This is a genomic window from Arthrobacter sp. CP30 (assembly GCF_053470025.1).
Window position 1 is genome coordinate 224,445 of sequence record NZ_JBQEMM010000002.1, and the last position, 182,729, is coordinate 407,173.

Annotated in this window: 170 protein-coding genes, 4 tRNA genes, 1 other RNA gene and 2 riboswitches (1 of these 177 only partly in view); of the genes, 89 read left to right on the forward strand and 86 right to left on the reverse strand. The window is 70.2% G+C overall.

The window, feature by feature from the left end:
- The 4 genes from ACTIMO_RS04395 to ACTIMO_RS04410 all read right to left on the reverse strand — a co-directional run.
- Positions 1-198 carry the 5' portion of a ketose-bisphosphate aldolase gene (locus ACTIMO_RS04395; RefSeq protein WP_448181595.1) on the reverse strand. The gene continues 666 nt to the left of window position 1, outside the view, so 198 of the gene's 864 nt are visible here — the first part of the coding sequence; its start codon is at positions 196-198; the stop codon falls past the left edge of the window.
- Positions 199-242: 44 nt separating this feature from the next.
- Complete coding sequence (locus tag ACTIMO_RS04400; protein WP_055765693.1) at positions 243-1,088, reverse strand: carbohydrate ABC transporter permease; 846 nt, start codon at positions 1,086-1,088, stop codon at positions 243-245.
- A 1-nt stretch (position 1,089) separates the two neighbouring features.
- Entirely contained in the window at positions 1,090-2,016 is a 927-nt protein-coding gene (locus tag ACTIMO_RS04405) for a carbohydrate ABC transporter permease (RefSeq protein WP_152816012.1), read from the reverse strand.
- A 70-nt stretch (positions 2,017-2,086) separates the two neighbouring features.
- On the reverse strand, positions 2,087-3,382 hold the full coding sequence (locus ACTIMO_RS04410; RefSeq protein WP_422391056.1) for an ABC transporter substrate-binding protein: 1,296 nt from the start codon (positions 3,380-3,382) through the stop codon (positions 2,087-2,089).
- Between the two features lie 215 nt (positions 3,383-3,597).
- Here ACTIMO_RS04410 and ACTIMO_RS04415 point away from each other — a divergent pair, with 215 nt between their 5' ends.
- Positions 3,598-4,413 (forward strand): DeoR/GlpR family DNA-binding transcription regulator, encoded by an 816-nt coding sequence (locus ACTIMO_RS04415; RefSeq protein ID WP_055765682.1) that lies wholly within the window; start codon positions 3,598-3,600, stop codon positions 4,411-4,413.
- Between the two features lie 13 nt (positions 4,414-4,426).
- Here ACTIMO_RS04415 and ACTIMO_RS04420 read toward each other — a convergent pair whose 3' ends face one another.
- From ACTIMO_RS04420 to ACTIMO_RS04460, 9 genes are all read right to left on the reverse strand, one after another.
- On the reverse strand, positions 4,427-5,350 hold the full coding sequence (locus ACTIMO_RS04420; RefSeq protein ID WP_448181596.1) for an alpha/beta hydrolase: 924 nt from the start codon (positions 5,348-5,350) through the stop codon (positions 4,427-4,429).
- A 170-nt stretch (positions 5,351-5,520) separates the two neighbouring features.
- Positions 5,521-6,921: an MFS transporter gene (locus ACTIMO_RS04425; protein ID WP_448181597.1), complete on the reverse strand. Its 1,401-nt coding sequence runs from the start codon at positions 6,919-6,921 to the stop codon at positions 5,521-5,523.
- Between the two features lie 59 nt (positions 6,922-6,980).
- Positions 6,981-8,138, reverse strand: coding sequence for an ABC transporter ATP-binding protein (locus ACTIMO_RS04430; protein ID WP_448181598.1), 1,158 nt, complete (start codon positions 8,136-8,138; stop codon positions 6,981-6,983).
- Between the two features lie 35 nt (positions 8,139-8,173).
- On the reverse strand, positions 8,174-9,913 hold the full coding sequence (locus ACTIMO_RS04435) for an ABC transporter permease (protein WP_422391060.1): 1,740 nt from the start codon (positions 9,911-9,913) through the stop codon (positions 8,174-8,176).
- Positions 9,914-9,963: 50 nt separating this feature from the next.
- Positions 9,964-11,022 carry an ABC transporter substrate-binding protein gene (locus tag ACTIMO_RS04440; protein ID WP_422391061.1) on the reverse strand — a complete coding sequence of 353 codons (1,059 nt, stop codon included), beginning with the start codon at positions 11,020-11,022 and terminating at the stop codon, positions 9,964-9,966.
- 160 nt (positions 11,023-11,182) lie between these two features.
- Positions 11,183-11,872, reverse strand: a complete 690-nt coding sequence (locus ACTIMO_RS04445; RefSeq protein WP_448181599.1) for a response regulator transcription factor — start codon at positions 11,870-11,872, stop codon at positions 11,183-11,185.
- Positions 11,872-12,852 (reverse strand): sensor histidine kinase, encoded by a 981-nt coding sequence (locus ACTIMO_RS04450; protein ID WP_448181600.1) that lies wholly within the window; start codon positions 12,850-12,852, stop codon positions 11,872-11,874. Before ACTIMO_RS04450 ends, ACTIMO_RS04445 begins: the two co-directional genes overlap by 1 nt.
- 42 nt (positions 12,853-12,894) lie before the next feature.
- A complete protein-coding gene (locus tag ACTIMO_RS04455; protein ID WP_448181601.1) occupies positions 12,895-14,358 on the reverse strand; it encodes a protein adenylyltransferase SelO in 1,464 nt (487 codons plus the stop codon).
- Positions 14,359-14,435: 77 nt separating this feature from the next.
- Positions 14,436-15,350 carry a LysR family transcriptional regulator gene (locus ACTIMO_RS04460; protein WP_448181602.1) on the reverse strand — a complete coding sequence of 305 codons (915 nt, stop codon included), beginning with the start codon at positions 15,348-15,350 and terminating at the stop codon, positions 14,436-14,438.
- 72 nt (positions 15,351-15,422) lie between these two features.
- Here ACTIMO_RS04460 and hisD point away from each other — a divergent pair, with 72 nt between their 5' ends.
- The 10 genes from hisD to ACTIMO_RS04510 all read left to right on the forward strand — a co-directional run bounded on the left by hisD (position 15,423) and on the right by ACTIMO_RS04510 (position 25,455).
- Positions 15,423-16,742, forward strand: a complete 1,320-nt coding sequence (hisD, locus tag ACTIMO_RS04465) for a histidinol dehydrogenase (RefSeq protein ID WP_448181603.1) — start codon at positions 15,423-15,425, stop codon at positions 16,740-16,742.
- A 20-nt stretch (positions 16,743-16,762) separates the two neighbouring features.
- A complete protein-coding gene (locus ACTIMO_RS04470; protein WP_448181604.1) occupies positions 16,763-17,572 on the forward strand; it encodes an ABC transporter substrate-binding protein in 810 nt (269 codons plus the stop codon).
- Positions 17,573-17,624: 52 nt separating this feature from the next.
- The gene (locus ACTIMO_RS04475) at positions 17,625-18,269 is read left to right on the forward strand and encodes an amino acid ABC transporter permease (RefSeq protein WP_448181701.1); all 645 of its coding nucleotides are present in this window, start codon (positions 17,625-17,627) and stop codon (positions 18,267-18,269) included.
- Positions 18,262-19,110 (forward strand): amino acid ABC transporter ATP-binding protein, encoded by an 849-nt coding sequence (locus tag ACTIMO_RS04480; RefSeq protein WP_448181605.1) that lies wholly within the window; start codon positions 18,262-18,264, stop codon positions 19,108-19,110. The genes ACTIMO_RS04475 and ACTIMO_RS04480 overlap by 8 nt, the downstream gene beginning before the upstream one ends.
- 86 nt (positions 19,111-19,196) lie before the next feature.
- Entirely contained in the window at positions 19,197-20,840 is a 1,644-nt protein-coding gene (locus ACTIMO_RS04485; RefSeq protein ID WP_448181606.1) for an alpha-amylase family glycosyl hydrolase, read from the forward strand.
- A 373-nt stretch (positions 20,841-21,213) separates the two neighbouring features.
- Positions 21,214-22,530, forward strand: a complete 1,317-nt coding sequence (locus ACTIMO_RS04490) for an ABC transporter substrate-binding protein (RefSeq protein WP_055765632.1) — start codon at positions 21,214-21,216, stop codon at positions 22,528-22,530.
- A gap of 73 nt (positions 22,531-22,603) precedes the next feature.
- Complete coding sequence (locus tag ACTIMO_RS04495; protein ID WP_055765629.1) at positions 22,604-23,476, forward strand: carbohydrate ABC transporter permease; 873 nt, start codon at positions 22,604-22,606, stop codon at positions 23,474-23,476.
- Positions 23,473-24,354: a carbohydrate ABC transporter permease gene (locus ACTIMO_RS04500; RefSeq protein WP_448181607.1), complete on the forward strand. Its 882-nt coding sequence runs from the start codon at positions 23,473-23,475 to the stop codon at positions 24,352-24,354. Before ACTIMO_RS04495 ends, ACTIMO_RS04500 begins: the two co-directional genes overlap by 4 nt.
- Positions 24,355-24,525: 171 nt before the next feature.
- A complete protein-coding gene (locus ACTIMO_RS04505) occupies positions 24,526-24,696 on the forward strand; it encodes a hypothetical protein (protein ID WP_157365693.1) in 171 nt (56 codons plus the stop codon).
- 63 nt (positions 24,697-24,759) lie between these two features.
- Complete coding sequence (locus tag ACTIMO_RS04510; protein WP_448181608.1) at positions 24,760-25,455, forward strand: DsbA family oxidoreductase; 696 nt, start codon at positions 24,760-24,762, stop codon at positions 25,453-25,455.
- Between the two features lie 22 nt (positions 25,456-25,477).
- On the opposite strand, the gene ACTIMO_RS04515 is transcribed toward ACTIMO_RS04510, so the two are convergent.
- Positions 25,478-25,762: a hypothetical protein gene (locus ACTIMO_RS04515; protein WP_055765622.1), complete on the reverse strand. Its 285-nt coding sequence runs from the start codon at positions 25,760-25,762 to the stop codon at positions 25,478-25,480.
- Positions 25,763-25,840: 78 nt separating this feature from the next.
- Positions 25,841-26,683, reverse strand: a complete 843-nt coding sequence (locus tag ACTIMO_RS04520) for a metal-dependent hydrolase (RefSeq protein WP_055765619.1) — start codon at positions 26,681-26,683, stop codon at positions 25,841-25,843.
- 218 nt (positions 26,684-26,901) lie between these two features.
- On the opposite strand from ACTIMO_RS04520, the gene ACTIMO_RS04525 reads away from it, so the two are divergent.
- Positions 26,902-27,855: an MsnO8 family LLM class oxidoreductase gene (locus ACTIMO_RS04525; RefSeq protein ID WP_448181609.1), complete on the forward strand. Its 954-nt coding sequence runs from the start codon at positions 26,902-26,904 to the stop codon at positions 27,853-27,855.
- A gap of 14 nt (positions 27,856-27,869) precedes the next feature.
- Here ACTIMO_RS04525 and ACTIMO_RS04530 read toward each other — a convergent pair whose 3' ends face one another.
- Positions 27,870-28,121: a hypothetical protein gene (locus ACTIMO_RS04530; protein ID WP_055765613.1), complete on the reverse strand. Its 252-nt coding sequence runs from the start codon at positions 28,119-28,121 to the stop codon at positions 27,870-27,872.
- 325 nt (positions 28,122-28,446) lie between these two features.
- Here ACTIMO_RS04530 and ACTIMO_RS04535 point away from each other — a divergent pair, with 325 nt between their 5' ends.
- From ACTIMO_RS04535 to ACTIMO_RS04545, 3 genes are all read left to right on the forward strand, one after another.
- A complete protein-coding gene (locus tag ACTIMO_RS04535) occupies positions 28,447-29,739 on the forward strand; it encodes a PRC and DUF2382 domain-containing protein (RefSeq protein WP_448181610.1) in 1,293 nt (430 codons plus the stop codon).
- Between the two features lie 39 nt (positions 29,740-29,778).
- Positions 29,779-30,912 (forward strand): aminotransferase class V-fold PLP-dependent enzyme, encoded by a 1,134-nt coding sequence (locus tag ACTIMO_RS04540; protein ID WP_448181611.1) that lies wholly within the window; start codon positions 29,779-29,781, stop codon positions 30,910-30,912.
- Positions 30,913-31,141: 229 nt separating this feature from the next.
- Positions 31,142-32,974, forward strand: a complete 1,833-nt coding sequence (locus ACTIMO_RS04545; protein ID WP_448181612.1) for an immune inhibitor A domain-containing protein — start codon at positions 31,142-31,144, stop codon at positions 32,972-32,974.
- A gap of 86 nt (positions 32,975-33,060) precedes the next feature.
- Here ACTIMO_RS04545 and ACTIMO_RS04550 read toward each other — a convergent pair whose 3' ends face one another.
- The 8 genes from ACTIMO_RS04550 to ACTIMO_RS04585 form a co-directional block, all read right to left on the reverse strand.
- A complete protein-coding gene (locus tag ACTIMO_RS04550) occupies positions 33,061-35,859 on the reverse strand; it encodes a glycoside hydrolase family 3 protein (RefSeq protein WP_055765601.1) in 2,799 nt (932 codons plus the stop codon).
- 364 nt (positions 35,860-36,223) lie between these two features.
- A complete protein-coding gene (locus ACTIMO_RS04555; RefSeq protein ID WP_448181613.1) occupies positions 36,224-37,018 on the reverse strand; it encodes a hypothetical protein in 795 nt (264 codons plus the stop codon).
- 136 nt (positions 37,019-37,154) lie between these two features.
- On the reverse strand, positions 37,155-37,598 hold the full coding sequence (locus ACTIMO_RS04560; RefSeq protein ID WP_448181614.1) for a GtrA family protein: 444 nt from the start codon (positions 37,596-37,598) through the stop codon (positions 37,155-37,157).
- Positions 37,599-37,740: 142 nt separating this feature from the next.
- The gene (locus ACTIMO_RS04565; protein WP_422391814.1) at positions 37,741-38,370 is read right to left on the reverse strand and encodes a superoxide dismutase; all 630 of its coding nucleotides are present in this window, start codon (positions 38,368-38,370) and stop codon (positions 37,741-37,743) included.
- Positions 38,371-38,410: 40 nt separating this feature from the next.
- Positions 38,411-38,935 (reverse strand): flavin reductase family protein, encoded by a 525-nt coding sequence (locus tag ACTIMO_RS04570; RefSeq protein ID WP_448181615.1) that lies wholly within the window; start codon positions 38,933-38,935, stop codon positions 38,411-38,413.
- Between the two features lie 47 nt (positions 38,936-38,982).
- Positions 38,983-39,423, reverse strand: a complete 441-nt coding sequence (gene soxR / locus ACTIMO_RS04575; protein ID WP_448181616.1) for a redox-sensitive transcriptional activator SoxR — start codon at positions 39,421-39,423, stop codon at positions 38,983-38,985.
- Positions 39,424-39,502: 79 nt separating this feature from the next.
- Positions 39,503-40,357 (reverse strand): SDR family oxidoreductase, encoded by an 855-nt coding sequence (locus ACTIMO_RS04580; RefSeq protein ID WP_448181617.1) that lies wholly within the window; start codon positions 40,355-40,357, stop codon positions 39,503-39,505.
- Positions 40,358-40,624: 267 nt separating this feature from the next.
- The gene (locus tag ACTIMO_RS04585) at positions 40,625-41,461 is read right to left on the reverse strand and encodes a helix-turn-helix transcriptional regulator (protein ID WP_055765582.1); all 837 of its coding nucleotides are present in this window, start codon (positions 41,459-41,461) and stop codon (positions 40,625-40,627) included.
- A gap of 131 nt (positions 41,462-41,592) precedes the next feature.
- Between ACTIMO_RS04585 and ACTIMO_RS04590 the strand changes: the two genes are divergently transcribed.
- The 3 genes from ACTIMO_RS04590 to ACTIMO_RS04600 are packed head-to-tail and all read left to right on the forward strand — an operon-like array spanning position 41,593 to position 43,985.
- Positions 41,593-42,342 (forward strand): SDR family oxidoreductase, encoded by a 750-nt coding sequence (locus tag ACTIMO_RS04590; protein WP_448181618.1) that lies wholly within the window; start codon positions 41,593-41,595, stop codon positions 42,340-42,342.
- 33 nt (positions 42,343-42,375) lie between these two features.
- On the forward strand, positions 42,376-43,629 hold the full coding sequence (locus ACTIMO_RS04595; protein WP_448181619.1) for an amidohydrolase: 1,254 nt from the start codon (positions 42,376-42,378) through the stop codon (positions 43,627-43,629).
- Positions 43,630-43,676: 47 nt separating this feature from the next.
- Positions 43,677-43,985, forward strand: a complete 309-nt coding sequence (locus ACTIMO_RS04600; protein ID WP_422391091.1) for an MmcQ/YjbR family DNA-binding protein — start codon at positions 43,677-43,679, stop codon at positions 43,983-43,985.
- Between the two features lie 13 nt (positions 43,986-43,998).
- Here ACTIMO_RS04600 and ACTIMO_RS04605 read toward each other — a convergent pair whose 3' ends face one another.
- The 7 genes from ACTIMO_RS04605 to ACTIMO_RS04635 all read right to left on the reverse strand — a co-directional run bounded on the left by ACTIMO_RS04605 (position 43,999) and on the right by ACTIMO_RS04635 (position 51,500).
- Positions 43,999-45,027 (reverse strand): acyl-CoA thioesterase, encoded by a 1,029-nt coding sequence (locus ACTIMO_RS04605; RefSeq protein WP_235498593.1) that lies wholly within the window; start codon positions 45,025-45,027, stop codon positions 43,999-44,001.
- Between the two features lie 10 nt (positions 45,028-45,037).
- Positions 45,038-45,421 carry a DUF1801 domain-containing protein gene (locus ACTIMO_RS04610; RefSeq protein WP_055765571.1) on the reverse strand — a complete coding sequence of 128 codons (384 nt, stop codon included), beginning with the start codon at positions 45,419-45,421 and terminating at the stop codon, positions 45,038-45,040.
- Between the two features lie 46 nt (positions 45,422-45,467).
- The gene (locus ACTIMO_RS04615; protein WP_055765569.1) at positions 45,468-46,511 is read right to left on the reverse strand and encodes an alcohol dehydrogenase catalytic domain-containing protein; all 1,044 of its coding nucleotides are present in this window, start codon (positions 46,509-46,511) and stop codon (positions 45,468-45,470) included.
- Between the two features lie 70 nt (positions 46,512-46,581).
- Positions 46,582-48,207, reverse strand: a complete 1,626-nt coding sequence (locus ACTIMO_RS04620) for a BCCT family transporter (RefSeq protein WP_055765566.1) — start codon at positions 48,205-48,207, stop codon at positions 46,582-46,584.
- A 329-nt stretch (positions 48,208-48,536) separates the two neighbouring features.
- The gene (locus ACTIMO_RS04625; protein WP_162237499.1) at positions 48,537-49,739 is read right to left on the reverse strand and encodes an MFS transporter; all 1,203 of its coding nucleotides are present in this window, start codon (positions 49,737-49,739) and stop codon (positions 48,537-48,539) included.
- A gap of 321 nt (positions 49,740-50,060) precedes the next feature.
- Positions 50,061-50,417: a hypothetical protein gene (locus tag ACTIMO_RS04630; RefSeq protein WP_448181620.1), complete on the reverse strand. Its 357-nt coding sequence runs from the start codon at positions 50,415-50,417 to the stop codon at positions 50,061-50,063.
- 162 nt (positions 50,418-50,579) lie between these two features.
- Positions 50,580-51,500 (reverse strand): AEC family transporter, encoded by a 921-nt coding sequence (locus tag ACTIMO_RS04635; protein ID WP_448181621.1) that lies wholly within the window; start codon positions 51,498-51,500, stop codon positions 50,580-50,582.
- A 183-nt stretch (positions 51,501-51,683) separates the two neighbouring features.
- On the opposite strand from ACTIMO_RS04635, the gene ACTIMO_RS04640 reads away from it, so the two are divergent.
- The 5 genes from ACTIMO_RS04640 (at position 51,684) to ACTIMO_RS04660 (ending at position 56,675) form a co-directional block, all read left to right on the forward strand.
- A complete protein-coding gene (locus ACTIMO_RS04640; RefSeq protein ID WP_448181622.1) occupies positions 51,684-52,958 on the forward strand; it encodes an Nramp family divalent metal transporter in 1,275 nt (424 codons plus the stop codon).
- A gap of 33 nt (positions 52,959-52,991) precedes the next feature.
- A complete protein-coding gene (locus ACTIMO_RS04645; RefSeq protein WP_055765553.1) occupies positions 52,992-53,333 on the forward strand; it encodes a thiamine-binding protein in 342 nt (113 codons plus the stop codon).
- 52 nt (positions 53,334-53,385) lie between these two features.
- Positions 53,386-53,946, forward strand: coding sequence for an N-acetyltransferase family protein (locus ACTIMO_RS04650; protein ID WP_448181623.1), 561 nt, complete (start codon positions 53,386-53,388; stop codon positions 53,944-53,946).
- An 84-nt stretch (positions 53,947-54,030) separates the two neighbouring features.
- A complete protein-coding gene (locus tag ACTIMO_RS04655; RefSeq protein WP_448181624.1) occupies positions 54,031-54,843 on the forward strand; it encodes a spermidine synthase in 813 nt (270 codons plus the stop codon).
- A 98-nt stretch (positions 54,844-54,941) separates the two neighbouring features.
- Positions 54,942-56,675 carry a cation:proton antiporter gene (locus ACTIMO_RS04660; protein ID WP_055765548.1) on the forward strand — a complete coding sequence of 578 codons (1,734 nt, stop codon included), beginning with the start codon at positions 54,942-54,944 and terminating at the stop codon, positions 56,673-56,675.
- A 17-nt stretch (positions 56,676-56,692) separates the two neighbouring features.
- On the opposite strand, the gene ACTIMO_RS04665 is transcribed toward ACTIMO_RS04660, so the two are convergent.
- A complete protein-coding gene (locus ACTIMO_RS04665) occupies positions 56,693-57,607 on the reverse strand; it encodes a LysR family transcriptional regulator (RefSeq protein WP_157365692.1) in 915 nt (304 codons plus the stop codon).
- A 111-nt stretch (positions 57,608-57,718) separates the two neighbouring features.
- On the opposite strand from ACTIMO_RS04665, the gene ACTIMO_RS04670 reads away from it, so the two are divergent.
- On the forward strand, positions 57,719-58,510 hold the full coding sequence (locus tag ACTIMO_RS04670; protein ID WP_448181625.1) for a 3-hydroxybutyrate dehydrogenase: 792 nt from the start codon (positions 57,719-57,721) through the stop codon (positions 58,508-58,510).
- Positions 58,511-58,582: 72 nt separating this feature from the next.
- On the opposite strand, the gene ACTIMO_RS04675 is transcribed toward ACTIMO_RS04670, so the two are convergent.
- Positions 58,583-60,034, reverse strand: coding sequence for an NCS2 family permease (locus ACTIMO_RS04675; protein WP_055765540.1), 1,452 nt, complete (start codon positions 60,032-60,034; stop codon positions 58,583-58,585).
- 141 nt (positions 60,035-60,175) lie between these two features.
- Between ACTIMO_RS04675 and ACTIMO_RS04680 the strand changes: the two genes are divergently transcribed.
- A complete protein-coding gene (locus ACTIMO_RS04680; RefSeq protein WP_448181626.1) occupies positions 60,176-60,802 on the forward strand; it encodes a copper resistance CopC family protein in 627 nt (208 codons plus the stop codon).
- Positions 60,803-60,818: 16 nt separating this feature from the next.
- Here ACTIMO_RS04680 and ACTIMO_RS04685 read toward each other — a convergent pair whose 3' ends face one another.
- Complete coding sequence (locus ACTIMO_RS04685) at positions 60,819-61,472, reverse strand: FAD-dependent monooxygenase (protein ID WP_422391101.1); 654 nt, start codon at positions 61,470-61,472, stop codon at positions 60,819-60,821.
- Between the two features lie 255 nt (positions 61,473-61,727).
- On the opposite strand from ACTIMO_RS04685, the gene ACTIMO_RS04690 reads away from it, so the two are divergent.
- On the forward strand, positions 61,728-62,747 hold the full coding sequence (locus ACTIMO_RS04690) for a universal stress protein (RefSeq protein WP_448181627.1): 1,020 nt from the start codon (positions 61,728-61,730) through the stop codon (positions 62,745-62,747).
- Positions 62,748-62,940: 193 nt separating this feature from the next.
- Here ACTIMO_RS04690 and ACTIMO_RS04695 read toward each other — a convergent pair whose 3' ends face one another.
- Positions 62,941-64,566: a C40 family peptidase gene (locus ACTIMO_RS04695; RefSeq protein ID WP_448181628.1), complete on the reverse strand. Its 1,626-nt coding sequence runs from the start codon at positions 64,564-64,566 to the stop codon at positions 62,941-62,943.
- 128 nt (positions 64,567-64,694) lie between these two features.
- Positions 64,695-65,066, reverse strand: coding sequence for a metallopeptidase family protein (locus ACTIMO_RS04700; protein WP_422391104.1), 372 nt, complete (start codon positions 65,064-65,066; stop codon positions 64,695-64,697).
- A 177-nt stretch (positions 65,067-65,243) separates the two neighbouring features.
- Between ACTIMO_RS04700 and ACTIMO_RS04705 the strand changes: the two genes are divergently transcribed.
- The 14 genes from ACTIMO_RS04705 (at position 65,244) to ACTIMO_RS04770 (ending at position 75,811) form a co-directional block, all read left to right on the forward strand.
- Positions 65,244-65,316: transfer RNA gene (locus tag ACTIMO_RS04705), tRNA-Glu, on the forward strand.
- An 87-nt stretch (positions 65,317-65,403) separates the two neighbouring features.
- Positions 65,404-65,477 (forward strand) — tRNA-Asp (locus ACTIMO_RS04710).
- Positions 65,478-65,548: 71 nt separating this feature from the next.
- Positions 65,549-65,621, forward strand: a tRNA-Phe gene (locus tag ACTIMO_RS04715).
- Positions 65,622-65,844: 223 nt separating this feature from the next.
- Positions 65,845-67,854, forward strand: coding sequence for an alpha/beta hydrolase-fold protein (locus ACTIMO_RS04720; RefSeq protein WP_448181629.1), 2,010 nt, complete (start codon positions 65,845-65,847; stop codon positions 67,852-67,854).
- Between the two features lie 249 nt (positions 67,855-68,103).
- Positions 68,104-68,586, forward strand: a complete 483-nt coding sequence (locus ACTIMO_RS04725) for a hypothetical protein (protein ID WP_055765526.1) — start codon at positions 68,104-68,106, stop codon at positions 68,584-68,586.
- 127 nt (positions 68,587-68,713) lie between these two features.
- Positions 68,714-69,253 carry an Asp23/Gls24 family envelope stress response protein gene (locus ACTIMO_RS04730; protein ID WP_448181630.1) on the forward strand — a complete coding sequence of 180 codons (540 nt, stop codon included), beginning with the start codon at positions 68,714-68,716 and terminating at the stop codon, positions 69,251-69,253.
- A 7-nt stretch (positions 69,254-69,260) separates the two neighbouring features.
- A complete protein-coding gene (locus ACTIMO_RS04735; RefSeq protein ID WP_055768871.1) occupies positions 69,261-69,452 on the forward strand; it encodes a DUF2273 domain-containing protein in 192 nt (63 codons plus the stop codon).
- A gap of 59 nt (positions 69,453-69,511) precedes the next feature.
- Positions 69,512-69,904 (forward strand): hypothetical protein, encoded by a 393-nt coding sequence (locus ACTIMO_RS04740; protein ID WP_055768868.1) that lies wholly within the window; start codon positions 69,512-69,514, stop codon positions 69,902-69,904.
- A complete protein-coding gene (locus ACTIMO_RS04745) occupies positions 69,901-70,503 on the forward strand; it encodes a DUF6286 domain-containing protein (RefSeq protein ID WP_422391107.1) in 603 nt (200 codons plus the stop codon). The genes ACTIMO_RS04740 and ACTIMO_RS04745 overlap by 4 nt, the downstream gene beginning before the upstream one ends.
- Positions 70,500-71,150: a hypothetical protein gene (locus tag ACTIMO_RS04750; RefSeq protein WP_422391108.1), complete on the forward strand. Its 651-nt coding sequence runs from the start codon at positions 70,500-70,502 to the stop codon at positions 71,148-71,150. The genes ACTIMO_RS04745 and ACTIMO_RS04750 overlap by 4 nt, the downstream gene beginning before the upstream one ends.
- A 235-nt stretch (positions 71,151-71,385) precedes the next feature.
- On the forward strand, positions 71,386-72,732 hold the full coding sequence (locus ACTIMO_RS04755) for an ABC transporter substrate-binding protein (protein ID WP_055765520.1): 1,347 nt from the start codon (positions 71,386-71,388) through the stop codon (positions 72,730-72,732).
- Between the two features lie 138 nt (positions 72,733-72,870).
- Positions 72,871-73,836, forward strand: coding sequence for a carbohydrate ABC transporter permease (locus tag ACTIMO_RS04760; RefSeq protein WP_055765516.1), 966 nt, complete (start codon positions 72,871-72,873; stop codon positions 73,834-73,836).
- 74 nt (positions 73,837-73,910) lie between these two features.
- Positions 73,911-74,798, forward strand: a complete 888-nt coding sequence (locus tag ACTIMO_RS04765; protein WP_422392075.1) for a carbohydrate ABC transporter permease — start codon at positions 73,911-73,913, stop codon at positions 74,796-74,798.
- Between the two features lie 2 nt (positions 74,799-74,800).
- Complete coding sequence (locus ACTIMO_RS04770) at positions 74,801-75,811, forward strand: LacI family DNA-binding transcriptional regulator (protein ID WP_055765513.1); 1,011 nt, start codon at positions 74,801-74,803, stop codon at positions 75,809-75,811.
- A gap of 111 nt (positions 75,812-75,922) precedes the next feature.
- On the opposite strand, the gene ACTIMO_RS04775 is transcribed toward ACTIMO_RS04770, so the two are convergent.
- From ACTIMO_RS04775 to ACTIMO_RS04800, 6 genes are all read right to left on the reverse strand, one after another.
- Positions 75,923-76,771: a hypothetical protein gene (locus ACTIMO_RS04775; protein WP_448181631.1), complete on the reverse strand. Its 849-nt coding sequence runs from the start codon at positions 76,769-76,771 to the stop codon at positions 75,923-75,925.
- Positions 76,768-77,577 carry an exodeoxyribonuclease III gene (locus tag ACTIMO_RS04780; RefSeq protein ID WP_055765507.1) on the reverse strand — a complete coding sequence of 270 codons (810 nt, stop codon included), beginning with the start codon at positions 77,575-77,577 and terminating at the stop codon, positions 76,768-76,770. Before ACTIMO_RS04780 ends, ACTIMO_RS04775 begins: the two co-directional genes overlap by 4 nt.
- A 26-nt stretch (positions 77,578-77,603) precedes the next feature.
- Positions 77,604-78,428: an ammonia-dependent NAD(+) synthetase gene (gene nadE / locus ACTIMO_RS04785; protein WP_448181632.1), complete on the reverse strand. Its 825-nt coding sequence runs from the start codon at positions 78,426-78,428 to the stop codon at positions 77,604-77,606.
- A gap of 155 nt (positions 78,429-78,583) precedes the next feature.
- Positions 78,584-79,582: a sugar phosphate isomerase/epimerase family protein gene (locus ACTIMO_RS04790; protein WP_448181633.1), complete on the reverse strand. Its 999-nt coding sequence runs from the start codon at positions 79,580-79,582 to the stop codon at positions 78,584-78,586.
- Between the two features lie 38 nt (positions 79,583-79,620).
- Positions 79,621-80,793 carry a Gfo/Idh/MocA family protein gene (locus ACTIMO_RS04795; protein ID WP_422391112.1) on the reverse strand — a complete coding sequence of 391 codons (1,173 nt, stop codon included), beginning with the start codon at positions 80,791-80,793 and terminating at the stop codon, positions 79,621-79,623.
- A 93-nt stretch (positions 80,794-80,886) separates the two neighbouring features.
- Entirely contained in the window at positions 80,887-81,930 is a 1,044-nt protein-coding gene (locus ACTIMO_RS04800; protein WP_422391113.1) for a substrate-binding domain-containing protein, read from the reverse strand.
- A 149-nt stretch (positions 81,931-82,079) separates the two neighbouring features.
- Here ACTIMO_RS04800 and ACTIMO_RS04805 point away from each other — a divergent pair, with 149 nt between their 5' ends.
- The 5 genes from ACTIMO_RS04805 (at position 82,080) to ACTIMO_RS04825 (ending at position 87,652) form a co-directional block, all read left to right on the forward strand.
- Positions 82,080-83,600, forward strand: coding sequence for a sugar ABC transporter ATP-binding protein (locus tag ACTIMO_RS04805; RefSeq protein WP_157365691.1), 1,521 nt, complete (start codon positions 82,080-82,082; stop codon positions 83,598-83,600).
- Positions 83,597-84,682, forward strand: coding sequence for an ABC transporter permease (locus ACTIMO_RS04810; RefSeq protein ID WP_448181634.1), 1,086 nt, complete (start codon positions 83,597-83,599; stop codon positions 84,680-84,682). The genes ACTIMO_RS04805 and ACTIMO_RS04810 overlap by 4 nt, the downstream gene beginning before the upstream one ends.
- Before the next feature lie 85 nt (positions 84,683-84,767).
- Positions 84,768-85,982: an ROK family protein gene (locus ACTIMO_RS04815; RefSeq protein ID WP_448181635.1), complete on the forward strand. Its 1,215-nt coding sequence runs from the start codon at positions 84,768-84,770 to the stop codon at positions 85,980-85,982.
- A 60-nt stretch (positions 85,983-86,042) separates the two neighbouring features.
- Positions 86,043-86,618: an orotate phosphoribosyltransferase gene (gene pyrE / locus ACTIMO_RS04820; protein ID WP_448181636.1), complete on the forward strand. Its 576-nt coding sequence runs from the start codon at positions 86,043-86,045 to the stop codon at positions 86,616-86,618.
- 38 nt (positions 86,619-86,656) lie between these two features.
- Positions 86,657-87,652 (forward strand): alpha/beta fold hydrolase, encoded by a 996-nt coding sequence (locus tag ACTIMO_RS04825; RefSeq protein WP_448181637.1) that lies wholly within the window; start codon positions 86,657-86,659, stop codon positions 87,650-87,652.
- A 26-nt stretch (positions 87,653-87,678) separates the two neighbouring features.
- On the opposite strand, the gene ACTIMO_RS04830 is transcribed toward ACTIMO_RS04825, so the two are convergent.
- Positions 87,679-88,458 (reverse strand): HAD-IIA family hydrolase, encoded by a 780-nt coding sequence (locus ACTIMO_RS04830; protein ID WP_055765482.1) that lies wholly within the window; start codon positions 88,456-88,458, stop codon positions 87,679-87,681.
- A 79-nt stretch (positions 88,459-88,537) separates the two neighbouring features.
- Between ACTIMO_RS04830 and ACTIMO_RS04835 the strand changes: the two genes are divergently transcribed.
- The 7 genes from ACTIMO_RS04835 (at position 88,538) to ACTIMO_RS04865 (ending at position 92,918) form a co-directional block, all read left to right on the forward strand.
- Positions 88,538-89,209: a TrmH family RNA methyltransferase gene (locus ACTIMO_RS04835; RefSeq protein ID WP_448181702.1), complete on the forward strand. Its 672-nt coding sequence runs from the start codon at positions 88,538-88,540 to the stop codon at positions 89,207-89,209.
- A gap of 89 nt (positions 89,210-89,298) precedes the next feature.
- Positions 89,299-90,318, forward strand: a complete 1,020-nt coding sequence (gene fbaA / locus ACTIMO_RS04840) for a class II fructose-bisphosphate aldolase (RefSeq protein ID WP_055765477.1) — start codon at positions 89,299-89,301, stop codon at positions 90,316-90,318.
- Positions 90,319-90,321: 3 nt separating this feature from the next.
- On the forward strand, positions 90,322-90,741 hold the full coding sequence (locus ACTIMO_RS04845; RefSeq protein WP_448181638.1) for a DUF3151 domain-containing protein: 420 nt from the start codon (positions 90,322-90,324) through the stop codon (positions 90,739-90,741).
- Between the two features lie 214 nt (positions 90,742-90,955).
- Positions 90,956-91,159 (forward strand): helix-turn-helix domain-containing protein, encoded by a 204-nt coding sequence (locus tag ACTIMO_RS04850; RefSeq protein ID WP_055768847.1) that lies wholly within the window; start codon positions 90,956-90,958, stop codon positions 91,157-91,159.
- Positions 91,160-91,309: 150 nt separating this feature from the next.
- The gene (locus ACTIMO_RS04855; RefSeq protein WP_448181639.1) at positions 91,310-91,807 is read left to right on the forward strand and encodes a DUF2975 domain-containing protein; all 498 of its coding nucleotides are present in this window, start codon (positions 91,310-91,312) and stop codon (positions 91,805-91,807) included.
- Positions 91,807-92,058 (forward strand): helix-turn-helix domain-containing protein, encoded by a 252-nt coding sequence (locus ACTIMO_RS04860; protein ID WP_422391118.1) that lies wholly within the window; start codon positions 91,807-91,809, stop codon positions 92,056-92,058. Before ACTIMO_RS04855 ends, ACTIMO_RS04860 begins: the two co-directional genes overlap by 1 nt.
- On the forward strand, positions 92,055-92,918 hold the full coding sequence (locus ACTIMO_RS04865) for an oxygenase MpaB family protein (protein WP_448181640.1): 864 nt from the start codon (positions 92,055-92,057) through the stop codon (positions 92,916-92,918). Before ACTIMO_RS04860 ends, ACTIMO_RS04865 begins: the two co-directional genes overlap by 4 nt.
- Before the next feature lie 62 nt (positions 92,919-92,980).
- Here ACTIMO_RS04865 and ACTIMO_RS04870 read toward each other — a convergent pair whose 3' ends face one another.
- Positions 92,981-93,583 (reverse strand): hypothetical protein, encoded by a 603-nt coding sequence (locus ACTIMO_RS04870; protein WP_422391120.1) that lies wholly within the window; start codon positions 93,581-93,583, stop codon positions 92,981-92,983.
- Between the two features lie 226 nt (positions 93,584-93,809).
- Here ACTIMO_RS04870 and ACTIMO_RS04875 point away from each other — a divergent pair, with 226 nt between their 5' ends.
- A complete protein-coding gene (locus ACTIMO_RS04875; protein ID WP_448181641.1) occupies positions 93,810-95,099 on the forward strand; it encodes an adenylosuccinate synthase in 1,290 nt (429 codons plus the stop codon).
- 82 nt (positions 95,100-95,181) lie between these two features.
- Here ACTIMO_RS04875 and ACTIMO_RS04880 read toward each other — a convergent pair whose 3' ends face one another.
- The gene (locus ACTIMO_RS04880; protein ID WP_448181642.1) at positions 95,182-95,967 is read right to left on the reverse strand and encodes a SurA N-terminal domain-containing protein; all 786 of its coding nucleotides are present in this window, start codon (positions 95,965-95,967) and stop codon (positions 95,182-95,184) included.
- A gap of 139 nt (positions 95,968-96,106) precedes the next feature.
- A complete protein-coding gene (locus ACTIMO_RS04885) occupies positions 96,107-96,613 on the reverse strand; it encodes a DUF427 domain-containing protein (RefSeq protein WP_448181643.1) in 507 nt (168 codons plus the stop codon).
- Between the two features lie 77 nt (positions 96,614-96,690).
- On the opposite strand from ACTIMO_RS04885, the gene ACTIMO_RS04890 reads away from it, so the two are divergent.
- From ACTIMO_RS04890 to ACTIMO_RS04935, 10 genes are all read left to right on the forward strand, one after another.
- A complete protein-coding gene (locus ACTIMO_RS04890) occupies positions 96,691-97,497 on the forward strand; it encodes a carbon-nitrogen hydrolase family protein (protein ID WP_055765455.1) in 807 nt (268 codons plus the stop codon).
- 4 nt (positions 97,498-97,501) lie between these two features.
- Positions 97,502-98,548, forward strand: coding sequence for a LacI family DNA-binding transcriptional regulator (locus tag ACTIMO_RS04895; RefSeq protein WP_448181644.1), 1,047 nt, complete (start codon positions 97,502-97,504; stop codon positions 98,546-98,548).
- A gap of 280 nt (positions 98,549-98,828) precedes the next feature.
- The gene (gene araB, locus ACTIMO_RS04900; RefSeq protein WP_448181645.1) at positions 98,829-100,556 is read left to right on the forward strand and encodes a ribulokinase; all 1,728 of its coding nucleotides are present in this window, start codon (positions 98,829-98,831) and stop codon (positions 100,554-100,556) included.
- Positions 100,553-101,281, forward strand: coding sequence for an L-ribulose-5-phosphate 4-epimerase (locus ACTIMO_RS04905; RefSeq protein WP_055765445.1), 729 nt, complete (start codon positions 100,553-100,555; stop codon positions 101,279-101,281). The genes araB and ACTIMO_RS04905 overlap by 4 nt, the downstream gene beginning before the upstream one ends.
- A complete protein-coding gene (gene araA / locus ACTIMO_RS04910) occupies positions 101,278-102,792 on the forward strand; it encodes an L-arabinose isomerase (RefSeq protein ID WP_055765442.1) in 1,515 nt (504 codons plus the stop codon). The genes ACTIMO_RS04905 and araA overlap by 4 nt, the downstream gene beginning before the upstream one ends.
- A gap of 58 nt (positions 102,793-102,850) precedes the next feature.
- Positions 102,851-103,969, forward strand: coding sequence for a multiple monosaccharide ABC transporter substrate-binding protein (chvE, locus tag ACTIMO_RS04915; protein WP_448181646.1), 1,119 nt, complete (start codon positions 102,851-102,853; stop codon positions 103,967-103,969).
- 117 nt (positions 103,970-104,086) lie between these two features.
- Entirely contained in the window at positions 104,087-105,616 is a 1,530-nt protein-coding gene (gene mmsA, locus ACTIMO_RS04920; RefSeq protein WP_448181647.1) for a multiple monosaccharide ABC transporter ATP-binding protein, read from the forward strand.
- Positions 105,617-105,620: 4 nt separating this feature from the next.
- Positions 105,621-106,856 carry a multiple monosaccharide ABC transporter permease gene (mmsB, locus tag ACTIMO_RS04925; protein WP_082471137.1) on the forward strand — a complete coding sequence of 412 codons (1,236 nt, stop codon included), beginning with the start codon at positions 105,621-105,623 and terminating at the stop codon, positions 106,854-106,856.
- A 200-nt stretch (positions 106,857-107,056) separates the two neighbouring features.
- Positions 107,057-107,611 (forward strand): RNA polymerase sigma factor, encoded by a 555-nt coding sequence (locus ACTIMO_RS04930; RefSeq protein WP_448181648.1) that lies wholly within the window; start codon positions 107,057-107,059, stop codon positions 107,609-107,611.
- Entirely contained in the window at positions 107,608-109,311 is a 1,704-nt protein-coding gene (locus tag ACTIMO_RS04935) for a hypothetical protein (protein WP_448181649.1), read from the forward strand. The genes ACTIMO_RS04930 and ACTIMO_RS04935 overlap by 4 nt, the downstream gene beginning before the upstream one ends.
- Here the strand turns inward: ACTIMO_RS04935 and ACTIMO_RS04940 are convergent.
- From ACTIMO_RS04940 to sfnG, 3 genes are all read right to left on the reverse strand, one after another.
- Positions 109,308-109,811: a CoA-binding protein gene (locus ACTIMO_RS04940; protein ID WP_448181650.1), complete on the reverse strand. Its 504-nt coding sequence runs from the start codon at positions 109,809-109,811 to the stop codon at positions 109,308-109,310. The two genes, ACTIMO_RS04935 and ACTIMO_RS04940, sit on opposite strands and share 4 nt — an antisense overlap.
- A complete protein-coding gene (locus tag ACTIMO_RS04945; RefSeq protein ID WP_422391127.1) occupies positions 109,808-111,187 on the reverse strand; it encodes an O-acetylhomoserine aminocarboxypropyltransferase/cysteine synthase family protein in 1,380 nt (459 codons plus the stop codon). Before ACTIMO_RS04945 ends, ACTIMO_RS04940 begins: the two co-directional genes overlap by 4 nt.
- Positions 111,187-112,365: a dimethylsulfone monooxygenase SfnG gene (gene sfnG / locus ACTIMO_RS04950; RefSeq protein ID WP_448181651.1), complete on the reverse strand. Its 1,179-nt coding sequence runs from the start codon at positions 112,363-112,365 to the stop codon at positions 111,187-111,189. The genes ACTIMO_RS04945 and sfnG overlap by 1 nt, the downstream gene beginning before the upstream one ends.
- A riboswitch (SAM riboswitch) is annotated at positions 112,359-112,462 on the reverse strand. It overlaps the preceding gene by 7 nt.
- Before the next feature lie 104 nt (positions 112,463-112,566).
- On the opposite strand from sfnG, the gene ACTIMO_RS04955 reads away from it, so the two are divergent.
- Both ACTIMO_RS04955 and ACTIMO_RS04960 read left to right on the forward strand, forming a co-directional pair.
- Positions 112,567-112,842: a hypothetical protein gene (locus ACTIMO_RS04955; protein WP_448181652.1), complete on the forward strand. Its 276-nt coding sequence runs from the start codon at positions 112,567-112,569 to the stop codon at positions 112,840-112,842.
- A 135-nt stretch (positions 112,843-112,977) separates the two neighbouring features.
- Positions 112,978-113,153: riboswitch (cyclic di-AMP (ydaO/yuaA leader) on the forward strand.
- Positions 113,154-113,156: 3 nt separating this feature from the next.
- Complete coding sequence (locus tag ACTIMO_RS04960) at positions 113,157-114,047, forward strand: C40 family peptidase (protein ID WP_055765421.1); 891 nt, start codon at positions 113,157-113,159, stop codon at positions 114,045-114,047.
- 64 nt (positions 114,048-114,111) lie between these two features.
- On the opposite strand, the gene acs is transcribed toward ACTIMO_RS04960, so the two are convergent.
- From acs to ACTIMO_RS04980, 4 genes are all read right to left on the reverse strand, one after another.
- Entirely contained in the window at positions 114,112-116,079 is a 1,968-nt protein-coding gene (gene acs / locus ACTIMO_RS04965) for an acetate--CoA ligase (protein WP_448181653.1), read from the reverse strand.
- Positions 116,070-116,963, reverse strand: coding sequence for an ABC transporter permease (locus ACTIMO_RS04970; protein ID WP_082471135.1), 894 nt, complete (start codon positions 116,961-116,963; stop codon positions 116,070-116,072). The genes acs and ACTIMO_RS04970 overlap by 10 nt, the downstream gene beginning before the upstream one ends.
- Positions 116,960-118,000 (reverse strand): aliphatic sulfonate ABC transporter substrate-binding protein, encoded by a 1,041-nt coding sequence (locus tag ACTIMO_RS04975; RefSeq protein WP_448181654.1) that lies wholly within the window; start codon positions 117,998-118,000, stop codon positions 116,960-116,962. Before ACTIMO_RS04975 ends, ACTIMO_RS04970 begins: the two co-directional genes overlap by 4 nt.
- 94 nt (positions 118,001-118,094) lie before the next feature.
- The gene (locus ACTIMO_RS04980; RefSeq protein WP_422391133.1) at positions 118,095-118,919 is read right to left on the reverse strand and encodes an ABC transporter ATP-binding protein; all 825 of its coding nucleotides are present in this window, start codon (positions 118,917-118,919) and stop codon (positions 118,095-118,097) included.
- Positions 118,920-119,188: 269 nt separating this feature from the next.
- On the opposite strand from ACTIMO_RS04980, the gene ACTIMO_RS04985 reads away from it, so the two are divergent.
- Positions 119,189-119,605: a CoA-binding protein gene (locus tag ACTIMO_RS04985; protein ID WP_422391134.1), complete on the forward strand. Its 417-nt coding sequence runs from the start codon at positions 119,189-119,191 to the stop codon at positions 119,603-119,605.
- A 10-nt stretch (positions 119,606-119,615) separates the two neighbouring features.
- On the opposite strand, the gene ACTIMO_RS04990 is transcribed toward ACTIMO_RS04985, so the two are convergent.
- Positions 119,616-120,476, reverse strand: coding sequence for a DUF1206 domain-containing protein (locus ACTIMO_RS04990; protein WP_082471134.1), 861 nt, complete (start codon positions 120,474-120,476; stop codon positions 119,616-119,618).
- A 211-nt stretch (positions 120,477-120,687) separates the two neighbouring features.
- Here ACTIMO_RS04990 and ACTIMO_RS04995 point away from each other — a divergent pair, with 211 nt between their 5' ends.
- Entirely contained in the window at positions 120,688-121,254 is a 567-nt protein-coding gene (locus tag ACTIMO_RS04995; protein ID WP_055765402.1) for a DUF1990 family protein, read from the forward strand.
- A 52-nt stretch (positions 121,255-121,306) separates the two neighbouring features.
- On the opposite strand, the gene ACTIMO_RS05000 is transcribed toward ACTIMO_RS04995, so the two are convergent.
- Complete coding sequence (locus ACTIMO_RS05000; RefSeq protein ID WP_422391136.1) at positions 121,307-121,714, reverse strand: DUF1304 domain-containing protein; 408 nt, start codon at positions 121,712-121,714, stop codon at positions 121,307-121,309.
- A gap of 135 nt (positions 121,715-121,849) precedes the next feature.
- Here ACTIMO_RS05000 and ACTIMO_RS05005 point away from each other — a divergent pair, with 135 nt between their 5' ends.
- From ACTIMO_RS05005 to ACTIMO_RS05015, 3 genes are all read left to right on the forward strand, one after another.
- Complete coding sequence (locus ACTIMO_RS05005; RefSeq protein WP_448181655.1) at positions 121,850-123,250, forward strand: acetamidase/formamidase family protein; 1,401 nt, start codon at positions 121,850-121,852, stop codon at positions 123,248-123,250.
- Between the two features lie 342 nt (positions 123,251-123,592).
- Positions 123,593-124,513: a hypothetical protein gene (locus ACTIMO_RS05010; RefSeq protein ID WP_448181656.1), complete on the forward strand. Its 921-nt coding sequence runs from the start codon at positions 123,593-123,595 to the stop codon at positions 124,511-124,513.
- 420 nt (positions 124,514-124,933) lie between these two features.
- Positions 124,934-125,329, forward strand: coding sequence for a class F sortase (locus tag ACTIMO_RS05015; RefSeq protein WP_448181657.1), 396 nt, complete (start codon positions 124,934-124,936; stop codon positions 125,327-125,329).
- Positions 125,330-125,403: 74 nt separating this feature from the next.
- Here the strand turns inward: ACTIMO_RS05015 and ACTIMO_RS05020 are convergent, their stop codons facing one another.
- The 6 genes from ACTIMO_RS05020 to ACTIMO_RS05045 all read right to left on the reverse strand — a co-directional run bounded on the left by ACTIMO_RS05020 (position 125,404) and on the right by ACTIMO_RS05045 (position 132,421).
- On the reverse strand, positions 125,404-127,029 hold the full coding sequence (locus tag ACTIMO_RS05020) for an amidase family protein (protein WP_448181658.1): 1,626 nt from the start codon (positions 127,027-127,029) through the stop codon (positions 125,404-125,406).
- Between the two features lie 239 nt (positions 127,030-127,268).
- The gene (gene purL, locus ACTIMO_RS05025; protein ID WP_448181659.1) at positions 127,269-129,554 is read right to left on the reverse strand and encodes a phosphoribosylformylglycinamidine synthase subunit PurL; all 2,286 of its coding nucleotides are present in this window, start codon (positions 129,552-129,554) and stop codon (positions 127,269-127,271) included.
- Entirely contained in the window at positions 129,555-130,352 is a 798-nt protein-coding gene (gene purQ, locus ACTIMO_RS05030) for a phosphoribosylformylglycinamidine synthase subunit PurQ (protein ID WP_448181660.1), read from the reverse strand. It lies immediately after the preceding gene.
- Positions 130,349-130,609, reverse strand: a complete 261-nt coding sequence (purS, locus tag ACTIMO_RS05035; protein WP_422391142.1) for a phosphoribosylformylglycinamidine synthase subunit PurS — start codon at positions 130,607-130,609, stop codon at positions 130,349-130,351. Before purS ends, purQ begins: the two co-directional genes overlap by 4 nt.
- A 214-nt stretch (positions 130,610-130,823) precedes the next feature.
- The gene (locus ACTIMO_RS05040; protein WP_448181661.1) at positions 130,824-131,444 is read right to left on the reverse strand and encodes an SSI family serine proteinase inhibitor; all 621 of its coding nucleotides are present in this window, start codon (positions 131,442-131,444) and stop codon (positions 130,824-130,826) included.
- A gap of 92 nt (positions 131,445-131,536) precedes the next feature.
- Positions 131,537-132,421 carry a 3-methyladenine DNA glycosylase gene (locus ACTIMO_RS05045; RefSeq protein WP_448181662.1) on the reverse strand — a complete coding sequence of 295 codons (885 nt, stop codon included), beginning with the start codon at positions 132,419-132,421 and terminating at the stop codon, positions 131,537-131,539.
- Positions 132,422-132,640: 219 nt separating this feature from the next.
- On the opposite strand from ACTIMO_RS05045, the gene ACTIMO_RS05050 reads away from it, so the two are divergent.
- Positions 132,641-135,814, forward strand: a complete 3,174-nt coding sequence (locus ACTIMO_RS05050) for a S8 family serine peptidase (RefSeq protein ID WP_448181663.1) — start codon at positions 132,641-132,643, stop codon at positions 135,812-135,814.
- Between the two features lie 249 nt (positions 135,815-136,063).
- On the opposite strand, the gene ACTIMO_RS05055 is transcribed toward ACTIMO_RS05050, so the two are convergent.
- A complete protein-coding gene (locus ACTIMO_RS05055; RefSeq protein WP_082471132.1) occupies positions 136,064-137,353 on the reverse strand; it encodes an aspartate kinase in 1,290 nt (429 codons plus the stop codon).
- Between the two features lie 217 nt (positions 137,354-137,570).
- Between ACTIMO_RS05055 and ACTIMO_RS05060 the strand changes: the two genes are divergently transcribed.
- Together ACTIMO_RS05060 and ACTIMO_RS05065 are read left to right on the forward strand one after the other, a co-directional pair.
- Positions 137,571-138,503, forward strand: a complete 933-nt coding sequence (locus tag ACTIMO_RS05060) for an ABC transporter ATP-binding protein (protein ID WP_422391146.1) — start codon at positions 137,571-137,573, stop codon at positions 138,501-138,503.
- Positions 138,500-139,633, forward strand: coding sequence for an ABC transporter permease (locus ACTIMO_RS05065; RefSeq protein WP_448181664.1), 1,134 nt, complete (start codon positions 138,500-138,502; stop codon positions 139,631-139,633). Before ACTIMO_RS05060 ends, ACTIMO_RS05065 begins: the two co-directional genes overlap by 4 nt.
- 16 nt (positions 139,634-139,649) lie before the next feature.
- Here ACTIMO_RS05065 and recR read toward each other — a convergent pair whose 3' ends face one another.
- The 4 genes from recR to ffs all read right to left on the reverse strand — a co-directional run bounded on the left by recR (position 139,650) and on the right by ffs (position 145,708).
- Positions 139,650-140,246 (reverse strand): recombination mediator RecR, encoded by a 597-nt coding sequence (gene recR / locus ACTIMO_RS05070; RefSeq protein WP_448181665.1) that lies wholly within the window; start codon positions 140,244-140,246, stop codon positions 139,650-139,652.
- Positions 140,247-140,494: 248 nt separating this feature from the next.
- On the reverse strand, positions 140,495-144,631 hold the full coding sequence (locus tag ACTIMO_RS05075; protein ID WP_448181666.1) for a DNA polymerase III subunit gamma and tau: 4,137 nt from the start codon (positions 144,629-144,631) through the stop codon (positions 140,495-140,497).
- Positions 144,628-145,581 (reverse strand): tRNA glutamyl-Q(34) synthetase GluQRS, encoded by a 954-nt coding sequence (gluQRS, locus tag ACTIMO_RS05080; RefSeq protein WP_448181667.1) that lies wholly within the window; start codon positions 145,579-145,581, stop codon positions 144,628-144,630. The genes ACTIMO_RS05075 and gluQRS overlap by 4 nt, the downstream gene beginning before the upstream one ends.
- Positions 145,582-145,612: 31 nt before the next feature.
- Positions 145,613-145,708: signal recognition particle sRNA small type (gene ffs / locus ACTIMO_RS05085), an RNA gene on the reverse strand.
- Between the two features lie 112 nt (positions 145,709-145,820).
- On the opposite strand from ffs, the gene ACTIMO_RS05090 reads away from it, so the two are divergent.
- Positions 145,821-145,905 (forward strand) — tRNA-Ser (locus ACTIMO_RS05090).
- Between the two features lie 48 nt (positions 145,906-145,953).
- On the opposite strand, the gene ACTIMO_RS05095 is transcribed toward ACTIMO_RS05090, so the two are convergent.
- Positions 145,954-146,862, reverse strand: a complete 909-nt coding sequence (locus tag ACTIMO_RS05095; protein ID WP_448181668.1) for an oxygenase MpaB family protein — start codon at positions 146,860-146,862, stop codon at positions 145,954-145,956.
- A 153-nt stretch (positions 146,863-147,015) separates the two neighbouring features.
- Between ACTIMO_RS05095 and ACTIMO_RS05100 the strand changes: the two genes are divergently transcribed.
- Positions 147,016-147,519, forward strand: a complete 504-nt coding sequence (locus ACTIMO_RS05100; RefSeq protein ID WP_448181669.1) for a glutathione peroxidase — start codon at positions 147,016-147,018, stop codon at positions 147,517-147,519.
- 60 nt (positions 147,520-147,579) lie between these two features.
- On the opposite strand, the gene ACTIMO_RS05105 is transcribed toward ACTIMO_RS05100, so the two are convergent.
- Positions 147,580-148,500, reverse strand: a complete 921-nt coding sequence (locus ACTIMO_RS05105) for a hypothetical protein (protein WP_448181670.1) — start codon at positions 148,498-148,500, stop codon at positions 147,580-147,582.
- A gap of 133 nt (positions 148,501-148,633) precedes the next feature.
- Between ACTIMO_RS05105 and ACTIMO_RS05110 the strand changes: the two genes are divergently transcribed.
- The 8 genes from ACTIMO_RS05110 to ACTIMO_RS05145 all read left to right on the forward strand — a co-directional run bounded on the left by ACTIMO_RS05110 (position 148,634) and on the right by ACTIMO_RS05145 (position 155,545).
- Positions 148,634-149,638: a LacI family DNA-binding transcriptional regulator gene (locus ACTIMO_RS05110; protein WP_448181671.1), complete on the forward strand. Its 1,005-nt coding sequence runs from the start codon at positions 148,634-148,636 to the stop codon at positions 149,636-149,638.
- On the forward strand, positions 149,635-151,164 hold the full coding sequence (locus tag ACTIMO_RS05115; protein WP_448181672.1) for a sugar ABC transporter ATP-binding protein: 1,530 nt from the start codon (positions 149,635-149,637) through the stop codon (positions 151,162-151,164). Before ACTIMO_RS05110 ends, ACTIMO_RS05115 begins: the two co-directional genes overlap by 4 nt.
- Positions 151,161-152,141 carry an ABC transporter permease gene (locus ACTIMO_RS05120; protein ID WP_448181673.1) on the forward strand — a complete coding sequence of 327 codons (981 nt, stop codon included), beginning with the start codon at positions 151,161-151,163 and terminating at the stop codon, positions 152,139-152,141. Before ACTIMO_RS05115 ends, ACTIMO_RS05120 begins: the two co-directional genes overlap by 4 nt.
- A 59-nt stretch (positions 152,142-152,200) precedes the next feature.
- Positions 152,201-153,142 carry a substrate-binding domain-containing protein gene (locus ACTIMO_RS05125; protein WP_448181674.1) on the forward strand — a complete coding sequence of 314 codons (942 nt, stop codon included), beginning with the start codon at positions 152,201-152,203 and terminating at the stop codon, positions 153,140-153,142.
- Entirely contained in the window at positions 153,143-154,096 is a 954-nt protein-coding gene (locus ACTIMO_RS05130; protein WP_448181675.1) for a ribokinase, read from the forward strand. It begins immediately after the preceding gene.
- Positions 154,093-154,476: a D-ribose pyranase gene (gene rbsD / locus ACTIMO_RS05135; RefSeq protein WP_055765333.1), complete on the forward strand. Its 384-nt coding sequence runs from the start codon at positions 154,093-154,095 to the stop codon at positions 154,474-154,476. The genes ACTIMO_RS05130 and rbsD overlap by 4 nt, the downstream gene beginning before the upstream one ends.
- A 99-nt stretch (positions 154,477-154,575) precedes the next feature.
- Positions 154,576-154,875, forward strand: a complete 300-nt coding sequence (locus ACTIMO_RS05140; protein WP_055765330.1) for a type II toxin-antitoxin system VapB family antitoxin — start codon at positions 154,576-154,578, stop codon at positions 154,873-154,875.
- Entirely contained in the window at positions 154,868-155,545 is a 678-nt protein-coding gene (locus ACTIMO_RS05145) for a LytR C-terminal domain-containing protein (RefSeq protein ID WP_448181676.1), read from the forward strand. Before ACTIMO_RS05140 ends, ACTIMO_RS05145 begins: the two co-directional genes overlap by 8 nt.
- A 12-nt stretch (positions 155,546-155,557) precedes the next feature.
- Here the strand turns inward: ACTIMO_RS05145 and ACTIMO_RS05150 are convergent, their stop codons facing one another.
- The 10 genes from ACTIMO_RS05150 to ACTIMO_RS05195 form a co-directional block, all read right to left on the reverse strand.
- Positions 155,558-156,049, reverse strand: a complete 492-nt coding sequence (locus tag ACTIMO_RS05150; protein ID WP_422391158.1) for a DUF6328 family protein — start codon at positions 156,047-156,049, stop codon at positions 155,558-155,560.
- Between the two features lie 30 nt (positions 156,050-156,079).
- The gene (locus ACTIMO_RS05155; protein ID WP_448181677.1) at positions 156,080-156,901 is read right to left on the reverse strand and encodes a hydroxymethylpyrimidine/phosphomethylpyrimidine kinase; all 822 of its coding nucleotides are present in this window, start codon (positions 156,899-156,901) and stop codon (positions 156,080-156,082) included.
- A gap of 4 nt (positions 156,902-156,905) precedes the next feature.
- On the reverse strand, positions 156,906-157,856 hold the full coding sequence (locus ACTIMO_RS05160; RefSeq protein WP_448181678.1) for a TIGR01777 family oxidoreductase: 951 nt from the start codon (positions 157,854-157,856) through the stop codon (positions 156,906-156,908).
- Positions 157,853-158,356: a hypothetical protein gene (locus tag ACTIMO_RS05165; protein WP_448181679.1), complete on the reverse strand. Its 504-nt coding sequence runs from the start codon at positions 158,354-158,356 to the stop codon at positions 157,853-157,855. Before ACTIMO_RS05165 ends, ACTIMO_RS05160 begins: the two co-directional genes overlap by 4 nt.
- Positions 158,353-159,018: a TetR family transcriptional regulator gene (locus tag ACTIMO_RS05170; protein ID WP_448181680.1), complete on the reverse strand. Its 666-nt coding sequence runs from the start codon at positions 159,016-159,018 to the stop codon at positions 158,353-158,355. The genes ACTIMO_RS05165 and ACTIMO_RS05170 overlap by 4 nt, the downstream gene beginning before the upstream one ends.
- Positions 159,019-159,130: 112 nt before the next feature.
- Positions 159,131-160,396, reverse strand: a complete 1,266-nt coding sequence (tgt, locus tag ACTIMO_RS05175) for a tRNA guanosine(34) transglycosylase Tgt (RefSeq protein ID WP_448181681.1) — start codon at positions 160,394-160,396, stop codon at positions 159,131-159,133.
- Between the two features lie 49 nt (positions 160,397-160,445).
- The gene (locus ACTIMO_RS05180) at positions 160,446-161,315 is read right to left on the reverse strand and encodes a DUF6707 family protein (RefSeq protein ID WP_448181682.1); all 870 of its coding nucleotides are present in this window, start codon (positions 161,313-161,315) and stop codon (positions 160,446-160,448) included.
- Between the two features lie 105 nt (positions 161,316-161,420).
- Positions 161,421-161,960, reverse strand: a complete 540-nt coding sequence (locus tag ACTIMO_RS05185; protein WP_055765306.1) for an NUDIX hydrolase family protein — start codon at positions 161,958-161,960, stop codon at positions 161,421-161,423.
- 106 nt (positions 161,961-162,066) lie between these two features.
- Positions 162,067-162,780, reverse strand: coding sequence for a VOC family protein (locus ACTIMO_RS05190; protein ID WP_448181683.1), 714 nt, complete (start codon positions 162,778-162,780; stop codon positions 162,067-162,069).
- Positions 162,780-162,923: a ribbon-helix-helix domain-containing protein gene (locus ACTIMO_RS05195; protein WP_448181684.1), complete on the reverse strand. Its 144-nt coding sequence runs from the start codon at positions 162,921-162,923 to the stop codon at positions 162,780-162,782. The genes ACTIMO_RS05190 and ACTIMO_RS05195 overlap by 1 nt, the downstream gene beginning before the upstream one ends.
- A 56-nt stretch (positions 162,924-162,979) precedes the next feature.
- Here ACTIMO_RS05195 and ACTIMO_RS05200 point away from each other — a divergent pair, with 56 nt between their 5' ends.
- Entirely contained in the window at positions 162,980-163,582 is a 603-nt protein-coding gene (locus ACTIMO_RS05200; RefSeq protein ID WP_422391164.1) for a YdeI/OmpD-associated family protein, read from the forward strand.
- A gap of 174 nt (positions 163,583-163,756) precedes the next feature.
- On the opposite strand, the gene ACTIMO_RS05205 is transcribed toward ACTIMO_RS05200, so the two are convergent.
- Together ACTIMO_RS05205 and ACTIMO_RS05210 are read right to left on the reverse strand one after the other, a co-directional pair.
- Entirely contained in the window at positions 163,757-164,989 is a 1,233-nt protein-coding gene (locus ACTIMO_RS05205) for a saccharopine dehydrogenase family protein (RefSeq protein ID WP_448181685.1), read from the reverse strand.
- Between the two features lie 39 nt (positions 164,990-165,028).
- Positions 165,029-166,072 carry a glycoside hydrolase family 76 protein gene (locus ACTIMO_RS05210; protein ID WP_448181686.1) on the reverse strand — a complete coding sequence of 348 codons (1,044 nt, stop codon included), beginning with the start codon at positions 166,070-166,072 and terminating at the stop codon, positions 165,029-165,031.
- 143 nt (positions 166,073-166,215) lie between these two features.
- On the opposite strand from ACTIMO_RS05210, the gene ACTIMO_RS05215 reads away from it, so the two are divergent.
- The 4 genes from ACTIMO_RS05215 to ACTIMO_RS05230 all read left to right on the forward strand — a co-directional run bounded on the left by ACTIMO_RS05215 (position 166,216) and on the right by ACTIMO_RS05230 (position 172,403).
- Positions 166,216-167,001, forward strand: a complete 786-nt coding sequence (locus ACTIMO_RS05215; protein ID WP_422391167.1) for an SDR family NAD(P)-dependent oxidoreductase — start codon at positions 166,216-166,218, stop codon at positions 166,999-167,001.
- Positions 167,002-167,047: 46 nt separating this feature from the next.
- Positions 167,048-168,211, forward strand: coding sequence for an acyl-CoA dehydrogenase family protein (locus tag ACTIMO_RS05220; RefSeq protein WP_448181687.1), 1,164 nt, complete (start codon positions 167,048-167,050; stop codon positions 168,209-168,211).
- A 200-nt stretch (positions 168,212-168,411) separates the two neighbouring features.
- Positions 168,412-171,228 carry a phosphoenolpyruvate carboxylase gene (gene ppc, locus ACTIMO_RS05225; protein ID WP_448181703.1) on the forward strand — a complete coding sequence of 939 codons (2,817 nt, stop codon included), beginning with the start codon at positions 168,412-168,414 and terminating at the stop codon, positions 171,226-171,228.
- 236 nt (positions 171,229-171,464) lie between these two features.
- On the forward strand, positions 171,465-172,403 hold the full coding sequence (locus ACTIMO_RS05230; protein WP_448181688.1) for an NADP-dependent oxidoreductase: 939 nt from the start codon (positions 171,465-171,467) through the stop codon (positions 172,401-172,403).
- Between the two features lie 172 nt (positions 172,404-172,575).
- Here ACTIMO_RS05230 and ACTIMO_RS05235 read toward each other — a convergent pair whose 3' ends face one another.
- Genes ACTIMO_RS05235 through ACTIMO_RS05255 form a run of 5 tightly spaced genes read right to left on the reverse strand, consistent with a single transcriptional unit; the run spans position 172,576 to position 181,615 of the window.
- A complete protein-coding gene (locus ACTIMO_RS05235; RefSeq protein ID WP_448181689.1) occupies positions 172,576-174,048 on the reverse strand; it encodes a hypothetical protein in 1,473 nt (490 codons plus the stop codon).
- Positions 174,011-174,646, reverse strand: coding sequence for a DedA family protein (locus tag ACTIMO_RS05240; protein WP_448181690.1), 636 nt, complete (start codon positions 174,644-174,646; stop codon positions 174,011-174,013). The genes ACTIMO_RS05235 and ACTIMO_RS05240 overlap by 38 nt, the downstream gene beginning before the upstream one ends.
- A gap of 59 nt (positions 174,647-174,705) precedes the next feature.
- Complete coding sequence (locus ACTIMO_RS05245) at positions 174,706-175,617, reverse strand: pseudouridine synthase (protein ID WP_422391986.1); 912 nt, start codon at positions 175,615-175,617, stop codon at positions 174,706-174,708.
- 54 nt (positions 175,618-175,671) lie between these two features.
- On the reverse strand, positions 175,672-176,490 hold the full coding sequence (locus tag ACTIMO_RS05250) for an Fpg/Nei family DNA glycosylase (RefSeq protein WP_448181691.1): 819 nt from the start codon (positions 176,488-176,490) through the stop codon (positions 175,672-175,674).
- Complete coding sequence (locus tag ACTIMO_RS05255; protein WP_448181692.1) at positions 176,483-181,615, reverse strand: Lhr family ATP-dependent helicase; 5,133 nt, start codon at positions 181,613-181,615, stop codon at positions 176,483-176,485. The genes ACTIMO_RS05250 and ACTIMO_RS05255 overlap by 8 nt, the downstream gene beginning before the upstream one ends.
- Between ACTIMO_RS05255 and ACTIMO_RS05260 the strand changes: the two genes are divergently transcribed.
- The gene (locus tag ACTIMO_RS05260; protein ID WP_448181693.1) at positions 181,614-182,207 is read left to right on the forward strand and encodes a hypothetical protein; all 594 of its coding nucleotides are present in this window, start codon (positions 181,614-181,616) and stop codon (positions 182,205-182,207) included. The genes ACTIMO_RS05255 and ACTIMO_RS05260 overlap by 2 nt on opposite strands.
- Here ACTIMO_RS05260 and ACTIMO_RS05265 read toward each other — a convergent pair.
- On the reverse strand, positions 182,173-182,729 hold a 557-nt coding region (locus ACTIMO_RS05265), incomplete at its 5' end, for a DUF4232 domain-containing protein (protein ID WP_448181694.1). The genes ACTIMO_RS05260 and ACTIMO_RS05265 overlap by 35 nt on opposite strands.

Genomic DNA, 182,729 nt, shown 5'->3' on the forward strand with positions numbered 1-182,729 from the left:
GCTGCGCATGGCTGCCACGAGGTCGGTGCGGATGTGGGAGACCTCGTCCGGGTGGATGGCGATGATGACCGGCGCCTCCTTCTCCTCGCTGATGTCCATGACGCCGTTGAACATGGCCCAGTCGCTGATGTTGAACGCGGGGATGGCGAAGGTGTGTTCGTTGGCGATGTCGAGGATGGACCTACCGGTGTACAGCACTGTGATTCTCCTTGTTTAGATGACGTGCGAGGGGTGGTGTGGGGTCAGCTCTTGACGGAGCCGGCGGTCAGGCCGCTGATGAAGAAGCGCTGCAGGACCAGGAAGAGGATCAGCACCGGGATGGACCCGAGGATGCTCATCGCCATGATCTGGTTCCACTCGTACGAGTGCTGGCCCATGAGCAGCTGGATGCCGATCGGGACGGTGCGCATCTCCGTGGTGCGTGTGAGCGTGAGGGCAAAGAGGTACTCGTTCCAGGCGATCATGAACGTGTAGATGCCGACCGAGACGATCCCGGGGATCGAGATGGGGACCAGCACGCGCCACAGGGCGGTGAGCGACCCGGCGCCGTCCACCCGGACGGCCTCGTCCAGCTCACGGGGCAGCGTGTTCATGTAGCCGGTCATCATGATGATCGCGTAGGGCAGCGTGAACACCATGTAGGTGAAGATCAGCCCCGGGTAGGTGTTGTAGAGGCCGAGGGCCACCACCAGGCCGAAGTACGGGATGAGCAGGGTGATGGGCGGGACGGCCTGCACGCTGATGATCACCACGTTCAGCACGCGCTTGCCGCGGAACTCGAAGCGGCTGAACGCGTAGGCGGCGTGGATGGCCACCAGCAGCGTCAGGATGGTGACGGCGCCGGCCACGAGGTAGCTGTTGAAGAAGAACCGCAGCGTCTCCGAGTTGGTGAGGATGGCGGCGTAGGCGTCGAACGAGAACGTGTCCGTGATGAGCCGGGGTGGCAGCTCGAAGATCTCGGTGTTGGACTTGAACGAGCTGGACAGCATCCAGAGCACGGGACCCGCGGCGAAGACGGCTCCGAGGACGAGTCCCGCCAGGACCCCGGATTTCGCCAGGAGGGTGCGGCGTTGCGTGGTGATCGCCATGTCAATCCCTTGCTTTCTGGTGGCGGACGTAGAGGACGGCCAGGACCAGCGACATCAGCAGGATCAGCACCGCGGCGGTCGCGGCGAGGGAGAAGTCGTAGTTGGCGAAGGCGAGCTTGTAGGTGTAGGTGCTGAGCATCTCGGTGACGTCGATGGGACCGCCGCCGGTGGTCAGCCAGATCAGCGCGAACTGCTGGGAGGTCCAGATCAGGTCCAGGAGCAGGAGGCTGATGATGATGGGGCGGAGCTGCGGGATGGTCACGTTCCAGAAGCGCTGCACCTGGCTGGCGCCGTCGATGCTCGCCGCCTCGTGGAGGTCTTGGGGGATGCCCTGCAGGCCCGCCAGGAGGCTGACCATGAAGAACGGATAGCCGGCCCAGATGTTGATGAAGGTCACCGTGCCGAGGGCGAGCTGCGGATCGGCGAGCCACTCCACGTCCGTGTTCAGCAGGAAGTTCACGATCCCGTTCGGGGACAGGAGCATGCGCCACAGGACGGCGATGACGGCCGCGGTGAACAGCCAGGGCAGCACGTACAGGGCCCGGAAGATGGCGCGGGAGGTGACGCTGATCAGCGGGCTGTTCAGCAGCATCGCGAAGGTGAGGCCGAGCACCAGGTGCACGGCGACGCTGACGGTGGAGAAGAAGACGGTGTTCCCGGTGGCCTTCCAGAAGGCCGGATCCGTCAGCACCGTGACGTAGTTGTCCGCGCCGGCGAACTCGGAGGACGACTTCAGGATCACGTTGTCCTGGAAGGAGTAGCCGATCACCATCACGATCGGGACGATCATGAGGACGAACAGCAGGATCAGGGTGGGGGCGAGGAAACCGTAGGACTCGCCGGCGCGGCGCAGCTGGCGGCGCTTGCGGGGAGGAGCTCCCTGGAGGAGCGTCTGGGGATCGGGTGGGGTGACGGTGCGGAGGCTCATGGGAGTGACCTTTGTGGGGGATCGGGCACCGCGCGGGGGCAGCGGTGCCCGATCCGGTTCGGGGGAGGACCTAGAACTCGCCTTCCCATTCCGTCTGCGCCTTCTCGAGCGCTTCGGAGAGGGACTGCTGGCCGTCGAAGGCGGACTGCAGCTGGGCGCCGAGCTGGCGCATCAGCTCCTCTGCCACGGGGAGCCCGACGAACTCGTTGGCGGGGTAGCCCGCCTGGTAGATGTCGAAGGCGGTCTTGAACAGCTCGTCGTCCTCGACGAACTCGGGGACGGAGCCGGTGTTGCCGGGGAAGGCATTCGCCATGGTGGAGAGCTCGGAGTTCGTGTCCTCGCTCATGAGGAAGGAGACCAGCTTGGCGGCGGCGTCCTTGTTCTCGGAGTTCTCGGCGACGCCGATGCCCCACGAGGCGTAGGGGATGCCGCGCTCGCCGGTGTAGTCGTCGGCGGCGGGGACCGCGGAGATGGAGAACTTCAGGTCCGGGTTGGTCTCCCGGATCAGGTTGATGTGGGCGAGGGAGTCGATCATCATGCCGACGCGGCCGTTGGTGAACTCCTCCACCTTGTCCTGTTCCTTCATGGTGAAGCTGCCCGGGGCGATCACGCCGTCGTCCCACATGCCGCCGATGAAGTCGACCGCGGAGGTGACGTCGTCATTGGTGAGGTCCGGCTGGCCGTCCTTCAGCATGGTGCCGCCCGAGGCCCAGGCCCAGGACATGACGTCGTTCTGGACGCCGTTGGGTGCTTCCAGGGAGAGGGGGAGGACCCAGCCGGAGGCGTCGCCGTCGAGGTCGGAGATGCTCTTGGCGGCATCGGAGAACTCCGTACGGGTTTCCGGGGGTGCGCTGACGCCCGCCTGGGACAGGAGGTCGTCATTGGTGAACATCGGGTAGACGAAGTTGACCACGGGGACCATGTACGTGCTGTCGTCGACCTTCACCTGGCTCACGAGCTGGCTGTCGTCGAATCCGGCGTCCTCGAGGAGGGGGGTGAGATCGGCGATGACGCCCTGCTCGGCGAAGTCGCTGACCCACGCGCCGTCCAGGCCGACGACGTCGGGCATGGTGCCCGAGGCCGCACCGGCGAAGAGCTGCTCCTTCGTGGAGGCGTAGGGGCCGCTGACGAGGTCCACGGTGATCCCGGGGTTCTCCTCCTCGAACGTGTCGATCAGGGAGCGGAACTCACCGTCGGGAAGCTCGGGCTCCCACCACTGGGCGAACTCGATGGTGACGTCGCCGCCGGCCTCCTCGGACGCCGATCCGCCCGAACCGCAGGCCGTGAGTGCGATGATCGAGGCGGCGGTGGTGGCAATGCCGGTGAGCAGTGTTGCGCGGGAACGCGTGCGCCGATGGGTGGACATCAGGTCTCCTCGTTGAGATGGTGCGATATTTCGCTTGATTCTGCCGTTTCTTGCTGTTTCCTTCTTGAGTGTGCGCGCTGTCACACGGCGCCGTCAAGAGTCTCCGGGAGAAAGACGCGTTAAACGGCAGACCCACCGGCAGATTTGCCGCAAGGATGTGCTGTTATGTGCTGTTTCTCGTGCCGTCGGGGCCCCGATGTGTTACAGATGAAGGCATGACATCGCAAGAACTGCAGCGCGTCCGCCAGCTCCCTGCTGGGCGGAAGGCCGATCTTGCGTCCTATGTGGACGAGGTGGGCCGCGTGACCGTCGCCGACCTCGCAGCCCACTTCAACGTCTCCATCGACACCATCCGCCGGGACCTCGACCAGCTGGACCGCGAGAACATCCTCATCCGGACCCACGGCGGTGCGGTCAGCACATCGGAGCGGGCCGGGCGGGACCGGGAGATCGATGTGCGCCTGAGCATGCAGGCGGCCGAGAAGGAGGCGATCGCGCAGCTGGCGGTCGACCTGGTGACGGACGGGTCCGTCCTCATGATCAATGCGGGGACCACGAGCCTCGCCGTGGCCCGGGCACTCCGGAACCACCGCAACCTGACGATCGCCACCAACAACCTGCGCATCCCCGCGGAGATCTCACCGACGGTGTTCCGTGACCTCTACATGTTCGGCGGAGCCGTGCGCACGCTCACCCAGGCGACGACCGGCCCGGTCACCCTCGGGATGAGCGGCAGCACGCCCGAGGTGGACATCCGCTGCGACATGGCGCTGATCGCCGTCGGCGCGGTGGACGGGTCGGGCTGCTCGACCTCGAACCTCGGCGACGCCGCCATGATGGCCGAGATGATCAGCCGGGCCGAGCGGACGGCCATCCTCGCCGACTCCACGAAGCTCGACCGACGGCTCTTCGCGCAGATCGTCCCGCTCGAGGGGGCCGACTACCTGGTGACCGACCGGGCGCCGTCGTCCGGACTGGCCGCGGCGCTGGACGCCGCGGGCGTGACGGTCCTGGTGCCCGAGGGGGAGTGAACCGCCGGGCGGATCAGGCCTTGCCCGCCGAGAAGGCCGCGCGGAGTTGCGCCCCGATGAAGCGCCGGGCGGCGTGCGCGTCCTCGATGATCCCGCCCATGAACACGAAGGGGTGCACCTGGCCGGCGAAGCGGACCGTCGTCACCCTCGTGCCGGCCGCCGCCATGGCCCGCGCGTACTCCTCGCCCTGATCGCGCAGCGGGTCGCACTCGGCGGTGACCACGGTGGCGGACGGCAGGCCGGCCAGGTCCGTGGCGTGTGCGGGTGAGAGCCGCGGATCGGTGCGGTCGGCGGTACCGGCGTACTGGCTGTAGAAGTACCCGAGATCGCGCGTGGTGAGGAAGTGGCCGTCGGCGAACTCCCGGTAGCTGCCCGAATCGCCGGCGAGGAGGTCGGTCACGGGGTAGATGAGCACCTGGTGCACCAGGCGCGGTGTGTGGTCGCGGAGCTGCTGGGCGGTCACCGCGGCGAGGTTGCCGCCTGCGCTGTCGCCCGCGACAGCCACCCGCCGCGGGTCGATGGCCCAGGGCGATTGCCCGGTGAGCAGGGCCCTGGTCACGGCCATCGTGTCCTCGAGGGCGCCGGGGAAGGGGACCTCCGGGGCCCGGCGGTAGTCGACGCTGACGACCACCGCCTGGGCGTGGACGGCAAGGGCCCGGCACGTGCTGTCCGCGATCTCGACGTCGCCGAGGACCCACCCGCCGCCGTGGAGGTACACGACCGCCGGCTGTCCGCCCTCACCGACGGACGGCGTGTAGACACGCACCGGCACGCCCGCGAGCGTCGCATCGACGACGGAGGCCAGCTCCGCCTTGTCCCCGGTCAGGGGGAGGGCGTTGACGAGATCGGCCCGATTCTGCTTGGCGGTCTGCGTGTCGAGGGGAGGGGCGTCGACGAGCAGATCGAGGAATCGCTGCGCATCGGGGTGGACCGGCATTGTGGCTCCTTGGGAGGGTCGGTAGCGGAGGGTGGGCGCCCGACGGGGAAGCCGGCCCCCGCGCTCCCCGAGCCTAGCCCGGCCGGAGTCGTCGTGCCCGTCCTCGGGCCGACACGCGAAAGCCCCGACCCGCGGGTGACGACCGGCGGATCGGGGCTTTCGTGCGAGGGTCAGACCCGTTCGGCGAGCTTCCGCTCGCGCATGGCCTTCTCGTCGCGCCCCACCGAGTACATGAAGGCGATGGCGAGCAGGACGCACGCCAGGATGAGGACGAACGTGGTGTCCCACCCGAAGTTGTGCACCGACAGGCCGATGCCCGTGGAGGCCAGCGTGGCCCCGAGGACGTAGCCGAAGAGACCCGTGAAGCCTGCGGCCGTTCCCGCCACCTTGCGCGGGCTGAGGTCGAGGGCCTGCAGGCCGATGAGCATCACCGGTCCGTAGATGAGCCCGCCGATGACCACCAGTGCGGCGTAGGAGACCCCGATGGGCCACTCGACCGGTGACAGCCAGTACACCAGGACGGCCAGGAAGACGCCGATCAGGAAGGTCATGCCCGCGGGGGAGCGGCGGCCGCGGAACACCCGGTCACTGATGTAGCCGCACAGGAGGGTGCCCGGGATGCCCGCGAGTTCGAAGAGGGAGAAACCGGCGATCCCCTCGCCGAGGCTCGCGCCGCGCTCGTCCGCGAGGTACACCGGGGCCCACACGAGTACGCCGTACCGCAGCGTGTAGACGAAGACATTGGCCAGCGCGAGCTTCACCATGGTGGCGTTCCGGAGGACGTAGCGGTTGACGGTCTCCCAGGTCGAGGCACTCTCGTCGGCGGCGTCGGACTCCACCGGCGCGGGATCGTTCCTGAACTCCTCGATGGGCGGCAGGCCCTCGGACTCCGGGGTGTCGCGCAGGAGGACGAAGGCGATGACCGCGATCACGAGGCAGACGATGCCGGGGAACCAGAAGGCGGCCTGCCAGTTGCCGAAGGTGGCCAGGGCCAGGCCCGCGAGGGCGCCGGAGCCGGCACCGCCGATGTTGTGGGCGACGTTCCAGAGCGCCGTCTTGGAGCCGCGCTCCGACGTCGAGAACCAGTGGACGAGGGTGCGCCCGGAGGGAGGCCACCCCATCCCCTGCACGAAGCCGTTGAAGATCATGACGACGGCGAAGAACGCGACGCTCGCGCCGATCCCCGGCATGAGCCCGATGAAGAGGTTGGCGACCGCGGAGAGGGCCAGGCCGATGGGCAGGAAGAGCCGCGCGCTGCTGCGGTCGCTGACGATCGCGCTCAGGAACTTGCTGAGGCCGTAGGCCACGAGGACCGCGTTGGTGATGATGCCGAGGCCCAGGGTGGTGAAGCCTTCCTCGTCGCGCAGGATCGTCGCGACGAGCGGGACGTTGTTGCGGACGAGGTAGTAGCCGGCGTACCCGATGAAGATGCCCAGGAACACCTGGAGGCGGAGCTTCGGGTAGCGCTTCGCGACGGTGGTGTCGTCGAGGCGTTCGGCGGGTGGGGGCGCGGCGAGGAACCTCATGAGTCCCTTGTCGGCCCAGGTGCCACTGGTCGTGGATCGAGTCATGGTTCCTGTCTTTCGGTGATGCTGCGCGAGTGGTGCAGGCGTGGGGCGGTGCGGGGTGGTCAGTCCTCGGCCGGAAGCAGCCAGGCGCGGTCCTGTTCGAAGGACACGCGGACGAAGGTGCCGGGGTCCAAGATGTCCCCCGGTGCGGGGTCGTAGATCACGGCCGTGACATTGCCGCCGACGGTCTCGATCTCGTACTCGACCCAGGCCCCGTAGAAGACGGACTTGAGGACGCGTCCCTCTGTGCCGGACACCTCGCGGGCGTCCGGTGCCGGGGCCAGGACGACGGACTCGGGCCGGACCATCAGGCAGACGGGGCTGCCGGGCCCGATCCCGTCATGGGCGGGGACCGTGTAGGTGGCACCGAGGGCCCGGACCGTGGCGCGGGCGCCGTCGGCCTCCCTGGTCAGCTGCTCGATCGACGTGTCGAGGAAGTTCGCGCGGCCGATGAAGTCGGCGACGAACACCGACGCCGGCTTCCGGTACACGGTCTCCGGCGTGGCCACCTGCTCGATCCGGCCCTGGCGCATCACGACGATCCGGTCGGAGAGGCTCATCGCCTCGTCCTGGTCGTGCGTGACGTAGACGCTGGTGATCCCGAGCTTGTGCTGGAGCGCCCGGATCTCGGTGCGCATCTGGACGCGGAGCTTGGCGTCGAGGTTGGACAGCGGTTCGTCGAACAGCAGGACCTTGGGCTTCATCACCATGGCGCGGGCGAGGGCCACCCGCTGCTGCTGGCCGCCGGAGAGCTGGTTGGGAGCCCGGTCCGCGAGTTTGGTCAGGCTCATGGAAGCCAGTGCGAACTCCACCTCCTCCTGGACCCGCTTCCTGGGCAGCTTCTGCAGGCGCAGGCCGTAGGCCACGTTGTCGAAGACGCTCATGTGCGGGAACAGGGCGTAGGACTGGAACACCATCGCCATGGGCCGCTTGTCCGGGGTGAGTGACACCATGTCCTCGCCGTCGAGGGTCAGCGATCCGTGGGAGGGCGTCTCGAAGCCCGCGATCATGCGCAGGGTGGTGGTCTTACCGCACCCGGACGGACCGAGCAGGGTGAGGAACTCGCCCGGCCGGATGTCGAGGTCGATACCGGCGACCGCCGGCTCGGCGCTGACGCCGCCGGGGTACTGCTTCACGAGGTTGTCGAGGTGCAGGCTGCCCGAGGGACGCGCCTGCACGGGGGTGCCGCTGCTGGTACTGGTGCTGGTGGTGGTTGCCATGGGGGTTCTCCGTGTTCTGCGGCAGGTGGGAGGAGTCAGTTGACGCGCGCGGGAGCGCGGCGGTCCCGGATCAGGAGGTTCATCAGCCCGATCACCCCGAGCACGATCGCGATGAGGATGGTGCAGTAGGCGAAGGCGTTGCCGAACCGGCCGGAATCGACCTCGGACAGGATCTGCGAGGTCATGATCTTCGTCTGCGGCGTGGTGATGAAGATGATCGGGGAGAGGGTGGTCATGGCCCGGGCGAAGGCGTAGGTCAGCCCGGAGAGCAGCGCGGGGCGGATCAGCGGCAGGGTGATGCTGCGGAAGGTCCGCAGGCCGGATGCCCCCAGGGAGGTGGACGCCTCGTCGATCGCCGGATCGATCTGCTGCAGCGCGGCGATCCCCGAGCGCTGCCCGGACGGCATGGAGCGGATGACGTAGACCATCACGATGGCCAGGGCGCCGCCGAAGATGGCGCCGCCCCCGGCCAGTGCCGGCAGCAGCTGGATGTTGCCGATGATGAAGGGCTTGTTGAAGGCCAGGGCGTACCCGATGCCGAGCACGGTGCCCGGCACGGCCAGGCCCAGCATGCCCAGGAAGTCCAGGGCGCCGCGGCCCCGCCGGACCTTCCGGACTACGAGCCAGGCCAGGACCATCCCGAGGACACCCGCCACCGGGGTGGCGATCAGCGCGAGGATGGTGGTGGTGAACATGGCGTCCGACCCGATGCCCGAGAGCACGTACCGGTAGTTCGCGAGCGTGAACGTGTTGTTGACCCCGAGGATCGCGGTGAAGGCACCCACGAAGACGGTGACGTAGATGGCCACGATCAGGGCCGCGATCGCGAGGACCACCGTGAGCAGTGGGATCCGGGCCAGGGGCGAGCGCAGCAGGGTGATGTTGCCGGACGGTTTGCCGGTCACCGACACCACGCTGCGCCGCTCGGCCCAGTAGCGCTGCACGAGGAAGACGAGGAGCCCCGGCAGCAGGAGGACCAGGGAGTACGCCGCGCCGCTCGCGACGTCGTACTCGCCCGTGATGGCGATGTAGGCGCGGGATGACAGGACCGTGAAGTCGCCGCCGATCACGAGGGGGTTCGCCAGGTCGGCGATCGCCTCGACGAAGAGCAGCAGGAAGCAGCTCGCGAATCCCGGGATCAGCATGGGGATGGTGACGCTGCGGAAGATCTTCCAGCGGTTGGCGCCGAGGCTGGACGCGGCCTCGTCCGTGGCGGGGTCCAGGCTGCGCAGCATGCCGAGGAGGTTCATGTACGCCACCGGGAAGAAGGACAGGGACAGCACCAGGGTCAGGCCGGTGAGCCCGTAGATGTTGTAGTCCAGGCCCAGCATCTTGTTGGTGACGAGCCCGCTCCGCCCGAAGAGGGTGATGACGGCGGTGGCGACCGCGAAGGGCGGCGAGACGATGGGCAGGAGCGCGATCAGGTGGAGCAGCTTCTTGCCCCGGAAGTCGAGCCTGGCCTGCGCGTAGGCGAAGGCGAAGCCGATCGCCGTGCCGACCGCGCCCACGAGCACGCCCAGCACCACGGTGTTCAGCAGCACCGCCCGGTTGGCCGATGAGGTGGCGATGTTCCGCAGCGTCTCGAGGCCCTCCGCGCCGAACGCCTGGGTGAGGATCCGCACCAGCGGATAGCCGATGAGGATCGCGAGGATGAGGACGACGGCGGTGATCACCAGCTTGGTGACGGTGTCCATCCTCGCCCCGCCCTGGCGGGACCCTCTGCGGGGTGGCGGGGCGGCCGGCAGGGCGGCGGCGGGGAGCGTGTCGAGGCTCACGGGGAACTCCTTCGGGCGGGGGAGGGTTGCGGTCGGCGGGAGGGTGCCGGCTACTCGCGGGGCTGGGCCGCGATCTCCTCGTCGAAGCGCGTGGTGAGTTCCTTCTTGGCGGCGGCAGCGGCCTCGAAGTCGTAGTCCACGAGGTTGGTGGTCTCGAGATCGATCATGCGGTCGTCCTGCACCGACTCGGGATTGGTGAGCACCTGGTAGGAGCCCACCGTGGGGCCGATGTCCTGGGCCTCGGGGGTGAGCGACCAGTCGATGTAGGCCTTCGCCGCCGCGAGGTTGTCCGTGCCCTTCACGATCCCCACGCCGCCCACCTCGTAGCCGGTGCCCTCCTCGGGCAGGGAGACCTCGAGGTCGTTCATGCCCGCTTCCTTGTACTTGACGCAGTCGTGGGTGAACACCAGGCCCACCGCCACCTCACCGCGTCCGGCCGCCTGGCCGGGTGCAGTGCCGCTCTTGGAGTACTGCAGGACGTTGTTGTGGAGTCCGCGCATGTAGTCGAACGCGGCGTCCTCGTCGCCTCCGGCCAGGGTGACCTGTGTCCACAGGGTGGTGAACGCGGTGCCCGAGGTCGAGGGGTGGGCCGTCGACACCTGGCCCTTGAGCTCGGGGACCAGCAGGTCCGACCACGCCGTCGGCACGTCGACGCCGAGGGCGTCGAGCTTCGCCTGGTTGGAGCAGAAGCCGAGGGCTCCGACATAGACGCCTGTCCAGTAGTCGTCCTCGTCCCGGTACTTCTCGGGGATCTGGGCCGCGTTCGGGGACTCGTACTGCTCCAGCAGCCCGGCGGCGGAAGCCGTGCCGTAGCCGTCGGCGGGACCGCCGTGCCACACGTCGAACTCGGGTGAGTCCTTGGCCGCCTCGAGGCGGGCCACCGTCTCGCCGGAGGAGAGCCGGACGAAGTCCGTCTGGACACCCGTCTTCTCGGTGAAGGCGGTGGTCATGGCCTGGCACCAGTCCTCCATGGCCCCACAGGCCACGGTGAGCGTGCCGCCGAGTTCGCCGTCCGCCGATGCCTGCTGGGTGTCGTCGACCACGCAGCCGGAGAGTCCGAGGGTGGCGGAACCGAGGAGGGCCGCGGTGAGCGCTGCGGTGCGCTTCATGGGCTTGCCTTTCGTGGGGGGAAGCGTCGTCGCTGCCCGTCGGCCACCCGGATGCCGGGTGGAGGATGCACGTTCACCGTATCGACCGGCCAGGGGCCGCAACGGTGACGACGGTCACGCTCGGTCACAGCCCTGTGACCTTCACTGCCCCGGCTACGCCTCAGTCGCGGCCAGGGTGGGGAAGCTCGTAGCCGACACCCCGGACGGCCCGGATGGCCCGCGGCATCCCCTCGCCGTGCAGCGCCTTGCGCACGCGGTACAGCGCCGTCGTCAGCATCTCGCGGCCTCCCGGGCCCTCGTCGATCTGCCACCCGGACAGGAGGAGGTCGCGGAAGGAGACGGGTTGGCCCTGGGCGCTCGCGAGCCGCCGCAGGAGCCTGAGCTCCAGGGCGGAGAGGTGCAGGTAGCGTCCGTGGACGGTCGCGGCGTCCTGCCCCACGCGCAGCGGCCCGTGCACCAGTTCCACCGGCGCGGGCGCGACGGCGGTGCGGCGGACGATCGCCTCGGCGCGCAGGGCGAGCTCGCGCGGGTGGAAGGGCTTGGTCACGTAATCGTCCGCCCCGGCCTCGAGCCCGGCGATCCGGTCCTGCACACCGCTCTTCGCCGTGAGCAGGAGGACGGGCACCGCGCTCACCTCCCGGATGCGGCGGCACAGCGAGAGACCGGAGGACTGCGGGAGCATGACGTCCAGCACCACGAGATCGAACCGGCGGTTCCGGAAGAGGCCCCACGCGGACTCGGCGTCCTTCGCGGAGACGCTCGCGAAGCCCTGGGTCTCGAGGGCGAACGTGACGATGTCCAGCATCTGCGGTTCGTCGTCGACCACCAGCGCGAGGTGTGGGTGCTCCATCACCGGGCGGCCGCCACCAGCCGGGGGAGGGCCGTGCCCGGCGTCCGCTCCGGCAGACTGAACAGCATGGTGGTCCCGCGCCCCGGCGTGCTGTCGACGAAGACGTCGCCCCCGTGCATCTGGACGATCTGCCGCGTGATCACCAGCCCGAGTCCCGTGCCGTCCTGGAGGGGGCGGCCGCTGGCGAAGCGGGTGAACAGCTCCCGTCGCTGGGCCTCCGCCATGCCCTCGCCGTCGTCACTGACGGAGATGAGCACCTGGTCGTCGGCCCGGACGATCCGCACGGTGATCAGGCTGGCGTTGGCGGCGTGGGCCACCGCGTTGTTGATCAGGTTGGTCATGGCCTGCCGGATCAGGGCGTCGTCGGCCCACGCCCTCGGCGGGGCGCCCGGGCAGTCCAGTGCGAACTGGATCGGATGGAGCTGGCGCAGCTCGGCGATCACGGTGGAGGCCAGCGTGCGCAGGTTGACCCGGTGGAGGTGGAGTTCGAACATCCCGGCGTCGATGCGCGCCTGGGTCAGCAGATCCTCGGCGAGGGCGATCACCGCGTGGCAGTTGCCGCTGATGGTCGTGACGAAGCGGGCCTGGCTGTCGGTCAGCGGACCCGGCGAGCGTTCGCCGAGGAGGTCCGCCGCGCCGCGGATCAGCGCGAGGGGGGTACGGATCTCATGGCTCACCACGGAGATCTGGTCCGCGTTGCGCTGCGCGATGCTGCGCAGGCGGCTGATCTCGGCGCGGTCCGAGAGCCAGGAGCGCACGATCAGGAACAGCGCGATCATGGACCCGATGGCCAGGGTGTCGAAGGTGAGGGCGGCGAGGGTGTCACCGGACGGCAGGACGGCGCTCGCGAGGAAGAGGCCTGCGAGGAGGACGAAGAACGCCGCGGCCGCACTCCGGACCACCACGGGCAGCGGCATCCGCCACACCAGGAAGAGGCCGAGTGCGGCCCCTGCGGCGGAGCAGTAGTAGAGCCAGGTCACGTTAGCAGTGTAGGGGGACGTGCGTCGGGCCGGTCCGCTCCCTCAGGTCCCGCAGTAGGTGGTGTACCTCCCGAAGTCCTCCGGCGGTCCGGCCGCGTAGCGCTCCAGCCCGGGGCGCTCCTCGAACGGACGGCGGACGACGTCGACGAGCCGGTCCAGCGGGCCGAGGTCGCCGGCGGTCGCGGCCTCCAGGGCCTCCTCGACGAGGTGGTTCCGCGGGATGTACACGGGATTCACGGCATCCATGGCGCCGGCGTCGGGCCCGAGCGCCAGCCACCGCTCCGCCCAGGCGTCGAAGGCGGCGACGTCGAGCACCCTGTCCCGGGCGGGCCGCGGGTCCCCGCGCACCACCGAGGAGAGCCCCCGGAAGAACGACGTGTAGTCCACGTGGTTCTCCTGCAGGAGGCTGAGGGCATCGTTGGCGAGCGGTGAGGCGACGTCGTCGGGGACGCCGTCGGGCAGTCCGAGCTTCGCCCGCATCCCGGCGAGCCACGCCGCGCCGTACTGGGGGCGGAACGCCTCGAGCGCTGCCACGGCCGTCGTGACGGCCTCCTCCTGGTCCTCCCCGATGAGCGGCAGCAGGGCCTCGGCGAGCCGGGCGAGGTTCCACTCGGCGATCAGCGGCTGGTTGGCGTAGGCGTACCGGCCCGCGTGGTCGATGGAGCTGTAGACCGTGGCGTAGTCGAAGACGTCCATGAAGGCGCAGGGCCCGTAGTCGATGGTCTCCCCGGAGATGGTCATGTTGTCGGTGTTCATGACCCCGTGGATGAACCCCGCGAGCATCCACTGGGCCACGAGCCGTGCCTGCGCGCTGACCACGTGCTCGAACAGGGCGAGGGGAGGATTCACGGCATCCGCCGCCGACGGGTGGTGCCGCCCGATCGCGTGGTCGGCGAGGCGACGCAGCAGGTCCTGGTTCCCACTGGCTGCGGCGTACTGGAAGCTGCCGACGCGCAGGTGGCTGCTCGCCACGCGGGTGAGCAGGGCCCCCGGCAGCATCGTCTCGCGCCGGACGTCACGGCCCGTCGCGACGACGGCGAGGGACCGGGTGGTCGGCACCCCGAGGGCGTGCATGGCCTCGCTGACGATGTACTCGCGCAGCATGGGCCCGACGACGGCGAGCCCGTCGCCGCCGCGGGCGAAGGGCGTGCGGCCGGAGCCCTTGAGGTGGATGTCCCGCAGGGCGCCGGTGTGGTCGGTGAGCTCGCCGAGGAGCAGTGCGCGGCCGTCGCCGAGGCGGGGGTTGAAGCTCCCGAACTGGTGGCCGGAGTAGGCCTGCGCCACGGGTGTCGCACCCTCGGGGACGGCGGTCCCCGTCAGGAGGGCCAGCCCGTCGGGCGAGCGGAGGAAAGCGGCGTCGAGGCCCAGTTCCGCGGCGAGTCCCTCGTTGAGGGCGAGGAGCCGGGGCCCGGGCGTGGGATCCGCCTGCCAGGCGGCCGCCATCTCGGGGAGCTCCTGCGCGAAGCGACCGTCGAGGGTGACTCTGGACCGGAGGGGTACGCTCATCCGTCCACGGTACGCCGCGCCTTCCGTCGTTGCGGCGCGCAGGTCCGGGTTGCACTGACAGTGAACGCGCCGTCCGTCTACACGAGGCTTGTCAGGCCCTCCTGCGCGGCGACCGCCTGTTGCGCCAGGGCGGAGAAGCGCCGCGTGGCGGGGGAGAGGTAGCCGTGCTTGCGCTGAACAAGCGCGATGGTGTCGTACAGCGGTTCGGCGAAGGGGAAGCTCCTGACGCGGTCCTCGGTGCGCAGGGAAGCGAGGATCCCCTTGGCCATGAAGGACTCCCCAGCACCTGCGGCCACGAGGTCGTAGGCCGTCTCGGCGTGCTCCACTTCCATCTGGCCCTCGATCGAGAGGCCGGCGAGATTCGCCCGGTCCTGCAGTTGGCGCCGGGTGGGGTCCATCCAGCCGGCGTGGGCGTCATAGAGGACGAGCTTCGCTTCTGCCAGCTCTTCGATGGTGACGGGACCGGCATCCGGGTCGCGTGTGGAGGAGATGAAGCGCACCTCGTCCCTGGCCAGCTTCCGCACGTCGAGTTCCTCGCTGTCGACGGGGAGGACGACGAGTCCGCACTCGATCTCCCCAGTGGCCACGGAAGCGGCGACCACATGGGAATTAAGGCCGATCATGCGGACCCGGACGTCCGGGTACTTCCGGTGGAATTGCACCACGAGGTCCGCAAGGTCGTAGTTGGCCGCGTAGCGCAGTACTCCGAAGGTCGACACGCCACCTGTCACCCGGTGAAGTGCCTGCACGGCTTCCACACCCCTGCGGGCCGAATTGACGCAGTCGAGCGCATGCGTGTGCAACTCCTCTGCTGCGGGTGACGGGGAGAGCCCCCTGGACGTCCGCGTGAACAGTGAGCATCCGAGTTCGTCCTCCAACCGGGAGATCAGTTGCGACGCCGACGCCTGGCTGATACCGAGCTCCTTCGCAGCCGCGCTCGACGACCCACGGGAATAGGCGGCGAGAAAGGCGCGGAGCTGGTTGAGCGTCATAGGACAATGCTATAGCTCGTACTGGGAAGAGGTGGGTTCCCCTATGATCAATCGGAGACCTACGCTTCCGGCATGGAACTGAACGACCACTACGCTTCCTTCATCAGCGGTGCATACGAATGCGTGAAGGACGCCGCGATCGGCGGAATGCCGGCGCAACGTCTCCCGAAGGTCGTGGAAACCGTCTCCGAGATGCTGTCCGTCATTCAGAAGGGCGGCAGGGACGCCGTCGCCGAGTACTCCAGGGTCCTCGACGGCTGGGGCGGAGGAGACGTCGAAATGAGCGCCGAGGACCTTCGCCGTACGGGTGACACGCTCGAACCGGCACTGCGGGCGGCCCTGGAGGCAGGTGCGGAGCGGACGAAGGCGTTCGCCGGTCTCCAGTTGCAGCACCTCCAGGATTTCGAGACCGAGTTGATGCCCGGTGTGGTCGTCGGACAGCGCTACATCCCGGTCCAGCGCGTGGGGGCCTACCTTCCCGCCGGGCGCTTCCCGATCCTCGCGAGCGCCTTCATGACCGTGGGCGTGGCCAAGACGGCAGGCGTACCGACCGTCGTCGCCTGCTCCCCGCCCACGACGCCAACAGCGGGCAATCCGGCCGTCTTCTACTCCGCGTACCTCTCGGGCGTCGACCGCGCGTTCGTCGTCGGCGGAGTGCAGGCGCTCGCTGCCATGGCTTTCGGGCACCTCGGTGAGCAGCCGATGGACATGCTGGTCGGCGCGGGCAACGCTTACGTCACCGAGGCCAAACGCCAGCTCTTCGGCACGGTCGGCATGGATCTCCTCGCCGGCCCGTCGGAAGTGGCAGTCATCGCAGACGACACCGCTGACCCTGTGATCGTTGCTGCGGATCTCCTCGGGCAGGCCGAGCACGGCCCGCAGTCTCCCGCTGCTCTCGTCACCACGTCGCGCGACCTCGCGGTCGCCGTCATCGCGGAAGTAGACCGCCAACTCGAGGACCTCTCCACCAGGGACATCGCCGGACCTGCCTGGCGGGACTACGGGACGGTGTACGTGGCAGAGGACCGCGCCACTGCCGTCGAACTCATGGACGTGCTCGCGCCCGAGCATCTGGAGGTCATCACAGCCGACGATGCCTACTACCAGAAGAATCTGACGAACTACGGCTCCCTCTTCCTCGGCCCCTGGTCCACCGTCGCCTATTCGGACAAGGGCATCACCGGCACCAATCACGTCCTGCCGACCGGAGGGGGAGCGCGCTCTTCCGCGGGCCTCTCGGTCTCGCGGTTCCTCAAGCCGCTGACCTTCCAGCGCATCGACCGCTCGGCAACCATGAACCTGGCTCCGCTCGTCTCCGAGATCTCGGCGTACGAGGGCATGGAAGCCCACCAGCGCACCGCCGACTACCGCATCGCCCGCTTCGGGCACTGAGCACCTACCGAGGAGCAACCATGAACAGCAGGCGAGCAGCACTCTCAATGGCGGCCGGGGCTATGGGTATCGCCCTGGCGCTCACGGCGTGCGGCGGCGGCGACGCCGGTGCAGAGGCCGGTGGCGGCGGAGAAGACGGTGAGATCACGACACTCACGATCGCCACCTCGAACGACGCCCCATTCTCCTTCACCGACGACGCCGGCGCCCTGCAGGGTATCGACGGGGAGATGATCAACTGGATCGCCGACAAGAAGGGCTGGGAGGTGGAGGTCTTCGTCTCCGAGTTCGCCACCCTGATCCCGGCCATCAAGGCCGGCAAGGCGGACGCCGTCGTGGACGCCATGTACATCACCGACGTCCGTAAGGAAGAAGTCAACTTCACGGACACCTGGTATCAGCAGGGCGAGGGCATGGTGGTTCCGGGCGACTCGGACATGACTGATCGTGACGACGCCAAGGGCACGGTGATCGGCGTCCAGACCGGCACCACCTTCATCGAGCTCGCCGAGTCCCTCGAGCCGAAGGAGATCAAGTACTTCGACTCACAGGCGGCATTGCTCACGGCGGTCGAGAACAAGCAGGTGGACGTCGTCTTCACCGACGCCGCCGTCGTCGCCTACAGCCTGGTGCAGAACCCGAACGACAAGATCAAGATCGTGGACCCGTACGAACCCTTCTTCCCGGGACTCATCGGCGCAGCCGTCCCGAAGGAGAACACTCAACTGCTCGAGGAACTCAATTCCGGGCTCGCCGAGCTCAAGGCCTCACCCGACTACATGGAGATCCTCGCCAAGTACGGACTGACCGAGAGCAACGCCGTCGACTGACCGCCCCTTCACCGCACCACCGAGGTCGAAAGGACGTCCCGTCATCGAATTCATCGAGAGCACGCTCAGCTACTTTCCCCGATTACTCGCTGCCGCGCCGATCGTCATCCAGCTCGCGCTGGGGGCGATGGCTCTGGCCCTCGTCCTCGGCCTGCTGGTGGCCCTCGCCCGGATCTCGAAGTCGAGGATCCTTCGGGGCATCGCCCTGGTGTACGTGGAGGTCATGCGCGGCACGCCCCTCCTGGTGCAGCTGGTCTACATCTTCTTCGTGCTCCCCGCTATCGGGGTCAACATCGATCCTGTGCCCGCCGGTATCCTCGGACTGGGCCTGAACTATGCGGCCTACCTGTCCGAGGTGTTCCGCTCGGCCATCCTGTCCGTCGAGGCGGGTCAGACCGAGGCCGCCCTGTCCCTCGGCTACACCCCCGGTAAGGCGCTGTGGAAGGTGGTCCTCCCGCAGTCCTTCATCGTCTCGCTGGGACCGATCGGCAACTACTTCATCGCCATGGTCAAGGACACGGCCCTGACCTCGGTCATCGCGGTGACCGAGATACTGAAGACTGCGAACATCGTCAATGCCCAGACCTTCGAGACCACGCAGGTCTACACTGCCGCGGCCCTGCTGTACCTGCTGATCAGCCTCCCGCTGTCACGTATCGTCAGCGCACTGGAGAAGAGGGCGAGGATCCATGTCTGACGAAGTGATCGTGAGTGTCCGGGACGTCCATAAGACGTTCAGCGTGACCAAGACCCCGGGGATGATGGGACGGCTCCGGGGAGCGCGGAAGGAGGTCAACCGGATCGAGGTCCTCAAAGGCGTGGACCTGGACGTCCACAAGGGGCAGACGGTCGTGATCCTCGGCTCCAGCGGATCCGGTAAAAGTACACTGCTGCGCTGCATGAACAAGCTCGAGACCATCGACAGCGGGCGCATCCTCGTGAACGGCCACATGGTGGGTTACGAGGAGCGCGGCGGGAAGCTGATCGATGAGAAGGCGTCCGTCACAGCACAGAAGCGCACCGACCTCGGCATGGTGTTCCAGCAGTTCAACCTGTTCCTGAACAAGACGGCACTGGGCAATGTGATGGCACCGCTGCAGGACGTGAAGAAGATGTCGCGTCCGGATGCCGAGCAGCACGCGCTCGAGAACCTCGGGAGGGTCGGGTTGCTGGACCGGAAGGACAACTACCCGTCCAAGCTCTCCGGCGGTCAGAAGCAGCGTGTCGCGATCGCCAGGGCGCTGGCCATGGATCCCAGTGTGATGCTCTTCGACGAGCCCACCTCGGCCCTGGACCCGGAACTCGTCGAGGAAGTGCTCGCAGTCATCAAGGCGATTGCCGCGCAGGGCACCACCATGGTGATCGTCACCCACGAGATGCAGTTCGCGAGGGACATCGCCGACATGATCGTGGTGATGGACCAGGGCGTCATCGTGGAGAAGGGGACGCCGAACGAGGTGTTCTTCAGGCCGAAGCATGCCAAGACCTACGCACTCCTCAAGCGGTCCGGTCTGGCAGTGGAGCCGCCCGCTGCATGACCCCCGGATGAAACGGGTGCTGCCGTGGCACTGCCAGGCGATGGCCGCGGTGCGCCGGGGCCGAGGGCATCGTAGGCTCGCATCATGTGCCGAAATCCGCGTCGACCCGTGCCCGCATCCTCGGACGGCGCCCCATGACGGGGACCGACCCGCAGGCGGAGTGGTGGCGGGACGCCGTCGTCTACCAGGTCTATCCGCGCTCCTTCGCCGACCACGACGGCGACGGGGTCGGCGATCTCCCCGGCCTCACCGCCCGCCTGCCGTACATCGCGGACCTCGGCGTCGACGGCCTCTGGATCACCCCCTTCCAGCCGTCGCCGCACGTCGACCAGGGGTACGACGTGAGCGACTACTGCGGCGTGGACCCCCTGTTCGGGACCCTGGCGGACTTCGACGACGTGCTCGACGCCGCCCACGGACTGGGCCTGCGCGTCCTCATGGACATCGCCCCGAACCACTGCTCGTCCGAGCACCCGCTGTTCCAGGCCGCCCTCGCCGCCGGACCCGGCTCACCCGAACGGGACCTCTTCCACTTCGCGGACGGGCCCGACGGGGACACGCCGCCGAACAACTGGGTCTCCTCCTTCGGCGACCGGTCCTGGACGCGTGCGCACCCCGGCTCGGACACCGACCAGCAGTGGTACCTGCACATCTTCTCCTCCGCCCAGCCGGACTGGAACTGGCGGAATCCGGCCGTCGGCGACTTCTTCGAGGACGTCATCCGCTTCTGGTTCGACCGCGGGGTGGACGGCTTGCGGGTGGACGTCGCGCACGGGCTCTTCAAGAGCGAGGGCCTGCCGCACGCCGAGGACCCGGCCGCCGTCGCGCGGGGCCTGCGCTTCAATCCGCACCTCACGGACCAGGAGGAGCTGCACGGGGTCTACCGGCGGTGGCGTGTGATCGCGGACGGATACTCGCCCGCGCGGGTCCTGGTGGGCGAGGTGAACCTCGACGCCGACCGCGCGGCCCGGCTCGTCCGGCCGGACGAGATGCACCAGGCGTTCGCCTACCCCTTCGTCAAGGTGCCCTGGGATGCCGCCACCTGGGCCTCGACCGCCGGCGCGCTCACCGCGGCACACGCCGCCCACGGAGCGGCTCCGGCGTGGTCCGTGGAGAACCACGACGTGGTCCGGGCCGTGACCCGCTACGGCGGCGGGGCGAGGGGGCAGGCCCGGGCACGGGCGGCCCTGCTCACCGTGCTCGCCCTGCCCGGCGGAGCGTACCTGTACCAGGGACAGGAACTGGGCCTGCCGGAGGTCGACGTGCCCGTCGGGGACCGCGTCGACCCGATGTGGCTGCGCGGCGGCATCTCCCGCGACGGCGCCCGCATCCCGCTGCCCTGGACGACGGCGGAGGAGGGGTCCTTCGGCTTCTCGCCGGCGGGGACGGACGCACCCTGGCTGCCCACGCCGTCGTTCTGGGGGAGGTACTCGATCGAGGACCAATGGAAGGACCGGGACTCGATGCTGACCTTCGTGACGACGGCGCTCGCACTGCGGACCTCCCTGGTCGCCGACGGGACGCTGGTCCCCGCGCGGGAGGCCGGCTTCCGGGTGGAGGACGGCGGCCTGCTGGTGTGCGCGCGAGGGGGCCGGTTCCTCGCAGTCATGGCGATGGGGGACCAGCCCGCCCGGCTGCCCGCCGGTGACCTCCTCCTCGCCACGGCGCCCCTGACCGGCGATGGGCTGCTCCCTCCTGACGCCGGCGCCTGGCTGGTGCGCGCGCCCTGACACGCCGGCGTCATCCACCGACGTGTCCGGGACCGGAGTCCTCGGGTCCCCCTACAGCAGGAGTGAGGGTGGGGCAAACGCTGTTCGGGCGTCGGTGCTGCCGCCTACACTCTGAATCAGGTGGAGATCCGTTCGGAACCGCAGGTGTCGCAACCGTTGGGGAGCGACTGATGTTGGGGACGGGACCGGGGATCCACCGCGCCAGGCCATGGCTCCATGGCCACTTCGGGTTCACCTGGTGACCCGCCCACGGCGAGTGTACGCAGCGCGGACAGATCACGTCCTGGCACAACGGCCTGCCGTTGCCCGGGCCACTTCCGCGACCCCACGGGATGCACGATGCGCTTCCCCTCCCGACACCAGAAGAGGACCCATGATGCGAAACCGCACACAGATCCGTACCGGCATCACCGCGATGGTCATCGCCGCCAGCCTCACGTCCCTCACCGCCTGTGGTGCCGGTTCGCGGACCGGGGCCGAGGACGCGACCGCCGTCGAGTGCGACTACACGATGCCCGAGGGCGAGACCACCGTGAACGTGCTCGCCTACAACTCGTCGGCGATCGATCCGTTCACGAACACCATGGTCAAGAGCTGCACACGCGAGAACGTGACGCTCAAGCACGACCCGATCGACTTCAGCGGACAGGTCACCAAGACCACGGCGACGCTCTCCGGCGATACCGGCAGCTACGACATCCTCGAGACCTACGGCTTCGCCGTCCCCGAGATCGCCTCCGCCGGCAGCATCGTCCCGCTGGACGACTTCGTGGCCGAGTACGGGGAGAAGTACGAACTGGACGCCCTGAACGAGGGCATGCGCTCCGCGCTGTCCTACGACGGCAAGCTGTACGCACTGCCGATGCAGGCGCAGATGTACGTCATGGCCTACCGCCAGGACATCTTCGACGAGCTGGACCTCACCGCCCCCGAGAGCTTCGAGGACATGATCGCGGCGGCCGAGGCCATCCGCGAGCAGGGCGACATCGAGTACCCGATCGCCCTCCCCATGAGCGCCACCGCGGACATCTCCACGATCTACCAGGCCGCCATGAACTCGACGGGCACGGACTTCCTCGACGCGGGGGAGCCGCAGTTCACCTCGGACGGCTCGCGCGAGGCGCTCGAAGGCCTGAAGTCGCTCCTGCCGTACATGGACCCGGAGGTCACAACCTTCGACCAGCCGTCGGTCCAGCAGCAGATGTTCAACGGAAATGCGGCCATGGCCATCATGTTCTCGGGGCGCATGAACGACCTCACGCTGGAATCGAACTCGCCCAACTTCGACAAGTTCGGATTCGCCGCTCCGCCGTCGCTCGCCGCCGATGCCCCGTACCTGTTCAGCCGCCTGTCGGTGGACGGGTGGGCGATCCCCGAGAACACGCAGCTCGACAAGGACATGCTCTTCCAGATGATCGCCTCCTCCGTGGGGGAGGACGCCTCGAACGCGTCCGTGCCCGCCGCCTACCCGGCGCGTGAGGGGATCGTCACCGACGAGAGCTCCGCGTACGCGGTCGCCGCCAACGAGACGATCGCGGCCACGATGCCCGCCCCGAACGACCCGTTCAGCGCGCCCGTGACCAACGCGATCCGCCCGGTCCTCGTCGAGGTGCTCCTCGGCCAGACCGAGGTCGAGGACGGCATGCAGGAGATGCAGCGCCTCGCCGAGGAGACCGTCTCGGGAAGCTGACGCCTCCGGGAGTGAGCGCCCCACCGGCGCTCACTCCCTCGTTCCTTGTCTCTTCCGAAGCCAGGAGTACCTTGTGCGTCGTCGTGAATTCGCCAGCTTCATCGGCCCCAGCCTGCTCGTCATGGTGGGCCTGCTCGTCCTCCCCCTGATCCGCACCGTCCAGTGGAGCTTCCAGGAGGTCAACTACGGACAGGCGGGCACCTTCATCGGCCTGTCCAACTACACGCAGGCCCTCGGCGACCCCCGGTTCGGCCGCGCCGTCTTCTTCACCCTCCTGCTCACCGCCATCGTCACGGCGCTCATCCTGGTCGTCGGCTACCTCGTGGCCATCGGCGTCAACGGTCTGGGGAAGCTCCGCCCCTACATCCTCGGTTCCATGCTCGTGGCCTATGTGCTTCCCGGCGTCGTCGGGGCGGTGAGCTTCTCGTGGCTCTTCAACTCGAACTTCGGCGGGGTGCTGAACCTCGTGATCGAGCGGCTGACCGGGCAGGAACTCCTGTGGTTCACCGACACCTGGCCCAACCGCGTCATGATCATCGCGCACACCGTCTGGCACCTGCTGCCGTTCTCGGTGCTCATGATCCTCGCCGGCCTCCAGGGCGTGCCGAAGGAACTGCGGGAGGCCGCCAGGATCGACGGCGCCAATGCGCTGAAGATGCACCTCTGGGTGATCATCCCGACCATGCGCGGCATCATCGGCTTCGTCTGCCTGATCACCATCATGGACGTGCTCCGCACCTTCGACAGCCTGATCCCGCTCTCGCCCCAGGCGGATGCGATCGGCAACGAATCCATCATGTTCTATGTCTTCGACAATGCGTTCCGGGACGGCTCGCAGCAGCTGGGACTCGGCAGTGCGGTCAACGTGCTCTCGATCCTCCTCATCCTGATCTGCCTCTTCCCCTTCATCCGGGACCTCCTCAAGGAAGCGAAGGCCAAAGCATGATCCCCAGTACCGCCACCGCACCGGCCACGAAGGTCGTGGGGCCGGCCCCGAAGCGCCGCCGCCGACGGACGAACCCGACCGCCGCCATCCTGCTGATCCTGCTGGCCGTCCTCATGCTGGCGCCCTTCATCTGGACGGCGCTGTCGGTCACCAAGCCCACCGACGTCGCCTTCGCGAACCCGCCGGTACTCAGCGGCTACACGCCCACCCTCGAGGCGTTCAAGAACCTGTGGGAGACCACGTACTTCGCGGAGTACCTGGTCAACACCGCCGTGGTGGCGGTCATCTCCACGGTCGTCGCCCTGGTGCTGGGTATCCCCGCCGCCTACGCGCTCTCCCGCTTCCCCGGGTACGTCTCGGCGATCCTGCTGCTCCTCGCCCTGGTCTTCAGGTCCCTGCCGCGCTTCGCCGTGGTACTGCCCATGTACGACATCAGCCGGGCGCTCGGGATCTACGACACCAATTTCGCGCTGGCCGCAGCGCTCGTGGCCATCAACCAGCCCTTCAGCATCTGGCTGCTCCGCAATTTCTTCGCCGAGATCCCCAAGGAACTGGACGAGGCAGCGATGATCGACGGCTGCACCCGGTGGGGCACGCTGCGCCGCATCATGATCCCGCTGATGCGACCGGGCATCCTCACCGCCGGTGTCTTCGTCTTCCTCTTCGCCTTCCAGGAGTACCTCACGGCGCTGGTGCTCACCGACACTGCCTCCAAGACGGTGCCGGTCTTCATCACCACCCAGCTGGGCCAGACCCTCCCCATGCTCCAGCAGGCAGGCGCGGCAGCCATGCTCCTGACCCTTCCGGTGATCGCCATCTCCTTCATCGCCCAGAAGTACCTCGTCGCCGGGCTGAGTGACGGCTCCGTGAAGGGCTAGGCGGACCGCTTCGGCACGTGCTGGCGGCGGCGGCCGGTTCTGCCCCCGTCATTCGGGGGATCCACGTCGGCGATCCACGCCGGCGGTTGCTGGCCCCTTCGGTGCGGGACGGGTAAACTGCTAAGCCACCTGATGATTTCGGGTGTGAGGCGCACGACCGAAGGAGATCCGATGGGTATCAGCACTATGGTCAAGAATGCAGCGAGCCGCTACCTCGGCCGGTCCGGCACCGGCACGACGTCGGGCCGACCCGCCGGAGGCGTGTCCGGCGGACGGCGCGGAACACCGGTGCCGTCCGGTAAGGCCGGCGGAATCCTCCGCAACCTCCTCAACCGGCGGTAGCACCGGTGCTCGGGCCCCGACCCCCGGGGAATAGGGCCCGAGCCCGTCGCGGTTGTCCCCGGTATGAAGATCGAGATCTGGTCCGACGTCAAGTGTCCGTGGTGCTTCGTGGGCAAGCGCCGTTTCGAGAAGGCCCTCGCCGACTTCCCGCACAGGGACGGCGTGGAGGTGACCTGGAAGAGCTACCAGCTCGATCCGGACCTCCCCGACCACTACGACGGCACGGAGCAGCAGTACCTCGCGGAGCGCAAGGGGATCGATCCGGACCAGGTCCGGAAGATGTGGCAGCACCTCGCCCAGCAGGCGGAGGGCGAAGGCCTCGCCTTAGACTTCGACCGGATCGTGGTGGGGAACAGCTTCACCGCCCACCGATTCCTGCATCTCGCCAAAGCCCACGGCCTGGGCGATGCCGCCAAGGAGGCCGTCATGTCCGCGCACTTCGAACAGGGCCTCGACACGTCCGACGTCGATGTCCTGGTCCCGCTCGGCGCGGGGATCGGGCTGGCGGAGGACGAGATCCGGTCCACTGTCGGCGGGGACCGATTCGCCGAGGACGTCCGCCGCGACATCGAGGAAGCGCGCACCATCGGCGTCCAGGGCGTCCCGTTCTTCGTCATCGACCGGAAGTACGGTATTTCCGGAGCCCAGCCCACCGAGCTGTTCCGGCAGGCCCTGGATCAGGCCTGGCAGGAGGCGCATCCGCTGGTGTCGCTGACGCCGTCGGCCGACGGACCGGCCTGCGGCCCCGACGGGTGCTGAACAGCCGGCGCCGCCCGCCACATCACGTCGATCTGCCCTCGTCGGACGCCTGACCGGATCGGGCCCCGGCGCGATCACGGCGGGACGGCGAGATGACGACGGGTATCCCACTCGCCATCTTCCTCAGTTCCTCCTGCACGCGGTCCATCTCGCGCCGCCGCTGGACCTGCACCTCGTCCGGGTCCAACGGGCGGCGTCGCGGTGCGGCGGGTGGCTCCCGTCCGTCGTCGTCCTGCTCCGGCAGGTTCTCCTCCGGCCGTCGGCCCTCGCCCTGCAGGGGGTCGAAGAACAATCCGTTGCGCTCCATGGTCCTCCTTGCGCTCTCTGCTCGGACCCGACGGTATCCCGGTCGTGTTTCCAGCTGTTTTCGAACGCCCGGCAGCGGTCAGCCGAGGCCCGACGCGCGGGTGATCACGCCGCCGTCGCCGATCCGCGTCACGGCCCACCCGATGCCGCCGACGGCGTAGAGCGAGACCGGAACCAGCAGGCACCACTCGCGGATCGAACCCGCGTTGCCGAGCAGGGGCACGGCGATGTTGCCGTTCGGCCGCCACACCTGCGCGATCACCGGAACGCCGGTGAGGCGTCGTGGTCTCCGCAGCCGCAGGGGGTAGACCGGATTGCAGCCGCCGGTCGTCAGCATGTCGCCGAGGATGTGCACCACGACCCCGATGCCCACGGACAGCGGGAACCAGAACTGCTCCTCCGGGGCGAACGCCGTGACGAAGGCCCCGGCCGTCAGCCCGACGGCCCAGGGTGATCTCCGCATGCCGTCCGGGATGATCTTCAGTGCCTTCGCCGCGAAGGAGACGAGCAGGACAGTGAGCAGCCCGGCGCCCGGGTAGACGGTACCGAACCGGGCGGTCTCCACCGTCCAGAGGCCGGCGAGGAAGGCGACGGCGACGAAGGCTGCCACACCGAGCAGCGAATGGGTGCCGCGGCGGTGGCCGCCCGAGATCATGCCGACGCCGGCGCAGAAGAGGTTGGACAGCGGCGGGAGTGAGTGGGCGATCGTGGCGCTGTGGTGGTCGGCGTCCGGCAGGAGGGCCGCGCCCGCCGTGACGAGCGCTCCGGTGACCACGCCGACCGGGCTGACATCCAGCAGCCCGAGGCCGAGGGTCACCGAGTCGGGGAGGGCCGGGACGAGCAGGGCCGGGTGGACCTCGATCCGGGTGGTGGCAGCGACCCAGGCGGCAGCGCCGCAGGCAGCATGGTGGGCGCCCATCATGGCGGGAGTCCTTTCGGCAGAGACCACGCCGGCGCGGGATGGCGGCCGGCGGCGATCTCCCATCCTGCCCGGTGGCACGGTCATTATCCGCAGCGGTCTCCCGGGGTGCACCTCCCGGACGCACCGGCCCGCTGCCGACGGACGGCGTGACGCGCCACGCACGGAATGGGGCCGGGACGCCCGTGGTTCCCACCGGTATGCCCCTCCCCTTCGCTGCCGTGTCCATCCTGGACCGAGCGCAGTCACGCCAAGGCTCGCCCGAGGCGGAGAGCCTGCACCACGTGATCGCGCGTGCGCAACGCGCCGAGGAGCTGGGCTACCGGCGGTTCTGGGTGGCGGAGCACCACGGCGTACCGGGGATCGCCGGATCGGCGCCCGCCGTTCTCGCCGCAGCAGTGGCATCGAGGACATCGACGATCCGTGTGGGGAGCGGCGGCATCATGCTGCCCAATCACCAACCGCTGGTCGTCGCCGAGCAGGCTGCCACGCTGGGTGCGCTGTTCGGGGGCCGCTTCGACCTGGGGATCGGGCGATCGCTCGGGTTCACGCAGGCCGTGCGGTCGGCGCTTCGGACGGGCAAGGACGAGTCCGCCCGGTTCGGCGAGGACGTCGACGATCTGCTCGCCTTCCTCGACGGTTCGGCACCGGTCACCGCCAGGCCCGCGGACGCGGGGCGGACACCGGTGTTCGTGCTCGCGACCGGGCACGGCGTGGAGGTCGCCGCGCGGGCCGGTCTGGCCGTCGTCGTGGGTGGTCCCGCGCTCGCCGAGGAGGCCGGTGGCGCCTTGGAGCTGTACCGCGAGTCCTTCCGGCCTTCCCGCTGGTGGGGCCGGCCGTACGTCCTCGCGTCCCTGAACGTCGCCGTCGCGGAGACGACGGCGGCGGCACGGCGGCTCCTGCTGCCGGAGGCGCGGGCCCTGGCCTCCTCGCGGACGAGGGGCTCGTTCCCGCCGCTTCGGGCCGAGACGGGGGAGGGCCTGACGGATCGTGAATCCGGGTACGTCGAGGAGTCGCTCCGCTCGGCCGTCCACGGCACGCCATCCGAGGTGGAGCGTGCCCTCGCCGATCTGCAGGCGCGTACCGGGGCGGACGAACTGCTGGTCAGTGGCGGCGCCTACGACCTCGAGGGCCGGGCGCGCTCGGACGAACTCCTGGCGGACCTGTTCCGCTGAAGTGCCGGGCCGGTTCAGCCCGCGTAGGTGTAGGTGCCCCCGCGCTGTACCGACGGGAGGGCGGAGGACACGTAGGTACCCCGCTGCAGGGGACGGGCCTGGCTGCTGGCTCCGGCTGCGGTCGAGACGTAGGTGCCCTCCGTGCCGGGCCGCGGCATCGAGCCGGTGACGTAGGAACCACCCGGCAGGTCCGAGGCACCTGCTGCCGGCTGGTGGATGGTTGCGGCGGAGTGGCGGGCGTAGCGGGGGCGGTCGATGATCGTCATGGGTGCATCCTCACGTCGGGGGGGGCCGCCCGGGGGTGTCGGGCAGGCTGATTCAGGGCACGGCACAGCACGGGGAGTGCATCGGGGAGGACCCGCGGCGTCCTGGCTGCGGCCGTTCTCTCAGGCTAGTTCTTATTATGAGTTACTCAAAATAAACCGGGCGTACGATGCATCACACGTGGCGGGCAGTGCCGCCCGGCAGTGCCGCTCAGGGTGCGCTGACTGCCCGGGTAATTAGTAAGCATGCTTGCTATATCCTGCCGGACGGCCCTACCCTGAGGTTCAGCCGCCCCTTCGGTGGCCGCTCCCGACGACAGGACTCCGCATGCTCTCGATGACCGACCTCGATCCGTTGATCCGACGCCGCAGCGCAGTGCTGTCGGGTGACGGCGACAGGGTGGGCTCGATCGGTGTCGTCTACCTCGACGACGCCGACGAACGGCCCAGCTGGGTGACCGTGCACACGGGACTCTTCGGCACGCGGGAGTCCTTCGTGCCGCTGGAGGGGGCGTCGGTGCAGGGCCAGAAGCTCGTGGTCGCCTACCCGCGCGATCTCATCAGGCATGCTCCGTCGATCGATCGGGACGGCCATCTCGGTCCCGAGGACGAGGCCGAGCTGTACCGGCACTACGGTCTGGATCGGGTCGCGCCGCCCGCGACGTCGTCGGCCCCGACCACTCCGGCGGTGACGCTGCAGCCGGAGGGCCCGGCTGTTCCCGGCGACGGCGGAATGCGCATGCCCGACGACGGCGGTACGCGACCGCTCGACGACGGCCGCACGCGCGCGCTCGGCGCCGCAGGAACAGGCCCGCAGGACGCGGTCGGCACACGCGTCTCCGACGACGGCGGTACGCGACCGCTCGACGACGGCCGCACGCGCGCGCTCGGCGCCGCAGGAACAGGCCCGCAGGACGCTGTCGGCACACGCGTCTCCGACGACGGCGGTACGCGACCGCTCGACGACGGCCGCACGCGCGCGCTCGGCGCTGCAGGAACAGGCTCAGAGGACGCGGTCGGCACCCGCATACCCGACGGGGGCGCACCGCAGACCCACGACGAGGGCGGCACCCCGTGGGTCGTCCGGTCCGAGGAGCGGCTCCGTGTGGGCACCGAGCGGGTCGACGCTGCCCGTGTGCGCCTGCGGAAGTACGTCGTCACCGAAGAGGCCATGGTGAGCGTTCCCCTGAAGCGCGAGGAGTTGCGGATCGAGGTGGAGCCCGTCACGTCGGCCTCGAACCTCGACGGTGACGACGCACCGTTCCAGGAGCAGTCCGTAGAACTCGTGGCGCGGGAGGAAGTCGCCATCGTGGGCAAGGAGACGGTGGCCCTCGAACGCGTGCGGATGAGAACGGTCGAGGTGGACGGCAGGGCGACGGTGCGTGAGGAGGTCCGCAAGGAGCGGATCGCCAGCGCTGTCGCCGGCATTGTCTCTGGCGCTGTCTCAGGCAGCGCCGTGGGCAGCACCGGTGGCATCGATGCCGCTGACGTCGGCGACGCGTCGACCACCCGAGGGCGCACCTCCTCGACCCGCGGCCGCGGCCGGACGGATCCAGGGAGCCCGTCGACCACCGGATCAAGGGCGAACCCGCTCATGAAGGGCGGGAAGAGGCGGCGCTGACCGGGGCGCTGATCGCTGGGCGACCGTAGGGTTGGCAGCATGGGAGACACCGGGAACGACGCCGCAGCCTTCGCCGACTATCAGGCCGACTTCTCCGAGGCGCCCGGGTACCTGAACTTCGCCAGCTACGGTCCGCCGTCGGGCCGGGTCACGGACCGCGTGGCGCACCTGCTGCAGACCGCCGGTGACGGCGACGCGGGCGCAGCGGACCAGCTGCACGGTGAGGACCTGCGGGCCCGGTCCGCGTTCGCGAGGCTCACCGGTTTCCCCCTCGAGCAGGTGGGGCTGACGGGCAGCACGTCGCTCGGACTGTTCCAGGTGGCCTTCGGCCTGACCGGCGGCACGGTGCTGGTCGGCGCCGGCGAGTTCCCGTCCAACATGTACCCCTGGTTGCGCACCAGCGATGCCGGCCGGGCCCGCGTCGAGCTCATCGGCGAACCCGGGACGCAGATGACGCCGGACGTCGTCGCGCGCGGACTGACCGACGACACCGTGGCGGTGAGCGTCAGCGCCGTCGACTTCCGGACCGGCTACCGCGCGGATCTCCCCGGCATCCGGGACGTGATCGGCCCTGATCGGCTCCTCGTCGTCGACGGAATCCAGGGATTCGGCGTCGTGGACAACGCCTGGACGCTCGCCGACGTCCTGATCGCCGGCGCCCAGAAATGGGTCCGCGGCGCCTGGGGCGTGGCCGGGATCGCCGTGTCGCAGCGGGGCGTGGAGCGGATCGAACCGCTGCTCACCGGCTGGACGGGCGTCACCGAGTCGCGACGGTACGACGGCGAGGAGCACCCGCCGCTGCCGGGTGCCGGGCGGTTCTCGATCTCGAACCTCTCGCCCTACGCGAGCGGCGCCTTCGCGGAAGCCCTCGAGCTGATCGAGTCCGTGGGTGTGCCCGCGATCGAGGGCATCGTGTCGACGCACGCGCAGGCGCTCATCGCGCAGTTGGACGACGCCGGCGTGCCGGTCCTCTCGCCGCGCGACCGTGCGGAGCGGGCGGGCATCGTGGTGGCGCAGGTCCCCGGCCGCGCTGCCGAGGCGCAGGCCGCCCTCACGGCCGCGGGCATCTCGACGACGGTCCACGGCGAGGACCGGATCCGCCTCTCCGTGCACGCGACCACCCGCTCCGAGGTGTTCGGCGAGGCGGCCGGAGTGCTCGCGTCCTTCAGGTAGGCGGGCGCCTTCCGCCACCCGGTCGGCGCGGCACTATACGTCGACTCGCCCTCCTCCGCCAGAGGGGGACACGCCGATGGTTCACAATGGGCAACGATCTTCCGAAGTGTCCTGGCGCGGTGCTAGCGTGCCCAGCAGAACGTGTGACCTAGGCAACATGTTCTGCCACACCAGGTACTCAGCCTGCAGATGCAACACACCAGCTGGGACATTTCATGAAGGAGAACCCTTGAATTCCATTCCTCGTACCCGGAGGCTGCGGTGCGCGATGGCGCTCGCCGTGACCAGCGCCGTCGTCCTCGCCCCGGTGAGCGCGCAGGCCACCGCCGGTGCCACAACGGACGCACCGACCGTGACGTCGTCGTCCTTCACCTCCTCGCCCACCGTCGACGGCGCTGCCGAGAAGCTCCACGACCGTTCCGACCCCGCGGCGGAGGAGCGCCGCGACCGCAACCAGCAGGGCGTGGCGAAGGTCATCTCCGGTGCGGCGAAGGTCGAGGACCGCGGAGGGTCCAGGGCGGTCAAGGTGGCCCCCGGCCAGTGGGCGCAGTACGGACTGCAGGACAGCGACCAGATCCTCTCCTTCCTCGTCCAGTTCGGCGACACGGTGGACCCCCGCTTCCCCGCCTCGACCGCCGGCCCCGTCAGCGGCGCCATCAAGGAGCCCGACCGCGCGGTGGACAACTCCACCTACTGGTCCGGCACCTTCGACCGCGAGCACTACCTCGACATGTTCTTCAGCGAGGAGGGCGAATCGCTGAAGGGCGTCTACGAGGAGATGTCGAGCGGCCGCTACACGGTCGACGGCGACGTCAGCGACTGGGTGACCGTCCCCTACACCTCGGCGAGCTACGGCGAGACCGAGAGCCAGGCCGACATGACGCGCTTCGTGCAGGACACCGCGGACGCCTGGTACGACGCCCGGATCGCCGACGGCACGACGCCGGCGGAGATCGACGCCTACCTCGCGACCTTCGACCAGTGGGACCGCTACGACTTCGACAAGGACGGCGACTTCGACGAGGCCGACGGCTATATCGACCACTTCCAGGCCATCCACGCCGGCGAGGGCGAGGAGGCCGGGGCGGCGTCGTCGGCCATCTGGTCCCACCGCTGGTCCGTGGGCCAGGCGGGACGCGGCACGGCCGGCCCGGCAGCCAACCCCTTCGGTGGCATCAGGATCGGTGATTCGGACGTCTGGATCCGCGACTACACCACCGAGCCCGAGAACGGCGGCCTCGGCGTCTTCGCGCACGAGTACGGACACGACCTCGGCCTTCCCGATCTGTACGACACGAGCGGTGGCGAGAACGGCACGGGCTTCTGGACCCTCATGAGCTCCGGCTCCTGGCTCGGCCACGGTGACGGCTCCATCGGCACCACCCCGAACCACATGGGCGCCTGGGAGAAGCTGCAGCTCGGCTGGCTGGACTACGACGTGGCCACGGCCGGTGTGAAGTCGACCCACAAGATCGGGCCGTCCTTCCACGCCACGAAGGCCCCGCAGGCCGTCGTCGTGAACCTGCCGAAGGACGCCGTCGGCAAGGACCGCTTCTACATCGCCGAGAACCGGGTCTACGCCGGCTACGACGCGACGCTGGCCACCGGTCCGTACAACTTCGGCTGGGGCGTCACCGCCCCCGACACCGTGGAGCACTACGCGTACCAGGACGGCCTGAGCATCACCTACTGGAACACCGCGCAGAGCAACAACAACACGCGCCAGCACCCCGGGGCCGGCCTGGCACTCCCGGTCGATGCGCATCCCAGGGCGCTCACCTGGTCGGACGGCACCGTGGTCCGCAACCGCATCCAGAGCTTCGACGCCACCTTCGGCAAGCAGGCCACGGACGCGCTGAGCCTGCACCGCGAGACCGCAGCGGGCTCGAGCACGGTCACGGCTCCGTCGCAGCCCGGCGTCGCCGTCTTCGACGACACCGACCCGAACGCCTACTACGACGTCACGAACCCGCAGGGGTCCGTCGTCGTCGCCGGGACGGGGACGAAGATCGAGGTCGTGCAGTCCAACCCGACAGGCATGCTGACCCTGCAGGTCCGCTAGTCCGCCGCGGGCACCCGCCCGCACGCACGGAAGGAGCCGGGACACGCGTCCCGGCTCCTTCCGTGTGCGGACGTGGCGCCGCGCTGTCAGCGGATGCTGGCGGTACCCTGCAGCGTGGCCTCCGCGGAGGACGTGCCGACGTAGACCGGGACATTGCCGGTCGGCGTCACCCAGGCGTCGGTCGCCGAATCCCAGGAGGAGAACGCACGCGGGTCGAGATCGATCGTGACCTTGGACGTCCGTCCGGCCGGAACGTCCACCTTCGCGAAGCCGGCGAGCTGACGTGCCGGCGTGGCGACCGCCGTCGTCGGGAGCGAGCCGACGTAGACCTGCACGGTCTCCCTGCCGGCGCGGGCGCCGGTGTTGGCGACGTCGACGGTGACCTTGACGTTCGCCGTGCCGCCGTTCTTCACGGGCTTGCCCGAGGAATTCACCTTGAGCTTCGAGTACCCGAAGTCGGTGTAGCTCAGGCCGTGACCGAAGGCGAACTGCGGGGTGATGCCTGCGGCGAGGTAACCGCGGTAGCCGATGTTCACGTCGTCGGCGAAGGAGGCCGTCCTGCCGATACCCGGGAAGAGGGCCGGCGCGGCCGTCGGAGTCGCGGCGTCTCCGGTGGCGAAGGTGACCGGCAGCTTGCCGGACGGGTTGACGTCCCCGAAGAGGACGCGCGCGATCGCCGCGCCCTGCTCCTGGCCGCCGTACCAGGCCTCGAGCACCGACGGCACGCGGTCGAGCCACGGCATGGTGACCGAACCGGCGGTCGTCAGGACGACGACGGTGCGCGGATTCGCGGCCGAGACGGCGTCGATCAGGGCATCCTGCTCGTTGGCGAGCGTCAGCGTGTTCTTGTCGCGGCCCTCGCCCACGTAGTCCCGGGCGAAGACGACGGCGACGTCCGATGCCTCGGCGGCAGCGACGGCCTCCGCGACCGCCGGGGTCACCACGTCCTCCGGGTGCTCCCAGGTCATGACGAGGTCGGCGGCGGATTCCTGGTCGGGATCACTCGCGTTGTTGGAGTACTCGACGCGCAGGTCGCGGGCTTCGCCCGCGTCGAGCTGCAGTGCGAGGCTGGAATCAGTGCGGACGGCGTGGGGATCGGAGGCATCGATGACCTCTTCGCCGTCCAGGAACAGCCGCGCGCTGCCGAAGCCGGTCAGCGAGAGGGTGTACTCGCCGGTGGCGGGAGCCGTGATGGTGCCGGACCAGCGTGCGGTCAGCGGGCCGCCGAACGGGTAGCCCGGGATCTTCGGGACCGACGAGCCGTACAGCCCGTCGAGGGCGAGGAACCCGGCGCTCATGGCGACCTGGTCCTCGACGCGTGTCACCGTCGGAGTGCCCGCCGTGTCGGCGCCGTTGAACCAGTACTCGGCTGTGATGCCGGTCGCCGTCGGCTGACCTGCAGGCGCGAGGACGGAGGACGGGACCGCCGCACCGCTGAGCGAGTGCGCCGGGCCAACTGCGTCGGTGCCCTCGGCGTAGGTGACCTCGACGCCGGCGCCGGCACGGGCCGTGAGCGCGTCGAGGGGGGTGGAGGTGCTGGTCGGCTTCACCACGGAGCTGCCGCCCCCGGTGGCGAGGGCGTCCGCGTCCGCCCCGATGACTGCCAGGGAGGAGATCGAGGCGGCGTCGATCGGGAGGGCGGCCGACGGCGAACCGGCCGGGGCGTCGTTCTTCAGCAGGACGGCGGAGCTCTCGGCCACCTCGCGTGCGACGGCGTTGCCGGCCGCGACGTCGATCGGCGTGACCGCGACCGGGGTGTCGAAGCTGCCGAACTCGAACATGGTGCGGAGGATGCGGTGCACCTTGTCGTCGATCGTGGCAGTGCTGACCTCGCCCCGGTTCACGGCGTCGATGAGCGGTTGCCCGAAGTACACGGCGGCCGGGAATTCGACATCGAGCCCGGCGTTGGCGGCGTCGACCGTGCTGTGGGTTGCGCCGTAGTCCGTCTGGATGAAGCCCTTGAAGCCGTAGTCCTCCTTGAGGATGTCGAAGACCTCGGAGCTCTCGCAGGCGTAGACGTCGTTGACCTTGTTGAACGAGCACATGGCGGACCCGACGCCGGCCTTGATGGCGGCTTCGATGGGCGCGAGGTACACCTCGCGCAGGGCCCGCTCACTGATGGCGACGTTGCCACCGGCCAGACGCGACTCCTCCTGCGAGTAGGCGGCAGGGTGTTTGACGGTCGCGACGACGTCGTGCGCCTGGACGGCCTTGACCTGGGCCTCGAGGAGACGCGAGGTCAGGCGGGGATCCTCGCCCAGGCTCTCGAAGGCGCGCCCCCAGCGGGCGTCGCGCACGAGGTCACCGGTAGGACCGAGCAGTCCGTTCTGGCCGGATGCACGCGTCTCCGCGCCGAGGATGTCCCCGTACTCGGCGGCCAGTGAGGTGTCCCAGGTCGCACCGAGGGCGAGTGGTGCAGGGAGGGCCGTGGCCCTGCCGTCATTGGTGTCCTGGTTCGTGACGCGGACGCCCGCTCCGGCGTCGGTCAGGAGCAGGGCGGGGATGCCGAGCCGCTCGAGCGGCGCGATGTAGAACGCGGTCTCGCCACTGAACTCGCCGTGCAGGCGCGAGACCTTCTCCTCGAGCGTCATCTGGGCGAGGAGGAGGTCTGCCCGGCTGTCCGAGGAGAGCCGGGTGTTCATCCAGGCTCCGTCGACCGGTGCGACGGTGGTCTTGCGGCCCGACCCGTTGCGCAGGGCCTTCTCGCGGGCGTCCTGCTGGGCTCCGCGGCCGGCGCCGTTGTTGTTCTCCGACCGCGAGGGGGAGTCTGCGGGTGGTGCGGCTACGGCGGGGAGCCCGACGCCGGCGGTGACGGCGAGGGCCAGGGCGCCGGACGTGACGGCGAGGGCCGTCCGGTTGCGGCGCGTGAGTGTCTTCGTGATCAAGGTGTTCCTCTTGCGTGGTGCGGATGGGAGGACCTGGCGGAGAAACGCACCACGGGCGGAGGCTCCTGAGCCGCCATGCACCACGGGTGTCCCTGCACCACGGCGGGCAGAAAGAAAACCAAGTCTCCTTAGATTCTGGTTCACAGGGACTTCTCGGAAACGGCGCTCGTCTACCCGAAATATGCCGCCGGCACTCTAGTCTGCAAGCAGCACTACCCGATGAACCGGTTCAGGTTGCAGGGGTCCATCGACCTCACCTCGCGCAGTGCCCTTCCGGTGACGTCGCGTCGGTTCCGCCGCGGTCCGTCGCATGGCAACAGAAGGAGCCGGGGACACGCGTCCCGGCTCCTTCTGCCTGCGTGGCCTAGTGCTTGCGGCGCGGGCGGCGAGGCTGGGCGACGACGGCGATCGCCAGGGCCAGGGCGACGGCGACGATACTGAGGACGCCCGCAGCGATGTAGCGGGCGGGATCCGAGCCCAAGGGAGTGGCGGCCTCGACCACGGCATCACCGGCCGGCTGGTCCTCGGGCGTCGTCTCGGCCGATGCGGCCGAGGTGGCCGGGGCGGCCGACGTGGTGCGTGCGGTTCGGGCTCCGGACGCGGGAGCGCCCATGCCTCCGGTGTCATTGCCGACGTTCCTCACAGGCCCTCCGGCCCCGGCGGCTCCCTCGGCGGAATCCGTCGCGGGCGCCGTCGCGGCATCCTCCGAGGGAGTGGGGGCCGGACTCGCGCTCTCATCGGGCGGGGTCCCGGCCGGTGCGGGCGGACTGCTCGCAGGGTCGGCGGTCGGTGCGGGATCCGCCGCCGGCGCCGAGGGCTCCGGGGCGGGAACCACGGCTGGGTCGGAAGTCGGGGGAGCGGGCGCTGCCGGGTCGGTGGGGCCGGTGTCCGGCGGTGCCGGCTGGCCGGGATCCGGAGGCACGATCGGCGTCTCGCCGGGGGCCGTCGGAGGCCCGGGTTCGACGGCGGGTACCGGAACCGGCGGCAGCGTCGCGTTGGCTGGGGGTGGCAGCACCGGTCCCTGGTGCCGCGCCGACGCATCGGTCCGGTTCGGGGAGGCGGGTGCCGGCGATACGGTCTGTGCGACGGCGACCCCCGGGAGGGCGATCAGGAGGCCGCAGCTGAGGGTCAGGGAGGTGATGGCGTGACGGACGCGCATGGGAACTCTTCGGGACGCGGGCGGACAGCAGCTTCAGAAGCATGCTGAGGATCTGGGTCAATCGTACGCGGGACGGGCGGAGCTTCCCAGAGGAGTGCGCCGCCCATCGCCGATGGTGCTTCGGCGCCGGACCTGCCTACGGACCGGTCACGGAGGGCTGTGGCGAGGCCGGGACGGTCGCCGGGCGGAAGACGAAGAAGCGGTAGGCCCCGTAGCGGAACACGTTGCCGAGCAGGACCCCGATCACGTTCGCGGAGATGTTGTCGGCGAGCGGACTCGTGAGACCCAGGACGTAGTGGGACACGACGAGGCAGGCAGCCGCGATGCCGAGTCCGATGAGGTTGGTGAGTCCGAACAGCAGTGCTTCCTCGCGCTTCGGCCGCCCGGCCAACATCCGGAAGGTCAGGTAGTGGCTGCCGACCCAGGAGACGCCGGTGGCCAGGACCACGGAGACGATCTTCGACGAGATGGGCCCGATGCCGAGCCCGGACGCGAGGATGTTGAACACCGAGATGTCGACGACGAAGGCCACCGTACCGACGAGGGTGAAGGAGCCGAGTCGCCGCAGTGCTGCTCGCACATGTCCTCCCTCCGGTGCCGACGATCCATCTTACACTTAGGCTGCCTAAGCAACTAATGGGGGTCGACGCGGCGGAAGGGCCACCCCTGACGGGTGGCCCTTCCGGAGGTCGAAGCGCGCCGGATGGTGCGCGGTCGGGTGGCTAGTGGCCGGGGGTGATCAGGCTCGACGCCCCGGTCCTCGCGGCCTGGAAACGGGCCTGGACATCGGCCCAGTTCACCAGGTTCCACCACGCCTTCACGTACTCGGGCTTCACGTTCACGTAGTCCAGGTAGAACGCGTGCTCCCACATGTCCAGCATCAGCAGCGGGACGGTGCCCACGGGCACGTTGCCCTGCTGGTCGTAGAGCTGCTCGATCACGATGTTCTTCCCCAGCGGCTCATACGCCAGCACCGCCCACCCCGACCCCTGCAGCGACGTCGCGGCGGCGGTGAAGTGCGCCCGGAACGCGTCGAAGGACCCGAACGCGTCATCCAGCGCCGCGGCGAGCTCACCCTCGGGCTTGTCCCCGCCCTCGGGCGACATGTTCTTCCAGAAGATGCTGTGGTTGATCACGCCACCCACATGGAACGCCAGATCCTTGGAGAGCTTCGGGATCGTCCCGAACTCGCCCTTCTCACGGGCCTCGGCCAACTGGGCCAGGGCATCATTGGCGCCCTTCACATAGGTGGCCTGGTGCTTGGAATGATGCAGCTCCATGATCCGGCCCGAGATGTGCGGCTCCAGGGCCGCGTAGTCGTAGTCAAGATCCGGCAGTACGTAGTCGCTCACGTAGTCCTCCATGGTGGTGGGGTGGTCGTCGTTCGGTCGTTCAGTCCAGCAGCGACTGGTCGCCCAGCCGGTGGTAGGAACGGTTGTGGTAGACGAGCGGTGCGCTCCCGCCGTCGTCCGCTGCCTGTTCGATCGCCAGCACTTCAGCCGCGAGGATCATCGAACCGCCCACGGGCAGGCGGTGCAGGATCCGGCAGCGCAGTGCCCAGGGCGCGTCGGTAAGGAGCGGCTCTCCCGTCGGCAGGGTGCGCCAGACCGTGGCCGGGCCGAAGCGGTCCGCACCGCGCGTCGAGAAGAGCTGGGCGAGACCGAGCTGGCCGGCTCCGAGCAGGTGCACCACCATCGTCCCGGCGTGGACCAGGGCGGCGGCGGACGGCGATGCCGTCGAGACGGAGAACGCGAGGACCGGCGGCTCGGCCGACACGGACGAGACGGACGACGCCGTCAGTCCCACCGGCCCCTCCGGCCCCTGCGCCGTGATGACCGCGATACCCGCCGGGTGGTCGCGGAAGGCGTCCTTGAAGAGATCGGCGGTGGGGACCGCGTGGTCCGTCGAGGCTGTCATACCCTCCACGCTAGAACCTCGACAAAGGTTGAGGTCAAATCGGGGGATCACGGATCGAGGAGGGTCGACGGCACACCGCGGCGCCCGGCGTCGTCGTCCGGGTTGACGAAACCGCACGTCGCGAGCGAGAGGCAACCGCAGCCGATGCATCCACCCAGACGGTCCCGCAGGTGCTCCAGCTGGGCGATCCGCTGCTCGATCTCCTGCCGCCAGGCCGCCGACAACCGCTGCCAGTCCTCCTGGTCCGGGACCCCGTCCGTCGGCAGTTCGGCGAAGGCCGTGCCGACGGTCGCGAGGGGGATGCCCGCGCGCTGCGCCGCCCGGATGACGGCGACGCGGCGCAGGACGGACCGGTCGAAGCGACGCTGGTTGCCCGACGTGCGGTGGCTCCGGATCAGGCCCTGGCGCTCGTAGAAGTGCAGGGCGGACACCGTCATGCCGCTGCGGGACGCGAGCTGCCCCACCGAGAGGTCCTGATCGTTCGGCACGTGTCTCCCGTCCGGTCTCCGTGGTGCGTGGATGCGTCGTGCCAGCGTAGCGGCGGCCGGCCCCGCGGCGGCCTGCCGGCTACCCGAGCAACTCCGCGACGTACTGCCTGAGGGGCGTGGTGGGTCGGCCGATGATGCGGGACAGCGTCCCGTCGCTCTCGGCCAGGAGGCCGTCGGCGATGTTCGCGTCGATCGCGGCGACGAAGCCCGCCGTCCCCTCGTCGAGCCCGAAGCCCTGGAGCGCGGCGACGTGCTGGTCGGTGGAGACCTGTTCCACCGCGACGTCGTCCCCCCGCACGTCGGCGACCGCCGATGCGAGCTCGTCGACTGACCACGGCTCGTCGCCGCCGAGCTCGAGGATCTCGCCCGCGTACTCGTCGGACAGCAGGACGACGGCGGCCGCCTCCGCGTAGTCGCGGCGCGTCGCGCTGGCCACCCTGCCGTGCCCCGCGCTCGTCAGGATGCTGCCGGTGGAAGCGGCCTGACGGATCGTGTCGTCGTAGTTCTCCGTGTACCAGTTGTTGCGCAGCACGGTGTAGGTGAGGCCGGACCCCTCGAGCAGGCCCTCGGTGGCCTTGTGCTCGGGTGCGAGGACGAGGGCCGACGTCGAGGCCTTCGGCGCGCTCGTGTACACGAGGGATGCGTCCACCTTCCGGGCGGCATCGATCACGGCCTTGTGCTGCACCGACCGCTTGCCCACCTCGCTGCCGGAGATCAGCAGCACCTTCTCCGCGCCGGCGAAGGCGTCGTCCAGGGTGGCGGGATCCGCGTAGTCGACGCGAGCGGTCCGGACACCGTGCGCCGCCAGTGCGGCGAGGGCTTCCTCGTTGCGGCCCCCGGCGACGACGGTGGACGGGTCCACGCCCCGGGCCAGCAGCTGCTCGACGACCTGGCGGCCCAGGTGCCCCGTGGCTCCGGTGATGACGATGGTCATGGCAAGTCCTCCCGATCGGGCGCCAGGCTGGCGCGTCTACTGGCGGTAACCGGGATCAGGCCGAAAGGCTTCCCGTGCGGCTCCGAGGGTGGTGCACGGCGAGCCGCACGGACTGCTGGAGGGGCACGCGCCGGAGCGGCCCGGGCCGACGAGCGAAGGGCAGCATCAAGGACCGACCCGCGGCCGAGGACGACCGGTGGAGCAGGAGGCGCCGGCCCTGCGCCGCGCAAGGGCTCACCGTCGAGGTAACGGCCCGGTCGCCCGACCTCAGGAGATCGGCTGGCGGGCGGCGAGGATGCTGAGGAGCTGCAGCTTCTCGAAGCCCTCCGAGCCCGGCGGCGCGGTGAGGACCAGGAGCGACTGCGCCTGGTTCTCCGTGAAGAGCACCTGGCAGTCCACCTCGATCTCGCCGAGCTCGGGGTGCACGAGGGTCTTGTGGTCGTCGAACCGGCTGCGGACCTCGTATCCGCTCCACACCTCGGCGAACTCCTCGCTCTCAGCCAGCAGGGCGTCGACGATCCGCCTGCCACGGGTGGAGGTACCCGTTCCCAGGGCTGCCCGCAGGGCCGCGGCCCGCACGCGCGACTGGTGCGCGTGGTCCCGCTCGGGGTAGAACCGGCGTTCCGCGGGATCGGTGAACCACCGGTAGTAGGAGCTGCGGGCGAGCCCGCGGTGGCGGAGGTCGTCCCCGAGCAGTGCCACCGCGAGCCTGTTCTGCACGAGGGTCTCCGCGAGCTCCGAAAGCACCAGGGCGGGAGTGTCCTCGAGCCGGTCGAACACCCGCATGAGGGCCGGGCCCACATGCTCGGAGGGCTGCGAGCGCGCGGGCGGACGCTGACCGGCGAGGAGGAAGAGGTGGTCGCGTTCGTCGAGGCTCAGCCGGAGGCCACGCGTGATCGCCAGCAGCATCTGGTCCGAGGGCTGCGGGCCGCGGCGCTGCTCCAGGCGCGTGTAGTAGTCGGTCGACATGCCGCACAGCACCGCCACCTCCTCGCGGCGCAGGCCGGCCGTCCGGCGTCGCACTCCCGGCGCCAGCCCGACGTCGCCGGGCTGGAGGGACTCACGGCGCTTGCGGAGGAACTCGGCCAGGTCATCGCGCTTCATGGCTCCATCATGGCCCCCCGCCCGGGGTGGAGACAGGGACCACCGATCCGTGGATGAGCCCTCCTCTCCCGCCCGTCGGCGGAACGGGGCACTGTCGAGGCATCAGCACTCAGCCCCTCGGAAGGACCATCATGCAGCTCACCGGAAAGACCATCCTCATGGCCGGCGGAACCTCGGGCATCGGACGGGGGCTCGCCCTCCGCCTGCATGCCGCAGGCAACCGCGTGATCGTGGCAGGCCGCCGCGAGGAGATCCTGCAGCGGATCGCCACGGACCATCCCGGGATCGACACCGCCGTCCTGGACATCGCGGATCCGGACTCGATCTCCTCGCTGCGGGATGCCCTGCTCGTCTCCCACCCGGACCTGGACGTCGTGGTCGCGATGGCCGGGATCATGGAGCCCGAGGACCTCCGGGACCCGTCGTCGCTCGCCACGGCCGAACGCACCGTGACCACGAACCTGCTCGGCCCCCTCCGCCTGGTCAGCGCCTTCGTGCAGCACCTCGAGAGCCGGGAGGATGCGGCGATCATCACGGTCACCTCGGGCCTCGCCTACGTACCCCTGCCGGTCGCACCGACCTACAGCGCCACGAAGGCGGCGCTGCACTCCTGGACCGACAGCCTGCGCGTGCACCTCGGGGACACCTCCGTCCAGGTCATCGAGCTGGCCCCGCCGCTCGTGCGCACCACGCTCATGGGCAACCAGGACAATGAGCACGGCATGCCGCTGGAGGAGTTCCTCGACGAGACCATGGCGCTGTTGGCAGCCGGACCGGAGGCCCGGCAGATCCTCGTCGAGCGCGTGAAGCACCTGCGGTTCGCGGAGGCCACGGGGCAGTACGACGCCGTGCTCGACCACCAGAGCATGCTGCCCGGGTAGCCCGGGCCGCGCCGCAGTGCATAGGGTCGGAGGATGCAGCCCGATGCGATCATCGCCCTCCGCCGCCAGTTCCACGCCCACGCCGAGCCGGGCTTCCTCGAGTACCGGACGGCGTCCGTCATCCTCGGTGAGCTCCGCGCGATGGGTGTCCGCACCACGACGGGCACGGACGCCATCGCCCTGGGGAGCATCGCGCTGCCGCCCACCGAGGCGGAGCAGGAGGAGTGGGCGCGACGCGCCGTGGAAGCCGGGGCGCAGGCCGACGACGTCGCCTGGCTCCGGCAGCACGGCACCGCGGTCATCGCCGAGCTCGAGGGCAACCGCCCCGGTCCCACCTGGGGCCTCCGGGTGGACATCGACGCCCTGCCCGTGGACGAGGAGACGGCGGCGGACCATGCGCCGGTGGCGGGCGGGTTCCGGTCCACGACGCCGTACATGCACGCCTGCGGGCACGACGGGCACGCCGCGATCGGCCTCGCCCTCGCCGACCGCCTCCGCGACGGCGATTTCCCAGGCCGAGTACGCATCATGTTCCAGCCCGCCGAGGAGGGAGTGCGGGGGGCGCAGCCCATGATCGACGCCGGGGTGACCCGCGGTGTGGACCGTATGCTCGCCGTGCACCTCGGCGGTGACCTGCCCACCGGCACCGTGCTCGGCGGGGTCACCGACGCGATGGCCACCACCAAGTGGACCGCCCGCTTCGAGGGCGAGGCCGCCCACGCCGCCGCCGCTCCCGAGAAGGGCAGGCACGCACTCGCCGCGGCCGCGCAGGCCACCCTCGCGATCCTCGGGCTCACCCGGTTCGCCGAGGCGGACACACGCGTCAATGTCGGGACCTTCCACGCGGCCGGGAGCGCGAACATCATCCCTGCCCTCGCCACCATCACCTACGAGACACGGTCCACGTCGAACACCGTGCTGGAGGAGCTGAACCGCCGTGCCGAGGCCGCCGTGCAGGGTGCCGCGCGGATGTACGGGGTCGAGGCGGGCACGAAGGCCTACGGCCGCGCCGCGGTGTCCCAGCCCGACGCCGTCCTGGTGGAGGACGTGGGACGCGCTGCGGAGGGGGTTCCGGCGATCACCACCTTCACGCCGGCCGGCGCCTCGGGAGGAGGGAGCGACGACGCCCACCTGCTCATCGACGACGTCCAGCGTGCGGGCGGACTGGGCACGTACGTCTTCGTCGGGGCCGCCAACCCCGCGCCCCACCACCACCGGCGGTTCGACCTCGACGAGGACGCCCTGGCGATCGCCGTGGACCTTCTGGAGCGCCTCTTCCGCCCCTGACGCGACATTCCCTGGACCGGTGGCACGTCCGGTGCCATGGTGGGTCCATGGTCAGCGAACACGACGTCCGGTCCGCGTGCCTCGCACTGCCGGGCGCCACCGAGCGGCTGAGCTGGAGCAGGCCCGCCTGGTTCGCGCGCACGCTGTTCGCCCGCATGTGGGACGACACCGTGCTGACCGTCAAGACCGGTGAGCGGGACGCGTTGCTCGCCGGGCAGCCCGGTGCGTTCTTCGTCCACCCGCACCACGAGCGGTATCCCTCGCTCGTCCTGGTGCGCCTCGGCCGCATCGGCGGCGGCGAGCTGACCGAACTGATCGAGGAGTCCTACCGGATCGCCGGGACCAGGACACCCTGACGCCGGGCTCCCGCTACGGCAGCGGTGCCGCGAGCCCGACGCCGTCCCCGAGGCCCTCCGCCACGCCGGACGGATGCGCGCGCAGGTGGGTGGGCAGCACGCTGCCCGGCGCACGGCTGCGGATGTGGAGGAGGTCCAGGGCGTGCTGGTGCAGCCGGCGGTCCTCCTCCGAGCGCGGCACCCAGGGCGGCACCGGTACTGCGGAACCCTCGGCGTCGCGCGCCACCATGACAGTCAGGCACGTGGTGGTCAGGTCCATCTCGCGGGAGCGCGGGCTGCCGGAGCGCACGTGCACGGCGACGTGCATGCCCTTGTTCCCCGTGTAGACGAGGCGCGCCTCCACCTCGACGACATCGCCGATGTGCAGTGGCTTCAGGAACCGGACGCCGCCCGAGAACACGGCCACCGTGTCCAGCCCGCAGTGCCGGGCGGAGCACACGTAGGCCGCCTCGTCGATCCAGTCCATCACCGTGCCGCCGTGCACCTTGCCGCCCCAGTTGACGTCGGTGGGCGCGGCCAGGAACCGCAGGACCGTCCGCTCGGCGGTGCCCGCCGCCGTGTACTCCTGCCGCCGCATCTCCTCGACGATCTCCCTGCGGACGCCGATCCGCGCCTCCGCGTGCTCGCTCTCCCTCCGCTCCGCCGCCGTGCGGGGCTCGAAGGCCGGCACGGGGACGGGCGCGCCGTCCGGACCGACCGCCACGAAGACGACGAGGCACTCGCTGCGCCTGCCGCCGCCCTCTCCGGAGACCGGGCCGGAGGACACGACCGTGCGGATGTGCATGGAGGACGTGCCGGTGTGCACGATCGTCGCCTCGACCTCCACGAGGTCGCCGACCACCACGGGATCGGCGAAGTGGATGTTGCCCACGTACGCCGTGACGCAGTAGGTCTTGGCCCACCCGACGGCCGCCGCGTACGCCGCCTTGTCCACCCACTCGAGGACGGTCCCGGCGTCCACGGAGCCGCTGTGCCCGAGGTCCGTGGGAGAGGCGAGGAAGCGGAGGGTGACGGCGTTCGGCGGGGTGCTCATGGTGTCCATGATCCAGCCTTCACGCCTGCAGCCAGGCGAGCAGCAGGGCATCGAACCGCTCCTGCTTGGCGCGGGCGTCGTCGAGGTCGGTGAAACCCACGGTCCCGCGGTCGGCGGTGATCGGGGCCAACAGGCCCGACGGGTCGGCGAAGACGAATGTGCCGACGTCGTCGCGCACCGCCGCACCCCGATGCAGGACGAGCTGCACCCGGTCCACCGGACGGAGGTTGAACGTGACGCGGTCCTCGCCCTCGTGGGTGTAGCTGGGGGCGTTCCACTTCACGTGCTCGCCGAGCGGCAGGGGCAGGGCGAGGATCGAGGTCCGCAGGAACATGATCGTGGTCCGGAGCGGGTGGTCCGACCGTTCGAGGAGCGTGTCGACGGCGGGCGAGGGTTCGTTCATTCACCAGTATCACCACGGGACGTGATCGAGCGGTAGGCCGTCGCCGTCAGCGGCCGACGTCGATGACGGTCACCCCGCCCGCCGAGCGATCGCCCGCCATGGCGACGAGGGCGTCCGGAACGTCAGCGAGGGTGATGCGGCGTTCGATGAGGTCCTGCGGGCGCAGCCGTCCCTCCGCGACCAGCGCCATGAGCCCGGGGTAGTCCTGCGCGGGCATGCCGTGGCTGCCGAGGATCGAGAGCTCCCTGCCGATCACCGCGCCCAGGGGCAGGACCGGGTCGGCGGGGAAGAGCCCGATCTGCACGTGCCGGCCGCGCGGCCGGAGCGAAAGGATGCCGACCGCAGCGGTCTCCTCCCGGCCGAGGGCGTCGACGGAGACATCCACACCGTCCGGAGCGGCGTCCCGGAGCGCTGCCAGCACCTCCTCGCGGGACCGGCCCGAGGAATCGACGGTGGTCTCGGCGCCGCACCGGGCGGCACGCGCCAGGGCGTCGCCGTCGATGTCCACGGCGAGGACCCGCGCACCGAGCGCTGCGCCGATCATCACTGCGCTCAGCCCCACTCCGCCGCAGCCGACCACCACGAGGGTCTCCCCGGCGGCGAGCCGCGCCTGGTGAACGAGGCCGCGGTACGAGGTCGCGAAGCGGCAGCCGAGCAGCGCGGCGGCACCGGCGTCGAGGGTCGCCGGGACCGGGATCAGGTTGGTGTCCGCGTGGTGCAGTGCCACGAGGTCCGCGAACGAGCCCCAGTGCGTGAAGCCGGGCTGCGTCTGGTTCCGGCACACCTGGCCGTTGCCGGAGAGGCACTCGGGGCAGGTTCCGCACGCGCAGACGAAGGGCGTGGTCACGCGGTCGCCGACGGCGAAGCGCCGGACCTCGTCCCCCACCGCCTCGATGGTTCCCACGAGCTCGTGGCCGGGCACGTGCGGGAGCGTGATGCCGTCGTCGTGCCCCAGCCAGCCGTGCACGTCGCTGCGGCACAGACCGGTCGCCTCCACCCGGACGACGACGCCCGCGGGGGAGGCCGTGGGCTCGGGGACGTCCCGGAGGACAGGGCGGGCGGAGAACCCGTCGAAGCAGACAGCGCGCATTGCACCATTCTGCCCCGCGGGCGCTCCGCCCGGAGAGCCGGCCACCCGGGAGGTGGCGGTCAGGACCGCATCAGCTTTCGGGACGAACAGCCTTGCGTCCGACGCGGGCGCCGGTCCTGCGTGCTCCCGTGATCATCGGATCCTTCGCCAGGTCCATCATCAGCGCCACGCACAGGCCGATCATCACCAGGAGGAACGGTGCGGCCGCGATGATGGTGAGCGTCTGCAGGGCTTCCAGACTCCCGACCGACAGCAGGACGGCGGCCACGCCACCGGTCAGCGCGCCCCAGAGGATGGTCAGCCACTTCCTCGGCACGGCCGCGCCGAAGGAGGACAGCGAACCGAGGACGATCGATGACGCATCGGCCCCGGAGATGAAGAACACGGCCACGAGGATGACGACGAGGATCGAGGTCACGGATGCCAGCGGGTACTCGGCGAGGAGGGCGAACATCGCGGACTCCTGGCTCTCCGCGTTGGCCGCCGCGATGTCCACGCCGTTGTCCTGCAGATTGAGGGCCGAGCCGCCCCAGACGCCGAACCAGATGACGCTGATGACGCTGGGGACGGCGACGACGCCGATGATGAACTCGCGGATGGTGCGGCCCCGCGAGATCTTCGCGAGGAAGGAGCCCACGAAGGGGGTCCAGGAGACCCACCAGGCCCAGTAGAAGATGGTCCACGCGGCGAGCCACTCGTGGCCCCCGAAGGCGCCCGTCCGGGACGCCATCTGCGGCAGGCCGATGAGGTAGTTGCCCGCGGAGGCCGGGATGAGCTCCAGGATGAAGACCGTCGGCCCGACCACGAAGAGGAAGAACAGCAGGGCCAGGGCCAGGATCATGTTGCCGTTGGACAGCCACTTGATGCCGCGGCTGACACCGCTCACGGCGGAGATGATGAAGCAGACGGTGAGCACGGCGATCAGGGTGATCTGCAGGGGCAGGCTGCTGCCCACGCCGAACACCTCCGTGAGTCCACCGTTGATCTGCAGCACGCCGAGCCCGAGGGACGTCGCGGAACCGAACAGGGTGGCGAAGATGGCGAAGACGTCGATGGCCCGCAGGCCCCGGGGGGTCGGACGGCCGCGGAAGAGAGCGGTGAAGGCGCCGCTGAAGCCCGCGCCACGGCCCTTGCGGAAGGCCGAGTAGGCGAGGGCAAGGCCGACCACCGCGTAGATGGCCCACGGGTGGATGGCCCAGTGGAACAGGGTGTAGTTCATCGCCTGGCGCGCGGCCTCGGGCGTGCCGGGCGTGATGCCGTCGACGGGCGGCGTGAGGTAGTGGGAGATGGGCTCGGTGACGCCGTAGAACATCAGCCCGATCCCCATGCCGGCGCTGAACATCATGGCGATCCAGGAGGCCCTGCTGTACTCGGGCTTCTCACCGTCCTGGCCGAGCGGGATCCGCCCGTACTTGCTGAAGGCGAGGAACAGGGCGAACACCACGAAACCCGTGGCCGTGAGGACGAACGCCCACCCGAAGTTCGCGACGAGTCCGTTGAGTACGGACGTGGTGATCGCCGAGAATCCGGCCGGGAAGACGACCGCCACGAGCATGAGCAGGATGACGATCGAGAGGGAGACGAAGAGGACGGGCCTGTCCAGCGGGGCCTTCGCGGAAGCCTCTCCTGGAGGCGCCTCGAACGGCGTGTCCTCGCTGGGCGGTGATCCTTGAATGGGCTCGGTGGAATTAGACATACGCCTCAGGCTACGCGCGGCGCGCCAGTCCGGTCAGGGTCCGGCGGTGTCCGCACGCCCCCTGGGGTGGCGCCCTCGTGGCACGCTCCGACCGCTTCGCTGCGCGATGTCGCCGGGCGGGGAGCACGGCGGACAACACCCCTGCATCCGCGCGGGCGCGGGGATCGGTCCCTCCCACCGCGACGCCGAGCCCGGCTGCGCACGGGGCGCCCGGCCCCCGCTGCGATACCGCGGCGGGACCGACGCGCGTGGCCCGGATCGACCGCTGGATTGTGACCAAGCACCCACCTGAGGCACCGGATCGCAGGGGAAGATCCCGGCGGACGAGCTCAGTCCTCGCGGAGTCGGTGGCGCTCCCTGCGGTCCCCGCGGACGTCGGTGGTGAGGCTCAGCCCGAGCCCCGCGGCCACGAGGACGATCATCACGAACGGGAGGATCCCGAGCCCCACCCCGTCGAGGAGGAGCCCGCCGAGCAGCGCACCACCGCCGATGCCGATGTTGAACGCCGTCGTCTGCAGGGCGGCCGAGAGGTCGCGGGTGCGGAAGGACGCCGTGCGCAGCATGCGCGTCTGCAGCATGGCCGGGATGCCACCGAAGGCTGCGCCCCAGACGATGACCGCGATCAGCACCACCACGGTGTTCGTGGTGGCGAGGGCCAGGGTGAGGACGGCCGCCATGACCACGAGGACGACGCCGATGAACGCCTTCCGCGGGAACCGGTCGGCGGCGTAGCCGGCACCGAACAGGCCGATGATCCCGGCGCCGCCGTAGAGGAACAGGACGAGGGCGATCGATCCCGGTTCGAAGGACGAGACGTCGGTCAGCCAGGGGGCGATGTACGTGTAGAAGGTGTTCTGACCGGTCAGGAGGATGAGGATGACCGTGCAGAGCAGGAGGACGCCCCTGAAGCTCGGATCCCGGGTCAGGGGAACGCGTTCCTCGCCCGCCTTCCGCTCCACGTGGTGGTTCACGGGCGGCAGGAACTTCACGATCACGAGCGCCAGGAGCGCCACGACCACCCCGATGATGGTGAATGCGGTGCGCCAGCCGAACGCGTTGCCGATCGCCGTGCCCACGGGGACACCGAGGACGAAGGCCGCCGTACCGCCGCCGGCCGTGATCGCCACGGCCTTGCCGAGCTGGTGTGCCGGGACCAGGTGCGCGGAGTACGCGGCGACCACGGCCCAGAACAGCCCGTGCGCGAGCCCGCCGAGGATTCGCGCAGCGACCAGCACGGCGTAGGTGGGGGCGATGGCCGCGAGCACGTTGGCGACGGCGATCACCGAGAGGACGACGACGATCAGCGACTTGCGGGAGAAGCGCTGCGTGATCGCGGCGAGGGGCGTCGTGGCCACGACGACGGTCCCTGCGAAGATCGTCACGAGGTACCCGGCGGTCGAGATGCCGACATCGAGATCGCGCGCCATCGCGGGCAGCAGGCCCGTGGGGAGGAACTCACTGGTCACGGAGACGAAGATGGCGCCGGCGAGGGACAGGAGCCCCAGGTACGGGAACGGTGCGGTGCCGTTCACGGGCGGTGAGGAGACGGACAAGGGGCACCAATCATGGGTTCCGGTCGGGGAAAGCGCCCCGGGTGCGCCGTTGGATTCCGGAGGGCGTGCTGCGGTCAAGGCTAGCGAGGCCCCGACCCCTGCGCTAACACCGCTCGCCCCCGTGACATTCCGCATCGTCCTTCGTGTCGCCGTCGCCCGCCGTCGCCGTCGCCCGCCGTCGCCCGCCGTCGCCTGCCGTCGCCCGCCGTCGCCGTCGTCCCGGTCGCCACGCGCGTCACCCTCGCCGTGGTCGTCCGCGTCACGGTCCGGCGGGTTGCGGACCGCGGCAGCCCCCGTGCGTCAGCCGCGTTGCGCGTCCGCCCACGACCCGCCGCGTGCGCGTGCCGAGAGGCCCGCGGATGCACCCGGGTCGCCTGCCTGGGTTGCGCTGTCGTGCCCGGCGGAGGTGGAGCCGCGCTCCGCGTCGTCGTCCTGCCGCGGCGGCACGAGGCTGAGGCGGGGGCCTGCATCGCGCTCGTCGAGTTCGTCGGCGAGCTCGTCCTTCCGGGCGGCCGTCTCGGCGTCGACCTCACCGTCGGTCGAGAACTCGTGCTCGATCTCCCGGTGCACCTTGCTGTTGAGGACCTCGACGTCCTCGTCCCGGAGACGCTCGAGTCTCGCCGGGAAGGGCTCGTCGGGGGAGATCCTGCTCTTCATGTCCGCTCCATCTGCCGTCCGCGCCTCGCGCGGTGATCGGGTGAAGGCTAGACCCCGTCCGGGTACCGGAGCAAGCAGTCTGCTGAGCACCGGCGAGTCGACGCACGAGGGCTGGAGTGTGCCGTCCCTGAGCTCCTCCGGGTGGCACGCTCGGGGTGCTGCTCAGGCGAGCAGGGCGGCGACACCGATCAGTGCGGGGATGGCGAGGATCGAGGAGAGCAGCACGGTGTCGCGTGCCAGCGGGATCCCGCGCGCGTAGCGGCTGGCGAACATGAACACGTTCTGTGCGGTCGGGAGCGCCGAGACGACGACGGCACCGAGCAGGCGATCGCCCGTCAGCCCGAAGACATGGTGCGCGACGAGGTAGGCGGCCGCGGGCATGAGCGCCGTCTTGAACAGCGTCGCGGTGAGGACCTGCAGCCGGTCGGGGCTGGGTTTCAGCGGCCTGCTGCCGGGGAGTGACATGCCGAAGGAGATCAGGACCATCGGCACCGCGGCTCCGCCGATGAGCGCGATCGAATCCCACGCGGGCCCCGGGGGCCGCACCCCCGTTGCCGCGACGGCGACGCCGAGCAGCGACGCGATGATCATCGGATTCCGGAACGGCTGCGTGAGGATGGCTCGGACGGAGGGCTTCCGGCTGGAGGTCAGGTCGAGGATCGTCAGATAAAGCGGCGCGAGGACCAGGAGCTGGACGAGCAGCACGGGAGCGATCAGCGTCGCGTCGCCGAGTGCGTAGACCGTGATGGGGATCCCGATGTTGTTGGCGTTGACGTAGGAGCTGGCCATCGCGCCGATCGCCGTCTCCGCGGCCGGCCGGCGGAACAGGAACCGGCTGACAAGGAGGTAGAACCCGGCGATGGCCACGGACGAGATGAGGGCGATCGGCACGTACTCGGAGAACACCGCCGCGAGATCGGCGTCGGCGAGGACGGTGAACAGGAGGGCCGGGTTGGTCACGAAGAACGCCACCTGGTTGAGCGCGAACCCCGCCTGCGGTCCGCCGATCACGAGCCGACCTGCGATGTAGCCGACGAGGATCACGGCTCCGACGACGGCGAACCCGCCCAGCAGTCCCAGCATGCGTCCTCCGTCCCGTGGCAATCCCTCCCCCCGAACCTATCGGGTGGACACGCGGGCCGGGGTGTCGGGTCCGCGGGGCCCACATCGGTCTGACACGCTGACGCGGGTCCGGGCGGCGGGGCAGGGATGATCAGGCCCCTTGCTAGGCTCGCAGCAGGAATCACGACTTCAAAGGAGCAGGCTGTGGCCGATACCGCACGCACGGACGTCGACGGACTCGAGAAACCGAAGTGGCGGCTCGTCGGGCCGGGCCTGCTGGCGGCTGCCACCGGTGTCGGCGCCGGCGACCTCGTGGCCACCCTGATCGCCGGTAGCCGCTACGGCTACGCGCTCCTGTGGGCGGCGGTGATCGGCTGTGTCCTGAAGATCGTCCTCGTGGAAGGTGTGGGTCGCTGGTATCTCGCGACCGGCAAGACCATCTTCCAGGGCTGGCGCACCCTCGGTGCGTGGACCAGCTGGTACTTCGGCCCGTACATCATCATCTGGGGCTTCGTGTACGGCGCGACGGCGATGAGTTCGACGGCGCTCCCGCTGCAGGCCCTGTTCCCCGCGATACCGCTCAACGTCTTCGCGGTCGCCTCGGGACTGATCGGACTGGTCCTCGTCTGGTTCGGGCGGTACGGCCTGTTCGAGAAGATCATGACCGTGATGGTCGGCATCATGTTCATCTCCGTCGTCGGATCGGCGGTCCTCGCACTGCCGAACATCCCCGCCATGCTGGGCGGCCTCGTCCCCACCCTGCCCGGCGGGTCGGTGTTCTACGTGCTCGGCCTCGCCGGCGGTGTGGGCGGCACCATCACCCTGGCGGCGTACGGCTACTGGCTGCGGGAGAAGGGCTGGAACAAGCCCAAGTGGATGAAGGTCATGCGGGTGGACAACACCGTGGCCTACACCATGACCGGCATCTTCGTGGTCTGCATGCTCATCCTCGGCGCCGAGCTCCTCTACAGCGCGAACATCTCGCTGCAGAGCGGCGATCGCGGGCTCCTGGACATGGGCGTCGTCCTCGAGGACCGGTACGGCGTGGTGTGGGCGAAGGTCTTCCTCATCGGCTTCTGGGCGTCGTCGTTCTCCTCGCTCCTCGGGGTCTGGCACGGTGTGAGCCTCATGTTCGCGGACTTCTGGGCGAACTTCCGCAAGAAGGCGGACGACCTCTCGGACGACGACGCCCCCGGCTCGCACAGCGTCCCCGCCCGTGCCTACATGCTCTGGCTGACCATCCCGCCGATGCTGCTCCTCCTGCTCGGTCGCCCGTTCTTCCTGATCCTGCTCTACGGCGTTCTCGGCTCGCTCTTCATGCCGTTCCTGGCCATCACCCTCCTGGTCCTGCTGAACAGCACGCGACTGGCGAAGGAGTGGCGGAACCGCTGGCTCTCGAACGTTTTCCTGGTCATCACGACCGTCGTCTTCCTGGTGCTCGGCGTGAACGAGCTCGTCAAGGCGGTCACCGGGGCCTGACCGGCTGGCCCGGTGCGTGCCAGACTGGGGTCCATGCTCGTAGCCTTCAGCGTCGCCCCGTCCGGTTCCTCCGACCTCTCCCGCGAGAATCCCGAAGGGTCGGTGCACGACGCCGTCGCCGCGGCGGTCGCCGTGGTCCGCGAGTCAGGGCTGCCGAACCACACCGACTCGATGTTCACCACCATCGAGGGTGAATGGGACGAGGTGATGGCGGTCGTGAAGCACGCCACCGAGGCGGTGGGCCGGTACGGCAGCCGCGTGTCGCTCGTGCTGAAGGCCGACATCAGGCCGGGACGGACGGGTGAGCTCACCGGCAAGCTCGACCGCCTCGAGGCCGCGCTCGCCGAGCAGGAGCAGTTCGAGGGCCATTCCTGATCCGGCCGGATCAGGGCGCCACTCGGTAGCCCCAGGCCACTAAACTGGTCCCGTGACCCACCCCCTGCTCACGCTGTCCTACGTCATCCGGCCCGCGACGGTCGACGACGCCGAGGCCTACGCACGCACCCATGTCGCCGGCCTGCACGAGACGTACGAGCACATCATGCCGCGCGAGTACCACGAGTACTACGACGCCGAGCTGCCCGCCCTCATCGAGCGCCGCAGCGCGGCCTTCGCGGAGGCGGGACGGACGCCCGGCGGCGCGCGCAGCTGGCTGGCATTCGACGACGAGGGCGAGCCGGTCGGCATCGCGACGTCCGGTCCGGGGCGCGACGACGACCGACCCGACTTCGAGCTGCACCACATCTACACGCTGCGCTCCACGCACGGCACCGGCCTCGGGCAGCGCCTGCTGGACACGGCCATCGGCGGACGTGCCGCCTACCTGTGGATCCTGAACGACAACCCGCGCGCCGAGCGCTTCTACGTGCGGAACGGATTCGGGCCGGACGGCACGTCGATGCTCTGCGGGCCGACCTGGCACCATCGGCCGATGTTCCGCATGCACCGCCCCGACCAGGCCGCTGAAGCGGGTCCGGCCCGCGGCTAGCATGGGAACCATGCCTTCCTCCGTGCGTCCGACCGTGTCCGACGGCGCCCTCGCGTCCGTCGCCGGGCGTCCGGGCCGCGCCTGATGGCGAAGCCCGCCGGCCCGCAGCCGCAGATCGGCGAGTTCCCGATCGACACGGGCACCTGCGAACTCGAGTCCGACCCCTACAGCACCAACGGATGGGTGCTGCGCATCAACGGCGTACCCAGCTCGCACATCGACCTCGACGACCCGCTGCGGCTCGACTTCGAGTACATGCGCTGGATCGCCTCCCTCGTCGACGCACGCTTCCCCGCGACGGAGCGGCTCCGTGCACTGCACCTCGGCGGCGGGGCCTGCTCGCTCGCGCGGCGCTTCGCCGCGTCGCACCCGCAGGCGCGGCAGGTTGTCGTCGAACTCGACGGCCGCCTGGCGGAACTGGTCCGTGCATGGTTCGACCTCCCACGCGCGCCGCTCATGCGCCTGCGCGTCGGCGAGGCCCGGGCGGTGACGGAGTCGCTGAGCGAGGGCAGCCGGGATCTCGTGATCCGTGACGTCTTCGCCGGCGCCGTGACGCCCGCGCCCCTGACCACGCAGGAGTTCACGCGCGCCGTCAAACGCGTGCTCGGGCCGGGCGGCGTCTACGTGGTCAACTGCGGCGACAGCCCGAACCTCGCCATGGCCCGGCGTGAGGCGGCGACCATCGGGGGCGAGTTCGGCCACACCGCGATCATCGCCGACCCCGCGATGCTCAAGGGGCGGCGCTACGGCAACGTGATCATCGCGGGCAGCGACGCCCCGCTCGGGGCCGCTCCGGGACTGGCGCGCGAGCTGCTGGGCGGCGGTGTTCCGGCGCAGCTCTGGCAGGACGAACGGGTTCGCACCTTCGCCGCCGGGGCGCAGGTCATCGCGGACTGACCGCGGCGCGCTCCACGGCACCGCCGGGTGGGACGCCCGTGCTCACCCGGGCGTGACCGGAGCGGACGGCGGGGCCCGCGCCCCACTAGGCTTGCACGGTGGAACTGGGCTTGCTGGGCATCATCGGAATCGCCGTCCTCGTGGCCGTCGCCGTGCTCTCGCAGCGCGTGCGCGTCGCCGCCCCGCTGCTGCTGGTCGTCGTCGGCATCGGACTCTCGTTCGTCCCCGGTGTGCCGTCCTTCAGGATCCCGGACGAGTGGATCCTCACCGGGATCCTGCCGCCCCTGCTGTACGCGGCCGCGATCAAGACCCCGGTGATGGACTTCCGCCGCAACGTCACGCCCATCGCGAGCCTGTCGGTGGCACTCGTGGTCGTCTCCGCGTTCGCCGTGGGATTCGTGCTGCACCTGCTGCTGCCGGGCCTCGGACTCGCCGCGGCGATCGCCCTGGGCGCGGTCATCAGTCCGCCCGACGCCGTCGCCGCCACCTCGATCGGACGCCGGCTCGGCCTTCCGCCCCGCCTGCTCACGGTCCTCGAGGGGGAGGGCCTGGTGAACGACGCGACGGCCCTCGTGCTGCTCCGCAGTGCCATCGCGGCCTCGGCCGGGGCGCTCGCCGGGTTCGGCGCGGCGGCTGCGGACTTCGCCTTCGCCGTCGTCGTCGCGGTGGTGGTCGGCTACGCGGTGGGCGTGGTCACGGTGTTCGTGCGGTCGAAGCTCGACGACCCGGTGCTGGACACGGCGATCTCCTTCGCCGTGCCGTTCATCGCGTTCATCCCGGCCGAGGAGCTGGGCGCCTCGGGCGTGCTGGCGGTCGTCGTGGCCGGGATCTACACCGGGCACCGGAGCGCGAGCCACCTCGACGCCCGCGCCCGCATCAGCGACAACGTCAACTGGCGGACGGTGCAGTTCCTCCTCGAGAACGGCGTCTTCCTGCTGATCGGCCTCGAGGTCCGCAGCCTCCTGCAGAACATCGACGAGTCGTTGCTGACCGTCGGCCAGACCGTCACGATCGGCCTCCTCGCGACCCTCGCACTGATCGCACTGCGCTTCCTGTGGGTGTTCCCCCTGGTCCTGCTCATGCGGTGGCTGCCGAGCCGGGCCGCCCGCCGCTCGCTGCAGCTGCGCCGCGGGCTGAACCGGCTGAAGCGCCTGCCCGCGCTCGACGCCCGGCAGGAACGGCGCAAGCGGGCGCTGACCCGGATGTACGCACGGAGGCAGGCCGACCTCGAGCTGGAGCGGCGTGAGGGCTTCGGGTGGAAGGGCGCCACGGTGCTCGGCTGGTCCGGGATGCGCGGCGTCGTGACCCTCGCCGCGGCGCAGTCGCTGCCGTCGTCGTTCGCGTACCGCGAGCAGCTGGTCCTCATCGCCTTCACCGTGGCGGTCACCACGCTCCTGGTGCAGGGCAGCACGCTGCCCTGGCTCATCCGGGTGCTGCGCATCGAGGGGGTCGACGTCGGATCGGACCGCGAGGAGTCGGCCACCCTCTTCGACGAACTGCGGACCGAGGGGCTGCGGGTCCTCGCCGATCCGGGATCGATCATCGGCGAGGGCGTCATGGTGGACCAGGACGTCCTGGACCGCGTCCGGGCGGACACCGGCATGCGGTCGGAATTCGAGTGGGAGAAGGCACGCCTGCCGGAGCAGAAGCTCGTGCGTTCACCGCACCGCCAGTACCGCGACCTCCGGCTCGCCGTCCTCGAGGCTGAGCGGGCGGCACTGCTGGCCGCCCGTGCGAGCGGGACCTACTCGTCCCGCGCCCTCGCGAGGGCGCAGCGGATCCTCGACGTCGAGGAGACGCGGCTGCGGCCCCACGGCGGTGCGGCGCACTGACGGTGCGGCAGGCCGCCTCAGCTACCGGGCGGAGCGGTCCCGCGCCGGCCGAGGAGATCCGGTTCGAGCGCGCGTGTCGCCTCGCGGAGGGCCTCGACGACGGCGGCGACGGCGGGCTGCCGCAGGGCGTCGGGCCGCACGACGAGCCAGTAGTCCAGCCGCTCGGCGACGAGCTCCGGGAGGATCCGGACGAGATCCGGGTGGCGGTCCGCCATGAAGCAGGGCAGGAGTCCGAGGCCCGCACCGGCCCGCGTCGCCTCGACGTGCACGAAGACGTTCGTGGAGCTCAGGGCATCCCGCATGGCGGGCAGGAGGCGCCGCGGCGCGTCGAGACTGTCCACCTGCAGCATCGAGTCGATGAAGTAGACGAGGGGGTGAGCCACCACGCCCGCGAGGTCCGACGGCGTGCCGTGCTCCGCGAGATAGCGCCGGGAGGCGTACAGCCCCAGCACGTAGGTGCCGAGCCGCGTCGCCTCGGCGCGGTGGACCTGCGGCTCACCGACCACCACTTCGAAGTCGAGCCCGGTGCGGGTCTGGGAGGCCCGCCGGGTCGCCGCGACGATCTCGATCCTCAGCCGCGGATTGCCGTTCCGCAGCCGGGCGAAGGCCGGTGCCGCGATGAACGCGCTGAAGCCGTCGGTGGCACTCATCCGGACGACGCCGGAGAGTGCCCCGAGGTCGTCGTCTCCCAGCAGGTCGACAGCGGCGGCGACGGTCTCGGCCGCGTCGGCGGCACGTCGGCCGAGATCCGTGAGTTCCCATCCCCCCGCACCACGGGAGAGGACGTGGCCGCCGAGCGCCTTCTCGAGCGCGGCGATGCGCCGGGAGACCGTGGTGTGGTTCAGGCCGAGCGTCTCCGCCGCCGTGGTGAAGCGTCCCGTCTGCGCGACGGCCCTCAGGACGAGGAGATCCTGTGCGTTCGGGGCGACCATGTGTGCAGTATCGCAGAGGGAGCCTGCCGAACTGGTCATTGGTCCTCCTGCACCCCGCAGGAATACTCAGGGGGAATGCGGGGTCATCCCGCCCGGCGCGGAAGGAACACGATGGGCCCCGACGGAGTGGCAGCTCGACCAGGTGCGGGTGGTTCCGCGGGTCCGCTCGAGGGACGACGCGCGGTGATCACCGGCGGTGCGAGCGGCATCGGAGCGGCGTGTGCGCGGGCGCTCGCCGGCCTCGGCGCGTACGTCGTGGTCGCCGATCGGGACGGGGACGGTGCGGCGGCGCTCGCCGACGAACTGGGCGGTGAGGCGTGGGCCGTGGACCTCCTCGATACCACCGCGCTGGAGGAGCCCGCCCTGGAGGCGGACATCCTCGTCAACAACGCCGGCATCCAGGTGGTCAGCCCGATCGAGGACTTCGGGCCGGCGGACTTCCGCCGCATCCAGAAGCTGATGGTCGAGGCGCCGTTCCTCCTCATCAGGGCCGCGCTGCCGGGCATGTACGAGCGCGGCTTCGGCAGGATCATCAACATCTCCTCGGTCCACGGACTGCGGGCCTCGCCCTACAAATCCGCCTACGTGACCGCGAAGCACGGGCTAGAGGGCCTCTCCAAGGTCACGGCGCTCGAGGGCGGCGCGCACGGCGTGACGAGCAACTGCGTCAACCCCGGCTACGTGCGCACGCCGCTGGTCGAGAACCAGCTCGCGGACCAGGCCCGCGTCCACGGCATCACGGAGGAGCAGGTGCTCTCGCAGATCATGCTCACGGAATCCGCCATCAAGCGGCTCGTGGAGCCCGCGGAGGTCGCCTCGCTCGTCGCCTGGCTCGCGGGCGACGACGCAGGGATGGTGACGGGCTCGTCCTACGTCATGGACGGCGGCTGGTCCGCCCGCTGACGCGGCGTCCGGTCCACGAACCGGCGACGACGGCGGTCCCCCATCCGCCGTCGTCGCTCCTTCTCCCGGTGGTCAGATGCCCAGGATCTCCTCGATCGGGCCGATGCCGAAGAACACCACGAAGGCGGCGGCGACGGCCCACATGAGGGGATGAACTTCACGGCCGCGGCCCTGGATGGCGCGGATCAACACGAAGGCGATGAACCCGGCGCCCAGGCCGTTCGCGATCGAGTAGGTGAACGGCATGAGGATGAAGGTCAGGAACGCCGGGATGGCGATGCCCCAGTCATCGAAGTCGATGCGGCCCACCTGCGCCACCATCATGAAGCCGACCACCACGAGCGCGGGCGCCACGGCCTCGAACGGTACGAGGCTGATGAGCGGGGTGAAGAACATAGCGAGCAGGAACAGCAGTCCGGTCACTACGTTGGCGAGGCCGGTCCGGGCGCCCTCACCGATGCCGGCGCCGGACTCGACGTAGATCTGGTTGGAGGAGACCGAACCGGCGCCGCCCGCCACAGCGCCGAGCGCGTCGACGACCAGCACGCGGTTGACGCCCGGGATGTTCCCCTTGGAGTCCACGAGCTTCGCCTCGTTCGCGAGGCCCACCATGGTGCCCATGGCATCGAAGAAGATGCTCAGCAGGATGGTGAAGGTCAGCAGGAGCGCAGCGGTGCCGCCGAGGTGTCCGAACGCACCGAACAGGCTCACGTTGCCGATCAGTCCGAGGTCGGGCAGTCCCACCCATGAGCCCGCCGGCAGTTCCGGCACCACGAGCGACCACCCGGCCGGGTTGGCGTCCTGCCCGGGGATGAAGCTCGGGCCGACGTCGAACACGGCTTCGAGGACCACGGCGAGCACCGTCGCGGCGAGGACGCCGATGAGGATGGCGCCGCGCACCCGGCGGACCACGAGGGCGATGGTGAGGATGAGGCCGAAGACGAAGACCAGCGTGGGCCAGCCGATCAGGACGCCGCCGAAGCCGAGGCCCACGGGCACGGTGGTGCCGGCGACGTCGGGCACGCGGCGCACGAAGCCCGCGTTGACGAGCCCGATCAGGGCGATGAACAGGCCGATGCCGACGACGATGGCCGTCTTCAGGCTCTCCGGCACCGCGTTGAACACCGCCGTCCTGAATCCCGTCAGGACCAGGACGAGCATGGTGAGGCCCGCCAGCATCACGAGCCCCATGATGTCCGGCCAGGTGAGGCCGGGGTTGGTGGCGACGGTGATCGCCACGAACGCGTTGACGCCGAGTCCGGTGGCCAGGGCGAACGGATACTTGGCCCACGCACCCATGGCGATGGTCAGGATGCCCGCGACGAGCGCGGTGACGGCCGCGACGCGCTCGAACCCCAGCTCGGTGCCGGCGGAATCCGCGCCGGCCAGGATGAGCGGGTTGAGCACCACGATGTAGCTCATGGCGAAGAAGGTGGCGAGGCCTCCACGGATCTCCCGGGAGAACGTCGACCCCCGCTGCGTGATGTCGAAATAGCGGTCCAGCACGGAACCAGTTTTGAGCATGGGGGATCCTAGGGCGGAAGGGGCGGGAGCGGTCGCGAAGATTCTATCCCGGCGCCCCGTCGGTCCCGGTGGTTCATGACGCCGGCCGGCGGGCGGCACGCGTCCCAGCACCCGGTCAGGGTCTCCGCGTAGGGTTGCAGCATGGCTGCCCTCCTCCAGACTCCCTCCCTTCGCCCGGTGACCTCATCCGGACGGCGGAAGCACCCGTTCCGGGCCCCCGCCGCCGGGCTTCTCGCGGTCCTCCTGGCCCTTGCCGCGCTCGTCGGCGCCGGCGGTGCGGCCAGCGCCCATGACGAGCTGGTCGGCACCACCCCGGCCGAGGGCACCACCATCGACGTCCTTCCCCCCACGCTCGAACTCGCCTTCTCGAGCGTTCCGTCGGGGATCGGATCGCAGGTGCAGGTGCTCGACGAGGCAGGCGAGGACTGGGCCGAGGGCCCCGTGGAGATCGTGGACCGCACGGCGACGCAGGCGCTGCGCGCCGGGGCGCCGGCCGGCGAGTACACCGTCAACTGGCGCGTCGTCAGCTCGGATTCACACCCCATCGAGGGGACGTTCGCCTTCACCACGCAGCAGGGCGGGACGACGGTGCCGGACACGGCGACGACGGCAGGGCCGATGGACACGCAGGATGACGCCACCAACGAGACGCAGGCGGCAGGCGTCAGTGACTTCCCGTGGAGCATCATCCTGATGATCGCCGCCCTCGTGGCCATCGCCGTGGCCCTGGCCCTCACGGCCCGCAGGAGGCTCGGCGCGAACAGGTAGGACGCGGAACCGCCGGCTACGCGCCCAGTGGGGAGATGGCGGCGCGCGGCGGCGAGATGCGGTTCAGCGCGGCGGGACCCTGGGCCTGGATGGCGTCGCTCACGAGCTTGGCCTGGCGGACGATCTCCCTCGTCGTGGGCGTGAGCAGTTCGCCGACGCCCACGAGGTGCAGGCCGATCGCCCGCAGCGCCGCCTTGAAGTCCCGTCCGATCGCGATGCCCATCGAGCGGAGGAATCTCCGGAGTTCGTTCTGCGGGTACTTGGTGAGGACCACGTGGTCGGCGAGGAGGACGCCGTCGGCTGTCTGTACGGCCCACTTCTTCCGCCCCACGGATGCCTTGAGGAGTGTGGGGTGGCCGATGATGCTCAGTTGTTCCGCCACGGTGCTCTGCCTCACGTCCAGCTGGTGGGCGGCTGCGTACCCGCGCAGGAGGCGCATCAGTTCGGTCCGCTCGGACAGCGAGACGGAGTCGGTCATCACGGTGCGCATGGCACCGGAGTCGAAGCACTCGAGGCTCTCGACGACGATCGAATCGATACCGCGGCGGCTCAGTTCGCTCGCGACGGCGAGGCCGGACAGTCCTGAGCCGATCACCACGGTGCTCGTATGCTCCGCGGACGCGGGCGTCGCGGACGCTGAGCGGACCGGGTCGAGCGGCAAGGAATTCACCGGGTTACCTCCACACGAAGCATTGGTCCCGTACGGCCCGGCGCCTCTTCCGGGCCGTACGGACTCTTGGCTGCGAACGGGTCATCCAAGAGCACTGCGTGCAGGGATGAGTTGCCCAGGGGGCAGCCCCGCAACGGGTGCTCGAAGCCTATATAACTTTTCAGACCGTGGATAGACCGTCCCCCGGGAGGTGCGCTACAAATGGTTTAACGGCCGCCGACGGTGGCCGGGACACGCGACCGAGGGAGGCCTGCCGTGGGCGGCGAGCACACAGAGGGTTCATCGGAAGAGCTGGCGCAGCACGGGATCGTCGTCGGTGTCGACGGCTCGGACCAGAGCACGTGCGCCCTGCTCTGGGCCGCCCAGGAGGCCGAGCGACGGAAGGCGCCGCTTTACGTGGTGACCGCCTACACGGTGCCGGTCTTCGCGGCGTCCAGCATGGACGCCGGCTACGCCACCGTGGACGACGAGGTCATCCGGGAGAGCGCACAGTCCGTCCTGCAGGAGTCGCTGACGCACCTGGCCGGTCTGCAGGTCGATGTCCATCCCCGCATCGAGACGGGTGACGCCGCCGGGGTGCTCCTGGACCTCTCGGAGCAGGCCGAACTCATGGTGGTGGGCTCGCGGGGTCGCGGCGGGTTCGTCGGCCGCCTGCTCGGCTCCGTCAGCAGCGCCCTCCCCGCTCATGCCAAGTGCCCGACGGCGGTCATCCCCGTCTGCACCGGTGCGCGCCTGGGGCACCCGGAGCTCGGACGGAAACAGGGGCGCGACCGGGACAAGCCCGCCCTCGCCGTCGAACCGGTCGTGGTGGTCGGCGTCGACGGGTCGGAGCAGGCCCGGATGGCATCCCTCGCCGCAGGGGAGGAGGCCCGCTCACGGGGACTCGCCCTGCGCGTCATCTGTTCCGTCGCGCCGTTCAACGGGTCCCTGGCCTGGGTGCCGGCACCTGTGGACCGCGAGGCCCTGCACGCGGACCTCGCCCTCCAGCTCGCCGCCGGTCGTGACTGGCTGCAGAGCCACTACCCGGACGTCGACATCACGGTGGACCTGGTGGACGGACCGCCCGCAGAGGTCCTGATCGCGGCATCGGCGACGGCGGAGCTCCTCGTGGTGGGCACGCGGGGCCGCGGTGGCTTCGCCGGCATGCTCATGGGTTCGACCAGCCAGGGAGTCCTGCACCACGCCCGCGGTCCCGTCCTCGTGGTGCCCGACAAGGCCGATCCGCGGCTCGAGAACCGCAGCTCCTTCGGCCCGATGGTCGCGCCCGCGCGCTAGCGCGGACGGCGCTGCGCGCCCTGTCGCCGGAACGCTGCAGCAGGGGCTGTCGCTGGGCGTTCCGGCCGGGACCCGGCGGCCGGGTACGCCGGTGGACCGCGGGTGCCGAGCGCCTCGGCGGACCGCTACGGCTGGATGCTCCGGGGGACCGCTCCGGCTGGGCGTCCGACCGCTGTCGCGTGGAGGCCGGTGATCAGACGCGCCCGGCCGAGGGGTTCAGGGCACCCATGCCGGCCATGTCCGCCAGTCGCGTGGTGAGGATGCCCTGGTCCGGGTTCAGTGCGTTGACCACCGTGCCGTCACCGATGTAGATCGCGACGTGCCAGATGGCGGCACCCTCACCCCAGAACACGAGGTCACCCGGCCGCAGCTGCGACAGCGGGACGTGCTGCACGGCGAAGTACTGCTGGGCGGCGGTCCTCGGCAGCGATACGCCGACGGAGGCGAAGGCCTGCTGCGTGAGTCCCGAGCAGTCGTACCCCAGCGGCCCGTTGCCTCCCCAGGAGTAGAAGTACGGCGCGCCTGTCTTCGACAGGGCGTAGCTCATGGCGACGGCGCCGGCACCGCTGCTCGAGGGTGGCGACGGCGGCGACGGCGGCGACGGCGGTGCCGGAGCCGGCACCGGAGCCGGCGGTGCGGGCACGGGCGGCACAGGAGCCGGGGGTGCGGGCTGCACCGGAGCAGGCGGTGCGGGTGCGGGCTGCACGGGAGTCGGAGGTACGGGGACAGGAGTGGCAGGGGGAGCCGGGGCAGGGCGGACGGGAGCCGGTGCAGGGCGGACGGGAGACGCTGGAGCAGGGGTGGCAGGCGCGGGGCGCACGGGCGCCGGTGCAGGAGTCTCGGAGAGGGCGGGAGCGGGTGCAGCGGAGGCGGTGGTGAGCGGCGGTCCAGCGGAATCGATCGGTGCCGGGTCGCGCAGGGGTGGCGACGTGACCGGTGCGGGCGCATGTCCGGCGACAGCTGCTGCCGCTGCTGCCGTTGATGCGGCGATCGTGCGGGCGAGATCCCGCTCGCGCCGGGCCTGCTCGAGACCCGTGATCCGTCTGTCCTCCAGCTCCGCCGTCGTGTTGCTCAGGGTGGCGAGCTGTCCGACGAGGGTCGCCCGCTCCGTCGCCTTCTCGACGACGAGGCGCTGGGCGTCGTCGGCCGCGGTCCGGGCTTCCTTCCCTGCGGCCTCCGCGTCGTCGGCGGCGTCCTGTGCGGCCTGGCGCGCTGCCGCCGCGTCCTCGGTCAGGGAGGTCCATGCCTCGGAGGCGGCCGCCGCATCGTCGAGGGTCCGCGTGCTGTTGCTCGAGAGCCCGTAGAGGGTGGACGCCCGGTACATGACCTCGTCCGGATCGCTGCCGTCGAGCACACTCTCGATCCCCGGGTTCATCCCGCCCGAGCGGTACAGGTCACCGGCCAGCCTGCCCACCTGGTCGGTGGCGGCAGCGTGCCGACGGGCGGCCTCTTCCGCGCGCTGTTCCGCCAGATCCGCTGCTGTGCGCCGTTCCTCGAGGACGGCGAGGGCCGTGGTGTAGGCGTTCTGCATCTGGAACGCCGAGAGCTGCGCCTCCTGGAGCTGGGTGCCGGCCGCCGCGATGACGTCCTCGATGTCCTCCACCAGGCCCGCGGTCGCTGCGGCGTCGTCCTGGGCGCGGTCGATCTCCTCGAGCGAGGGGATGTCCGTGGACCGCAATGTCGCGACCGGGGGAGCGGCGAGTGCGGGGGAGATGACCGCTCCGCCGAGCAGGACGGCGGCCGTGAGGGCTGCGATGCTGCGGCGGAAAGAGTGGCTCGTACTGCTCGATGACTGCACGTTCTGCCGCTCTCTCGTCACGCCTGGTGGTGATAGGTCACACAACAGTCACGACGATAGGGCGCCCTGAGTCACTTTGACAACAGGCGTCCCTTGCGAATCGTAAACAACATCAGTGTCATTTGGGTGGAACTCGACCGCGTGTCGCGTCAGCCCCATCCGAGTTCGTGCAATCGGGCATCATCGATGCCGAAGTGGTGCGCTACCTCGTGCACGACGGTCACGAGGATCTCCTCGACCAGTTCCTCGCGCGACGTGCACAGGCGCATGAGTGGCTGACGGAAGATGCTGATCCGGTCCGGCAGGGAGCCGGCCTCCCACCAGCCGTCGCGCTCGGTGAGCGGCGTGCCCTCGTACAGGCCGAGCAGTTCGGTGTCCGGCGCTTCGCCGGGGCCGGGCTCGTACTCCTCCACGACGAAGATCGCCACGTTGTCCATGGCTTGGGCGAGGTCGTCGGGGATACGATCGATCGCGTCGTCGACGGCTTCCTCGAACTCCTGGCGGGTGATCTCGAACGGCACGCCCCGATCGTACCGACACGGGGCCTGCGTCGGTGACCGGCCCGGTCCTGCGTGCCGGACGGTGATTTTGTGGATTCGGGACGGTGCCCCTATAGTTTTATAGGTCCACGACAGGGAATGATCCGCCGGAAATGCACCGTGTTCCGGAAGGTTGCAGGAACCCGAACTGTGGTTCTGGCCCCCATCGTCTAGTGGCCTAGGACACCGCCCTTTCACGGCGGCGACACGGGTTCGAATCCCGTTGGGGGTACGCATGAGCAGCCCTCGCGGGCGGTCAACCGGAGCGAAAAGTGCTGGTAGGCTGGAACTCTTGCAAATCGGCAAGTGAAGTTAGCAAGGCCCTGTAGCGCAGTTGGTTAGCGCGCCGCCCTGTCACGGCGGAGGTCGCGGGTTCAAGTCCCGTCAGGGTCGCTCAGGCGGCTGGATCCCCTCGGGGAGTCCCGCCCGGCTGGATACGGTGATCATCGCGAAGATGGTCGCAAGGCTCTGTAGCTCAGTTGGTAGAGCGTTCGACTGAAAATCGAAAGGTCACCGGATCGACGCCGGTCGGAGCCACCGCTGAAAACCCCCGGATACCCGGGGGTTTTTCTTTTGTCCGGATGACCGGAGCAGGCCCGACCCCACCTCGTCGCGCATCCGACACCACGGCGTCCCCCACCCGGCATCGACGTCGACGGGCTGCGCCCCGACGGCGGCGGGAGATCGACTGCTCGCATTCTGTGAACGTTCCCAGTAAGTTCGGGATGTCCCTGTTCAACGACGAAGTTGGAGCACGCGCATGGCGCAGCAGTACCTCCCCACGTTCACCCGACGGCTGGTCGCCTCCCTCGCGATCGCCGCCGTCGCCCTCTCGCCGGCCCTGCCGGCTTCCGCCGCACCCGGCCCGGCCGCCGGCACCTCCGCCGAGGCTCCGTCAGCCGCCGCCGCGGTGGACCTCGACCTCTCGGGTACCTGGAAGTTCGCCACGGGCGACGATCCGGCGTACGCCGCGCCCGGTTTCGACGATTCCGCGTGGACCGATCTGCAGGTCCCCCAGGCGGACGGGGCGCCGCAGTTCGCGGACTACGACGGCTACGGCTGGTACCGCCTCACCTTCGAGCTCCCGGCCGGCGCCGAGGGCCAGAACCTCGTGGCGTCCCTCGGGTTCCTCGACGACGTCGACGAGGCGTTCCTCAACGGGGTGAAGATCGGCGGCTCCGGCTCCATGCCGCCGAACGCCCAGAGCCAGTGGTTCGAGCAGCGCCTGTATCCGGTCCCGGCCGAGGCGCCCGTCTTCGGTGGGACCAACACGCTGGCCGTCCGGCTCTACGACATGTCAGGTGGCGGCGGCTGGTACCAGGGTCCCGTGGGCCTCTTCTCGAAGGACGCGCTCCGTGAGCAGGTCTACGGGATCAGCGGCTCGCCGGCCGATGCGGCCACCACGGCATGGGTCACGGACCTCCTCGGACGCCAGGCCGCGGCCCTCGCGGCGGGCGATGCCGACGCCTACCTCGCCACCCTCTCCGACGGCTACTTCCACGACGGGCGCGACCGTGAGCGGCGCGAGCGAGAGATCCGCGGCTGGCTCGCGGAGTCCGGCACCCTGGCGGTCGACGACGGCGGCGTGGAGATCATCCGGTCCGACGACGGCCGCCTGCTCGTCGACACGAACCGCACCATCTCCGGCACGCAGGACGGGGCGCCCTTCGCGTTCCAGCCGCGCACCCAGGAGTTCCTCACCCTCGACGCCGCGACGCGGACCGAGAGCGGCAACCAGTCCCGCTTCTTCCGTGACTTCGTCGAGTCGGGGCTCGAGGACGCGCGCCGCGAGTACGTGACCTACCTGCCGCCGTCGTACCTGGAGAACCCGAACCGCGAGTACCCGGTGGTGTACCTCCTGCACGGCGTCAACGGCGGCAGCCGCGAGTGGGAGCCCCGCGACTTCGGGGCGCGGCTCGACGAGCTGTACACCACCGGCGGCCTCGAGGAGTCGATCGTCATCATGCCCGACGGCGAATCGCTGTGGTACGTGGACAACGAGGGCGGAACGCCCTGGCGCAGCATGTTCGTCGACGAGTTGATCCCGCAGGTGGACGCCGAGTACCGCACGCTCGCGGGCCGTGAGTTCCGCGGTCTGTCCGGCGTCTCGATGGGTGGCTTCGGCGCCTACTCGATCGGGCTGGCGCACCCCGAGCTGTTCTCGTCCCTCGCCTCCCACATGGGCGCGCTGAGCCTGGCGCCTGCCCTCGTCGGCGTCACCTCGCCCGGCGGGCCGGCGGGGCAGTCCGCCTCGCCGCTGGCCGACGTCGCCGTCCGCAGCACCGAGCAGCTCTCGCGCTACGCCTTCTTCTACGACGCATGCGAGGAGGACGACTACCGGTTCGACAACGCGGTGCGGTCACTCGACACGCTGCTCGACGCGAAGGGGATCGACCACACCTCCGCCGTCTACCCCGGGGGCCGGCACAACGACGACTGCTGGGTGCCCCGGATCGCGGACTCCTTCGGCCTCCACTCCGACCAGGTCCGCGACGCGTTCGGCGCCGACACCACGGCACCGAACGTGTCCGCAGCCCTCGATGCCGCGACCCGCACCGTGGTGGTCGAGGCCGACGACGGGACCGGTATCTCCCGGATCGAGTACTCGGTGAACCGCAACAACGGCTCCTTCACGGAGTACGGTGGCCCGATCGCGGTCGGTGACCGGGCGGCCACCGTGTACGTCCGGGCCGTCGACGCCGCGGGCAACGTCGGCGCCGTCGTGAAGGTGAAGGTGCTGCCCTCCCGCGCGCAGGGCGGGAAGCGCTGACCCGAGGCCGACCGCAGGCCCGGCCACCGCAGGAGGGCTCCGTCGCGATGCGGCGGAGCCCTCCGTCCTCCCAGCCAAACCGGGGTTTGGCACCGTACCATCACCGGGACGGCTGCCCGTCCGGTGGGTCTCCGTTGGGTTTCCGTCCGAACGGCGCGGCCCATCGATTGCCCGGGGGAACCACCTGGGATCATTGTCGAGGCTTCACGCGTTGAACCTCCGGCACCGTACCGAGACGAAAGGGCACCTGTGAGAATCCCGCCGTCCGTCGTCGGACTCTGTGCCCTCGCGCTGGGCCTGGCCGGGTGCAGTCAGGGTGATCCGTCGCCGACCGGCACCCTGCTCACCATGCCCGCCAGCCCGTATGCCGAGCCGGTTCCGGGCGGGACGCCGGCGTCGGATGCCCTCCCTCCCGAGGACGGCGGGGCCACCGGTTCCGCGGCCACCGATCCGTCGCCCCACTGCGTGATCGTGGCCGGCGGGATGACGACGGCGATGCTCGCACCCCTGAGCCTGCGGTCCTCGGCCGATGCGGAGGACCTCGCAACCCTCGAGGACCAGCTCCTCGTGCTCCGCGACAAGGTGCCCGCCGAACTCCACGACGACTTCACGCGGCTCGCCACCTCGGTCGAGGCGCCGCCCGAGGGCTCCGGCACCTTCGACGAGGAGGCGTTCCGCCGGGCGATGACGCCCGTGCAGGACTGGCTCGGCCGGCACTGCGACCGTTCCTGACCCCGACCCGGGTCCGTCCCGACGGAGCACGGCAGCGCAAGCCGCTGACGTGCGACGACGACGCGCTCGCGTCCCGCGGGCTGCGCGCCCCGTGGCTTAGGCTGGGGCACGAGCGAAAGGGACGTCGATGACCGAGCAATCCATGGGGCGGCCTCTGCCCGTCCTGCAGGACGCACCAGCCGGCAGGACCGTGATCGGGGATCCGGCCGCCATGAAGATCGCGGCGATCGCCGCCCGGGCGGTTCCCGGCGTGCACGCCCTGGGCCCGGGGACGGGACGGGCGCTCGGTGCCCTCCGCGACGCCGTCGGCGCGAACGACCTCTCGCACGGCGTGAAGGTGGAGATCGGGCAGACGCAGCTCGCCGTGGACATCAGCCTCGTCGCCGACTACGGGTTCGCCCTCAACGCGCTCGCCGACGCGGTGCGCGCCGCGGTGTACGACGCCCTCACGGACCTGGTGGGGCTCGAGGTCATCGAGGTCAACATCGAGGTCCTCGACGTGCACCTGCCCCCGCCCGCGGAGTCGAGGACCGAGTCGAGGGCCGAACCGAGGGCCGAACCGAGGGCCACGGTGTCGGCGACCACCGAGACCAGGCGGGTCGGGTCCGGGTCGGCCGGACGCCTCCGCCCGACCGGCGCCACCCAGCTCGAGCAGGCGGGCGAGTGACGCGATGCTGACACCCACCACCATCGGCATGGCCGCCGGCGCCGTCCTCGCCTTCGCGGCGCTCATCTTCGGGTTCTGGGGCTTCCTCCTCACCCTCGTCCTCATGCTGGGCGGCGCCGTCCTGGGGCGGATCGCCGAGGGGAAGCTCGATCTCCGCGGCGTCCTGGACGCCCTGGCCGGCCGTCGCTCGTCCTCGTGACCGGAGAGGTACCTCCGGCCGGTGCGCCCGTCCGGCCCCCGCGCACCGGCCCGGTACCCATCGCAGGTCCGCGGGACGCCGAGGGTGCACGTCCCGATGCCCGCCCCCGCGAGGGCCACAACCGCATCACCACGCAGGCCCTCACCAGCACCGCGCGCGCCGCGACCGCCGAGGTGCTCGGCGTCGCACCCGCCCAGGTGAAGGCGTCCTTCACGGATGACGCCGGTCTCCTGGCCCTCCAGCTCGCCCTGCCCCTGCCGGTACCGGCGCTCACGCGGGTGGCCGAGGATCCGTCCGTCGTCGACTCCTTCGGCGGACCCCTGTGGTCCCGGGCCGATGCCGCGCGCGGGCAGATCCTCGACCGCGTCCAGCACCTGACCGGTGCGCGGCTCAGCCGGGTCGACATCCGCATCATCGGCAGCACCGTCACCCGTGGGGCGAGGGTCCTGTGACCGACGATCCGCTCGACCGCTCCACGGCCGCCGGGACGGCGCGCCTCGTCCGGCGCGAGATGCACTCCTCCCGTGCCGTGTCCTCCGTGGTGACCGCGGTGGTCCTGGTGCTGGCGTGCCTCGTGCTGCTGTTCGAGGCGGTGCTGCAGGCGGTGGGGGACCGCCCGTTCCTCGTGGACCTCGACGCCGCGGCCGCGTGGATCGGGGCTGTCCCGGCCGGGGTCCCGGCGTCGCTCCTCGGTGCGGGCTCCTTCCTGCTGCTCGTGCTCGGGCTCCTGCTCCTCCTGCTCGCCCTGGTGCCGGGCCGCCGCGCCCGCTACACCATCCCGAACGGTCGCGCCGCCGTCGTGGTCGACGCCGAGGTCGTGGCGTCCTCACTCGCCCGCCGAGCTAGGACGGCAGCCGGCGTGGCTCCCGAGCAGGTCCTCGTGACGGTGGGGCGGTCATCCGTGACCGTGCAGATCCGTCCCACGTCCGGGATGCCCGTCGACGCCGACGCGGTCCGCGCCGCGGTGGCCGACGACCTGCGCCGCTCCAGCGTGGAACCCGCACCGCGGATCTCCGTCGTCGTGGCCGAGACGGGGGTGATCGGCCAGTGAACACCACGCCGCGCCTGCTCAACCGACTCCTCCTCGCCGTCGTCGGGCTCATCGCCCTCGCGGCCGGCGCCTTCGGGCTCGCGCTCCTGGTGCTGCCAGGCGTCGCGCCGTGGTGGAACCGGACGGCACCGCGGATCGGGGACCGCATCGCCGACGTCCGGACCGGGACGACGCTCGAAGGCCAGGCCGACACCTGGCTGTGGATCGCCCTGGCCGCCGTGCTCGTGGTCGTGATCGTCCTGCTCCTCCTGTGGATCGCCGCGCAGGGGCGGGGGCGCACGGGCCTGTTCGCCTCCGTGGACGGACGTCGCGGGCGGAGGGCGACCGCCTCGTCGGGCGACGACGACGGGAGCGTCCGCGGGACGGTGACCATCACCGCCGCCGCCGCGGAGCAGGCGCTGAAGGCCGCGCTGCTGGAGCGATCGGACCTCGCCGGTGCGTCCGTGAGCACCTGGGAGATCCGCGGCGTCCCGGGCCTGAAGGTCAGGGTGTTCCCGCGGAAGGGCGTCCCTCCCTATGCGGTCGCCGAGGAGGTCTCCCGCCTGGTCGAGGCGCTGGACGCCGTCACGGGGTACCGCACGCCGGTGCTCATCAGCATCACCTCGGGTGCCCGCGCACGCTTCATGCGCACCGAGCGCGTCGACTAGTTCCGCTCCGCTCATCCCGGCGATGTCGTGGCGATGTCCTGGAACCGCCGCCGATGCGCGGGGGTGCGACGCGCGTCACGTTTCGGTATCGAAATCCCGGACCCGGCCGACCCACTTGTGAGTGGTCATGTAAGCGCTTACTGTTCAGGTACACATCAGTGAGGCGGCGCAGTCGAGGCGGGCAACCAGGTTGCCGAGGCACCCTCGCGGTCCGCAGGACAAAGGAGTCTTTTCCATGGCGATACTTCGCTCACGCAGGTTGATGGTGCCCGTCGCGGCACTCAGTGTTTCCCTCCTCGCGCTCGCAGGATGCGGATCAGGAGGCAACGACAGCGCCGGTTCCGGCGACGCGGACTGCGCCGACTACGAGACCTACGGCACCTTCGACGGCGCCGAGGTCAGCGTCTACTCGACCATCGTCGACCTCGAGGCCGAGCTGCTCGAGAACTCCTGGGCGGACTTCGCCGAGTGCACCGGCATCGAGGTGGCCTACGAGGGGTCCAAGGAGTTCGAGACGCAGATCGGCGTCCGCGCCCAGGGCGGTACCGCTCCGGACCTGGCGATCTTCCCGCAGCCCGGCCTGTTGGCCGACCAGGCCTCGAACCTCGTGGCCGCCCCCCAGGCCGTCTCGGACCTCGTGGACGAGAACTGGTCCGAGGACTGGAAGAAGTACGGCACGGTGGACGGCACGTTCTACGCCGCTCCCATGCTCGCGAACGTCAAGGGCTACGTCTGGTACGTCCCGGCCACCTTCGAGGAGAACGGCTGGGAGGTCCCCACCACATGGGACGAGATGACCGAGCTGACGGAGCAGATCGCGGACGAGGGCGGCGACGTCAAGCCCTGGTGCGCAGGTTTCGAGTCCGGTGAGGCCACCGGCTGGCCGGGCACGGACTGGGTCGAGGACGCGGTACTCCGCGAGCACGGCCCTGAGGTCTACGACCAGTGGGTCACGCACGAGATCCCCTTCAACGATCCCCAGATCGTCGCGTCCTTCGACCGGGTCGGCGAGATCCTGAAGGACGACAGTAACGTCAACGGTGGCTTCGGCGACGTCCGGTCCATCCTCTCCACGCCGTTCGCCGAAGCCGGGCAGCCGGTGCTCGACGGCCAGTGCGCCATGCACCACCAGGCGTCCTTCCAGGCCGCCAACTGGCCGGAGGGCACGACCGTGGCGGAGGACGGCGACGTCTGGGCCTTCATGACGCCGCCGATCGACGCCTCCCAGGGCACCGCGATCACCGGTGGAGGCGAGCTCATCGGCGCCTACGCCGACCGGCCCGAGGTGCAGGCGCTGCAGACGTACCTCGCGAGCGCCGAGTTCGCCAACGCCCGCGTCTCCCAGGGCGGTGCGATCAGCGCGAACAAGGGACTCGACCCGGAGGTCGCGCAGTCGGACCTCGACCGCCAGTCGATCGAGCTGCTGCAGGACCCCGAGACGGTCTTCCGCTTCGACGGTTCCGACCTGATGCCCGGCGCCGTGGGCGCCAACTCCTTCTGGAGCGGCATCGTCAACTGGATCAACGGCTCCTCCACCGAGGAAGTCACGCAGTCCGTCGAGGACAGCTGGCCCAGCTCCTGATGCGCTGACGCCCGGTGCCGGCCCGCGGGTCGGCACCGGGCGTCGTCGACGGCACCGGGTACACCACGCTCGCCGCGGTGTACCCGGTGCTGCCGACCCTCCCCCCCATCACGTCATGCGCACCAAGGAGGCTGTGCTGTGGAAGATATTGCAGAAAAAGGGCTACAGGTGGTGGTGGGGCTCGCCGTCTTCGCAGCCATCATCGGACTGATCATGCTGCTCGTGGATCGCGCCCCCAAGTCGGGCCGCGAGAAGGTGCAGATCGCCGGATTCCTGGCGCCGGCGCTCGTCCTGCTGGCGGTGGGCCTCGTGTACCCGGCGCTCCAGACCTCGTACCTCTCCCTGACGGACCGCAACGGCGAGTTCGTGGGACTGGACAACTTCGTCTGGATGTTCACCCAGCCCGAGGCGCTCGTCACCCTCAGGAACACCGTCATCTGGGTGGTCCTCGTGCCGCTCCTGGCATCGTCGATCGGTCTGGCCTACGCGGTGTTCATCGACCGGGCCCGCGGAGAGAAGGCCTTGAAGGCGCTGGTGTTCATGCCGATGGCCATCTCCTTCGTCGGTGCCGGCGTCATCTGGCGCTTCGTCTACGCCTACAAGGGCCCGGAGCAGGACCAGATCGGGCTGTTCAACCAGATCCTCGTGTGGTTCGGCCAGGAACCGAAGCAGTTCCTGCTCGACGCCCCCGAGAACACCCTCTTCCTCATCGCCGTCATGATCTGGATCCAGACGGGATTCGCCATGGTGGTGCTCTCCGCGGCCATCAAGGGCATCCCGACCGAGATCGTCGAGGCGGCGAGACTCGACGGCGCCAGTGCATGGCAGCAGTTCCGGAACGTCACCATCCCGACGATCCGCGGCTCGCTCATCGTCGTGGTCACCACCATCACGATCGGCACGCTGAAGGTCTTCGACATCGTCAGGACGATGACCGCCGGCCAGTACGAGACCTCCGTCGTGGCCAATGAGATGTACACCCAGGCGTTCAGGGCGGGTGAACCCGGACGGGGTGCCGCACTCGCCCTGGTCCTGTTCCTGATGGTGCTGCCCGTGGTCGTCTACAACGCCCGGCTGCTCCGCAAGCAGAAGGAAATCCGATGAGCACCGTTCCCCTGGAGAACAAGAAGAACCTCCTGCCGGACGTCGCCGACGACGCCACGCAGGGCCGCCCCACCATGCAGCGCCGGGTGAAGCAGCGACTCACCTCGCGGACCGCCACGGCTGCTGCGGTGATCATCGCCGTCATCTGGACCATCCCGACCTTCGGCCTGCTGATCTCGTCCTTCCGCCCGGAGGACAACATCAAGGGCAACGGCTGGTGGAACGTCATTACCGACCGCCAGTTCACCCTCGAGAACTACGCGGACGTCCTCAGCCCCGGCGGCAGCCAGTCCCCGAACCTGCTGTCCTACTTCGTGAACTCGCTCGCGATCGTGGTCCCCGGGACCATCTTCACGCTGGTCCTCGGGGCCATGGCGGCCTACATGTTCGCGTGGGGGCGCTTCAAGGGAAAGGACAGCCTGTTCATCTTCGTCTTCGCCCTGCAGATCGTCCCCCTCCAGATGGCCCTGATCCCGCTGCTGCAGCTGTTCACGCAGGTCCTCACGTTCGGTGACTTCCAGCTTCTGCCGAGCGGCACCTACGCCCAGCTCTGGGTGGCCCACACCATCTTCGGGCTGCCCTTGGCGATCTTCCTGCTGCACAACTTCATCGCCGAGATCCCCGGTGAGGTCATCGAGGCGGCGCGGGTGGACGGTGCCGGACACAGCACCATCTTCTGGCGCATCATCGTCCCGCTGGCGACGCCGGCGCTCGCCTCGTTCGGCATCTTCCAGTTCCTGTGGCTGTGGAACGACCTCCTGGTGGCCCTCGTCTTCTCGGGCGGCGGGGCCGACGTCGCCCCGATCACCCAGCGGCTCGCGGAACTCCAGGGCTCGCGCGGCGGCGAGTGGCAGCGCCTCACCGCCGGTGCCTTCGTCTCGATCATCGTGCCCCTCGCCGTCTTCTTCGGACTGCAGCGGTACTTCGTCCGAGGGCTGCTGGCAGGCGGCCTGAAGGGCTGATCGTGACGAGCATCGACGACGTCGCGGCGTCCCTCGGGGTGTCCACGGCCACCGTCTCCCGGGCACTGCGGGGTCTCCCCGGCGTGGCGGAGGAGACCCGTGCGCGGGTCACCGCGACGGCGAAGGAGCTCGGGTACGTGCCGTCGTCGGCCGCCTCCGGGCTCGCCTCCGGGCGCACCATGGCCCTGGGCGTCCTGGTCCCGGTGATCGATCGCTGGTACTTCTCCGCCGTCCTCGAGGGCGTGGACCGGCAGCTGCGCGCCGCCGGCTACGACCTGATCGTCTTCAGCCTCGGCGGGGCCGGCGTGAACCGTGACCGGGTGTTCCACCGCTCCATCCTCCGCAAGCGCATCGATGCCCTGCTGGTCATGTGCATGCACCTGACGGAGGAGGAGCGGAAGGCCGTGCAGCAGCTGGAGTACCCCAGCATCGTGGTCGGCGGGGCCGTGGAGGGGGTGCGGCACGTGGGTATCGACGACGCCGCGGCGGCACGCGACGCCGTCGAGCACCTCATCGGCCTCGGCCACACGAGGATCGCCCACATGCGCGGCGGGGGGTCCTTCGACATCGACTTCGAGGTGCCGCGCATCCGCGAGCAGGCGTTCCAGGACACGATGGCCGCGCACGGTCTGGGTGTGCGGGAGGACTGGTCCGCCTTCGGCGACTTCCGGTTCGCGACGTCGCGGGCTTCGGCCCTCACGCTCCTCGAGGATCCGGAGGACCGGCCGACGGCGGTGTTCTGCTCGTCCGACGAGATGGCGTTCGGTGTGCTGAAGGCCGCGGCGGAACTGGGCATCGACGTACCGGGGGAGCTGTCCGTCATCGGCATCGACGACCACGAGTTCGCGGAGCCGATGGGCCTGACCACCATCCGCCAGGATCCCGAGGATCAGGGCGCCTTCGCCGCGGACCTCCTGCTCGGCGAGCTGCTGCGCAACCAGCCGGCAGACTACCCGCCGTCGCGACCGCACACCCTCGTCGAGCGCTGGACGACGGGGCCGGTCAGGCCCTGATCCGCCGCCGTCGTGCCGGGCGGGGAGCGGCACCGCGCGCCCCTTCCCGCGGTGCGGACCTCGGTGCGGACCTCGGGCGGCTTCCGGCGGTGCGGGCCGGCGGCAGCGTGCTCAGGAGGAGCGGGCGAGCTGCCGGATGGGGATCCAGCGTGAGGCGAGCCGTCGGTAGGACGCCGCGGCGCCCATCATGTCCGCCTCGGCGAGGCTCTCGATGCCGAGGCGCACGTCCATCGGCGAGTCGTCGGGGAAGACGCGATCGGCGACGGGACCGTAGTCCACCTCGACCACCGCATCACGGCGGAACACCTCGAGCCACTCGACGATCTCCGTGAGTTCGTCGAGGAGGTCCATCTCCGGGGCGCCGATGGCGAGCTGGGCGACCGAACGGCGTCCGCGGTCGATGCAGTCGCCGATCCTCGCCGTGACGCGGACGGTGGTGACGCGGCCGTCGTCCTCGACGACCTCCGTGAGGTCGTCCTCGTGGATCAGGGCGAACCAGGCGAACGGCACTCCCCACGTCGCCGACCGCGTGTGCAGCTTGGCCACGGAGTCCGCGAACGTGTCGGGATCGAGCCGGGCCTGATGGGCCTCGCGTGCCACCTCGGGGACGAGGACGTCGATCAAGGGACCGCGCAGGCTCTGGTCGAGCGATTCGGCGGCCAGGGTGGTGCGGACGGCCAGCTGGTTGGGGCAGTAGTAGGGCGCCGTCGCGCCGTTCAGGCCGGGGAAGTGCGTCACCCTGACGAGCTCGGGCTCGTGGTGGGGGAACGGATCGGAGACCGGGCGCATCACCCGGCGCAGCGACTGCTCATGCTCCATCGACTCCGTCAGTCCGCGCCCACGGGAGCGCTGCTCCAGGATCACGAGCTGCTGCGCGTCGGAGAAGGCGTCGAGGGGCTCGTAGACGCGAAGGTAGGAGACGTACGGGAAGGGCCGGGCGTGAGCGCCCCCGCGGCTCACGGGCCGCTGAGTTCCACGATGACGGGGGCGTGGTCCGAGGCGCCCTTGCCCTTGCGTTCCTCACGGTCCACGAAGGCATGGGTGGCGCGTTCCGCGAGGGCGGGGGAGCCGAGCACGAAGTCGATGCGCATGCCCTCCTTCTTGGGGAACCGCAGCTGCTTGTAGTCCCAGTAGGTGTAGAGGCCCGGGCCGGGGGTGAACGGCCGGGCGAGATCGGCGAAGCCCGTGTCCAGGAAGGCCTGGAAGGCGGCGCGCTCGGCAGGGCTCACGTGGGTGTAGCCGCCGTCGACGAAGAGATCGATGTCCCACACGTCCTCGTCCTGCGGGGCGATGTTCCAGTCACCCATGAGCGCGATCTGCGCCTCCGGGTCCTCGGTGATCCACTGGGCGGCGTGGCCGCGGAGGGTGTCCAGCCAATCGATCTTGTAGGGCATGTGCGGATCATCGAGGGCACGCCCGTTCGGGACGTACAGGCTCCACACGCGGACCCCGCCACAGGTCGCCGCGATGGCGCGGGCCTCCTGCACGGCTTCGGTGCCCGGCTTGCCGAAGGTGGGCTGGTCGGGGAAGGTGCGCTCGACGTCGTCGAGGCCCACGCGGGAGGCGATCGCGACGCCGTTCCACTGGCTCAGGCCGAAGTGCGCCACCTCGAATCCGCTGTTCTCGAACAGGTCCCAGGGGAAGTTGTCGTCCTTGCACTTCGTCTCCTGCAGCGCGACGACGTCGACGTCGGACCGGTTGAGCCAGGCTTCGACGCGGTCGGCGCGGGCACGGAGGGAGTTGACGTTCCAGGTGGCGATCTTCACGGTCCCTACGTTACCAACGGCGCTGTTTACTCCCGCCACCAGGAGTCGAAGATGGTCACGGGTACGGTGCGCTTGTGCCGCGTGATGGAGTAGCGGTGCTCGATGGCCTTCGCTGCGTCGGGGTCCACGTCGCGACCCTCGAGGTAGTCGTCGATCTGCTCGTACGTCAGGCCGAGCTCGTGCTCGTCGGCCTGGCCCGGCAGGTCGTCGAGCAGGTCCGCCGTCGGGATCTTGTTGTACAGGGCGGCGGGTGCGCCGAGCTCCTGCAGCAGTGCCCGGTTCTGGCGCTTGTTCAGGCCGAACAGCGGCAGGATGTCCGCCCCGCCGTCACCGAACTTGGTGAAGAAGCCCGTCACGGATTCCGCACCGTGGTCCGTGCCGATCACCAGCAGGTTGTGCTGGCCCGCGATCGCGTACTGGGCCACCATCCGGGCACGGGCCTTGGTGTTGCCCTTGGTGAAGTCGGTGACCCGCTCGCCGAGGGCGTCCGCGTACTCCTGCTGGATGCCGTCCACGGCGGGGGCCACGTTGAAGACCTTCGAGGTGCGGGGTTCGATGAAGGCGAGCGCGGCCTGCGCGTCCTCCTCGTCCTTCTGCACGTTGTAGGGCAGGCGCAGGGCGATGAAGTCGGCGTCCGCTCCCTCGGAGCGCAGTTCGTCCACGGCGAGCTGAGCGAGCCTGCCGGCGAGCGTCGAGTCGAGCCCACCGCTGATACCGAGGACGAAGCCCCGGGTGCCCGTGGACCGGACGTACTCCTTCAGGAATCCGACCCGGCGGCGCACCTCTGCCGCCGGGTCGATGGTGGGCTCGACGCCCATCTCCGCGATGATCTGAGCCTGGATTTCACGCATGCCCCAAGGCTACTCCCGTTCCATTTCTACAAGGTTACGAAGTCGGGGGAATGTCGGAGCGGGGTCGGCGGACCGCGCCGGGCTGCCGGACCCGCGGGCACTCCTGCGGGTCCAGCACGCCGATCGGGTCTGCACCCGGCGTGCTCCGCCCCGGGCTACTGGCTGAACGCCGCGTCGAACGAGGTGTCCGACGGCGAGAAGTCGAAGCGCTTCAGGAAGGCGAGCGCCTCGGGAGCGCCCTGCAGCCGGTCCATGCCGGCGTCCTCCCACTCCACCGAGATGGGGCCGGTGTAGCCGATCGCGGTGAGCGCCCTGAAGCTGTCCTCCCAGGGCACGTCGCCGCGGCCCGTCGAGACGAAGTCCCACCCGCGACGCGGGTCCCCCCAGGGCAGGTGCGAGGACATGATGCCGTTGCGCCCGCCGCCCATACGCATCTTCGTGTCCTTGCAGTCCACGTGGTAGATCCGGTCCTTGAAGTCGGAGATGAACGCCACCGGGTCGATCTGCTGCCACATGAAGTGGCTCGGGTCCCAGTTGAGGCCGAACGCGGGGCGGTGGCCGATGGCCTCGAGGGTGCGCTGGGTGGACCAGTAGTCGTAGGCGATCTCCGAGGGGTGGACCTCGTGGGCGAAGCAGACACCGCACTCGTCGAAGACGTCGAGGATGGGGTTCCAGCGGTCGGCGAAGTCCTGGTACCCGGCCTCGATCGTGGACGCCGGAACCGGTGGGAACATCGCGACGTACTGCCAGATGGAGGAGCCGGTGAAGCCCACCACGGTGTCCACGCCGAGCTTCTTCGCGAGCCTCGCGGTCAGCTTCATCTCCTCGGCGGCGCGCTGCCGGACGCCCTCCGGGTCGCCGTCGCCCCACACCCTCGGGCCGACGATCGCCCGGTGGCGGAAGTCGATCGGGTCGTCGCAGACGGCCTGGCCCTTCAGGTGGTTCGAGATGGTCCACACCTTGAGGCCGTTGCGCTCGAGGATGTCGAGGCGGTCCTGGATGTAGGCGTCGTCGTCCCAGCGCCAGGCGTCGAGGTGGTCGCCCGAGACGGCGATCTCGAGTCCGTCGTAGCCCCACTGGCCGGCCAGTTGGGCGACCTTCTCGAAGGGGAGATCGGCCCACTGGCCGGTGAACAGGGTGAATTTGCGGGACATTCGGGCTCCTTGGAAGAGTGTGGTCGGGGGCGGTGCCGCTAGATGATGCTGGTCCAGATGCTGTCGCTGACCGCGCTGCGCTCCACGCCGGCGAGGACCCTCTGGACCTGGAGTCCGTCGGCGAAGGAGGGGGCCGGCTGGCGCTTCTCCGCGACGGCCTCGATGAAGTCCTTCGCCTGGTGGACGAAGCCGTGCTCGTATCCGAGGGCGTGGCCCGCAGGCCACCACGCTGAGAGGTAGGGATGATCCGGTTCCGTCACCATGATCTCGGTGAATCCCTGCCGCGTCTGCGGCGCCGTCGCGTCGTAGAATCCCAGCGAATTCATGCTCTCCAGGTCGAAGGAGATCGCTCCCGTGGTGCCTGCCACCTCCAGGCGCAGCGCGTTCTTCCGCCCGGTGGACATCCGCGTCGCCTCGAACGAACCGACCGCTCCGCCGTCGAACCGGCCGGTGAACAGCGCGAGGTCGTCGACGGTGACCTGCCCGCGGTCCAGGCCGGGCGTGCCTCCGAGCCCGACTGCGTCGAGGGGGATCGGACGCTCGTGCACGAACGTGGTGAGCAGGCCGCTCACCCCGGTCACCTTCTGGCCGGTGATGAACTGTGCCAGGTCGACCGCGTGCGCTCCCAGGTCTCCGAGTGCGCCTGATCCTGCCTGATCCTTCTTGAGGCGCCAGGTGAGCGGTGCCTCCGGATCAACCAGCCAGTCCTGCAGGTAGCTGGCCCGGACCTGGCGCACGTCGCCGATGGCGCCGGAGAGGACGAGATCCCGTGCGAAGGCCGCTGCGGGGACCCGCCGGTAGGTGAAGCCGACCATCGCGAAGACGTCGGTGCCGGCGCGGTCGGCCGCATCCGCCATCGCCTCGGCTTCCGCCAGGGTGTTGGCCAGGGGCTTCTCGCACAGGACATGTTTCCCCGCCGCGAGCGCCGCGATGGCGATCTCGGCGTGGGAGCCACCCGGCGTGACGATGTCGATGACGTCGATGTCGTCACGGTCGACGGCCTCCCGCCAATCCGTGGCGGTCTCCTGCCAGCCCCATTTCCCGGCTGCTGCATCCACCGCCCCGGCGTTCCGCCCCACGAGCAGCGTCATCTCGGGCCGGACGGGCAGGTCGTGGAACCGCGGTGCGACCCGCCATCCCTGGGAGTGTGCGGCTCCCATGAAACCGTGCCCGATCAGGGCGATCTTCAAGGGCGCGACGTCGTGGGGCATAGTTCCTCTATCTCATGGCGGACGCAGTGGGTCGGCGCGGGGTCAGGGCACCCCGGTCCGTGAAGACCGGGATGCCCCCTCGATCCCCCGGGCCTAGGATTCGAAGGCGGTGGGCAGGTAGCGGTCGACGTTGTCGCTCGTCACCACCGGGGCGTTCAGGACGACGCGCTTGGGCACCTCGACTTCCACGAGGTCGCTCATGGCCTTGTCCTGGGCGATCAGGCGTGCCATGCGGATGCCGTCGGCTGCCTGGGTGGACGGGTAGATCACCGTTGCTTCGAGCACGCTCTCGCCGGACTGGATCTCGCGCATGGCGTTGGCTGAGCCGGCTCCGCCGACCATGAAGAACTCGTCCCGCCCGGCATTGTCGATGGCGGCGAGGACGCCGATCCCCTGATCGTCGTCGTGGTTCCAGATGGCGTCGATCTTCGGTGCCGCGGAGAGGAGCTGTGACGTCGTCGCCTCGCCGCCCTGGACCGTGAAGTCGGCGGCGACCCGGTTGTCCACGTCGAGTCCGCAGGACTCGAGCGCATCGGCGAAGCCCTGACTACGGTCCTGCGTCAGCGGCAGGGAGTCGATGCCCGCGATCTCCGCGACGACCGCGTCCTCGTTCCCGCCGAGCTTCTCGCAGATGTAGGTCCCGGCGCTGACGCCCATCCCGTAGTTGTCGCCCAGGACCGTGGCACGTGCTGCGAAGGAGCTGGAGAACTCGCGGTCGACGTTGATGACGGGGATGCCCGCCTCCATGGCCTGGGTGGCGACGGGTGTCAGCGCCGCGCCGTCGGTCGGAAGCAGCACGATGGCGTCGACGCCGTCGTTGATGAACTGTTCCACCTGGCTGATCTGCAGATTGGCGTCGTTGGTCCCCTCCGCCACGCGCAGGTCGATGTCGGGGAACTCCTCGGCCGTGGCGAGCGCCGCCGCGTTGATGGCACCGAGCCATCCGTGGTCCGCCGCCGGCCCCGAGAAGCCGATCACCACGGTGTCCCCCTCGGCCTGGTTCCCTTCGGCGGAGGCGTTGGTCGGCTGGGTGTTCGTCGCGTCGTCACCCGGTGTGCATCCGGTCAGGAGGGCGCCGATGGAGATGAAGGCCCCGGTCGTGACGAGCACTCTCCGGTTCACAGGAACTGCAAGCATGGTTTCTCCTCTTTGAGTAATGAACTTGGCAGAGCCGCGATCCTCGCCCGAGTGGGGCAACTCAGCGTGACTTGCCTCACAGTAACAGAAGCATGGAAGGAATCGACGGCTTTCCACCGATAATCGACATAACGTGTTATCTTCGTCACATGTTCGATGACGATCAGTCCCTGCCCCTGCTGGAAGTCCGCGGGATCACCAAGCACTTCGCCGGGGTCCAGGCCCTCAAGGGGGTGGACCTGCAGGTGCGCCGGGGGGAGGTGCACTGCGTCATGGGCCAGAACGGTGCCGGCAAGTCGACGCTCATCAAGACGCTGTCCGGTGTCCATCAGCCCGACGGCGGGCAGATCTACTGGGAGGGCGAGGCGATCTCCCTGCCCGGTCCGACCGCGGCGCTCGCCCTCGGGATCGCCACGATGTACCAGGAGCTCGATGTGGTCGACGGACTGTCGATCGCCGAGAACATCTTCCTCGGGCACGAGGTGTCCAGCGGGGGAGTGCTCCGCGTCCGGAAGGCCCACGCGCTGACGCGGGCACTGCTCGACCGTCTCGGTCATGGTCGGCTGTCGCCGTCGACGGAAGTCGGGGCGCTGTCGGCGGCCAACAAGCAGATCGTCAGCCTGGCTCGCGCGCTGTCGCGGGACACGAAGCTCATCATCATGGACGAGCCGAGCGCCATCCTCGACTCGGGCGAGGTCGCCAATCTGTTCCGGGTGGTGCGTGAGCTCACCACGCAGGGGATCGCCGTGGTCTACATCTCCCACAGGCTGGAGGAGATCAGGCAGATCGGTGATCGCATCTCCGTCATCAAGGACGGTCGGAGCACCGCGACGGGCCTCGACGTCCGGGACACCCCGCGAGCCGAGCTGATCCGCCTCATGACCGGCCGGGACATCGAGAACGTGTTCCCCGAGCGGCGGCCCCCGGCTGCTGACGCGCCGGTCGTGCTGACGGTGGAGGACCTCGAGCTCGACGGCCACTTCGACAGGCTGAGCTTCACCCTGAGCGCCGGTGAGGTCCTGGGGCTCGCCGGACTGGTGGGCTCGAAGCGCTCGGAGATCATCGAGACCATCTACGGAGCGCGCAAGGCGTCCTCGGGGACGGTCACCGTCCACGGGAAGGTCCTTCGCCCGGGCTCCGTCACCGCGGCCGTCGATGCCGGTATCGGTCTGTCCCCGGAGGAGCGCAAGAGCCAGGGACTCATCCTGGACGAACCCGTCTTCAAGAACGTCACGCTGTCCACCTTCGGGCGGTTCGCCCGAGCCGGGTATCTGGACGAGGCGGCCGAGCGGCAGGCGGCACGCGAGCAGATCGCGGCGCTGGAACTGCGACCCGCCGATCCCGACCGCCCGGCCCGGACTCTCTCCGGCGGCAATCAGCAGAAGATCCTGCTGGGCCGGTGGCTCGTGCACGGCACCTCGGTGCTCCTGCTCGACGAACCGACGCGCGGCGTCGACGTCGGAGCGAGGGCCGAGATCTACGAGCTCATCCGTGCGCTCGCCGTCGCCGGCACCGCCATCATCGTCATCTCGAGTGAGATCGAAGAAGTCCTGGGGCTCGCGGACACGGTGCTCGTCATCGACGACGGCAGGGTCCTCACCCAGACGAATGCCAGCGACCTGGACGAGCACGGCGTGCTCGACCTCATCATGAAGGGAAGTGCCGCGTGAGCGAGCAGAACACGAAGGTGGCCGAGCCGAACCCCGATGCGACGGAGCACGGACGGCCCGGCCGGGCCAATCCGCTGCACGCCTTCCTGCGGGGTTCGGCAGGGCGCAACCTCGGACTGGTCATCGCGCTCGCCCTGCTCCTCGTCGTGGGAGCGATCACCAGTGGGGACCGCTTCCTGAACCTCGAGAACATGCTCACGATCCTCCGGTACGCATCGATCATCGGTGTGGTGAGCATCGGCGTGACCTTCGTCATCACCGCCGGCGGGATCGACCTGTCCGTCGGGTCGGTGATCGGCCTGACGACGGTCGTGGCGAGCCTCACCAGCGTGCAGATGGCGGCCGCGCAGTCCTCATGGCTCCTCATGGTGATCGTCGCCCTCGCCGTCGGTGCCGCTGCCGGGCTCGTCAACGGCGTCCTGATCGCGTACGGCAAAGTGGTGGCCTTCATCGCCACCCTGGCGATGCTCATCGGTGCACGTGGCCTCGCGGAGCTCATCTCGGGCCGAAGGACGCAGGTGGTCAGCAACCGTGACTTCCTCGAGGTCCTGCGCGCCGACCTGCTCGGCGTCCCCATCCTGGTCTGGATCTTCGCCGTGGTCGCCGCGGGCGGCTGGTTCCTCCTGAACCGCACCACCTTCGGTCGGCGCACCATCGCCATCGGCGGGAACCTCGAGGCATCTCGGCTGGCCGGCATCAAGGTGAGGCGCCACCTGGTGTACCTCTACGTCCTCGCGGGGTTCACGGCGGGTATCGGCGGCATCATGTACCTCGGCCGCACCACGGCCGGTACCTCCACGCACGGGCTGCTCGTCGAACTCGACGTCATCGCCGCCGTCGTCGTCGGCGGGACCCTGCTCGTCGGGGGCCGGGGCACGATCATGGGCACCGTGCTCGGGGTGCTGATCTTCAGTACCCTCATCAACGTCTTCACCCAGAACAACCTCGACACCTCCATCCAGGCGCTGGCCCGGACCCTCATCCTCGTGGGGGCCGTCCTCCTGCAGCAGCGATTCGCCGCGCAGGGGCCGCGCAGACGCCTGAAGAACGCGGTCCGCACGGACGCGGCGGCGGCGAACTGATCACCGTGGGGCGGCGTACCAGGGGTGGATCACGCACCGTCCCAGGCGACCCTTGTTCCGTCGGTTTCCATGCTGTAATGAGTCGATGCGTGACGTAAGTAGCTTCAACGGCCTCGGCTCCTCCGGAGCCAGCGAGCTCTTCCAGATCCTGCGCGACGGACGGCCCCGCACCCGATCCGAGCTCGCCGCCCAGATGGGACTCGCGCGCTCCACGGTGACGCTCCGCATCGAATCCCTGATGGAGCTGGGCCTGGTCGGTTTCGTCGACGATGCCGTCTCAACGGGCGGGCGGCCGTCCTCGCGGATCGCCCTCAAGGCGGGGAGCAAGGTGGTCCTCGGTGTGGACATCGGGGCGTCGCACCTGCGCGTGGCACTGACCGACCTCACGGGTCACCAGCTGCGTGAAGCCGCTCGTTCGATGGAGGTGGCCATCGGCCCGACCGCGGTCCTCGATGCGGTGGTGGAGATGGCCTCCGAACTGCTGGCGGACTCGGACCGCGACCTCGCGGATCTGCTGGCGATCGGGGTCGGTGTGCCGGGGCCCGTGGAGCACAGGACGGGCATGCCCATCAACCCGCCGATCATGCCCGGCTGGAACCGCTTCGACGTCCCGGGCTACCTGCAGGACCACTTCCACGTCCCGGTCCTCGTGGACAACGATGTCAACGTCATGGCCGTCGGGGAGCGGAACGCGGCGTGGCCGGACACCGGTGAGCTGATCTACGTGAAGGTGGCCACGGGCATCGGCTCGGGCATCGTCTCCAACGGCATGCTGCAGCGTGGGGCGGACGGTGTCGCCGGCGATATCGGGCACATCCGCGTGCACGACGGCACGGGCGTCCCCTGCCACTGCGGCAACCTGGACTGCCTCGAGGCCGTCGCCTCCGGCCCGGCCGTCGCCGCGAAGCTCCGTGCGCTCGGGCTGGACGCCCGTACTGCCGAGGATGTCGTCCGTCTCGTGGGAAGCGGGAACAAGGACGCGGTCCATGCGGTGCGCCAGGCCGGTCGTGACGTGGGAGAGGTCCTCTCGGCCTGCGTGAGCCTGATGAATCCGTCGGTCATCGTCATCGGCGGGTCGATGGCGCTCACGGGCGAGCATTTCATCGCCGGTATCCGTGAGGTCGTCTACTCGCGCACGGTCCCCCTCGCCACGCAGCACCTGCAGATCGTGCAGTCGTCCTCCGGGATCGATGCGGGCGTCCTGGGCGCGAGCATGCTGGCCATCCATGACGCGATGTCGCCCCAGCGGATCGACGACATGGTCCTCGGCCTCGGCCTCGGGGAGACGATCCCGGGCTGAGACCAGCGATCGCCGCTGACCCGTGCGCAGCGTGACACGCGCTCTCGATAGACTGGCCGCATGACCGCCGAGACCTCCGTGCAGACCTCCGACCGCTCCCGGCTCCTGGAGCTGATCAAGGACCTCGCCGTGGTGCATGAGCGCGTGACGCTCTCCAGCGGCGTCGAGGCGGACTACTACATCGACCTCCGGCGGATCACCCTCCACCACGAGGCGTCGGTGCTCGTGGGCCGGGTCATGCTCGCGCTGCTCGACGACGCCGGCATCGCGTTCGAGGCTGCCGGCGGTCTGACCATGGGCGCCGATCCGGTGGGTACCGCCGTCATGCACGCCGCCGCGCAGGCCGGCCGGCCCATCGACGCCTTCGTGGTCCGCAAGACCCAGAAGACGCACGGGATGGGCCGCCAGGTCGAGGGGCCGGACGTGTCCGGCCGTCCCGTCGTCGTCCTCGAGGACACCTCCACCACGGGCGGTTCCGCCCTGACCGCGGTCGAGGGCGTGCGCCGTGCCGGGGGTGACGTCCGGGCGGTCGCCGTGATCGTGGACAGGACCACGGGGTCCAAGGAGCGGATCGAGTCCGAGGCCGGGGTGCCCTACCTCTTCGCCTTCGGCAAGGAAGAGCTGGGCCTCGCCTGACGGGCACCTCCGGCAGCGCGGACGGAGTCGAGCGGCGGGTGGACGACGCGCTCTCGCTGCAGCGTGCCCGCGACTTCCGCCAGTCCTCCCGCCGGTCCTTCTTCATCGGCTCGGCGCTCGCCGCTGTGGTCGGCACCGACCTCGCGTTCACGCGGGTCATCCAGTCCCAGCGTGAGCAGACGCGGATCCTGCCGCTCGACGACGACGCGGCGCGCGCCCGCTTCCCGAACGACCGCTGGGTGCTGTTCCCCGGGTACAAGACCAGCTGGGAGGAGGGGCTCTGGATCCTCAACTCCCTCCGGCCGGCCCTGGCACGGCGTGCACAGATGGCCGTCATGGGGTACTCGAACAGGGGCCTGGACATCAACAACGTGGTCGCCACCATGAACCGCTACGTCGACAACTTCCGGCTCGAGAAGCTGTACTTCTACGGCCACAGCTTCGGCGGGATGGTGGCGGTCGAGGTGGCCGCCCGCCTGCGGGACCGCGGCATCCCCGTGGAACTGGTCCTCCTCGATTCCTCCCCGTCCAGCCGGTTCGACGTGCGGGACCAGCGCATGTTCGACGGCGTGGTGCTGCTGTACGAAGCCGGTGTCCGCGTGCCGATCAGCCTGCGCGGCACGTACGAGCTCGGCGAGCGGATCGTCCACAAGAACGAGCGGACCTGGAGCCAGATCGTCGACCAGACCCTCGAGCAGGTCTCGCCCCTGGCTCCCAGCAGTGAACTCATCCAGTCCGAGTCCTCGTACATCTACCACTTCGACGTCTCGCGCTTCAGCCTGTCCCTCGGGGACATGAAGGTGGTGTTCGCCGGCAACCCGGACGACGGCGTCGTCGACTACGCGACGGCACGGGCCGGCTGGGCGCGGGCACTGCCCGACAACGTGGTGGCGACGGACTATGTCACCGGGGGTGTGCTTCCGGCCCACGCCAGCCCCCAGTGGAACCCCGGTATCTACCAGTCGATCGTCACCGCGGTGCAGGACGCGTACGTCCCGGCTCCCGGCGGCGGCGGGTGGAAGCGCTACTTCTGAGGCGTGTCCGACCGTGTCCGCTCGGGTCAGACCTGGTCGATGAGGTCCGCGACGGAGTCGACGATCTGCGCCGGGCGGAAGGGGTAGGCCTCGATGTCGGCCGGCTGCGTGATCCCGCTCAGGACGAGGACGGTGTGCAGCCCGGCCTCCATGCCCGCGATGATGTCGGTGTCCATCCGGTCGCCGATCATCGCCGTGGTCTCGGAGTGCGCGTCGATCTGGTTCATCGCCGAGCGGAACATCATGGGGTTCGGCTTGCCGACGATGTAGGGGTCGCGGCTCGTCGCCGCCGTGATCATCGCGGCGATCGCGCCCGTCGCGGGGAGCGGGCCCTCCTTGGACGGACCGGTGACGTCCGGATTGGTCGCGATGAACCGTGCACCGTCGAGGATGAGGCGCACGGCCTTGGTGATCGCCTCGAACGAGTACGTGCGCGTCTCGCCGAGCACCACGTAGTCCGGGTTCGTGTCCGTGAGGACGAAGCCTGCCTCGTGCAGCGCCGTCGTCAGTCCGGCCTCGCCGATCACGTACGCGCGGCCGCCCGGCAGCTGGTCCCGCAGGAACTGCGCGGTGGCGAGCGCGGACGTCCAGAGGTTCTCCTCGGGGATCTCGAGGCCCGATGCCTTCAGGCGGGCCGCGAGGTCGCGAGGCGTGTAGATCGAGTTGTTCGTCAGCACCAGGAACCGCTTGGACGTGGCGACCCATCGGTCGATCAGTTCGGCCGCGCCGGGGATGGCGTGGTTCTCGTGCACCAGGACCCCGTCCATGTCGGTGAGCCAGCACTCGATGTGTTCGTTCTCGCGCATGTTCGTCCTTCCGGGGTGGGCCGTCCGCTGCCAGTCTTCCACCTTTGCCGCCGTCTACGCTGGGACGGTGGAAGAAACCCTGCCTGAGCCCGGACGCACCGACGACGACCCGGCGGCGGCTCGGGACGGCGCGCCCGGTGCGCCTCCGGTCGGGGTCGGTCCCTGGGCGGGCGCGTGGCCCGACGGCGACCACTGGGACCGCGAGCTGCTGGCGGCGGGGGACACCCGGAACGTCGTGGACAGGTACCACTACTGGACCCACGAGGCCATCGTCGCGGACCTCGACGGACGCAGGCACGGCTTCCACGTCGCCATCGAGAACTGGCAGCACGATCTCAACATCGGCTCGGTGGTGCGCACGGCCAACGCCTTCCTCGCGCAGGAGGTGCACATCATCGGACGACGACGGTGGAACCGGCGTGGGGCGATGGTGACGGACCGCTACCAGCACGTACGGCACCACCCGACGGTCGCGGACTTCACCGCCTGGGCGGCAGGGGAGGGCCTCGCGGTGATCGGGATCGACAACTTCCCCGACTCGGTGCCGCTCGAGACGTACGACCTGCCCGAGCGCTGCGTCCTCGTCTTCGGCCAGGAGGGCCCGGGGCTGACGCCCGAGGTGCACGAGGCGGCGGAGGCGACGCTGTCGATCGCCCAGTTCGGCTCGACCCGCTCCATCAACGCCTCCGCCGCGGCCGCCATCGCGATGCACGGCTGGGTGCGGCGCCATGTCTTCGGCCAGCACGCCTGAACGGGCCGTCCGGGCCGACTTCTTCTGCGCCCGGAAGACCCGCTCGCTAGGATGAGGCAAGCACTCACCACCACGAAGGAGTCCTCAGCATGCCTATAGCAACCCCTGATGTTTACGCCGAGATGATCGACCGCGCGAAGGCGGGCGGGTTCGCATTCCCGGCAGTGAACGTGACCTCCTCGCAGACCCTGAACGCCGCGATGCGCGGGTTCGCCGAGGCCGGCTCGGACGGCATCGTGCAGGTCTCGACGGGCGGCGCCGCCTACTGGTCCGGCGCGAGCGTCAAGGACATGGTCGCCGGTTCGCTGGGCTTCGCCGCCTTCGCGAAGGAGGTGGCCAGGAAGTACGACGTCAACATCGCCCTGCACACCGACCACTGCCCCAAGGACAAGCTGGACGACTTCGTGCTGCCGCTGCTCGCCGCGTCCGAGGAGGCCGTGAAGAACGGCCGCGACCCCATCTTCAACTCGCACATGTGGGACGGCTCCGCGGAGACGCTCGAGGAGAACCTGCGCATCGCCCGGGAGATCCTGCCCCGCGCCGCCGCCGCGAAGATCATCCTCGAGGTCGAGATCGGCACCGTGGGAGGCGAGGAGGACGGCGTCGAGCACGCCATCAACGACAAGCTCTACACCACGGTCGAGGACGCCCTCGCGACCATCGATGCCCTCGGCGCAGGCGAGCACGGCCGCTACATCACGGCGCTGACTTTCGGCAACGTGCACGGCGTGTACAAGCCGGGCGGCGTGAAGCTGCGGCCGGAGATCCTCAAGGAGATCCAGGACCAGGTGGGGCAGAAGCTCGGCAAGGACAAGCCCTTCGACCTCGTCTTCCACGGCGGATCCGGTTCCTCCGACCAGGAGATCGCGGATGCCGTCTCCTACGGCGTCATCAAGATGAACATCGACACGGACACCCAGTACGCCTTCACGCGCCCCGTCGCGGACCACATGCTGCGCAACTACGACGGCGTCCTCAAGGTCGACGGCGAGGTCGGCAACAAGAAGACGTACGACCCCCGTGTCTGGGGCGCCTCCGCCGAGGCCGGCCTCGCGGCCCGCGTCGTGGCCGCCGCGACGTCGCTCGGGTCCGCCGGAAAGAAGCTCTGACCCGTGTCCGACGAGTTCCGCAGGAACCTGCTGGGTCCGGAGCCGACGCTGCTGCCCGAGGAGACCGACGTCGTCGCGCGCCTCGCCGCAGGTGACGAGGCCGTGGATCTCGCGGCCAGGCACCCGACGTCGTCGCTGGTCTGGGCGATCCTCGCCGACGAGGCCTACGGCGAGGGACGCACCATCGAGTCCTACGCCTACGCCCGCACCGGCTACCACCGCGGGCTGGATGCGCTGCGGCGCAACGGCTGGCGGGGTACGGGTCCCGTCCCGTACTCGCACGAACCGAACCGTGGCTTCCTGCGCGCCCTGTACGCGCTGGGACGTGCCGCGGCGTCGATCGGCGAGATCGAGGAGGCCGAGCGGATCGCGGTGTTCCTCAGGGAATCGGATCCGGAAGCGAGCGCCCAGCTCGCGAACTGACGGCGACCATGGATCTCAGGACGGGCGGAGCGGCGCGAGCCCCCGCCCGTCCTGCTGTCCGGGCGCCCTGGGCCAAGCAGGTCCTAACACACTCCGAATCGTGATGCCCGGAACCATTAACGAGTAGTGCATTTCCTTGTGCAGCTGTTACGCGTGCGGCCAGAGTTAAAGGCTCCACAGAGCGTGGTGAGGCGAATCGGGAGCGGTGCTGGATATGTCGACAGGTGTGACCACGGGACAGTTGTACACGGTCGCGGAAGTAGCGGCGATGATGCGGGTCTCGAAGATGACCGTCTACCGGCTGGTGCAATCGGGGACCATCCAGAGCATCAGGTTCGGCAGGTCCTACCGGGTGCCGCAGAGCGCGGTGCGCGACTACATCGACTCCACGAACCGCGGGTCCGACTACTCGATTTGAGGGTGGAGGCCCACTCCGGCCCGTCCCCGGAGAGGACCTGATGGACTGCGGCGGCACGAGCGGTGCCGGGCATAATCCGTCTGTCGTTAGGCTTGTGATATCGATCGATGAACGATAGCTTTATGCTGACCATCAGCAGAAGGAGCTGTCATGCACCACATCACCGTCGTGGCCCTGCGCATCGTGCTGGGCCTCATCTTCGCCGGTTCGGTCGTCATCCAGGTCGTGATGCTCTCGTTGCTGACCCTCGACGTCTCGACCGCCGACCCCGACGTGGCCCTCATCAGGACACCGCTGGTCGTCCTCACGGTGCTCGGCATCCTCGCCCTGCAGGTCGCCGTCGTCTGTGTGTGGGGGCTGCTGACCATGGTGCGGCGCGGCACGGTCTTCTCGACGGATGCCTTCCGCCTGGTGGACATCGTGATCGGGGCCTTCACCGCCGCGAGCCTGCTGGCCTTCGGACTCGGCGTGGCCCTCGCCCCCGGGGAGGCGGTGGCCCCCGGCGTCGTCCTGCTCATCGGCGGCGTGGCGGTGATGATCGGTGCGGTGGCGCTGATCGTCCTCGTGCTGCGGGCGCTGCTCGTGCAGGCCGTCCGCACCGACCTCGAGGCACGCCAGCTGCGCACCGAACTCGACGAGGTCATCTGATGGCGATCATCGTGCGGATCGACGTCGAACTCGCGCGCCGGAAGATGAGCGTCGGGGAGTTCGCCGAGCGCATCGGCCTGACGCCCGCCAATGTCGCCGTGCTGAAGAACGGCCGCGCGAAGGCCGTCCGCTTCAGCACGCTCGAAGCGATGTGCAGGGTGCTCGACTGCCAGCCCGGCGACCTGCTGGAGTGGACCGACGAGGACGACTCCGCGTCCGGCGGCGTCCCCTCGGACGAGGATCCTGCATGAAGGGCCTGGCCCGGTTCTTCCCCGGGGCCCCGGCGCCCGGCCTGCCCGGCGATGCGGGCCTCTTCGGTCCCGACTCCACGGCCTGGCGTGTGGCCCGCGAGCGGCTGATCGTGGCGGGCGGCCCGGCAGCCCTCCTGCTGCAGGTGGCCCACCCGCTCGTCGCCGAGGGCGTGCGCGCCCACAGCGGCTTCGCCTCCGATCCGCTGCAACGACTGCGCGGGACGCTCGACGCCGTCCTGACCGTCACGTTCGGGGACCACGGCCAGGTCAGGGACGCGGCACGGGAGGTCGCGGGGAAGCACCGTCCCGTCCATGGCACACTGCCCGACGACGCCGCGTCCATGCCCGCCGGTACCGCCTACAGTGCCTTCGATCCGGGTCTGGCCCGCTGGGTCTTCTCGACTCTCGTCTGGACGGCGATCGAGGTGACGGACGGGTTCCTGCGCCCGCTCGGGCCCGGGGAGCGGACGGACTACTACCGCGACATGAAGCAACTGGGCCGGGTCTTCGGGGTTCCCGAGGCGCTCCTGCCCGAGGACTACCCGGGCCTCGAGCGCTACGTCGACGAGCAGGTACGCGACGTGCTCGACGTCGGCCCCACCGCCCGGCTGATCGCCGGGCAGATCCTCGCGCCGGAACCGCCGATCGTTGCCCGGCCGCTGCGCCCCGTCCCGTCCGTCCTGGCTGCGGCAGTCCTCCCCGAGACCCTGCGGCAGGCCTACGGGTTGCCCTGGCGACGCCGGAAACGGCTGGCGTTCGCCGTCATCCGGCGCGCCGCGCGCGTCGTCGTGCCCCTGCTCCCGGACCGGCTCCGCCACTGGCCGCACTACCGGGTGGCGCGCGATCGGATGGGCCGGTAGCAGGGGGAGGTCGTGGCGGCGCCCCGCGACCCGGCGCGGACGCATGGGCCAGGCCCGGCAGGTCAGGCCCCGGGGCGCCTGATCGTCGTCGTCACGGTGACCAGCTGGGGGCGCGGTGGCGCCGAACTGAACCCGAAGCGGACGGGCGGGCTGACGGCGGCCAGCGTGCCGAGGTCCGAGCCGCGCCAGGACGCCGTCGCCCCCGTGAGGGAGCGGGCGGATGTCACGCCGTAGTACTCGGTCCGGCCGTTGCCCGCGGAGCCCGCCGTCGCGACCCCCTTGACCAGGAGCGATGCCACGGGGTTGATCAGTGCCAGCCAGCGGGGATGGGTGGCCAGACGCGAGGGGAGGACGCCGAGCAGCCGCCCGAGCAGCGTCACCGGACCGACCTCGGCCTGGACCTGCAGGTCCCCGGCATCGACGAGGAGGCGGGACGAGTCCAGCGACGAGACGATCTCGAGGAGGACGACGTCGTCGAAGGTGTAGGTCGCCCCCACGTAGTCAGCGATCTCCCGGCTCGGCGCGAGCAGGGTGCGCACGCCGGCCGAGTCCTCCATCATGACGTCGGTGAAGGCGCCGAACGGAGACGCGTCCCACCTTCCGATCACCAGTCGCGTACCCGAGGCGGTGCCGATCCCGGCGATGTGTCCTTCGAAGCGGTCCATGGGCCCATTCTCCACGCCCCGGCGCGGGTGGACGCCGGTGTCACACCGGCCGGTCCCGCCCCCGTCATCCCCGACGCCTTTCGACGGCCCGTGAGCGCCTCGGCTAAACTCGGACGGTAAGAGCCCCAGTGGCCGCGCTCCGTGCGGCCGGTTGGGGCGTTCTGATGCACGGCGAACTCCACCGCGGTCGCGCGGGGAGGACCCGTACCGAATGGGGGAGGATCCCATGCCAGCAATCGTCATCGTCGGCGCCCAGTGGGGCGACGAGGGTAAGGGCAAGGCCACTGACCTGCTGGGCGGCCGGGTCGACTACGTCGTGAAGCCGAACGGCGGCAACAACGCCGGGCACACCGTCGTCGTCAATGGCGAGAAGTACGAGCTGAAGCTCCTTCCCGCGGGCATCCTCAGTCCCAATGCCGTCCCGATCATCGGCAACGGCTGCGTCATCAACCTCGAGGCACTCTTCGACGAGATCGACGGACTCCAGGCCCGCGGGGCGGACACGTCGAAGCTGCGCATCTCCGCCAACGCCCACCTCGTGGCGCCGTACCACCAGGTGCTCGACAAGGTCACCGAGCGTTTCCTCGGCAAGCGCGCCATCGGCACCACGGGCCGCGGGATCGGTCCGGCCTACATGGACAAGGTGGCCCGGCTCGGCCTGCGGGTGCAGGACGTCTTCGACGAGTCGATCCTCCGCCAGAAGGTCGAGGGCCCCCTCAAGCAGAAGAACGAGCTGCTGGTGAAGGTCTACAACCGCCGCGACGTCGAGGTCGAGGAGGTCGTCGAGTACTTCCTGTCCTTCGCCGAGCGGCTCAAGCCCCTCGTCATCGACTCCACCTTCGTGCTCAACGAGGCGCTCGACGCCGGCAAGGTGGTCCTCATGGAGGGCGGCCAGGCCACCTTCCTCGACGTCGACCACGGCACCTACCCGTTCGTGACGTCGTCGAACCCCACCGCGGGCGGCGCGTCCGTCGGATCCGGGATCGGTCCCACGCGCATCTCCCGCTCGATCGGCATCATCAAGGCGTACACCACGCGTGTGGGCGCCGGTCCCTTCCCGACCGAACTCTTCGACGAGATGGGCCTGTACCTGCAGAAGACCGGCGGTGAGTTCGGCGTCAACACCGGGCGTCCACGCCGTTGCGGCTGGTACGACGCCGTGCTGGCGCGCCACGCCTCGCGGGTCAACGGCTTCACCGACTACTTCGTCACGAAGCTCGACGTCCTCACGGGCATCGAGACCATCCCCGTGTGCGTGGCGTACGACGTCGACGGTGTGCGCCACGACGAGATGCCCATGACGCAGACCGACTTCCACCACGCGAAGCCGATCTTCGAGTACTTCGACGGCTGGACCGAGGACATCACGGGAGCGCGGACCATCGAGGACCTGCCGGACAACGCGCAGACCTACGTGCGGGCCCTCGAGAAGCTGTCCGGCACGCGGTTCTCCGCGATCGGCGTGGGGCCGGACCGGGACCAGACCATCGTGATCAACGACCTCATCGGCGACTGAGCCCGGCCGGCCCGAACCCGGCCGCAGACACGGACGGCACCCCGCGCTGCGGGGTGCCGTCGCGGTTCCGATCGCGCATGGATCACAGGTTGACGGTGATGTCCGCATCCTCGCGCAGCTGCGCGATCAGGGTCTGCGTCGCCGTGGACAGCTTCTCGCCGGAGAGCTGCTCCTCGATCTGCTCACGCACGTCCTCCAGCGGGGGGATCGGCGTGCTCGTCTTGCCGCTGGCCTCCTGCTGCGCGACGGCGGAATCGTAGGTGTCCTGGATCTCCTGGTCGCTGGGGGCGGTGTCGCCGGCCTCCTCGGCGAGCAGCGCGTCCAGCTTCACCTGGTCCGAGAGCTGCTGGTCGAAGGCGCCCTCGTCGAGGCCCTGCTCCGCGAAGGCTGCGCGCAGTTCCTCCTCGGACCCCAGACCGCTGGTCTCCAGGAGGTCGCTGATCGCCGCGGCGCGGGCCTCGTCGGTGGCCTCGATGCCCCGGGCGTCCGCCTCCTGCCGGAGCAGCTCGGTGCTCACGAGGTTGTCCGCAACGGTGGTCTTCAGCAGGTCCTGATCGAGTTCCTGCCCGCCGGCCTGGGCCGAGGCGGCGGCCTGCTGGAACTGGCTCGTGTACGTGGTGGTGAAGGTGTCGCGGCTGATCTCGGTCCCGTTGACCACGGCGACGACGTCGGGCAGGCCCTCGAGGTCCGGCTCCGGCAGGGCAGGGGCCGATTCCGCGGTGCCCGTCGCCGGGTCGCTCGCGGCGCTCGACGCGGGGGCGCTGTCCGCGGTCCCGCCATCGCCGCTGCAGGCGGTCAGTACTGCCGCCGCCCCGATGAACACGGCAGCGAGCAGCTGCCTCTTCCGTGCTGTGGCTCCGAAGGCCATGGTCCTTGTCCTCACCTCGTGGTCCGGGTCAGCGTGCCACTGTAGCAACCGCGGGTGACAGGCGGCGGCGTGAGCGCCGGCGGTCCGCTGGTTGCAGGGCTGCGGCGGAGCGGGGGTCCCTGGGGCCGCTGCTCCCGCATCACCAGCCCCAGGTGCCGGCGCCACCCTTGAACGGCCCGACGATCGACCCCGTGATCCAGCCACCGTAGAAGTCGCCCTCCTGCGCCTGCACCGTCTCTCCGTCGACCGTGCAGGAGTCCATCTGCGACGGATAGATGGCGGCGCGGGTGGACAGCTCCCCGTACCCGGGGACGGGGGCGGGGTAGGTCCACGCGCCGCGGGTGTTCCGGGCACTGCCGGCGACCACGTCGAAGTAGCTCGCCGCGCCCTTGAACTCGCAGTGCGTGGTGCCCTCGACCGGGACCAGCACACCGGGTGCGAAGTCGTCCAGGGGCAGGTAGTACACGGGCGGGTGGCTGGTCTCGAGGACCCGAACCGCCCGGGTGGTCCGGACGATCACCTGCCCGCCGAAGCGGATCTCGATGGTGGCGGGCGAGGCCTCGACGCGCGGGGGCCGCGGGTAGTCCCAGACGGACTCCTGGCCGGGTCCGGGCGTGACGCGCTTGTTCTTCATCGGGTTCCTCATGCCACGAGGCTACTCCGGGAGGCTGGGCGTGAGTCTGTACGCTGGACGCACCATACCGCCTACACGTGAGGTTCAGCATGAAAGTCAGCGTTGGCCAGTTCAGACCCGGCGGGGAGGCGACGGCGAACCTCGCGGTCATGCGGGAGCTGGCCGCCGAGGCCACATCCGAGGGCGCGGAACTGATCGTCTTCCCCGAGGAGTCGATGTTCTCGATCGGCAGGGTCGAGGGTTCGCTCCAGCAGGCGGTGGAGGAGAACTGGACGTCCTTCGTCCAGCAGCTGTCCTTCCTCGCGGCGGAGCAGTCCATCGCGGTGGTCGCGGGCGGGTACGAGTCCAGCGGCGAGGAGCGGCCGTTCAACACGCTCGTCCTCATCGACGCCACGGGGCGGATCGTGGACACCTACCGCAAGCTGCACCTCTACGACGCCTTCAGCTACCAGGAGTCCACGCGCATCAAGCCGGGCGACGGCGGCATCAAGGTCGCGGAGCTCGGGGGCGTGCGGGTGGGACTGATGACCTGCTACGACGTCCGCTTCCCGGAGCAGGCGAGGGCCCTGGCCGACGCCGGCGCGGACCTCATCTGCGTGCCGGCGGCCTGGTTCAAGGGCGAGCACAAGATCGACCACTGGGAGACGCTGCTGAAGGCGCGGGCCATCGAGAACACGCTGTGGGTCGCGGCGGCGGGTACCTCCGGCGGCCACACCATCGGGCACTCGGCCATCATCGATCCCATGGGCATCCCGCAGGTGTACCTCGAGGACGAGGAGCGCGGCGTCGTGACCACCGAGGTCACGCGCCGCCGGGTCGACGACGTCCGCGAGTTCCTGCCGGTACTCCGCAACAGGCGCTTCGCCCGGAACGACACCATTGTCGACTCCCACTGACGCGGTGACGGCCCCGGACGGCCCGGCGCCGCCGCGAGCCCCGAACATCCGCGACGTCGCCCGACTCGCCGGGGTCTCGCACCAGACGGTGTCGCGGGTCCTCAACGGTCACCCGAGCCTCCGCGCCGAGACGCGTGACCGCGTGCTCGCGGCCATGGAGGAGCTGAGCTTCCGGCCCAACCGTGCTGCCCGCGCGCTGGTGACGAGCCGCTCCACCACCATCGGTGTGCTGGTGAGCAAGGGCTTCGAGTACGGGCCCGCAGCCAGCCTCCAGGCGATCGACAGCGCGGCCCGGGAGGCGGGGTACGGGGTGGACGTGGCACACCTCGACGACGTCGACGACGGTTCCATCCGATCCGCCCTCGACCGCCTGCTCGCGCACGGGGTGGACGGCCTCATCATCCTCGCGCCGCAGACCCGGACGCTGGCGGAGATCGAGCACCTGTCCATCACCCTGCCCTTCGTGACGGTGCACTCCGCGCAGGGCCACGACGACCACCGGCTCTCGGTCGACCAGTCGGGCGGGGCGGCGCTCGCCACGCGGCACCTCATCGACCTCGGCCACCGGCGGATAGCGCACGTCGCCGGGCCCGACGGGTGGCTCGAGACGGAGGCGCGCATCCGCGGATACCGCCGCGCGATGCGGGACGCGGGCCTCGACCCGGAGCCGCTCCTCGCCGGCACCTGGACGGCCGACTCCGGCTACCGCGCCGGCCGCACCCTGCTCGCCGGGGCCTCCTCCCGGGGCGTGACGGCGGTCTTCTCCTCGAACGACCAGATGGCCCTCGGCCTGCTCCATGCCCTGCGTGAGGGGGGACGGAGCGTGCCGGAGGACATGAGCGTTGTCGGGTTCGACGACGTCCCCGAGGCCGCCCACTACCAGCCACCGCTGACGACGGTGCGGCAGGACTTCCCCGAGCTGGGCCGGCGGTGTGTCGCCCGGCTGCTCGGGCTCATCGGAGAGGCGGAGCCCCATCGGGGCGGGGACGCCGCCCCCGAGGTCCGCACGGAACTCGTGCCGAGGGGTTCGACGGCGCGTCCGGCCTCCTGACCCCGGCGGCACCGGGACGCCCGGGCGCCCTCCCACCCGGAGGGCGTGCGAGCGCCTCGCTCGTGGAACCATGCTCCGGCTGCCCTCGCGCCGGGCCTGTCCCCGGGCGGGACGACATCCCGGCCGGTCGTCCCCCGGGCGTGACCGTTGACACAGCCCACCCGGAAGGACCTACACTGTTAGCCGTTGATGTGAACGGTCACATAGCCGATCACGTACAGCTCTCCGATCCACCAGAGCATCGCTTCGCGGTCTCGAGAAGAACAAAGAGGTCCTTCCCTTGAGTGACTCCACCCCGGGCTCCGCGACGACTCCGGCCGGTGCCGGCGGCGCTACCTACGTGATCGGCGTCGACTACGGCACCCTGTCCGGCCGTGCCGTCGTCGTCCGCGTCTCCGACGGTGCCGAACTCGGTGCCGCGACGCTCGAGTACCCCCATGCCGTCATGGACACCACGCTCGCGGCCACCGGTGCGCAGCTGCCGCCCGAGTGGGCCCTGCAGGTGCCCTCCGACTACGTCGACGTCCTCCGCTCCGCGGTCCCCGCCGCCGTCCGCGAGGCGGGCATCGACCCGCAGGACGTCGTCGGCATCGCGACCGACTTCACCGCCTGCACCATGGTGCCCACCCTCGCGGACGGCACCCCCCTCAACGAGGTGCCGGGCTACGAGGGCCGCCCCCACGCCTACGTGAAGCTGTGGAAGCACCACGCGGCCCAGGCGCAGGCCAACCGCATCAACGAACTCGCGGCCGCACGCGGCGAGGCGTGGCTGCCCCGCTACGGCGGGCTCATCTCCAGCGAGTGGGAGTTCGCCAAGGGCCTCCAGCTGCTCGAGGAGGACCGCGAGCTGTACGACGTCATGGAGCACTGGGTCGAGGCTGCCGACTGGATCGTCTGGCAGCTCACGGGGGAGTACGTGCGGAACGCGTGCACCGCGGGCTACAAGGGCATCTACCAGGACGGCGCCTATCCGTCCGAGGAGTTCCTCGCCGCCCTCAACCCCGACTTCGCCGGCTTCGCCCGCGACAAGGTGGAGCACACCATCGGCGCCCTGGCGTCGAGGGCGGGATCCCTCTCCGAGGAGGCCGCCGCCTGGACGGGCCTGCCCGCGGGCATCGCCGTCGCCGTCGGGAACGTGGACGCCCACGTCACCGCTCCCGCGGCGCAGGCCACGGACCCGGGCCAGATGGTGGCCATCATGGGTACCTCCACCTGCCACGTCATGAACTCCGACCGCCTGAGCGAGGTGCCGGGCATGTGCGGCGTCGTCGACGGCGGGATCGTGGCGGGCTTCTACGGCTACGAGGCCGGCCAGTCCGGCGTCGGCGACATCTTCGCGTGGTTCGTCGCGAACCAGGTGCCGGGGGAGATCCGGGATGCCGCTGCGGCAGAGGGACTCAGCGTGCACGAGTACCTCACCGGGCAGGCGCAGGGGGAACCCGTCGGCGCCCACGGCCTGGTGGCCCTCGACTGGCACTCCGGCAACCGGTCCGTCCTGGTGGACCACGAGCTGTCCGGGACGATCGTGGGCCTCACCCTCGCGACCAAGCCGCACGAGGTCTACCGTGCGCTGCTGGAGTCCACGGCGTTCGGCACCCGGAAGATCGTCGAGACCTTCAACGCGTCCGGCGTCCCGGTGACGGAGTTCGTCGCCGCCGGCGGGCTCATCCGGAACCCGTTCCTCATGCAGGTCTACGCGGACGTCCTGAACATGCCCATCTCCGTGATCGGCAGCGCGCAGGGCCCCGCCCTCGGCTCCGCCATCCATGCCGCCGTCGCCGCCGGTGCGTACGAGGACATCCACGCGGCAGCCGCGGCGATGGGCCACCTGGACCGCGCCGCCTACACCCCTGACCCGGAGAGGGCCGACGCGTACGACGCCCTGTACCGCGAATACACCGACCTGCACGACTACTTCGGCCGCGGCACCAACGACGTCATGCACCGGCTCAAAGCCCTGCGCCGTGCGGCCCGCACCGCCGCTGCCCCGCAGGCGGTGTCGGCATGAGCACCTCGACCCCCGCGACCTTCAGCCCCGAGGTCGAGGCGGCGATCCTCGCCGTCCGGGAGGACGTCGCCGCCCTCCACGCCGAACTCGTGCGCTACGGACTCGTCGTCTGGACGGGCGGGAACGTCTCCGGCCGCGTGCCGGGCGCCGACCTGTTCGTCATCAAGCCCTCCGGCGTCAGCTACGACGAGCTGGCGCCGGAGAACCAGATCCTCTGCGACCTCGACGGCAACGTCGTCGACGGCACTCCCGGATCCGAGCGGTCGCCCTCGAGCGACACCGCCGCCCACGCGTACGTCTACCGCCACATGCCCGACGTCGGCGGCGTGGTGCACACGCACTCCACCTACGCCGTCGCCTGGGCCGCCCGCGGCGAGCCGATCCCCTGCGTGATCACAGCCATGGCGGACGAGTTCGGCGGGGAGATCCCGGTGGGTCCGTTCGCGATCATCGGTGACGATTCGATCGGCCGCGGCATCGTGGACACCCTCACCGGCCACCGCTCACGCGGCGTGCTCATGAAGAGCCACGGGCCCTTCACCATCGGCAGGGACGCGAAGGATGCCGTCAAGGCGGCCGTCATGCTCGAGGACGTGGCACGGACCGTCCACATCTCCCGCCAGCTCGGTGCGCCCGCCGGGATCCAGTCCGAGCACATCGACTCACTCTTCGACCGGTACCAGAACGTGTACGGTCAGCCCTCGACCCCAGGAGCCCCAGCATGAGCCCGCTCAGCACCACCCTCGACACCTACGAAGTCTGGTTCCTCACCGGCAGCCAGGACCTCTACGGCGAGGAGACCCTGCAGCAGGTCGCGGAGCAGTCCCAGGAGATCGTGCGGATGCTCGCGGACTCGGGGCTCCCCGTGAAGGTCGTGTGGAAGCCGACCCTCAAGGACTCCGCCTCGATCCGCCGCATGGCGCTCGAGGCCAACGCGGCGGACCACGCGATCGGCGTGATCGCCTGGATGCACACCTTCAGCCCCGCCAAGATGTGGATCGCGGGCCTCGACGCCCTCCGCAAGCCGCTGCTGCACCTGCACACGCAGATCAACGTGGCGCTGCCGTGGGCCGAGATCGACTTCGACTTCATGAACCTCAACCAGGCCGCGCACGGCGACCGCGAGTTCGGGTACATCCAGTCGCGCCTCGGAGTGCCGCGGAAGACCGTCGTCGGGCACGTCAGCAGTCCCGACGTCTGCGCGAAGGTCGCCTCGTGGCAGCGCGCCGCCGCCGGCTGGGCCGCCGTCCACGAGCTCAAGGTGGCCCGCTTCGGCGACAACATGCGCAACGTCGCCGTCACCGAGGGGGACAAGACCGAGGCGGAGCTCCGCTTCGGCGTCTCCATCAACACGTGGGGCGTCAACGACCTCGTCGCGGCGGTCGAGGCACAGTCGGACGACGACGTCGACGCCCTCGTGGCCGAGTACGAGGAGACCTACGACGTGGTCCCGGAACTGCGCCGGGGAGGTGACCGCCACGAGTCGCTGCGCTATGGTGCCCGCCAGGAACTCGGTCTGCTGTCCTTCCTCGAGGAGGGCGGTTTCGGTGCGTTCACCACCAACTTCGAGGACCTCGGCGCGCTCCGGCAGCTGCCCGGCCTCGCCGTGCAGCGGCTCATGGCCCGTGGCTACGGCTTCGGGGCCGAGGGCGACTGGAAGACCGCCGTCCTCGTCCGTGCCGCGAAGGTCATGGGCTCCGGACTCCCCGGCGGCGCCTCCCTCATGGAGGACTACACGTACCACCTGACGCCGGGGGAGGAGAAGATCCTCGGCGCGCACATGCTCGAGATCTGCCCCACCCTCACCACGTCGAAGCCCTCCCTCGAGGTGCACCCGCTCGGGATCGGCGGCAAGGAGGATCCGGTGCGGCTCGTGTTCGACACGGACGCCGGAGCCGGCGTCGTCGTCGCGATGTCCGACATGCGGGACCGCTTCCGCCTCACGGCCAACGCCGTCGAGGTCGTCCCGCCGGACGCCCCGCTGCCCAACCTGCCGGTCGCGCGCGCAGTCTGGAAGCCGGAGCCGAGCCTCGAGACGTCCGCGGCGGCCTGGCTGAGCGCCGGCGCCGCGCACCACACCGTCCTCACCACCGCGGTGGGCCTCGAGGTCTTCGAGGACTTCGCGGACATCGCCGAGGTCGAACTGCTGCGGATCGACGCCGACACGAAGCTGCGGGACTTCCAGCGCGAGCTGCGCTGGAACGCCGCGTACTATCGGCTCGCGCAGAAACTGTAGAAGCCACTCCCCGAAAGCCGGCACTGCCGCCGGAAACCACTCACAAGAAAGTTCCACCATGAATCGGAAATACCTGGCCGGCATCGCGGCCGCCAGCATCCTGACCCTCAGCCTCACCGCCTGCGGTGGAAGCAGGGGCGGCGGCGACGACGCCGCTGCGGAGGGCGGCTCCAACGAGGGCGCCAAGATCGGTGTGGCCATGCCCACGCAGCAGTCGGAGCGATGGATCGCCGACGGCGAGAACGTCAAGAGCCAGCTGGAGGACCTCGGCTACGAGGTCGACCTCCAGTACGCCAACGACGACATCCCCACCCAGGTCAGCCAGATCGAGAACATGATCAACGGCGGCGTGAAGGCCCTGGTCGTCGCCTCGATCGACGGCACCACGCTGACGAGCGTGCTGGACCAGGCGGAGGAGCAGGACATTCCCGTCATCGCCTACGACCGCCTCATCAACGGCTCCGACACCGTGGACTACTACACCACCTTCGACAACGAGGAGGTCGGCGTCCAGCAGGCCACCTCCCTCCTGACGGGCCTCGGGATCCTCGACGCCGAGGGCGCCGAGACCGGCGAGGAAGGGCCGTTCGACGTCGAGCTCTTCGCCGGCAGCCCGGACGACAACAACGCGACCTTCTTCTGGGACGGCGCCATGAAGACCCTCCAGCCCTACCTCGACAGCGGCGTGCTGCGCGTGCCCAGCGGCCAGACCGAGTTCGAGCAGGCCGCGATCCTCCGCTGGCTCCCCGACACCGCGCAGGACCGCATGGAGGACCTCCTCACGGTCGGTGGCGGTGAGCAGCTCGAGGGCGTCCTGTCGCCCTACGACGGCCTGTCCATCGGCATCATCTCGGCCCTGACCTCCGGCGGCTACTCCGCGGACGACCTCCCGGTCGTCACCGGCCAGGACGCCGAGGTCGGCTCCGTGAAGTCGATCATCGCCGACGAGCAGTACTCGACGATCTTCAAGGACGTCCGCGAGCTCGGCAAGCAGGCCGTCACCATGGTGGACGCCCTCATGAAGGGCGAGGAGCCCAAGGTCAACGACACCGAGACATACGACAACGGCGAGAAGATCGTCCCGTCCTACCTGCTCGAGTCGCAGATCGTCACGGTCGACAATTACGAGGCCGCGCTCGTCGAGACCGGCTACTACACCGAGGACGAGCTCAAGTAGCCGTCCCGCAGCACCCATGATGCCTGTGGCTCCGGACCGACCCTGGTCCGGAGCCACAGGCGCTGTACCTCGCCCGGCCCCTGCCGGGACTTCCACTCAAGTAAGCGAGGCTCGACCATGGCGGAGAACATCCTCAGGATGCGCCGCATCACCAAGACCTTCCCTGGCGTGAAGGCACTGCAGGACGTCAACCTCGACGTCGCGCGCGGAGAAGTCCACGCGATCTGCGGGGAGAACGGGGCCGGCAAGTCGACCCTCATGAAGGTGCTGTCCGGGGTCTACCCCCACGGCACGTACGACGGCGACATCGAGTTCGAGGGCGGGGTCGTCGAATTCAAGGACATCCGCGACAGCGAACGCGACGGGATCGTCATCATCCACCAGGAACTGGCCCTGTCCCCGTTCCTCTCCGTCGCCGAGAACATCTTCCTCGGCAACGAGCGCGAGAAGCGCGGGTTCATCGACTGGAACGAGACCAACCTGGAGGCGGCCAAGCTCCTCCGCCGCGTGGGGCTCGACCTCAATCCCGTGGTCCGTGCCGGTGACATCGGCGTGGGGAAGCAGCAGCTCGTGGAGATCGCGAAGGCGCTGTCCAAGAACGTCAAGCTGCTGATCCTCGACGAGCCCACCGCAGCCCTGAACGACGAGGATTCCGCGCACCTCCTCGGGCTCGTGAAAGGACTCCGCAAGGAGGGCATCACGAGCATCATCATCAGCCACAAGCTCAACGAGATCAGGGCGATCGCGGACTCCGTGACGATCCTCCGTGACGGCCGGACCATCGAGACGCTGAGCCTGCACGACGGCTCCGTCACGGAGGAACGCATCATCAAGGGGATGGTCGGCCGCGACATGGCAAGCCGCTATCCCGACCGCACACCGGTGATCGGCGAGGAGGTGCTCCGCGTCGAGGACTGGACGGTGCACCACCCGCAGGAGTCGGCCCGCGTGGTCGTCGATGCGGCCAACCTCTCCGTGCGCGCCGGCGAGGTGGTCGGCATCGCCGGCCTCATGGGTGCAGGCCGCACCGAACTCGCCATGAGCATCTTCGGCCGCAGCTACGGCTCGAACATCACCGGGACGCTCTACAAGAACGGTGCTCCGATCACGGCGCGCACCGTCGGCGAGGCGATCCGGCACGGCATCGCCTACGCCACGGAGGACCGCAAGAAGTACGGCCTCAACCTGATCGACGACATCAAGCGCAACGTGTCCGGTGCCGCCCTCGGCAAGCTCGCGAAGCGCGGCTGGGTCGACAGCGGCCGTGAAGCCGTCGTCGCCGGCGACTACCGGCGGTCCATGAACATCAAGGCCCCGACGGTCGCGGCCATCACCGGCAAGCTCTCGGGCGGGAACCAGCAGAAGGTGGTGCTCTCCAAGTGGATGTTCTCGGACCCCGACGTCCTGATCCTCGACGAGCCCACCCGCGGGATCGACGTCGGCGCCAAGTACGAGATCTACACGATCATCAACCGCCTCGCCGCCGAGGGGAAGGCCGTCATCGTGATCTCCTCCGAGCTGCCCGAGCTGCTCGGCATCTGCGACCGCATCTACACCCTCGCCGAAGGCCGCATCACCGCGGAAGTGCCCATCGGGCAGGCGACCCCCGAACTCCTCATGCAGTACATGACCAAGGAAAAGGACTGACTCCATGGCTACCACCGTCAAGGACCCCGCGGTGACCGCGCCGCCACCTCCCGTGAAGCACGGGCTGGCCTTCCTCACGAGCCGGCTGCGGCAGATCGGCATCTTCGTCGCCCTCATCGTCATCGTCGCCCTGTTCCAGGTGCTGACCGGCGGCGCGCTGCTGATGCCGGACAACGTCTCGAACATCATCGTCCAGAACAGCTACATCCTGCTCCTGGCCATCGGTATGGTCATGATCATCGTCGCCGGGCACATCGACCTGTCCGTCGGATCGGTGGCGGCCTTCGTCGGTGCCATGTCCGGGATCATGGTGCAGGACTGGTCCTTCCCCTGGTGGCTGGCCTTCATCGTCTCCCTCGTCATCGGCGGACTCGTGGGCGCCTGGCAGGGTTTCTGGGTGGCCTACGTCGGTATCCCGGCCTTCATCGTGACCCTCGCAGGCATGCTCGTCTTCCGCGGGCTCACGCAGATCGTCCTCGAGAACCAGCGCATCACCGGATTCCCCGAGGAGTACCGCCAGCTCGGTGGGGGCTTCCTGTTCCCCGGACTCTTCCCGGCGGAGACCAACATCCTCGACTGGACCACGGTGGGCCTCGGCGTGATCGCCGTCGTCCTGCTCGTGGTCAGCCAGCTCCGGGGGCGGGCCACGCGTGCCCGCCTCGCCCTCGAGGACGAGCCCGCGGCGTGGTTCTTCACGAAGCTGGCGTTCATCGCCGTCCTCATCCTGGGACTGACCTACCTGCTGGCCGGTTCCCGCAGCGGGACGCCGATCGTGCTGGTGGTGCTCGGGATCCTGATCGTCGCCTACAGCCTCGTCATGAGCAACAGCGTGTTCGGTCGCCACGTCTACGCCCGTGGTGGCAACCTCCAGGCGGCCCAGCTCTCCGGCGTCAACACCAAGCGGATCGACTTCATGCTCTTCGTGAACATGGGCGTGCTCGCGGCACTGGCGGGACTGATCTTCACCGGCCGGCTCAACTCCGCCGGCCCGGGTGCGGGCAACCTCTTCGAGCTCGACGCCATCGCGGCGGCGTTCATCGGCGGGGCGGCCGTGACGGGCGGGGTGGGAACGGTCATCGGTGCCATCACCGGCGGCCTCATCATGGGCGTGCTCAACAACGGCATGTCCCTGCTGGGCGTCGGCATCGACTACCAGCAGTTCATCAAGGGCATGGTGCTGCTGCTCGCCGTCGGCTTCGACGTCTTCAACAAGCGCCGCGCATCCAGCGCCCTGAAGTAGGCGGGAAGAAAAAACCGGAGAGGGCGTAACCTTCCCGTCCCGCCCGTCGATTACCAGGATGTAAGCGCCGCACCGAGGCTTATCCCCCAACGGGCCTCGGTGCGGCCTTTTCTTTGCCGCAGGCCTTCGAGGCCGGAGCCTGCGGGTGGGACAGAGCGGTTACGATGGTGTCGCCGCCCCGCCCGAACAAGGAATAGACCGTGGTCACACCGCTGCCTGAGGATGCGCTCACCCGCGCTCAAGCAGGCGAACCCGCGGCCTTCTCCCTCCTCTACCAGGCGCTCGGTCCGGCAGTGCTGGGATACTTCGCGGGGCGCGGCTCCGAGGATCCGGAAGCCCTGACCCAGGAGGTGTTCCTCACCGTCTTCTCGAAACTCGACACCGTGGCAGGGGGGCTCGCCGGACTCCGGACCTTCACGTTCTCCGTCGCGCACGCCCGCTACGTGGACGAGGTGCGGAGGAGGGCCCGGACACCCGTGGTCGTCGGCTACGAGGCGGACGGTGACACGCGGCTGACGGACTCCGCCGAGACCGTGGCCCTCGGGCAGCTCGACCTCGGAGGTGCGGGAACCATGCTCGCCCAGCTCAATGACGATCAGCGTGATGTGCTCCTGCTCCGCATCGTCGCCGAACTGCCGATCGACCAGGTGGCCGGGATCCTGGGGAGATCGGCGGGATCGGTCAAGCAGTTGCAGCGGCGGGGACTGCTCAAGCTGAAGGAACTCGTACAACCCAACGAATCGGACGCGCTATGACTGGTCATGACACCCCGTCGCCGGACCCCGTGCTGCCTCTCCTCCAGGAGTCCGGCATCCCCGAGGACCCGGCCCTCGTCCGCGCCCTCGGGATCGTCCGGGACCTCGCCGCAGGCCCCGCGCCCGACGCGTCCGCAGCCCTGGCACAGCTCATGGCCGACGGCGGCAAGGCAGTGCAGGGGCGGCGCCACAAGCGCCGCATCACCTTCATCGGCGGTGCACTCGCCGTCTCGATGGGAGTCGGGATGTCCGGCGTCGCCGCGGGCACGCTCCACTTCCCCCAGGGGATCGGTGACGCCGTCGAGTCGATCACCCGCTTCTCCATCCGCGACAGCGCTGATCGCGCCGAGCTCGGCCCTGCCCCGCTGGTCCAGGCCGGTGCCGGCAGGGCGCCGTCCGGTCCGGCCGGCGGCGCGCCCCTGACGCTTCCGGCCGCACCACCGCCGGCACCTGTCACGGCCCCGGCCCCCGGTGGTCCTGCAGCCGGGCCGGGAGCGGGTGACGCCCTGCCCGGCGGAGCGCCCGCCCCACGCGACAGGGCTCCCGGTGCATCCCCCGGTGGTGCAGGAGCTCCGACGAGCGTGCCCGCCTCGGTGTCGGGTGCTGCTCCCGCCGCGGCGTCGGTTCCCGCCGTGCGGTCCGTCGTCGCCCCCTCGTCCCCGATGCCGACCGCGGCTGCGCCGGCCGCCACCTCGCCGGGCAGTCCGACGACGGCGGGAGCGAACCGCGTACCCGGAACCCGGGCGCCCGCGCCCGCGCCCGGGACGACCACCGCGCCGGGCCGGCCACCGGGTGCCCCCGGTCCCCGTCAGGAGCGCCCGGCGCCGGGGCCGGGCAAGGCCATGCCCGGCGTCCCGGCCGGTCCCCCGGACAAAAACGCCGGCACGAAGGCTGTCCGCGAGCAGGCTCGGCGCATCGGCGATCCCGGGCTCCGGGGGTCCACGCACGCGGTCCATCCCGATGGTGCTCCGACGTCGCCGCACGCCGCGCCGACGCCCGGCCCGCAGCACCGCTTCCTGCTGATGGCGCCTGTCGAGCCATGGGACGGACCGGTCCTGTCCGCCCCGCTGTGGGAGGAGGATCCGTGGCTGTACACGTTCGTCGCCGACCCGGGAATCGATGACGGGACCTGGTGGAGCCTCCCCGCGGACGCTCCGGTGCCGGTCGATCCTGCAGCTGCGCCGGAGGAAGCCCCGGTGCGCGACGGGACACTCCACCACGGTCCCGTCGACGCCCCGGTGCCTGGGGTGACTGCTGTGCCCGACGCTCAGGTCGATGCTTCAGCGGGCGTCGCCCCGGCCGGGAACACGGGCGGAGCGGTATCCGTCGACGGCGCGGCTCCCGGTCCGGTCGACCCTGCCGCGCCGGACGACGGATCAGCAGACGCAGCGATCACGGCGCCGGAGGCCGAGACCTCCGGGTCGGGTTCCGTGCCGACCTCCGACGGCGGCACGCTGACGGGACCTGCCATGGCGCCCAACAGTGACGGCCCCGTGCCGGTACCGGCCGGCACCGGAGTGACGACCCCTGGTGTCCCGGGCGTCGTTTCCGCCGCGGACGATGCCGACGCGGACAATGACGACGCGAGCGAAGCTGACGCGGGCGAAGCTGACGCGGGTCATGCCGACGCGGACGATGGCGCCCCGGCCCACGCAGGCGACACCCTAACGGAGGACAGCGCCGCAGCGCCGGCCGGTTAGGACGTGATCTGCCGCTTCGAGGAGATGACTCCGGTGTTGAAGCCCGCGAGGTTGAGTCCGCCGTGGAAGCGCGCGTGCTCGATCTTCATGCAGCGGTCCATCACGACGTCCAGGCCCGCCGCCTCCGCGGAACGCGCCACGTCCTCGTGCCAGGAGCCGAGCTGCAGCCACAGCGTCTTCGCTCCGACGTCGAGGGTCTCCTCCAGCACGGACGGCAGGTCGTCGTGCTTCCGGAACACGTCGACCACGTCGGGGACCTCGGGGAGATCCTTGAGCGACGCATAGGCGGGCTGCCCGAGGATCCGGCCGGCCACCGGATTGACGAAGTACAGGCGGTAGGGCGAGGACGACTGCAGGTAGGTCGCCACGAAGTAGGACGCCCGCGACGGCTTGTCGGAGGCGCCGACGATCGCGACGGACCGGGCGCTCCGGAGCAGGGCGAGCCGCTCGGGCGCCGAGGGCCCCTCCCACGTGCGAGGTGCTGCTTCCGTGCCGCTCATGCTCCCACTCCCACTGCGCGCGTCGCCGACGCGTCGTCGTCGTTCCCGCCCGCCGCTTCCTGCGGGAGGTCGTCGAAGGCCTCGTCCGTCGCATCGACCGCGAGGGCGAGTGCCTGGTCGATGTCCCACAGGATGTCGGCCAGGTCCTCCAGGCCCACGGAGATGCGGACGAGGTCCTCGGGAACGCCCGCCGCGACCAGCTGTTCGGTGGAGAGCTGCTGGTGCGTCGTCGAGCCCGGGTGGATCACGAGCGTCCGGGAGTCGCCGACGTTCGCGAGGTGCGAGGCGAGCTGCAGCGACTCGATGAACTTCTGGCCCGCTTTCCGCCCGCCCCGGATGCCGAAGCTGAACACGGACCCCGGCCCCTGCGGGAGGTAGGTCCTCGCGCGCTCATGGTGCGGGTGGGTGGGCAGGCCTGCGTAGTTGACGTACTCCACGCGGGGATCGGCCTGGAGCCACTGCGCCACGGCGAGGGCGTTCTCGAGGTGCTCGTCGAGGCGCTGGGCGAGCGTCTCGACGCCCTGCAGGAGCTGGAAGGCCGACGTCGGCGAGAGGGACGGGCCGATGTCGCGGAGCTGCTCGGTGCGGAGCTTGGTGAGGAACCCGTACTCACCGAAGTTCGCCCACCACTGGATGTTGCCGTAGGAGGGCACCGGCTCGGTCATCATGGGGAACTTGCCGTTGCCCCAGTCGAACCGGCCGCTCTCGACGATCACGCCGCCGAGGGTGGTGCCGTGGCCGCCGATGAACTTGGTGGCCGAGTGGATGACGATGTCGGCGCCGTGCTCGATGGGCCGCACGAGGTAGGGGGTGCTCAGTGTGGAGTCGACGATGAAGGGGATGCCGGCGTCGTGCGCCACCTTCGCGAGTCCCGCGAGGTCGGAGATCTCACCGGACGGGTTCGCGATCACCTCGGCGTAGACGGCCTTCGTGTTCTCGCGGATGGCCGCTGCGTAGTCCGCCGGGTCGGTCCCCGGCACGAAGGTGGTCTCGATGCCGAAGCGGCGCAGCGTGACGTCGAGCTGGGTCACGGTCCCGCCGTACAACTGGGAGGCCGCGACGATGTGATCGCCCGCCTGGCACAGGGCCGCGAAGGTGATGAACTCGGCACTCATGCCCGACGCCGTCGCCACTGCGCCGATCCCGCCCTCGAGGGAGGCGATGCGCTCCTCGAAGGCCGCGACGGTGGGGTTGCCGATGCGCGAGTAGATGTTGCCGTACTTCTGCAGCGCGAAGAGGTTCGCGGCGTCGTTCGTGTCCTTGAACACGAAGGACGTGGTCTGGTAGATCGGGACGGCCCGCGCGCCGTGCGTCGCGTCGGGGGTTCCGCCGGCGTGGAGAGCACGCGTGCGGAAACCGAAGGAACGTTCTGCCATCAGACACCTGCCTTGCTGGGATGGGTTCCGGTGAGGGTCTCGTCCGGATCGAAGTCGACGCCGGCCCTGCGGGCCGCATCCGCCTCGAGCTCGCGCACGATCGGGAGGATGTCCGTCCCGAAGGCGGCGACCTCCTCCTGGAAGTGCAGGTAGCAGGTCAGGAAGAGGTTGACGCCGATCTTCTTGTACTCGACGATCCGCTCGGCGATCTGCTCCGGAGTGCCGATCAGCTGCGTCCGGAAGCCGTCGTTGTACTGGATGAGGTCCTCGAAGGAGGAATCGGCCCACATGCCCTTGCCGTCCTTCGTGGAGGCGCCCGCTTCCTGCACGGCGTCGCGGAAGCCCTCGACCGCGGGACGGTGGGCCTTGGCCACGATCTCACGGAGCGTGTCACGCGCCTCCTTCTCGGAGTCGCGGGCGATGACGAAGCCGTTCAGCCCGTACCGGGGACGGCGCCCGGCGGCGGTGGCCGAGGCCTGCACCCCGGCGATGTTCTCCCTGAACCCGTCGAGGTCCTTCCCGTTCGAGAAGTACCAGTCGGCGACCCGGCCGGCAGTGGCCTGCGCCGCCGTCGAATTGCCGCCGAAGAAGACTTCCGGGTGCGGGCGGCCGGGGACGTCGACGGGCGGGGGGCTCAGTGTGAAGTCCGTGATGTCGTAGTACTTCCCCGACTGGCTGTAGCCCTGTTCGGTCCACAGGCCCCTGAGCACGCGGATGAACTCCTCCGTGCGGACATAGCGCTCGTCGTGCTCGAGCCACTCGAGGCCGAAGTTCACGAACTCGTCCTTCAGCCAGCCGGAGACGATGTTCACGGCCGCGCGGCCGTTCGAGATGTGGTCGGCCGTGATGATGAACTTGGCCAGCACGCCCGGGTGCCACATCCCGGGGTGGACGGCGGCGATCACCTTGAGTCTCTCGGTCGCGGCGAGGAGGGCGAGCGAGAAGCTCGTGGCCTCGTGCTGCTTGTCCGCGCCGTAGGAGGCGGCGTACCGCGTCTGTGACAGGGCGTACTCGAAACCGGCGTCCTCCGCGATCCGGGCGAGCTTGCGGTTGTAGTCGAAGTCCCAGCTGGTGCGCTGCTCGATGGTCGAGACCACGAGACCACCACTGACGTTGGGGACCCAGTAGGCGAACTTCAGGGGAGTGGACAGGTCGGCGACGCTCATGACTTCCTCCATCGTTCTGGCAGTAGCACCCTACTGTCCCCGTGGTGCACGGGGGCCAGGGTTGCTGCGGCGTCAATGAGCCAGATCTCTCGGCCGCTCGGGATGGTCAAGCACGAGTGTGACATCGGGGTCGCGACAATCCAAACAATGTGTCGCTCTGCGTGGTGCCGGATGTCAGGGCGGAGTCCTGGTCCGTACGCCTAGGGTTGGTGCATGGATCACGGCGGAACCGAGGAGTGGAGGGCTGCTACGCGCGAGCAGGAGCGCCTCCTGTGGAACACCCTGTGCTGGGTCGGTGCCGTCCTCACGCTCGTCCTGGCCGGCAGCATCGTGGCGGCATCGAGTATCGGCGGGACATCCGTCGGAGTGTGGTTCTTCGTGCAGCAGTGCGGCCTGCTGATCCTCAGCGCGACGGGGACCGTGCTCGCCTTCCGCCGGTGGCGTTCCGCGGGATCGCGCCGGGAGCGCGCGCTGCAGGGCGATCGGTGACCGGCGGGAAGGGCAGGATACGCCCCGTTACAGAAATGTGACAAACGCCCGGAGCGCTGGGTACTCTCAGTCGGTGCTCCCGTCCACGTGGGGCGCTCCCGCACGGATTGCCGAGCCCTGCCGCCGATCGGGATACGTCCGCATACACCGAAGGCAGGGACGGGGGAACCATCAGTTCCACCGGACGCGCAGGATCCCTGCACGCGTCCTCGGGGTTAAGTCGCACCGCACCGCCCACCGGCGGTGCCCGCGGCCGGGTGACTCCCATCCGAACCCGACAGCTCACCCCGCAGGCATGGGAGAGGTATAGAACCATGTCACGAATCACTTCACCGGCACGCCACCGCGCGGACGTCGACGGAAACCTCGCGCTGCAGGGCCTGTCCCGCGCCGCGAAGAGCGGAGCCACCGCCGTGGGCCGCCCGGTCGCCATCGTCGCCGTGACGTCGGGCCTCGCCCTCAGCGCCGTCGGCACCGCACACGCCGGCACCTACACCGCCGAGGGCACGACGGCTCCGACCGCCGCGGTCGCCCCCGCTGCCGCAGCAAGCGCCGCGGGCACCGCTTACACCGTCGCCGCCGGCGACACCCTGGGTGCCATCTCGGCCCGCTACGGCGTCGAGCTCACCACGGTCCTGACCGCCAACGGCCTCTCGCTCGCATCGGTCATCTTCCCCGGACAGACGATCGTCATCCCCGCCGCCGGTGCTGCTGTCGCGGCGCCGGCCCAGACGGTGTCCGCCCCGGTCGCCGCAGCACCAGCTGCTCCTGCCGTCCAGCAGGCCGCCGCAATCGCTCCGGCTCCGGCCGTGTCCACGGAAGCCGGATCGGGTGTCTACCTGGCCTCGGCAGCGATCACCCCGGTCGCCGCCGAGACCGCTCCCTCGGGCAACGCCGCGGGCGCCATCCTCGGCTCCGCCCGGGCGCAGCTCGCTGCCGGTGCCGTGCAGGACTGCACCGTGCTGGTCGAGAAGGCCCTGCGCGCGGCAGGTATCTCCGTCGGAGACCTCGGCCCCTCGCAGTTCTTCCAGTTCGGCGCCCAGGTGTCCACCCCCGCTCCCGGTGACCTCGTCATCACGGGCGGCCACGTGGCCGTCTACGTCGGCGGTGGCCAGGTCATCAGCAGCGGCATGAACGGCATCAACGCCACCATGCAGCACCCTCTCTCGGATCTTCCGGGAGCATCCTTCGTCCGGGTGGGCTAATACCGGACGGACCACGCACGGGAGACGGCAGGCGCTTGGACGGGGCGCCTGCCGTCTCCTTCGTTTAACCGCGGGGCAGACCTGCCGGAGTAGCGCCTCGGACGCTGAGGCGGAGGACGTCCTGGATCCCGGGGATGCACCCCTCGTTCTGCAGGGATGTCGTGTCCCCCAGCTCCGTGCCCTCGAAGAGCTGCGTGAGCAGGCGCCGCATGATCTTGCCGGAGCGCGTCTTCGGCACGTCCTTGACGACCACGACGGCCGAGGGGCGTGCGATCGGGCCGATCGCCTCGGCGACCTGGGCCCGCAGCGTCCCGGAGACGTCGATCGACGGATCGGTACCGGTGGCCAGCACCACGAAGGCCGCGATGGCATGGCCCGTCACCGGATGGGCGATCGGGCACACGCCCGCCTCGACGACGAGCGGGTGGGCGACGAGGGCCGACTCGATCTCGATCGTCGACAGCCGGTGACCGGACACGTTGATCACGTCGTCCACGCGCCCGAGGATCCAGGTGTCGCCGTCGTCGTCGTACCGCGCGCCGTCGCCGGCGAGGAACCAGCCCTCGGCAGCGAACATCCGCCAGTAGGAGTCGAGGTAGCGCTGGGGATCGCCCCAGACGGTCCGGGCCATCGCGGGGCCGTGACGGTCGACGACGATCAGGCCCTGCTCGCCCGCCGGCACCGCCGCGCCGTGCCGGTCGACGATCCGCGTGGAGACCCCCGGCAGGGCCCGCGCCGCGCAGCCCGGCTTGAACGAGGAGTCCGTGGGGCTGGGGGAGAGGATCGTGGCGCCGGTCTCGGACTGCCACCACGTGTCGACGACGGGGAGCTCGTCGCGGCCGAGGTTCCGGCGGAACCAGCGCCAGGCTTCGGGGTTCACGGCCTCGCCGACCGTCCCGAGGACGCGGAGGCTCGAGAGGTCCCAGGTGGACGGGACACCGTCCGGGAACCAGCCCATGAGGGAACGGACCAGGGTGGGCGCCGTGTAGTAGCTCGTCACGCCGTAGCGTTCGATGATCTCGAAGTGGCGGCCGGGGTGGGGCGTGTCGGGTGTGCCTTCGAAGATCACCTGCGTGGCGCCGTTGGAGAGCGGACCGTAGATCTCGTAGGTGTGTGCCGTCACCCAGGCGAGATCGGCGGTGCACCAGTGCACGTCGTCGTCGCGCTGCGCCGGATCGGGGTGGCTGAACAGGTGCTCGAAGCTCCACGACGCCTGCGTGAGGTAACCGCCCGCGGTGTGGACCAGACCCTTCGGCCTGCCCGTGGTCCCCGAGGTGTACATGATGAACAGGGGCGTCTCGGCGTCGAACGCCTCCGGCTCGTGGTCGCTGGGTGCGGCGTCGACGGCGTCGTGCCACCAGACGTCGCGGCCGTCCGTCCACGGGACGTCCGAGCCGGTGCGCCGGATCACGAGGACGTGCTCGATGCTGCTGCTGCCCGCCACGGCGGCGTCCGCGTTCGCCTTGACCGGCACGGCCGTTCCGCGGCGGTACTGGCCGTCCGTGGTGACGAGGAGTCTGGCTCCGGTGTCCTCCACGCGGAAGCGCAGCGCCTCGGCGGAGAACCCGCCGAAGACGAGCGAGTGGACCGCGCCGATCCGCGCGCACGCGAGGGTGATGACGACGGTCTCGACGAGGACCGGGAGATACACGACCACGCGGTCGCCCTTCCCGATCCCGAGGGCGAGCAGCGCATTCGCCGCACGGCACACCTCGTCCTGCAGGTCCGCGTAGGTCACCGTCCGGCGGTCACCGGGTTCACCCTCGAAGTGCAGGGCCACGCGGTCCCCGCGACCGGCACGGACATGCCGGTCCACGCAGTTGACGGCGACGTTCAGGGTTCCGCCGGCGAACCATTCGATGACGGGGACGCTCAGCGTCCCGTCCGCCCGGGGCTCTGCCTTCGCGAAGGAGTGCAGTGTGTCCCAGGGTCCGGTCCATTCGAGCCGGGCCGCCTGCTCGGCCCAGAAGGCCAGGCGCGCCGCCTCGTCCTGCGCGGGTGCCGCGGCGTGCGTCGTCGTGCCTAGGCCCACCGGCGCACCGCCCAGCGCTCGGCGATCCCGAGCAGGGCGTCCGTGGTCTTGCCGATGATCGCCAGCAGGATGATGGCGAGGAGGATGCGGTCCACGCGCCCGTTCTGCTGGGAGTCGACGAGCAGGAACCCGAGCCCCATCGACGAGGCGATGAGCTCCGCCGCGACGAGGAACAGCCACGACTGGGCGAGCGCCAGCCGCAGGCCGGAGAACAGGGCGGGCACGACGGCGGGGAGCTGCACCGTGGTCAGCAGGCGCAGGCCGTTGACCCCGAAGGCCCGGGCCGCCTCGACGAGGTTCCGGTCCACGTGGCGCAGTCCGAGGTAGAGCGTCGTGAAGACGGGGAAGAAGGCGCCGATGGTGATCAGGGTGACCTTCGAGTCCTCGTTGATGCCGATCCACAGGACCAGGAGCGGCACCCAGGCCAGCGACGGGACGGCGCGCAGGGCGCCGACCGTCGGGGTGAGCAGGATGTCCGCGACGCGGGAGAGGCCGAGGACCGCGCCAGCCACCACGCCGAGCACGGACCCGATCAGGAAGCCGAGGACCACGCGCTGGGTGGAGATGAGGATGTGCGTGGCGAGCTGGCCGCGGTCCACGAGGTCGACGGCGGCCGCGAGGACCGAGGCGGGGGAGGGCAGCTGCGACGGCTTGAAGAAGCCCGACGCCGTGCTGAGGTGCCAGCCGAGCAGCAAGAGGGCGGGGACAATCAGGCCGAGGAGGATGATGCCGATACGGCGTCCCGTGCTGCGCCGGGCACCGCTGCCGGACCCTGCCGGGACATCGCCCCGGCCGACGGCGTCCTCGGCTGTGACGGGAGAGCCGATGGCCGCCAACCCGGCCCGGCTGATCGGGACGGCCCGCTGCCCCACCTCGGAGCTCATGAGCCGGCGCCGATCGAGGCGGGATCGGCCTTCTCGACCAGCGAGGGATCGAGGAGGGACCCGAGGGCCTCGTCGATCTGCTCCTGCGACTGGACGTCGCCGGTCTCGACGAACACGGGGCCGATCTTCTCGAGCACGGCGCGCTGCGCGTCACCCGGGGCCGGGTCGACGTCGAGGTTGGTGCGCTCGATGATGACGGAGTTCGCGACCGCCGGGTCGATGGCTGCGACCTCCGCGAGGATGGCTGCCGTCTCCTCGGGGTTCTCCTTGGCCCACTCCCGCGCCTTCTCGTAGGCGTTCACCACGGTCTGGGCGACGTCGGGCTTCTCCGCGAGGAAGTCCTCCGTCGCGTTGAGGAACCCGTAGCTGTTGAAGTCGATGTCGCGGAAGAACAGCTGCGCGCCGTCCTGCTCCGCCGCGGCCATGATCGGATCGAGGCCGGCCCACGCGTCGACGGCGCCGCTCGCGAGTGCCGCGCGGCCGTCCGCGTGCTGCAGGTTCTCGATGGTCACCTCGGACTGGTCCACGCCCGCCGCCTCGAGCGCCTGCAGGAGGAAGAAGTAGGGGTCGGTACCCCTGGTCGCAGCGATGGACTTGCCGCGCAGGTCCTCCACGCTCGTGATGTCCGAGTCCGGCAGCGTCACCAGGGCGGACCACTCGGGCTGCGAGTAGATGTCGATGGCCTTGATGGGGGACCCGTTGGACCGGGCGAGGAGCGCTGCCGATCCCGCCGTGGAGCCGACGTCGATCGCTCCGGCGCGCAGGGCCTCGTTCGCCTTGTTGGAGCCCGCGGACTGCACCCAGGTGACGGTGATGTCCTGGTCGGCGAGTTCCTCCTCGAGCCAGCCCTGCTCCTTGATGATGAGGCTCAGGGGGTTGTACGTGGCGAAGTCGATGTTCAGGGTGCCGCCCTGCGTGCCGCCGTCCGCTGCGGCAGGGGCGGTATCGGAGGCGTTCTCACCTGCGAGGCACCCGCTCAGGCTGAGCGAGAGCGCGGAGGCGAGGGCGAGGGTGGGCAGGAGGGCGCGGCGGTTCATGGTGGTCCTTCATCGAAAGGGAGGTGCGGAAAGGGAGCGAGGGCGCCCGGGAAGTCCCCGGCGGGACCCGGCGGGCAGTGCGGCGGAGGGCGGGCTAGTGCCCGGTGACGCCGAGCAGGGAGAGCAGCGAGCTGCGGAGCGCGCCGAGATCCGCGGAGTTGCGGTCCCGTGGCCGGGCGCCCGGGACGGTGACGAGCTCCGTGATCGTGGAGCCCTCGCGTGCGTCGTCGTGGCCGTCGTCGTCGCGCCCGAGGACCAGGATGCGGTCCGCGAGCTGGAGGGCCTCGTCGACGTCGTGCGTCACGAGCAGCACCGTGGTGGGCTGCGCGCTGTGGATGTCGAGGAGGAGGTCCTGCATCCGGAGGCGCGTCAGCGCGTCGAGTGCCCCGAACGGTTCGTCCAGCAGCAGGACGCCGGGATTGCGGGCGAGGGCCCGTGCCAGGGAGGTGCGCTGCGCCATGCCGCCGGAGACTTCCCGCGGACGGTGCTTCGCGAAGGCGTCGAGGCCCACGAGCTTCAGCAGTTCGAGGACCTTCGCCTTTCCCGCGCTGGCACTCGAGGACTTGGGCAGTCCGATCGCCACGTTGGCCTGCAGCGTGTGCCAGGGCAGCAGGCGCGGTTCCTGGAAGGCCACGGCGCAGCGTTCGTCGATCCCGGAGACGGGCGTGCCGTCGATCAGGACCTCACCGCTGTCCGGCACGTCGAGTCCCGCGGCTGCCCGCAGGAGCGTGGACTTGCCGCAGCCGCTCGTGCCGAGGATGGCCAGGATCTCGCCCGGCTCCACCTCCACCGACACGTCCCGGAGGACCGCGCGGCGGCTGCCTGCGGCGCCGAAACTCCGACCCAGGCCGGAGAAGTGCACGCCGAGGGCCTGCTTGGAGGTGGTGCGGGTGGTGCCGGGTGCCAGAACTGCAGTCATGGTGTCTCCATCGGTCCTGGCGGTAGCACCCTACGGACCGGGCCTTCGCCACCGCGGAGCGGTGGTTCCCAGGGCTCGGACCTCGCTATCGCCGCGCGTCCGGGGGATGCACGACGACCAGGGTTGCTGCGGCTTCACTGATCCAGGTCTCTCGGCCGCTCGGGATGGTCACTCCCATGAAACGCCCGCTGCACGGCAGGAGCAAAATAGGGCATGTAACAAAGGCTGTAACAATCCCCGCGCGGGCTCGACGCATCGGAAAGAGGCACATGGCACACCGGAACGATCCAGCCGTGATCGGCAGGCTCCTGGGCGAGCACGGGCGGTGGGCCGTCGTCGGGCTGTCGAACAATCCGCGGAGGGCCGCCGTCGGGGTGTCAAGGTTCCTGATGGACAGGCTCGGGATGGAGGTGGTCCCGGTGAGCCTCAAGGGCGACGACGTCCACGGGCAGAAGGGCTACACGCGCCTCGCGGACGTCCCGGGAAGCATCGATGTCGTCGACTGCTTCGTGAACTCGAGCCGCGTCGGCGCCGTCGTCGATCAGGCGATCGCCGTGGGGGCGCGTGCGGTGTGGCTGCAGCTGGGGGTCATCGACGAGGACGCCGCCCGTCGGGCCGCGGACGCCGGGCTCGAGGTCGTCATGGACACCTGCCCCGTCATGGAGGCCCCCGCCCTGGGGCTGTAGCGCCCCTGACTCACATGCGCTGGTACTTCGAGCGCACCACCATGAACACGCCGTAGGCCATGAGCCCGAGTGCGACGGCGCCGAGCAGCCACGTCCCGAAGGGCTGGTCCCGCAGGGACTTCAGTGCGCCGTCCAACCCGGTGGACTGCTCCGGGTTGTTCGTGACGGTGGCGACGAGGATCAGCACGCCGAGGACCCCGAGCGCGAAACCCTTCGCCACATAACCCACGGTGCCGAGCGCTGTGACGGCGGTGCCGATCCCTCCGGTGGGCAGGCCGGAGAGCTTCCTGCGGAAACGGCGCGTCGCCCCGCTGTAGATGAAATAGCCGCCGACGACGAGGACACCGACACCGACCGCGAAGAGGAGTGCCACGCCGGCCGGCTGCGCCATGAGGGTCGCACTGAGTGAACTGCTGGAGCTGCTGCTGTCGCTCGACCCGCCCAGCGCGAACTGCCCGAAGGTCGCACCGATGACCGCGTACACCACGGCCTGGCCACCGTTCTTCGCGCGGGCCGTCAGCTTCTCCTTCCCGCTGAGCGCGCGGACACCGAAGAAGATCTCGCTCAGGAAGAAGAGGGCGAGCGCGATGCAGCCCAGGAAGCAGAACCACAGCAGTGCGGTGCCCCCGGGACTGCCGGCGAGCTGGCCGATGGCTCCGCTCTGGTCGGCGCTCCCCGATCCGCCCGCCGCGAGTCCCAGCGCGATCACGCCGATGACGACGTGCAGGATCCCCGCAGCGACGTAGCCGGCGCGGGCCGCGAGTTCGAAGCCCTTCGAGTCGGCTGCTTCCTCCGCGGCGTCCGAGGCCCGGTCCATCGCGTCACCGTTCCCGCCCCCCGCGCTCCTGCCCGACGTCGTCCCTGATGCCATGGTGGTCCCGCCTTCCTGGTGGCGCGGCGGGGGATGTCTCGGATGAGTCCCGCCGGTCCGGACCTCATCCTGCCACTGCTTCCCCGGGATGGGGAGCCACGGCGGGTGGTCCGCCCCCGGGCCGTCCGGCCCGCGACCGGCGCGGTGGTCCACTAGGTTGGGTCCGGGGCGGCGGCCGGCACGGTACCGCACACCGACGGAAGAGGATGCCATGGAGCAGTTCACGTACGAGGAGCGCGGCGCGACCGATCGGCCGTTCCCCGACTCGCTGGAGGGCGGCTGGCCCTCCGGGTACACCGTGATGGTCGAGTCCCGCGAGATCGCCACCGACGATCCGTCCGCATCGTTCATCGCGCTGACCGAGGGCATCCTGGCGTGGGAACTGCACCGGGGTGCCGGGCTCACCATGGATTCGCCCGTCGAACGGGCCGAGCCCGGGGCGCACGTCATCTCCGGATTCGGCCTCGGGCGAGCGCGCATCAAGGCACCGTGCCGCGTGATCTGGTCCAGGGCACCCCAGCTCGACGGCGCCGGCAGGGCGGTACCCGGCCAGCGGGGCGGCTTCGGGTACGGAACGCTGCCGGGCCACCCCGTGCGGGGCGAGGAGGGTTTCTACGCCGAACTGACGGCGGACAACCGGTTGCTGTTCATCTGCTCCGCCTACAGTGTCCCGGCCGGCCCCCTGTTCCGGCTCGCCGCGCCGGTCACCCGGCTGACGCAGCGCTACGTCCTCTCGCGCTACGTCGCGGCTGCACGGGCCCTGGCCCGTCTCGGCTAGGCCGGCCCTGCCCCGGGCTTGTCCGGCAACCCGTCCGGCGGCCGGGCCGCAATCACACCAGGACGAGGAGCCCGAGCAGGGCGATCAGGGGAGGCAGGCCCTGGATCGCCGCCGGGCGGGCGAGCTTCCTGTTGCCGAGGATCAGCACGAGCGCCGCAGCGAGCATGGAGCCCGTGGACAGGACGATGAACCCGAGCCCGATCGCCGCGGCTGTCACTCCGCCGAGGAGCATGAGGACGACGCCGGCCAGCGCGCCGACCGCGAGGAACAGATTGTAGAAGCCCTGGTTGAAGGCGAGCGGCTGCGTGGTCTCCGCATCCTCCTGGCTCGCGATCCCGAAGACGCGCCACGTCCGCTCCAGCCGCCAGCGGACCGACTCCAGGACGAAGATCAGGACGTGGACGAGCGCGGCGGCGACGGCGGCCACGGCGGTCAGGGGCGGGAGCGGCAGGGGTTCCATGCGTCAGAGCGTACGTGGCCTGATCGGCTTTCGAGCGGGCGGAGGCGCAGGACTTCTGGCCGAATCGGATCCGAAACGGGAACGTAACCACCGGCGCATAGCTTGTGAAGCTCCACGACCCGGAAGAGGTTCAGCATGGATGACGCGGTGGGGCAGCAGGCGGCCGAGGTACTCGCCGACGGATTGGGCAGGCGGAGATTCATGGGGGTGGTGGCGGCGCTCGGCACCCTGTCCGCGGCGTCGGTCGCGGGGGCACCCTCCGCGCTCGCAACCGCTCCCGGAGGCGGCGTCGTCGTGCCTGCCAAGGCTCCTGACGCCTCGGGGAAGCCGCCCGGCAAGGGTGGGCCCGGCGCCGACGTCCTGCAGCCCGGACGGGGGCGGATCACGGGGGACAGCTACCTCTCGTCCACGCCGGACGAGGTGCTGTGGGGGTACGTGCCCACGGTGCACGCCACGCCGGTGATGACCATCCGGTCCGGGAGGACCGTGACCATCGACGCGCTCTCGCACGAGGGGATCCTCGAGGACCAAGGGCGGGATCCGCTCGAGTACTTCGGGTCGCTGGGCGTGGACAGATCCTCCGTGCTGACGGACGCCGTCGAGATCGCGGCGGGCTACCGGCGGACCCAGCGGCGGTTCGACGTGGACGGGCCGCACATCGTGACGGGTCCGATCGCCGTCGAAGGTGCCGAACCGGGGGACGTGCTGAAGATCGAGACCCTGGACGTGGTGCCACGCGTCCCGTACGGCGTGGTCTCCAGCAGGCACGGCAAGGGCGGCCTGGCATCACTCCCGGGCCCCGCCGCACCCGCCGGCATCACCCTCGACGAGGTCATGCCACCGGTGGCGACCGACAACCGCGCATCGGGTGTGCCGACCGACTACGGGAACGTCTCGGTGTTCACCAGGATCGAGAAGGGCAAGGGTGTGATGACGAGCGGGGACATGGAGGTCCGGTTCCCCCTGCGGCCCTTCATGGGGATGATGGGCGTCGCCTTCGCCGAGGCCGAGGGACTGACGGCCCCCGAGGCGAATTCGGTTCCCCCCACCCTCGGCGGGGGGAACATCGACATCCGGCACCTCGGTGCAGGCTCCACTTTCTACCTTCCGGTGCGGGCCCCGGGCGGACTCTTCTACGTCGGGGATCCGCACATGGGCATGGGCGACGGCGAGGTGGCCCTCACTGCGATGGAAGGGTCCCTCCGCGGGACCTTCCGCCTGACGGTCTGCAAGCCGGGCTCGGGCGATGCGCCGTCCGTCGCCTACTCCTATCCCTTCGCGGAGACCAAGGACGCGTGGATCCCGATCGGCCTGTCCGATCCGGACGGTCTCGCCGGCGGAGGAGTGTCGAGCGACCTGGACGTCGCGATGCGTCGCGCCGTCGTGAATGCCCTGGACTTCCTCGAGCACGATCGCGGCATGGACCGGGCCATCGCCTACGCGTACCTGTCCGCCGCGGCGGACTTCGCCATCTCGCAGGTGGTCGACCGCACCGTCGGCGTCCACGGACTGATCGCGAAGGCGCACTTCGGCTGACACCGGAGGCGCGGGAAGGGGAACGACGGCGGTAAGCCCTGTCGCCTGGATGCACCCAGTGCGGACAGCTCGGCAGAGGTTACTCCCGAGTCCGAACCGTTACACAGCGGATCATCCCGTCCATTGCCCACGGCACCGATCACGCCTAGGTTGAAAAGTACAGCGATCGCCCAGCCCATCCTCAGGAACCTCTGGGCTTGGGGCAGGACCACCCGATCGGCGGACCACGGTTTTCTGCAGGCGGCGCCCTCCCCGGAGGGCGCCGCCTGCTCGTGGCGCCGCAGGCTGCGCCGTCGGGAATGGCCCGGGGGAAATTTGAGTGTTTTCAGGAGACGCGCACACATGATCGTTGCAAAGAAATGGGTTGCTGCCGGATCGACGGCCACCCTTCTCGCCGGTGGACTGTTCCTCGGCGCTCCGATGGCAGCAGCCGCACCCGGTGATGCCGCCTGCCTGCAGGCGTCCACGCAGTTCAACGCTGCTCTCGGACTGGCCGGCGTCGACGTCACCTTCGTCAACCAGTTCGAAGCCGCGACGGCCGCCGTGGTCGAGGCTGCCGCGGCCTACGAAGCCGTCGCCGAGGCTGCGCTGACATCGGCGGCAGCTGTCGCTGCCGAGGCACAGATCGTCACGACCGATGGGGTCCTGAACGCGGCCGGCACGGCGACAGCGACCGCCGTAACCGCTCGTGCAACTGCCGAGGCAGAGTTCCTTACGGCGACCCCGGAGGGGGACCCGGACCAGGACCCGGATGTCATCGATGCGCAGCAGGCGCTCCTCGACGCGCAGGACGCAGAGTCTCGGGCAGCCCAGGCTTACGAGGCGGCACTCGCCGCCTACGAAGCCGCTGTCGGCACGCCTGACGTGTTTGAGGCAGAGGAAGCGCTCGTCGTCGCCGGCGAGCAGGCGGATGCCCTCCTCGAGCAGCTCAGCGGGAACGAGGCCCTCGCCGCCGAGCTCCTCGACCTGTTCAAGGCGTTCCTCGCTGCCTGCGACGCCAGTGCCATCGGCGTCGATCCCGTCGTGCCGGTCGTCGTCGCACCGGTCACCCCGGCACCAGTCGTTCCGGGCACGGGCGCCGCGCCTGCCCCCGTGGCCAAGGCTCCGGTCGCGTCCAACAAGGGCCTCAACGTGCAGACCGCCGTCACCACCGAAGACAACAACCCGGCTGTCGCCCTCATCGCGGCACTGCTGGCGGTCGGCGTCGCGGTTCCCGTGGCGACCGCGGCCCGCATGCGTCGTCTGGAGCGCGCAGAGCGCTAGTACACTGGCCGTCCCGGGGCGGTTCGACAGCCCGCCCGGCTCTCGAACCGCCTCGGGGCAACGCACCACCTCGTCACCTATCTCAGGACACACCAGCAGATGCAAAAGCACCGGAGCGCGGACGAGACCCTCGACCAGGAGCCTATCCAGCCCGGACGCTATGCTCGTCGAAAGTGGTCCGGTAAGCGCCGGCTGGTGCTGCCCCTCGCTGCGGTTGCCGGCCTCTTGGTCGCCTGCTCCGTCCTGCCGCCGGAATCGGCGGGCGTACCTCCCTCGACCTCTTCATCCCCGACCGCGGTCGCGACGACCGCTCCGGCTCCGTCGCCGTCGAGCGTCACCGCGACGACAGAGCCGGTTTCGCCCAGCGGCCCGACAGCGGCACAGCCCACTGCGCTCGCGTTCCCGGCGGCAGGCATCGACATGGCCGTTCTCCCGCTCACCCCGAGCGAGGAGGACCTCTCGTCCCAGAGCCTCGTGCCGCCGCTGACGACCGACGCCTACTGGATCAGCTCATACGGTGTCCCGGGTGCTGGATCGGTCAACACCACGTACATCGCAGGCCACAGCTGGGACGGCAAGGACGCACCCTTCAACCGGCTCAGTGACGAGTCGCTCGTGGGCCAGGAGTTCACGCTCGCCACGCAGACAGGCAGCATGACCTACGTGGTGGACTCGGTCATCACCCACGACAAGGACACCCTGAAGGACAGCGAGATCTGGAACATCGTGCCCAATCGCGTGGTGCTCATCAGCTGCTACACCGAGGACCCCTGGGGCAAGAACGTCGTGGTCACGGCCATGCCGAAAGCCGCCTGACAGGATTCCGCCCGGCACGGAGGAGGCCCCCACCCGCGAAGGGTGGGGGCCTCCTGTGCTCACTCGGTGCGTGCCTACTTCCTGCCCTTGCCCGGCTTGACCGCTGTCGTCGTGCACGAGGCGTCCCACTCTGTCACCGGGACCACCGAGGTGCACCGGAACAACGACGGGTTGAGGTTCTGGGGCGACTGCCAGGCCTTGACGGCCTGCTCGAAGTCGTAGGCGAAGCCCAGCAGGTCCTCCTCGCTCCATGCGGTCCCGAGGAAGACGACGCCGGAGGGGCGCCGGTTGGCCTCGGTGTAGCCGGACGGCACGATCACCGACGGGTAGCCGGCCCGCGCGCCGACCCCCACGGTCGCCGAGTTGGAGACGATCGCGTCGAGGTCGTTCGTGGTGAGGACCGTGTCGATCGCCGCGCGGCTCTCTGCCAGTCCTGTGTCCCTCGCCGCGACGTACTGCGCCTCCTGCACCGGGTCGTCCAGGTCCACGGCCTCGGAGGCGGTGAGCAGCGTCTGCCCGAACTTCAGCGCCGCCGGAGCATTCGCGGTGTTGTACGCGATGATGTCGCTCAGCGTGTCCATCGGAGCATCCTCGGGGAGGCGCGCCAGGTAGGCGTTCAGGTCACGTTCGAACTCCAGGGTGAGGATGCTGGGTGCCGCGCTGCCGCCGACCGTCACGGGTACCAGGGTGGCACCCTGCGCCCGGAGCTGGTCCAGCGCAGCGGTGTAGACGGGGTCGGTGGTGCTCGCGACGTAACCGAGCCGCCGACCCTCGAGCGCGGTGTCGCTGAGGGCCCCCGTGAAGTCGACGTCGTCGCTCGGGTTCGCCGCCGTCGCGGGGTCCTCGGGATCGATGCTGGTCATGGCCGTCAGGAGGGCCGCGGCGTCGTACACGGACCTGGTCATGGGTCCCGCGGTGTCCTGCGTCGCCGAGATCGGGATGATGCCGGTCCTGCTGGCGATGCCGACGGTCGGTTTGACGCCGACCAGCGAGTTGGCGCGAGCGGGACTGAGGATCGAGCCGGAGGTCTCCGTGCCGATGGTCAGGGTGGCCAGGCCGGTGGCGCCTGCCGAGCCCGATCCGGCGCTCGAGCCGCTCGGCGTCTGGCTCATGTCGTAGGGGTTGAGGACCTGGCCGCCGAGGGAGCTGTACCCGGCGGGCATCCCGCTGGTCATGAAGTTCGCGAACTCGGTGAGGTTCGTCTTGCCGATGATGATGGCACCGGCCTTCCTCAGTTCTGTGACCAGCGGGGCGTCCGCAGCCGGATAGGAGTTCGCGAGGGCGACCGATCCCGCGGTGGTCGGCATGCCGGCGACGTCGATATTGTCCTTCACGAGGACGGGCACCCCGTGCAGGGGGCCGCGCACGGTGCCCTTCTTGCGCTCCTGGTCGAGGGCCTTGGCTTCCGCCAGGGCGGAGGGGTTGATCGACCGCACGGAGTTGAGGTGCGGGCCGTCGATGCTGAGGGCCTGGATCCGGTCGAGGTAGGCCTGGGTCAGCGTCTCGGACGTGAAGCTGCGCGCCGCGAGTCCTGCCTGCACCTCGGCGACACCGGCGGTGCTGAGGTCGAGGGGAAGCGGCTTCGGCGCGGCGACCGCCGGACCGGGTCCCGCGACGACGGCGGCGGCGAGCAGCCCGGTGGCGAGGCCTGCGGTGACGCGCCGGGTACGGGGCCGTGCGGAGGGGATCGTGAAGGGCATTCTGGTGTCCTCTGTCGGAGTGATGGATCCGGCCCGGAACGACGCTGTGGGAGCGCTCCGAGCAGTCCTGTCATCCCAGCAGGGCCGCGTTTCAGGAGCGCCGCGCTCGCGTTACGCGCCGGTTACGCCGACAGCCATCTCGACGCCTTCGACGCCTTCGACGGCTCCCGCACCGGTCGTCGTCCGGCTCGGCCGGCCACCTCCGGGGCGGCCGGCGGGACTCCCCGCCGGCCGGGACCCTAGCCGAAGTGCTTCGGCAGTGTGCCCTCGTGCGCCTCGCGGAGCTGGTCGATCGGCAGGTTGAAGTAGCCCTGCACGTCGAGCGCCTGGTTCTCGGTGTCCACCACGCCGATCCGGATGGTCGGGAAGTTCCGCGCCGTGCACATGTCGTTGAAGCGGACCTCCTCCGAGCGGGGGACCGCGACGACCGCGCGTGCCTGGCTCTCGCTGAACAGTGCCGTGAAGGCGTCGATCCCGTCGCGCTCGCACAGTTCGTCGAGGCCGATCCGCGCACCGACGCCGAAGCGCAGCGCCATCTCGCTCAGTCCTGCCGCGAGCCCGCCCTCGGAGAGGTCGTGGGCGCCGTCGATCATGCCGTCGCGCGAGCAGTTCACGAGGATCGCCGCGAGGGTCTTCTCCGCCGCGAGGTCCAGGACCGGCGGCTGGCCGCCGAGGTGCCCGCGCAGGTTGGCCCACTCGGAGCCGTCGAGCTCGTCCGCCGTCGTCCCCAGCAGGTAGACGGCCTGGCCGTCCTCACGCCAGCCGGAGGGCGTGCGGCGGGCGACGTCGTCGAACACGCCGAGCACGCCCACCACCGGGGTGGGGTGGATGGCGATGCCGCCGGTCTGGTTGTACAGCGAGACGTTCCCGCCGGTCACCGGGACGCCGAGTTCCTGGCAGGCGTCGGCGAGGCCGCGGACCGTCTCGGCGAACTGCCACATGACCTCGGGGTCCTCGGGGGACCCGAAGTTCAGGCAGTCGGTGACGGCGAGGGGCTCGGCGCCCGACGTCGCCACGTTGCGGTACGCCTCCGCGAGGGCCAGGCGCGCTCCCTCGTAGGGGTTGAGGTAGGAGTAGCGTCCGTTGGCGTCCGTGGAGATCGCGACGCCCAGGCCGGTCTCCTCGTCGACCCGGACCACGCCCGCGTCGTCGGGCATGGCGAGAGCCGTGTTGCCCTGCACGTAGCGGTCGTACTGGTCGGTCACCCAGTCCTTCGAGCACATGTTCGGTGATGCCATGAGTTCGAGGACGGCCGCGCGGAGGTCCGTCGGCCGCTCGGCGGCGAAGGCGTCCGCCTGGACGCCGTCGAGCCACTCGGGGCGGTGGTAGGGCCGCTCGTAGACGGGGCCCTCGTGGGCCACGGTGCGGGGATCGACGTCGACGATCTTCTCGCCGTCCCACTCGATGATGAGGCGGCCCGTGTCGGTGACCTCGCCGAGCCAGGAGTACTCGACGGCCCACTTGTCCATGATGGCCTCGAAGTCCGCGACGTTCCCGGGCGTGACGACGGCCATCATGCGCTCCTGCGACTCCGACATGAGGATCTCGCCGGGGGTCAGGGAGGGGTCACGCAGCAGCACGTTGGTGAGCTCGACATGCATGCCGCCGTCGCCGTTGGAGGCCAGCTCGGACGTCGCGCAGGAGATCCCCGCGGCGCCGAGGTCCTGGATGCCCTCGACCACGGAGGCCTTGAACAGCTCGAGGCAGCACTCGATCAGCACCTTCTCGGCGAACGGATCGCCCACCTGCACGGCCGGGCGCTTGGACGGCTTCGAGGAGTCGAAGGACTCCGACGCGAGCACGGAGGCGCCACCGATCCCGTCGCCGCCGGTGCGGGCGCCGAAGAGGACCACCCTGTTGCCGGCGCCGGAGGCGTTGGCGAGGCGGATGTCCTCGTGCCGCAGGACGCCGACGGCAAGGGCGTTGACCAGCGGGTTGCCCTGGTAGACGGAGTCGAAGACCACTTCGCCGCCGATGTTCGGCAGGCCGAGGGAGTTGCCGTAGCCGCCGATGCCCGCGACGATCCCGTGGACGAGGCGCGCGGTGTCCGGGTGGTCGATCGCGCCGAAGCGCAGCGGATCCATGACGGCGACCGGGCGGGCGCCCATCGAGATGATGTCGCGGACGATCCCGCCGACCCCGGTGGCCGCACCCTGGTAGGGCTCCACGAAGGAGGGGTGGTTGTGGCTCTCCACCTTGAACGTCACGGCCCAGCCGTCACCGATGTCCACCACGCCGGCGTTCTCGCCGATGCCCACGAGGAGGTGCTCCTTCATGGCGTCGGTGACCTTCTCCCCGAACTGCCGCAGGTGCACCTTGGAGGACTTGTAGGAGCAGTGCTCGCTCCACATCACCGAGTACATGGCGAGTTCGGCGCCGGTGGGACGGCGGCCGAGGATCTCCTCGACCCGCTGGTACTCGTTCTCCTTCAGGCCGAGCTCGGCCCACGGGAGCGCCTGACCGGGCGTGGCCTCGGCGTTCGCGACGGTGTCGATGTTGAACGTACGGGACGTCTCTGCAGTCACTTAGCCCACCAGTTTCTTGAGTACCGAGGTGAAGATGCCGAGCCCGTCGGTGCCCCCGCGGACGCCGACCTCACCGCGTGCGGAGGAGTCGGGGCCGAAGCCCGCCTCGACGGCGTGCTCGGGGTGCGGCATGAGGCCGACGACGTTGCCTGCCGCGTTCGAGATGCCGGCGATGTCGCGGCGCGAGCCGTTCGGATTGCCGTCGACGTACCGGAATACCACGCGGCCCTCGCCCTCGAGCTCGTCGAGCGTGCGGTTGTCGGCCACGAACTGCCCGTCCTGGTTCTTCAGCGGGATGACGATCTCCTCACCCTGGCCGTAGTCGGAGGTCCAGAAGGTACCGGCGTTCTCGACGCGCAGTCGCTGGTCCCGGCAGATGAAGTGGAGGTGGTTGTTCTTGATCATGGAACCGGGCAGCAGGTGCGCCTCGGTGAGGACCTGGAATCCATTGCAGATGCCGAGCACGGGCAGGGCGTCGGCGCCGCCGGAGGCAGCAGAGGTGATCTGCTCCATCAGCGGGGCGAAGCGGGAGATCGCGCCGGCGCGGAGGTAGTCGCCGTAGGAGAAACCACCGGGGATGATGACGGCGTCCACGTTCCGGAGGTCGTGGTCGCCGTGCCAGAGGTGGATGGCGCTGCCGCCCGCGAGGCGGACGGCCCGGACGGCGTCGCGGTCGTCGAGCGAGCCCGGGAAGGTGACCACACCGACGGTCACGCCGTTCAGCGGGCTGTCACCATCGGTAGAGGCGACGGGCTGCGGCCCGCCGATGAGGGGCGTCTCGAGGCCTGCGGCGGTCACTGGCCGTCCTCCTCGATGACCTCCACGCGGGTGACATCCTCGATGACCGGGTTGGACAGCAGCGTCGTCGCGGCGTGGCGCGCCTGCTCGAGGACCTCTTCGGTCACCTCGCCGTCGACGGTCAGTTCGAAGCGCTTGCCCTGGCGGACGCCGGCGAAGCCGGTGAGGCCGATCCGGGGAAGGGCTCCCGCGATCGCCTTACCCTGCGGGTCGAGGATCTCGGGCTTGGGCATGACGTCGACAACGATCCGGGGCATCCGGCAACTCCTGTGCGTGAGCGGCAAGTGCTGGGGGTTCCAGCATTGAATGCAGGAGCCCGGAAGTGCCGTCTCACGCCGTGTCCGAGGGACCGTCCTGAGGACTGTCCGGGATGACACCGGCGCTCCGCGAGCTTGCCCGACAAGTCTACCGGGAACCGGAGGGCGCCCTGGGCCGCCGGTGCGCGCACCGCCGCGCGATGACGCAGCGCCGCTACTGCGCGCCGGGCGTGCCCAGGATGTCCTTCACCCGGTCCCAGCGCGAGATCTCGCAGCCGTCCGTCAGCGCGAACGCCGCGACCACGGAGGTCCCGTCGATGTCGCCGGTGATGCTCGCGGTCTGCGGGCCGCCGTACTGCTGGGTGCAGATGACGTCCTTGTTCGGGCGGGCGGTGAAGAACTGCGCGCCGAGTTCTCCCAGGCGCGAGCAGGCTGCCTCCGCATTGGGCAGGGTCGACGCCGGCCCGGGGGTGCCGTCGACGCACTCGAGTACGTACTGCAAGGGTTCGGCCGCTGCGTCCTGCTTGAAGGAAATGGTGAGTTTGGCGTTGGTGCCCGAGGCCGCGGTGGCCGGCGCCGTCGCCGGACGGGTGGGCGGAGTCGTCGGACCCGTGGCGGGGGCGGACGGCGCGGGTGTCGGCTCCGGCGCTCCGGACGACGGCGAGGGCTGGGGAGTGGCTGACTGCACGGTGGTCTCCTGCTGGGTCGGTTCTGCGGCCGGACCGCCCTGGCTGCATGCCGTCAGGGCGAGGGACAACGCGACGAGGGGCGGAACGAGCGCCACGATCCTTCGGCGCGGTCCGTGCGGTGCGGTCGTCGGACCGATCATGTTCATGGCGTCCCCCTCGGCTGGCTCACCAGCGTAACCGCTGGTCGAAGGACAACGAAGGACGACGGCGGCACGTCCCGCCGTCGTGCCCGGACGGTTCAGGTGTCAGCGAGCGCGCGCTCGAGGTGCTCCAGGAGGCGGGCGCGGAGGATCTGCGACTCCTCGGCGAAGCCCCGCTGCAGCCGGACGTACTCGGCCTTGCCCTGCGCCGTCTCGATCTCGATGGGCTCGTACCCCCACTCGGCGAGGTCATAGGGGGAAGCACGCATGTCCATGGTGCGGATGCGCCAGGACAGTTCGAAGCAGTCCATGACGATCGCGCTGGGCAGCAGCGGCGTGAGCTTGTACGCCCACTTGTACAGGTCCATGTTGGCGTGCAGGCACCCGGGCTGCTCCAGGTCGCGCTGCGTCTCACGCGTGGGCGTGAGTTCGTTCAGCGGGACGGCTTCCGGCGTGTAGAAGCGGAAGGCGTCGAAGTGCGTGCAGCGGATGCGGGCGGCCTCGACGACGTCGTCCGTGCCCGCGGCTCCGAGCCGGAGGTGGAGGTACTCGTGGCGGATGCCGTTGACGGCGGAGCGGTACGCCATGGCCCACTCGTGGAGGCCGAAGCAGCCGAACTGCGCGGGGCGCGCGGCGGTCCTGGCGAGGATGAGGCGGGCGAAATCGATCGCCTCACGCCGCTCCTCAGCGAACCGGCGGGCGTCCACGCGGACGCCGTCACCCTCGACGACGTAGTACTTCCAGTCCGCCCGCTCCCGGGCCGCCGGGCCTTCGAGAAGCACGCCCGCACCCGGGTGCCACCGCAGCAGCCGGCCGGGCTTCTGGTTGTAGTAGGTGAAGAGGAAGTCCTCCACGGGGTGCTTGGCCCCACGCGACCGGCGCTCGAGGTAGGGGTCGGAGAATCGGGACACCCGCTCGTGGTGACGGTGCGCCTGGTCCTGCCAGTCCGCTTCTGTGCGGTGGGTCAGGAGGGCGGCAGGCATTGAACCATTATCACCCCGACCGGAATTGGTAAATACCCTGTGTAAATTCTGCGTGACGCGGCCCCGATGCGGTGGCAAGCGTGTGTTGCCTCGGGTAAGTTTGTGCACGCCGTGGCGTCTGTGAGCATCATCACAGGTCGGGGGTCCTATCCAGGAGACCGCGGCACCGGGGGAACGGCTGTGGCCGGCCCGCACTTTTACGAGAGGCACTACCTTCCTATGACACAACGGAGAAAAGCCGGGCAGGGGCGCAGCACCCTGCGCACTGCCACGGCTATCGTTCTGGGTCTGCCGCTACTGGTGACGTCGACGGCCGTGGCGCCTGCTGCCTTCGCAGCGCCCCTGCCCGCCACCACGGTCTCACCCCAGAAGGCACCCGCCAAGGAGCTCGACCCCGCGCAGTACCCGGACGGCAAGTACATCGTCGTACTCGCCGACAAGCCGGTGGCCACGTACGAGGGCGGCGTCGAGGGAATCGCCCCGACCAAGCCCGAGGAAGGCGCCAAGCTGGACGCCACCGCCGGGAACGTCCAGCAGTACTCGGAGTTCCTCGAGACCAAGCAGCAGGAGGTCGCCGCAGAGGGCGACGTCGAGATCAAGCGCACCTACACCGCTGCGATCAACGGCTTCGCCGCCGACCTCAGCACCGACCAGGCCGTGGAGCTCGCCAAGAGCGACGACGTCCTGTTCGTCGCTCCGGACGTCGAGAACGCACCCGACTACTCGAGCATCGACTTCCTCGGACTCAACGGCAACAAGGGGTCCTGGAAGACCCAGTTCGGCGGAGAGAAGAATGCCGGCAAGGGCACGGTGGTCGGCGTGATCGACACCGGCTACGCCCCCGACAACCCCTTCTTCGCCGGATCCCCGGTCAAGCCGCTCAAGGGCAACTCGAAGCCCAAGGTGGGCCAGCCCTACCTGAACGCCGCAGGCAAGATCGCGATGCTGAAGACCGACGGCAGCACCTTCATCGGTGAATGCCAGGTCGGCGAGGACTTCGACGGCAGCCTCTGCAACTCGAAGGTCCTCTCCGCCCAGTACTTCGCCGACACCTTCCTCGACAGTGTCGGCGAAGCGGACCGTGCACCCCAGGAAGTCATCTCCCCGGTCGACATCGACAACCACGGTACGCACACCGCGAGCACCGCCGCCGGCAACGCCGGTGTGACCCAGCGGGTGGACGGCCGCGACTTCGGCGTCTCCTCCGGCGTCGCCCCCGCCGCCAAGATCTCCGTCTACAAGACCTGCTGGGAGGACAACGATCCCGAGACCGGCGGTTGCTACTCCTCGGCCGCCATCGATGCGATCAACAAGGCGATCCTCGACGGCGTCGACGTCCTCAACTACTCGATCTCCGGCAGCGCGACGACGACGACGGACCCCGTGTCCCTGGCCTTCCTCTCGGCCACCTCGGCCGGGATCTTCGTGGCCGCCTCGGCGGGCAACTCCGGCCCCACCGCCAGCACCGTCAACCACGGTGCTCCGTGGATGACGACGGTCGCCGCCAGCACGTTCAACTACGAACTGCAGGGCACCGCCGAATTCTCCGACGGCACCAAGTACCGTGGCGCGTCGATCATGCGCAACGGCGTGGCGGCGAGCCCCGTCGTGCTGGCCGTGAACGCAGCAGCAGCCGGTGCCACCAACCCGAACCTGTGCGGCCCGAACACCCTGGATCCCGCGAAGGTCGCCGGCAAGATCGTGGTCTGTGACCGCGGCGTCGTCGACCGCACCGCCAAGAGTGCAGAGGTTGCACGCGGCGGCGGCGTGGGCATGATCCTCGTGAACCTGGTCGATTCCTCGACGGACACGGACCAGCACGCCATCCCCACCGTGCACGTGAACGCCCCCGAGGCGCTCGAGCTCAAGGCGAAGGTCGCCGCCAACCCGGCCATCACCGTCGCACTGAAGGCCACGGACACCACGGGCAAGCCCCTGCCTCCCACCCCGCAGATCGCAGGATTCTCCTCGCGCGGTCCGCTGCTCGCCACCGATTCCGACCTGCTGAAGCCGGACATCACGGCTCCCGGTGTTGCCGTCCTCGCGGGCGTCTCCACCGTCGGTTCCAATGGCGCACAGTTCGGTTTCCTGTCCGGCACCTCGATGGCATCGCCCCACGTGGCGGGTCTCGGAGCGCTCGTGCTCGGCAAGAACCCCACGTGGTCGCCCGCAGCCGTCAAGTCGGCCATGATGACCACCGCCTACCCGCTGAAGACCGCCACCGGCGGCGTCGAGACCGACGTCCTCGCCGTGGGCGCCGGCCACATCAACCCGGCCACCGTCCTCAGCCCGGGCCTGGTCTACGACCAGAACGAGGACGACTACCTCAGCTTCATCGAGGGAACCGGCGTCGCGCTCGGTATCGACGGCATCGAGCCCGTCGCCGCGAAGGACACCAACGTGCCGTCCTTCGCGCTCGGCAACCTCACCGGCCGCACCGAAGTGACCCGAACGGTCACCGCGGTCACGCCCGGCATCTACCGCGCCACGTCCAACGTGCCCGGAGTGAAGGTCACGGTCACGCCGTCGATCCTCAACTTCAGCGCGGCGGGCGAGACCCGGACGTTCAAGGTCTCCTTCGAGAACCAGAGCGCGCCCTTCGGGTCCTTCGCCGCCGGTTCGCTCACCTGGTCCGGCCAGGGCAAGAAGGTCACCTCCCCGGTGGCGGTCCGCCCCCAGGCCCTGAACGCTCCCGCCGACGCCGCGTTCACCTCGGCGGGCCCTGACGGGTCCGGCAGCTACGACGTCATCTCGGGGACCAACACCCCCATCCAGATGACGCTCGAGGGCCTCTCGAAGGCGGAGACCGCGGACATCGAGCTCGTGCCCGGTGGCTCCGCCAACGCGAACAACGCGAGCAACGCCGTGAAGGACGTCGTCGTCCCCGAAGGCGCGACGGCCGCAAGGTTCTCGGTGCGCTCGGACGATCCCACGGCTGACTTCGACATGTTCCTGATCACGCCCGCCGGGACGGTCGAGCAGGTCGCGACCTCCGACGCCAGTGAGACGTTCGTCCTCGAGGATCCGGCTCCCGGCACCTACCGCATCATCGCGAACCTGTACTCGAGCGTCGACAACAGGGCCACCTCCGGCACCATCGAAGGTGTGGCCCTCGGCGCGAACGAGGACAACGCGACCCTCACCCCGAACCCGCTCGCCCTGGCGAACGGCACCACGGGCGCCGTGACCCTCAACTGGACCGGCCTCACCGCCGGCGCCTACGTGGGCCGCGTCAGCTACGCAGGATCCTCGGCCATCACGTATGTGAGTGTCGCGGTCGGCGGAGCGGGCGAGGTCGCGGTCGCACCGGCGGCCGAGCTCCCCTCCGTCAGTCCTGCGGACAAGCTCGTGACCGGTCCCCGCGAGGCGATCACCCCCACGGGCAACAAGTAGGCCATGCCTGACTGATCGACGACACGAAGAAGGCCGGCGGATCCTGATCCGCCGGCCTTCTTCGCGTCCCGGCCCGATCGGGGCGGGCTTCCCTCCCACCGACCGGACCCCATCCGCGGGAATGTCCGCTCCTGTCCACCCTGCGGAGGTCATCGGTGGGAGGGGCGACGCCGGACGCCCGCCCGACAGCCGTCACCTCCGCAGCCACTGCTCCGCCGGGCCGATCGCGCTGCAGGTGGATCCGGCAGGTCAGCGCCCGCTGCCGGCGTAGACCGTGGCGGTGGTGTCGCCGTCGAGCTCGAAGGCCGCGTGGACGGCCCGGACCGCGGTGTCGAGCAGCTCGGCACCGGTGACGACGGAGATGCGAATCTCCGAGGTGGAGATCATGTCGATGTTCACGCCGGCGTCGGACAGGGCCCGGAAGAAACGGTAGGAGACGCCCGGATTGGAGCGCATGCCCGCACCGATCAGGGAGAGCTTGCCGATCTTCTCGTCGTACTCGACCGTCTCGAAGCCCACGCGGTCCTGCGCCGCGCCCAGGGCGGCGAGCGCATCCGCGCCGTCGACGATGGGCAGCGTGAAGGAGATGTCGGTGCGGCCGGAGCCGTGCGTCGAGACGTTCTGCACGATCATGTCGATGTTCGTGTTGGCACCCGCGACGATGCCGAAGATCTCCGCGGCCTTGCCGGGGATGTCGGGTACCCCGACCACCGTGACCTTCGCCTCGGAGCGGTCGTGTGCAACGCCGGAGATGATGGGCTGTTCCAAGGGTTCTCCCTCTTGAATCTTGATCTGGTCGTCGGGACTGGGCAGCACCCAGGTGCCTTCGTTGTGGCTGAACGATGAGCGGACGTGGAGGGGTACCCCGAAACGCCGTGCGTACTCGACACAGCGCAGGTGCAGGATCTTCGCGCCGGACGCGGCCATCTCCAGCATCTCCTCGCTGGAGATGGTGTCGATCTTCTGCGCGGACGGGACCACGCGCGGATCCGCCGTGTAGACGCCGTCGACGTCGGTGTAGATCTCGCAGACGTCGGCGTCGAGCGCTGCCGCGAGGGCGACGGCGGTGGTGTCCGACCCGCCGCGGCCGAGCGTCGTGATGTCGTTGCTGTCCCGGCTCATGCCCTGGAATCCGGCCACGATCGCGACGTCGCCCTTCTCGATGGCCGTCCGGATGCGGTGCGGGGAGACGTCGATGATGCGGGCCTTGCCGTGGATGGCGTCGGTGATCATGCCGGCCTGGCTGCCGGTGAAGGACTGGGCGGACGCTCCAATGCCGTGGATGGCCATCGCGAGCAGGGCCATCGAGATGCGCTCGCCGGCACTGAGGAGCATGTCCATCTCGCGCGCGTCGGACGCCGCGGGACTCACCTGGCCGGCGAGGTCCAGCAACTCGTCCGTGCTGTCGCCCATCGCGGAGACGACGACCACCACCTGATGGCCTGCGGACTGGGTGTCGACGACACGCCGGGCCACCCGCTTGATGCCCTCGGCGTCGGCGACCGAGGACCCGCCGAATTTCTGGACTATGAGGCTCATGCACTCGCTCACTGGTGAAGGGCGGACGACGGCGGTGGACCCGGCCGCACGGATGGTTGCGAAAGGGGCGGCAGCATCGGCGCCTCGGCGGGCGGCGGGCGTGGGCCCGGCGCCGGTGCAAGTGTAGCGGCGCCCTCTTTGCGCTCCCAAAGTCTGGGTCCGAATAAGTAGGGACCCGCACCGGTGCAGACGGAGTCCCGTCGCATACCCTCATACCATGACCAACGACTATGGGGGAATAGTTGTCGAGGGGGTTGCGCGGCGTTTCGGCACCGTGCAGGCGATCCGCGACATCGATTTCGAAGCTCCGCCCGGAGAAGTGACCGCACTGATCGGTCCCAACGGTTCCGGCAAGACCACACTGATGCTGATCCTCGCGAGCCTCCTGGCTCCCGATCTCGGCACGGTCCGGGTGGCAGGATTCGATCCCGTCAGCCACCCGGCCGAGGTGCGGAGCCGCGTCGGCTGGATGCCGGACACCCTCGGCGTCTGGGATTCGCTCACTTCGCTCGAGGTGCTGAAGACGCTCGGGGCGCTCTACGGGATGAGCGCGGCCGACTCTGCCCGGCGGGCGGAGGAACTCCTGGTCTCCGTGAACCTCACCGAGTTCGGTCGGCAGCCCGCCCGCGTCCTGTCCCGCGGTCAGCAGCAACGGCTCAGCCTCGCGCGGGCGCTCATCCACGACCCCGCGGTGCTGCTGCTCGACGAGCCGGCCTCGGGCCTGGATCCCGGTTCCAGGGTGGAACTCCGGTCGCTCCTGCGCTCCCTGGCCGCCGACGGCAAGACCGTCGTCGTCTCCAGCCATGTCCTCTCGGAACTCGACGAGATCGCCGACCGGGCGGTGTTCGTGAGCCGCGGACAGTCGGTGAAGAGCCAGACGCTCGACGAAGCCGGCAGCCAGACGCGCCGCTACTACGTCCAGGCCGAGCCCATGTCCGCCCTCGCCGAGGCTTTGCAGAGTTACGGCGTGCGGTTCGAGACGCGCGGTGACTCGCGACGCGAGGAGTTCCTCGTCCAACTCGGCAGCACCGCGGAAGCGTCCTGGCTGCTGCGCACCCTGGTGATGAGCGACGTCGTCGTCACCGCTTTCGCGCCCGCCGGCGGTGCGCTCGAGGAGACCTACATGAGCCTGGATACGGATCGACGATGAGCACCGTGACTGAACCCTCGAGCCCGCAGCCCGTCCGCACGGTGGCCCTCCCCTTCCGGTCCGCCGTCCGCACCATCTTCGTCCTGGAGATGAAGCAGCGGCTCCGCGGCAAGGGCTGGTACTGGATGCTCGGCATCTGGTTCGTGGTGATCGGCTTCATCTTCGTCCTCGGAACGGGGGTGATCGGCACCATGGACAACCAGGGCGGCATCCTGTTCGACCTGATCGTCGGATTCGTGCTGCTGTTCGGCCTGCTCGTGGCCCCCGGTCTGTCCGCGAACGCCGTCAACGGGGACCGCGCGGGCGGTACGCTCGCCATCCTGCAGGTCACCCTCATCACCCCGGGGCAGCTCCTGGCCGGCAAGTGGCTCGCGTCCTGGGTGGGGTCCCTCGCGTTCCTCGTCCTCAGCTGCCCGTTCATCTTCTGGGCACTGGCCCTCGGGGGCGTCAACCTGCCGGAGGCCCTGGTCTCGCTGGTGATGCTCGCCGTCGAACTCGGGGTGGCCTGCGCCATCGGTGTGGGCGTCTCCTCACTCGCTACCCGTCCGCTCTTCTCCATCGTGAGCACCTACATGCTGGTGGCGCTGCTCGCCGTCGGCACGGTGATCGTCTTCGGGCTGAGCACCCTGCTGGTGATGGAGGAGCGGACGGTGCGGTCCTCGTACTACACCTATCCGGAGAGCAGCATCGACAGCCTCGGAGTTCCCGCTCCGGACGCCGAGATGGAATGCGTGGCCCAGACGTACACCACCGACCTGCCGGACACGCAGTACATCACCTGGATCCTCGCGGCCAATCCGTTCGTGGTGGTCGCCGACGCCGTCCCGTACACCCTGCCCGAACCCGGCAGTACCGGCGGTCAGCCGATGGAGTACTCCACCGGCCCGTTCTACACACCCGGCGTCATGGAGACCATCAGCCAGGGAGTCCGCTCTGCCCAGGCGGGCCCGGACCTCGAGGTGACGTGCGAGGAGTCGATGGGCGGCATGCAGCCACTCCCGCAGGGGGTGCCGATCTGGCCGCTCGGGCTGGGGATCCAGCTCCTGCTGGCGGGCGGACTCCTCCTGATCGGCCGGCGGAGACTGACCATGCCGGCCAGACGGCTGACGCAGGGGACGCGCATCGCCTGACGCAGGTGTGCGGGGCTCAGGACATGACGCGGCGGCCCTCGAAGGCGCGGCCGAGGGTGACCTCGTCCGCGTACTCGAGGTCCCCGCCGACCGGCAGGCCCGAGGCGAGCCTGGTCACCGGGATGCCGATGGTCCTGAGCATGCGCACCAGGTAGGTCGCCGTCGCCTCACCCTCGAGGTTCGGGTCCGTGGCGATGATGATCTCCTGGATCTGATCGTCCGAGAGGCGCGCGAGCAGTTCCCGGATGCGCAGCTGGTCCGGACCGACACCGGCGATCGGATTGATGGCACCTCCGAGGACGTGGTACCGGCCCCGGAAGGACCGGGTCCGCTCGACGGCGATGACGTCCTTGGACTCCTCGACCACGCAGATCATGGTCGGATCTCGGCGCGGGTCGCGGCAGATGGCGCACTTGTCCTGCTCCGCCACGTTGCCGCAGACGATGCAGAACTTCACCCGTTCCTTGACGGTCGTGATGGCCGTGACGAGCCGTTTCATGTCGTCACTGTCCGCCTCGAGGATGTGGAACGCGAGGCGTTGGGCGGACTTCGGCCCCACCCCGGGCAGGCGTCCGAGCTCGTCGATCAGCTCCTGCACTGCTCCTTCGTACACGCTGTTCCCTCTCTGCACTGCTTCGGTGGTGGTCGTGCGGGCGCCGGTCGACGGCGGCCGCCTCCGGTGATGGGATGGTCGGCGTCGGCGCCGCGGTGTCCGTGCGCCGCCGTCCAGGCCGGCCGCCACACGAGGACCCGGCACTGCTTCCATTGTCCGCCCTGTCGGGGCGCCCGGCGTCCAGAATCGCGCGCCCCCATCGACTCCACCCGGCAGCGGGCGACGCCGTCCTGGCGGGAGCGGGCAGCCTACTGACCGTCGAGGCTCCGCTCCTCGACGAGCCGCCCGTTGAGGATCCGCTCGATCGCGGTCCTGCCCACGAGGCCGGACTCCTCGATCGTCTCGTCATCGGCGCTCGGCTCGTCCTCGACGAAGCGGAGGTCGACCGTACTGCGCACAGCGGCTGCTTCCTCAGCCCGTTTCCGCTCGGCCTCGTCGAGCAGTTTCTGGTAGCGGCTGACCGGCTTGCGCAGCGCGTTGCCGGGATCGGCCGGTCGCTCGGACGGTGAGCCGACCCTCTCCGCTGCGTCGCCGGGCGCGACGACGGCAGCGGATCCTCCTGCCATCGGTGCCGGTGCGGGTGGGCCCTGGGCGGCGGGCGCGGAACCGGAACTGCTGTCCACCGCAGGAGCGTCCCTGCGGATGAAGCTCGGAATGACGGGGCCGGCGGGACGTGCGCCGGCAGGTGATGCCCGCGGTCCATCGGCCTGAGGCGATGCGTCCGGTCCACCGGCCTCGGGTGGGCGCCGGGCAGGCTGCGCCTGCGGCGACAGTCCGTCCCCGGGATCGGCCCGGTCGACGGTCCTTGCGTCGCCGTCCGGCGATCGGTCGGGCGATCGGTCCGGCGTAGGGGCGGGAGGGCTCCACACGACACTGCGTGATGCGGTCCGCTCGGATGCCTGCTGATCGGCTCGCCCCGCCGGGGCGGACGCCTGCCTAGGTGATCCGCCGGCGGGCGGGAGGCTGTGCTGATCGGCTTGTCCGGACGGAGCGGAGCCCGGTGCGCGCGGGGCCCGGGCCGTTGGATCGGCACTGCCGGAGTGTCCTGAGGTGCGGGGGCCCGGGCGGACAGGACCACCTGACCGCTGGCCCACTCCTCCGGCGGCGGCGTGTGAGCCGGACCGCTCGGGCGGATGGCTGCCACTCGCCTGCGCTGCACGTCCGCCCCGCTGTCCGCCGCCACGGTCCGGGCGGGAGGCCTGGTCGACGCCGAGCGACGGCGATCGACGGTCGTAGGGATCCGCGGGGACGGATCCCCAGCCGGGGCCGGGGTCGAAGGCTTCCTCCGGTGGTTCCACCAGAGCCCAGGAATCGTCGGACATGGACGGATCCCAGGCGCCGACCGCCTCATGCCGAGTCTCGTCACGGGTGCCCGGTCCGGTCGTGCCCTTCGGGTGCTGTGCGGCAGGTCGACCCTGGTGATCGGTGAGAGCTCCTGTGCCGGCTGCGGCGTTGCGGGACGCTGGCGTGCCCGATGATGCAGGTGCGGCATCGGGCGCCCGGCCGGTGCTGGCAGGACCACGTCGTGGAGCCTCCGCACCCGTCCCGGGCGACGTGGCCGAGGGTGGGGATGCGACGGTTCGTGGGGCGTCTGCGTCATCCCTCGGGGATGCCGTCCCAGCTGGCATGGGGTCACTATCGGCCGAAGACCCAGCCGGGCCGGGGTCAGCAGGTGCAGCAGGTGCAGCAGGTGCGGCAGGTGCACCGACGCCCGGCGTCCCACCGCGCCGGGATGCGGCAGCAGCGGGCGAGGAGGCACTGTCGGACCAGGGTGCGACGGGGCCGGATGCGGCAGCAGCGGGCGAGGAGGCGCTGTCGGACGAGGGTGCGACGGGGCCCGGTGCGGCAGCAGCGGGCGAGGATGCGCTGTCGGACGAGTGTGCAGCGGGGCCCGGTGCGGTGGGAGCAGCAGGGCCTGGAGCAGCGGGTGCACCGACGCCCGGCGCTCCACCAGGGCGGGATCCGGCGGCGCCGGACGAGGGGCTCTCGGCGGGCGGTGCAGGAGGGCCGGCTGCAGCAGCAGCGCCGACGCTCGTGGGCCGCTCTGCAGGCCCAGGAGTGGGCACGGTGGAGCCCGGGTCCGGGCTCCCCGGACCGTTCTGGCTAGCCGGTACTTTTGGGCCCGACTCACCCGCCCCGTCGGCGTCATGGACCGCCTCGATGGAACAGGTCAATCCGAGGACCTTGTGGATGGCCTGCTTCACGTTGTCCATGTGCTGACCGCGCTGGAACCCGATGGCCGTTCCCTGGTTGGCGAAAGCGAGGACCAGTTGGTTGCCGTCGAAGGAGCGCGGTTTCGCGGACACGTTCACGATCAGCCAGGTGGCCCGCTTGATCTTGGCCACCTCGTCCATGATCTCCGGCCATGCCCGCCGCACCATCTCCACATTCCCGCCACCGCGGGCCGTTGGCGGAGCACCCTGCGCATCTGCAGATGCACCCGGCTCGGCAGTGGGGGTCGGCCGGGCTTCCGGACCAGAACCGTGGACGTCCGCTGGACGGGTGGCTGGACCACGGTCGTCCTGCTCGGGACGGCGTCCCTGGGCGTCACCGCGGGACACCGCAGGTTGCGTCGACTGCCTGTCCTCCGCGGCACCCTGGGCGCCGTGATCGGATGACGAGATGCCGGGGTGTGCGTCGCTCGGTGCGACGGACGAAGCGGGGCGGGAAGGGGTAGGGCCGGATGCGGCGGGACCGGCTGCGGTAGGCCCGGACGGTTCCTCGGCTGCGGCTGCGGCTGCGGTTGCAGCTGGAGCAGTACCCGTGCCGCCTGACGTGGGACCGGCGTTCGCGGCGCCAGATCCGGCACCGGCACCGGCGGCACCTAGATCGGTCCCGGCACCGGATGAAACCGGAGCCGCACCATCGCCGGGCTTCCTCCGGTCCGCCGGCCCGTCGTTGAAGGCCGAATCGGTGGAGACGCCCCAAGCGCCACCCCAGTCGGGTGACGAGTCCGCCGGCGCGGAGCCCTGCCCGGCACGATCGGCGCGCGCGGCTGCAGGGACGGCCGGCACGGCGGGGGAATCGGCCGACCGTACTGCTGCGGGGATGGCCGGAGCGGCGGGATCGGCTGCGGGAAGCGACCAGCGCGCCGCCGCTTCTTCGGCGTTGCGTGGGACGTTCAGCCGCGGCCGCGCCGGGCGCGCGGGCGCTGCATCGGATTCCGTCTCGGGTGACGCCTCGGGTGATGCAGTGGGTGACGCCGTGGCCGGGGCGCCGCCGGCGTACTCGAGGCGCCGCTCGATGCGGTCCACGCGGGCGAGGGTCCCCCGGACCGATGTGTCGGCGGCGGGCAGCAGGAGCCGCGCGCACAGGAGTTCGAGGTGCAGTCGTGGCGAGGTGGCGCCGGTCATCTCGGTCAGCGCCGTGTTGGTGATGTCAGCCGAGCGGGACAGCTCCCCGGCGCCGAGCTGCGTCGCCTGCGTCCGCATGCGGTTCAGCTGGTCGTCCGGGACACCCCGGAGGATCGAGGAGGCACCCTCGGGTACCGCATTGATGACGATCAGGTCCCTGAAGCGCTCGAGCAGGTCCTCGACGAAACGCCGCGGATCGTGACCGGTCTGGATGACGCGGTCCACGGCGTCGAACACCGTCCCGGCGTCTCCTGCCGCGATCGACTCGACGACGTCGTCGAGCAGGGTGGCGTGCGTGTACCCGAGGAGGGAGACCGCGAGCTCGTAGTCGAGGCCTGCTTCGCCGGCGCCTGCCATGAGCTGGTCGAGCACGGAGAGCGAATCGCGGACGGAGCCGCCGCCCGCTCGGATGACGAGCGACAGGACGCCCGGCGCCACCGGCACGTTCTCCTGCCGGCACAGCAGTTCGAGGTACCCCATGAGGGGCTCCGGCGGAACGAGCCGGAAGGGGTAGTGGTGCGTCCGCGAGCGGATGGTGCCGATGACCTTGTCCGGTTCGGTGGTCGCGAAGATGAAGAGGATGTGCTCCGGTGGCTCCTCCACGATCTTCAGGAGGGCGTTGAACCCGGCGGACGTGACCATGTGGGCCTCGTCGATGATGAAGATCTTGAAGCGGTCGCGGACGGGCGCGAACGTGGCGCGCTCACGGAGGTCCCGGGCGTCGTCCACGCCACCGTGGCTCGCGGCGTCGATCTCGATGACGTCGAGGCTCCCGGAACCGTTGCGGGCGAGTTCCACGCAACTGTCGCAGACGCCGCATGGCGTGGAGGTGGGCCCCTGCGCGCAGTTCAGGCATCGGGCGAGGATGCGCGCGGAGGTGGTCTTGCCGCAGCCGCGCGGCCCGGAGAACAGATAGGCGTGGTTGATGCGGTCCTTGTCGATCGCCGCCATCAGGGGGTCGGTGACATGCTCCTGACCGATGACGTCCGCAAAGGTCTCCGGACGGTAGCGACGGTAGAGGGCTGTACTCACGGAAGAACCTTATCGGTTGATGCTGACGGTTTGCATGCCGGGCCGGCGGGGGTGGAGAACAGGTCCGAGGGGTCCACGACCCACGGCTGCCGCGGGAGGCGCGCCGGGTCGAACGCCCCGAGCGCGGCCTGGAGCGATCCCTCCGGAAGCCCGAGGGAGGACAGCAGGAGCGCGAGGACCGCACCGGGCGTCCGCCCCTGAACGGCGAGGTCCTCCAGTGTCACGGCTCCATCCCGTTTGGCGAGGCGGCGCCCCTCGGCCGTGACCGCCAGGGGGACGTGCGCGTATGCCGGGGCGGGCAGGCCGAGCAGGGAGGCGAGGTAGGCCTGGCGCGGCGCGGACGTGAGCAGGTCGTCCCCGCGCACCACCTGGTCGACGCCCTGCGCGGCGTCGTCGACGACGACGGCGAGGTTGTAGGCGATCACCCCGTCGTTCCGCCGCAGCACGACGTCGTCGACCGGCGCTGTCACACTCCCGGCGAGGACGTCGTCGACGGTCCAGGCGTCCACCGCGGATCTCAACCGGAGCGCCGGCGGGCGCTCGCGGCGCCGTCGTGCCCGGTCCTCCGCGGTGAGGTCACGGCACGTGCCGGGGTAGAAACCCGGACGCGCATGCGGTGCGCTGGCCGCTTCGGCGACATCGCGGCGCGTGCAGAAGCACTCGTAGGCGAGGTCCCGCTCGATCAGCGTGCGGAGGGCCCCGGAGTAGAGATCGGTGCGGTCACTCTGTCGGAGGACGGGGGAGTCGGAGGTGATCCCCAGAGCGGCGAGTTCCGCCAGCTGATCCGCCTCGGCACCTGCCCGGACGCGGTCGAGGTCCTCGACCCGGAGGAGGAAACGGCGCCCGGTGGACCGGGCGAACAACCAGGCGACGACGGCGGTCCGGAGATTGCCGACGTGCAGCCGGCCGGAGGGGCTGGGTGCGAAGCGACCGGCGCCCGTGTCTGCCACCGTGCACCCTCCTCGGCTGGACTCGCTTAAAAGTGAAGACCCCCCATGCACCTGCCAGAGCCCGCTTACCCTTGCTACCTTCCGGTCCTGGGGGAGTTCACAGGATGACACCACATGAGGGGCCGGGAAATAGTCTACACAGCTGACAGCGCCGCTCCCGAATCGACGGCGGGGCCCGGAACGGGGCGCGATTCGGCAGGATCCGCTTGTATGGGTATTCTGGTATCTGCTCCGAACGAGGAGGATTCGCCTAGCGGCCTATGGCGCACGCCTGGAACGCGTGTTGGGTTCACGCCCTCGGGGGTTCAAATCCCCCATCCTCCGCTCATAGCAATCAGCAGGACCCCGGCATCCGTGCCGGGGTCCTGCTGTCTATGCGGGCGAGCCGCCGCCGATCCTGCGGATACGGGTCTTCGCCGCCGCTTCCGCGGGGCCCTCGGGCCCGAGCCCCAGCCGGATGACGCCGAGGACGAGCCGCACCGCCGGACGGATGGGCAGCGGGAGGGGCCCGAGCGACGGGACGCGCAGCCCGAGCATCTCGCGGTGCCGCGGCTCGAGCGTCGACACCGCGCCCGCCAGGAGGATCTGGTAGCCGAGGCGCTGGGACCGTGGCAGGGGCGGGTGCCGGATGTACGCGAGCGCCTCCTGAACCTGGTCGCTCCCGGTCAGCTCGTCGTCGAAGGCGGCCAGTTGGGCCCGGAGTTCCGCCTCGGACCGTGGCGGGTCCTCGAGGCCCATCAGCTCGCCCGCGGCCGCCCACTCGCGCACGTACTCGTCGACACCGCCGGGGATGGGCCCGCCGTACGCCCGGTGCGCCGCCACGAAGGCGTCGGTGAAGGCCAGGTGCACCCACCGGATGAGGTCCGGATCGGCAGCCGAGTAGGGCTTCTCCGTCCCGCGGCTGTCGACGTAGGTGCCGTGCACCCTCGTGTGGAGCCGCTGCACGAAGGCGGAGCCCTCCTGCGCGGCGACCCTCGAGCCGTAGGTGACGGTGTAGATCCAGCGGATGGTGTTGGCCAGGCGCCCGAGCGGCTCCTCGCGGAAGCTGGAGTGCGCGTGCACGCCCGCCATCGCGCCGGGATGCAGGGCCTGGAGGAGGAGGGCGCGGATGCCCGCGACGGTCGGGGTGATGGAGCTGTGGACGGTCCACACCGCGGATCCGACCGGGAAATAGCCGGGATCGTCGCCCTTCTCGAACTCGAACTGCCACTGCGGGATGGTGGGATCGCCGTCGGTGAAGGTGGTGCGGAGCTGCGTCTTCCACGTGGCGATGATTCCCATGCGGCGATCCGTCCTGTCGGTGCTTCCGCGGCCCTGCGGGCCGTCAGCTGTCCAACGTCCTTCCGCCCCGGTTTGCTCCGGTGACCCCGGTGGTGCCCATCCGCATGGCAGGGTGGGACGAAGCAGGAGCACACCACCTACCAGGGAGCAGCCATGTCCTCGACGGACCTGTACGGTATCGACCTCACCATGAACGACGGCACACCGAGGTCCTTCGGCGACTTCCGTGGCCGGCCCGTCCTGGTGGTCAATGTCGCGTCCAAGTGTGGTTTCACGCCCCAGTACGCGGGGCTGGAGGCGCTGTACAGCAGGTACTCCGAGCAGGGCCTCGTGGTCCTCGGCATGCCCTGCAACCAGTTCATGGGGCAGGAACCCCTGAACGACGGCGAGATCGCCGAGTTCTGCTCGACCACGTTCGGCGTGACGTTCCCGCTGATGGCCAAGGGCGACGTCCGCGGGAAGGACCAGCACCCGCTCTACCAGCAGCTGACGACCTTCAAGAACGGCGTGCTGCCGGGCCTCGTGAAGTGGAACTTCGAGAAGTTCCTGGTCAACCGCGAGGGCGAGATCGTCGCACGCTTCGCGCCCACGGTGGAGCCGGGCGCCCCCGAGGTCGTCGCCGCCATCGAGAAGGTCCTGGAAGCCCAGGCGGCCTGAGCCGGAGGCCTTCGGCAGCAACCCGGGTGTGCCGGCCGGTAGGCGCCGGGGCCAGCGATCCTAGCCGAGCGAGGCCACGCACCGGGCGAGGAAGGCGGCGCCCGCCTCCTCGTGGATGAGAGCCCCTTCGGTGATGACCTCGTAGGGCTTCGCCGGGACGCCGTCCGCGGGCCGGACGTCCACGTGGGCGACGTCGAACCCCTGCTCGTGGAGGTAGTCGGCCATGGCGTAGTCGGTCCGGGAGTCGCCCACGGTCCGCCAGGTGCGCGGAGGGTCCATGAAGGGTGCGACGAGCGTGAGGGCCCGTTCGGCTCCCACATCCTTGCCCGTCCGCACCGACTCGATGTCGGTCGAGATGATGGTCGGGTCCACGCGGTAGTCGATGTGGCCGTCGCTGTCCGGTTCCTCGCGGTCGAGGCGGGACGCACCCATGTCGTGGCTGTGCAGGATGTCCATCGCGTCGTCGTCGAACCCCTGCTGGCCCATCAGGTAGTCCGCGTTGGTCGCGGTGAGCAGCTGCTCCACCGAGACCATGGCGAGCTTGGTCTCGTCGAAGAACATGAGGTCGGCGTACTTCTCCTCCACGAGGTCGCGCACGTCATCGGCGAAACTCACCGGCAGGGCGAGGTCGCGGTCCACGAAGACCTCCCCGGCGCCGTCGGCCGTGAACGAGAACCAGGTGGCACCCTTCTCGCAGACGGCGTGGAAGGTGACGCCGATCGGGATGCCGGCGGCGATCATGGGCGTCATCACCTGCTCCCGGATGAAGGCGTCCGACCGGCCGGTGTTGAAGACGACGGGCCAGCCCGCGGCGGCGAGGGTGAGCAGATCCGCGATGATGCCTGCCGGGACGGTGCGCGTCACCGGACTGGCGACGGGCCCGTCGACATCGAGCAGGAGTCCCACCGTGGGCTGCCCCGGAGCGGTGACGGGCAGTGCGGGGGCGTCGGGCAGGAGGTCGAGTGGGGCATCCGTAGGCATGTCCCCATTATGTTCCCGCCCGGGCCGCCCTTCCATCCGCGGCTGTTTGACAGCCGACGTGATCTGCAACATACTCGTGGAATCGATTCCATGGAATCGATTCCACAACGGCGTAGGGAGCAGCGTGCGGTCAGTGACGATCAAGGATGTCGCCGGGAGGGCGGGTGTCTCCACCGCGACGGCGTCCCGCGTCCTGTCCGGTCATCCCAGTACGTCCCCCGCGGCACGGACCGCCGTCGAGCAGGCCGTCGCCGACCTCGGGTTCCGCCCCAATGCGCAGGCGAGGTCGCTCCGCAGGACGACGACCCAGACCCTCGGGCTCCTCCTGCCCGACATCCGCAATCCCTTCTTCGCCGACCTCGCCCATGCCGTCGAGCAGCGTGCACGCGACTTCGGCTACCTCACGCTGTTCGGCAACGCGAACGAGAGCGTGGAGCAGCAGGACCGCTACTTCGACGTCATGCTCTCGCAGCGCGTGGACGGGCTGATCGCTGCTCCCCAGGGTGACAGGGCGAGCCTCGCCAGTATCCTCGGCAGCGGGCTGCCCACGGTCTTCGTGGACCGGGTGATCGACGGCGCCGACGTGCCGAGCATCAGCCCCGACAACCGGACCGGCATCCATGAGGCCGTGGAACACCTGCTCGGGCTGGGACACCGGCGCATCGGCTACATCGCCGGGCCACAGAGCACGTCCACGGGCCGCGAGCGGCTCCGGGCGTACCAGGAAGCGATCAGCGGAACCGCCGCGGACGACGACGGCGACCTGGTCCACGTCGGCGACTTCCAGGCGGCGAGCGGCGCTGCCGGCGCGCATGCGCTGCTCGACCTGGCCGACCCGCCGACGGCCGTCCTCGCGGCCGACAGCCTCATGTCCATCGGGGCCATCGGCGTCTGCAACGAGCGCGGAGTCGCCATCGGCGCGGACCTGGCCTTCGTGGGCTACGACGACATCGAGGCCTTCACGCTGCTGAACCCGGCCCTCACCGTGATCGCACACGACGTCGATGCGATGGGACGGGGTGCGGTCGAGATGCTCGTGGCCGTGATCGCCGGCGAAGCGGCGGAGTCCCGGGTCCTGCCGAGCCGGCTGATCGTCCGCGGTTCCACCATGGATTCCCCGAAAGGACCCTCCGCATGAGCACGCCCATCCTGTCCCTCGAGCGCGTGACGAAGTCCTTCGGATCGGTCACCGTCATCGACGGCGTCTCCGTGGACGTCCACCCCGGCAGGGTCCAGGTGCTCCTGGGGGAGAACGGCGCCGGGAAGTCGACGCTCATCAAGATGATGGCGGGGGTGTACCAGCCCGACGGCGGTCGAATCCTCGTCGACGGCCGCGAGGTCACCCTGCCGGACACGAAGGCCTCCGAGGCACTCGGCATCGCCACCATCCACCAGGAACTCAACCTCGTGGGCTCCATGAGCATCGCCGAGAACATCTCGCTGGGACGCCTGCCGAAGCGCTTCGGGCTCGTGGATCGGCGGAGGATGAAGGAGGACGCCCGGGCGGCCCTCGCCCTGATCGGCCTGGACCTCGATGTGGACCAGCACGTCGGTGAACTCGGTATCGCCCGGCAGCAGCTCGTCGAGATCGCGAAGGCGCTGAGCATGGATGCCCGCATGCTCATCCTCGACGAACCCACGGCGGCACTGACCAAGCGCGAGATCGCAGCCCTGTTCGGCGTCGTCGACGACCTCCGGGCCCGCGGCGTCGGCATGGTCTTCATCTCCCACCACCTCGACGAGATCGCCGTGATCGGGGATTCCGTGTCCGTCCTCCGGGACGGTACCTTCATCGCCGAGGTCCCCGCGACCACCGACGAGGACGAGCTCGTCCGCCTGATGGTGGGCCGCGACATCGCGCAGCAGTTCCCGCGCCGCCGTGAGTTCGACGGCGCCCCCGAGACACTCCTGTCGGTCCGGAACCTCTCCACGAAGGGGATGGTCAACGATGTCTCCTTCGAGGTGCACGCCGGGGAGGTCGTGGCCCTCGCCGGGCTCGTCGGGGCGGGACGCACCGAAGTGGTGCGGGCCATCGCGGGTGTCGATCCCTACCTCACGGGTTCCGTCGCCGTCCGCGGCAGGGAGCTGCCGAGGCTCGACGTCGGGGCAGCCATCCGCGCCGGCGTGGGCCACGTTCCCGAGGACCGGAAGGTGCAGGGCCTCGTGCTGGGAGCGAGCGTCAACGACAACATCGGCTACGCGACCCTGGCCTCGACGGCGAAGGCGGGAGTCGTCGACTTCGCCGGCCAGCGTGCCCGCGCGCAGGGCGTGGCGGACACCCTGCGCATCCGGATGCGTGATCTCGATCAGCCCGTGGGCAGCCTGTCCGGAGGCAACCAGCAGAAAGCCGTCTTCGCGCGGTGGATCCTCGCCGAATCCTCGGTCCTGCTGCTGGACGAACCGACACGCGGCGTCGACGTCGGGGCCAAGGTCGAGATCTACGAGTTGATCAACGCCATCACGGCTGCCGGAGGCGCCGTCGTGATGGTCTCCAGCGAACTCCCCGAGGTCCTCGGGATGGCGGACCGCATCCTCGTGATGAGCGGCGGCCACATCTCGGGCGAACTCGACGCCACCACCGCAACCCAGGACGCCGTCATGTCCCTCGCCGTCCGTGACGTGCAGAGGGACCTCGAAGACCAGCAGATGAAGGACGAGGCATGAGCATCGCAAGCCGACCAGCCGTACGGAAGCCCGGTACGGGCGCCACCCGGGTCAGGACGTTCGTCGCGGAGAACGGCGCTCTCGTGGGTCTCGTGGTCCTCGGGCTCGCGCTCTTCATCGCGACGCCGGACTTCCTGACCGGGCCTAACCTCCTGAACATCGGGATCCAGGCGTCGGTCATCGCCGTCCTCGCCTTCGGTCTGACCTTCGTGATCGTGGCCGGCGGGATCGACCTCTCGGTGGGCTCCGTCGCCGCGCTCAGCGCCATGGGGTCCGCCTACATGTTCAGCACCGCGGCCCTGCCGGGATGGCTGGCACTGATCGGCGGACTCCTCGTCGGGACGCTCGCCGGTGCCGTCAGCGGCTTCGCGGTCGCCTTCGGCAGGCTGCCCTCCTTCATCGCGACCCTCGCGATGCTCAGTGTGGCCCGCGGACTCACGCTCGTGCTCTCCGACGGCAGGCCCATCGCGACGGCGCCCGCCGTGTCCTTCCTCGGCGGCAACGTGGGTCCCGTCCCCATGCCGATCGTGATCCTCGTGATCGCCGGGGGCGTGGCCGCCCTGATCCTCAACTACACCGTGATCGGCCGCTACATGTACGCGGTCGGCGGCAACACGGAGGCAGCCCGCCTCTCGGGCATCCCCGTGCGCCGGGTCCTCGTCACGGTCTTCGCGCTGTCCGGCCTGTTCGCAGCCCTCGCGGGGCTGCTGCTCTCCGGTCGCCTGGACTCCGCACAGCCCCAGGCCGCGGCGGGCTACGAGCTCGACGCCATCGCCGCCGTGGTGATCGGCGGAGCCTCACTCGCCGGGGGCGTCGGCCGGATCAGCGGCACCCTGATCGGCGCGCTGGTGCTCGTGGTCATCCGCAACGGCCTGAACCTGCTCAACGTGTCCTCCTTCTGGCAGCAGGTGGTGATCGGCGTGGTCATCGCGCTCGCCGTCGGCATCGACTCCCTCCGCCGGAAGGCCGGCCACTAGCCCCACCCCGCAGCACCGTCCCGTCCGAAACACCACCCCCACTCCAGAAGGATCCGATGATGAACTCCTCCACACCGCTCAAGGCCGCGGCCGTCACCATGTCGCTCGCACTGCTCCTCGGCACCACGGCGTGCAACCGCGGCGGTGACGACGCCGCCGCGGACAGCCGGAGCGTCACGCTCTCCGTCTCCACGCTGAACAACCCGTTCTTCGTCGAACTGCGCGACGGCGCCCAGGAAGCGGCGGACGCAGCAGGCGTCGACCTCGAAGTGGTCGATGCCCAGAACGATTCCGCCACCCAGACCAACCAGCTCGCCACCGCGGCGACCAGCGGCACCGACGGCGTGATCATCAATCCCGTGGACTCCGACGCCGCAGCAGCGTCGGTGGCCCCCCTGGTGTCGAACAGCACGCCGATCGTCGCCGTGGACCGCGCTGTCAACGGCGCCGAGGTCCAGTCCCTCGTCTCCAGCGACAACGTGGCCGGCGGCAGGCAGGCCGCGGACGAGCTCGCGAAGGCGATGGGGGAGCAGGGCACGGTGATCGTCCTCCAGGGTGTCGCCGGGACCTCCGCCAGCCGCGACCGGGGAGCCGGCTTCGCCGAAGGCATGGAGGCCTACCCCGGCATCGAGATCGTCGCCCAGCAGACCGCCAACTTCGATCGTGCCGAGGCCCTCAACGTGGCCACCAATCTCCTGCAGGCGAATCCGGGGGTCACCGGTCTCTTCGCCGAGAACGACGAGATGGCCCTCGGTGCCATCCAGGCCCTCGGCGCCCGGGCCGGCGAGGACGTGAAGGTCGTCGGGTTCGACGGCACGGCCGACGGCCTGGCCGCCATCGAGGCCGGCACGCTCACCGCGACGATCGCGCAGCAGCCCGCCGAGCTGGGCAAGCGCTCCGTCGAGGTCCTCGTGCAGCTGCTCGATGAGGAGGCCGTCGAGGAAGCCATCCCGGTCCCCGTCACGACCGTCACCACCGAGAATGTCGCGGACTTCGCCTAGATGAGCACACTGTCGCCGGGCATCGTCGTCGTCGGGTCCATCAACGCGGACCTCGTGGTCACCCTCGCACGGCACCCACACCCTGGTGAGACCGTGCTCGGGCGCTCGATGACGGTGCTGCCCGGCGGCAAGGGCGCCAACCAGGCGGTGGCGGCCGCGCTGCTGGGCGCGGACGTCGCGATGATCGGTGCCGTGGGATCGGACGCATACGCGGACGTCGCGTTGTCCGCACTGTCGGCCGCGGGCGTCGACCTCGGCGCGGTCAGCAGGCTCGACGGCGGGACCGGCGTCGCCGTCGTCGAGGTGTCCGACGACGGGGAGAACACCATCGTGGTGCTGCCCGGTGCAAACGAGCAGGTCACGGCGGACCTCGTTGCGGCGTCCGCGGAGGCGATCCGCGGCGCTGCCGTCGTCATCGTCCAGGGCGAACTGCCGGCAGCATCCATCGAGGCCGCTGTGCGGGCCGCTACGGGGCGCGTCGTCGTCAACCTGGCGCCCGTCATCGGGATCGAGCGCGACGTCCTGCTCCGGGCAGATCCGCTCGTGGTCAACGAGCACGAGGGAGCCCTGGTCCTCGAGCAGCTCGGCGGAGCCGCGACTGGCGGCCACGACTCCGTGGTCGAGGCGCTCCTCGCCTGCGGCTTCGCCTCCGTGGTGATGACGCTCGGCGGCGCGGGAGCGCTGCTGTCCGACGGCGCCGCCGTGCGTCCGGTCCCGGCGCCCACGGTCTCCGCGGTGGACACCACGGGTGCGGGGGACGCCTTCGTGGGCGCGCTCGCGGCCCGGCTCGCCGCCGGGAGCACCCTCGACGATGCCGTGCACTTCGCCGTCCGCGTCGGCTCCTACGCCGTCCAGCACCCGGGAGCCCAGCCCTCCTACCCCACGCTCGATGACGAGCTGCCCGAACCACAGCACCCGCGCATCGCGGGTCCCGAGCAGGAATCGAGTCCGTGAAGAAGTCAGGCATCATCAACGCACCCCTCAGCCGGGCTCTGGCGACGCTCGGCCACGGCCACCTCGTGGTCATCGCCGACTGCGGACTCCCGCTGCCGGATTCGGCGTCCGTCCTGGACCTGGCGCTGGTGCGCGGGATCCCGTCCTTCACCCAGGTGCTGGACGCGGTGCTCGCCGAGATCGTGGTGGAGGGCAGTACGGCCGCCGCGGAGGCCCGGGGGTCGGCCGTGGACGCCTGGCTCGAGGACAGGGGCCTGCAGCCCACACGGATCTCCCACGAGGACCTGAAGGCACTCCTGTCCGAGGCGCGGCTCATCATCCGGACCGGAGAGGCCACTCCCTACGCCAACGTCGTCCTGCAGTGCGGCGTCGACTTCTGACGTGTGCGTTCCGTGCCCGGGGGTAACCTTTGGGCCACGAGATGCCTGCTTCCGGGCGGCCGCGTTCCATTGCCCCGCGCAATTACCTAGGCTGTAGCAGTGATCTTCAAAGCAGTCAGTGACGGCCGGCCGTACCCCGACCACGGACACGTGACCCCCAAGGACTGGGCCGAGGTGCCCCCGCGGCAGGTCCGGCTCGACGAACTCGTGACCACCAAGACGACGCTCGACCTCGAGGCGCTGCTGGCCGAGGACTCGACCTTCTTCGGCGACCTGTTCCCCCATGTGGTGCAGTGGAACGAGACCATGTACCTGGAGGACGGCTTACACCGCGCCGTGCGGACCGCGCTGCACCAGCGGACCATCCTGCACGCGAGGGTCCTCGTCCTCAATGACTGAGGAGGACTCGCCGCGCCGTCAGCGGGCGCAGGCGAAGCGGGATCCCACCGAGTGGCACGGGCACAGGATCGTCACGGAGACGGATCTCGGCGCGGTGTTCCAGGAGGACGACGCCGCCCGTCGACGTCGTGCCTCGATGCGGCGCATCCGCCACGGAGTGGTGCTGGTCGTCCTGATCGGCCTGCTCGCCGCCGCCGTGTACGTGGCGCTCGGGATCGCCCGGGGTGACATCAGCGTCGGTACGGCCGAGGCCTCCCCCGAACCGACGTCCACCTGCCCGGCCGGGCCGTTCGACTACCAGGACCCGAGCGCGATCACCGTCAACGTCTTCAACAGCACCACGATCGACGGCCTGGCGACGACGGCGGCCGACCAGCTGCGCGGGCGCGCCTTCGCGGTGCGGGACATCGGCAACAGGCAGGTCGGATCCACCGGGATGACGGCGATCATCGTCTCGGGCGAGGGCGGACGAGCCAACGCATTCACCGTGCAGCGGACGATCCCCGATTCGCTCTATGTGGCTGACGAGCGCGAGGACCGGACGGTGGACGTGATCGTCGGGTCCTCCTATACGGGCATCGTGCCCCCGGAGGGCGTCGACATCACCCCCGCGGCGCTCAGGTGCGCCGGTGGGGACGAGACGCCCGCCCCGACTCCCGCCGCTCCCTAGCAGGCGTGGGCGTCAGGCCCGCCGTCGCAGGGCTGCGCGCCGGACACCGAGGGGATACACGACCCAGAGGACCAGCACGACGGCGAGCACGGACGCGCCGACGGTCAGCCCCGCCGCACGGTTCACCACCAGGTCGAAGACCAGCCACGCCGTACCGGCGAGCACCAGCCCCACGAGGGCGATCGTCGTCCGAATGAGGGCCGCGGTGCGGCGGACGAGCGTCGCCTTCACCCGGAGGCCGAAGAGGACGCGGTGCAGGTTGACCGAGGTCAGCACGAGTGCCGTGATCAGGGCGGACAGACAGACCAGGCAGAGATACACGGTGACCTGGACGTCATCGAGTTCGGTGAAGCGGCTCTGGAAGGGCAGCGTCAGGAGGAAGCCCGTCAGGATCTGGATGCCGGTCTGCATCACGCGCAGCTCCTGCAGCATCTCCTGCCAGTTGCGGTCCAGGCGCTGGTTGCTGCTCTCGCCCCGGCCGTCGTCCTCCTCCGGGCTCCTCATCCGGGACGCATCCTCCGCGCGGCGGGTCCGTCAGGCCCGCGCGCCGCCCTGCCAGACGGCGTCGAACGGTGCGTTGGACGCCACCCGGTTGCGGATGCCCTTCGTGACGAAGGCCTTAGCCGTCCGCGCGGCGTCGAGCGGAGCCGCGCCCTTGGAGAGCTCCGCAGCGATGGCGGCGGCGAGCGTGCAGCCCGCGCCACTGACGGCGGCCTCGCCGACCTTCGGCTCGGACAGCACCTCGAGGGTCTCGCCGTCGAAGTAGACGTCGACGGCGTCGGGGCCCTCGATGCGCACGCCGCCCTTGGCGAGGACCACCGCGCCGCTCTGCCGGTGGATGATCCGCGCGGCCTCCTTCAGGTCCTCGAGATCGTCGATGGAGATGCCCGAGAGTGATTCGGCCTCGAAGTGGTTCGGTGTGACGAAGGTGGCCAGCGGTAGGATGTTCGCCTTCAGGGCCTGATCCGTGTCCAGCGCGGCGCCGGGCTCCTGGCCCTTGCAGATCAGCACGGGGTCGAGGACCACGTGGTCCCACTCCTGGCTCCCGAGCGCGGTGGCGACGGTGTCGATGGTGGCAGGTGTGCCGAGCATGCCGAGCTTCACGGTCCTGAGCGGGTAGCAGGACTGGATGGCCTCGAGCTGGTCCGCGATGACCTGCTGGTCCACGGGGACGAAGCGGTGCTGCCAGTCCCTCTTCGGGTCGAAGGAGACGATGCAGGTCAGCGCCACGATGCCGTACACACCGAGCTCCTGGAAGGTCTTGAGGTCGGCCTGCGCACCGGCGCCACCGGTCGCCTCGGACCCGGCGATCGTCAGGGTGATGGCGGGGGCAGGGCGGGTCTGGGTATCGGGCATGCCCCTAGTGTGCCCGAACCGGTGCGGGCGCTTCCACCCCGCCGGGGGTGAGGATCTCCTGGAGCGCCGGGCCCAGGGTGGGGTGGTCGAACGTGAACCCGGCGTCGAGGAGTTTGCCCGGGGAGACCCACCGGCTCTTGAGGACCAGCTCGGCCTCGGTGCGGATGATCACGCCGCCGAGTTCGAGGAGCCAGGCCGGCGTCGGCAGGCCGGCCGGGACGTGGAGGCGCTCGCGGACGGCGGCCATCAACCCGGCATTGGTCACCACACCGGGGGCTGCGAGGTTGACGGGACCCTCGAGGGCCGGGGTCGCAGCGATGAGGACGACGGCGCGGTACAGGTCGTCGAGGTGGATCCAGCTGAACTTCTGCGTGCCCGGCCCCATCCGGCCGCCCAGCCCTGCCCGCGCCAGCGTGGAGGGGGGAGTCATGACGCTGCCGGGGCCCAGGATGATCGCGATGCGCAGGGCGACCTTCCGCACGCCGGGCGTGGCGGCGTCGGCGAGGGCCTGCTCCCACGCCCGTGCCACCGCGACGGAGAATCCGGTGCCGAGGTCGCCGTCGTCCTCGGTCTGCGGCCGGTCCATGGCATGCCGGTAGATGGTGCCGGTGCTGGAGTTCATCCACACCCGCGGCGGCGTTCCACCACTCTCCCTGCACAGGGCGAGGGCACGCCCGAGCTCCTCGGTGGTGTCGACCCGGGAGGAGAAGATCGCGTCCGCGTTCCGCTTGCCGTAGCGGCAGTCGACGCTCCGGCCGGCGAGGTTGACGAGGGCATCGGCTCTGTCGAGCACGCTCGCGAGGGCCGCTGTGTCCCCCCAGACAGCGGACCCGCTGCGGCCGATGGTGCGCACCTCCACCCCGGCCTCGGTGAAGCGCCGGACGAGGTGCGTCCCGATGAAGCCGGACGCACCGGCGATGACGACCGTCTGCAGGGTGTTCGGGACGATGGTCATCGCGTGCGGACCAGCCTCCCGACACTGGCACGGGCCAGGGCGCCCGCACCTCCGATGACGAGCGCCGTGGGGAGACCGTCCCCGAGGGCCGTCGACGGGGACAGCAGGGCGGCGACCACGAAGGCGGCCACCGCGAAGACGGCGAAGAAGACGCCGACATGGATCCACTGGTTGCGGACCGGCCGCAGGAGGTATCCGACGACGACACCGAGGGGCAGACCGGTCACCAACCCGATGCCGAGGCCGTACCAGAGGGCGATCACGAAGATGCCGAGGCCGCCGGAACCCCACCGCAGCGCGAAGACCAGGGCGAGGGTGACCACGCCGACCAGGAAACCGACCACCACGGCGCCGACCCCGAAGGTCACGTGGTGCCGGGAGGGCGTCCGTTCGTCGTCGGCCAGGGCGAATGCGTCCGCCAGGGTGCCTTCGTCGTCGTCCGCCGCGCTGCCACGGCCCGTGCCGTCGTCCGGTTCGCCGGGGCCACGTGGCGGGATCACTGCCGTGTCCCGCGGATGAGCTGGACGATGTCCTCGACGATCTTGCGGACCACGGGCAGCCGGGACAGGATCACCAGCTTCGACATGAGCGGTGCGGCCTGGTCGATGAGGCGGCGGGTCCGGGCCTGGCCCGGCGAGGAGTCGTACACCCAGAAGAGCGTGACCCCCATGGAGGCGTACCAGAGCAGTTCGGGGAGGTCGTCCCGGATGGCGAGCGGTGGCTGCGGACGGGACATCAGCACTGCCTGCCGGAAGAGGGAGATGGCGCGGGCCCGGGCCACGGCTGATTCGCTGCCGAACGGGCTCGTGGTCGCGGATGGCTTGATGGCGATGCCGATGAAGTTCGAGCCGAAGTCGTGGTACGGGCCCATGACGTCGATCCCCGTGTTCAGCACGATCTTCAGGAGTTCGCCGAGATTCTGGCCCTCACGCAGGAGCGGCAGTGCGCGGGTGCGGTGCTCCTCCTGCAGGCTGCGGTACAGCTCGTGCACGAGGTCGTCCTTGGAGGCGAAGTAGTAGTAGGCGCTGCCCGTGGAGACGCTCGCGGCGGTGGCGATGGCTCGCATGGTCGTCTTCTCGTAGCCGATCTCGCGGAACAGCCGCAGTGCGGTGGCCACCAGCAGCTCCCTGGTGGCTTCGCTCTTGGCCGTCGACGTCGGCATCGGACTCCTTCTTGAACGTGTTCAATTCGAAGTGTACGCCTTTTTTGAACACGTTCAATGGATGGCCTGCGCCCGGTCTCCCGACGAAGGGTCCGCCTCCGGCGCCCGGCGATCAGGCGTAGTAGCGGCCGAGCACCTCTGCCTTCAGTTCGTAGAACGTGCCCTCCTCGAGGGCCGCGCGGGCGTCGTCCACCATCCGCACCACGAAGCGCTCGTTGTGGATGGAGATCAGCGTCGCCGAGACCATCTCCTTCGCCTTGAACAGGTGGTGGATGTAGGCGCGCGTGTAGTGCGTGCAGGTGTAGCAGTCGCAGCCCTCCACCAGCGGCGTGAAGTCCCGCTTGAACCGGGCGTTGGAGAGGTTCCACCGGCCGTCCGGCGTGTAGAACGCCGAGTTGCGGGCCACCCGGGTGGGGGAGACGCAGTCGAAGGTGTCCGCCCCGTTCTCGATCCCGGTGAAGAGGTCGTCCGGTTCGGAGATGCCGAGCAGGTGGCGCGGCCTGTCCTCGGGGAGCTCGTCGCTGCACCAGCCGAGAATGGTCCCGAGGTTCTCCTTCTCCAGGGCACCGCCGATGCCGTAGCCGTCGAAGCCCATGGCCCCGAGATCCGCCGAGGCCTTCCGCCGCAGGTCCTCGTACTGGGCCCCCTGGATGACGCCGAACAGTGCCTGGTACGGACGATGGCTGCGCTCCGCGGTGAGCCGCTGGTGCTCGACGATGCACCGCTCGGCCCACAGGCGGGTGCGTTCGAGCGATTCCTCCTGGTAGCCGCGCGAGTTCATGAGGGTGGTCAGCTCGTCGAAGGCGAACATGATGTCCGCGCCCAGCCGGTGCTGCACCTGCATGGAGATCTCCGGTGTGAAGCGGTGCCGGTCGCCGTTGAGGTGGGACTTGAACCAGACGCCGTCGTCGTCGATGTGGGCGAGACGCTCCTTGCCGACGGCCACGCGGTCGTCCGCCCCCGCCGCCTCGGCGTCCACCGGCACATCCATGGTGATGACCTTCTTAAACCCGGAACCGAGGCTCATGACCTGGAACCCGCCCGAGTCGGTGAACGTGGGGCCGGGCCAGTTCATGAAGGCACCGAGCCCGCCGGCCTCGTCGAGGATGTCTGCCCCGGGCTGCAGGTAGAGGTGATAGGCGTTGGCGAGGAGTGCCTGGGCGCCGAGCTCGGCCATGGCTCCGGGCAGGACGGCCTTGACCGAGGCCTTGGTGCCCACGGGGATGAAGGCCGGTGTGCGGATCTCGCCGTGCGGCGTGGTGATGGTCCCGGTGCGCCCGTGCCGCGGTCCCGGTCCGCCCGCTCCCGGTGTGGTCTCCTCGATCCGGTGGTGGACGGCGAAGGAGAACGAGGACTGCTGGGACTGTGGATGCACCATCCCATTTTGCCAGCCCGACGACGAACGCCCGGACGTGATGCGGGGCCGCCTACCTGCCGGTCAGCCGGCCGTCCAGGGCGGTGACGGCTGCGAGCTCGGCGGCGATACGCCGTTCCAGGACGTCCCGGCTCAGCGTCTCCGATCCGCCGTGTGCCCGCAGGTACAGCAGCACGCCGATGCGCAGGACCCGCCAGTCCCGCTCGACGTCGGTCCGGCCCGCGGCCGACGCGCGGAGGATCTCCGGATCGTAGACGTTGGGCTCGTTGAGCTGCCGCTGCCGGTACATGGCGGCGGTCTTGGCACGGAGCGGGTCCGTCTCGGCGTCGTCGGCCGCGCGAAGGGCGGCGGAGTACCGGGCGGAGCGGGCGTCGTCGTGGCGCGTGAGGTACGCGGCGATCGCCAGGCCGCCCTCGATCCACTTCCACCGGCCGAAGTTGCCGTCGAACGGCAGTCCGGCGAGGAGGTCCGCGACGGAGAGGGCGGACGCCGTGTCCCCCTCGTCCACGAGGAGGGTGAGCGCGAACTGGTGCAGGTCCTGCAGGTTGCTGCCGGACTTCAGGTTGATGCCGCGGGCCAGCCTCGCGGCGACACCCTGCAGGGTGTCGCTGTCCGGGTGCGCCTGCGCGATCTGCGCCACGAGTTCCTCGGGAGAGCCGTGGTCCGCGGCGACGGCGGAGACGCCGAGCTCGGAGTCGACGGGTACGAGGTAGGCCATGGAGCCGGTGGCGATCCTGACCTGCCGACTGTCGGCCAGCGTCGCGACCACGAGGGCGGGTACGCCGAAATCGTCGTTCACGACGGCGATTCCCGTCACCTCCGCCGTCGCGTCGCCGTCGGGCAGTGCGAGGACGTCACCCGCCACCACGACTTCCGCCGGAACCGCGCGCAACCCGGTCCTGTCCATCCTGTTCACCATCATGTGCGTCCTGCCACCCTCTGCCAATAGCCCCCGGACGATCCTCTGCTCCCCAGCGCCCGTCTCACGATACGGGAACCGGGCGTCCGGTCCGGAGCCCCGTCGCGGCTAGCGGCCCCATCCGGCATGCGCGAGCGCCTGGCGGAGCAGATCTGCTCGACCGCCCGAGAACTCGGCCTGGATGGAGGGGCTGAGGGCCTCGGCGGGTGTCAGCCAGGAGAGCTCGAGCGCATCCTGGCGGGGGTTGCACTCGCCGGTGACGGGGATGAGGTAGGCGAGGGCGACGGCGTGCTGGCGGTCATCGGTCAGTCCCGTCTCCGAGGGCGAGGGGAAGTACTCGGCGATCGTGAATGGCAGCGGCGACGGCGCCAGCTGCGGAAGGGCCATCGGGCCGAGGTCCTTCTCGAGGTGCCGCAGCAGGGCAGCGCGGATGGTCTCCCGGTACATGACCCGGCCGGAGACGAAGGTCCGCACCATCTCGCCCTGCTCATTGGCCTGCAGGAGCAGTCCCACCTCGTTGACGTATCCGAGCGTGTCGCACCGCACGGGGATCGCTTCGACGTAGACCATCGGCAGGCGGCGGCGAGCCTCGTAGAGATCATCCTCGGAGAGCCAGCCCGGATTGGGGTCAGGGGTGCGTACGTTCATACCCCAGTTCTAGCGCAGACCCCGGCCCCGGTGGAGACGGCGCGCGGTTCTTCGGCCCGTGGCTGAATCCGGCGCAGCGACGGGCAGGGTGCGGGCAGGGTGCGGATCAGGGCGCCGTGGGGTTCTCGATGTCACGCTGCGCCTCATGGACGACGACCTCTGCGCCCCACGGTGCGGCCGTACGGAGCGAGCGTCCGTGGCTCTCCTCCACCACGTCGTGGTCGAAACCGGCGCCGGACACGCGGGGGACGAGGTCCCGGACGTCACCCTCGTAGTCGAAGGCCAGTCCGCAGCCGGCGGCGGGCCCGGTGATAGCGGCGACGAGGCCCCCGTTCTTCGCCCGGAAGGCGTGCAGGGTGCCGGCAGGTGATCCGATGCGCGGCTTAGCGCCGAGATCCGCGAGGACGCGCGCTGCGGCGGCGTCGTCGGGGGTGTACCAGAGCGCGAGGACAGCGAGGGGTGACGCCGGGGCCCCGGTGTCCCGCGGTCCGGCGTGGGCCAGGAAGCTCAGGCCGTCGGGCGCCGTGATGCGGGCCGCCGGCCCGTGGCCCTCCGCGGTGAGTTCGACGGCGGTGCCCGCCTCGGCGGTCCGGCGAGCGAACTCGTGCACGTCACCGACCTCGAACGCGAGCGCCGTCGTGCCGTGCTCCTCGCTTCCCGGGGTGCACGCGTGCAGCGCGACCCTGCCGCTCCCGGCATCGAACACGGCGCAGGAGTCGTCCGGCTCGCGGTCCCGGGCGGGAGTGAGCCCGAGTGCCGTGAGGAAGCGGGTTCCCCGGGCGAGGTCCGCTGTGTACACGAGGGGCCGGACGCGGAGCATCAGTTCTCCTCCAGGTAGGCACGGAGCGCCTGCTCGACGAACGCCGAGAGGCTGAGGGCCTCATCGATGCTGCGGTGCTTGACCTCGCGGACGAGGTCCGGGGGGAGGTAGACGTTGAACTGCACTTTCGCCGGGTTGGGCATGCCCGGATACTAGCAAACTAGTATGATGACGGCTGCCTCCGGCGTACGGTTGACGCATGAAGCCCGAGCCCCCCGAACTCCTGCTGCCGGACGCTGCCGCCTGGCGACGGTGGCTGGAGGACAACCACCGGACCTCGCCCGGCGTGTGGCTCATCGAGCACAAGAAGGGCGGCACGACGACCCTGCTCACCTACGCACAGGCTCTGGACGAGGCCCTGTGCTTCGGCTGGATCGACGGCCAGGCCCGGTCCCGGGACGAGGGCAGCTACTTCCAGCGCTTCACCCCGCGCGGGCCGCGCAGCATCTGGTCGATCCGCAACCGCACCTACGTGGACCGACTCAGGAGTGAGGGCCGGATGCGCGAGGCGGGGGAGCAGGCGGTGGCCGCAGCACAGGCGGACGGCAGATGGGACAGGGCCTACGCGGGCCCGGCGACGGCGGAGGTCCCCGCCGAACTCGCGGCGGCGATCGACGCTGACCCTGCCGCGCTCGCGATGTTCGGCACGCTGTCCTCCCAGAACCGGTACGCCATGATCTTCCGGATCTCCCAGCTGAAGACGCAGGCGGCGAGGGAGCGGAACATCGCGAAGTTCGTCGCGATGCTCGCGCGCGGCGAGACGATCTATCCCCAGAGCGGCCGGACGCGCGGCGGCGGGTAGGCCTGTGGTCAGCGTAGCCAGCCGGGTCCGGTCGCATCAGCTCCCCAGGCCGCGGTTCTCAGGAGAGGGACGGACCCGTGACGCCGGCGGTGCTGGCTCGGGACCGGCATGACGGCGTGGCCGTCCCCGTTCCGTCGGTTCCCACGGGCGCCGTGCAGGGCGACCCCCGTCGGGTCAGTCCAGGGCTGTGACCTCGTAGGTGTGCCCGGCTGCCCTCAGCCGTTCCACCAGGACGGTCCCGAGGGCGGACGCCGGGGTCAGGGAACCGGCGGCAACGGGCAGGCTGTCGCCGTCGAGGGCCAGTGAGAGCGCCGTCTCGCCGGCCATCACCGCGGTGGCGGCATATCCCGGGTCGCCGGGGCCCGAGGCGGTGGCCTGGTAACGCCGGCCACTCTCCGTGGCCGCGGTCACCTGGGAGCGGAACCAGCCCGCCTGCCGCGCAGCCACACCCGGTCCGGATCCGGGCGCCGGAAGGACCCGGTCGAGGATCTTCCGCGTGGGTGGGAGGGCGAGCGCGGCACCGAACGCCCGCAGGCCGAGCGCCGTCGCCCCGGCCATCACCGCGCCCCTCACTCCGCGCCCCGTCCCCATGACCTCGCCGTAGCGCAGGGACCGACCGTACGCCCAGTCCTGCAGCGCGTTGCTGCGGCGCACGATCCGCGTGTTCGCGGATGCCATGACGAAGGGCGCCGTCCGCCGCCCGTCCGCCGCCCGGCCGACCCAGCCCAGGTCCCGCGGCTGCCGGGTCGAAGGCTCGGCGGACCGGTCCGGGCTGAGGGAGTAGGGGTCCGCCGCCAGCGACCGCTGCACGGGGTCCGACCGCATGCCGTCCAGCTGTCCGCGCATCGAGTCGACCGTGCCCCCGCTGAAGCCGCCCTTGGCGGTCGCGACGAGCTGCACCTCGGTCAGGCCGCCCGCGCCGTCCGCCTCGGCAGCCTGATGCAGGAGGAGTACCGCGAGATCGGAGGGGACGGAATCGTACCCGCAGGCATGGACGATCCGCGCGCCGGTCGTTCTCGCGCGCTCGTCGTACCGGTCGATGGCCTCGCGGACGAAGGACACCTCTCCCGTGAGGTCCCCGTAGTGGGTGCCGGCGTGGGCGCAGGCCTCGACGACCGGCAGCCCGTACTTCGCATAGGGGCCCACCGTGGTGAAGAGGACGCGGGTCCCCTCGGCCAGCGCCGCGAGCGAGTCGGGGTGCTCCGTATCGGCCTCGATGAGGGACCAGTCGTGCGCGGCAGCGGGCAGCCTCGACCGCACGGCCTCGAGTTTCTCCCTCGACCTGCCGGCCAGTCCCACCCGCAGGTCCGCCGGGGCGTGGTCGGCGAGGTAGCCGGCGATCAGTTCGCCGACGAAGCCGGTAGCACCGAAGAGGACGAGGTCATGGGCGCGCGCTGAGGTCTCCATCCCTGCAGTCTTGCACCGCCGGGGCCGGGACGCAGCCGGTCAGTCCCCGGCGGTTCCGGTGGACCCGGCCTTGGACCGAGCCTCGAGCACCATCCACGCCTGCAGCTGGGACGACAGGCTGACCGGGCCGTCCTGCACCGGCGGGAGGACGAGCGTCCCCCCTGCGTTCCGCCGGCCGTCCCACAGGTGGTGCGCCGTCGCGTCGAGCAGCCGCCGGGCCGTCGCCGAGGCGGCGGGGCCGATGCCGGCGACCGCCGCCCCGGCGAGGTACCGGGCGAGGATGCCGGTGAACAGGCCGGCATCGCCGCCCGCGGCCAGCGGCAGCACGCCGTCGTCGTCGGCGACCCCTCGCGCGATGGCGCCGACGAGATCGGCGGCGGCGGAGAGGTTGTCCGCCCCTCCGACCTCGACCAGCGCGCCGAGCACCGTGCCCTGGTTGTAGGTGTGGAGGCCCCGGTCCACACGCCCGTCGGCCTTGATCCCGTCCAGGAAGAGCCCACTGTCCTCGTCGAACAGGCGGTCGCGGAGCCAGTCGAGCAGGTCCTGCGCCCGCGCGGTCTCTCCGGCGCGGGCGAAGAACACCGCCGCGGGCGCGGTGCTGGGCGTGTTCTTGTAGTCCCGCGTGGTGTTCCAGTAGACCCCGCCGCCGAGCTCGGCGGTGTGGGCCGAGCGCAGTGCGGCGCCGAGGATCCGCACCCGGCGCCGTGGCCGGCGTCGCCCCTCGACGGCGTCGAGGCGCTGGAGAGCGAGCGCCAGCCATGCCATGTCGTCGTAGTAGGAGTTCCGCCAGCGGCCGCCGTTGCGGAGCCAGATGCCGCGCGCCAGCTTGCGAGCCTCGGGCAGCGCGCCGGTCCCGTCGCCTGCGCCGCCGCCTTCGCCCGCGCCGGAGGTTCGGAGGTGCTCGTCGAGGAGGCAGTCCAGGAAGTGGGCCTGCCACCAGTAGTGCCAGTGGCTGCGGGCGCTCGTCGGCGGCGGGAAGGCGATGGATCCGAGCCGGGTACCGGGGACGTGCAGGCTGCGCCGCGCGAAGAGCTGCCGCACGCCGGCCGCGGTGATCGAAGCTGCGTCGTCGGGGATGGGCATGTGACCACCCTAGCCACGTCGGCGTCACCCGGCATTGGGCAGGATGCGCAATGGATTCCCTGCCGGGTGCGCAGTGGGCCACGTCACAGTACGCTGGGCGCGAGGACGGACCAACGGCGGTCCACCCGGGCGGAAGGGTCGGCATGGACATCAGGGGATCGGTGGCACTCGTCACCGGAGGTGCGTCGGGACTCGGCCTCGCCACCGCCCGGCGGCTGGTCGACGACGGCGCCTCGGTGGTCCTCGTGGACCTCCCGCAGTCCGCCGGAGCCGACGCAGCGCGTACCCTCGACCCCTCGGGCGAGCGGGTCAGGTTCATCCCCGCAGATGTCGCCGACGCCGCTCAGGTGCAGGCGGCCGTCGACGTCGCCGTGGACCTCGGCCCGCTGCGCATCGTGGTCAACTGCGCGGGAATCGCGACGCCGGGCAAGGTCCTCGGGCGCGACGGCGTCCTGCCGCTCGAGCAGTTCACCCGCGTCATCACCGTCAACCTCGTGGGCACCTTCAACGTCATCCGGCTCGCCGCGGATGCCATGGCCCGGACGGCGACGGTCACCGGTGCCGGCGGCTCCGACGAGCGAGGGGTCATCATCAACACCGCGTCGGTCGCCGCCTTCGACGGGCAGATCGGCCAGCCCGCCTACGCCGCGTCGAAGGGCGGGGTCGCAGCCATGACGCTCCCGATCGCGCGTGAACTCGCGCGGTCGCTCATCCGCGTGGTCACCATCGCCCCCGGCATCTTCGAGACGCCCATGATGGCGGGCCTGCCCCAGGAGGCCCAGGATTCATTGGGCGCCCAGGTGCCGCACCCGTCCCGTCTCGGCAAGCCCGTCGAGTACGCGGCGCTTGCAGCACACATCATCGAGAACCAGATGCTCAACGGCGAGACGATCCGCCTCGACGGTGCCATCCGCATGGCGCCGAAGTAGCCGCACCAGGTCCTCCCGGTCTCAGCTCGATTGAAAGGACGGCTCGATGGAGAGCCAGCTTCCCACCGCCGATTTCCTCGGTTTCGAATCCCTCCTCGCCGGTCACGAGCGCGAGAAGCTCCAGGACGTCCGTGACTTCCTGGTCAAGGAGGTGGCTCCGCGATGCGCCGAATGGTGGAACAGGGCCGAGTTCCCGCACGAGATCCTGCCGAAGCTCGCGGGCCTGAACCTCAGCACACCGGTGCAGCAGGGCTACAGCCATCTGTTCAGTGGGCTCGTGATCGCCGAGATGACGCGGGCCGACACCTCGATCGCCACATTCTTCATGGTGCACCACGATCTCTTCGTCGAAGCCCTGCACATGTTCGGCAGCGAGGAGCAGAAGGCCCGGCTGCTGCAGGACGCGATGGACCTGAGGATCACCGGCGCGTTCGCCCTGACGGAACCCCTGCACGGGTCCGACGTCGCCGGCGGCATGGCCACCACGGCCACCCGCGACGGCGACTCCTGGATCCTCAACGGCGCCAAGCGGTGGATCGGCAACGGCACGTTCTGCGACTACATGCTGCTCTGGGCCCGGGACACGGAGACCGGGGGAGTGCGCGGTTTCATCCTCGACGCCACGCTGCCCGGCGTCACCCGCACCACGATCGCCAACAAGACCGCCCTGCGCACCGTCCAGAACGCCGACATCACCCTCACCGACGTGCGCGTCGGCGAGTCCGACCGCTTCGCCGGCATCGAGACCTTCAACGACACCCGGCAGCTCCTGCTCGGCTCCCGCATCCTCGTCGGCTGGCAGGCCGTGGGCCAGCAACTGGCCGCGTTCGACGTCGCCCGGCAGTACGCCGTGGAGCGCCACCAGTTCGGCAGGCCGATCGCGGGCTTCCAGCTCGTCCAGGACCAGCTCGTCACCATGATGGGCAACACGACCGCCTGCCTCGGTGTCATGGCGCGCATCGCCCAGCTGCAGGAGCAGGGCGCATCGGACATGCCCCAGGCCGCCTTCGCCAAGTCCTTCACGACGGCGCGCATGCGGGAGACCGTGGCCCTCGGGCGAGGGATCCTCGGCGGGAACGGGATCGTGACGGACTACGGGATGGCGAAGATCTTCGCGGATGCCGAGGCCGTCTACACCTACGAGGGCTCCTACGAGATCAACAGCCTGATCGTCGGGCGGGCGCTGACCGGCATCTCGGCCTTCGCCTGACGTAGCCGGGCCCGTCAGCGGACCCCGTGCACGAAGCGGCGGCAGGGCGGCCCGGGGGTCACATGACGGACGCGGTGAGGCGCACGCCACATGACTGGGTAGTATCCCAACAGCAATCCGTCGTATCCAGTGCCGCATACGCCTCGTTTTCCGTGCCCTGAAAGCAGGCTGTCGTGACAGTGCCCCTCGAAGTGTCCTCCGTGCGTGCCACCGCTCCGTCCGGTGCGTCCGACGGCGACATCAGCCACGATCTCCGTGCCGACGTGCGCCGGGTCAGTACCCTGCTCGGCGAATCGCTCGTCCGGCAGCACGGCCAGGAGCTGCTCGATCTCGTGGAGCGCGTCCGGCTGCTCACCAAGCAGTCGAAGGAATCGGGCACCGTGGGCGACGCCGGGGAGCGGGCCGCGCTCGCCGGGCAGGTACGCGACCTCCTCGCGGCCCTGCCGATCGACCGGGCAACAGAGCTGGTGCGCGCCTTCGCCGCCTACTTCCACCTCGCCAACGCGGCCGAGCAGGTGCACCGTGTACGGGGACTCCGCACGCGGTCGGAGGAAGACGGGTGGCTGGCGCAGACGGTCTCGCGCATCGCCTCCGACGCCGGCCCGGAAGCGCTCGCCGCCGTCGTGCAGGAACTGGATGTCCGCCCCGTCTTCACGGCACACCCCACCGAGGCCTCGCGCCGCTCCGTGCTCGACAAGCTCCGGCGCCTCTCCGACGTCCTCGCGGAGACCGGTGCGGAGGGATCGCAGCAGCGCCGGCGGCAGGACCGGCGGCTCGCCGAGGTGATCGACCTGATCTGGCAGACCGACGAGCTGCGGCAGGTGCGGCCCACGCCCATCGACGAGGCGCGCAACGCCATGTACTACCTGGGGGACATCCTCACGACCTCCATGCCCGAACTGCTCGAGGACCTCTCTGACCTCCTGGCGCAGCACGGGGTCACCCTGCCGGCCGCTGGGGCGCCGCTGCGATTCGGCTCGTGGATCGGTGGGGACCGCGACGGCAATCCGAACGTCACGGCCGCGGTGACCCGCGAGATCCTCCAGATCCAGAACCAGCAGGCCGTCCGTATCTCCATCCATTTCATCGACCGGCTCATCTCGTCGCTGTCCTCGTCCACGGCGATCGTCGGGGCGTCCGGGGAACTGACCGCGTCGATCGGGCGCGACCTCGCGAACCTCCCGCGGCTCGACAAGCGCGTCCTGGAACTGAACGCGCAGGAGCCCTACCGGCTGAAGCTCACCTGCGTGAAGGCGAAGCTGCTCAACACCGCGGCCCGGGTGCAGAACCAGACGGCGCACGAACCGGGGCGCGACTACCTCGACGCCGCGCAGATCGTTGCGGACCTCGCGCTCGTGGGGGACTCGCTGCGGCAGCACGCAGCGGGCCTCGCGGCCGACGGCGCCCTCGCGACAGCGTCGCGCGTCATCTCCTCGGTGGGTCTCCACCTCGCCACACTCGACGTCCGTGAGCACGCCGACATGCATCACGACGTCGTCGCGCAGCTGACCGACCGGCTGGGCGAACTGGACGTGCCCTATCTGGAGCTCGACCGCGAGGGCCGCCTCCAGGCACTGTCCCGTGAACTCGCCTCCCGGCGCCCGCTCGCGACGGTCAACCCACCGCTCGACGACGGCGCACGCCGTACCTTCGACGTCTTCCGTGAGATCGCCTCGGCCCTGCGCACCTATGGCCCCGACGTCATCGAGACCTACATCGTGTCCATGACCCGTGGGGCGGACGACGTCCTGGCGCCCGTGGTGCTCGCACGCGAGGCAGGACTGGTCGACGTCGTCGGGGACGGATCCGGCGGACCGGACTCGGGCGCGTTCGCGAAGATCGGCTTCGCGCCGCTGCTGGAGACCGTGGACGAGCTGCGCGTCTCCGCCGAGATCGTGGACACCCTGCTGTCCGATCCGACCTACCGCGAGGTGGTCCGCCTGCGGGGTGACCTGCAGGAGGTCATGCTCGGGTACTCCGATTCCAACAAGGAGTCCGGGGTGCTGACCAGCCTCTGGGAGATCCACAAGACGCAGCGGCGCCTGCGCGACGTCGCAGCCAAGCACGGCGTCCGCCTCCGGCTCTTCCACGGGCGAGGCGGATCGGTGGGCCGCGGGGGCGGTCCCACGTACGACGCCATCCTCGCGCAGCCGAACGGCGTCCTCGAGGGGGAGATCAAGTTCACCGAGCAGGGCGAGGTCATCAGCGACAAGTACTCGCTGCCGGCACTGGCCCGCGAGAACCTCGAACTCTCCCTCGCCGCCGTGATGCAGGGCTCGGCGCTGCACCGGACACCACGCACGTCCGAGGATGATCGCGGGCGCTGGGCGGAGGTCATGGAGACCGTGTCGGATGCCGCGTTCTCGCGGTACCGCTCGCTGATCGACCATCAGGACCTGCCCGCCTACTTCCTCGCCTCGACGCCGGTGGAGCAACTGGGTTCGCTGAACATCGGCTCTCGTCCGTCGAAGCGCCCCGATTCGGGCAGCGGCCTCGGCGGCCTCCGCGCCATCCCGTGGGTATTCGGCTGGACGCAGTCCCGGCAGATCGTCCCGGGCTGGTTCGGCGTCGGGTCCGGGCTGCGTGCCGCCCGCGAGGCGGGCCACGAGGGCCTGCTGTCCGAGATGCTGGAGCGCTGGCACTTCTTCCGCACCGTGGTCTCCAACGTCGAGATGACCCTCGCGAAGACCGACCTGGAGATCGCCGCGCACTACGTGGAGGCGCTGGTCCCGGCGGAACTCCAGCACCTCTTCGGCGTGATCCGGGCGGAGTACGAGCTGACGCTCGCCGAGATCCGGCACCTCACGGGGGAGCAGGAGCTCCTCGACGACCAGCCGGTGCTCAAGCGGTCCCTCGCCGTGCGGGACCAGTACCTCGACCCGATTTCCTACCTCCAGGTCGAGCTGCTGCGCCGCGTGCGGGCGGAGGCCGACGGCGGACAGCCCGATGGTCGGCTCCAGCGGGCCATGCTCATCACCATCAACGGTGTGGCCGCGGGGATGCGCAACACGGGCTGACCCGGCTCGGCGGGGTTCTGCCGGTGGGTGGGCGTCCTGCGTACCCGGCTCGTGCCCCTCTGCCGGCGCCTACGCGCCCGGTGCGGGCCCCTCTATCGGTGCCTCCGCGTCCCTGGTTCCTCCCGTGCCCGTCGACCGGCACAGCGTGCTCGACGGAATAGCGGCCGGGAGTGGTCGGTTGCCGCCTTCGGAACCCGAACACCGCCGGCAGCGACCGGACGAGCAGGAGGAGCACCATGAAGGCAGTCTTTTACGAGAAGTACGGCGATCCCGACGTCCTGCAGTACGGCGAGCAGCCGGACCCGAAGGTGGGGCCGGACTCGGTGCTCGTCGACGTGCGGGCCTCATCCGTGAACCCCGTGGACTGGAAGATCACCGCCGGGTATCTGGATGCGGCCCTGCCCACCTCCTTCCCCGTGATCCCGGGCTGGGACGTGGCCGGCGTCGTGGTGCAGCCCGGACCGTCCGTCACCGAGTTCGAGGCCGGTGACGAGGTGATCGGGTACGTCCGCATCGACACCGTGGGGCTCGGCACCTTCGCCGAGCAGGTCGCCGCTCCGGTGCGGACGCTCGCCCGCAAACCGCGGAACATCTCCTGGGCGGAGGCGGCGACCATGCCGCTGGCCGGGCTCACCGCCTATCAGTCGCTGCAGGCCGTCGGTGTCGGTGAGGGTGAGACCGTCCTGGTGCACAACGGAGCCGGTGGCGTGGGGACCTATGCCATCCAGATCGCGACGGCGTGGGGCGCCCGGGTGCTGGCCACCGCGTCCGAGAAGAACCACGAGTTCCTGCGTTCCCTGGGTGCGGAGCCGTTGACCTACGGGGAAGGGCTCGCGGAGCGCCTCGCCGAGGCAGCGCCGGAAGGGCTCGACGCCGTCGTCGACTTCGTGGGCGGCGAGGACTGGGTCGCTTCCCTGGAGCACCTGAAGTCCCCGGAGCGGATCGCCTCCGTCGCCGACGCCGAGGTCAAGGACCGGGGCGGGCGCTACATCTTCGTCCGCCCGAACCCGGCGGATCTCCTCGCCCTGACGGAACTCGTCGAGGCGGGCAGCGTCACGCCGGTGCTCGCGGAGAGCTTCCCGCTGGAGCGGGCCGCCGATGCCTTCCGCAGCAGCATGGACGGCCACATCCGCGGCAAGATCGCCGTCACCGTCGGTGAGCAGGGCCAGGGGTAGGCGCACCGGCATCCCGAGGCAGCCGGTCGAGGCGTCGCACCCGTCGGGGCGGCGCCTCAGGTGTGCCGGGATCGCCTGTCCCTCGCAGGGCGCGAGCTCGTGGGACTGGTCGGACGCGGCCGGTCACAGCACCCCGGCGTGGGGGTGCTCAACAAGCGGGAGGGCTCGCGTCCTAGGAGCGTGAGTCCTCGTAGTCGTCGTCGCCCAGCAGGTCGATCGGGTCGCGGAGGGCGTCCTCCTCGGCCCGCAACCAGCGTCGGTAGGCGTGATCGACGCGGTGCCGGCGGGAACCGGCGGTGATGAGGAGCAGGAAGATCGCGAGGGCCGCGGCGAGTGCCACGGCCAGCGAGGGCGGCTCAGCCAGTGCCCGCTCGACGGCGATCCACAGCAGACCCCATGACGTGGCCGCGGCGACCGACAGCCGGCCGCGATCGGTGGAGCAGATGACGGCCGCCGTCAGGAGGATCGCGGCGATACCGACGATCGCCCAGGTGGTGCCCTGCCACTCGAAGAGGTCGAAGCGTCCGGCGGTGAAGAACGCCGCTGCATTCGCTCCGGCCGCCAGCAGCACCCAGCCGAGATACAGGCCGATCGGCGCATCCACGAGCGCTCCCTCCACCCGTGTCTGGGTGGGATGGGAGTTCAGGGTGCGCACGGCTGCCAGGAGCGTGAAGAACAGCAGCATGATGACGACGAGGCTCACCGTGAGCCCGCCGGCCTGGGCACTCAGGATCCATGCGAGGTTCAGCAGCATCGAGGCCGCAACGGTCCAGCCGAGACGCCGTTGGCGTCCGGTGCGCCGCTGCGACGGGAACCACTGGAACACCGTGTAGGCCACGAGCCCCGCGTAGATCACGCTCCAGATCGAGAAGGCCGACGACGACGGCGCCAGGAGCGTCGCGTCGGGGGAGAACAGGCCTCCTGCCGCATCCCTGATCGACGGGCCGCCGAAGGCGCCGACCCCGGCCGCCGAACCCAGGATGCAGGCGATCGCGCAGAGCGTCACGGCTGCCTGCCGGACGACGTCGGCGTCCCAGGCGCCGATGTGCCGGATCGTCGCTGTGCTGCCGCGACCGATGGCCTTGCCGGCCGTGGCGCTGCCCTGGCTGATCGCCTTACCGGTAGCGACACCGCTGCGACCGATCGTCCGTCCGGTCACCCCTGCGGCACGGCGGGCCCTCACCGCCGCGGTCCGTGCCGCCTCTGCCGCGACCCGCCGCCGTTCGCCGGCGGCCGTGGAGGGCGTGCCGTCCGTGGCGCTCGTGTCCGCCGGGATCCGCGCCTTCCCCTTGTCGGCCTTGTCGTCCTTGTCGGCGCCGTCGGCAGTGGCAGCGGTGCGGTCCGTCCTGGCAAAGCCGGCGTCCGTGGCGGCAACGGAGGCGGTGCCGGAGCCGGAGCGCGTGGACTCCGGGGTTCCTGCGCCGGTGGTCGCCGATGTGCCCTTCGCAGGATCGGAGCCGGCGGACCGTGGAGCCGCGGAATCGTCGCTCGTCGCGGGAACAACCCGGGGCTGCGCTGCCTTGAGCCGTTCGAGGACGCTCGCGGTGTCCGAGGGCAGCTCGGGCGCGGGGCTCTCCTGCACGATCCTCGGCGGCCCCGCCGGCTTCTCAGGGAGCGTCGGACCCGGGTTTCTCGGGGTGCTCATGCGTCGTTTTGGCCTTCCGGTGTTTCTTCAGGGCGAGGATTGCCGCCGTGATGGCTCCCACCAGCGTACCGACCGCCATTCCGAGCAGGGCGCTCACCCCTGCGGGCAGGCCCGTGGACGCTCCTGCCACGAACCCCAGGCCTACGAGCCATGCCGTCCACAGCACGCTGCCGCCGGCGGCAGCGAGCATGAAGGGGCGCAGGGGCAGCTCGGCGATCCCGGCGACCGCCACGCTGGCCGTGCGGCCGCCCGGGAGGAACCGGACCGCGACGACGGCCGCGTACGTGGGGGAGCTGCCGGCCTTCTCGATGACGTTGCGCAGCCCGCGGTGGATGGATCGTCCCCAGCGGAACCGGTCGAGGAAGTGCGTCAGCCTGCGGCGGAAGAGCAGGAAGAGGGCGACGTCGCCCGCCCAGCTCCCGGCGAAGGCCACGACGACCGCGAACGGGAGGAAGAGCAGGCCGTGCGCCGACATGGTGCCGGCGCCGATGACGAGGAGTTCCGAGGGCACGACGGGGATGATCACGTCCACGACGATCACGGCGAACATGACGAGGAGGTAGAGCGGTGATGGGATGTCCGTGCCGGGCAGGTCCACCCTGTAAATCTACCGCCCAGCACCCCTGTGTGGACCGCCGTCTCGCGCCCGGTCCGTGGCTATCGGGCGAACTCGGCGAGGCCCAGTCGTGAGGCATAGGCCCGCTCGGTGCCGTCCACCGGATCGGTGAACGCGATGCTGTGGGCGAGGAGTTGCAGGGGCCGCGCGTAGTCGTCCGGAGCCTGCGGATGCAGCACGGGGTAGAACGGGTCGTTGATGATCCCCAGCCCGAGAGAGGCCATGTGCAGCCGGAGCTGGTGCGTCTTGCCCGTGTGCGGCTGTAGGCGGTACAGCCCGCGCCCCGCCCGCTCGTCCAGGAGGCTGACGGTCGTGTGCGTGTTCGCGGGTCCCTCCACCTCCTGCGCCAGGAGGTAGGTGCGCGACTTCACGATCCTGCTCCGGACGTCCAGCGGGGCCGTGTCCAGGCCCAGCTCCGGGCGGACGGGCGCGACGGCCCGGTATTCCTTGCTGATGCGCCGGTTCTCGAACAGCAACTGGTAGGCGCCCCGCGTCGCGGGGTCGACGGCGAACATCAGGACGCCCGCCGTCATCCTGTCCAGGCGGTGCATGGGGATCAGGTCCGGCAGGCCGAGCTCCACCCGGAGGCGGACCAGGGCCGATTCCGCCACGTACATGCCGCCCGGAGTGGTCGGCAGGAAGTGTGGTTTGTCGACGACGAGCAGCCGCTCGTCCTGGTGGAGGATCGACAGCTCGACCGGGAGCCGTTCCTCGACGGGCAGTTCGCGGTAGTACCAGACGAAGGTGTGCTCGCCGAGCGGGGTGGTGCGCGTCAGCACCTCGCCTCCGAGCGCCACGACCTCGCCGCGGTCGAAGCGCTCGCCGATGCCGTCGGGGTCGACGTGGTCGAAGCGGTCGAGGATGTAGTCGAGGGCCGTCTCCCACGGGCCCTCCGCCGGGAGCCGCAGCCGCGTGGCATTGACGCCGTTGCGCACGGGCAGGGGAGAGCGCATCGCCATCAGGGCGTGACCTGCCCGTGGTGGTCCATCCGGTGGTGACTCATCCCGTCAGGGTAGTGCCGCTCCCGCGGGTGCTTCCACCCAGGGCTGGCAGTGCGGGCAGTAGTAGAGCTCGCGGAGTTCGGTCTCCCTGTCCCCGAGCTGCTCCAGCGCCACGGGCGTGCCGCAGCGCAGGCAGCCGCGGCGGGACCGGCCGTAGACCCAGAGCGTGTTGCCGCGGAGCTGGCCCGTGGTCGCCCGGGTGCTGCGGGCCTTGTTCGCCTCCAGCAGCTTCTTGGACAGCTCGACCATGCGCGGCAGATTGGGTACCTCGCCCACGGGGGTCAGCGGATGCACCCCGGCGAGGAAGCACAGCTCGCACCGGTACACGTTGCCGATCCCGGCGAGGTTCCGCTGGTCGAGCAGGGCGAGCCCGATGGGCCGCTCGGGCTGGTCGCGGAGCCGCCGAAGCGCTTCGTCCGGATCCCAGTCCGGCCCCAGGAGGTCCGGTCCGAGGTACCCGACGGCGTCGTCCTCCTCCGCACGCGAGATCACCCGCAGGAAGCCGAGTTCGAAGCCGACGACGACGGCGTCCTCCGTCTCGAGGATGCACCGCGCCTTGAAGGCGGGGCGCCGCCACTTCTCGCCGTGAGCGTAGACGTGCCAGAGCCCCTCCATCTTCAGGTGGGAGTGGATGTCCCAGCCGTCGTCCCCGCCGCCACGGATCAGCAGGTGCTTCCCGCGGGACACGGCCTCCTGGACGGTGTCCCCCGTGAAGTCGACGGTGGCGAACTTCGGCACGCGGACGTCGCAGCGCGTCAGCACCCGGCCCGCGAGTGCCCGGTGCAGTTCACGGGCCGCCCGCCAGACGGTGTCCCCCTCAGGCACGGATCCTCAGTCCCTTCGGTGTGGTGTAGAAACCGGCGTCGGCGAGCGCGCGCCCGATGTCCGTGTCGAGGATCTCGCCGCCGTTCACCTTCTCGAGTGCCATCTTGTCCGCGGCGCCGCGCCGGATGATCAGCACGAGGGCCAGCGCCGCGGCACGGAGGACCAGGGCATCCTCGGTGAACGTCAGGAGGGTCTTGCCGCCCCGTTCGACGTAGAGGGCCAGAGCTCCGTCCACGAGTACCACCAGCGCGCCGGCCTTCCGCCCGGCACGGTGCCCGCCGTCCGCCTGCGGCCAGCTGAGGGCCGCCCCGTAGGGGTTCGCGGGATCCGTGGCGGCCAGGGCGACGGCGTTCAGGGGCGCGGCCTCACCGCCCAGCACGTCCTGGGCCGTGGGCAGCTGGTTGTCGGCGCTGAAGGACCGCAGGCGGTCCACCGTCGCCGGTACGGCGAACTGCGCCGCACCGAGGTGCTCGATGAAGTAGCCGCGTCGGCACCGGCCCATCTCCTCGAGCCGCGCCAGCACCTTGTACATGAGGCCGAATCCGCCCGGGATGCCCTCGTTGCCGACGGCGCCGCGCGTGACCACGCCGTAGCGGTCGAGCAGGAGCTCGGCGGTGGCATGCGCGTGGAGCGTCGTCTCGGCCTCCACCGCGGGCAGCATGTTCCAGCGGCCCGCGGCCAGGGGAGGCGTGGGCCGCTGGTAGCCGCCCGCCCCGCCGTCCTCGGCTGCCGCACTGAGGCGCATGGAGGCGCCCGTCAGGGACTTCCCCGGGGCGCGGCCGAGCCGCCCCGCCCGCGAGGTGCGGGCGCGTGCCGGGACGGGGCGCTGCTTGTGGGCCGTCTTCCCGTTGGCCAGCAGCGAGCGCACCGGCGTGAAGGTGTCATTGCTGATGCGGCCCGCCCACACGAGGTCCCACAATGCGGTGACGACGGCGGTGTCCGAGGTGGCCTCCTGGACATCGAGCAGGTTGGTCAGCTGCCGGAGGAAGTAGCCGCCACCGCCGGCCAGCAGATCCATCAGCGCGGAGTGCAGCGACGTGGGCTCGAAGGCCGGGTCGGGGCGCAGCGTGAGGGGTGCGTTCTCGGCCAGGTGCAGGGCGATCCAGCCGTCGTTCCCGGCGAGCGACCCGGCCCCCGACCAGACGACCTCGCCCGTCGCGGTCAGCTCGTCGAGCATGGCCGGGGTGTAGTTCGCCACGCGCTGGGCGAGGATCAGGGGCTCCCACGCCGAGGCGGGGATCGGGACGCCGGAGAGCTGGTCGATCACGGTGACCACGCCGTCGAGTCCCCGCAGGCCCGACCCGATGTGCTGCCAGGCAGGCAGGAACCTGCCGTAGGCGGTCGGGTCGACGGGCTCGACCTCCTGGCGCAGCGCCGCGAGCGACCTGCGGCGGAGGCGGCGCAGCACCTCGACGTCGCACCACTCGCTGGAGGCCGGCGCGTGGAGGGTGATGGTGCCCGGAGCGGCACCCGAGTCCGCGGAGATGTCGAGGACGGGGACCGATTCCGCGGGCCGGAACTCCCCCTCGACCACGCGCCCGGCGCCGGCGAGGCGCTGCAGCGATCCCGTGACGACGGCGACACCGAGGCCCAGCTGGGCCGCCGCCTCGGCGGCGGTGAAGGGACCGTGCGTGCGGGCATAGCGGCCCACGAGGTCGCCGAGCGGATCCGCGACCGGCTCGATGAACGCCAGCGGGATGCCCATCGGCAGGGGGACGCCGATGGCGTCGCGCAGGCGGGCGGCGTCCTCGACGGCGGAGATCCGCTCGACTCCGGCGATGTTCACGGTGAGCGCGCGGTTGGCCTTGACGAGGACGGCGACGTGCTGCCGGACGAGGTCCACCGACGCCGTACCGCGGAGCGGTGCGCCCTCGCCCGGGTCGCCCGCCGCGGCGGGGTCCCCCGCGGTGGCGTCCCTGGCGGTGGCGTCCCCGGCGCCGGCGTCGTCACGGATCGGCGTGGCTCCGGCACCGTCGGCCGGTGCCGTGGTGCCGGCGGGTGCGTCGAGCCGCTCGGCGATCTCCCCGACGGTGAGGGGCCCGAGGATGCGGATCAGGTCGGCGACGCCCTCGAGCCCGCGGGCCCGCCGGTCCGCCTTCAGGCGCTGCAGCTCCAGCTCCGTCTCGGCGATGACCCGGGCGTCGAGCAGCTCGCGCAGTTCCGCGCGGCCCAGCAGTTCGTTGAGGAGGGTCGGGTCGAGGGACAGGGCCGCGGCCCGGCGTTCGGCCAGCGGCGAGTCTCCCTCGTAGAGGAACGAGGCGACGTACCCGAACAGCATGGACCGGGCGAACGGCGAGGGCTGCTGCGTGGTGACCTCAACGATCCGGAGTTCCCGGCGCTCCAGCGATGCGGCGAGGTCCTTCAGCGCCGGGAGGTCGTAGACGTCCTGCAGGCACTCACGCACGGTCTCGAGCACGATCGGGAAGGTCGGGTACTTCTTGGCGACGTCGAGCAGCTGGGCGGAACGCTGGCGCTGCTGCCACAGCGGGGTGCGCTTGCTCGGGTTCTGGCGCGGCAGGAGCAGGGCCCGCGCGGCACACTCCCTGAACCGCGAGGCGAAGAGTGCGGAGCCGCCCACCTCTGCGGTCACGATCCCGTCCAGTTCCTCCGCGTCGAACAGGAAGAGATCGGCGCCCGGTGGTTCGTCGTCCATGAGCGGCACCCGCAGCACGATGCCGTCGTCGGAGGCCATGGCGGACCCGTCCATGCCGTACCGCTGCTCGAGCCGTGCGCCGACGGCGAGGGCCCAGGGGGCGTGCACGGGCATGCCGAACGGGCTGTGGAGCACCACGCGCCAGTCGCCGAGTTCGTCGTGGAAACGCTCGACGACGAGCGTGCGGTCGTTCGGGACCACCTCGGTGGCCTCGCGCTGCTCGGTCAGGTACGTGATGAGGTTCCCCGCCGCCCAGGCGTCGAGACCGATCCTCTCGCACCGTTCCTGCGCCTTCTCGGGCGTGCTCCCGGACATCTCCCGGTTGAAGGCGCCGAGGGCGCGGCCCAGTTCCACCGGCCGGCCGAGGGAGTCGCCCTTCCAGAAGGGCAGCTTGCCCGGCTGGCCGAACGCCGGGGACACGAGCACGCGGTCGTGCGTGATCTCCTCGATGCGCCAGCTCGTGGCGCCGAGCGCGAAGACGTCTCCGACGCGGGACTCGTAGACCATCTCCTCGTCGAGTTCACCGACGCGGCGCCCGCCCGCGCGGGGGCCCTCGCCCTCGGAGCCCACGAGGAAGACGCCGAAGAGCCCGCGGTCGGGGATGGTGCCGCCGGACGTGACGGCGAGGCGCTGCGCTCCGGGCTTGCCCGTGATGGTCCCCTCGACGCGGTCCCAGATGATGCGGGGCCGGAGCTCGGCGAACTCGTCGGAGGGGTACCGGCCGGCGAGGAGGTCGAGGGTCGCGTCGAAGGCCGAGCGGGGGAGGGTGGCGAACGGGGCCGATGCGCGGACGACGTCGAACCACTCCTCGACGTCGATGGTGCCCAGCGCTGCTGCCGCGACGGTCTGCTGGGCCAGGATGTCCAGGGGATTGGTGGGGATGTACAGGGGCTCGATCTGCCCGGCGAGCATGCGCTCCACCGTCACGGTCGTGTTGACGAGATCTCCGCGGTGCTTGGGGAACAGGACGCCCTGCGACACCTCGCCCACCTGGTGCCCCGCGCGCCCGACGCGCTGCAGTCCGCTCGCCACGGAGTGCGGCGACTCGACCTGCACCACGAGGTCCACCGCGCCCATGTCGATCCCGAGCTCCAGGGAGCTCGTCGCGACCACGCAGCGCAGGCGCCCGGACTTGAGGTCGTCCTCGATGAGGGCACGCTGGTCCTTCGACACCGAGCCGTGGTGGGCGCGCGCCAGCAGCGGTTCGGCGCCGGTGCTCTGGCCGACCTGCGCCATCATCTGCGCCGGTGTCGCGGTGGTGTGGGCATAGGGCTGGGCGGAGGAGGACGCCGCCGTCGCCTCGGGGGCGCCGCCGGCAGCCCACACGGCGTCACGCTCGAGGCGCTCCGCGTGGATCTCGTTGAGCCGCGCGGTGAGCCGCTCGGCGAGCCGGCGCGAGTTGGCGAACACGATCGTGGACCGGTTCTGGCCGATCAGGTCGACGATCTTCTCCTCGACGTGCGGCCAGATGCTGGCCTGGGGCACGGAGTCGCCGTCGTCGTCCCCCGTGGCCACGGCCCCGCCGAGTTCCGTCATGTCCTCCACCGGCACCGTGACCGTCAGGTCCCACTGCTTCTTCGACGGCGGTGCGACGATCTCCACCGGTGCGTTCCCGGAGAGGAAGCGCGCCACCGTCTCCTTCGGCTCCACGGTGGCGGACAGGCCGATGCGCTGCACGGGCTTGTCCAGCAGTGCGTCGAGGCGGGCGAGGGATACGGCGAGGTGCGCGCCGCGCTTGGTGCCGGCGACGGCGTGGACCTCGTCGATGATGACGGTGTCCACCTCCATCAGCGTCTCCCGCGCCTTCGACGTGAGCATCAGGAACAGTGATTCGGGCGTGGTGATGAGGATGTCCGGCGGACGCGTCAGCATGGCCCGCCGCTCGGCCTGCGGCGTGTCGCCCGAACGGACGCCCACCGTGATGCTCGGGGCGGGCAGCCCGAGGCGCTTCGCGGTCTGCGTGATGCCGATCAGGGGCGCGCGGAGATTCCGCTCGACGTCGACGCCGAGCGCTTTCAGGGGTGAGATGTAGAGGACGCGCGTGGTGCGCTTCGGCTTCTTCGGTGGGGCCTTCCGGCCCTTCGCCGGTACCTCGGGGGCGTCCTCGTCGGCATCGCCACTCCCCTCGCCCGAGGCGATGAGCCGATCGAGGGCCCAAAGGAACGCCGCGAGGGTCTTGCCCGAGCCGGTCGGGGCGACGACGAGGGCGTTGGAGCCCGCGGAGATCGCGGACCACGCGCCCTCCTGCGCCGGCGTGGGCTCGGCGAACGCCCCGGCGAACCACTCATGGGTCGCGGGGGTGAACCTCGTCAGCACCGGCGTCGTCACCCCATCATCATGCCCCAGCGCACCGACACTCGGGCCTTCCGCGGATGCGCCGTCCGCCGCACCGCGGGGCTGCCGCGGAACGGGGGTGGCGCGCAGTAGGTTTCGACGAAGGGCTGGACGGAACGGCTGACGGGAGCAGGGCATGACGGCCGGAGCAGGCAGAGCGCAGCGACCGGGAGATGCCGGACACCTGTCGAACAACTGGGTGCCAGTGGCCGCGATCGGCGTGCTCTTCCTCGGCGGGGCGGTCGCCGCGGTCCTGGTCGACGGCGACACCGGCCGGATCGCGGCCTATATCGTCGTGAGCACGCTCGTGCTCGTCCTCGTGACGGCCCCCTGGCTCATCCGTCACCCGCCGGCGATCAGCGCCCGGACGGGCGCCTACCTGGTCCTTGCCGTCGTGGTCGAGCTCGGGGCGCTGCTCGGCGGGGCCGTGGCGGCGTTCCACGGCCTGGGTGCGTGGGTGGTCCTGGGGATCGGCCTCGCGATGTACGGGCTGCTGGAGCGGGGGCGCGTCATGGTGACCGCCGGGGTGGCCACAGCCGTCCTCGGGCTCGCGTCGATCGTCGCCGACCGGCCGTGGCTGACGCTGGTCCTCGCCCTGTCGACCGCCGCGCTCATCGGCTTCGCGGCGTGGCGCCTGCGGGAGACGGGCCGGCAGCAGCCGTCGAACCGGCCCCGGGGCGGCCCTCCTGCAGCAGCTAGGACGCGGGCTGCAGTGTTCCCACCCGCATGAGCACGATCGACGCTGCCGAGCACGCCGGGATGTCCTGCGGCAGGACGAGCGAGTCGGTCGCGCCCGGGGGGTACACGCGTACACCCGCGGCCTGCGTGATGCCGCAGTCCGCCCCGTAGTTCTCGGCGTTGGTCTGCTGGAGGGTGGTGCTCGCGGAGGCTCCCGGCGCGAGGGTGACGGCGGCCGCCGCCGTCCCGTCGCGCTCCGCGGGAGCTCCGATCTGCGTGCCCGCCGCGTCCACGTAGGAGACGCCCGGGTACCCCTGGACGGTGCACTCCCGGTCGGAGGCATTGGTGAGGACGAGTGTGCGGTAGACGCTGCCCGCGGCACCGCCACCGAGCTGGTCCTCCACCGCACCGGTCAGCTGCGCCGCCGTGCAGGGACCACCGGCGGTCGGCACGGCGACCGAGGGGCTCGGTGAGGCGGACGGCGACGGGGCGTCGCCCGGGGCAGCAGACGCCGACGGCGTTGCGGAGGCGGGTGCGGTCCCCGTGGGACCCGGTGCGGCGGAGGGGGCGGCGG

Coding starts and splice junctions, on each gene's coding strand:
- ACTIMO_RS04985 (WP_422391134.1), top strand. CDS start 119,189: ATGGCACACCGGAACGATCCAGCCGTGATCGGCAGGCTCCTGGGCGAG.
- ACTIMO_RS05120 (WP_448181673.1), top strand. CDS start 151,161: ATGAGCATCGCAAGCCGACCAGCCGTACGGAAGCCCGGTACGGGCGCC.
- ACTIMO_RS04905 (WP_055765445.1), top strand. CDS start 100,553: ATGAGCACCTCGACCCCCGCGACCTTCAGCCCCGAGGTCGAGGCGGCG.
- ACTIMO_RS04455 (WP_448181601.1), bottom strand. CDS start 14,358: ATGAGCGTACCCCTCCGGTCCAGAGTCACCCTCGACGGTCGCTTCGCG.
- ACTIMO_RS04765 (WP_422392075.1), top strand. CDS start 73,911: ATGCAGCGCCGGGTGAAGCAGCGACTCACCTCGCGGACCGCCACGGCT.
- ACTIMO_RS04555 (WP_448181613.1), bottom strand. CDS start 37,018: ATGCGCGTCCGTCACGCCATCACCTCCCTGACCCTCAGCTGCGGCCTC.
- ACTIMO_RS04955 (WP_448181652.1), top strand. CDS start 112,567: ATGGATCACGGCGGAACCGAGGAGTGGAGGGCTGCTACGCGCGAGCAG.
- ACTIMO_RS05060 (WP_422391146.1), top strand. CDS start 137,571: ATGACCAACGACTATGGGGGAATAGTTGTCGAGGGGGTTGCGCGGCGT.
- ACTIMO_RS04570 (WP_448181615.1), bottom strand. CDS start 38,935: ATGACAGCCTCGACGGACCACGCGGTCCCCACCGCCGATCTCTTCAAG.
- ACTIMO_RS04430 (WP_448181598.1), bottom strand. CDS start 8,138: ATGGCAACCACCACCAGCACCAGTACCAGCAGCGGCACCCCCGTGCAG.
- ACTIMO_RS05245 (WP_422391986.1), bottom strand. CDS start 175,617: ATGCGCTCTCCCCTGCCCGTGCGCAACGGCGTCAATGCCACGCGGCTG.
- ACTIMO_RS05215 (WP_422391167.1), top strand. CDS start 166,216: ATGGACATCAGGGGATCGGTGGCACTCGTCACCGGAGGTGCGTCGGGA.
- ACTIMO_RS04425 (WP_448181597.1), bottom strand. CDS start 6,921: ATGACTCGATCCACGACCAGTGGCACCTGGGCCGACAAGGGACTCATG.
- ACTIMO_RS05260 (WP_448181693.1), top strand. CDS start 181,614: ATGACGGCCGGAGCAGGCAGAGCGCAGCGACCGGGAGATGCCGGACAC.
- ACTIMO_RS04610 (WP_055765571.1), bottom strand. CDS start 45,421: ATGAACGAACCCTCGCCCGCCGTCGACACGCTCCTCGAACGGTCGGAC.
- fbaA (WP_055765477.1), top strand. CDS start 89,299: ATGCCTATAGCAACCCCTGATGTTTACGCCGAGATGATCGACCGCGCG.
- ACTIMO_RS04755 (WP_055765520.1), top strand. CDS start 71,386: ATGGCGATACTTCGCTCACGCAGGTTGATGGTGCCCGTCGCGGCACTC.
- ACTIMO_RS04665 (WP_157365692.1), bottom strand. CDS start 57,607: ATGGTCGCCCCGAACGCACAGGATCTCCTCGTCCTGAGGGCCGTCGCG.
- ACTIMO_RS05055 (WP_082471132.1), bottom strand. CDS start 137,353: ATGAGCCTCATAGTCCAGAAATTCGGCGGGTCCTCGGTCGCCGACGCC.
- ACTIMO_RS04960 (WP_055765421.1), top strand. CDS start 113,157: ATGTCACGAATCACTTCACCGGCACGCCACCGCGCGGACGTCGACGGA.
- ACTIMO_RS04805 (WP_157365691.1), top strand. CDS start 82,080: ATGTTCGATGACGATCAGTCCCTGCCCCTGCTGGAAGTCCGCGGGATC.
- ACTIMO_RS04670 (WP_448181625.1), top strand. CDS start 57,719: ATGGGCCCCGACGGAGTGGCAGCTCGACCAGGTGCGGGTGGTTCCGCG.
- ACTIMO_RS04505 (WP_157365693.1), top strand. CDS start 24,526: ATGGGTATCAGCACTATGGTCAAGAATGCAGCGAGCCGCTACCTCGGC.
- ACTIMO_RS05255 (WP_448181692.1), bottom strand. CDS start 181,615: ATGCCCTGCTCCCGTCAGCCGTTCCGTCCAGCCCTTCGTCGAAACCTA.
- ACTIMO_RS04470 (WP_448181604.1), top strand. CDS start 16,763: ATGAACAGCAGGCGAGCAGCACTCTCAATGGCGGCCGGGGCTATGGGT.
- ACTIMO_RS04510 (WP_448181608.1), top strand. CDS start 24,760: ATGAAGATCGAGATCTGGTCCGACGTCAAGTGTCCGTGGTGCTTCGTG.
- ACTIMO_RS04445 (WP_448181599.1), bottom strand. CDS start 11,872: ATGGAGCACCCACACCTCGCGCTGGTGGTCGACGACGAACCGCAGATG.
- ACTIMO_RS04405 (WP_152816012.1), bottom strand. CDS start 2,016: ATGAGCCTCCGCACCGTCACCCCACCCGATCCCCAGACGCTCCTCCAG.
- mmsB (WP_082471137.1), top strand. CDS start 105,621: ATGGCTACCACCGTCAAGGACCCCGCGGTGACCGCGCCGCCACCTCCC.
- ACTIMO_RS04600 (WP_422391091.1), top strand. CDS start 43,677: ATGGTCAGCGAACACGACGTCCGGTCCGCGTGCCTCGCACTGCCGGGC.
- ACTIMO_RS04635 (WP_448181621.1), bottom strand. CDS start 51,500: ATGCTGGGACTGCTGGGCGGGTTCGCCGTCGTCGGAGCCGTGATCCTC.
- ACTIMO_RS05130 (WP_448181675.1), top strand. CDS start 153,143: ATGAGCACACTGTCGCCGGGCATCGTCGTCGTCGGGTCCATCAACGCG.
- ACTIMO_RS04875 (WP_448181641.1), top strand. CDS start 93,810: ATGCCAGCAATCGTCATCGTCGGCGCCCAGTGGGGCGACGAGGGTAAG.
- ACTIMO_RS04675 (WP_055765540.1), bottom strand. CDS start 60,034: ATGCTCAAAACTGGTTCCGTGCTGGACCGCTATTTCGACATCACGCAG.
- ACTIMO_RS05010 (WP_448181656.1), top strand. CDS start 123,593: ATGATCGTTGCAAAGAAATGGGTTGCTGCCGGATCGACGGCCACCCTT.
- ACTIMO_RS04850 (WP_055768847.1), top strand. CDS start 90,956: ATGTCGACAGGTGTGACCACGGGACAGTTGTACACGGTCGCGGAAGTA.
- ACTIMO_RS05065 (WP_448181664.1), top strand. CDS start 138,500: ATGAGCACCGTGACTGAACCCTCGAGCCCGCAGCCCGTCCGCACGGTG.
- ACTIMO_RS05000 (WP_422391136.1), bottom strand. CDS start 121,714: ATGGAACCCCTGCCGCTCCCGCCCCTGACCGCCGTGGCCGCCGTCGCC.
- ACTIMO_RS04535 (WP_448181610.1), top strand. CDS start 28,447: ATGCTCTCGATGACCGACCTCGATCCGTTGATCCGACGCCGCAGCGCA.
- ACTIMO_RS05205 (WP_448181685.1), bottom strand. CDS start 164,989: ATGGAGACCTCAGCGCGCGCCCATGACCTCGTCCTCTTCGGTGCTACC.
- ACTIMO_RS04945 (WP_422391127.1), bottom strand. CDS start 111,187: ATGGCAGAACGTTCCTTCGGTTTCCGCACGCGTGCTCTCCACGCCGGC.
- ACTIMO_RS05045 (WP_448181662.1), bottom strand. CDS start 132,421: ATGCCTGCCGCCCTCCTGACCCACCGCACAGAAGCGGACTGGCAGGAC.
- ACTIMO_RS04490 (WP_055765632.1), top strand. CDS start 21,214: ATGATGCGAAACCGCACACAGATCCGTACCGGCATCACCGCGATGGTC.
- ACTIMO_RS04860 (WP_422391118.1), top strand. CDS start 91,807: ATGGCGATCATCGTGCGGATCGACGTCGAACTCGCGCGCCGGAAGATG.
- ACTIMO_RS04400 (WP_055765693.1), bottom strand. CDS start 1,088: ATGGCGATCACCACGCAACGCCGCACCCTCCTGGCGAAATCCGGGGTC.
- ACTIMO_RS04885 (WP_448181643.1), bottom strand. CDS start 96,613: ATGAGGAACCCGATGAAGAACAAGCGCGTCACGCCCGGACCCGGCCAG.
- ACTIMO_RS05145 (WP_448181676.1), top strand. CDS start 154,868: ATGACTGAGGAGGACTCGCCGCGCCGTCAGCGGGCGCAGGCGAAGCGG.
- ACTIMO_RS04595 (WP_448181619.1), top strand. CDS start 42,376: ATGCAGCCCGATGCGATCATCGCCCTCCGCCGCCAGTTCCACGCCCAC.
- ACTIMO_RS04415 (WP_055765682.1), top strand. CDS start 3,598: ATGACATCGCAAGAACTGCAGCGCGTCCGCCAGCTCCCTGCTGGGCGG.
- ACTIMO_RS04480 (WP_448181605.1), top strand. CDS start 18,262: ATGTCTGACGAAGTGATCGTGAGTGTCCGGGACGTCCATAAGACGTTC.
- ACTIMO_RS04940 (WP_448181650.1), bottom strand. CDS start 109,811: ATGAGCGGCACGGAAGCAGCACCTCGCACGTGGGAGGGGCCCTCGGCG.
- ACTIMO_RS05170 (WP_448181680.1), bottom strand. CDS start 159,018: ATGCCGACGTCGACGGCCAAGAGCGAAGCCACCAGGGAGCTGCTGGTG.
- ACTIMO_RS04865 (WP_448181640.1), top strand. CDS start 92,055: ATGAAGGGCCTGGCCCGGTTCTTCCCCGGGGCCCCGGCGCCCGGCCTG.
- nadE (WP_448181632.1), bottom strand. CDS start 78,428: ATGCGTGAAATCCAGGCTCAGATCATCGCGGAGATGGGCGTCGAGCCC.
- ACTIMO_RS05210 (WP_448181686.1), bottom strand. CDS start 166,072: ATGCCCATCCCCGACGACGCAGCTTCGATCACCGCGGCCGGCGTGCGG.
- ACTIMO_RS04580 (WP_448181617.1), bottom strand. CDS start 40,357: ATGACCATCGTCATCACCGGAGCCACGGGGCACCTGGGCCGCCAGGTC.
- ACTIMO_RS05220 (WP_448181687.1), top strand. CDS start 167,048: ATGGAGAGCCAGCTTCCCACCGCCGATTTCCTCGGTTTCGAATCCCTC.
- ACTIMO_RS04995 (WP_055765402.1), top strand. CDS start 120,688: ATGGAGCAGTTCACGTACGAGGAGCGCGGCGCGACCGATCGGCCGTTC.
- ACTIMO_RS04590 (WP_448181618.1), top strand. CDS start 41,593: ATGCAGCTCACCGGAAAGACCATCCTCATGGCCGGCGGAACCTCGGGC.
- ACTIMO_RS05190 (WP_448181683.1), bottom strand. CDS start 162,780: ATGCTCCGCGTCCGGCCCCTCGTGTACACAGCGGACCTCGCCCGGGGA.
- ACTIMO_RS04460 (WP_448181602.1), bottom strand. CDS start 15,350: ATGACGCTCAACCAGCTCCGCGCCTTTCTCGCCGCCTATTCCCGTGGG.
- ACTIMO_RS05185 (WP_055765306.1), bottom strand. CDS start 161,960: ATGAACGTACGCACCCCTGACCCCAATCCGGGCTGGCTCTCCGAGGAT.
- ACTIMO_RS04515 (WP_055765622.1), bottom strand. CDS start 25,762: ATGGAGCGCAACGGATTGTTCTTCGACCCCCTGCAGGGCGAGGGCCGA.
- ACTIMO_RS04970 (WP_082471135.1), bottom strand. CDS start 116,963: ATGAGCTCCGAGGTGGGGCAGCGGGCCGTCCCGATCAGCCGGGCCGGG.
- ACTIMO_RS04615 (WP_055765569.1), bottom strand. CDS start 46,511: ATGCGCGCTGTCTGCTTCGACGGGTTCTCCGCCCGCCCTGTCCTCCGG.
- ACTIMO_RS05125 (WP_448181674.1), top strand. CDS start 152,201: ATGAACTCCTCCACACCGCTCAAGGCCGCGGCCGTCACCATGTCGCTC.
- ACTIMO_RS05020 (WP_448181658.1), bottom strand. CDS start 127,029: ATGCCCTTCACGATCCCCTCCGCACGGCCCCGTACCCGGCGCGTCACC.
- ACTIMO_RS04420 (WP_448181596.1), bottom strand. CDS start 5,350: ATGCCGGTCCACCCCGATGCGCAGCGATTCCTCGATCTGCTCGTCGAC.
- ACTIMO_RS04880 (WP_448181642.1), bottom strand. CDS start 95,967: ATGGCCTTCGGAGCCACAGCACGGAAGAGGCAGCTGCTCGCTGCCGTG.
- tgt (WP_448181681.1), bottom strand. CDS start 160,396: ATGGTGCATCCACAGTCCCAGCAGTCCTCGTTCTCCTTCGCCGTCCAC.
- ACTIMO_RS04855 (WP_448181639.1), top strand. CDS start 91,310: ATGCACCACATCACCGTCGTGGCCCTGCGCATCGTGCTGGGCCTCATC.
- ACTIMO_RS04830 (WP_055765482.1), bottom strand. CDS start 88,458: ATGCGCGAGAACGAACACATCGAGTGCTGGCTCACCGACATGGACGGG.
- ACTIMO_RS05040 (WP_448181661.1), bottom strand. CDS start 131,444: ATGAACATGATCGGTCCGACGACCGCACCGCACGGACCGCGCCGAAGG.
- ACTIMO_RS04815 (WP_448181635.1), top strand. CDS start 84,768: ATGCGTGACGTAAGTAGCTTCAACGGCCTCGGCTCCTCCGGAGCCAGC.
- ACTIMO_RS04680 (WP_448181626.1), top strand. CDS start 60,176: ATGGCTGCCCTCCTCCAGACTCCCTCCCTTCGCCCGGTGACCTCATCC.
- ACTIMO_RS04655 (WP_448181624.1), top strand. CDS start 54,031: ATGGCGAAGCCCGCCGGCCCGCAGCCGCAGATCGGCGAGTTCCCGATC.
- ACTIMO_RS05095 (WP_448181668.1), bottom strand. CDS start 146,862: ATGGGAATCATCGCCACGTGGAAGACGCAGCTCCGCACCACCTTCACC.
- ACTIMO_RS04890 (WP_055765455.1), top strand. CDS start 96,691: ATGAAAGTCAGCGTTGGCCAGTTCAGACCCGGCGGGGAGGCGACGGCG.
- ACTIMO_RS05050 (WP_448181663.1), top strand. CDS start 132,641: ATGACACAACGGAGAAAAGCCGGGCAGGGGCGCAGCACCCTGCGCACT.
- ACTIMO_RS04540 (WP_448181611.1), top strand. CDS start 29,779: ATGGGAGACACCGGGAACGACGCCGCAGCCTTCGCCGACTATCAGGCC.
- ACTIMO_RS05195 (WP_448181684.1), bottom strand. CDS start 162,923: ATGCCCAACCCGGCGAAAGTGCAGTTCAACGTCTACCTCCCCCCGGAC.
- ACTIMO_RS05005 (WP_448181655.1), top strand. CDS start 121,850: ATGGATGACGCGGTGGGGCAGCAGGCGGCCGAGGTACTCGCCGACGGA.
- araA (WP_055765442.1), top strand. CDS start 101,278: ATGAGCCCGCTCAGCACCACCCTCGACACCTACGAAGTCTGGTTCCTC.
- ACTIMO_RS04605 (WP_235498593.1), bottom strand. CDS start 45,027: ATGGACACCATGAGCACCCCGCCGAACGCCGTCACCCTCCGCTTCCTC.
- ACTIMO_RS05180 (WP_448181682.1), bottom strand. CDS start 161,315: ATGATGGTGAACAGGATGGACAGGACCGGGTTGCGCGCGGTTCCGGCG.
- sfnG (WP_448181651.1), bottom strand. CDS start 112,365: ATGGAGGAAGTCATGAGCGTCGCCGACCTGTCCACTCCCCTGAAGTTC.
- ACTIMO_RS05100 (WP_448181669.1), top strand. CDS start 147,016: ATGTCCTCGACGGACCTGTACGGTATCGACCTCACCATGAACGACGGC.
- ACTIMO_RS05115 (WP_448181672.1), top strand. CDS start 149,635: ATGAGCACGCCCATCCTGTCCCTCGAGCGCGTGACGAAGTCCTTCGGA.
- chvE (WP_448181646.1), top strand. CDS start 102,851: ATGAATCGGAAATACCTGGCCGGCATCGCGGCCGCCAGCATCCTGACC.
- ACTIMO_RS04790 (WP_448181633.1), bottom strand. CDS start 79,582: ATGTCCCGCAAATTCACCCTGTTCACCGGCCAGTGGGCCGATCTCCCC.
- mmsA (WP_448181647.1), top strand. CDS start 104,087: ATGGCGGAGAACATCCTCAGGATGCGCCGCATCACCAAGACCTTCCCT.
- purS (WP_422391142.1), bottom strand. CDS start 130,609: ATGCCCCGGATCGTTGTCGACGTCATGCCCAAGCCCGAGATCCTCGAC.
- ACTIMO_RS05155 (WP_448181677.1), bottom strand. CDS start 156,901: ATGCCCGATACCCAGACCCGCCCTGCCCCCGCCATCACCCTGACGATC.
- ACTIMO_RS04800 (WP_422391113.1), bottom strand. CDS start 81,930: ATGCTTGCAGTTCCTGTGAACCGGAGAGTGCTCGTCACGACCGGGGCC.
- ACTIMO_RS04530 (WP_055765613.1), bottom strand. CDS start 28,121: ATGACGATCATCGACCGCCCCCGCTACGCCCGCCACTCCGCCGCAACC.
- ACTIMO_RS04500 (WP_448181607.1), top strand. CDS start 23,473: ATGATCCCCAGTACCGCCACCGCACCGGCCACGAAGGTCGTGGGGCCG.
- ACTIMO_RS04990 (WP_082471134.1), bottom strand. CDS start 120,476: ATGGCATCAGGGACGACGTCGGGCAGGAGCGCGGGGGGCGGGAACGGT.
- ACTIMO_RS05160 (WP_448181678.1), bottom strand. CDS start 157,856: ATGACCATCGTCCCGAACACCCTGCAGACGGTCGTCATCGCCGGTGCG.
- ACTIMO_RS04620 (WP_055765566.1), bottom strand. CDS start 48,207: ATGTCTAATTCCACCGAGCCCATTCAAGGATCACCGCCCAGCGAGGAC.
- pyrE (WP_448181636.1), top strand. CDS start 86,043: ATGACCGCCGAGACCTCCGTGCAGACCTCCGACCGCTCCCGGCTCCTG.
- ACTIMO_RS04585 (WP_055765582.1), bottom strand. CDS start 41,461: ATGAAGCGCGATGACCTGGCCGAGTTCCTCCGCAAGCGCCGTGAGTCC.
- ACTIMO_RS04645 (WP_055765553.1), top strand. CDS start 52,992: ATGCTCGTAGCCTTCAGCGTCGCCCCGTCCGGTTCCTCCGACCTCTCC.
- ACTIMO_RS04440 (WP_422391061.1), bottom strand. CDS start 11,022: ATGAAGCGCACCGCAGCGCTCACCGCGGCCCTCCTCGGTTCCGCCACC.
- ACTIMO_RS04980 (WP_422391133.1), bottom strand. CDS start 118,919: ATGACTGCAGTTCTGGCACCCGGCACCACCCGCACCACCTCCAAGCAG.
- ACTIMO_RS05200 (WP_422391164.1), top strand. CDS start 162,980: ATGAAGCCCGAGCCCCCCGAACTCCTGCTGCCGGACGCTGCCGCCTGG.
- ACTIMO_RS05015 (WP_448181657.1), top strand. CDS start 124,934: ATGGCCGTTCTCCCGCTCACCCCGAGCGAGGAGGACCTCTCGTCCCAG.
- ACTIMO_RS05230 (WP_448181688.1), top strand. CDS start 171,465: ATGAAGGCAGTCTTTTACGAGAAGTACGGCGATCCCGACGTCCTGCAG.
- ACTIMO_RS05235 (WP_448181689.1), bottom strand. CDS start 174,048: ATGAGCACCCCGAGAAACCCGGGTCCGACGCTCCCTGAGAAGCCGGCG.
- ACTIMO_RS04720 (WP_448181629.1), top strand. CDS start 65,845: ATGGCGCAGCAGTACCTCCCCACGTTCACCCGACGGCTGGTCGCCTCC.
- ACTIMO_RS04870 (WP_422391120.1), bottom strand. CDS start 93,583: ATGGACCGCTTCGAAGGACACATCGCCGGGATCGGCACCGCCTCGGGT.
- ACTIMO_RS04975 (WP_448181654.1), bottom strand. CDS start 118,000: ATGAACCGCCGCGCCCTCCTGCCCACCCTCGCCCTCGCCTCCGCGCTC.
- hisD (WP_448181603.1), top strand. CDS start 15,423: ATGGAACTGAACGACCACTACGCTTCCTTCATCAGCGGTGCATACGAA.
- ACTIMO_RS04935 (WP_448181649.1), top strand. CDS start 107,608: ATGACTGGTCATGACACCCCGTCGCCGGACCCCGTGCTGCCTCTCCTC.
- ACTIMO_RS04630 (WP_448181620.1), bottom strand. CDS start 50,417: ATGAAGAGCAGGATCTCCCCCGACGAGCCCTTCCCGGCGAGACTCGAG.
- ACTIMO_RS04520 (WP_055765619.1), bottom strand. CDS start 26,683: ATGATGGGCGCCCACCATGCTGCCTGCGGCGCTGCCGCCTGGGTCGCT.
- ACTIMO_RS04795 (WP_422391112.1), bottom strand. CDS start 80,793: ATGCCCCACGACGTCGCGCCCTTGAAGATCGCCCTGATCGGGCACGGT.
- ACTIMO_RS04410 (WP_422391056.1), bottom strand. CDS start 3,382: ATGTCCACCCATCGGCGCACGCGTTCCCGCGCAACACTGCTCACCGGC.
- ACTIMO_RS05150 (WP_422391158.1), bottom strand. CDS start 156,049: ATGAGGAGCCCGGAGGAGGACGACGGCCGGGGCGAGAGCAGCAACCAG.
- ACTIMO_RS05105 (WP_448181670.1), bottom strand. CDS start 148,500: ATGCCTACGGATGCCCCACTCGACCTCCTGCCCGACGCCCCCGCACTG.
- ACTIMO_RS04730 (WP_448181630.1), top strand. CDS start 68,714: ATGACCGAGCAATCCATGGGGCGGCCTCTGCCCGTCCTGCAGGACGCA.